Source organism: Bizionia hallyeonensis, assembly GCF_042657385.1.
Classification (GTDB): Bacteria; Bacteroidota; Bacteroidia; order Flavobacteriales; family Flavobacteriaceae; genus Algorimicrobium; species Algorimicrobium hallyeonense.
The window spans coordinates 1-215,241 of sequence record NZ_JBHSLA010000006.1; the positions used below are offsets into that span (position 1 = coordinate 1).

Here is a 215,241-nt window from a genome sequence, read left to right on the forward strand (position 1 = left end):
GAATACAATATTGCAGCAATGTATATACGCAAATACTCAACAGAAAAAAGATAAACATTAGTATGACTGAAGAAAATCATTGTTACGAAAACGCCATGGCTGAACGTGTAAATGGCATCCTAAAAGACGAGTTTTATCTCGACCAGACCTTTGATAACGTAGCTCACGCAAAGAGAGCTGCAAAAAATGCAATTAATCTATACAACGAAATAAGATTACATTTATCTTTAGACTATAAAACACCTAATATGGTATATCAATTATCAGCGTAAATTCAATTTTAACCTGTAGCCATATTTCAGGACGAGACATACCTGCGCAGAGCAAAAACCTGTGCTAAATTGCAACAAATAGCTCTTTAAATTTGGATTAAAAACAAACGAATAAAATCGGAATTAAAAAACGTCTGAATAAACTCAGAACGGAAGAATTTTAATCAGAACGTCGGCCTGAATTGCAGAACGGAAAATGACGTTCATCTGACTACAACCATTTGCAATCTGAATTAAAAACATCGAAATTTAAAACGCTGGACTGGAATTGTGGAGATTTTTTTTTGTTTTTTAAGTAAAATATCAGATTTTAGAGATTTTTAGAATCTCATAGCAAAAAAGCTGGCTTATAAAAAAACGTTTACTAAAACCTAAAAACAAGCTTAAATGAATAAAGACAAAAAAATAATAAAACAAATAATTGAGCTGTTTAATGAAACGATTAAATTGTCCCAAGTAAATAAATCTGAATTAAATTCAAATGAATCTCTTCGGGAAAATTTAAGTTTAAAATTTAGAAAAATAGGAAAATTAGGACAGTCCATTTCACCACAGTTAGTTCTTAATTATCAAAATAATTTTTTTTGGGGTTTATTTGTTTCTCTAGAAAATTGGACAATTGATAAAAATGATGATGTATCTTGGGAACTTATAAAAGGATATACTCATAAAGGAGTGAAATATGACTCATTGAAAAATCATAAAAATAATTTAGAAAAAATATATAATATTGAATTTGAACAAGTTTTAAATTCTGAAATTAAGAATAGTTTAAATACTAAAAAGAACAAATCTGGTACGAAAATAATTTATACACCTATGGGAAACAAAAGATAAGTACTATTAAGTACTATTGCCAACAAAGAACTGAGTTAAAAAACAAGCAATTTTAAGCTAATTTTGAAACAAAGTTCTCATCATAAGGCAAACCACTTTTTGCGATAGCAAATGCCTGTTTTAATAATTTATTTGCTACTGCTATTAATGTCAGTTTTTTACTCTTTCCTTTTGCTACTAATCGTTCATAAATCTCCCCGCATGCCTTGTTGTACCTGCCTGCCTGCAGGTTTACAAAATGGGAATCATTGGGAACAACGCATTTAATCTCGACTACTTCTCCTTACAAACGAAAGTTCAAACAGAAAACAAACTATATTTTTTATACTTTAGATAATTCAAATTCCTTAATAATTAACCAGTACATCTTAACTTTGTTAAAAAAACTATGAACACAAAAATAGCTTCCCTTCTACTATTTTCTATTTTACTTTGTAACTGCGCTTCTAGAAAAATAAAAGATGTTGCTTATTTAAAATCTGCAGATACTAAAACAGCAATGCAGCCGGCGTTAAATGTTTTTGAACCTAAAAATTCCAAAGCTGCAAAAAATCCGGTGATGATTTTTGTGCATGGTGGCTATTGGACAGAAGGTGACAAAAACACTTACGGGTTTTTAGGAAGAAATTTTGCCAAAAGTGATGTTGTCACTGTAATTGCTGGCTATACGTTAAGTCCGAATGCTAATTATGATTCGATGGCTAAAGAAATTGCACAAGCAGTTAACTGGACTGTAAAAAATATTGAAAAGTATAAAGGTGATCCTGAACAAATTTATGTCATGGGTCATAGTGCTGGAGGTCATTTAATTGCTTTAATTGCTACAAATCCAAAATATTTAGAAAATAAGAATGTGCTTAAAGGTGTTATTTTAAATGATGCCGCTGGTTTAGATATGAAAACATATTTAGATAAAAACCCACCAACAAGCGAACATCATTATGATGTAACTTGGACTAAAGATCCAGCAAACTGGAAAGACGCTTCTCCTATTTATTTTATGGATGAAAGCATGCCTCCTTTTTTAATTTATGTAGGCGAAAAAACCTATAATTCAATCATTTCGCAAAACGAAGCTTTTGTTGCAAAATTAAAAACCTATCAACCAGATATAGAACCCATTTTCTTAAATAAGAAACATGTACCAATGATGTCACAATTTATTTTTCCTTGGAATAAGAGGTATGATGAAATTTTGCAATTTATTACATCAGATAAATAAGGAATTCACTCAACAACAATCAAATCAAATACACCACATTCCCAATTCCCACAATAGCAGTTATACACCCTAAAATAAAATTCATTTTAGTCGCTATAAAAGTCAGTTTGTGTTCAATTTTATCAGCAATAGTGGCATAAACGGAATACAAAATAAATGAACCAACCGTGGAGCCAATGGAAAAATAGAAACTATTGAGCAAGGAATACTCAAAATAGTCTAACCCGATTAATAACGATATGGAGGTAAAGTAAAATGGAATGGCAACCATATTTAATGAGGACATAACGATGCCGTGTAAATACGCTCGCGACTTTTCAATTTCCACCTTCTTTTTTTGATTCTTTTTAGTAACATGAAGTCTGAAAAAATTAATAGATAACAACAATAAAATTCCTGTACCTACTTTTTGAATAGTAGTAATGTATTGGGAATTCTCCATCAAAATACTTGATAAATACGCACCAATATTTGCTTGAAAAAACAAAACCGTAGCATAACCTCCAATTAAATAATAAGCCGCTTTTCGGCCACTTTTTAAACTGAATTTAACAACGGTTAGATTTAAAAAACTGGGAACAATACTTCCCATTATAGCAATAATAAATCCAAAAAATAAGCAGGTAAAAAAGATCATATAGTTTTTCTAGGCTCAAATAAACAATTTAAGGCTATAACCTATTGCTGTGTATCATTTTTAGTTTAACTCATAAACATTCTCGAGTAGCACGTTTATTACCTTACTTTTATCATTTACAACCGTTTAAGATGTTTTTGTTAACTTGTTCCGTAATAAGAAAACCAAAACCTGCACACTAAAAACATTTAAATGGCCATTGAGAATATTCCAGAAATCTATATTACGTACAAAAATAAAAGACCAGACTTGTTTGTCTATGATTTTAAAATGACCAATGATGTTGTTAAAAGTAAAGTCAATTTGGGGATGCATATGTTTAGCTTTCTACAAGTTGGAAAAAAGCAAGTACACTTTGCAGGAACAACAGTTGCCGTAAATAAAGACCAGTCCCTATTACTAAAAAAGGGCAATTGGCTTTGGACGGAGTTATTAGAAACGGAAGCCAAATATTACTGTAAGCTCTTCTTTTTTTCTGAAGAAAAACTCAAAGAATTTCTAGAAAAACATACAGCAAACAATCACGTTGTTTCAAACGATATCCCTCAATTTCTTATTAGGAATGACTACTATATAAGTTAGTATTTAAATTCATTACACAAAACAGCTATAAATTAAACATGAAGAATAGACACTGCTAAAAAAGTGAAATTCGCATTGCCTTTTCATCTCATAAAAAAGAACTACCTTTTTACACGCAAACTTTTAAATGTCTTATAAATGAAATTAACAAACAGCATTATTTTCATATAATCCGCAAGCGATGAAAACAATCAGTATGATATATATATTATTTTTCGCTGTTCTTTTTGTTTGCGAAAAAGATTCAGATGATAAGTATATCTTCTTCTTACACAATCGCTTTTTAGAATATCACGAATTACAAGATGAACATCCTGAATACGGACGGACAGAATACACCGAAATTATTTCGGTATTTAAAGAAAACGGATTTCAAGTCATAAGTGAAAAGCGACAAGGCAACGTGAATGCTAGAGCGTATGCTATGAGAATGGTATCTCAAATTGATAGCCTAATTAAAACAGGCATTGAACCTCATAAAATAACAGTTGTTGGCACATCCAAAGGTGGATATATTGCACAGTATGTTTCTACCTTGGCAAATAATCCCGATTTGAATTTTGTGTTTATTGCCAGTTTTAGGGATACTGATATTCAAAATATTCCCGAAATAAACTACTGTGGAAATATTTTAACAATTTATGAAAAATCGGATCCATATGGTGTTTCGGCAATAGCACGGAAGGAAAGCTCGACTTGCAAAATCAAAAATTTTAAAGAAATTGAACTCAATACCAAAATGGGACATGGCTTTTTATTTAAACCGCTCAACTCTTGGATGAAACCCACAATGATGTGGGCCAATGGAAATTATAATGAGCAATGAAACCCACAATATTTGAAATACAACAACTATACTCCAAAACCTGTAGATTTAATTTAAAATAATAATTTATAGTTTCAATTTTAAAGTAACTTTAGTGATATGGAAAAATTAAAAAAAGCATTCAGAATAGTTCTATACATTCTTGCAATTTTTATTATGCTATGCTCTATGCTTTCCATATTTAGGAATTCGGAAATTCGCTATTTAAAAATGCTTGACTTTCCACGGATCCAACTTTTTATAATTTCTTTAGCAACAATCTTATTTCTTTTAATTTTCATTCGGAAAAGAAGCTGGTTTAAAAACATATTGATTTCGGGATTATTAATTGGTATACTAATTAATGGTTATTTTTTAATAAACTACACGCGTTTAGTACCTGTAGAGGTCCCATCCGCGGAAGCACCATTTAATCCAAGCAACGAATTAAGCATGATAATAGCAAATGTTAAAATGTCCAATAAAATTGTGCAACCGTTAATGGATTTAATTTCTGAAAAGAACCCTGATTTAATACTTGCCATGGAAACAGACCAATGGTGGAGTAATAAATTAAATGTTCTGACTGCTAATTATCCCTACTTCCAACAAAGCACAAATAAAGTTGCGTATGGTATGGTTTTATACAGTAAACTACCTTTAAATATGATAGACGTCACGTATTTAAACAATAAAAAAGTGCCTTCATTTGAAAGTACCATTACCCTGAAAAACAATCAAGAAATTAGTTTACATTGTCTTCATCCAGTTCCACCAACACACTATAAAGACTTACCAGACAATGCCAATCAAGATGAAAATGCTATGAAAAAATTAGGGAAGCATATTCAAGATCGAAAACACCCAACTATAGTAGCTGGCGATTTAAATGATGTGGTTTGGTCCTATGTTGATGAATTAACGAACACCAAAAACATACTTTTTGACCTTAGGGTTGGCAGAGGGTTTTTTAATAGTTTTAGCGCGGAAAACATGTTTATGCGTTGGCCACTAGACCATGTTTTTGTTACAGAAGAATTTCGTCTTAAAAAACTAGAACGCTTATCTAAAATAGGTTCAGACCATTTTCCTATTTATGTGGAATTAGTGTTAGATAAAAAGTAGCTATGCTAAAATGTAAAATTGGCTTTTTTAATTGGGCACAACAACCGCATGTCCTTCATGCTCCCATTTGGTAATACCGCCTTTAAAATCATAAATTTTGGTAAAGCCAGCATCCAGCATTTTTTCGGCACATTCCGCACTTCTACCACCGGATTTACAATATAGAATAACCGGTTTATCTTTATCTAGTTTTAAAATATCTTCATCGAAGGTTTCGGATAAGAAATCAATATTTTGAAAATTAGCAATATAACCTTCAGCATATTCTTCCGGTGTACGAACATCAATTAGTTGCACATCATCAAGATCTAAAAGCATCTGCATTTCTTCTGTTGTAACTACCTGAATGGCATCGTTTTTAGACGATTGCTGGCAACTACTAATACTTAAAACCAGTATTAACAAAGCTATTCCAAATATATTTTTCATAATTTTTTATTCTATGGTTCAATGACTTCACCTGTCCATTCCGTAAAACCACCCATTAAATTATAAGCATTTTCAATTCCTAATTGATTCATAATTGCACAAGCTTGCGCACTACGTCCTCCAGATCTACAATAGATATAATAATTTTTTGAAGCATCTAAAGTTTGAATTTTCTCCATAAATACCTGACTCTGAAAAATATCCAATTGTTCAGCATTAGGAATCATACCTTCCGCTACTTCTTCATCTGTACGAACATCTATAATAACGGCTTCAGGATCTTTTTCTAATTGCTCACGCCAAGCGGCTTGTGTTAAATCTGACATATTAATTTTAATTTCTTCAAAATTACTACTTATTCATTAATAGACGAAAAAAAATCCGAAATGTTACGTTCCGGATTTCTTAATCTTTTCTAATGGTTCTGCCAAACGCTATAATTCACAGAAAACAATTTAATTTCATTACACCTTTATCGTACAACCAATGGCACGTGTATGTGTTTCTTTAATGGTTTTTCCTGCCAACAAAGCATCCACAGCATTTTCAACATATTTCTGATTCACTGCATTGGCATCTTGATAATTATCATCAATAGCACCAATATATTTTACCTGATTGCCATTGGCTGTTTTTTCCAAAATATAGACATGAGGCGTTTTCGTAGCCCCATATTGTGGATAAATTTTCTGTCCTTTATCCATTAAATATGGAAATGTAAAACCTTTGGCTTTGGCTCTAGCTCTCATTGCTTCCATGCTATCCCCTTTTTGAACATCAGGGTTATTGGGCATAATAGCAATAACTGGATATCCTTTTGATGCATATTTTTTATCCAATGCAGTAATACGGTCTTCATAAGCCACTGAATATGGACACGTATTACATGTGAAAATCACGATAAAACCCTTGGCGTCTGTGTAGTCTTTTAAAGAAACCATATTGCCATCTATATTCTCTAAGCTAAAATCCGTTGCTATATCACCTACTTTGTAACCTGCATCTTCTGTTTTTACGGTAAAAGCAAAAAAGGAGATTAATGCTAACAGCACAAATGTTGTTTTAAGTGTTTTCATTATTATTATTTTAAAAATTTATTAAGTTCTATTTGTAATTCTTTATAGGTGAAAGTTTGCTCATAAAAAGCTCTTTTATCCTTATTGTAAATAAGTGTTGCGGGAATAGCACCACTCCACTCCGCACTCACTTGCGGAATCCAACTATTTGCATCCACATCATTTAAAACTAAAATATCAGACTGCAAATTATGCTTACTTATAAAGGGTTTAAGTTTGCTTTCATATTGATGTGGAAAATCTAAACTCACCAATAAAACCTTCACATTTTCAGATTGATAATCGTTTCCTAACTTTTCAAAAGCTGGTAGTTCTTTAATACAAGGCGCACACCAAGTTGCCCAAAAATTAACCACATAAACGGTATCATCTGTTTTATTTAAAAAAGGCTTCAGTCCTTCAAAGTCGTAAATAGCGAGACTATCTTTAACCTCTTCAATATGTGTATTGGCATTTTGAGTTTGTTCTTTTTTAGAAATATCTTGACAACTCCAAACGGTAAGCACCAAAAAAAATAACATATATTTCATCTGATAAAAATACATATTTGTTTTTAATTGATTTGCTGTTTAACAAACATTTAAACGAACAGAATCCCTTTTAAACCATTTTTATGCAATAATTTTTGGTTAGTTAAATTTTCATTTTATATTTGACCTATATTAAAATACTCATGAACACAATTTTAAATCATACGTGGTGGTGGAACAATCGAAATTCAAAATTCGTGAACTAATCCTATCCGTATATTTAAATTAAACATACTTAAAAAGGCTTGTCATTCACGACAAGCCTTTTTTTTTGAAATCATATTTATGAAAACATTTAGTCTTTACACACATTATAAAAAAATACTTGCCGATACCATTACACCTGTGGGTGTGTATCTGAAAATTCGCGATAAATTCCCGAATAGTATTTTATTGGAAAGTAGCGATTATCATGCTAACGATAATTCATTCTCTTATATCTGTTGCAATCCTATTGCGTCTATATCCGTGAAAAATGAAGAAATCACCCAAGACTTTCCTGATGGCAGCCAATTAATTCATAAAATTTCAAAAAAGAATGATGTGGTGGATAGTATTCATAAATTCACCAAGCGTTTTAAAATACATTCGGACACCGATTTTAAATTTATAAACAATGGTGTTTTTGGGTATATGGCTTATGATGCGGTTCGCTATTTTGAAGATATTTCTATCGCTAAAAAAGAAGGTCATCAAGATATTCCTGATATTTACTATGCCGTTTATCAAAATATTATAGCCATTAATCATCATAAAAATGAAGCTTATATTTTTGCACATTGTTTTAACACAGAAACAAATATTAATGAGGTTTTACAACTCATTACCTCCCGAAACTTTGCTGCATTTAACTTTTCAACATCAGGAGAAACCACGTCCAATTTAACTGATAATGCCTATAAAGAACAAGTAGAACTCGCTAAACAACATTGCGCGCGAGGAGATGTTTTTCAGTTGGTATTATCTAAAAAATTCTCCCAAAAATTTAAAGGTGATGAGTTTAATGTCTATCGTGCCTTACGAAGTATTAATCCTTCTCCTTACCTATTTTACTTTGATTATGGCGATTTTAAAATCTTTGGAAGTTCGCCAGAAGCGCAATTAGTAGTAAAAGGAGATCAAGCAGAAATCCATCCCATCGCGGGAACGTTTAAACGAACGGGTAATGATGAAAAAGACGCTATTCTTGCCAAACAGCTTTCTGAAGATGATAAGGAAAATGCCGAACACGTTATGTTGGTAGATTTAGCACGAAATGATTTAAGTCGCCATGGCAGTCAGGTAAAAGTTGAAACCTACCGAGAAGTCCAATTCTTTTCACATGTTATTCATTTGGTAAGTAAAGTTATTGGCAAAAAGCATGCAGAAACAACTACTATGCAAATGGTTGCAGATACATTTCCTGCAGGAACATTAAGTGGTGCTCCTAAACATAAAGCTATGGAACTCATTGAAAAATACGAAACAACGAGTCGTGATTTTTATGGAGGTGCTATCGGTTTTATGGATTTTCATGGTAATTTTAATCATGCCATTATGATTCGGACTTTTTTAAGTAAAAATCACGAATTACATTGGCAAGCTGGCGCAGGATTAGTGTCCAAATCAGATCCTGAAAGTGAATTACAAGAAGTATATAATAAATTAGGCGCTTTAACAAAAGCGATAGAATTGGCAACCGATATTTAAAAATGGAAAACAAAACACACATATTAGTTATTGATAACTACGATAGTTTCACCTATAATCTAGTACATTATTTAGAAGATTTGGATTGCGAGGTGACTGTAAAACGAAATGACCAACTCACTTTAGAGGAAGTTGATGCGTTTGATAAAATTGTGTTATCTCCAGGACCAGGTATTCCAGATGAAGCAGGTTTACTAAAAGCCATCATCCAAAAATATGCATCCACAAAAAGCATTTTAGGAGTTTGCCTAGGCCAACAAGCTATTGGCGAAGTGTTTGGTGGAACCTTAACCAATTTAGAAACGGTGTTTCATGGTGTTGCTACACAAATTACGGTATCAGTTGATGATGAAGCACTTTTTAATGGATTAGGGAAAAGCATGGAAGTTGGTCGTTACCATTCATGGGTTGTTCAAGAAAATTTACCTGATGTTTTAGAAGCAACATCCTTTGATGACAATGGGCAAATAATGTCACTTCGTCATAAAGTATTTGATGTTCGTGGTGTTCAGTTTCATCCAGAATCTGTTTTAACACCAAATGGGAAACAGATGTTAGCCAATTGGCTGAAGAGTTAAATAGATAAAAGAAATGATTCAAAATAAAGCGTAAAATATTGGAGGTTTTTAGTTAAAAAAATATGAGGTTGTGATTTGTTAATGTGTTATTTGGTTATTCAGTTATCATGTCGTGACACCAAAATAACGCATATGTCATTAATTCGTTAACCGAATACTCAAAAAATAAAAATAGCTCCTAAAAAAAGAAGGGTTCCGTCTTAAACGAGAACATAATATCAAAAAGATGAAAAACATACTTAACAGACTTATTAATCAAGAGCACATTTCCAGCGATGAAGCTAAAGGTGTATTGGTTAATATTTCAAAAGGCAACTACAATCAAAGCCAGATTGCATCATTTTTAACGGTTTATATGATGCGAAATATTACGCTTGAAGAACTTCAGGGCTTTCGTGATGCTTTACTAGAGTTGTGTATTCCTGTAGATTTAAATGGTTATAACGCCATAGATTTATGCGGTACTGGAGGCGATGGTAAAGACACCTTTAACATTTCAACTTTGGCTTCATTTGTTACAGCTGGAGCTGGTGTACATGTTTCAAAACATGGTAATTACGGCGTATCTTCTGCTTGCGGATCATCCAATGTCATGGAGCATTTGGGGATTAAATTTAGTAGCGATATAGGTTTTTTAAAAACCTGTTTGGACGATGCAGGCATATGTGTACTGCATGCGCCTTTGTTTCATCCAGCCATGAAAAATGTAGCACCAATTCGTCGGGAATTAGGCGTGAAAACATTTTTTAATATGTTAGGCCCTATGGTTAATCCGTCCTTTCCAGAAAATCAACTTGTAGGTGTTTTTAGTTTAGAATTATTGCGCCTCTATAGTTATCTCTATCAAAATTCAGATAAAAAATATAGCATTGTCCATGCTTTAGATGGCTATGATGAAATATCATTAACAGGTTCCGCAAAAGTGATTAATAATGCATCAGAAAAAATGATTAACCCTAGTAATTTTGGTGTGGAAACACTCTCACAACAAGCTATTCATGGTGGTGATTCGGTTGCTTCCTCTGCAAAAATATTCACGCATATATTAGATGGACAAGGTACCATTGCCCAAAACAATGTGGTTTGTGCCAATGCCGCTTTAGCTATTTCTACAGTTAAAAACATACCCATTTCAGAAAGCTTTGCATTAGCCAAAGAATCCTTGCAAAGCGGTCAAGCTAAAAAACGATTTAAAAAATTAGTGGCTTTAAGTAAAAAATAAAAACATCTATAAATACGAAATTGGTCATGGATATATTAGAAAAAATAGTTGCAGATAAACGCTTGGAAGTTGCATTAAAAAAACAACTTATTCCTTCATTGCAATTGGAGCAATCTGTTTTATTTGAACACGAAACCATTTCGCTCGTTAAAAATTTACAACATAGTCCTTTCGGTACTATTGCGGAACATAAACGACGCTCACCTTCCAAACAGGTTATCAATCACAATTTAAATGTGTTTGATGTAGCCCAAGGCTATGAAAAAGCGGGTGTTTCTGGGATGTCCGTTTTAACGGATGGCAAATATTTTGGTGGATCATTAGACGATTTATTGTTAGCACGATCAAGTTGCAATTTGCCGCTTTTACGTAAAGAATTCATTATTGATAGCTACCAAATTTTAGAAGCCAAAGCCTATGGCGCAGATGTAATTTTATTGATAGCTGCCATACTAACACAAGAAGAAATTAAAAGCTTTTCAGAATTTGCTAAAAGCTTACAATTAGAAGTGTTATTGGAAGTCCATAACGAAGCAGAACTGCAGAAATCCATTATGCCGAGTTTAGATATGATTGGTGTAAATAATCGGAATCTAAAAACCTTTGAAGTGTCTTTGGAAACGAGTAAAACGTTAAGCAGTTATATTCCAAACGACTTTATAAAAGTTTCTGAAAGTGGCATCAGTAATGTAGACGCTATAAAAGAATTAAAACCATTTGGTTTCCAAGGGTTTTTAATTGGAGAAAATTTTATGAAGACGGATAATCCAGGTGAAAGCGCTAATCATTTTATAAACCAATTTTAGCTATGAAATTAAAAGTTTGTGGCATGAAATTCCCAGATAATATGAAAGCGGTTGCCAAGTTGCAACCCGATTATTTGGGTTTCATATTTTATAAGAAATCAGCTCGCTTTTTTGATGGTGTTATCCCAACATTACCTAATACCATTAAAAAGGTAGGTGTATTTGTAGATGCTTCACCAAAAGAAATCATAACTATTGCAAATAATTATAATTTGGATGTTGTGCAATTACATGGTAACCAAACCAAAGAATTTGTTTTAATGCTCAACGGACTCGCCACGCTTTATGCTGCCAAAGATTTTGAAGTTTGGAAAGTGTTTAGTGTTGGCCAACATTTCGATTTTAAAGATTTACAGCCTTTTGAAAATAAAGTGAGTAAATATCTTTTTGATACCAAAGGCGAACTTCAAGGCGGAAATGGATTCATCTTTAATTGGGATCTCTTAAAAGAATACCCTTCAGCAAAACCTTTTATATTAAGCGGTGGCATTGGTTTAGATGAAGTGGAACACATTAAAGAATTTTTAAAGCAAGATGTTTCAAAAAAGTGTTATGCATTGGATGTGAATAGCCAATTTGAAACAGAGCCTGGCCTTAAAAACATGGAGATTATAAAAGAATTTAAAAACAGATTGCATCACCTTAAGTGATTTTTAAGGAACTAAAACATAGTATCGAGAAGTAAAACGGTTGGATTCATTTAATTGAATATTACGGATTTAACAACAACAAAATAATATGACTTACAATATCAACGAGAAAGGTTATTACGGAGAATTTGGAGGCGCTTTCATTCCAGAAATGCTTTATCCAAACGTGGAAGAGTTACGTCAAAAATATTTAAAAGTTTTGGCGGAGCCTGACTTTCAAAAAGAATTTAAAGCTTTACTAAAGGATTATGTAGGCAGACCGTCTCCATTGTATTTTGCCAAGCGACTTTCCAAAAAATACAAAACCAAAATCTATTTAAAACGAGAAGATTTAAATCATACAGGTGCGCACAAAATCAATAATACTATTGGACAAATTCTTATGGCGCAACGTTTAGGCAAAAAACGCATTATTGCCGAAACTGGTGCTGGACAACATGGTGTGGCAACGGCAACCGTTTGCGCTTTAATGGGATTGGAATGCATTGTTTATATGGGCGAGATTGATATGGCTAGACAAGCACCAAACGTAGCAAGAATGAATATGCTTGGCGCTAAAGTAGTGCCTGCAACTTCGGGGAGCAAAACACTAAAAGATGCGACTAATGAAGCCATACGAGATTGGATTAATAATCCGGTAGATACACACTATATTATAGGTAGTGTGGTTGGTCCACATCCCTATCCAGATATGGTAGCACGGTTTCAAGCTATTGTTTCAGAAGAAATAAAATGGCAATTGCAAGAACATGAAGGTAGTCCGAATCCTAATTATGTTATTGCCTGTGTTGGTGGTGGTAGCAATGCAGCCGGTGCTTATTATCATTTTTTGGAGGACACCAACGTAAAACTAATTGCTGTTGAAGCTGCTGGAAAAGGTGTTCATACTGGTGAAAGTGCTGCAACATCGGTATTAGGAAAAATAGGAATTATTCACGGCAGCAAAACTTTATTAATGCAAACTACTGATGGCCAAATAACAGAGCCTTATTCTATTTCCGCAGGATTGGATTACCCAGGTGTTGGCCCCATGCATGCGCATTTATATCAATCTGGTCGTGCAGAATTTCTAGCCATAACAGACAACGAAGCTATGGAAGCAGGTTTAGAATTATGTCAGTTAGAAGGTATTATTCCGGCTATTGAAACGGCTCATGCCTTGGCTGTATTTAAAACGAAGTCATTCCAACCCGATGATATAGTTGTATTAAGCCTTTCCGGTCGTGGTGATAAAGATTTAAGCACGTATAGCGATTATTTTAATTTATAAATGAAATTCATGAATAGAATCAATCAAAAATTACAGGAAAACAAAAAGCTATTATCCATCTATTTTTCAGCCGGTTACCCCAATTTAAAAGATACCGTTCCCATTATTCAAAAACTGGCAGAAAACGGTGTGGATATGATTGAAATTGGATTGCCTTTTAGTGACCCTCTTGCTGATGGCCCAACTATTCAGGCAAGTTCTACAAAAGCGTTAAAAAATGGCATGACTACAGAGATGCTTTTCAATCAGCTAAAAGATATTCGGAAAACCGTTTCAATTCCATTAATTATTATGGGGTATTTCAATCCCATTCTACAATATGGCGTAGAAGCATTCTGTAAGAAATGTCAAGAAATTGGTATTGATGGCTTCATTATTCCAGATTTACCTGTAGATGTTTATCATGATAATTACAAAGCGCTTTTTGAAAAATATAACCTCATAAACGTGTTTTTAATTACGCCTCAAACATCAGACGAGCGAATTCGTTTTATTGATAGTGTTTCCAATGGATTTATTTATATGGTTAGCAGCTCCAGCGTAACAGGAAGTCAGTCCGGATTTGGTAAGGCAGAACTTAATTATTTTAAACGAATTGCCACCATGAACCTCAAAAACCCACAAATAATTGGTTTTGGGATTTCCACGAATGAAACATTCAACCAAGCAACCGAATATGCAAAAGGCGCCATTATTGGAAGTGCTTTTATCAAGCATCTTGAAAATACAGGTATTGAAAAAATTCATAATTTTATAAAATTCATACAACCATAAATATTCAGGGATGATTAAAATTCTTAACGACGGGAAGTTATTGCTTCTATTATGCCTCACATTGGGACTTGCTCCCTTTTTTCCTGAACCACACGTTTGGGGAAAATTAAAATGGATAGCAGGAGGCGCTGTTGGTATGCAACCCATGGATTGGCTTGATCTGTTATTTCATGGTTTTCCATTCCTTTTACTATTAAGGTATCTAGTTCTCAAAATTGTTTTAAAAAAAATATAGTCAAATTCACATTTTGACTGAAAATTTTTATTATTATCTTTAGAATTCCAACCTAGACCGATTAATTATGCGAAAAAATTACATGAAAAAGACATCCTTTTCAAGTTCTCTCATTCTTTTACTATTCATTTTGTTTTCTCAAATTTCTTGGTCGCAAAACGATACGATTGTATTAAAAAACAATGATAAAATTATTGGTGAAATAAAATCGATGGACAGAGGTGTGGTTACAGTTAAAACGACCTACAGTGATTCAGATTTTAAAATTACTTGGATAGATATAAAAAGTGTAAGGAGTAATCAAACCTACTTATTAACACTCTCCAATGGCAAAAGAATAAACAGTTCCATAAACACAAAACCTGGTGATGATACCAAAGTAACCATAATGGATGATGGCACTGAACTTGTTATACCCATTAAAGATATTGTATATATTAAACCCGTAAAAAATGATTTTCTCTCACGAATTGTCGCATCGGTTTCCGTTGGGTATAACATTACAAAAAGCAATAATTTAAGGCAGTTTTCCGTAAGCAGTAATTTAAGTTATACAGCATACAAATGGCTTTTAACAGGTAGTTACAATGCTGTAAGAAGCAATCAAGACGATGTTGCAGAAACAAAACGTACCGATGCAAGTGTTGGTTTTAACTATTTTATGAAGAATGACTGGTTCTATGCCACGGAAGCAAATTTTCTCTCTAATGATGAGCAAAAATTAAAATTACGATCAACTATTAAAGGTGGTTTAGGTAAATATTTCGTCCATTCCAATAAATTATTCTTCGGTGGTGGCTTTGGTGTGGCTTGGAATAATGAAAGCTTTAGTGACGAGTTTAACACCAACCGAAACTCCATGGAAGCTTATGGAAATCTAACTTTAAATATGTTCGATTTTAGCGATTTTAGTTTAAATACCGACCTTACTTTTTATCCTAGTTTAACCGAAGGCGGCCGATATCGTGTGGATTATAATTTGAATTTAAAATATGATTTACCGTTAGACTTCTTCATAAAATTAGGTTTAACTTATAACTATGATAGCAAACCGGTTGAAGGTGCTTCCGTATCAGATTATGTATTCCAGTCTACCTTTGGTTGGGAGTTTAATTAGTCTATAGTTGCATTGAAAATATGCCACATTATTTATTTTTCAACATGTTTAAATACATAGCTTCTACTTTATTCCGAGCCCAAGGTGTGCGTCTTAAAAACTTTAAACTGGATTTAACCGAAGGGTTATCTGTAAAACATTTTATTTTTATGGTATAACCCATATACTCCCAACCATAATGCGCTTCTAGGTCTAAAATAATTTTCTCAAGCGTTATACCATGTAATGGATTATTTGGTTGTTGCTCCATATTACAAACTAACTAGATCTTTAATTTTCACCGCTTTTTCAAAATGATCCAATTGGTGTGTTTCAATCCACCAAGTTGCAGCTTCCATTAATAATTTTGGGTTATTATTTTTATTTTCAAAAAAAGCATAGAAAGACAAGCCAACATTTTCGCCTTTCTGTGCTATTTTAGTATTGCATACGTGAATTATTTTCGACTTTAATTCTGGACTCATAATCTAATCTCTTCTACTTTTTGGCCGTCTATTGGACGTACGACTCTCATTAGATCTATTTGATTTTCTAGACGAATTATCTGAAGGTTTTCTAGAACTAGATTGGTTTTTTTTAGGGCTTCGCTGTTTACTTCTACCTTGGCCTTGTTTTATAGGTTGTGTAGATGCATTAGGATCTGGTTCAAAACCTTCTAAAATAGTTACGGGAATTCGCTCACCGACCAATTTTTCAATATCGCGTAAAAATGTTGTTTCATCAGCACTTACTAATGAAATTGCTTCACCACTTGCTCCTGCTCTACCTGTTCTACCAATACGGTGAACATAATCTTCTGAAATATTCGGTAATTCAAAATTAATAACATGCGGTAATAGTGGAATATCCAAACCACGTGCCGCAATATCGGTTGCTACCAAAACACTTATTTTGCTAGATTTAAAACCAGCTAATGCTTTGGTTCTTGCACCTTGACTTTTATTTCCATGAATAGCGGCAGCCGTAATACCGCTGCTTATCATTTTTTTACATAGTTTATTGGCACCATGTTTTGTACGTGTAAATACAAGAACTTGATTCCAATTACCATCTAAAATCAGTTTAATAATTAAATCTGTTTTTTTGGCTTTAGCAACGCGATAAACCTTTTGAGTAATAGCATCCACGGTAGAGTTTTCTGGAGTTGCTTCAACCATTACAGGCTTCCGTAAAATACCATTTGCCAGTTTTTTTATCTCTTTAGAAAACGTTGCCGAAAACAATAAATTTTGTCTTTTAGCTGGCATTAAGGCCATAATACGTTCAATATCACGTAAAAAACCCATATCTAACATTCTATCAGCCTCATCAAGTACAAGAATTTCAACCTGCTTTAGTGAAATAACACCTTGATTTTGTAAATCTAATAGGCGTCCTGGTGTTGCTACCAAAATATCAACGCCACGATTAAGAGAGGCTACTTGCGGTTTTTGGTTGACACCTCCAAAAATAACTAAAGCACGTAAATCTGTAAATTCACTATATGACTTAACATTTTCATAGACTTGTGCTGCTAATTCCCGTGTTGGTGTTAAAATTAAGGCACGAATAGGTCTTCGATTAGAAGCTTGTGTTTGTGATAGTATTTGTAATAACGGAAGCGTAAAACCTGCCGTTTTTCCTGTTCCCGTTTGCGCGGATGCTAATACATCCCGTCCTTCAAGAACTGCTGGAATTGCTTTTTGCTGAATTGGCGAAGGTGTTTCATAACCTTGCTTACTGACCGCTTTTAAAAGGGCGTCAGACAAACCTAATGTTTTAAATGACATATAACGTATTTGTGAAGTGATAACCTAATAAATACAGATGTCACTCCTTTTGTTAGCCGCAAAGGTAAACTTATTTAATTCCAAATCTTGGTATCTGGCAGTTTTTATCACAATTCAATGCCGAGAACAGTTTAACATTTAATAACCTGATTTTAAGATAGTTTTAATAAAACACTAGGCGTTTTTCATTATATTAAAATAAACTTAAAAAGATATAAATTATGGGAACTATAACCGACAAAAGAAAATTTAAACCAACCAAAGAACAGAAAAATCCAACAAATCCAACCGGAAATACCAATATTAAAACCAACGATTTTGATATTGATAAAAAGACTATTAAAAATCAAAAAAACAAAGAATAATTATTTCTTTTTTTTGATAGAAAAGCCAATTTCATTACCATGAATTTGGCTTTTTTTTATGTTTATTTTTACTAATAATAGTTATTAAAAATAACTCGCTTCTATCCTAAATAATGATACGGGAATTGCGTTATTTTGCAATATGGAAAACACCTTAAAATCTTATATTCCTAGTGCTGCTATTCCACAGATAATGGCACTATTGGACCATGATGATTTAACTGTGAAAATTAAGACGGAACGTAAAACGCGTCATGGTGATTATAGACGATTGCCCAACGGAAAGCATGAAATTACTATAAATTCAAATTTAAATTCCTATCGTTTTTTAATCACGTTGATTCATGAAATTGCTCATTTTGAAGCTTATAAAGCCTTTGGAAAACATATTAAGCCGCATGGAAAAGCTTGGAAACACACGTTTCAAAAATTGATGTTACCATTTTTAAATCCAGCTATTTTTCCAATGGATTTATTACCACTTTTGGCCAATCACTTTAAAAACCCAAAAGCTAGTAGTGATACAGATATAAAATTAGCATTCGCTTTAAAACAATTTGATCCACAAAATGACAAAACCTATGTGTTTGAAATCCCATTTGGGCAACACTTTAAACTATATAATGGTAAAGTTTTTAAAAAGGGTAACAAACGTGTAAAACGGATTGAATGTATTGAAATTAAAACAGGAAAATTGTATCTTTTCAACCCAAATGCAGAAGTAGACGCTATAAATGATTAATGAATATCTTTCCAAACAAGGTCCTTTAAACAGGTATTTTTGGTAAGATTAAATGAAACTAAATGAATAAAAATTATTACGCCATATTAATGGCAGGAGGTGTTGGCTCGCGTTTCTGGCCAGTAAGCACTCAAGATTTCCCAAAACAATTTCATGATATGTTAGGAACTGGTGATACGCTCATTCAGAAAACCTTCAGCCGATTAAGTAAGCTTATTCCTAAAGAAAATATTTTCATTCTCACCAATGAACGTTATAACGATTTGGTTTTTGAACAACTTCCTGAAATAACCAAACGTCAGGTTGTACTGGAACCAGCCATGCGCAATACAGCACCTTGTATTCTATATGCATCTTTAAAAATTCAGAAAGAAAATCCAGATGCCTTAATGATTGTAGCTCCAAGTGACCATTGGATTGAAGATGAAGCTGCCTTTACTACCAATGTAAAGCAGGCTTTTGAGTTTTGTAAATCTCATGATGCACTCATGACTTTAGGTATTAAGCCAACATTTCCAAACACAGGCTATGGTTATATTGAATACGACAAAACGACCGAAACCGATATTAAACCTGTAAAACAATTTAGAGAAAAACCCAATTATAAAACGGCTAAAGCATTTATAGAACAGGGCAATTTTCTGTGGAATGCAGGAATTTTTATGTGGAGTGTTTCGAGCGTTATTAATGCTTTTAAAAACAACCAATCGGATTTATTTACACTTTTTGAAAGTGGAATATCGGCTTACAACACCGAAAAGGAAGCCTCCTTTATAGCCGAGAATTATGGTAAGGCTGAAAATATCTCAGTGGATTATGCTATTATGGAATCATCAAACAACGTGTATGTCCTTCCTGCTACTTTTGATTGGAATGATTTAGGAACTTGGGGTAGTTTGTATGATAAATTAGATAAAGACACCAACAAAAATGCGGTTGTAAATGCGCAAACCTTAACCGAGGATGCATCAGGAAACATGATCAGGACCGACCGGAAAAAACTCGTTGTAATTGATGGTTTAACCGATTATATAGTAGTGGACAAAGCGGAAGTTTTACTTATCTTTCCAAAGTCTAAAGAACAAGATATTAAAGAAACATTGCAACGCGTTAAAGATAATTTTGGAGACCAATTCATTTAAACATGGAAGAAAATAAGTTTAACTTTTCTGAAGAAGAAATAAAAAAAGAGGCAGCTGTAGAAGAATCGAAAGAAGCGGTGAAAAAAGATGCAAGAGGCCTTTTTGAAAATATTAAAAAATTCTTAATTGAATTATTAGACTTTCGTGAGGATACGGATCGTGATGAAACTACTGAAGCTATTAAAAGGGACATCTCCTTTAAGGGTGCAACTGCTTGGATTTTGGTATGTTCTATTTTTGTTGCATCTATTGGATTAAATGCCAATTCCACAGCTGTTGTTATTGGTGCCATGTTAATTTCTCCGCTTATGGGTCCAATTTTAGGTATTGGTTTATCTGTAGCTGTAAATGACATAGATACCATGAAACGGTCGTTAATAAATTTAGCTATCATGATTGTGTTGAGTTTGTTAACCGCGTATCTTTTTTTCTTTTTATTTCCATTGAGCGAAGACACTTCGGAATTATTAGGACGTGTACAGCCAGATATTCGGGATGTATTAATTGCCTTTTTTGGTGGAGCCGCCTTAATTATAGCCAAAACAAAACGCGGTACTATTGCTTCTGCCATTTTTGGTGTAGCCATTGCAACCGCTTTAATGCCACCATTATGTACGGCTGGTTACGGATTAGCTAAAGGTAATTGGCCATACTTTTTTGGGGCTATGTACTTGTTTATAATCAACACCATTTTTATTGCATTGGCCACATTTATTGTAGTAAAAGCATTACGATTCCCAATGTTGAGATACGCCAATTCTAAAAGGCGTAAGCGCACTGCTCAAATTGCCTCTTTTTTGGCAATTATAGTTATGATACCTGCAGGTTTCACGTTTTGGAAAGTACTACAGGAAAGTAATTTTGATACAGAAGCTAAACGTTTTGTAGATAATGAGCTAAAAGGTTTGCCCCAATATGAGTACATTAAAAAGAATACCATTCCTAAATTTAATGATGGTGACTCCTATATTGAATTTAACACCTATGGTTTAGGTGAAATTCCTGAATCTACAATTGGATTGATAAAAAGTAAAACATCAGATTATCCAGCCCTAGCCAACACGCGAATTATTTTTAATCAAAGTCGCACAGAACAGTATGATAATATGAAGTACATGGAACAAATTAGGTTTCGTGACTCGGTTGATTTAATTTACCAAACACAAAAAATTAGTTTATTGGAAGATCGTGTTAAAATGCTATCTGCTTATGAAAAAAATACCATTCCATTTGACGATGTAATTAAAGAAGTTAAAATTAACTACGAAAATTTAGACCGATTTAGCTATTCTAGTGAAATTGCATCAGATTTTAAAAAGATAGATACTGTTTCGGTGTTTTCAGTAAAATGGAATAAAGACAAAATGAATTCGGCAGGAATTGCTAAAGAGCAAGATAAATTAGAACGGTGGTTGAAAGTAAAATTAAAATTGGACACGCTGGTTGTAAGACAAATAAATTAAGCGCGCTCTTCTATATACATTTGGCGTACTTTTTTAAAAAGATCTGAAGAGTAAACAAAGTTTGTAACGGCTTCATTGTCGGTTTTAAATATATTATTCTTAGAGCCTTCCCACTCTTTTAAACCATTTTTTAAGAACACAATTTTCTGACCAATTTCCATAACGGAATTCATATCGTGAGAGTTGATAACCGTAGTCATATCATATTCTTCCGTAATTTCTTGAATCAAATTATCAATTACCATAGCCGTTTTAGGATCTAAACCCGAGTTCGGTTCATCGCAAAATAAATACTTCGGTTTATTTACAATAGCACGCGCAATAGCAACCCGTTTTTGCATACCTCCAGAAGCTTCACTTGGAAATTTATTGTGATCATCTTCTAAATTAACACGCTCCAAAACAAATTCAGCGCGTTCTTTCATTTCACTTTTACTTTGCTTGGTAAACATCCGTAGAGGAAACATTACATTTTCTAAAATCGTCATGGAATCAAACAAGGCACTACCCTGAAAAACCATGCCCATTTCCGCACGCAAGTCGCTTTTTTGGTCATCCGATAATTTCGAATATACTTTACCATCATACTCAATAGCGCCATCCTCTGGCGTAAACAAACCCAACAAACATTTTAAAAAGACGGTTTTACCAGATCCACTTTGTCCAATTACTAAACTTGTTTTACCCTTTTCAAAAGTAGTAGAAATACCTTTTAAAATATGGGCATCTCCAAAGGACTTATGTAAATTTTTTACTTCTATCATGATAATAGTAATTGAGTTAAAATATAGTTACAAAGTATAATTACAACACTAGTCCATACAAACGAAGTAGTACTTGCTTTACCAACTTCCAATGCACCACCACGCATATAAAATCCATAATAGGACGGAATGGTAGCTAAAAGGAAGGCAAAAATAACTGTTTTAATAAAGGCATAGGTAATATGAAAGGGTATAAAATCTTCTTGAACACCTATTATATAATCTTCAACAGTACTATAGCCACCATAATAACAAGCCGCTAAACCACCAACGATACCTAAAAACATGGCAATAGAAATAACAAATGGGTACAACATAAGGGCTACAAATTTTGGAAACACCAAATAATTAACCGCGTTGATACCCATAACTTCTAGGGCATCAATTTGTTCTGTAACACGCATAGTTCCAATACTAGAAGCTATAAACGACCCTACTTTACCTGCCATAATTACAGAAATAAAAGTAGGCGCAAACTCTAAAATAACCGACTGTCTAGTTGCAAACCCAATAAGCGTTTTCGGAATTATTGGACTTGTCATGTTTAGGGCTGTCTGAATAGTAACAACACCACCCACGAAGAATGAAATAAAAGCCACGATACCTAATGATCCTATAATTAAATCATCAATATCATTAAAAATTAAACGTTTCATAACCGACCATTTTGTGGGTTTATGAAACATAGCCTTAATCATTAAAAAATAAGTACCAATATTGTGTAGGTATGTCATTCTGCTTTTTCTTCTTGCTAAAATAAAAAACAAATATGTATTTAACGGTAATTTTAATTAGGGATATTTAAAAATCCTTACTTTTGAATTATAAATTCCCTTTCAAAATGAAAAATAGTATTTTAATTGTAATTATCCTCTTTATATTCAGTGCTTGCCAAGCTCAAAAAACACCTTTAAAGGCTACAAGTACTTCAGAAAAAAGCATATCTAACAGCAATCCAAAATTAGTGGTTGGGATTGTTGTAGACCAAATGAGATATGATTATTTAACTCGTTTTTACAACAAATACGCTGAAGGTGGATTTAAACGCATGATGAATGACGGTTTTAACTGTAAAAACAATCATTTTAATTACATTCCAACCTACACAGGACCCGGACACGCATCGGTTTTCACGGGAACCACACCAAAATATCACGGTATTATAGCCAATAATTGGTATGATAAAGAAATAAAAGAATCTGTGTATTGCGCTGGCGACGATAATGTTCAACCTATTGGCACACTAGATGATGCAGGAAAAATGTCGCCGCACCGTATGCAAACCACATCATTTGCCGATGAAAATCGTTTGTTTACACAAATGAAAGGAAAAACTATTGGTATTTCTATGAAAGATAGAGGTGCTATTTTGCCCGCAGGACATGCTGCCAACGCTGCGTATTGGTTCCATGGAAAAGATGAAGGGCAATGGATTAGTAGTTCGTTTTACATGAATGAGTTACCAGAATGGGTTAAACAATTTAATTCAGCAGATACAGCTGAATCATATTTAAAAGTTTGGAATACGCTTTATCCTATTGAAACATATACTGAAAGCGGACCCGATTTAAATGATTTTGAAGGTGGTTTTAAAGGTCAAGAAACAGCAACTTTCCCTTATGATTTGGAGCAACTAAAAACGGATAACAAAGGATTTGACATTTTAAAAGCTACGGCATATGGAAATAATTTAACAACTGATTTTGCCATAGCTGCCATTGCTGGCGAACAATTAGGCCAAGATAATATAACAGACATCTTAACTTTAAGCTACTCAAGCACAGATTATGTGGGTCATAATTTTGGAGTTAACAGCAAGGAAATTCAGGACACGTATTTACGACTGGACTTAGATCTTGAACGCTTTTTCAATTATTTAGACAAAACCGTTGGGGAAGGTGAATATACTATATTTTTAACTGCCGATCATGGAGCTGTTGATGTACCTTCCTATTTAACCTCAATTAAAATCCCTTCAGGTTATTTAAATAATAAAGAAACCAAACAAAAATTTAGCGCTTTTATCACGGAAAGATTTGGCGTGGAAGATTTAATAGAAAATGTGAGTAATAATCAGATATTTTTGAATAGAGATAAAATTTCAGAACTAAAATTAAATTTAGCTGATGTACAAGAAACTATTGTAAACGAATTAATAAAGTATGAGCGTGTTGCAAAAATTTACACCGCAACAACCATGCACAATACATCATTTACAACAGGAATTGAATCCTTGTTACAGAATGGCTATAACCAAAAGCGCTCTGGAGATGTTTTAATAGTACCAGATGCGGCCTACATTTCATATAGTAAAACAGGTTCAACTCATGGTAGTGGTTTTAATTATGATACGCATGTACCTTTATTATTCTTCGGAAAAGGTATAGCAAAGGGTAGTACATTGGAAAAAACAGTAATTCCAGATATTGCACCCACTATATCGGCAATGTTAGGAATTAGCTTTCCAAATGGGGCAACCGGAAAACCACTAGAGTTTGTATTGGATAATGAATAAAAAAGGTAGGGAACAACTAAAAAAGTAGAATAGCCTACTTATTTTCTGTAAAGGAAATAATTATTGACCAACTCAATATAAGTTTCTTTAGCCTCATCTTCCGTAATGTTCTGAATTTGAAACAATGCATTTGTTTTAAAAGCGGAAATTAGGGGCTTGCTACTACTCGGTCTACTATAATCATTAGTTGCTTTTTTGAAATAAGCATATAATCTTAATAAAAAGTCAGCAGGAAAAGGCTCATGATGATCGTTAATTCTATCAACAGCTTCTTTAAAGGCGATATCTAATTCTTCAGAAGTCATTATTTTTCAGCTATAATACTTTCAGCACCACGAACTTTTTGGTTAAGTGATACGTTAATTTTTGCATCTAAAGGTAAAAATAAATCTACACGCGAACCAAATTTTATAAATCCAGAGTCGCTTCCTTGATTTATTTGTTGTCCTTCTTTAGCATAGTTAACAATTCGTTTTGCTAGGGCTCCAGCAATTTGTCTATATAGTATAGGTCCGAAAATTTCATTTTCTACAACCACCGTCGTACGTTCGTTCTCTTCGCTTGCTTTTGGGTGCCATGCTACTAAATATTTGCCTGGATGGTATTTACTATACACAACTTGCCCACCAATAGGATATCTTGTAACATGTACATTTATAGGCGACATAAAGATACTAACCTGTAAACGTTTTTCATTGAAATATTCTTTTTCAAAAACCTCTTCAATAACTACAACCTTGCCATCCACTGGTGAAACAATATGGTTATCATTATATGAAGTTTGCCTTTTTGGGTTTCTAAAGAATTGTAAAATCAATAATAAAAACAATAGCAACCCTATCATGATAATCATGTTAAGCCATGGTAATACCACGTAAGTATCTGATATCAAAAAAAACGCTACAACAACGATTAGCGTAATTAAAATAATTTTATGTCCTTCTTTATGAAACATACTATATAATTTCTAGAAACAAATGAATAAAAGGTGCTGCAAAGATAATACTATCTAACCGGTCTAACAACCCGCCATGACCAGGCATTATAACACCACTATCTTTAACACCAGCTTGGCGTTTAAATTTGGATTCTATTAAATCTCCCAAAGTTCCAAAAACACTAATTATAATTGCTAATATTAGCCACTTATTAAAACTTAATGTTTCGGTAAAGGTAGCAATAAAATAGCTAGCTACGGATGAAAAAAATAATCCACCTATAAAGCCTTCCACCGTTTTCTTTGGTGAAATTTTTTCGAAAAGCTTCTGTTTCCCAAAATTCTTACCCACCAAAAAGGCAAAGGTATCATTTACCCAAACCAATATAAAAGCGCCTAATAGAATAAATGGATTGTACTCACTATTATAATTTGCAATCAATACAAGAAATACAAAAGCACTAGATAAATAAAAGGTTGAGAGTAAAAATCGTTTGGAAATAAATAATGGAATTCGTTTTTCTGCAAATAAGTCTTTAATTAAAAGTAGTTGCACAAAAATCGTAATTACTTGTAGAATACGCGTGGCTGCACTTAAACCCGCATCTGTTTTCATGAAAAACTGCCAATAACCAAATATTAAATACATGAGTGTAAAAATCACATAAGGCCAAAAAGATTTATAGCCAATAAGTTTTTTAAATTCTCCCATACATATCAATCCGAAAATAAAAAACAGGATTATTAAAGCGTGTTCGTTTAATAGAGACACCATTAACAATGAAACATATAACAAACCCGTAAAGGATCTTATAAGGATTTCTTTCATGCTATAGGTCTTCTAACAGAAGTAAGTATAAATTTTTAGAATTGCTACCATAACTCATAAAATCATTTTCTTTCTCTTTATTTTCTGAAGTTTTAAAATGTTTTATGGTGGTGATATTTGTGGGTATTCTTTTTGAATTGTTGTTTTTTATTCCTCGTAAACCTTCTCCAATATTAGCTGTAATTTGGCTAGTTGTGGCAAAAACAATAAAATTTTCAGGAAATTCAATTAATTTCTTTTCTGCTATTTGGTTGGAGGAAATCAATAACGAACCATCATCCGCAATTAAGTTTTCGCAGGTGGTTAAAAAATATTCGGCGTCAGTACTGACACGTGTTACATTTAAATCAGAATTTTTGAATTTTTGGTTTAATTGCTCATCATAGATTAACACACTTTTCTCTTCCCAATCATTTTCAATAATGATATTGTTTAAGCTATCAAAAATTTCATCTAAATTTTCGCAATACAGAAACTTACCACCATTAGCCTTGAAGTTTATTGTAAACCGCTCATCTATAGGTAATTTAATTTCTGGCATATACTTGCCACGCTCATTAGATTTTAATTCCTTGTCTGAATCAACAGATTTGGAACCAAAAATTTTTCTAAATAGACTCATTTATGTTTTTGCTATTAAATACGAGTAATTTAAGGTGTTTTTCAAATATAAAAAATCTTAAACGAACCGTAAGGCTAATTTAAGATTTTTAATAAATGTTAACAGAAAAATTTTGATTTATTCTTCTTCTTCGGTATCGATCACATGTTTATCAAATGGTCGTTTTCCAAATATTTTTTCTAAATTATCTTTAAAGATAACTTCTTTTTCCAAAAGCACGTTAGCTAATTCGGTTAATTTATCTTTATTTTCTTCAAGAAGTTTAATAGCACGTTGGTACTGTTCTTCTATGATTCTAGAAATTTCGTCATCAATTAATTCCGAGGTTTTCTCACTATAAGGTTTTGTAAAACCGTATTCGTTTTGTCCTGAAGAATCATAATAGGTTAAATTCCCAACTTTGTCACTTAAGCCATAAACCGTTACCATAGCACGTGCTTGTTTGGTCACTTTTTCTAAATCGCTTAATGCACCCGTTGAAATTTGATTGAAAATTACTTTTTCAGCCGCACGACCGCCTAAAGCAGCGCACATTTCATCTAGCATTTGTTCGGGTCTAACAATTAAGCGTTCTTCTGGTAAATACCATGCTGCTCCTAATGAACGTCCACGAGGCACAATAGTAACTTTTACTAAAGGTGCTGCATGTTCTAACATCCAACTTACGGTTGCGTGACCAGCTTCATGATAGGCTACAGCTTTCTTCTCACCTGACGTTATAATTTTATTTTTCTTTTCAAGTCCTCCTACAATTCTATCTACGGCATCCAAGAAATCTTGTTTATCTACGGCTTTCTTACCATTTCTAGCGGCAATTAACGCGGCTTCGTTACAAACATTAGCAATATCAGCTCCAGAGAAACCTGGCGTTTGCTTAGACAAGAAGTCAATATCTAAATCTTCTGCCTTTTTTAAAGGCCTTAAATGCACTTCAAAAATTTCCTTACGCTCACGAACATCTGGCAGGTCCACAAAAATTTGTCTATCAAAACGTCCTGCACGCATTAATGCTTTATCTAAAACATCTGCTCGGTTGGTTGCTGCCAATACTATGACGTTTGTATTAGTACCAAAACCATCCATTTCTGTTAGTAATTGGTTTAAGGTGTTTTCACGTTCATCATTAGAACCTGACATATTATTTTTACCACGAGCACGACCAATAGCATCAATTTCATCAATGAAAATAATAGCTGGCGATTTCTCTTTGGCTTGTTTAAATAAATCTCGCACTCTAGAGGCACCAACACCTACAAACATTTCCACGAAATCTGAACCAGACAATGAAAAGAACGGCACTTTTGCTTCACCAGCAACGGCTTTAGCTAATAATGTTTTACCCGTTCCTGGAGGTCCTACTAATAAGGCTCCTTTAGGGATTTTACCACCTAAATTGGTGTATTTTTCTGGGTTTTTAAGGAAGTCAACAATTTCTTGAACTTCTTCTTTAGCACCTTCTAAACCTGCAACATCTTTAAAGGATGTTTTAACATCTGTATTCTCATCAAATAGCTTAGCACGTGATTTACCAATATTAAATATTTGACCACCAGCTCCACCACCAGAACCACCAGACATACGTCTCATTATAAAAATCCAAACGCCTATTAATAAAATAAATGGTAGTAATCCTATTAGGAAATCGCCCCAAACATTCTGTTCTGTTTTGTACTCAATTTTTGGTTTTGGGTCTAAATCTTCCGCTTGTATAACTTTGGCTATATCATCTTCAAAATTTTGAAGATCACCAAATTCAAATCGATAATTTGGTAGTTTGGTTGCCGTTGGCAATAACGATGTAGGTTTGGATTTTTTATGTACATCTTTTGCTTCTGCTTCAGATGTTAAATATACTTTGGCTTCGCGCCTGTTTACAATTTCTACTTTATCAACATCGCCATCTTTTAAAAATGTCATGAATTGTGATGGTGTTGTTGGATTTGTTTCATCAAATCCGCTTCCTCCCAACACTTGCATGGCTATAAATAGCACGATTACGCCACCATAAATCCAATACATATTGAATTTAGGTTTCTTGTTTTTATCTTTCTTGGTATCCTTGTTCATTAATATCCCTTAATAGTTTGTTTCAATTACCGTTGTTTTTGCGTCACCCCAAAGGCTTTCAATATCATAATACTCGCGTATGTGCTTCTGAAAAACATGAACTACTACGTTCACATAATCCATTAAAACCCATTCAGCATTATCCGAACCTTCAATATGCCAAGGCTTATCTTTCAGTTCTTTACTTACTTTTTTCTGGATGGAATTTACAATGGCATTTACTTGTGTGTTCGAAGCACCTTCGCATATTATGAAGTAGTCGCAAACCGTGTTTTCAATCTCGCGTAAATCTAATATATTTATGTCTTTTCCTTTTACGTCCTCAATTCCGCTTAAAATAGTAGCTATCAATTGGTCTGCATTGATTTGTTTTTTTGCCATTCACTTAATTTAATTTGTGCAAAGTTATTATTTTTTAGTTCTTTATACCGTAAAAAAATCATAAGATTTTACCTGTATAGTCAATAATTCACCGAATGCATATAATCAAACTTGATGCCACCGATTCTACCAACTCGTATTTAAGAGCATTAAGTACAAACAGCACCTTGGCAGATTATACTATTGTTAGCGCCAAGCACCAAACTCATGGACGCGGGCAACGTGGCACAAACTGGCAGTCTGAAACCGATAAGAACCTGATGTTTAGCGTGTTCAAGAACGTTTCATTCTTGGGTTTTCAAGACAATTTCTTTATAAGTATGGTTACTTCTTTAGCCCTAATTAAAACCTTGCAACAGTTTTTAATACCCAAACTAAGCATAAAATGGCCTAACGACATTTTGTCAGAGGACAAAAAAATCTGTGGCATTCTTATAGAAAACACCGTTAAACAAAATGCTTTTGGAGGTACTATAATAGGTATTGGACTCAATGTTAACCAAACGCAATTTAAAGATCTTCCTAATGCAACTTCCTTACAGCTAATTGTAGGCACGCCTTTAAACACTGATGAATTACTGTTAAGCATTGTAACCAATTTAAAATTTTATTTCAATCAGTTAAAAACCAATCAACACAAACTTTTAAAAGAAACATACGAAAGTTACCTGTTCAGAAAAAACAAGCCTTCAACCTTTAAAGATCAAGAAGGTAATTTATTCACAGGATACATTCAGGGTGTGACAAGTTTAGGAAATCTTCGCGTTTTATTAGAAGATGAAATAATTGCCGAGTATGAGTTAAAAGAAGTTACGCTGCTATATTAATTATACAGCTTTTGGCATATTGCTAGCTAATGTTTCAATAAATTTTGAAATAGGCCCTTTTATCATCATGGCCATCATAGCATTGAATTCGCCGCTAAATTGAAGTTGTACTTCACTTGTTTTTGCATCAATTTCTGTTATATTCCCGATTAAAGAAAAGTCCAATTTTCCACCAGCAGCTCCAAGAACAATTTTATTTGGTGGTATCATTTCCTTTTTCTTAAGAATAATTTCGGGCATTCCCTTTAATGCAAATAAAAATTTATCCTCGCCTAACACTTCAAATTTACTAATGTTATCAGGCATTAATTTTTCAAAGTTTTTAATATCTGACAGGAAGTTAAACACCGTTTCAGGTGATTTATTGATAGTTGTTTTTGGAGATTCTAAATTCATAATAAGTATATAATATAAGTTTGTAATATTTGTTTTAATACTATCAATTAGCGTTCCATTCTGCTGGATTGGCATTCCAAGAAGCTAAAATAGCTTGTTCTTTAGTGGATATATAATTAGTATGGTAGGCTTCATCTAAAAGTGAATTGTAATCACTTAAAGTTGTTAAATGCACATTCTCTTTCTCAAAATTTTCTTTTGAAATATTAAAACCATAAGTAAAAATGGCCATCATGCCTTTAACATTCGCATGATTTTCTTTTAAAGCGCGAACAGCATTTAAGCTACTTTGTCCCGTACTAATTAAATCCTCAACAACAACCACGTTTTGTCCAGGCTCCAAATGTCCTTCAATTTGGTTTTGGCGACCATGACTTTTAGCTTCAGGTCGAACATATACAAATGGCAACCCCAAATACTCCGCAACCAACATACCAATACCTATAGCTCCAGTTGCTACACCGGCAATAACATCTGGTTTGCCATATTGTTTTTCAATTTGCTTGGCCATGGTTTCACGAATGTAATTTCGGATTGGTGGATAAGAAAGTATAATTCTATTATCACAATAAATAGGCGATTTCCATCCCGAAGCCCATGTAAAGGGTTCTGTAGGCTGTAATTTTATGGCATTTACCTGAAGTAGAACTTCGGCAGTTTTTCTGGCAGTGTCTTTATTAAAAATCATAGCTGCAAAATTACACTTTTTTACGTAATCTGCATTTTTAAAATATGATTTAAAATTAATTTTTTAAATCTATTGCTATCCTATTATTTTTAATATTTTTACAAAACCTAATTGCAACAATAAACGCTATGTACAAAGTTTTTGTTAATGATAAACCTATTATCTTAACAACAGAGGTTGAAAAGGAATCATCTTTCAAAAACTACTTGTTAAAATCTGTTGCTATCTCCAAAGTCATTAAAGATTTGAACAAAAAATCCGTTAAGGAAGTTCATCTCATACATTCCAAGGAAGAAAAGCTTCTTAAAAAATTCCTTAAAAAATTGCCGAATGTTATTGCTGGTGGCGGTAAAGTATATAATGAAAAAGGAGAAATTCTATTTATTTTTAGAAATGATAAATGGGATTTACCAAAGGGAAAAACTGAAAAGAAAGAATCTATTGAAACGACTGCCATTCGAGAAGTTGAAGAAGAAACAGGTGTTGAAGGTTTAAAAATAACCAAACCACTTGAAACAACGTATCATATATTTAAGCGCAATGGTAAATACAAAATCAAAATTACCCATTGGTTTGAGATGTCCACCTCCTACTCTGGCGCATTAGAACCTCAAGAAAATGAAGGCATTACCAAAGTGGCTTGGCTGAATGAAGCAGAAGCGCAAGAAGCTTTGAAAAATAGTTATGCCAATATTAAGCTACTATTCTAATTTACATTGCTTTATAGCGCCAAAAATTAGCGTTTTTAACGAATCAGCCATCTGATTATTACGAGAATACTTCTGATTAATTTCAATCTCAATACCTATATAATTTTCTGAAAACTGCTTTCTTAAATAGGTTGGAAATCCATCTGACCTTCCTAAATACGGTTGGTTGAAGCGAATGTCATAATTATTGCTGATTCTCAATATTTTTGCTTTAAACACTTTACAAAAATCTTTTTCTTTTGGAATTCGAGAATCATATAGCAAACCAATATCAACCCGCCTTTCTACCTTTTTCCAAATGGGTGTAAAACTGTGAATAGAAATATGAATAACGGTTTCGCCTTCTTGTATATATTGTAAAATGACACCTTCTACAGCATCTCGATACGGCTTATAATATTGCGCTATTATTTTCTGCTTTTCTGCTTTTGAAAGTTTGTTTGTAAATTCAGAAAACAAATTTTTATGGTGTAATGACCTGTTTAATTCAATTAGTAAGCGACTTGTGGTACTAAATTTAGAAAAATCAGCTATTGGTTTTAAGCTTTGAAAGACATCCAAGGCGCCCAAATCAAAACCACGATGCGAATGCAATACAGCCTCTTGATTTATAAACAGCGCTTTATATTCTATTGGAATATAATTACCCCCATGCTCACAAGTCAAAACCAATTTCACGGTTTAAACATGGCATTTTTATGCAGACAATCTGCTAATTCCCAATAGACATTTTTAATGTGTGTTTCGGAATAATCATCATTTATGGCTTTTAAAATACGCGTTGCCAAGGTGCCTTCACTTAAAATACAATCCAAAGCTTCATAATGAACTTCGCCTATAGAATCTTTTGTCAGCTGAAAAAGGTGTTGCCATAACGCTTGAACCGTCATACCTTTTTCCACTTGAAATAACTTCAAGTAGTCAAGATTTGAAACTTCATAGTATTCACCTTCCTTTATTATCGGATTTAATAGGGCGTATAAATGTTCCTCCGTCCATTTTTTCTGCTCTTGTAAAGTTGAGAATTTTTCGTCTACTAAAAACTTCAAAACAGCAATAATAAGGGCGCAAATCGCCATATCGGCCTTCGGGCATTCTTGAATATCAACCAAACGAATTTCAATAGCATTTCTATCAAAACGTGCAATGGCACCACGAGAATTTAAAAAGTGATGATCTAAAATATGATTGGTATCGTGTGGTTTTATGGCGCGTTTTATAGGCTCGAAAACCGTTTCATAATAATCTAACTTGGTAAAAGCACGTTCTGGAATAACCAAACCTGTCAATTCTGGGATCTCTTTCTGGTTGGTTTTGTAGTATTCCAATCTGGCATCTTTAAAGCCCGTATTTTTTCCTTCTAAAATTGGCGAACTTGCACACAAACCAGGAACAAGTGGTAAGATAATGCGTATGGCTGCATGTAACTTTTCAAACTCTTTATCATCAAAAAACGGCAAATTAATATGTGTACTTTGTACATTACTCCAACCATGCCCCTTACAATTAAAAATCCTATTATATAGTTCGTATACTTCGCTATAACTATGTTTCCAAAGCTCCGTGTCTGTCAACGGATTCAATAAAGGATGAGCAGCTGTTGGCAGCAATTTAGAATCAAATTCTTTCAAAATCTGATTGATTTCAACAATATTTTTATGAAACATCTCGGACAACCCATTTAAATCTGCAGTTGGCCCATTGGTTTTCAACTCCACCACATGAGCCACCAATTCATTACTCCAAGCTATGGCTCCATTTTCCACATCGGATGTTATCTCACCCGCTTTTTTGGCAAGTAACGTATCAACAATAGCCGCCGGTTTAAACGTATTTGAAACGAGCATATACTCCAGTTCAATACCGTAAACTTCAAATAAATGATATCTTTTAGCTCTCATTCTTAATCCAATCTATTTTTTAAAGCTGTTAAAATTTTTACATAAATGGTATCGCCATAATAACGATCTTCTACACCAAAATCTATATTTGGGTTGTCATTAATTTCAATAACCATTGGTTTTTCATTTACGACCTTAATATCAATACCATAAAGCCCTTTCCCCATTAACTTGGCAGATTTCAAAGCCATATCTAATACAATTTTTGGTACGTCTTCTATTGGTAAACAATCAGCATTACCATCTTGATCATCTTTCTTTTTGGCATCCCAATTGTAAATTTGCCAATGGCCTTTTGCCATATAATATTTACAAGCAAAAAAGGGTTTGTCATCAATAATTCCAATGCGCCAATCGTAATCCGATGGGCAAAATTCCTGCGCTATAATTAAATCCGATTCTTTCAACATGCTGTTAACAAGCACATGATACTCGTCTTCGGTTTTAGCTTTTTTAACACCAAACGAAAAAGTAGAATCTGGTGCTTTTAACACACAAGGCAAACCGACTTGCGCTATAACATCGTTTTTATTATCCTTATGAACAATAATGGTTTTTGGTGTGGCAATATTCGCATTATTTAAAGCTTCTGCCATGTAAACTTTGTTACAACATTTTAAAATAGCGTCGGGATAATCTACAATAGCAATCCCGTCTTGCTGGGCCTTTCTAGCAAATGCGTAAGCTTCATTATTCACTTCGGTGCTTTGGCGAATTAGCAAGGCATCAAAAGATGATAAGCGCGATAAATCTTTAGGCTCGATTATTTCGGCATAAATATTCATTTTTTCGGCTACATCAATAAATTTCTTGAGTGCTTTAGCATTACTAGGAGGCGCTGGATCATTTGGGTTCACCAAAATAGCTAAATCGAAATCCGACTTAATTAACTTGGGTGTATCATAGCGTTTTTTGGCAAAATACTGATTTGCAAATGCATGCACACTTGACATGTGTTCTTCCGGAATTTCCGATTCTGCGATAGCACGAATACTTTGCACATGCCATTTGGTGGTGTGATTAAATTTCACCCGTAAAAAAGGTACTTGAAAATGCTTGTAAAATAAGGTGCTTAATTCCTTATATTTTTGAGCCACATTTTGCCCAAAATAAATACTTAAGGTAAAATCTTGAGATTTGATGTTTTTTAAACTCTGCTGGATGACATCATCAAACTCATCGGAAATGATTCGGACGAGTTTTAGTGCTTTTAAATCCACAATATTCTTAACCGTAGGAATGGCTAAATGCCCTCTAGCTTCTGCTAAAAGCGACACATAATATCCTTTAGATTGGTACGAATAATCTTTACACAAGTTAAAGATTCGTGCATTTTTTAAAAGTGAAAACTGCGGGTTGGTCAGGTAATCTTGTGATGAAATCACGGTAATGTTCTCAATCGAAAAATTCCATTTTTCTGGTTGATTAACAACAATGTATTTGTTCATTAAAAACGCATAAGCGCGATATAAATTTTACACAAAATTAGATTATTTTTCAATAGCTTTTACATGGCGTTAAAAATATTTTACACATGAAATAAAACACCTAAGCAACACAGTATCAAAATGCTAAAACATATTTATTTCACCCGATAAACAGGATATTGCAAATACGCTGGCTCATAATTGTTGGAGCGTTCATATAACCAATTTAATTGCGCATACCAATTATTAGAAAATTCTGGTTCAGCTTGTTTTTTAGCTTCAAATTCTGCTTTTAATTCTGAATTAGACGCCAATAATTCTGAAGCCGTATCTTCAAATACATAAGGCGAAAAACCTTCCTTCTTCTGTAAAATGGTATCAAAGAAATTCCAATTAAAAAAGGAATCTGGTGCTTGAGGTTCTAATGTTTCTACGAGATAACGTACGGCGTTTTGATTGGTAGAAATCCAATAATCACCTTTTCTGAATAAGAGGTTATTTTCGGATGCTGTAACAGATGTCTTATAATGCTGATAATGGCCTTCATACGGACTTTTACGTGTTTCAAAATCGGCTATTTTGTAGGATTCTACAGCTAGTGTGGTATCTTTTTCAAAACGATTCATTTGAACACCATTCCCTTTTAATAAATCGATAACCGAATGCCAACCTTGTGGAATGATGTAGGCTTTTGGAACGGCAACGTCAACCGTTGGTTTAAAATAATTCTGATAAGCAACCGGTTTTTCAAAAGGTTTGTTTCTATCGTATTTTAAGCGCTCCTTTCCTGTTACCTCACTTGTTATTGTGTTTCCTTCAAAACCTTTAAAGTTTAAGGTGGTAGATTTTGTGGTATCTACTTCCCAATCTAATGGATACATTTTCTGATTCTTAAAAGCTTCAAATGCAGCTTGGCGCAATTTCGATATATGATCGCCTTCTCTTTCAGTAATGGCAATCATGCTTCGCATCAGTTCATAGGTTCCTTCCACACGTGGTTTGTATGGTTTTAACATATGTGTTTCAACCATCATTCCAATAACATTCCACAGTGCGGTGTATCCCGTTGAATAGCGTGGGTAATCCATAAACTGACTAAATCCAATTTCCGGAACTTGATTAAAAACATTCACATAAGGTGTAATATCCCAATCTTTCTTTTGTAAATCCGCTTCCAGTGCGGGCATGATGGTGTTTTGTAAATAACTCCCCAATTCACCGCCTAACTTATTATGTTGGGTAAACAAATGAGTTAGCACATATTGATAATCCGCGCCATTACTTACATGATTATCTATAAAAACATCCGGCTTTACCAAATGAAAAATTTGAGCGAAGGTTTTAGCATTTTCTGTGTCGTTTTTTATAAAATCACGGTTCAAATCAAAATTCTGCGCATTGCCACGAAAGCCGTATGCTTTAGGACCATTTTGATTGGCACGCGTACCTGAATTTCTATTTAAACTTCCGCCAACATTATAAATAGGAATGGTAACTACAACGGTATTCTTTGGTGCTGGAATTTTTCCTTTAGCCATATCACGAAATAACATCATCGTCGCGTCTATACCATCGCTTTCACCAGGATGAATGCCATTATTGATTAATAATACACGTTTATTTTCACGAATGGTTTCGAAACTAAATTTAGCATCGACATTAAAAGTCACAATATGCAAAGGCTCACCAGAATCTGTTTTTCCAATAGCTTGCAGTTGAATTTGAGGAAAGGCATTTGCCAAATCCGAATAATATTGAATGGTTTGATAATATGTAGCCGTTTCCGTTCCGTTGCTTGCCTCAAAAACCGTTATAAAATCATCTTTTTTGCTTTGCGCCTGTAAAAAACTGAAAGTCAAACAAATGACTAACAGTTGACTAATACGAATCATATTTGAAATTTTAATAAGTAAACTTAAACAATTTATCACAATATAAGCTTGTAGGTGTTCATATTAACTGTATTTTTGCACCCTCAAAAAAAAGAATGATGACTCAATTTTTTCGAAAATTTACAACAAATCCTAAAAATGATATTTTAAGCGGGATAACCGTTTCATTAGCAATGATTCCAGAAGTGGTAGCATTTGCTTTTGTGGCGCAAATAGACCCACTTATGGCACTTTCTGGTGCGTTTATTATTGGATTAATTGCTGCAATTTTTGGAGGAAGGCCAGGTTTAATTTCTGGCGCTGCTGGTGCTGTTGCTGTAATTTTTGTCACCATGATTGCTGATGGGCATACAAAAGGGCTTCTTTTTGATCAGCCTGTAGATAATATGGGTTTTTTCTACTTAATGGCTTGCGTTATTTTAATGGGAATTATTCAAATTTTAGCCGGTGTATTTAAGTTGGGACGTTTTGTGCGTTTAATTCCGCACTCCGTAATGCTGGGTTTTGTAAACGGTTTAGCTATTGTTATTTTTTGGGCTCAAGTAAAAATGTTTACACATAAATCATTAGTAGTTTCTACCGATGGCGTTAAGGAATACGTAAGCACCTATATGGAAGGCGCTGAACTCTATTTAATGTTAGGCTTGGTATTTTTAACCATGACCATCATGACCATTTTACCAAAAATAACTAAAAAAATTCCTGCGGCTTTAACGGCTATATTAGTTACCACATTTATTGCAATCGGATTCAATTTAGATGTTTCAACGGTTGGTTCATACATTATTGAAGGTGGTGGAACAGGCTTAAAAGGTGAATTTCCTACACCTAATTTAGAGCTTTGGCAAAATCTTCCAATTAATTGGGACACGCTAAATTTTATTCTTCCCTATGCGTTTTTAGCCGCTTCTGTTGGTTTAATAGAATCACTTATGACCATGAATTTGGTGGATGAATTAACGGACACCAGAGGTAATGGCGACCAAGAATGTATTGCTCAAGGAGCTGGAAATATTATGTCAGGTCTTTTTGGTGGAACTGGAGGTTGTGGTATGATTGGACAAACGGTAATTAATATTAACGCTGGTGGTCGTGGTCGTCTTTCAGGTATCGTAATGGCTCTAACGCTGTTAACTTTTATACTTTTTACAGATAAATTAATTGAGCAAGTACCAATTGCAGCACTAGTTGGTGTTATGTTTATGATGGTTATTGAAACATTTGCATGGTCTAGTTTTCGCATTATTAAAAAAATTCCAAAATCCGATGCTTTTGTACTCATAATCGTTTCAGCCGTTACAGTTATATTCGATTTAGCCATTGCCGTTTTTGTTGGTGTTATTATTTCGGCATTAGCTTTTGCTTGGGAGAATGCCAAACGTATTCGCGCCAGAAAACGCATGCGTGAGGATGGCACCAAAGTTTACGAAATTTGGGGTCCATTATTTTTCGGAAGTATAACAGCTTTTAATCAAAAATTTGATCCTAAAAATGACCCACAAAATGTTGAAATTGACTTTGTTGAATCGCGAATTAGTGATCATTCTGCTTTAGAAGCTATTTTTAATTTAGTTGAAAAATATGAAGCCGAAGGAAAATCGATTAAATTGAAACACTTAAGCGAAGATTGCAAATTACTCATGTATAAGGCTAGTCCGAAATTCAGGGAAGTTATTGTTGAAGCGGTTGATGACCCGAGATACCATTTAGCAGCAAACCCTGAAGAGTTTCCAAAACCACTTTCAGAATACAAGTTTAAATAACTATTTTACCCGAACACTAATGGGTACTAATTTGGTATAATCGCCTTGATTACGAATCACATCGCGCACAATGGATGATGAAATATAGGACGTATTCGCAGCCGTTAACAAAAATACGGTTTCTATAGGTGCTAAATCGCGATTGGTATGCGCTATGGCTTTTTCAAATTCGAAATCTCCGGGATTACGCAAACCACGAAGTATAAATTGGACGTTATTTTTCAGGCAAAAATCGACTGTTAAACCTTCATAAGAAACCACCTTTACTTTTGGTTCGCCAGCAAATGATTCTTCAATAAACCGCATGCGTTCTTCTAATGAAAACATGTATTTTTTATCCGCATTCACACCAATGGCAACAATAACCTCATCAAACAGTTTGATAGCGCGTTTAATAATATCGTAATGACCTAAAGTTAATGGATCAAAAGATCCTGGGAATACAGCTTTTTTCATAATTTACTCCTAAACATTAAAGATACTTAATAATTATTTTAAGCCAAATGAAACACTATTTCAACGCTTCTTCAATGGCATTCTGAAATAATTGTTCTAACGAAATTCCAGCAGCTGCCGCTTGTTGTGGCAATATACTAGCTTTTGTTAATCCTGGAACAGTGTTGACTTCCAATAAATGTGGTTCGCCATCTTTAAAAATATATTCACTTCGGGAAAAGCCCGTCATTTTTAATATTTCATAAACCCTTTTTGCTAAAGCACGCACTTTCTCGGCATCGGATTCTGAAATGCGCGCTGGTGTAATTTCTTGAGATTGCCCTAAATACTTAGCTTGATAATCGAAAAAATCATTTTCGCTAACAATTTCAGTAATTGGCAATACTATAATTTCGCCTTGGTAGGAAATAACACCAACAGACACTTCAACCCCATCTAAATAGGATTCAATAATAATTTCATCATCTTCTTTGTAAGCAACTTCTAACGCTTTTTTGAATTCCTCTTTTTTATAAACTTTTGAAATTCCAAAACTACTCCCAGCACGATTCGCTTTAACAAAGCAAGGCAAACCTACTTTTTTAATAATGGCATCTTCATCAATAACATCACCTAGATTAATATAATAACTTTCGGCCGTTTTAATTCCATAAGGCCTTAAAACGCTTAAGCAATCGCGTTTATTAAAGGTTAAAGCCGCCTGATACATACCACTGCTGGTATGCGGAATGTTCAACAACTCTAAATAAGCTTGCATAATACCATCTTCGCCAGGCGATCCGTGAATGGCATTAAAAACACAATCGAAAGTAATTTTTTCGTCATCAACGATAACCGAGAAATCATTTTTATCAATTGGAAACTCCTTTTCCGTATCCGAAACAAAAACCCATTTATTTTCAAAAATATGAATGCGAAAAACATGATAGTTATCTAAAGTATTTAAAGCGTTATAAACCACGTTTCCGCTTTTTAGGGAAATTTCGTACTCACTAGAGTAACCACCCATAATAATGGCAATATTCTTTTTCATTGGCTATATTTCGGCAATTAAAGGCGTCATATTTAAAGTTTACGAATCAATTTAAGTCTAAAACTAACAATAAAACGTATCTATTATTAGTTAAGCTAAAATATCACTAATAAATCAAAACTAAAAACAGTTCTGTTTTTATATATTTGCCCAACAAATCCGTTTCCATGAGTCTTTTAAAATTTCTGACGAGTAAAACATTCCTAATTCAAATTATTCTAGCCATTGTTGGTTTAGTAGTTATTTGTTTCATTTTATTAAAATGGCTAAATGTAACCACCAATCACGGTGAGTTTGAAACCGTTCCCGATTTAAAAGGAAAATCTATTGGTGTGGCCAATTTGGAGTTAAACGAAAACAATTTAAAATTAGAAATTTTAGATTCTTCAAATTTTAATCCTGATTATCCAAAATTTTCAGTGATTGAGCAAGACCCTATTGCTGGCGAGAAGGTTAAAGATGGCCGAAAAATTTATGTAACCTTAAATCCATCAGGATTCCGAAAGGTAAAGATTCCCAATTTAAAAGAAAAAACATTTAGACAAGCCAAACCAACATTGGAAGCGCTTGGCTTTGCTATTGGCACGATAACCTTTACCGATTATTTAGGTGAAAATGAAGTGGTAAAATTAATGTACAACGGTAAAGAAATAAAAGAAGGCGATGAATTGCCTAAAACATCTAAAATCGATTTGGTTTTAGGTAACGGAAACAGACCAGGTTCAAACTAATTATGGCAGACTATACTCCAGAAAATCAAAGCGAAGAAGACGATTTATACGAACACTACGCTTTTACTGCCGAAAAAGGGCAAACACCGCTTCGGATTGATAAATATTTAATGAATTTTATTGAAAACGCCACGCGTAATAAAATTCAGGCTGCTGCAAAAAGCGGCAATATTTATGTAAATGACGAGCAAGTAAAATCTAACTACAAAGTAAAACCATTAGATAAAATTCGGGTGCTTTTTGAGCATCCACCTTATGAGTATTTGCTGACACCCGAAAACATTCCCTTAAACATTGTTTATGAGGACGACGATTTATTGGTTGTCAATAAAGAACCTGGTATGGTAGTACATCCAGGGCATGGAAATTATTCTGGAACCTTGATAAATGCCTTAATTTATCATTTTGAAAACTTACCAAACAACTCCAGTAACCGTCCAGGATTGGTTCATAGAATCGATAAAGATACCAGCGGTTTGCTAGTAATTGCCAAGAATGAAGAGTCTATGGCCCATTTATCCAAGCAGTTTTTTGATAAAACGAGCGAGCGCGAATATATAGCTATTGCTTGGGGAAATATAGAAGAGGAAGAGGGCACCATAGAAGGCAATATTGGTAGACATCCAAAAAACAGATTACAAAATACCGTGTATTTTGGCGATGAGAGCGACAAAGGAAAACCAGCAGTAACGCATTATAAAGTTTTGGAACGCTTGGGCTACGTAACCCTGGTTTCTTGCAAATTAGAAACAGGCCGTACACACCAAATTCGCGTGCATATGAAACATATTGGTCACACCTTATTTAATGACGAACGCTATGGTGGCGAACGCATTTTAAAAGGAACCACCTTTACAAAATACCGCCAGTTTGTAGATAATTGTTTTAAAATTTTACCAAGACAGGCCTTACACGCTAAATCGTTAGGTTTTGTACACCCTAAAACAGGCGAAATGATGCGATTTGATTCTGAAATTCCACAAGATATGCAAGACTGTATTGAAAAGTGGCGTAATTATTCCAAGCATCAAGATTCAGAATAAATTTCTTCTATAGGTTTATAAGAAAGAACAAAATTAGAAATTGATTTTATGCCATGTGAGTTGTAACTTTGGTAAACATAAAAAAGTTACGAACCTCTAAAATCAATTCCTAATTATAGGACTTTTACATACTTATGAAACTTGTAATATCTCCAGCCAAATCTTTAGACTACCATAGCAAATTACCAACATCTAAATCTACGGAATCCGTATTCTTGAAAGAATCGGAACGTTTAAATGGACTATTGAAAAAGAAATCTCCTAAAAGCTTGTCGAAGCTTATGAGTATTTCCGATAATTTAAGCCAGTTGAATTACGACCGGAACCAAGAATGGGAACTACCATTTAAGGAAGGCTCTGCCAGACAAGCTATTTACGCCTTTAATGGCGATGTTTATCGTGGTTTGGATGCGTATACGATTCCAATAGAAAAAATTGATTCCCTTCAAAATACAGTTCGGATTTTGTCAGGATTGTATGGCGTTTTAAAGCCTTTGGATTTAATTATGCCTTACCGATTGGAAATGGGCACCAAATTAGCAGTTGGCAAAAACAAAAACTTATATGAGTTTTGGAAGAAGAAAGTCACTAAATCCTTGAATGACGAATTAGAGGATGATGAGCTGTTTTTGAATTTAGCTAGTAATGAGTATTTTAAAGCCATTGATACTAAAGCTTTAAAAGTTCCTGTTATAGATGTGGACTTTAAAGAATTTAAGGACGACAAATATAAAACCATTGGTATTTTTGCTAAAGCAGCAAGAGGGCTAATGGCACGGTTTATTATTGATGAAAACGCTGAAACTTTAGATGATGTTAAAGCTTTCAATTTAGAGGGTTATGGTTTGAGCGATGAACTATCCAGCTCTAACAAATTAGTTTTCACCAGATAATTGCATTGGCAAGAAGGGTTTAAGCCTTTGCTTTTTTATCAACACTTATTTTTTCTTCAGGACGTACTTGCTTCTTAATTCGTGGACGTCTTACACCATACGAACCGCGATTAATTTTACCGCGTTTTGTTTTTTTATCACCTTTTCCCATGTCATTTTTGTATTTAAAACTTAAGCTATAAATTACAATAAATTTATCATCTTTAAAAACAAAAATGACATTCTTTCATAAGCATCCATACCAACCTTTTATTCAAAAGGATACCACCAAATTAATTGTGGGCACCTTACCACCACCACGTTTTTCTACTGGTGATTTGCTTGAAAAGGACGTCGATTTCTGCTATGGGAGTTATTATAATAGTCTTTGGTTGTTTATTGATGAAATTCATAATTTAAATTTTCGTTATGACAATTCTGAAGAAGCCATTATAGAACGCCAACAGTTTTTAATTCAGCATAAAATTGGCGTTTGTGATATTGTAGCAAGTGCGGAACGTGAAAAAATAGACGCATCGGATTTAGGCATGACAAACATCATATTGCGGGATATCTTGGGTTATTTAAAGAAATACCCAAATATTGACACCTTGTTATTTACAGGAGGAAACAGTAAAAACGGTCCAGAATACTTCTTCCGAAAGCATTTAAAAACTTATAATTTGAAATTGGAAGTGCTTTCTAATGAGGTTCCAAGAATTCATCAATTCAATATGAACACAGAATCCACAGAACGCATTATCAAAACAGTTTCCTTGACTTCTGGGTCTGGTGCAGCCAATATTTCTATAAGTAGGTTGCCACTTTACAAGCATTTAAAGGCACGCAATCCTGACTTTAATACCTTCGATTTTCGGGTAATGCAGTATCGCGAATTTATCTAGAAAAAAACGCCATTATTGCGGATTAGACAGGAATTATCAGAATTTTATCGATTTTATATATAATCTGAAGTTGAAAAATACTATTTTAACAACCGTTAAAAAATTAATCAATAATGAAAAATAATTTACTTCTCCTTATCGCCTTCCTACTTATTGCTTCATGTTCCGATGATGATGACCCGGTAACGGTTCAACAATGTGCCAAACCAACAGGTGTTATTGCTAATACCATAACATTTGAAAGTGCTGAAATAATTTGGACCGACGCCAATAGCGCAACTTCTTTTACCGTTGAATATGGTTTATCTGGCTTTATGCTAGGTTCAGGCACCACTATTAATCGGGCTGAAACTTCTGTTATGCTAACGAATCTTGCCGCCAATACGAGTTATGATGTTTATATTAAAACAATTTGCAGCATTGACAATTCCAGTATGTATTCGGATGTTTTCAACTTTACCACCTCTGCTCCTTTAGTGATTCCAGAACTCCTTCCAAATCTTTCGGATTTGAATTTATTTGCAGGAAACCTAAACGATTTAACACCAAGCTCTCGTGCTTTCGAATACAACTTAAATACGCCATTATTTACAGACTACGCGCACAAACAGCGTTTAATAGCCTTGCCTCCAGGAACAACTATGGATTTTGTGGATAACGGATTTCCAGATTTTCCAGATAATACGGTTATATCAAAAACTTTTTATTACAATAATGATGAGCGTGACGAATCATTAGGAAAAACAATTATTGAAACGCGAATTTTAATTAAAATTAATGGTGTTTGGGAATTAGGAAATTATAAGTGGAATGCCATCCAAACGGATGCCGTTTTAGATGATATGGCACATACCGTTCCTGTATCCTTTATTGACGATAGCGGAACCACTAACACTATAAATTATGGTGTTCCGTCCATGCAAGACTGTATTAACTGCCATAATAGTAGTAATATAATTACGCCTATTGGACCAAAAATGAGAACTATGAATTTTAATAATCAGCTTCAAGACTTTATTAATGCTGGACATTTATCAAACCTTTCAGACCCTTCAAGCGTTACGACATTGCCAAATTGGGAAGACACTAGCTATACAATTGAAGAGCGTTCTCGCGCCTATTTTGATGTTAATTGTGCACATTGTCATTCCGATGGTGGCTATTGCGAATTCCAGTCTGAATTACGTTTAACATACGAAACTCCTTTTGCTGAATCCATGATTCTTGAACGCAAAGGCAGTATTGATAATCGTATGCGTAATTATAATCCTGGTATTAGTATGCCATTAATTGGCACTAGTATTGTTCATAGTGAAGGTTATGATTTAATTCGCCAATATTTAAACTCCTTATAGTAGGTTATAAAGTAGAGAAACAAAAACCCAATGATATCGCTATCATTGGGTTTTTAACTAACCAACTAAAACTAATATGAAAAACTAAATTTATTTATTAGGATTAAACCCTTTAGGTAAATATCCTGGATATTGAAATTAAACTGAACATCTTCTTCTATTTCTATTAAAGAAATTTTTTCCCAATTAATATCGTCTTTGCCTTTTAATGGGTTAAAGTCTTTTGGCAAGTAGGCATGCGTATCAAAACCTAAATTTATATCTTCTGGTAAATCTATCAGAACAATTTCCTTCCAATTAATATCATTCTTGCCCTCTAAAGGATTAAAATTATTAGGCAAATATTGCTTGACATCAAAACCTAAATCAATAGGCTCATCCATTTCAATTACATGTACATCCTGAATGCTAATTACAGAATTATTTGAAACATGATTATGTTTGTGCTTGTGTGGATTGGTTGTAAAATTATCAGGTACTAAATTGCTAGCCACGGTTGTACTTGCTGCAAGTAATAATCCGCTTATGACTAATAAATGTCTCATTTTCTGTTTATGTATTAACATTTATCTATTAGACTTAAAAGACCTTAAAAGGTTTCATTTATTTAGAAATATTTAACACTAAACATCTGAATTTAAGAATACTTAGCAGTTCAGAACAAAAAAACTTCCAAAGGCAATTTCAATTTAGATAATAGCTCTTATCTCTGCTTATTTATATAGTTTGAAATAGAGAGACACCTTGTTTTCACACTATAATTACCAACCAAAATCTAATACTTAAAATTATAACATTAAACCTTTTTAATATTTCCATGTCTTATATGTACAAACTTTAATACTTATAAATCATGAAAAAAATATTTTTAATTGCTTTAGCATTAGTAACTTTTCAATTATCTGCTCAAGACAAAAAACAAATGCATAAAAAAGGTGAACGAGCTGAAAAGATGCAAGCGTACACTCCAGAAGAAATGGCGGAATTGCAAACTAAAAAATTAACGTTGGATTTAGATTTAACGAAAGAACAACAAAAACAAGTTATGACATTGAACCTGGAAGCCGCAAAAGAACGCAAAGCCATGATGGAAAAGCGTCAAGAATTTCAGAAAGAAAAAGAAGCGAAGTCAGTTTCGAAAGACGACAAGCTTAAAATGAAAAATGACAGGTTGGATAAGCAAATTGCTATGAAAGCTAAAATGAAAGAGATTTTAAATGATGAGCAATACGTTAAATGGGAGAAGCTTCAAAAGAAACGCAAGGAAAAAGGACGCAATTCAAGAAAGCAGAAAAAACATGGAAAATAAAATTTGAGTTGGTTAATTAGTTTACTAAAAGGCAGATATGAATTAAAATATCTGCCTTTTTTTATATTAAAAAAAATATCGCTAAATTACAATCACTAAAAAAACTCTATTATGAAAAAATTACTAGTTATTGTATTGGCTTTAATAGGTATGCAGCTTTCTGCACAAGATTTAAACAGTTTAAGCACTACGGCATCTAGCGAATCCAGCTCTATGATTGATCAAATAGCTGGAGATCAGGTTAGAAAATTTGCCAAAAAATTAAATTTAAATGAATCGCAACAAAAAATGGCTTCAGATTTAGTAGTAAGTCAGTTGAAATCACCGAAGTTTCAAAAATTAATTGGGGATTCTGCTAGTAAACTTTTAGGATCGGGGTCCAGTGATAATTTGGATGATATTTCAAGAGCATTATTAGACGAACCGAAATTTCAAAATGACATGAAAAAGGTTTTAGATGACGATCAGAAAGAAGAATTCAGTAAAATGCTTCCTATATAATTAGGAGCTTTAATTTATGAGTGTTACAAAAAAGCGACCTGAAATTCAGATCGCTTTTTAATTTATAAAGTTTTAGCAACTTTGCCAACTACTTCAATTGTTTTATCCAGATCATCATAACTTAAAGCATCTGTAATAAACCATGTTTCAAATGCACTTGGCGCTATATAAATACCACGATCTAGCAAACCATGAAAAAACTTTTTAAAGGTTTCATTATTTCCATTGGCAGCCGATTGAAAATCTACAACAGGGGTATCTGAAAAATGAACAGATATCATGGAACCAACTCTATTAATGGTATGAACGATATTGTTTTCAGTTAAAACTTTAGACATCCCATTATGCAAATAGGCTGTTTTTTCTTCTAGACGTCTATAAATTTCATCATCCGTATTCAATGCCTGTAGCATTGCCAAACCAGCCGCCATAGCTAACGGATTACCACTTAATGTTCCTGCCTGATAAACAGGCCCTTGCGGTGCTAAATGATTCATTATTTCTTCACGAGCTGCAAACGCACCAACTGGTAAACCGCCTCCTATTACTTTTCCAAAACAAACGATATCCGCTTTAATACCATATAATTGCTGAACGCCTCCTTTTGATAAGCGGAAACCCGTCATAACCTCATCAAAAATTAAAAGAATATTATGTTCTGTACATAAATCTCTTAAGCCTTGTAGAAAATTTTGTTTAGGAGGAATACATCCCATATTCCCTGCCACAGGCTCTAAAATAATACAGGCTATCTCATTAATATTTGCTTGAATTAATTCTTTAACGTTTTCTAAATCGTTAAAATTAGCTAATAAAGTATCTTTAGCTGTACCTTGTGTTACACCTGGACTATTTGGTGATCCGAAGGTTACAGCACCACTTCCTGCCTGAATTAAAAAACTATCACTATGACCATGATAACAACCGGCAAACTTTATAATTTTATCTTTTCCTGTAAAACCACGTGCTAAACGAACAGCACTCATACAAGCTTCGGTTCCCGAATTTACAAATCTAATTTTATCAATATTAGGAACCATGGAAACCGCCAATTCAGCAATTTTAGTTTCAATTTCCGTCGGTGTTCCGAAGGATGTTCCAAGCTTTGTTTTTTCAACGACCGCATCAACTACGGGTTGAAAAGCATGACCTAAAATCATGGGTCCCCAAGAATTAATGTAATCGATATATTGATTATCATCTTCATCTATTAAATAAGGTCCATGCGCTTTTTTTATAAAAATAGGTGTTCCTCCAACAGCTCCAAATGCTCTTACGGGAGAGTTTACACCACCTGGGATTACTTTTTCAGCTTGTGCAAAAAGCGCACTACTTCTTTTGTATTGCATAAAATTTATACTTTAATTAGATTTTACCACTATTAAATCTCCAATATTTAAATTATTAGATGATAAATTATTGAGGCGTTTTAAATTTTCAACGGTTGTATTGTAGCGTTTTGAAAGTGAATAAAGGGTGTCACCTTTAACCACTCGATGAGAAGATTCCATAGACGAACTAACTTCAGCAACTCGTGTTTTTTTTCCAGTAACTATTTCATCATATTTGTACAATTCATAACGCTCAATAAGACTAATTAATTTATCAGGGTACTTTCTATCCGTTGCATATCCTGCAGCTTTTAAACCTTTAGCCCAGCCTTCATAGTCGTCAATTTCCAATTCAAATAACTTGTAATAACGTTTACGTTCCTTCAAGAATAGTGAATGATCACGATAGGAATATTTGGCATCATTATACTTTCGGAAACATTCTTGATCGGCATCATCATCATGATAAATTCTAGCACCTGTCCATTCATGACATTTTATTCCAAAATGATTTTTAGCTTCAACTGCCAAACGACCGCGACCCGAACTGGATTCTAAAATCCCTTGAGCTAAAGTAATACTAGCTGGAATTTGGTATAAGCGCATTTCTTCTTGAGCAATATCACTATACAATGCAATATAATCATCAATAGGACTATTGCTTATTACCACCTTTTTTTTAACAGGATATTCTGATGGCGTTTCCACCGTTGGTTTTTTCACCTCTGGCGTTTTTACAACCCGCTCCGTTTTGGTTTTATTCTTGGATTTAGAAGCTGCTCGTTTTTTAGAACCACAACTAAAAACAATTAATACCATACAAATTACTACTAGTACTCGCTTCATTTTCATTGAATTTTTATCATATTCTTCTTTTCTAAAATACGATTCATACCCTTAATTCCTTGTAGGCCTCCCGTATGAATCATTAGTATTTTAGCATCTTTAGGAAAATATCCTTTTTTTATCAAATCGCATACTCCAAAAGCCATTTTCCCTGTATAAATGGGGTCTAATGGTATATTAAATTGTTGCTTAAAATCATTAATAAAACTAATTAATTCCAAATTTATTTTAGCATAACCTCCAAAATGATAATCCGAAATTAAATCCCAATTTTCCCGCTTTGCAAATTTACTAATATCTTTCCGTAAAAAATCACCTTTAAGGGCAGGAAAACCAAGAATTTTTTGATGTGCTTTTGCTGAATTTATTAATCCAGAAATAGTACCACCCGTTCCCACTGCAGACGTAATGAAATCGAATTCCGTATCCTGTTCCGTTAATATTTCTTCACAACCTTTTATAGCTAATTCATTTGTACCACCTTCAGGTATTAAATAAAATTCGCCAAATTTATTCCTTAAATTCTCAATAAATGTTTCTGTTTCTTTTTCCCGATATGTGTCCCGTGAAACAAAATAAAATTGCATGCCTTGCGATTTTGCAAACTTTAAGGTTGGATTCTTCTGGATTTCTTTCGATAATTCTTCCCCTCGAATTACGCCTATAGTTTGAAACTTAAATCGATTTCCGGCCGCAGCAACTGCTGCAATATGGTTTGAATAAGCACCTCCAAAGGTTAAAAGTGTTTGAACATCTTGCTTTTTAGCTTCTAGAATATTGTATTTTAATTTACGATACTTGTTCCCTGATATAAATGGATCCACCAAATAGTCCGGTTTTACAAAAAGCTGATTATCAATACGAATATTTAAATTTTCAGAAATCTCGAACATTATATAAATTTTAATAAATATTTATGCTTTATAGTTTTTTAGTTTACTTTTTTTAGTATATTTCAAAATATTATAATGAATTATCAGCTTTTTAACATTTAAACGATAATTTCATGACTAATAACCCCAAAACCTACCGCACAACACCTATTTGATTTGGTGAAAATACAATTTGTATTTAATAAACCTCAAATAGTAGCTCATGATTAAAAAATTACTCCTGCTAACAGGTATCTTATATTTATCAGTTTTTACAGATATTTTTGCTCAAGCTCCAGGTAACACATGTGTTGCCGCTGTTAATCTTACTTTACCAACCGCAGGTAACAGCATTACAACAGGCCCACGGAACTTGAGCAGTTTTACAGATACCATAGATAATTTTAATTGTGAAAGCGGATTATATGGAGGAGGCCCTGATGGATTCTATAGTATAGTTGTTCCCGCAGGTGGTGGAGATTACACATTTGCATACACCACAGGAAATACGTATAAGTCATTTTCTATTCATACCGCATGCGCACCAACCACAGGAAATTGTGTTGGCGGCTTCGTTACAGGAACAAATACAACTGGCAGTGCTACATACACTTTAGCCGCAGGCACTTATTATTTGGTGGTTGATAATTGGCCTTCCCCTGCATATGCAGAATACACATTGGTGATTACGAGAAATGCACCGCCAACAAGCTATTGCACACCTTCATCAACTGCCAACGGTTACTATATAAATAACTTTTCTACTACTGGCGGTTTAACTAATATAACTCATAATGGCTCCGGTTTTTCAGCTGGTGGTTATGGTGATTTTACTGCTAGATCAGCTAGCCAAATTGCAGGTTCAAATATTAATTTTAGTGCTACCCATGTTGGAGGTACGTTTGAGACCAATATTTGGGTAGATTGGAATAGTGATTTTTCTTTCAACAATTCTAATGAAAACGTTTTTAACTCTCCGGGTTATCTAGCTACACAAACAGGCACTTTTACAGTGCCTGCTGCTACACCAGCCGGAACGTATCGAATGCGAGTACGATCAGATTGGTCCACATCAGATGTAAGCCCATGTGGGTTTGATGATAGAAGTGAGACTCATGATTATTTATTAATAATTGGTGTCCCTGTGGCTCCAGCTATAACTAGTTTAAGCAATAATGTAGGATGCACTGGAAGCTCTTTAACAATTACAGGCACAAATTTATCTGCTACATCTTCCGTAACTATTGGAGGAACTAATGCCACTGTTACGGCAAATACAGCAAACTCCATTACCGTTACTGTTGGAACCGGAACTACAGGAACCGTATCTGTTACCACACCTGGAGGCACTATAACAAGCGCTGCCACTTTTACAGTAAACCCTCTACCAGCAAACCCTGCAAACCCTACAAGCAACTCCCCACAATGCAACCCAACTGGCGTTACCATTACAAGAAGTGGAACTCCTACCGGAGGAATTACTTGGTTTTGGCAAACCACTGCCAACGGAACAAATACTACAAATAATTCAAATACACCATTAGTTGTTAATACTTCTGGCAGATACTATATTAGAGCACAAAACAACGCTACAGGTTGCTGGAGTTCTGGATCTGGAAGTGTGTTAGTTACTGTTAATAATGCAATAAATAGTCTGTCTGGAGCCACTAACCCAACAAATAATACAACTAACGTTTGTTATGCTGGTTTAGGAGCAATTAACAGTATAAATTGGTCTGCTGCCGCAGGTGCAACGGGTTATGACGTATATTTTGGCACGAATGCGACTCCACCTTTGGTTAGTTCAAATCAAATTCCAAGAACTTATAATACAGGAACTCTATTAGCGAATACGCAATATTATTGGCGTGTAGTTCCAATTGGACCTTGTGGTCCGACTACAAATACGCCAATAACTTGGAATTTCAGAACGAGCACTGTACCCTGTGTGTGCACACCTTCGCCCTCAAGCGTTGATGGACAAGGGATAACAAATGTGACGTTTAGCACAGTAAACAACACTACTGGAATTGAAGCAAATAATTATGGAAATTACACTTCGCAAGTTGGTACAGCTCTAGAAGGAAGCACTTTACCCATTAGTGTGACTTTTGGCACTACGCTAGATTATGATACCACTATCTGGGTAGATTGGAATGATGATTTAGACTTTACAGGTCCAGGTGAAGAAATGTTTGTTGGAGAATCTCTAGGCGGAAATCCTAATACAATAAATGCGTCGTTTTTAATTCCCGGAGGTACTACTGGAACGCACCTTATGCGTATTGGCGGGCGAGATTTTGGGCCAGTTACAGATCCTTGTTATTCTGGAAGCTATGGTAGTTTTGAAGATTACTCCCTAACAATTACTCCTTTAAACTGTACAGCAAACCCACAAGCTTTAACCGCAATTGTTACAACTACAACCACTACATCTTTAAGTTGGACAGCTCCAGTCCCTGCTCCTGCAAATGGATATGAATATATCGTATCAACAGATAATACGACAACAACACCTGCAGGAGACATTACTGGCACCACTTCAGGAACAACTATAAACTTAACTGGTTTAGCGATAGGAACTACTTATTATGTTTTTGTAAGAGGTATTTGTAACGCTGTAGATTTTGGTGCATGGTTCACCACAACTTTCAATACTGGCTGCACTGATATTGTAACAACACCAACCCTCTGTCCCACTGTAATAATTGATGAGCAAGGTAACAACCCTTTTAATGCAGATCCATTTATATCAGACCCAACTGTAAATTTAGATTGTAGCTTTCCTACTGTTACTTTACAAGCAAATTCGAACTTAAAAGAAACCACTAGCTACCTTGTAGAACAAATAACATACCCAAATCCAGCTCCTAATTACGATTTTCCAACCCTTGGAAATAGCAACAATCAATCTATTACGACTGATGATTACTGGGCTGATTCTAAAACTAATCTTGGATTTGATTTTTGTTTTTATGAAAACTCATACACTCAAACTTTAGTAAGTCCAAATGGAGCAATTACCTTCGATAGCAACATTGATGCAGGAGATTATGCTGGCTATAGTTTTAACAACAACCTACCTAGTACAGTAGGAGCTTTATTTGAACAAACTATTTATGGAGTCTATCATGATATCATCCCTACCTCTTTACCTGTAGGTGCTATTAAAAGCCGAACTATTGGCACTGCTCCTTGCAGACAATTTCAAGTATCTTGGAACGACATTCCTATGTTTGGTGATGCTAGCAGACTACATACCGCTATGATTGTATTACATGAAACCACAAACATTATCGAAGTATTTATAGAAGAGAAACGAATAGAAAACGGAAACAACTCTCCATGGAATGGCGGTAATGCCATTGTAGGAATTCAAGGAGATATTACACCTTTAGCTCCTAACAACCAATACGCGGTGGCTCCATGTAGAAATGGATTGGATACCAATTGGGAGGCAACTAACGAAGCTTGGCGTTTTACTCCAGACGGAGCCGCTATAGTACCATCAAACATTACTTGGTATCAAGGTTCGGTAGCACCCGGAAATGAAGTGACTGACAATGGAGATGGTACGGTAACTGTTAATACTCCTGACTCTTATTTTGCAGTTTCAAATTACATCACTTGTTCGGGTGCACTTGAATTAACAGACGAAATTATTGTAAACCAATCGAGTAAAACATGGATGGGATATATTGATAACAATTGGTATATAGACGGTAATTGGGAACCAAATGGTGTTCCAACAGCCACAGATTGTGTACTTATACCTGATACAACTGTTTCAAATATTGATTTCCCAATTGCTGATGAAAGCTATTTTACACCTCCTACTCCGCCTTCTCCAGCTTTTGCTTTAAATTTAACTGTTGCACCCACTGCCCGTTTGGAAGTCGCTTCTAATACAAAATTGGTTGTAACAGATTGGGTTCATCTGGATGGAACTATTGATATTAGAGACTCTGGTAGCTTAATACAAGTTACCGATGGAGCAGCCAATGTTAATAACAACTCTGGAAATGGCAATATAAATATGAGACGAACAGCAACTATTGCAAGCTCTTATGATTATATTTATTGGTCCTCACCCGTAGAAGGATTTGATGTAACCAATGTATCTCCCGGATCTTCATTAAGATATCAATGGATTCCAACCATTCCTGGGAATGGTGCTGGAAATTTCGGAAATTGGCAAGCAACAACGGAAACCATGCTAAACGGTAAAGGATATATTATTAGAAATGTGGCTGGAACGCCAACAGCTGGAACCCCTGAATTTTTAGGCAAACCTAACAATGGTGTCATTACAAAAGCTATAACAAGAGGCATTTATGATGGAATAGATTATACAGGTGGAGGAAACACAATAGCTACGAGGTTAGACGACAACTGGAATTTAGTTGGTAATCCGTATCCTTCTGCAATCTCTGCAAATGCTTTTCTAAATGCAAATGCAAATATACCGAGTCCAACAATTACCGGAACCGTATATTTATGGCGACATTTAGTTACGCCAAGCAATGCTGAAGATGATCCTTTTTATGATGGTTTTGTTTACAATTACAACCAAAATGATTACATAGCACATAATGGCACAGGCTCTAATCCTCCTGGTTTCGGAGGTGATATCGCCGCAGGACAAGCATTTTTTGTACTTATGGAACATGCAGCTCCAGTGAGTTCTAGCGTTATATTTAATAATACCATGCGAAGTGAAACGTTGAATAATAGCCAATTTTACAGAACAAATAATACTTCCGAAAACTTCATAGAAATTGAAAAACACCGAATTTGGCTGGATTTAATTGCGCCAAACAATACGGCAAATTCTATTTTAGTGGGTTATATCCAGAATGCGACGAATGATTTCGACAGGCTATTTGACGGATTTGAATTAAGCGAAACAAGTAATCGTTTTTACTCAATGGTAAACACAGAAGAAATGGCTATTCAAGGAAGAACCCTTCCTTTTGATGATGCAGACCTAGTGCCTTTAGGTGTGGAGATAGCTTCAAGTGGAAATTATAGTATTGCTTTAAATACAATTGATGGCTTATTTCAAGACACAAACCAATTTATATTTATAGAAGACACTTACACCAATATAATCCATAATGTCCGTATTTCACCATATAGTTTTAATACAGAAGCCGGAGTATTTAACGATCGCTTTATTTTACGTTACACAGACAATTCGTTGTCCGTTGAAGAATTTAATGCTAATTCGGGAATAACCATTACGGCCCCGAACAGCAACTACATTAAGATGTCTTCAAAACACAACACAATTAAATCCGTATACATCTACGATATGCTAGGACGTGAGTTAGTCAAAAAGTTAAATATTAATGCCACTGAAATTATTCTAGATAACAATAGTTTTTCTGAAGGCACTTACATTGTTAAAGCTACCACAACTAATAACATGACACGAATTGAGAAGGTAATTTTGAAACGGTGATTTTTAAAAATAAGTAGTAAAATTCCAAAACGGCCTTGATTTTAAATAATTAAGGTCGTTTTCATTTTCATAAGCCTCGCGCTCAAATGAAATATTTCTATAAGCAAGATGCCAAGATCTATATTGAAAGAAACGAAGTATAAACTCCAAAACATACAAAATAAAAAAAGGAAGAACTAACAATTCAATTTGTTGTCTGATATGGATCCGTTCATGATTTATCAAAACCACATCTTCTTTCAAAAGTCTATTCTTCAAAAAAATAAAAGGCCAAATAGTAAGTCCTAAATAACGTTTAGGGATAATATATTTTGAAACGACAATCATAATAAACAAGATTCAAAAATCAGTCCAATTTACATTATATTTGTAAAATGAAGAAAATCATACCAATTGAAGAAGGTGATTTCTACTGGACACCTGAAGGTTATCGCTGTTTTACAGAGCAGTATCACTTAAAACGTGGATACTGTTGTGAAAGCGGCTGCAGACATTGCCCTTATGGCTATAATAAGAAAAACTGAATACTGAATTTATGACATTTCAAGAACACATATTACAAGGCATTCCAAATTCATTACCCGAATCAAAACCATATGATTCGGATATAAATCACGCACCAAAACGCAAAAATATCTTATCTGATGAGGAAAAAATATTAGCATTACGTAATGCATTGCGTTATTTTGATCCCAAACATCATGAAACTTTATTGCCGGAGTTTAAAAACGAATTAGAAACCTACGGTAGAATTTACATGTATCGCCTGCGTCCAAATTATAAAATGTATGCACGTCCTATAGACGAATATCCAGCAAAAACAAAGCAAGCTGCTGCTATTATGCTCATGATTCAGAACAATTTGGACTACGCGGTGGCACAACACCCACACGAACTAATCACCTACGGTGGAAATGGTGGTGTTTTTTCCAATTGGGCACAATATTTATTAACCATGAAATACCTTGCGGAAATGACCGAAGAGCAAACATTGGTTATGTATTCTGGTCACCCTATGGGTTTATTTCCCTCTCATAAAGATGCACCACGTGTTGTGGCTACCAATGGCATGATGATTCCTAATTATTCTAAACCCGATGATTGGGAAAAATACAATGCACTTGGTGTAACCCAATATGGCCAAATGACTGCTGGAAGCTATATGTATATTGGCCCACAAGGCATTGTACATGGAACAACCATAACAGTTTTAAATGGTTTCAGAAAAATAAAAAAATCACCAAAAGGAAATCTATTTGTAACATCTGGTTTAGGTGGCATGAGTGGCGCCCAACCAAAAGCTGGAAATATTGCTGGTTGTATTACAGTATGTGCAGAAGTGAATCCTAAAATAACGCAAGTGCGTTTAGATCAAGGTTGGATTGATGAAAAGATAACGGATTTAGACCAATTAGTATCACGAGTTGAACAAGCAAAACAGTATAAAGAAACGATTTCTATTGCCTATTTAGGAAACGTAGTAGATGTCTGGGAAAAATTTGATGAAGCCAATATTACCATTGATTTGGGTAGTGATCAAACATCATTACACAACCCTTGGGCTGGCGGCTACTACCCAGTAGGCTTGAGTTTTGAGGAGTCAAACATCCTGATGGCTAACAACCCTAATTTATTTAAAGAAAAAGTTCAAGAAACCCTCCGACGTCATGCCAAAGCTATTAATAAACACACAGCAAAAGGCACGTATTTCTTTGATTACGGAAATGCATTTTTATTAGAAGCCTCTCGGGCTGGAGCAGATGTTATGGCAAAAAAACCAACTCATGGGCGCGAGTTTAAATATCCAAGTTACGTACAAGATATTATGGGCCCTATGTGCTTTGATTACGGTTTTGGCCCATTCCGCTGGGTATGTGCTTCAGGAAAACCCGAAGATCTAGCAAAAACAGATGCTATAGCTTGCCAAGTTTTAGAGGAGATCAAGAGAAACTCACCTGAAGAAATTCAGCAACAAATGGCGGATAATATTCAATGGATAAAAGGTGCACAAGAAAATAAATTAGTAGTCGGCTCACAGGCTAGAATACTATATGCCGATGCCGAAGGGCGAATGAAAATTGCAAAAGCCTTTAATAATGCCATTGCAAAAGGTGAGATTGGCCAAATTATTCTTGGTCGCGATCATCACGATGTATCCGGAACAGATTCACCTTACCGAGAAACTAGTAATATTTACGACGGATCGCGCTACACAGCTGATATGGCCATTCAAAATGTAATTGGTGATAGCTTCCGTGGTGCCACTTGGGTAAGTATTCATAATGGTGGTGGCGTTGGTTGGGGCGAAGTTATAAATGGTGGGTTTGGTATGGTTCTTGATGGTAGTAATGATGCTGAAAGACGTTTAAAATCAATGTTATTCTGGGATGTAAACAATGGTATTTCTAGAAGGAGTTGGGCAAGAAATGATGAAGCCATTTTTGCTATTAAACGCGCCATGAAAGCCGAACCAAATTTAAAGGTTACGCTACCAAATTTGGTTAATGATAAATTATTTAACGCAATTTAACCTTAAAACTTACACCATGAAAAAAACAATCATTACATCCATTTTGGCCATGATAATTATGGCTACAGTAACGTCTTGTAGTTCTGTACAAGTAGTTGCAGATTACGACAAGCAGGTGAATTTTGACTCGTATAAAACGTTTGCATTCTATAAACCTGGAATTGATAAAGCTGAAATTAATGATTTAGATAAACGCCGAATACTACGTGCTATTGAAAACGAATTAGTAGCAAAAGGATTTACGAAATCAGAGAACCCTGATTTGCTTGTTAGTATTATAGCTTCATCTCGTGAAAAAATAGATATCTATAACAACTATTATGCTGGTTATGGTGCGGGTTGGGGATGGAATCCTTATTACTACGGGAATTACAATAACGTTTCAACTTCCACAGAAGGGTCTTTATATATAGACTTAATTGATGCTAAAAAGAAAGAACTTGTGTGGCAAGGCCAAGGCGTTGGCTATTTAAATGGTTCCAAAATGGAACAAAAGGAAGAACGCATTAATGAGTTTGTATCCAAAATCATGGCTGTATATCCGCCACAAGTCAAAAAATAATGGTATAAAAAAAAGCGACTTTACAGTCGCTTTTTTTTTAATATAGTTATTGCTTTTACTTTTTGCTTTCTAAAGAGTTTTGGTATAATTTAAATTGGCTTGGCGTCAAAATTCTTTTTAGCCCTTCCTCTACTCTCATATCAAGAGTTTTCATACCTTCCTGTCTAAATTTATCAGATATTTCTCGCTTACGAAGCTCTCCCATATTTTGTTCCGCATCAACTAAAACCTTAAAAACATCGCCTTGTTGATCTCCTGTTAACGTTACTAACTGGTGTAAATCGTGTGTTTTCTGTTTTGCAATAGCCTCAGCACTTTGCTGCCTGTCAGATGATTGAGCAGCAGAGAATTGCATCCCCACAAAAAACAATGCAATAAAACTAAATAGTGAAATGTATTTTTTCATAATAAGTAATTTTTTTTTCATGATTAATAAGGGTTCAATATACAAAATATATCAATATATTATATACAATAAATTGAAATTTCACCCACCACATGTATAACTTAAAAAGCACCTAAAGGCATTAATTGAAAATATTCAGCAAAAAGGCTTTGGATACCAATTTATTAAGCTACCTTTGCCACTTAATTAAATAAATTATTATTATGAGTACTGGTACAGTAAAATTTTTTAATGACTCTAAAGGATTTGGATTCATCACAGAAGAAGGAAACAACAAAGAGCATTTCGTGCACATTTCTGGCTTAATCGACGAAGTAAGAGAAGGCGACCAAGTTGAATTCGATTTAACAGAAGGTAAAAAAGGATTAAACGCGATTAACGTAAAAGTTATCTAATTATATACTTTTAAAACTTTACAAAAGAGCCTATCAAACGATAGGCTCTTTTTATTTACAAGCTATTTACAAAAAAATCCAATATTAAATTAATATTGGATTTTTCTATTCGTATTATTTCGTCCTATTAAGAATCGGTATCGTCTTCCTTAATTTTTATTTTCGTATCGCCGTCATCACCTTCTTTAATTTTAACCTTTTTATCTTCGGTTTCCATTTTGATTTTGGTGTCATTAGCGCGATCTTTTACCTTAATGTCTGCATCTTTATCTTGCATTTCTTCAATTAACTCTTCTTTCTGTGTTTTATCTTCTCGACAAGATGTTATTGATACGACCATTGCTAATGCCATAAATGACATAAAAATTACTTTTTTCATAATATTAAATTTTAGTGTTATTCAAATCTAATAATGAACGCCACCATAATTTAACTCGAATCAATAATTTAATAACTCATTTATCTTGACCTTAACTTTTTTGGTTGACGGAATCATCGTTTCTTCTAGAACCGAATTTAAGGGAATTGCCGGCATATTTTCACTGCCAATGGTCATAACTGGTGCATCCAAAAACTTGAAACATTCTTCTTGAATTTTTCCAGACAAGGCTCTAGCAAAACTATTGTTGCTAGGTTCTTCCGTAACCACTAAACATTTCCCTGTTTTCTTAACCGATTTCATAATGGTTTCTTCATCCAAAGGAAATAAGGTTCGTAGATCAATTACTTCTATTTGATCTTTCATTCCTAATTCTTCTGACGCATTCATTGCCCAATGAACACCCATTCCATACGTAACAATGGTTAGCGTTTCTATATTTTCTTGTTTCCAAATTTCTTGTAATACCCATGCTTTTCCAAAAGGTAACACATAATCTTCACTTGGCTCTACCGATGTTGCGCCTTGCGTTCCTGGTACTTTAGACCAATACAAGCCTTTATGTTCTAAAATTACAACTGGATTTGGATCATAATAAGCCGCCTTCATCAAACCTTTTAAGTCGGCGCCATTACTTGGATAGGCTATTTTAATACCACGAATATTTGTAATTACACTTTCAACAGAAGATGAATGATAAGGGCCTCCACTGCCATAAGCTCCAATGGGCACGCGTAAAATCATACTTACAGGCCATTTTCCGTTACTTAAATAGCAACTCCTGCTAACTTCAGTAAATAACTGGTTTAAGCCTGGCCAAATATAATCGGCAAATTGAACCTCTACAATTGGTTTTAAACCAACAGCGCTCATTCCTACAGTAGAGCCAACAATAAAGGCTTCTTGAATGGCTGTATTAAATACGCGGTCATCACCAAATTTTTGAGCAAGCGTTGCTGCTTCTCTAAAAACTCCACCTAACCTACCACCAACATCTTGACCATAAAGTAGGCATTCCTTATGTTTTTTCATTAATTCCTCAACGGCAAACAAGGCACAATCTACCATGACCACTTTATCTGCACCTTTTGGTGAACGTTCTCCTACTTCTTCAGTAATGGGTGTTGGAGCAAAATCATTTGTAAACAAATCTTCAGGTTTTGGTTCTTCTGCCAGAAGCGCTTTTTCAAAATCGGATTGTACGGTTGCTTTAACAGTATCCTCAATAGCTTGGATATCCGCTTCAGAAAAACCACCATCTAACATTTGTTGTTTTAAAACAGGATACGGATCACGCGATTTGGCTTCTTCCAAATCATCCCGATACCACTCCATTCTAACACCTGACGTGTGGTGATTTAACAATGGTACTTTGGCATGCACTAAAAATGGTCGACGCTCCGCTCGCATGGTTTTAATAACGGTTTCCAAGGCTTCATAACTTTCCGTAAAATCAGCACCATCAATAGTAATGGCTTCTAAGCCGTGAAATCCTTTGGCATATTCAAACGCATTTTGCGCTCTTGTTTCGGCCGCATTCGCAGAAATATCCCATCCATTATCTTGGACTAAAAACAAAATAGGTATTTGTTTTAAGCCTGCCATTTGGAAAGCTTCGGCAATTTCACCTTCTGTAACAGATGCATCACCTAATGAACAAACGGTTATTGGATTTTTTTGAGATGCCTCACTAGCCTTCTGAAGAACATTAGCATTTGTTAACCCTTGTTGCTCTATATATTTCATACCCATTGCAGCACCTGTTGCTGGAATAGCTTGCATACCAGTTGCGGAAGATTGATGTGGGACTTTAGGTTTATCCGCATCCTTTAAACTCGGGTGGGCATAATAGGTTCGGCCTCCAGAAAACGGATCATCTTTTTTAGCTAAAAGCTGCAACATTAAATCATAAGGTTTCAAACCAAAAGATAATAACATGGCATCATCCCGGTAATAAGGAAAGGCATAATCTTGCGGCAATAATTGCATGCCGATTGCTGTTTGAATGGCCTCATGTCCTCGGGATGTTGCATGTACATATTTGGATACTTGCTTGAAATTTGCTTCATACAATTCCGCCATGGCTTTGGCTGTACATAAATTTGTGAATCCTTTTTTTAATATATCTTTGTCTAAAATACTCATATTTAACTTTTTTTGGGCGTTACCCGAGAGGGTCGGGCTTTTCGCTATATCTTTTTTGCGAAAAACAAAAAAGGATGCCGCTTCAATCCCTAACGCGAAATATTACTAAACACCTCAACATTTTTTAAAACGTTTAAGGTCTTTTTAATTATTAGATTTTTCTATCCTCATCAAATTGCTCAAAATAATCGGCAACACGACGCACAAAACTACCGCCTAAAAAGCCATCCACCACACGATGGTCAAATGACAATGATAAATACATCATACTACGAATAGCAATTTCATCACCTTTTTCTGTTTCCATGACTTCAGCGCGTTTTTTAATAATTCCTAATGCTAAAATAGCAACTTCAGGTTGGTTGATAATTGGGGTTCCCATAACGCTACCAAAGGTTCCAACGTTGGATATGGTAAACGTACTACCTTTAATATCATCACCACTTAATTTATTTTCTCGCGCTTTATTAGCTAGCGCATTTACGTTTTCGGCAATCGTTTTTAAATCTTTAGAATCCGCATTTTTTACGACAGGAACAATTAAATTCCCACTCGGCAAGGCCGTTGCCATTCCGATATTGATATCTTCTTTAACAATAATGTTATTGCCATCTACAGAAGCATTGATATTTGGATAATCCTTAACAGCTTTAGCAACCGCTTCCACAAATAAAGGCGTGAATGTTAAACGCTCCCCATATTTTTCCTGAAAGGCTTTTTTATTCGCATTTCGCCAGTTAACCATATTGGTCATATCGGCTTCTACATAAGCGGTAACGTGTGGTGCTGTATGCTTTGAATACACCATATGATCAGCTATCATTTGGCGCATTCTGTCCATTTCTACAACTTTCCCTTTACCTTTATCAAAGGTCAATTGGGGAATTCTATAAGCCGTAGGATCTTGTGCTACGGCTTGCGAAAATTGATACGGACGACCTTCTTTTATATAATTAAACACATCACTTTTGCGCAATCTGCCTTCATGACCGGTTGCAGGAATTCTGGCTAGTTCCTCAAAACTAATATGTTGTTCTTTAGCTATTTTAATAACTAAAGGGGAAAAAAATGTATTTGCGTTTATATTTGAAAATGCTGCTGGAGCTGAAACCGATGGAATTGGTTTTGGTTTATTATCTTTTTTCTGCTTTTGGGCGTCTTGGCTAGCGCTCTGACTGACAGAATCGGCTTTTGGTTTTACATTTCGTTCTTCTGAAACCTCTAAAATGGCAATAACCGCTCCTACCGGAACAACATCTTTGGCTTGAAACAGCGTTTCTACCAAAGTTCCAGATGCAGGTGCTGGTACCTCATTGTCCACTTTATCTGTGGCGACTTCTAGAATAATATCGCCTTCTTCAAAGGTGTCGCCAATGTTTATTAACCAGTTGATGATGGTTCCTTCTGTTATACTTTCGCCCATTTTGGGCATTTTTAAATCAAACTTGGACATTATTTGTTCTAATTTTAATTTATTCAACCAGCGTTAGCGATTGAACGGTTTGTTTGAGCTCTCGCGACCTTTTTGTCGTGAAGCGAGTAGTGAAAGCGCGACCCTTGTGGTAACGCCCAATTATTTCTTCATAAAATCGCGTAGTGTTTTATACACATCTTCTTGAATTTTCATGTTTTCAGGTACTTCGCGAAGTGCCTCTACCTCCTCTAAACTTTCATGACAGTCGGCAGGTAATTGTTGATACAATTGAGTGCCTTTAGTTTTCCAAGCAATCATGTCATCTGATACGGCTTTAATCACTTTTGCTGGATTTCCAACCACTAAACTCCGGTTTGGAATTTTAGTTTCCGCTCTAACGAATGCCATAGCTCCTACGATACTTTCATCTCCAATTTCGGCATCGTCCATAATAACAGCATTCATACCTATTAAGCAATTACGCCCCAAATTAGCACCATGAATGATGGCACCGTGCCCCACATGAGCACTTTCTTTTAAGGTGATGGATTTACCCGGGAACATATGAACAGTACAGTTTTCTTGAACATTTACGCCATCTTCCAAAATAATTTGTCCCCAATCACCACGAATGGCAGCGCCAGGACCAATGTAACAGTTTTTTCCAATAATAACATTTCCAGTTACGGCAGCTAGTGGGTGCACGAAACTGGATTCGTGAACCACTGGTGTATAACCTTTGAATGAATAAATCATACTTTTTTTATTATGTCATTACGAGGACAAAGGACGTGGCAATCTCTTCATGAGATTCATCGCTTTGCTCTGAATAACAATTTATTTATATGTTTTTAATTTTTCTTTAGTAAATTCTGAAAGCACTAAACGCCCACTGGTTGCTGCGCGCTCTGCTAAAAGGTCGTCCCAATTATCGGTACCACTCCAGAATACTTTTTTCATTTCTACCATGGCTTCTGGATTGTAGGTACACAAATGTTCGGCTGTTGCTTTTACAGCATTGTCTAAAGCTTCCGTACTTTCATAAACTTGCGTAAATAAGCCCTTTTGTTCCGCCCATTCTGCTGGATAAAACGAATTGGCATCAATAGCTATTTGCGACATCGCGCTTAATCCTATTTTACGTTCTATTGCAGGTCCTACAACAAAGGGCCCGATACCAATATTTAATTCACTCAACTTAATAGCCGCAAATTTTGTTGCCATACAATAATCGGTTGCCGCTGCTAATCCTACACCACCTCCTACTGTTTTTCCTTGAATTCGACCAATTATGAATTTTGGACATTTACGCATGGCGTTTATAACATTGGCAAATCCTGAAAAGAAAACTTTTCCTGTGGCTGCATCATCAATATTAATAAGCTCTTCAAAGCTGGCGCCAGCACAAAAAGTTCTATCGCCGCCACTTTTTAATACAATAACCTTAACATCCTTGTTATTACCTGCATCTGTAATTGTCTGGGCTAATTCTGCCAAAACATTACCTGGCAAGGAATTGTGTGCTGGATGAAAAAACTCTATGTAGACTACTTCGTTTACTATGTTTTGTTTTACGTATGGTTTTGACATGTTTTTTTATTTTATTGTCATTGCGAGGACGAAGGACGTGGCGATCTCATGTTGAGATTCTTCGCTTGGCTCTAAATGACTGCTTTCATTTTAATTTATATTAGTCCAAATTGTTCAAAGTGATGATTCAAATGCTTTCTTTCTAAAAGATAGGACTCGTATCTATTCAATTCTCCAAAGACCAAATTTTTCAATTTTGCATCAGGATTTTCTTTAAAAAATTCGAGATATTTTTCACGTTGCTCTTTAAATTTCTCAATAGCCTTCGCCAAATCTGGATATTTTAAAGGCTCTAATATATCTTTTTCCAAAAGGGGGAAATTTGTTCCTTTAGGAAACTTCTCATAATTATAAAGACTAGCATGTACCTTTTCTAGAATTTTTTCTGGCGTTGCAATATCAAAATCTTGAATTTCTCCTGCTGCAATTTTATAGGTAAACTCTAAATGCTCTAACATGTGTTGTGGTGTCATAACACCCCATTTAGGTTTCGTATCCGCAGATAGTTTATTAAGACAGGCATCAATTTTTTCTGAAGTCATCTCAATAAAGGTTTCTTGCTTTTTCTGAACCATGGTTAAAACAGTTGCAAAAGCCACTTTTTCATCGGTTAAGGCATCAAAGACCTCCACATACCATTTAACGATTCCCGAAGGATGTTCTGCTGAAGCGACATCTCGATCTACTTTTTGTTGACAGGTTAATCGGGCATAAATGGTATCATTATGATATAATGGACGCAGGAAACGGCATTCTTCTAAACCATAATTGGCTGCTACAGGCCCTTTATTTGGGTAAACAAATAGTCCCGCTGCAGCCGCAATAATTAAATACCCGTGAGCCGTACGTTTTTCAAAAATACTTCCGTCCAATGATGTGATATCTGTATGCGCATAGAAATGATCCCATGTTAGGTTTGCAAAGTTGATGATATCGGTATCTGTAAACGTACGTTTGTGCGTTTTAAGCGACATACCTGGTTGAATGTCTTCCCAATGGTATTTAAACGGGTGCTGATCGGCTTCTTTATACTCGGCATTCTGCTGATAGATTCCCGTAATTTCTGTTAAGGTTGTGGGTGACCCTTGGATAGCCGTACGTTGCAAGTAATGTTTAATACCGCGCATACCGCCCATTTCTTCGCCTCCTCCAGCGCGACCTGGACCGCCATGGACCAAATTTGGTAATGGCGAACCATGACCTGTACTTTCTTTTGCCATATCGCGATTCATAACTAAAATACGCCCATGATGACTGGCCGCGTTTACAACATAATCTTTTGCAATCTTATTATCATAAGTCGCTATAGACGACACTAATGAACCTTTACCCAGTTGGGCAAGCGTAATAGCTTCATCTAAATTTTTATAGGGCATAATGGTACTAACCGGACCAAAAGCTTCTGTTTCATGAACGGCTAAATTGGTAAATGGATTATCCTCACGAAGTAATATAGGTGCTAAAAATGCGCCTTTTTTAGCGTCGGCTCCAATCGTTTCTATTTTATCTAAATCGCCATACACAATACTAGCTGTTTTAGCCAATTCTTGAACGCGATCTCTCACTTCCTGGACTTGATCTTTACTAACCAAAGCTCCCATTCTAACTTCTTTTAATCGCGGATCGCCAATAGTAATTTTATCAAGTGCTTTTCCTAGCGCCATTTGAACATCTTCTACTAAATTTTGCGGAACGATGATACGACGGATAGCGGTACATTTTTGACCACATTTTACGGTCATTTCATTGCGGACTTCTTTGATGAATAAGTCAAATTCAGGTGTGCCTGGTACGGCATCTTCTCCTAAAACGGATGCATTTAATGAATCGGCTTCCATGTTGAAGGGTACCGATTCCTCTAAAATACGTTTATGAGATTTTAAAAGTCTTCCCGTTGTTGCCGATCCTGTAAAGGTAACCACATCTTGCGACTCGACCGTATCTAAAATAGTTCGTGCTGATCCCGAAATAAGTTGAAGCGCACCTTCCGGCAATATGTTAGATGCAATAATTTCCCGCACCACAGCCTCCGTTAAAAAAGACGTGTTTGTTGCCGGTTTCACGACGGCTGGAACTCCAGCCATCCAGTTGGTTGCACATTTTTCTAACATACCCCAAACTGGAAAGTTAAAAGCATTAATATGAACAGCCACACCGCGTTTTGGCACCATAATATGATGTGCCATAAAACGACCACCTCGTGATAAATCGATTGGATCGCCTTCTACGTGATAGGATTGATTTGGAAATAATTTCCGCAACGAGGCATTGGCGAATAAGTTTCCAAAGCCACCTTCAATATCAATCCAGCTATCAATTTTAGTTGCACCAGTTCGGTAACTTAACTCGTAAAATTGATTTTTACGCTTTGTAAGATATAATGCCAAACTTTTAAGCATATTACCACGCTCTTGAAAGGTCATTTTTCGAAGTTTCTCGCCACCTTTGGTTCGTCCATATTGAAGAATTTCGCCAAAATCTAATCCTTGTGTGTCTGATAATGCCACCACTTCTCCGGTAATAGCATCAAACATAGGGACACCGTCGCCTTTACCTTCTATCCATTGTCCTGTGACGTAATTTTGTGTTTTTTTCATCGATAATTTTATTTATCGTTCCCTTTAAAATGGGAAACTGATTTATGTCTTATTGCTATAATTCCCATTGCATAGGAATCACATCAAGTGACGTTATTTTTTTTTTATCTACCTGCGTCCGCGTTAGGGATTGAGGCTTTGTTGGAGCGCCTTGAAAAGCGCGACTGCCGAAAGCCCGACCCTTGTGGGAACGCCCGAAAACTATAAATTCGCATTCTCAATAACCGCTGCATATCCCTGACCAACGCCAATGCACATGGTTACTAAAGCATACTTTTTACCTGTTTCCTTGAGCTCTAAAGCCGCAGAATACGTGGTTCTTGTTCCTGTAACACCCAGTGGATGACCGATGGCGATGGCACCACCATTTGGATTTAATCGTGGATCGTTATCTGCTAATCCCCAAGCGCGTGTACATGCCAAGGCTTGTGCTGCAAAAGCCTCATTGAGTTCTATAACATCCATATCTGCCATGGTTAAACCGGACTTTTTTAATGCTTTCTTGGAGGCCTCAACGGGTCCGATGCCCATAATTCTTGGTTCGACTCCCACCACCGCCGAACTCACGATGCGTGCTAATGGTTTTAAATTGTATTTTTTAACCGCATCTTCAGACGCAATAATAGTGGCTGCTGCTCCATCATTTAAACCCGATGAATTTCCTGCAGTAACGCTTCCACCTTCAGTTTTGAAAGCACCTCGTAATTTACCTAAAATTTCTAATGATGTATTTGGTTTTACAAATTCATCCTTTGAAAATTGAACCGGGTCTTTTTTACGTTGTGGAATTTCAACCGTAACAATTTCTTTTGCTAGTCGGCCGTTTTCTTGCGCTTTTGCGGCTTTCATTTGACTCCAATAAGCAAACTTATCTTGGTCTTCGCGCGAAATATTATATTTTTCCACGAGATTTTCAGCCGTTTGTCCCATACCATCGGTGCCAAACATTTTTTGCATTTTAGGATTAATGAAACGCCAGCCAAAACTAGAATCGTACATTTTGGCATCGGTTCCAAATCCTTTTGATGGTTTTGCAATAACGTAGGGTCCACGCGTCATGTTTTCAACACCTCCCGAAATAAATAAATCGCCATCGCTTGCTTTAATCGCTCTATTGGCATGAATAATTGCTGATAATCCGGAGCTACATAATCTGTTAACTGTTTCGCCGGGAACTGTAACGGGAAGACCCGCTAAAAGTGAGGCCATTCTAGCAACATTACGATTATCTTCACCGGCTTGATTGGCACAGCCAAGAATAACATCGTCATAGGCTTCTTTGGGAATGTTTGGATTTCGTTTTACGAGCTCTGCAATAACTATTGCGGCTAAATCGTCTGTTCGGACGGCTGATAATGTTCCTTGATAACTTCCAATTGGCGTTCTGATGCCGTCTATTATATATGCTTGTTTCATGTTGATTTTCTTTCTAATTTAAAATTACGGAAAAGGTATCGCCTTGTTTGATGTCGCCTGTTTTAAATCCTTTCATAAACCAGAACATGCGTTGTTCTGAAGTTCCATGTGTAAAGGAATCTGGTGTAACATCGCCTCGGACTCTTCGTTGAATAGCATCATCTCCAACCGCATTGGCTGCGCTTAACGCTTCTTCGATATCGCCTTCTTCTAAATATTTTTTATTGTGATGCGCCCAAACGCCGGCATAAAAATCGGCTTGTAATTCTTGGGCAACGGATAATTTATTGGCTTCCGTTTTATTTGTTTGTTGTTGTAACTGTCTTACCTTTTTTGAGGTTCCGATTATAGTTTGAATATGGTGTCCAATTTCATGAGCGGTAACGTAAGCTATAGCAAAGTCGCCACCTTTGGCTCCAAAACGTGTTTTTAGCTCATCAAAAAACACGAGATCCATATATAATTTTTGATCCGCTGGACAATAAAAAGGTCCAGATGCTGAACTGGCATTTCCACAACCGCTCGTTACTGCGTCTGTAAATAATACCATGGTAGGTTCTTGATAATTGCCAAGATTATTTTCTCTGAAAATCTGACTCCAAACATCTTCCGTATCTGCTAAAACGGTTGCAACAAAACTTCCGACTTCTTTTTCTTGAGCAGTTAATGCTCTTTGTTCCACTTGTTGTGTTGAACCACCTTGATTAATTTGCTCTAAAATAGGTGCAATTTGCTGTCCGGTTTCTCCTCCAAAAAGTTGTAAAAGAATTACAACAACGGCTACAATACCACCGCCAGCTACTAGTTTCCCTTTGGAACCCATACCTCTTCGATCTTCAACATTTCCGCTTTGTCTTCTACCTTTCCATTTCATATGGTTTTAGTTTTAGTGTTATTTTCTGTTTATTATTTTTACTCCCAATTTTTATTGGTGCGATATACTACACCTTTAAAAAGCGCGACCAATTCTTCACCTCGTTTGACCTCAATTATATTAAAGCCTAGTTTGTTTTTAACACTCTCTATAACGGATTCTGCCACAATATAATCTCCTTCGTTTAAAGCTTCAATATGATTAATACTCGTTTCAATTGACACGGCATATTTTCCATGCGTGTTTGCTGAAAAACCAAAAGCAGTATCCGCTAAAGAATAACTGATTCCACCATGCGCTTTATTCATACTGTTGAGCATATCTTTTCTAATAGTCATACCCACTTTACAACGTCCAATTTCACATTCTAGAATTTCGATACCTAACCATTGGCTATAGGCATCTTGGGATAACATCTTTTTAGGTATGAGGTGGCCTTTAATCATAGTACAATTGTGGTGAGAGATGAGTGGTGAGTAAACAAATTATATTTTAAAACCATTATTTATTATTTAAATGTCTCCTTAAAGCTGATATCATTTTTGAAATTTCGGTAACCATTTTTCTGTTTTCTTCATCCTCCTCAAAAGTTATATAATCTCGCAATCTTGCTTTAGTAGATGCTGCTACACATTCGTGAGAACTATCCCAAGCCATCTTTAGATATCTATTAAAATTAGCATCCGTACTACCAGAACCTTCAGCTATATTAAAAGCTATTGAATCCGCAGCTCTAATAAATTGAGAAGATAATTTATAAACTTCATGTTTCGGAAACATTTCAATTTGTTTATTTACTAATTCCCCAAACACTATGGCTTTTTGGTAAACATGTAAATCCTCAAATTTAAAATAATAATTACTTTTCATTTTATTATAATAACTTCAATATATTCCTTTCTCAAAGTCTCATCTCTCATCTCTCATCTATCATCTATCATCTCTCATCTCTCATCTCGCCTAATGCCTCTATAATTAATTCTTATTTTCTTTTCTCAAAGCCTCACCTCTCACCTCTAATTTCTCCTCAAACTTAATTTACAAAAACCTCAAACCCTGAAGGTTCATTTTACGCAATAGCGGACTGCAGCGATAACGATCTTCATGATACTCATTGTATAATGCATCCATTTGATCCACACACCAATTTATTCCTTTTTCATCTGCCCAAGCCAATAACCCTTTTGGATAATTAACGCCTTTAGTCATCGCGTTGTCTATATCTTTTGCTGATGCAATATTTAAAAACAAGGCATCGGCCGCTTCGTTAATCAGCATAACAAGGATTCTGTTGAATATTTGTTGTTTAAGAGACGTTTCGACTGCGCTCAACGTGACATCCTCACTCTCGATTATTTTTCCGCTTTTATCATATTCATAATAACCAATACCTGATTTTCTTCCTAAATATCCAGCTTCTGCAAATCGTTTTTGAGTGAATGATGGCTTATACCTTGGATCGAAATAAAAGGCCGTAAACACAGTTTCCGTTACGGTATAATTAACATCATTTCCTATAAAATCCATAAGTTCAAATGGTCCCATTCGGAAACCTCCTATATCTTTCATGGCAGAATCGATGGTTGCAAAATTTGCAATCCCTTCTTCGTAAATCCGTAATGCTTCACCATAAAATGGTCGTGCTACACGGTTAACAATAAATCCTGGTGTGTCTTTAGCAACGGCTGCGGTTTTATTCCAACTGGAAATGGTATCTATAGATTTTTCTAACGTTTCATAGGATGTTTGAATGGCAGGAATAACCTCAACCAATTTCATTAAAGGTGCTGGGTTAAAAAAATGAATTCCAACACAACGCTTTGGGTTTATTAATGCGGATGCAATGGATGCAATGGATAAACTAGAGGTGTTAGATGCAATAATACAATCATTAGACACATAGCTTTCTAATTCTGAAAACACTTTTTTCTTAATGTCGATGTTTTCAATAATTGCTTCAATGGTTAGATTGGAATCTGCTAAATCTTTTAGATTATTAACGTAAGAAATATTGGATTGGATTCTGTTTTTTTCTTCGGAATCTATTCGTCCTTTTTCAATTAAACGGGATAGTATTTTTTCTAGAGCTAATTTGGCTTTATCTAAAACTGCTTGATTGGTATCGTATAATTTAACGGTGCAACCCGCAGTTGCAGCTACTTGTGCGATACCGCTTCCCATTGTTCCGCTTCCTATTACGCCTACAAATTTGATTGGAGATTGTGGATTAACGATTTTTGATTTTTGATTTTCACTCATATTTTTACATTGGAGATTGTGGATTAACGATTTTTGACGTGTCACTACTATTTCTGAAATGTCTTATTCATTATAAACAATCATTTATTCTTTGAGTTTAATTGAAGCTGTTTTAACACTAACTACAAAAATTGAAATTAACTCATTATTTTCCTTTAATAATTCTTCTAATGCATCTAAATCTAAAATAAGGTTTGCTCCCTTTTGAATTTTTAAATTGATATGGGATTCACGTAACTCTTTTAAACATATTTTCATTTTATGAAGAAAATCACGTGTCGATTCGCCACTTCTCGCTTCACCATAATTTAAAGCTGCCGATGTAGCTGATCTAATTAACTGTTTTGCTAAATGTTCAGAAGCAAAAGATTTATCAATTGTTTTACTAACTAAAATTATATCAATTGCAAATTGGATTAATCGATCTTCTAGTTGAATTGGTTTCATAGTTTATTTTTTGTTCTGAAATCAGCAATCGTTAATCCTCAATCGTTAATCTTTAATTATTTACCGTTAAAAACCGGTTTTCGCTTTTCCACAAATGCCGAAACACCTTCAGCATAATCGTCCGTGCTAGCTGCTTCTATTTGATATTTAGACTCTAAAGCTAATTGTTCTTCTAAATTATTTGTTAAGGATTGGTTTAAACTCTTCTTAATTAACCCTAAGGCTTTGGTCGGCATATTTGCCATTTTTAAAGCTAGCTTATCAACGTCTTCTTCAAACGTTTCTAATGGCAATACTTTATAAATCATTCCTAAACGTTCAGCTTCTTCAGCAGAAACTTTATCGCCCAACATAGCTAAAGCCGATGCTTTTTGAAATCCGATAAGTCGCGGTAAAAAGAAGGTTCCAGCACTATCTGGAATTAAACCTATTAAACTAAATGCTTGAATAAAACTCACTTTTTCGTGAGCAACAACCACATCACAAGCTAATGCAATATTAGCGCCCGCTCCTGCAGCAACACCATTGATAGCTCCTATAATTGGTTTCTCGATGTTTCTTATTTTTAGAATAATGGGATTATAATGTTCTTCCAGAATTTTTTTAAATCCAGGATTTAGCTCGGGGTTTGTAACTTCTTTTAAGTCCTGTCCTGCACAAAAAGCTTTTCCGTTTCCGGTTAAAACCATAGCGCGAACATCATTATTTTTTTCACAAGCATCTAATGTCTCTTGAAGTTGAAGCGCCATTTCGCGATTAAAACTATTAAACACTTCTGGTCTGTTTAGCGTGATGTACGCTATTTTATTTTCTATTTTAAGTTGTATGCTTTTGTTCATGTTTTTTTCTTTTAATGAGATTGCCACGACCTTCGTCCTTACAATGGCATCTATTTGAGACACTTGAAGTAATCAAACGGTTCTTGACAATCGTCACACTGGAATTGTGCTTTACAAGCTGTTGAACCAAACTGACTAACCATTCGAGTATTTATGGATCCACATTGTGGACATGTTACTAAACGTTTCCCATGTAGCAAGACATCTTTATCTGCTTCCTCACTTAATGGCGCAGCAATACCGTAGTCTTCCAATGCTTTCCTACCTCTTGGTGTAATCCAATCGGTTGTCCAAGCTGGCGCTAAAATTAACTCTATTTCAGATTCGTATCCCGCAATTTTTAAGGCCGTTTTAATATCGTCTCCAATAACGTCCATAGCAGGGCAACCACTATAGGTTGGTGTAATTTGAACTTTAACCATATTATTTTCTATGATTGCCATGCGAACGACGCCCATATCCATAATTGATAATACAGGTATTTCTGGATCGGAGACTTTTTCAAGAATCGGAACTAGTTTTTCATCTATATTTTGTTCTGTTGTTGTCATATTTTAATAAAATGAGATTCTTCGCTTTGCTCTGAATGACATTCTGTTTATTTAATGAGATTCCTTTTTCCAAGGAATTTGTTACCACTCCATATTAGGATACGCACGTTGCATATATTGTAATTCCGCTAAAATGTAGCCCATATGTTCCGTGTGAATACCCTGTTTTCCACCTTTTTGAAAATATTTAGATTCCGGAACCTCTAGCGTAGATTCTTCTAAAATATCGGATACATTTTTGTAATATGCTTCTTTTAATTTGGTTACGTCTACGCCAATTCCTTCTTTAACCATGGCTTTATCAGCTTCTGTTTGATGAAACAGCTCGTCTGTGTACGTCCATAAATCATTGATGGCCGTTTGCATACGCTTATGGCTTTCTTCGGTTCCATCACCAAGACGTTTAATCCAATCGGATGAAAAACGTTGATGATAACTCACTTCTTTAATTGATTTATTGGCAATTGCTGACAAGGTTAAATCGGTACTTTTCTGTAATTCTGCCAAAAACAAAAAGTGATATACATCAAACAAAAATTGCCGTGCCATGGTGTAAGCGAAATCCGTATCTGGTTGTTCTACCAAAAGCACATTTAGGTATTCACGTTCTTGACGCAGCATAGCAATATCATCTTCCGTCCGTTTATCACCAGCTATTTTTGCTGCATATTGGTAATAACTACGTACTTGCCCGAATAAATCCAAAGAAATATTAGTACAAGCAATGTCGGTTTCCAAACTAGGACCATGACCTGTTAAGGCTCCCATTCTTTGACCAAGAATTAAGGAGTTATCGGCTATGCCTAGGATGTATTTGTATAGGTTTTGTTTCATTAAATTGAAATTGAAATCGAAGTTGAAATCGAAATTGAATCCAAGTAACTTCAGTTAATGTTTTTTGATTCTTGTTACGATAATCCGAATTAAATAATCATTTAAAAAATGAATTTTGCTTCGAAATGGCATCTAGACTCCTTCCCGACAGCTATCGGGATTCACAGGAATGTTACATGTATTTCACCTCATCTGGTAATTCATAAAAAGTTGGATGACGATAGACTTTATCTTGAGCGGGCTCAAACATTTCACCATTATGCTCTGGATTGGATGCTGTGATATTTTTGGATTCTACAACCCAAATACTCACACCTTCATTGCGTCTTGTGTAGACATCGCGTGCATTTTCTAATGCCATTTCAGCATCTGCAGCGTGCAAACTTCCAAAATGACGATGTTCTAATCCGTTTTTACTTCTTACAAAGACTTCCCAAAGTGGCCAGTTTTTTTTATCAGACATAATTATTGTTGCTTGTTGATTGTTGATTCTGAAATAAGAATTCCTCAATCATAAATTATTAAATTGCTTGTTTTTCTTTACGTTCCTGTTGTTTTTCTGCGTAAACCATAGCGGCATCACGAACCCATTCGCCTTTTTCCCAGGCTCCTACTCGTGCTTTCATGCGCTCCTTGTTCATTGGGCCATGCCCTTTAACAACTTGCCAAAATTCATCCCAATCAATTTCGCCAAAATCGTAAACTCCTTTTTCTTCATTCCATTTTAAATCGGGATCTGGAATGGTTAGCCCAATTAAATCCGCTTGAGGAACGGTTTGATCTATAAACTGCTGACGCAAATCGTCATTAGATTTTCGTTTTAATTTCCATTTCATGGATTGTTCGGTATGAATGGATTCAGCATCTGTTGGACCTAACATCATTAAACTTGGCCACCACCAACGATTTAGAGCATCTTGTGCCATTTCTTTTTGTTCTGGTGTTCCATTTGCCAGTTTAATCATGATTTCATAACCTTGACGCTGATGAAAACTTTCTTCTTTACAAACACGAACCATAGCACGCGCATAGGGCCCGAAAGACGTATTACATAAAGGCACTTGGTTAATTATAGCTGCTCCATCTACCAACCAACCAATGGCTCCCATATCTGCCCATGTAATGGTTGGGTAATTAAATATGGATGAATATTTGGCCTTTCCGGAGTGTAATTGCTCATATAATTCATCGCGTGAAACGCCTAAAGTTTCACAAGCGGAATACAAATACAATCCGTGACCAGCTTCATCTTGAACTTTGGCTAAAAGAGCTACTTTTCTGCGTAATGAAGGTGCTCTAGTAATCCAGTTTCCTTCCGGCAACATACCCACAATTTCAGAATGCGCGTGTTGAGACATTTGCCTAATATGCGTTTGTCTATACTTTTCTGGCATCCAATCTTTAGGCTCAATTTTTTCATCACGTGCAATCCGTGCTTCAAATTGTTTTTCTAAATTTTTGATTTGTTCTTCGCTCATAATTATTTGAGATTTTTGATTTGCGAAATCTAATTGTTGAAATTTATAATTCCACTCATGCAATCGCTAATCGTATTATTTTTTTAAACATCAAAATCAACTACCACTTTATCCGTAGTTGGAACTGCTTGGCAACTTAACACAAAGTTTTGTGCCACTTCTTTTTCTTCAAGTGCGTAATTGACTTTCATTTTTACGGAACCTTCTACAACCTGACATTTACAGGTGCTACAAACGCCTCCTTTGCAAGCAAAGGGCAAATCAGCGCCAGCGGCTAATGCACCATCTAAAATATTATCGAAATCATCATCCATAACAAAATGAAATTCTTTTCCACCATCGATAATCGTAACTTGAGTACCATCAACTTTTTCATCTAGAACTTCTGCAATTTGTCTGTTTTCTTCTTCGGAACTTCCAGAGAAAAATAATTCAAAGTGAATATTCTCTTTCGGCATTCCAGCCGCTTGCAACTCATCGCGAATAAGGAAAATCATATCTTGAGGTCCGCAAATAAATGCATGATTGGTATCGGGAACATCAATAAACCGATTGGTTAAAATCGCTAATTTTTCTTTATCAAAACGACCATTTAAAAATGGAATATCCCGTTGTTCTTTTGTTAAGAAATAAAACACCTGAAAACGACCAAAAAATTCATTTTTAAGTTGTTCAATTTCTTCTTTAAAGATAATGGATTTAACGGTTCTATTCAAATAAAACAATTTGAATGTGCTGTTAGGTTCCGACAGTAAATGTGTTTTAATAATGGACAACATAGGCGTTATACCACTTCCTGCAGCAAAAGCAATGTAATTTTTAGAACTTTCTGGTTCACAATCCACAAAAAACTCGCCATGAGGTGCCATAACTTGAAGTTCGTCACCTTTTTTTAGCGTATTAAAAGCGTAATTAGAAAAAACACCGCCTCTAATGGTTTTTACTGCTACCTTCCACTCATTGTCTAATGGACTTGAGCAAAGTGAGTAGTTCCGGCGTATGTCTTCGCCATTTATTTCCTTGCGCAACGTAAGATGTTGCCCTTGTTTAAATTGGAATTTGGTTTTTAAATCATCCGGAATATCAAAAGAAACAACAACCGTATCTTTTGTTTCTTTATATATATCTGCAACTTTTAATTTGTAAAAATCTGCCATATTAAAATTCATATCATAAACTAACAACTGTTAGTTTGGGATACAAATTTACAAAATAAATTACTAACTATTTGTTAATTCCATTGATTAAGACCTGACTTAAACTTACTGCAAGTGTTTCTGGGGAAACATCTTCCTTTTTAGGAATCCAAAGGTAGAGTGAACGCAGTGTGGAGAGTATAGAAAACAACATAACTTCCACATTGGAATTTATAATTTCATTCTGTTTAATGCCTTCTAATAAAATACTTCTAAAATCAGCTTCATAACCATTTCTCAATGATAAGTAATAGTCTCTTTTTTCTTCTAAATGCATCCAGTCGTTATTTAAAGAAGCCATACCATAAGTATTTTGTGCTGTAATATCCACATGAAGTTTTACGACAGCCTGAACTTTCTGAATGGTTGAAATATCTGATGTTTTTATGTCTTGCATACCATTGGTAAACGCTTCCGCCAGCGAAATAATTATCACTTTTAGTAGTTCTTGTTTGGAACTAATATGATTGTACAAACTAGCCGCTTTCATCCCCATAGCGGTTGCAATATCTCTCATGGTCACAGCACTGTAGCCTTTTTCTTTAAATAGTTTGGCTGCTGTTTTTATAATTTCTTCTTTCCTGGTTTCTGACTTCAAATTGCGTTTGCATTTGATTTAACAATAAAAATTTCCTACCTTTTATGTGTAAATGTAAATAAAAAGATAGACTATGGGAGTTTTTGATTTTATATTTGGTGCTAAAAAACGCCAAGTTCAGATGTATTTAGATAATGGCGCAACGATATTAGATGTTAGGAATAAACATGAATGGGATCGTGGTCATATTGAACAAGCAGTACATATTCCATTAGATGAATTACGCAATAGAATAGCAGAAGTAAAACAATTAAAAAAACCTATTGTTGTTTGTTGTGAAAGTGGTGTTCGATCAGCGAAAGCAGCTAAATACTTAAACCTTCAGAATATTGATGCAACCAATGGTGGTGGTTGGGTAAGATTACAAAGCAGATTATAATTTTAAGGTGTTTAAAGCATCTTGATTTATAATTTCCACATTATTATATTCCAATGTCCAGCCTAATGAATTGGTTAGAATATAAAATTTTGCTAACTCACTTATTAATCTATTTTGTGCATTAGCTTTCATATCAGATTTCTCTAACTTTTTTAACAAGGATTTTTTTACCAACTCTTTAATGTTGTTATAATCTCTTGCCTCGAACGGATTGAAAAAATCGGCCTCTATATCATAATATTCCAAATCGGGACTTATTTTAATTTCCTCTTTAGGAATACTTAAGATGGTTAATGTTTTAGAGGATTCATCAATTTTATATTCAATTTTACTCAAATCATACGATATAAAAACATCCGCATTTACAACAACCAAGGCCTTTTTATTAGACGTGAAATAACTACCAAACAACTCTTTGGAATTGGTATAATTCAGTACCTGACTAAAATGTCCTTCGGTAACAATTAACTTCCCCACATTTTTAATTTGCTCTTGAATAAGCGCAGAGCTTTCTTTAAGTGTCGCTTGATTTTCTTTTTTATCGCCACAATACTTAAATGCAAAAAGCACGACTAGCGTAATAACAGCACCAAATAGAATTTTTCTCATACACGAATGTACAAAAAATCAATTTGCAAATATTTATTCCGATTAAAATGAATAGCTCTAAATCAGATTATTCTTTTTAGCCTTACTAACAGCTTCTAATTTGTTATGAACCTGTAATTTCTTGTAAATATTCTCGATGTGTTTTCTAACCGTTCCTGCAGAAAGGAATAAGTTTTCAGCAATTAAATTATAACTCAAGCCTTTACTTAACTGCTCTAACACCTCAACCTCACGCTGTGTTAATTTAATTACTTCTTGATCTTTTTTACTTTCAATATCCATGGGGTTCCGTAATAATTTGAGCGTTTTCATGGCAATGGAAGGGTTCATGGCTGCGCCGCCATTCATGGTTTCCTGAATCCCATTGTATAAATCTTTGGCATTAATTTCTTTTAGCAAATAACCATCTGCACCCGCTTTAATAGCGTTGAAAATATTTTCATCATTATCAAAAACGGTAAGCATGATAATTTTTATATGAGGAAATTTTTGCTTGACAATTTCTGTAGATTCTATGCCATTTAAAATAGGCATTTCAATATCCAATAAAATTAAATCTAGATTGTGATTTTCACTTAATTTAAGCAATAAATCAGATCCATGACATGCTGTAAATTTTACATCTAAATCGTCAAAAAATGATAATTTTTCCTTGACCGCATTAATTAGAAATGAGTTATCATCTACAATCGCTATTTTAATATTCATGTTGGTTGGTTTTTATTAAAAATAGACATTTTATAAACTACAGACTATACGATGAATTACGTATTTTCAAATTTATAAACATGAATCTTTGTTCCTTGATTTTCAGAGCTTATAATATCCAACTTTGCGTTTAAATCATGTGCACGTTTCTTAATATTTTGCAGGCCGTTTCCATCGGTTACATCCTTTATATTAAACCCCGTTCCGTTATCCGTAATGATTAATTCGAAGTCATCATTTTTAGAAAAAATTTGAACGTCAATAACCGTTGCATTGGCGTATTTTAAGGCATTATTTACAGCTTCTTGGATTATTCTGTAAATATTCATGCCCTGAACAGAGGTGAATAATTTATTAGAATTGACCTCCTTATTTACTTGGAAATTGAAGTTAATTGCATCTGAAGAGGTATTCGCTTTTTCAATAAAATTTGAAATTCTAGATTGTAAATCTTCAATGGAAATTTCACTTTTATTCATAGCCCAAATCGTATCGCGCAGCTCGTAAATAGTGGATGTTGTAAATTGACTAATGGTTTCTAATTTAACATTTAAATTATCTGGAAGTTTAAACCCATATTTTAAATTATCTAAAGAGGAAATTATAAACGTGAGTTGCGCACCAATGTTATCATGCAAGTCGCGACTTATGCGTAAGCGCTGTTCTTGCAAGTGATTTTGTGTTTCAATTTTAACCAAGGCTTCTTTGAGTTCGCCTTCTTTTTTAAGCTGTTTGTTTTTCAGTTTTTGCTGATTATAAACTAAAAAACCCAATAATGAAATTACCGCAGCCAAACCAGCCAAGCCTAAAATAAAACTATTTTTCTCACTAATATCGCGTTCTTTTTCCGCTAAATCAGCACGTTGAAGCAAGATTTCATTTTCTTTCTTTTCGGTTTCAAACTCTATTTTTAATTGCTCTACTTTATTGCTTGTTTCAATATTGAGAACGCTATCTTTTAATGTTTGAAATTTTTTGCCAAATAAATATGCTTGTTTATAATCATTCATTTGCACATAAGCATTGGAAATAGATTCATAACAATACCTTTCCAACCCTTTATATTTCCCCTTTTTAGCTAAAGACGCACTTATTTGATAATTTTTTATAGCATCTGAAAATAAGTTTTGCTTAAGTAGCACATCGGCTAAATGGGTATAATTTACGGCAATGCCATAACTGTCCTTTATTTTAGTTCTTACAGCGCTTGAGCTATCAATATAAATTTTGGCTAGTTCCAGTTTATTGTCGTCAGCATAAACAGTGGCAACATTAGCATAGCCATAACCAAGTCCCACACTATCCTTTAATTTCTTCTTGAGATTTAAGGACTTTTTAGTGTAAAATAAAGCGCTATCACGTTTTTTATTAATGGTAAGAACTATACCGTAATTATCATAAAGCGGATCTATTTCTGTTGTGTTTTTCTCTTGTTCCAATAACTTAATACCTTTTCGCATGTAGCGTAAGGCATTTTCCATATCACTGTATTTTAAGTTATAACCAAGTTGCCCATAAGCAATTCCTGCTTTTACATGTTTGCCAAGCGACTCATAAATTTTTATTGATTTCAGAACGTATTCGGTTCGCTTTTCAAAATTTTCCTTGTACGCATAAATCTGTCCCAACTTTAAATAAATATCTCCTAAAGTTGTACTATCCTCCAACTTTATTGCTAAATCCACACCTTTAAAAAATAAATTTTCAGATGTTCTAACATCACCCACAAATTTATCATAAGGAATCTTATTAATTGCCTGCAACTGATTAGCTTCTGAAAGCGAATGAAGCGTTTGACCCAAACTATCTAGATAGCGAACCTGTGTTTGTGAAAAACTATAGAAACCTAAAAGCAATGCTATTGGTACGAGTAGAATTTTCTTCATATAACTAATTAATATCGTTCTTCTAATATAGCTTTTTTTAACAAAAGTAACTCTTGCGTTATTTCAAATAATTTTTTAAACAAGTTTTTGTTAAACGTTTCAAGATAGTTGGTTTTTAATTCCATTTCCTTATACGTTTTAACGCCTAAAGCAAATTGCTTTTCAAGATCTATATACTGTTTAGCCGCTGTTTTTATGAACGATCTGGTATCCAAGAGCACTTTTATTGTACGAACCATTAAAATAAAAATAAGACTATATAATAGAAGAAGTAAAATCATTGTTTCACTAGAAATTAGACACAAAAAAAACACCAATTAGGAAAAGCTTTTGACCGTTCGCAATATTGATGTTTTATTATATAATAATTAATAGCATTTTAAAACTACAATTAAATATGTGACAACAATTATTTTTTCGACCAACTGCTTTTTAAAAAAGATTAAGCGTAATAACAGACTATCATTACGCTCAATCAACACATCTCAACAACAAGATATTGTTAGTTAAGATTTAAATGTCGTTTTTAGAAAATTTGCTTTGTCAAATTAAACGTTCCTTCCGTGATGTTTTTCACCGAATCGTCATTTGCGTTTTTACACTGGAAACTGAACGTTCCTTTAATATTGGTATCTGAATCTTCAGAAACTTTTATTTCACCCACAACGCCAGAATCTTGATAAGGCGCATTCCATGTTTGCGTTGCTGACGGATTTGAAACATTAGGCTCTATGTAAGATGCCACGATAAAAACATTGCTATCGGTTATTTCATAAGTTCCAACACCATCAAACGCATTAATAATTATACTAAATCCTTGGGTTGAAGAATTCCCCTGCAAAGTTACGGTTGTATTTGGACCTGCTGTAACTTGTGAAGCTGTTGATGTAATTTCCAACGACTGAAATGAATTTCCATCTATTTTAGCCGTTATAACACCAGAAGCTCCGCCTGATGCTACTGGATCACCTCCATCATCATCGCTTTTACAAGCTGTAATTGAAACAAGTGATGCCATCATCACAAATACGGTAAATTGTTTTAAAGTTCTCATTGTTGAATTTGTTTATTGTTAATAATAGTCCAAAATTGCAACAATAGCGGGTTGAAGTCAATACGATGAATTACGTATATTTACGAATAAGGTATTAAAATTTAAAACTTATATGCGGAAAGCTCGTTTCTAATTTTACCTTTTTTTCTGAAAGTTTTTTAAGAAATAATTGATGCGCTTCTGAATTTGAATTAAAGGGTTTATGCTGAAGCCCTCTTTGAATTGCATCAACCTCATCCATCGTTTTTAAGGCATCATCAGAAACCCATACTCTTTTAAAAGCATTCCAAATATAGTGTATAGCTGTTTGGTTTAGGTGAATCATATCATCAGCATAAAAACGATAATCGCGTAATTCATCCATCATTATTTCATAAGAAGGAAAATAATATAACTGCCCTTTATTAGGTGATGCTTTTTCATTTAATAGTGCGTGAATAGCAGTTATAAGATGCGCTTTACTTTGTGTATTCTCAATAAAACCGTCTTTCAAATGTCTAATGGGAGACACCGTAAATATAATGTTTGCGGATTGATTCACGCTTTTAATATGCTGTATAAAAACTTGCAAACTTTTTAATATATCGGTAACGGACAACAATTCTTTTGAGAATTTTTTCTGCGGAACTTTATGACAATTAGCAACAACTGTTGTACTTTCTATATCACGATATACCCAAGCCGTTCCTAATGTTATTATAATATGAGAAGCTGATTCAATTTGATTTCGCGTAAATTGAATCTGCGCATTCAGTTCATCCAATAAAGCAGTTTTACTCGTGTTGCTTAATACAGAATGTGCTTCGAAACTATGCCATTGTTCATTGTGAAAGAAAACATCCTCTTCTTTATAAACCTTTTTAGTAACAGCATTTGAAATGAGATTTTGAATAGCTAATGGGTGAAATAGAATTCCGAAAGGATTTTGAAGATTCCGAAACTTGAAATAATCTAATTTCTGACCTATATTCTCAACAAAACAAGATCCTAATAAAAGCACGTTAGCATGATAATCTATTTGATTATGCGTCTGTGGTTTTAATGGGATTTTTGTTTGGAGGTTCATTACTGATATTTATTCTTAATTGTTTTTCTCGCAAAGGCGCGAAGGCGCAAAGTTGCTTTTCTGAAAATCAGAATCAAACTACTTACTATAAACCGTTTACAATTCTAGTAATTCCTGTTTTAATTAGTGGACTATTAAAATTTATTAGTAAACCGAGTTTTAATTTTGACAATTTCAAATAGGTTAACAATTGTTTTGGATGTACTGGATGAATTTCTTGAACCGACTTAATTTCTATGATAACTTTATTCTCAACTATTAAATCAGTTCTGTAATTCAAATTTAATTTTTGACCCCTCCAGACTACTGGAAGTGCTTTTTGTCTTTCAACTATCATACCTTCATTTAGTAATTCTTGATATAATATTTCTTCATAAACAGACTCCAATAATCCTGGACCAATTTCTACATGAATTTGATAACAAACATCAACTATAACTTTTGAAATATCGTTTTCATTCATAGCTTCTATTTATTTAAATTATCTAAAAATATTGAAGAAAATAATTTTCTGCAAACAGTATTAATATTCCATAACTCATTTATCCTTTTGTTCTCATTGTAATCCAACTTTGCGTCTTTGCGCCTTCGCGAGAGCCTCCTTCCTATTCCAAATACTTTTTAGCCGCTTCAAGAGCTTCCTCTATACCACCTGGATTCTTACCGCCTGCTGTTGCAAAAAACGGTTGACCTCCACCTCCACCTTGGATATACTTGCCTAATTCTCTAACAATTTGTCCAGCGTTTAAACCTTTACTTGCTACAAGTTCTTTAGAAACATAGCAGGACAACAAGGCTTTTCCATCATTTTCAGCGGCAAATAATAAAAACAAATTATCAAACTGGCTACCCAATTCAAAACACAAATCTTTAATACCTCCTGCGTCTAAATCTATTTTTTTAGCTAAAAACTGAACACCACTTATTACTGTTAATTCTGATTTTAAATCGCCTTTTAAATTTTTGGCTTTGTCCTTTAACAACGCTTCTACTTGTTTTTTTAGACTACTATTTTCCTCCTGTAAATTTTGAAGTGCTTTAACGGGTTCGTTATTATTTAAAAGCACTTTCATATCATTAAATGCTCTATTTACATCAACAAAATAATCTTTTAAAGCATCGTTGGTAATGGCTTCAATACGTCGGATTCCAGCTGCAACAGCACCTTCTGACACAATTTTAAAGAACCAAATATCACCTGTATTCTTCACATGAGTTCCACCACATAATTCAACAGACTGTCCAAAACGAACCATACGAACGGTATCACCATATTTTTCGCCAAATAAGGCCATGGCTCCAGCTTCAATAGCTTTATCCATTGGCATGTTGCGTTGTTCTTGCAAAGGTAATTTTCCTGCAATACGTGCATTTACAAAATGCTCAACATCGCGTAATTCTTCAGCAGATAATTTAGAGAAATGCGAAAAATCAAATCGTAAATATTTAGAATGAACAGCACTTCCTTTTTGCTCCACATGAGGTCCTAAAATTTCGCGTAAGGCTTGGTGTAATAAATGAGTTGCTGTATGATTACATTCGGTTCTATAACGTTGTTTCGCATCTACAGTTGCTGTAAACGTATCTTCAATATTTTCTGGTAAATTTTTAGCAAAATGCATAACCACGTTATTCTCCTTCTTGGTATCTAGAATATAAACAATATCGCCATTGGCATCTTCTAAATACCCTTTGTCACCAACTTGCCCACCGCCTTCTGCATAAAATGGCGTTAAGTTAAAAACCAGTTGATACATATCACCATCTTTTTTAGAAGTCACTTTACGGTAACGTGTAATTTTAACTTTTGCTTCTAATGCATCATACCCTATAAATTCCTGAACCGCATCATCAATTAAAATGGTCCAATCGTCTGTGGACATTTCACTAGCCGCACGCGACCTTTTTTTCTGCTTTTCTAAATGTTCCTTAAATCCCTTTTCGTCTAATTTCAGTCCTTGTTCAGAAAGAATTAAAGCGGTTAAATCTATAGGAAAGCCATAAGTGTCATATAATTCAAAGGCTTTTTCACCTGAAACGGTATCGCCAGATGTGTTTTTCACAATACCATCTAAAAGCACCAATCCTTGATCTAACGTTCTTAAAAAAGAGGCTTCCTCTTCTTTAATTACATTTTCAATTAGTTGTTTTTGCGATTTTAATTCTGGGAAGGCTTCGCCCATTTTCTTACTTAAAACATCTACCAGCCTATAAATAAATGGTTCTTTCTGATCTAAAAAGGTAAAACTATAGCGAATAGCCCGACGTAAAATTCTACGAATTACATAACCCGCTCCAGTATTACTAGGTAATTGACCATCTGCAATGGAAAATGCTACAGCACGCACGTGATCTGAAATAACACGAATAGCAACATCAATATTTTCTTCTTTTCCATAATCCTTATCTGTTATGGTTTCTATTTCACGAATAATTGGTGTAAAAACATCGGTATCATAATTGGATGTTACGCCTTGTAAAACCATACATAAACGCTCAAACCCCATACCTGTATCAATATGCTTATTTGGCAAAGACACTAATGAACCGTTGGCTTTACGATTATACTGCATAAACACCAAATTCCAGATTTCCACAACTTGTGGATGATCCATATTCACCAAATCTTTACCAGATACTTTAGCTTTTTCTTCAGCTGAACGAATATCAACATGAATTTCACTACAAGGCCCACATGGCCCTTGGTCTCCCATTTCCCAAAAGTTATCTTTTTTATTCCCCATAAGAATACGATCTTCAGAAATCAATTCTTTCCAAAAATCATAGGCCTCTTGGTCCATTGGAATTCCGTCTGCTTCATCGCCTTCAAAAACGGTTACATATAATATATCTTTATCAATCCCGAACTCATCAACTAGTAATTCCCAAGCCCAAGCAATAGCTTCTTTTTTAAAATAATCGCCAAAACTCCAATTCCCTAACATTTCAAAAAGCGTATGGTGGTAGGTATCATAACCAACTTCCTCCAAATCATTATGTTTTCCAGAAACGCGCAAACATTTTTGCGAATCGGCAATTCGGTTATTTTTAGGCTCTGCATTTCCTAAAAAATACTCTTTAAAAGGTGCCATACCGGAATTAACAAACATTAAAGTGGGATCGTCCTTTAAAACCATTGGCGCTGATGGCACAATGCTATGTTGCTTATCCTTAAAAAATTGTAGAAATTTTGAGCGTATATCTTGAGACTTCATAAATGAAAATGGGTTGTAAGCTTTTGTTAAAATTCCACCATGTGCTAAACAATTTATATATTTACTCTCCAAAATTTTAAAAAAATAATAGACAGAAATAACTTACATAAATTATCATCATGCTAATTCCAGCACTGTAATTATGTAATTTTAAATGTTTACCGAGCAGAATAATTAATTATTCTATTCTAATTAACTGCAAAAATAGTAAATTTAGCCAATGAGTAAGGTAAAATATTATTACGATTCTGAAACGCTCTCCTACAGGAAAATTGAGCGCAGGAAAAGACGCACCTTTAAATACATCGGGCTTTTTATTTTAGCCGCTGGATTATTTGGGTTTCTTACTATGTTTATTACCAGTCAATATATTGAATCGCCTCAAGAAAAGGCATTAAAACGCGAGCTGTCTAATATGCAATTGCAGTATCAATTGTTAAACAAAAAAATGGATCAAGCCCAATTGGTTTTAGAGGATGTTGCCAATCGTGATAACCATATCTATCGATTATATTTTGAAACCAACCCAATTCCTGATGAACAACGACGCGCTGGTTTTGGCGGTGTAAACCGTTACAAAAACTTGGAAGGTTTTGATAACTCTAAACTTATTATAGAAAGCAATAAGCGTATTGATATGCTACAAAAACAAATTGTAGTGCAGTCCAAATCATTAGATGAAATTGCTAAACTAGCTGAAGAAAAAGAAAAATTGTTGGAAGCTATTCCAGCTATTCAACCTGTAAGCAATGAAGATTTAACACGCATGGCATCTGGTTATGGCTATAGAACAGATCCCTTTACAAAGGTTCGGAAATTCCATTACGGCATGGATTTTACGGCGCCGCGAGGCACTCCTGTTTACGCTTCTGGTGATGGCGTTGTAACGCGTGCTGATAGCCAATCGTCAGGATATGGCAAACATATTCGGATTGATCATGGCTTTGGCTATGTTAGTTTATATGGGCACCTTTATAAATATAACGTCAAGAAAAACCAGAAAGTAAAACGTGGTGATTTAATTGGTTTTGTTGGAAATACAGGCCGTTCTTCAGGAGCACATTTACATTACGAGGTTTTTAAAGGTGATGAACGCATCAATCCGTTAAATTTCTATTATGGCAATCTTTCAGCCGAAGAATTTGACGAGCTTTTAAAACATGCAACGCTTGAAAACCAATCTTTAGACTAATGCATATCAACTTACCCGAAAAACGTTATTATGGAATTGGTGAAGTAGCCAAGGCTTTTGGTGTAAACACCTCTTTAATCCGCTTTTGGGAAAAAGAGTTCGATGTATTACAACCGAAAAAGAATGCGAAAGGCAATCGGAAATTTACACCTGATGATATTCAGAATTTGAAACTCATTTTTCATTTGGTTAAAGAGCGTGGGTTTACGCTTGATGGTGCTAAAATTCACTTAAAAGAAGAGAAACAGCAAACACTTAATAATTTTGAAATTATTAGCAAGTTAGAAGATGTCAAAGCACAACTTATTAAAATTAAAGAACAGTTGTAACATTTTAATAAAAACCGCAATTAATACATACAAACTTTATACTAAATACTAAAAACAACTTATTATGAAAAAATGGTTAATTCCTGTTATAATTATTGGCGTTCTTGCAGTAGCAATTTACTCTTGGGCTGTTGGATTCAATAATACAGCAGTAGAATATGAAGCAGACGCTAAAACAGCTTGGGCAGATGTAGAAAGCTCCTACCAACGTCGTAACGACTTAATTGGAAACTTGGTAAAAACAGTTCAAGGTGCTGCCGATTTTGAACGTACAACCTTAAGAGAAGTTATAGAAGCACGTGCTAAAGCAACGTCCACGACTATTGATGCCAGCAATTTAACTGCAGATGATATGGCGCAATTTCAACAAGCACAATCGGGCTTAAGTGGCGCATTATCTAAATTATTAGTATCCGTAGAGCGCTACCCTGAATTGAAAGCAAATCAAAACTTCTTGGAGTTACAATCACAATTAGAAGGCACTGAAAACCGTATTAATGTAGCAAGAGATCGTTATAACGAATCGGTAAATATTTATGACAAGCATATTAAAAAATTCCCAGGAAGCTTTTTAGCAGGAATTTTCGGATTTGAAGAAATGCCTAGATATAAAGCCGATCCAGGAAGTGAAAATGCACCTGATGTTGATTTTGAATTTTAAGAGCTATGTCTAAAATTGAAGAATTTTTAACTGCAGACGAAGAGCAAGCTATTATTGCGGCTATTCGCGAAGCTGAAAAAAACACCTCTGGTGAAATACGTGTTCATTTAGAAAAGACATCCAAGATTGATGTCTTTGATCGTGCGATGGAAGTTTTCCATTATTTAAAAATGGATAATACCAAGCAGCAAAATGGTGTATTAATTTATGTGGCTGTAGAAGATAGAAACTTTGTAATTTTTGGCGACAAAGGCATTAACGATGTGGTTTCAGATGATTTCTGGGATACAACCCGTAATGCCATTCAAACTCAATTTAAACAAGGAAACTTTAAACAAGGTTTAGTAGATGGAATTTTAAAAGCTGGTAAGGCTTTAGAACAACATTTCCCTTGGGAACACAATGATAAGAATGAGTTACCTGATACCATTTCAAAAGGATAAAAACCAAACATGCCAAACTTAAAAAATTACATTTTCACACCTTTATCTATTAAACAGTTTAGCCTTATTTGTGTTATGCTGTTTGTAGGTATGCAATCTAGTTTGGCACAGTTTACTATTCCTGAAATCCCGAAAGTACAGACCAGTGTTTATGATTATATAGGTTTATTATCGGCTCCAGAAAAAAGGGCTTTAGAAAATAAATTAGTCAAATATTCGGATACCACATCCACGCAGATTGTAGTTGCTATTATTTCATCAACTAATGGTGAAAACATAAACTATTTAGGGGCACAATGGGGGCAGAAATGGGGAATTGGTCAAGCAAAAGAAGATAATGGTGTATTAATTTTATTAGCGCGTGATGATAAGAAAATTGCCATCAATACCGGTTATGGTGTGGAGCATTTGCTTACAGACGCCATGAGCAAACGTATAATACAAAATGATATCATCCCTTTCTTTAAACAAAATAATTATCCTGGTGGTCTAAACCGAGGTGCAGATGCTATTTTTGAAGTAATGACTGGCGAGTACCAAGGTTCACGACAAGGTGATTCCAGTGGCTCTCCCATAGGTTTTTTCTTCTTCCTCTTTATAGTATTTATTTTTATCATTATTGCTATTTCTAAAAGCCGACGTGGTGGCGGAAACAATGGTTCTGGAAACAATAAATCTGGAGGGTTTAGTATTTTAGACGCTATTATTTTAAGTAATCTAGGACGTGGTGGCTATGGTGGTTCATCAGGTGGTTTCGGAGGATCGTCTGGAGGCAGCTTTGGAGGCGGCGGATTTGGCGGTGGCTTCGGAGGCGGTGGCTTTGGAGGTGGAGGCGCATCTGGAGGTTGGTAAGTTGGTTTAAGATTACAGGTTTAAGGTTTAAATAAAAAAAAGCCATTTTAGCAGAAACTAGAATGGCTTTTTTTGACTCAAAAATTGAAGCAATTAAAATTTCTTAATCCCAATAGAAGTTATCATCTTTGGTTTCACCTTTACTACCTAAGCTATTAAATTTCCAGCTAAAGCTTAACATGAAATATTGTTCTAAAACGGTACTTTGCGAATCCTGAATGTAGTTTTGGGTTGCCGTTCGTCTGGCGTTCGTATTTTGGTCTAACAAGTCATAAACTTTTAACGTAACAGTTCCTGCGTCCTTTAAAACTGAATATGCTAAAGTAGAATTCCAAAACCATGCGCTTTTTTGAAACCCGACACCAATATTTGGATTGTAGTTAAAATCAATATCATTTCGCCATTCAAACTTTTTAGGCAGGAATAATGCTGTTGAAAAATTTAAATTATGTTCTAAAAATTCGCGATCTTCAAACTCATCCAAATCGTATTTGTTTTTTGTAAAAGAAACGGAGTAACGTGGTCTGAATTCCATAACATCTTTCCATGTAAAACGAAGCCCAACTTCTGGCGATAATTCTCGCACTTTACTTGCATATTGAACCTCGTTATTAAAGTTGATGTTTCGTCTTAAATTTCCGTTAACACCAACGCTTACTTTTACCGTTCGCAAACTATCAATTTTAACATCCTTGCTATAATCCATATTGGCATAAAACTGGTAGTTACCATCTACGTTAGCAAAGGTTGTTGTTCTTACAAAATTATCATCAACTGTGGTTTTAGAAACTACTTGGTTATTTGTAAAAGTACCACCAACATAGGAATAGAATCCGGTACGTTTTTGCCAGTCGAACGCATTAAAACCTAAATTTATACGATGACTGTTGGATGGTTCCAAATTAGGATTACCAACAATAGTATTCAATGGATCTGACACATTTTGAAACGCCTGTAGTTGCGATAATCTAGGTGGCTCATTGTTTAAACGGTAGCTAGACCAAAAGGATGATTTTTGATTAAACTTATAGCGTAAATAGCCATTTAATTCCAGCGCTTCAAAACGTTTTTCAATACTCAACTCTGGACGTAATAAATCCGTGTTTCCTAATGTTCTATACACATAATTAAATCCAATTCTTGACGACCATATTTTATTACGAAAACTTAAACCTATACCAGGCGTCATACTTTCATCTAAATATTCAAAATCAGTACTTAAATCTTCATTAAAAACCGTAAAATCACCTTGCGTATCTTTATCAAAAGTACTTTTGGTGTCGGTACTTTTATCGCGTGCATAAGCATAATCAAAATCTAAAAACAACTTCTCTGCAATTAATGGTAAACGGTAATTTATACTGGATTTAAAATTAGTAACATCACCTTCTCCATTTGTAAATTGATCACGTTCAGTTTGATCTATTAAAACGTAATCTGGGTTATTAGGATTGCTTACATCTTCCCCATAAACATTGGTTACCGATGTTAAAAAATCTTCAGATTCTCGTGTGTTAATTTCATTGGTTAAATTTACCCTTACAAATGCACCTTTTTTACCAAACTTTTTAGTGATATTAATATTGTTTCTAAAATTTTTGCCTGTATTCTCAACATAGGAATTGGATGTTGAATTGTTGGTTAAAAGGTTGTCATTATTTAAAGATTCTTCCGCTGCATTATAGGTATTCGTACTTTTAGAATATCGGAATGAGGGATCAACGTTAATTAAAAATGTAGAATCTACTTCAATATCAAACCCCACATTAGCAGAATGACTATCACTATCATTATAGCTACTAGAAACGGAATTGGTATAGTATCGAGAATCTGGTAAAATATTTTCACGTTGGGAAGCCGTTTTGTTTTCAGAACTACTTCCGGAGAAAAAATAATCGGCTGACACATCTGTTTTTTCACCAATTTTGTCTGCATAATTTAAACCTGCGTTTTGTGATTTGGTAATCCCTTCTCCACCACCAAAAGACCGACCATCAATAGTAAAAGCCCCATTACTTGACATGGACATACTATAACCGCCACCAAACATTTTACGGATTTCTCCAAAACTAAATCCTGGCGAATTAATATTATTGCCACCAGCCAACACGCTTAAACGACGGTCGTTATCAAAATAATTTAGCATTCCTGCGCCTTCATAACGCTCGTTTGTTCCAGCTCCTGCCGCTACACGACCAAAAACCCCTTTGTTATTTTCCTCTTTAATAGTTAAGTTAATAGTTTTATTTTCACCATCTACTTCTTCGCCTGAAAAAGCTTCTGCTTTGGTTTTGGTATCCACCACTTGAATTTTTTCAATCAATTCTTTTGTTAAGTTTTTAGTGGTAATGGTCGGATCATCTCCAAAAAAGGGTTTACCATTAACAAGAATTTTATTCACCTCTTTACCGTTAATTTTTATTTTACCGTCTTCATCAACTTCAACACCTGGTAATTCTTTTAAAAGATCTTCAACAGTGGCGTCTTTTTTCGTTTTAAACGAACTCACATTAAACTCTAAAGTATCTTTTTTAATAGTAATTGGCGCTGATGATTTGATTACCACTTCATCCAACTCATTACTGACATCTAGGTTTATGGTTTCTAAATTAACCACTGGATTGCTTAACGAAATGGTTTTAGAATAGGTTCTATACCCTACATAGGAGACGTGCAGTTTAACAGACTTATCTGAAATACGATCTTCTAAACTAAATTTACCGTCTTTATCTGAAATAGTATAGGTAATAACGGTACTATCCGACAAACGCTCCAAGTGAACGGTTGCAGATTCTAAAGGTAATTGTTCATCTACAGAAATAATTTTACCTGAAATTTGAATAGGTCTAGATTGCGAAAACGCAACTGATATAGCAAAAAAGAAGACTATAAAGAATAAATTCTTCATGATTGATTGATGATTTTGGTTGGGTTTTTAAGGAAACGAATATAAATTGTTTAAAGTATGAAGGGTCTTAAAAAAAGCATAAACTTTTGTTATAAAATCTTACAAATGAAACCTTAAAGGCAAACAAAAACCCACTTGCAATTGCAAGTGGGTTTGTTTATTAAATAAGGGTTTAATCTACTTTTTACGCATATAAACGCTCACAGGAACACCATGAAAATCAAAGTGCTCACGCAGTTTATTTTCTAAAAATCGCTTATAACCATCTCTTACGTATTGTGGTAAATTACAGAAAAAAGCAAACTGCGGTTGTGGTGTTGGCAACTGCATAATGTATTTTATCTTCACAAACTTACCTTTGTAAGCTGGTGGTGGATAGTTTTCAATAATAGGCAACATAATTTCGTTTAGCTTACTCGTCTTGATCTTTTTGTTTCGGTTATTATATACCTCAACAGCCGTTTCAATAGCTTTATAAATACGTTGTTTATTTAATACGGAAATGAAAACAATGGGCACATCCGTAAAGGGTTCCATTTGTTCTCTAATATGCTTCTCAAATTCTTTGGTTGTTTTGGTATCTTTTTCAACCAAATCCCATTTGTTAACCAAAATAACAATCCCTTTACGGTTTCGTTCGGCTAACCAGAATATGTTTTGAACTTGCCCATCAAATCCACGCGTGGCATCTAATACCACCAAACAAACGTCCGAATGTTCAATAGCACGCACACTACGCATAACTGAATAAAATTCTAAATCCTCTTTAACCTTGGATTTTTTACGAATTCCTGCGGTGTCCACCAGATTAAATTCGAAACCAAAACGGTTGTATTTCGTATCAATAGAATCTCTAGTGGTTCCAGCAACATCCGTTACAATGTATCTATCTTCTCCAATTAAGGCATTTATAAATGATGATTTTCCAGCATTTGGACGACCAACCACTGCAAAACGAGGCAATTCCGTTTCTTCTTCAATTTCTTTTTCTGGCAAGGCGTCCACTAGGGCATCTAGCAAATCGCCAGTTCCACTGCCATTTATACTAGCAATGGTAAAGTAATCGCCTAAACCTAATGAATAGAATTCCACAGCATTTTCTGCGCGCTTGGCATTATCCACTTTATTGACAACTAAAAAAACAGGTTTGGACACCTTACGAAGCAATTTAGCAACATCTTCATCCATACCTGTTACGCCAGACTCTACATCTACCATAAAAATTATAGCATCGGCTTCATCAATAGCAATTTCAACTTGCTTATCAATTTCAGCTTCAAAAACATCATCACTTCCTTTTACGTAACCGCCAGTATCTATGACTGAAAACTCACGGCCATTCCAGTCACTTTTTCCATAATGGCGGTCTCTGGTTACACCACTTGTGGCATCCACAATAGCTTCTCTACGTTGAATTAAACGGTTAAAGAAGGTGGACTTTCCAACATTTGGACGACCAACTATGGCAACTATATTACTCATGTTATTACAAAATTTGGTGCAAATATAATGATAAGCTAATGATTTCGTTATATTTAGTGCATGTTTAAAATATGTATTTTAAAAAAAGAAATTGTATTCAGGTAATTAAAAACTTAATAGTCAGACAATAATGAGTTTACATACAGATGAAATTGTATTACGTCCACGCTTTAAAAAGGAGCTTCCCCAAAGCAATACCGACGTTATCCAGCTATTTGCTGATGCTAAAAAGCAACAATCTGAATATATAATTTCCATTATTGACGATCATATTTTTTTAAAACTCCCAAAAAGCAAACAGCATTTTTGGTCGCCGCAACTGCATTTAGAAGTCAATGAGGTAAACCACGAAACGGCTATGCTTCATGGCTTATTTGGACCCAATCCAACGGTATGGACCATGTTTATGTTTTTTCACTTTATTGTGGGTGGTTTATTTATTGGGTTTGGCGTTTGGGCCTATTCCAATTGGACGCTGGATAACGAATTTGCCATTCAAATTGGTGTCATGGTTCTCATGGTTATTATCTGGATAGGCATGTATTTTGCGGGACGTATTGGTCGTGATTCTAGTAAAGACCAAATGCATGAACTCCATGAATTTATGGAAAAAATTATTAACGCATAAGCTTAATTAGTGTCGAATAAAAACCAAATTCAAGCAAACTGACCCATGCTCACCACAGACTCAAAATGCATAATTCCACTATTGATTATAGCCAAAACGCTTTAATTGACGTTGATTACTTCGCCAATTTTTATTCACTTTAACATACAATTCCAAGTGGACTTGTTTGCCAAAAAACTTTTCCAAATCTTTTCTAGCTTCCACACCTACGCGCTTTAAAGCCGAACCTTTATGGCCAATAATAATGCCTTTTTGGGTTTCACGCTCTACCATAATAACGGAACGCATACGGATAATGTCATCTTCTTCAAAAAACTCTTCGGTATCAATTTCTACCGCATATGGAATTTCTTTTTTGTAATGCATTAATATTTTCTCGCGAATAATCTCATTTACAAAAAACCGCTCTGGTTTATCGGTTAATTGATCCTTTGGATAAAAAGGTGGTGATTCTGGAAGTGACTCAATAATTCTATCAAATACTTCGCGAACGCCAAAACCTTCTAAAGCAGAAACGGCCATAATCTCGGCATTTGGCACTTTAGCGGCCCACAATTGAACTTGCGCTTCTAATTGATCTTGATCTGATTTATCAATTTTATTTAAGAGTAATAAAACCGGAATTGTTGAATTGGTTATGCGGTTGAAAAACGCCTCATCTTTCAGTTCCTTTTCGCCTATTTCAACCATATAAATCAAAACGTCCGCATCGTCAAAAGCCGATTTTACAAAATCCATCATGGATTCCTGCATTTCGTAAGCAGGCTTGATTATTCCTGGTGTATCAGATAAGACCATCTGAAAATCATCACCATTAACAATACCCAAAATCCGATGACGCGTGGTTTGTGCCTTGGAGGTTATAATGGATAGTTTTTCGCCAATAAAGGCATTCATTAATGTGGACTTCCCTACATTTGGGTTTCCAATAATATTTACAAATCCAGCTTTATGATTCATATGTGTGAGTTTAATTGCTGCAAAGTTACGACCTTGGTTTATTTATTCCTCTATCATACATCACAATACTTCCAGCTACAGATACGTTGAGACTTAATTTCGACTTGAATTTAATTAAAAAATGACTCTTTTCAATAGCTTGATTGGACAAACCATGATCCTCCGCACCCAATAAATACACACAGCGCCTTGGATGGTGAAAGGTCTCTAAATTTTCGGCTTGATCTGTTAATTCCACACCAACAATTCGGGCACCTTTTGGTAAGTTTTTTAGAAAATCGTTGAAAGTTTCATAATGAAAATACGGCATGGCTTTTACAGCATTATGCGTATCGCAAGCTTGTTTGGCATAGCGATTTCCAATAGTAAATATAAAACTAGCACCTAAATTTTGAGCCGAACGCCATAACACACCCAAGTTTTCAGGTGTTTTACCATTTTGAATCCCGATACCAAAAAATTCATTTTGAAAATTATTACTCATGCTGCAATTTACTAAAAATTGAAAAAATGGAAATATAAATATGTAGAAATGGATTAGATTTGCGAACATATTTAAAAGTTGGATCTGGTTGACTACCTAGATCCAATAATTGCTAACAAGTTGACAAGAAGACGCATGAAAAGGGCATTATTAGGATTAATTATAGTGTGTAGTATTATAAATAAAACATTTGGACAAAACCTACAAGAGGGACAAAAAAGATGGAGTGCAGAACATCCGTTAGCCGTTGACGATTTTAAAATAAAAATTAGCGATGAGAATAACGAGGCTGTTTATAGTCAATTTATGATATATCATGCCATTGGTGGTTTTGATTTTATGCAGCGGAATTTAAACCAAAAAATAGAAAATATTTTCCTTGGAAACGCCTCGTGGATTGATACGACAAAGGTTGGCGAAATTGATAAGCAAATAGAATTTCAACAATTGCAATTTGACTTGGCAGAAATTCACGCAAGAAAATTTAGAAAGCGCGCATTAGAGAATAAGAAAAAAATTGCTAAAGGTTTTGATATTATAAAGCAAATTAACAATGATATTTTGAGTGAATTTTCAGAAAGCCGTCTGGAATTAGTAAAGGAAACTGAAAGTGGCAGAAATAATGAAAAAATTGAAGAATGGAAAGCGAAAACTGCTGCTGAACTAAAAGAGTTGAACGATTTTAGATATGAGAATAAAAAGAAAATTAAATTGGATAAATAATACCCGTTAATCAAAAAATACGGCCGCGTAAGTACGTAACATCTACCATGAGTCTATTCACAGAAATACTAACCAAACGCTTACGACTCCGAAAACTAAGACATTCCGATTGGGAAGCTATTTCCTTTTTACGTTCGGATCCAGATGTCAATAAATTTGTAAAAAGAGCACCTGCGGAAACCCAAGAGAAAGACCTAGCGTTTATAGCTAAAATTTGCCAAGCTATTGAAACAAATAGCTCTTTATATTGGGTGATTATAGAACAAGGCCATAACCAAATGATAGGCAGCATTTGTTTATGGAATTTTTCAGAAGACAGAAAAAAAGCAGAAGTGGGTTACGATTTACACCCAAACTCCCAAGGCAAAGGCATTATGAATGAAGCGCTAAAAGCGATTATTAATTTTGGGTTTAATTCTATAAACTTGAAATCTATTGAAGCCTACACACAGAAAAACAATACCGCTTCCATTAATTTATTAGAATGCCATGGTTTTAAACTAGTCGTTGGTAAACAAGATGCAGATAATTTAAAAAATGCTATTTATGCGTTAAGGCAACCGTAACCAGTAGGTTAAATTTAGATTTACGTTTTTACTGCACATTATAGCTATCCAAACGGCGCTCAACCGTATGATAGGATGTACTAACAAAGGACGTTGTATCATAAATAAGTCCGATTCCATCCGCATAATAATAACGGTCTAAACCCGGAAATTGTTCACCTTCTGGTGATTTGGCATAACGCTCTGAATAGTTGCAAGTGAATGCACCAGCTTCAACTGTCATTTGCGCTTCATTTGCAGTTAAGGTTTCAAAAATAGTTCCCCAAGATTGAATGGTAATGGTTCGTTCACTTAAATCGGAATGCGTAAATTTTATGCTGCCATCATCATAAATAAGATTTCCCAAGGAATCTCTTACATGCTCAAAATACTCACCATTAAGGCTTAAAAGTGGTGCATTACTAGTATTACCAGTTGTTAATCTTCTAAATTTAAAGTAGGTATTTCCGTTTATTTCTTCAGTGCCAACAATGCTGATAGAATCTACAACCCCTGTATTATCATAGGTTTCTGTGCTTGAATTCCATTGATAGCTTTTATAAACCCATGAATTCCCAATTTGCAAACCATAAAAACCAGGATCGCTAATTTCATTGACTGGTTGGGTTCTAGAATCATCATCAGAGGAACAGGAAAAAGCACATACTAAAACAAGGATAATTAATAAATTACGTATCATATTTTAAAAAATTAAGGTGGTTAAAAAACGTAATTCTGCTTCGAATAAAGGATAGGTTGGTTGGTTCTGTATAGTGTAACGGCCTTTATTTTAGTTTATTGCATGACCATCTTTAATTGATGCGTGCTGTGTAGTTTGGCAATTTATAGTTTCTAGAAGTTATCTATATTTAAATAAACACTAATTTTGGCATACTTTTAGAAACCATTTTATAAAATGTTTAGAATTATGTACAAAGTTTCCTTATTGATAATGTGTCTAGTGTCGACCCTTACTTTTTCGCAAGAATCCAGATTAACTATTTTTTCGGAAGATGGCGAGCCATTTTATTTGTTTCTAAATAGTATCAGACAAAATGAAGCACCTGCAGTGAATATTGCCGTAGATTATATAACAAATGCGTATTATGACACCAAAATTGTATTTGCTAACGAGGCTATAAACCCGATTGAAAAGAAGTATTTAAAGACGGTTGATGTAGACGGCAATCGCGGCGAATTTGTTTATAAAATTAAAAACAGTAAAAAAGGACATAAACTCAAGTTTTTCTCTTTTACTCCTTTTCAAGCTATTTCACCACCACCCAATAATGTATCCGTGGTACAATATAATGCTGTGCCGCTACCTCCTATTCAATTTACAACACAAACAACGACTACAACCACATCTGGAGGTGGAGACCAATTACATGTTGGTGTTAATGCACATGGCACAAATGTAGGTGTTGGTATTCATGTAAACTCTGGTGTATCTACAACAACCACGCAAACAACAACGACTACTTTTGGAGGAACGACTGATGTTGTTGTTTTGGAAGAAGCAGATTGTTATGCCATGTATGAAACAGATTTTAACCAAGCATTAACAGCCATAAAAAGTAAAACGTTTTCAGATTCTAAATTAACACTCGCGAAACAAGTTACAAAAGGTAATTGCTTAACCGCTGCACAAATTGCCCAAATTACCAATCTATTTGATTTTGAATCCACCAAATTAGAGTATGCCAAATTTGCCTATTCTTTTTGTTATAATCCAGAAAACTATTGGAAAGTAAATAACGCTTTCGAGTTTGAATCTACTATTGATGAACTTAATGAATATATTGAGTCTCTTGGATATTAACTGTTGGAACTATTTTTTTTTACTGCATCAAAATCCAAATATCATAACTTTAAAAGTTAATAGATAAAAGCGCATTTTGAATAAAAATTACGTAGAACTACTTATTGCTGTTTTGAAAACATATGACGAATTTCGTTTACATATAATTTACATCAATAAAACGGATTCATACTATATCGTTACCAACTATAAAAACCCAACCTTCTGAAATTTAGCTAATTGGATTAAATTGTTTTGTAAATATATTTTTTTGGTGTAAATTTACATCAAAAACGAATCTAATGGCACGACAAAGCATTTCATTGACAGAACCAAATGACGAATGGTTAAAAACCCAAGTGGAGACTAATGAGTATTCCAGTAAAAGTGAACTTGTAAATGACCTAATAAGACAGGCAAGAAATCAACAACGCCAAATTGATTGGATAAGCTCTAAATTAGAAATAGCTGAAAATAGCGGTTTTACGAATGATAGTAAAGAGCAAATTTTAGCAAAATCAAAGTCTTCATTGAATGGCTAAATACAAGTTAAGTAACGTAGCTAAAGATGACTTAATTAGAATTCATCATTACGGCGTAAAGAAATTTGGCATAAATCAAGCTGACAAATATTTTAACTCATTTTTTGAATATTTTGACATTATTGCTCAACGGCCTTTCTCGTTTGAATCGGTTGACTTTATAAAATACGGATATAAACGCTGTGTCTGCGGATCTGACAGCATTTATTTTAAAGTTAATCATGACATTGTAGAGATAATGGCTATTGTTGGAAGACAAGATTTAAATAACATATTATAAAATCACAGGTGGAAACACCGTGTATAATTAATGGCTAGTTCTCGCCTACTTACGAAAATCCTCGCGGATTTTCTATCTGTGATTTATTTACCAAGCAATAACCTAAAAAACCTACAGTGAGATTCCTGCCTTCCCAGGAATGACAAACTACCTCAACAACCCCTTAACCGCATCAAAATCCAATCCGCCATAATTCCCAGAACTCATGAGCAACAAGGCTTTGTTATTAAAATCTTGAGAAAACAAGAAGGTTTTAAATTCTTCGGGATTGGTATAAATAATTAAATCGTTACGTTCAAACGCATGGGCAATTTGTTCATGCGAAACTGCGTCCAATTTCTTAATTTCAACCGCATCTGGCGAATAGAAAACAACAGCCACATCAGCAGCATCTAAAGCACCTTTGTATTCCTTTAAGAATTCGGCATTCAAACTACTATAGGTATGCAATTCCAAACAGGCAATTAGTGTTTTGTCTTCGTATTGGGCTTTTACCGCTTGGGTAGTAGCAGACACTTTACTGGGCGAATGTGCAAAATCTTTATAGGCAACGCTGGTTTTACTTTCGGCAATTTTTTCTAATCGCTTGCTAGCGCCTTTAAAGGTGGCAATGGCTTCGTAGAAATCATCTTCGTCAATGCCCATGTGCTGGCAAATCCACTTGGCGCCTGCTAAATTATTCAGATTGTGTTTACCGAAAATTTCAATGGGCAACGGTCCTTCAGGGGTTTCTAAAAGCGTTTCACCATGTTCAACCGTATATTCTGGTGTGTTATACGGTAATTTACGAATGGTGTTTTCAGACGCTTCTACAACGCGCGCGACTTCAGCATCTTCGGCATTGTAAGTTATACTGCCACCATTAACAATACTATCTACAAATATTTTAAACTGTTCTACATAATTGTCATAGGTTGGAAACACATTAATATGGTCCCAAGCAATACCACTCAACAACGCAATATTGGGTTTGTATAAATGAAATTTTGGTCGCCTATCAATAGGTGAGCTTAAATATTCATCGCCTTCCAAAACTATAAAATCATTGTCTTCGGTGAGTTTCACCATGACATCAAAACCTTCTAATTGTGCACCAACCATATAGTCCACATCCCGATCATGGTAGTGCATAACGTGTAAAATCATAGAGGTTATTGTGGTTTTCCCATGACTTCCGCCAATTACCACACGGGTTTTATTTTTAGATTGTTCGTACAGAAATTCCGGATAACTATATATTTTTAAACCGAGTTCTTGCGCCTTTAGCAATTCCGGATTATCAGCTTTGGCGTGCATGCCTAAAACAATAGCATCCAAACTGGAACTTATTTTTTCTGGAAACCACCCAAATGATTCTGGCAATAAACCTTTGGTTTCCAAACGGGATTTAGACGGATTGAAAATAGTATCATCACTACCAGTTACCTGATATCCTTTATTGTGTAAAGCAATGGCAAGATTGTGCATAGCAGCTCCACCAATGGCTATAAAATGTACGTTCATAATTAAATTTTGTAGAATTCAAATATACACATTGCAAATGGAAGTAGAAATGTGAACACTTGTAAATTATTAAGTTTCTAAAGGTTTAAAATAGCCGCTTTTTCAACCGAAAAAACATCAATTTCAGGCAATTCGGCCAAAGCTAAATTTATATGTTTGAGCGCCTCTTTTTTATGATTCTGATGTTTGTAAATCTGTGCTAATCGGTAATTTGCCCAAGCTTTTGGCACACCATCTTCCACGGAATAATTCTCGATATAGGTTTTCAGGCAATTTTCACCTTTTTCCAACTGCAAATTATACTCGGCGGCTACTTTTCCTATTTGGTAATGAACGGCATTGCGTTCGTGCTTTTTTTGCGAGGCTTCAATAGTCGCAATTGCTTTTTCCGGTTGCTGTTGCTTTTCATAAAAGCTAGATAATTTATCAAAACAAGTAATAGAACCACCAGTGGTAATGGCGCGTTTATAATAGGTTTCGGCTAGTTCGGGTTCGTCATCATACTCATAAATATAGCCTTTAGCCAAATACCCATCCACTTTAGAAAGTGCTTCTAACTCATTGGCGTACTTCAAGGATTTCTTAACGCTTCCGCCAACAATACCTGGTAGTTGCATATACAATTCCACCAAAGCCCAACGCGTATTAATATGCTTGATATCCAATTCGGCCGCCTTTAAAAACGCATCTTCTATGTCGTCGATTAACATGAAAGCGCTTACTTTATTGACTTCCAGCGCTTTCATTCCCATAGCACCACCATATTTATAATGGAAATTGGCTTTATTAGGGTCCATAACAACCAAGGTTTCATATTGACTAATAGCGGCATCCCATTTGGCCTGATATCCATAAGCATCGCCTAACAATTCCACAGCTCGTTGGTTGGTTGGATTGGCATTTACATACGGTTTCACTAGAGTTTCGGCTTGCTTATAATATTTCTGTTCCAGCAATAACGCCACATCATCCAAGGTCTGCTGGGCCATAGTAAAAACGGGAAATAAGAAACATAAAAGCAGCTTTTTCATATTAAAGTCATCCATTATTCAAAGATAACTATTCAAAATGATTTTTAGTATTGATCGTTTTATCTTCTACCCTCAAGGAAGTTGAAGAAATTTCCCTTACTCAAAATAGCGTCTCACGAATTCAAAGCATGCGTTTACCCAAATTCCTTTTTTTGGAACAACTTTTGAATGTATTATTGAAAGAATAAAACATTCTGAAATAGCATAGACGAAAACATGGAAATCGATTTTGAAATGCTTATTTTTAAAGAATTGTTATAAGAACAAACACATGAAACAGATTACCATACTCGCAATGATAGTATTATTTGCCAATTTCACCGCAGCACAAACCAGCGATTACGATGCGCTATGGAAAACGGTTGAAAAACTTGAAAATAAAGGCTTACCCAAATCGGCTTTAGATATTGTTTTGCAAATTTCAAATAAGGCGAAACAGGAAAATAATCAACCACAAACGATTAAAGCTTTGCTATACAAAAGCAAGTATGCCTTAACCTTGGAAGAAGAGGCACAACTACAAATTATTGCAGATTTTAAACATGAAATAGCACAAAGCGAAACACCTACTAAAAACATCTTACAAAATATGTTAGCCACCATGTATTGGCAGTATTTTCAACAAAACAGATGGCAATTTTATAACCGAACAAAAACAGCAGAAAAAGTAGACGAAACCGATTTTAGAACTTGGGATTTAGAAACCATATTTACGGAAATTAAACTGCAATACAACCAGTCTTTAAAAAACGAGTTGATACTTCAACAAACACCTATTTCTGATTTTGAAGCTATTATTTATTCTCAAAAAAATTCCAAACAATTTAGACCAACTTTATATGATTTATTAGCCAATTCGGCTCTTGATTTTTATAAATCAGATGAAAATAGCATCAGTCAACCTGCTTACAAATTTGAAATTAATGAACCTAAATTTTTATGTCCTGCGGAAGAATTTTCAAGTTTAGAAATTTCGTCAAAAGACAGCACGTCATTACAACTGCAAGCGTTAAAAATATATCAAGATTTAGTTCAATTTCACTTGAAAAATCAGAACAACAAAGCTTTGGTTGATATAGATATAGCACGTTTAAAGTTTATACATGAGAAGGCGACTTTCAGCGACAAAGAGAACGTATATATGCAAACCTTAAAAGAATCTCGCCCTAACTATTCATCCGAAGAATCGGGTTTATATGCGTTTGAAATTGCTCAATTATTGTATGCACAAGGCGAACGTTATGATCCGAAAACAGCCAATGAATTACAGTGGAAAATAAAAGAAGCCTTTGAACTTTGCGAATCCGTTCAGAAGAAATTCCCAAATAGTATAGCGACTAAAAAATGTGCCGTTTTACAAAAGCAAATTGAACTCCAAAGTTTGCAAGTACGCACAGAAAGGTATCTACCCATTCAGCAAGACGCTAGAATGTTGGTGACTTACAAGAATTTAAAAACGTTAGAGTTTAAAGCCTATAAACTCACCGAAAAGGAATTTGAAGCCTTTGGCAAAATTTATAGAGATGACGAACAATTAACCTTTGTAAAAAAATTGACGGTTTCAAAATCTTGGCAAGCCACCATAAAAAACGAAGGTGATTTCCAGCAACACCAAACGGAAATTTTGTTGCCAGCTATGGAAAATGGTCGCTATCTCATTGTGGCTTCATCGAAAAACGAGGCGAACACATTTGCTATTCAAACACTACAAATTACCAATATTGCTTTGGTGGATAAAGCGGAAAACGACAGACAGATCTACCAGTTTATTAATCGGAATAATGGACAGCCCATACCGAATCTCACTGTTAAAATAAGTTACAAAGAAAATTACAATGGTAATTTTAAACATAAAACGTTCACATCTGACTCCAATGGCAACGTTGAAATTTCAAAAACACAAAGCCGTTGGACCCAAGTAAAAATTGTAGCCAACTCTAAAACCGACAAAGCCTATTTTGGTGATTATTACGTGAATCCTGAATACAAACAGAATGAAGATCCGGTTAGCTATAAAGGTTTCCTTTTTACGGACAGAAGTATTTACAGACCTGGGCAAACGGTTTATTTTAAAGGGATTGCTATGAAAACTACACATGGTAAATCCACCGTTTTAGTGGATGAAGAAACCGACGCCGTTTTATATAATGTAAACGGCGAAGAGGTTAATCGGTTGACTTTAAGAACAAACGAATTCGGTTCTGTTAATGGCGAATTTATTTTGCCGAATACAGGATTAACTGGTGGTTTTAGAATCCAATTATTAGGAAAATCGCATCATTTAGGAAATGCAAACACCTATTTTTCAGTAGAAGAATACAAACGTCCAAAGTTTGAAACCACCTTTAAACCCATTTCAGAAACTTTTAAAATTAACGACTCCATAACAGTAAAAGGAACTGCATTGGCTTTTGCTGGTAGTAATATCAACAATGCTAAAGTGGTGTATCGCGTGCACAGAAAAGTCCAATATCCAGATTGGTATTATTGGTATCGTCCGCGTTTTAATTCAGAAGCTCAAGAAATTACCCATGGCGAAAATACCACCAACGATAAAGGCGAATTCGAAATTACCTTTAAAGCCATTCCAGATAGCAGTGTTGACAAAAGCACCTTACCAATATTTAATTATGAAGTGTCAGCCGATGTCACTGATATCAATGGCGAAACACGAAGTAGTTCCATTATAGTAAATGTAGGTTATCATGCCATGACGGCTTCTATTGCTGTTGAAAATACGTTAGACAAAACCACTAAAAATCATAGTATTGAAATTGATACGAGAAATTTAAATGGCGAATTTACACCAGCCACTGGAACGCTTAAAATATATAAACTGCAAGCACCAGAACAGGCTTTACGCAGTAGACCTTGGGAAGCACCAGAATATAAAATGCTTTCAGAAACGGAATTTAAAGCGAAATTTCCACACGATGCGTATGCGAATGAAGATAACCCCAACAATTGGAAAAAAGGCGATATGGTTTTTGAAACCGATTTTAACACGGAAAAATCGAAAACCATCACATTAAGAAACATCAAAAAATGGGATTCCGGTATGTATGTGATTGTTCTAGAAAGTACCGATAAATTTGGTCAAGCAGTTACAGCAGAGGCCAAAACAAATTTGTATAGTGATACCGATAAAACCGTTGCCGACAATCAATTATTTATAATTACAACTAATAAAAACACCTATCAACCAAATGATACTGTTTTGCTAACCATAGGCTCAGCAGCCGAAAATATCACAGTTACGATTGATATTGAGAAAGACAAAAAAACAATAAAAAGCTATGTACTAAACCTAAACAACAATAAAAAAACCATTGAAATCCCTGTTACAGAAGCAGATTTTGGTGGATTTGCCATGCATTACAGTTTTGCTTTTGCCAATAGTTTTCAATCGGGAACAGAAATCATTTCAGTGCCATACCCTAAAACCGATTTAGAAATTGAAACCACCACATTCCGAGATAAATTGCAACCAGGAACCGATGAAACTTGGGCATTTAAAATAAAAGGACCTCAAGGCGAAAAAGTGTCTGCTGAAATTTTAGCGAGTATGTATGACGCATCTTTAGACCAATTTAAACCTCATAATTGGACATTCAATCCGTTAGAAAAGCCCACTTATTATTCCAACGCAACCAGACAAGCGCATTACAGTTTTGGAATTCAAAATTTCAGGATACAAAATACACCACGTTTAAATATGGGGTTTCCACACCAAGGTTATGACCAATTGAACTGGTTTGGGTTTTATTTTGGGGATGATAATTATTTTTATGGAGAAGATTTGGAACATGAAGAAGTTATTGTGTCTGCTATGGGTATAAAAAGAGAAAAACGTGACATAGCTTACGAAACAGAAATGGCTCCTGAAGCTAATCAAGCGTTAGGAAGTCCAGAAGAAAGTGTCGATAATCTAGAAAGTCCTGAATCTAAAAAATCAGACTTTTCAGGCATCACCATCCGCAAAAATCTCCAAGAAACCGCATTCTACTTTCCACAATTACAAACAGATGAAGCAGGCAATGTGAGCTTTAGTTTCACCACACCAGAAGCCTTAACCAAATGGAAATTGCAAGTGTTGGCACATACCAAAACTTTGGAAAGCCAAACAACCCGTTTGGAAACGGTTACCCAAAAAGAATTGATGGTCATTCCCAACGCACCACGATTTTTACGTCATGGTGATGCCATAACCATCAGTACTAAAATTGCGAATCTAACCGATAACACCTTATCAGGACAAGCGCAATTACAACTAACCGATGCTATTACCGGAAAAGCCATTGATACTATTTTAGGGAACACCAATAACACAAAAAGTTTTGAAGTGGATGCCAAAGGCAACACCCAAATATCTTGGTTATTAACCATTCCTGAAACAGTAAATGCGGTTCAATATAAAGTAGTTGCCAAAGCTGGCGCATTTAGTGATGGCGAACAAAATGCCATGCCTGTTTTATCTAACCGATTATTGGTAACCGAAACCTTACCGATGTGGATTAAGAGCAACGAAACCAGAACGTTTACGTTGGATAAACTAAAAACGAATACCTCATCCAGTTTAAAACATCACAAACTGACTTTGGAAATGACCTCCAATCCAGCTTGGTATGCGGTTCAGGCACTTCCCTATTTAATGGAATATCCGTATGACTGTAATGAGCAAACTTTTAGTCGCTATTACGCAAACGCCTTGGCAAGTCACATATCCAATAGCAATCCACGGATTCAAGAGGTGTTTAATCAGTGGCGAAATTCGGACGCATTAGTTTCGAATTTGGAGAAAAACCCCGAACTAAAAAACATATTAATTCAAGAAACACCTTGGTTACGTGATGCTCAAAGTGAAACGGAACAGAAAAAACGGATTGCTTTGTTATTCGATTTGAATAAAATGACCAACGAATTGCAAAACGCATTGGGTAAACTCCAACAAAATCAAATGACATCTGGCGCATGGCCTTGGTTTAAAGGTGGACACGAAAACCGTTTTATAACCCAACATATTATAACCGGTTTTGGACATTTGGATAAATTGAATGTCATTCAAAGCGCTAGCGAAGTAGCTATGATTTCAAACGCTATTGCTTATTTAGATAATGAATTCATAAAAGAATATAAAAACATCACCAAATACAATAAGGATACCGACTTAAGCAAAGACCATTTAAGTTATACGCAATTACATTATTTATATATGCGAAGCTTCTTTCCAGAGATAAAACGTAGTAAAGAAGTTCAAGATGTTTCGGAATATTATTTAGGGCAAATAGACAGCTATTGGTTGTCGCGTTCTATTTATTCAAAAGGGTTAATGACGCTTATTTCACATAGAATGAATAAGACTAAAACTGCTGGCAAAATCTTAAAATCTTTAAAAGAAACCAGTATCACGAATGACGAATTAGGCATGTATTGGAAAGACAATACCGCATCTTGGCACTGGTATCAAGCGCCTATTGAAACCCAAGCGTTGCTGATTGAGGCATTTCAGGAAGTTGGCTCAACCATATATAGCGAAGCCAATAATATGCAGGATATTGATAATTTGAAAATGTGGTTATTAAAAAACAAGCAAACGAATAAGTGGGAAAGCACCAAAGCAACTACCGAAGCTGTTTACGCTTTATTGCTACAAGGAAGCGATTGGTTATCGGTAACCGAAGCCGTTACCGTTTTAGTTGGCAACAAAAAAATTGACCCTTCAAAGTTAGAAGCTGTAAAAGTGGAGGCTGGAACTGGTTACTATAAAACATCTTGGAATGCTTCAGAAATAAAACCAGAAATGGCAGATGTTACCTTAACAAAAACAGGGAAAGGTATTGCTTGGGGAAGTTTATATTGGCAATATTTTGAAGATTTAGATAAAATCACCACAGCCAAAACACCGTTACAATTGAAGAAAAAACTCTTCAAAAAAACCAATACAGATTCTGGTGAAGTTATTTCAGAAATCACATCAGAAACCGCTTTACAAGTTGGCGATTTAGTTCGCGTACGTATTGAATTACGTAGCGATCGTGATATGGAATTCATTCACATGAAAGATATGCGTGCCGCTGGATTAGAACCTATCAATGTCTTATCGTCCTACAAATGGCAAGACGGTTTGGGTTATTATGAAAGCACGAAAGATGCGAGTACAAATTTCTTTTTCGACTATCTACCTAAAGGAATTTATGTGTTTGAATACGATTTACGCGTGAACAATGCAGGAAATATGAGTAATGGTATTACCACAATACAATGTATGTATGCGCCTGAATTTTCAAGCCATAGCGAAGGTGTTCGGATTTCTGTAAATTAATTTTAAGCGAAAAAACAAAATTTCGATAATGACTTAATTACTAAATCACTAACTTTACAAATTAATACAATCCGTATTTATTTATGAAACATACGCTTCTCATATTGCTATCCGTTTTTACTTTTGGATCAACTATTTACGCACAAAATACGTCCGTAAAACAAGAAACTAAAAAAGTAGTAGACAGTATGATATTTTTAACCTATCATATTAAAAAATCAACAGATGCAACACCAACAATAAGTCATTTAAAAACGGTATTAGCGAAAGGACGCATTAAAGGATTTCATGAAAAAAAGGAACTCATGAAAACGGGGAATTTAACCTGCAATTTATTGAATAAAGAATTAAAGGTGATTGAAACACTTTATATAGAAAATCCGCTTGAAAAAGTGGTTGAATTTATAAATGATTCTGACAATTTAGAAAAACGTCTTATCTCCTTGGACAGTACTGATTTTGCCTTCAGAATGCCATATCACGAAGCAGCTAAATATGTTCGCATGTATGTGATTTCCAATACGAACACCACCAATTACATAATATATAAGCTATAACTATTATGAACAAACCACTACTCTCTTTACTCTTACTTCTGGTTGTAACCGTTTCATTCTCACAAACTTTTGATGTAGAAACTATTAAAAATGCAGGTGATAATGACAAACGCATTAATTTAGTTATTCTTGGTGATGGCTACACGGCAAGTGAATTGACAGATTTTGAAACGGACGCTGCAAATTTTGTGAGTGCTATTTTTGGTCAATCTCCTTTTTCAGAATATTCCGATTATTTTAATGTGCATATTATCAAGGTTATTTCCAACGAAAGTGGTGCAAATCATCCTGGAACGGCTACAGATGAAGGCAGTTATAACGTGCCAGTTTCCACGGTAGACAATTATTTTGGAAGCACCTACGATGGTTTTGGTTCACATCGTTTGCTATACGCACCAAATTATAGTTTAATCATCTCTGTTTTGGCTGATAATTTCCCCGAATATGATCAGGCCCTTATTTTGGTAAACTCGCCGTATTATGGTGGTAGTGGTGGCGAATTCCCAGTAACTTCCACAGGAACGAGCGCCAATGAAATTGCAATTCATGAAATTGGACATTCATTAGTAGATTTAAAAGACGAGTATTATCCTGGCGATTATTACGCTGAAGAAGGTATTAATATGACCCAAGAAACGGACCCAAGTCTTGTAAAATGGACCAATTGGATTGGATCCAATGGGGTTGATATTTATCAATATTGTACAACTGGATCTTGTGCTTCCTGGTATAGACCTCATCAAACCTGTAAAATGCGTTATTTAGGCTATCCGTTTTGTGCGGTTTGTAAAGAAGGGATTATTGAAAAAATTCATGATTTAGTGTCACCTGTTGATAGCTTTTCTCCTACTAATTTATCCATTGAAACCTCAACGTTTCCGGTTTCTTTTAATGTATCACTTATTAATCCAAGTACGAATACGTTGGAAACAATTTGGACCTTAAATGGCTCCACGCATTCAACGAATGTTGATATAATTTCCATATTGGAAGCCGATGTTAATAATGGTTTAAATAGTCTGTCTGTTGCAATTACAGACAACACCAGTTTGCAACGTATTGACAGTCATGAAACCATTCATGTTACTACTGTTACGTGGAGTATTGACAATACCACATTAGGTATTACTGATATTACAGCAGAAGAAAATCAATTTTCCATCTCCCTATATCCCAATCCAACAAACAATGCTTTTTATGTGAAGTTTGACAGTTTTAATTCCTCAAATGTACGTTTAGAATTAACGAGTATGGATGGTAAACAGGTTTTATCAACCCGTTTAGAATCTGGCATAACAAATACTATAAATTTAAATCAACAAGCGGCAGGACTTTATATTGCTAACATTTACAGTGATTCTGTATTGTTAGCGCGTAAAAAAGTTATTAAAAAGTAAGCTTATTTTTTAGGAGGATACTTTTCTAATAGTTTTAATACCACTGTTTTAAATTGAGCGGTTCGTGCTTCTGGTGAATTTTCCGGAGCAGCTGGTTCCTGACTAACACCTTGCCAAAATAGCTGTTGTGTTTCACCATCAACAAAGTCTAAAATAATTTGTCTGGAAACAGAACCTTGACCAATTGGAATACCGACAGATACACCGCCACCACCACTACCAACTCCCATTCCAACGGAACTGGATTGCTGATTTTGATATGTTACACTCTTTACATCAATAATAAAATCCGGAGTTTCTGATAATATAAATCCTTTGCTTTGAAGTTCCGCATCTAACTCCGTAAAAAAACGTTTGGAATCTAACTGACTGAAACCCGTTTGCATATTATCAAAATAATGGTAGGTTTTGTATTGGGTAAAGTCTGTTCCTTTGTCGTAATCGTAACTTACAGTAACACCACAAGACGTTAGCAAAAAGGCAAGAATTAGGGCTTGAAATCTTTTCATTTTTATTTTAAATATACGAAAATTATTCAGCTTTTTTATCCACCGATTTGGTTAAAGCTGACGAGATAATACCGGTTGGGATAGCAACAATCCCTAAACCGATGAGTAATATAATGAAAGTAAATACTTTTCCACCAACTGTTATGGGGTACACATCACCATAACCAACAGTTGTTAAGGTAATAATTGCCCACCACAGACTATCAAAAATAGATCGGAAATGTTCCGGCTGGGCTTCGTTTTCAAAATAGTAGATTCCTACTGCCGAAAAGTAAATTAAAATTAAAGTAATAAATAAAAACAGGAGAATTTGTTCTTTTGCCGATTTAATTGCAATTATAAAATCGTTTAAAGCACGATTGTAACGCACCAATTTAAATACACGAAAAAGTCTTAAAAGTCTTAAAGCACGAAGCGAACGTAAATCAATTCCAAACGATAAGTAGAATGGTAAAATGGCCAGCAAATCTATGATGCCAAAAAAGCTAAAAATGAATTTACGCTTGTGATCGGCAACATAAATTCTCAAAATATATTCAAAGGTAAAAATTATAACGCTAAACGCTTCAATGACACGAAGAATTGTTCGCGTATTTGGTTCTAAATCCGGATCCGTTTCTAACGTAAAAGTGACAACTGAAATTAAAATTAATACTTGAATAGCAATTGCAAAAATCTTGCTTGCCCGATTATCATGAATTTCAATTATGTTTTTTAAACGTTGTTTCATTCAAATTTAATCATTCAACGATTTCCACAATTTATCTTTCAGTTCCTGAAGTCCTTGTTGCGCCACAGAAGAAATAAATAAATAATCTACTGGAAGTTCACCATCCAAAATTTCTTTTAATTCTGCTTTAAGCTCATCATCCAACATGTCACTTTTTGAAATGGCAACAATGCGTTCTTTATCTAAAATTTCAGGATTATATCGTCTCAATTCATCTAATAGAATATCATATTGTTTTCTAATATCATCCGCATCAGCAGGAATTAAAAATAGCAAAACCGAATTACGTTCAATATGACGAAGAAAATAATGACCAAGTCCACGACCTTCTGCCGCGCCTTCAATAATTCCAGGAATGTCTGCAATAACAAATGATTGGTGGTCGCGATACTCCACGATTCCTAAATTGGGTTTTAGAGTTGTAAACTCATAATCCGCAATTTTAGGTTTTGCAGCCGTAACAACCGATAATAATGTGGATTTTCCAGCATTAGGAAAACCAACTAACCCAACATCTGCAAGAACTTTTAGTTCTAAAACAATTTCAATTTCTTCACCAGGAATTCCCGGTTGTGCATAACGTGGTGTTTGGTTTGTAGAAGTTTTAAAATGCCAGTTTCCACGGCCACCCATACCACCTTTAGCAATTATTCGTTCTTCACCATGATCGGTAATTTCAAAAAGAACTTCGTTTGTTTCTTTATCGCGAACAACAGTTCCTAATGGCACATCCATATAAACATCAGAACCATCGGCTCCTGTGCTTCTACTCTTGCTACCATGCATACCATGCTCGGCCTTAAAATGTCTTTTGAATTTATAGATATATAATGTCCAAAGATTCTGATTTCCACGAATAATTACATGACCACCACGACCACCATCTCCACCATCGGGACCGCCTTTTTCAATATACTTTTCTCTATGTAAATGCGCAGAACCTTTTCCACCATTTCCGGAAGACACATATAATTTTACGTAATCCACGAAATTTCCTTCAGTCATAATTATCTATTAATTTGTAAACTTAAATTTGATGATCCTAGGCATCAATTTGCACCAATCATTATCAAATTATTCGTTAAATCTTTTTCCCAAAACGGGACACTTGTTTTATTTCAGTTTTCGAACTTAAAATTAATCATTTTTTAAAACGCTAATAAAGTTCCAAAAAACCAATTATAGTTTGTCAATTACCTGACTTAACCGAACTGTTATATCTTGAATACTTCCAACACCATCTACTCCAAAATACTTGTTTTGAGCTGAATAATAATTTTTTAATATGGCTGTTTTTTTGTAATATTCTTTAATTCGATTTCTAATAATAGTTTCATCAGCATCATCTGGTCTACCACTTGTTTTTCCACGTTCTAATAAACGTTTTACTAAAACTTCATCATCTACTTCCAACGCAATCATGGCATCAATTTGTGAATCCTTTTCATCCATAAATTTATCTAAAGCATCTGCCTGTGCATTGGTTCGTGGAAACCCATCAAAAATAAAACCTTTAGCATCGGCATTTTTTTCAACTTCGGCATTCAACATATCTATAGTTACTTCATCTGGTACCAACTCACCTTTATCCATAAACGATTTAGCTAACATACCCAAAGCTGTTTCGTTTTTAATGTTAAATCGGAACACATCACCAGTGGAAATATGCACTAAATTATATTTTTCTTTTAAGTATTCTGCTTGTGTTCCTTTTCCTGCTCCCGGAGGTCCAAATAGGACAATATTGGTCATATGTTGTGTTGTTTTTAGTTGATATATTTCAGGTAAATCACGTCCTAATCCATCATAGTCTAAACCGTAGCCAACTATAAATTTACTAGGAATTTCCATACCTACATAGTGTAATTTATAATCTTTTTTATACGCTTCTGGTTTATAAAATAAGGTAGCTATAATGAGTTTCTTCACGTTTTCATTTTCGAAAATTCTATGAACTTCGGTTAGCGTATTCCCAGAATCGATAATATCCTCTAAAATAACAACAGTGCGTCCCGTTAAATCTTGTGTTAAACCTATAAGGCGCTGAATATCTTCTGTAGACTTTACGCCTTCATAAGATGCTAATTTTATAAAAGTAACCTCGCAAGGCTTTGGATATTTTTTTACAAAATCACTTACAAACATGAACGAGCCATTCAAGATACCAATAAACACAGGGATTTCATCACCTAATTCATCAGCAATTTCATGAACCATGCGTTCTACAGTGGCCGCAATCTCTTTTTCAGAAATAAACGGCTTAAAATATAAATCGTGGAGCTTTATCACTTGTTCTTAATTTTAGAAATGCAAAGATAATCATTTGATTAACGTTTTGCGAATTCTGATATATATAGTTGGGAAATAAGTTTTTTGGGAAACCAAGGATTTGTATTTTTGTTGGGTAATTATTTACCAGCCGCCAATAGGCTTAAATGTAAAAAGACCATGAATTACTTTTCTTCCAACTTTAAATTAGGCATTTTAGGTGGTGGCCAATTAGGTAAAATGCTTCTAAATGATACCCGAAAATTTGACATTTACACCAGTGTCATGGACGAAAGCCCAGAAGCACCTTGCAAAATTGCCTGTAACGAATTTCATTTAGGCAATTTAATGGATTATGATGCCGTTTATAACTTCGGAAAAGATTTAGACGTCGTTACCTTTGAAATTGAAAACGTAAACACCGATGCGCTTGAAGATTTAGAAAAAAAAGGTGTGAAAGTATATCCATCATCCAAGACCTTACGTATTATTCAAAATAAAGCCACGCAAAAATTATTTTATCTAGATCATAGTATTCCAACAGCCGAATTTTCACGCTTTGCATACACCAGTCAAATTGAAGATGCACTTGAAAACGAAGTTTTAAAACTGCCTTTTGTTTGGAAATGTGCCCAATTTGGATACGACGGAAACGGCGTAAAAGTTGTGCGAAAGGTAGAGGATTTAATTGGACTTCCCAACGTGGAATGTATTGCAGAAACCATGATTCCATTTAAAAATGAATTAGCGGTTATTGTAGCCAGAAATCCTAATGGTGATGTGGCAACGTATCCCGTTGTAGAAATGGAATTTCACCCAGAAGCCAATCAAGTAGAGTATGTAATTTGTCCTGCTCGAATTGATGAGGAAGTGGCAAAAAAAGCAACCGATATTGCCTTAAAAGTTTCAAAAGCCTTTAACCATGTCGGCCTTCTGGCAGTTGAAATGTTCCAAACTCAAGATGACAAAATTCTCGTTAATGAAGTGGCTCCAAGACCACATAATTCGGGACATCAGACTATTGAAGCTAGTTATACATCGCAATTTGAGCAACACCTTCGTGCCATTTTAAACTTACCTTTAGGTAAAACAGAAAACAAAGTTGCTGGTGTTATGGTAAATTTAGTTGGAGCTGAAGATCATACGGGAAATGTTGTTTATAAAAATATGGAGACCATTATGGCAATGGATGGCGTTACACCACATATATACGGTAAAAAACAAACACGTCCTTTCAGAAAAATGGGACATGTAACCATTGTGAGTAACTCTATTTCCGAAGCACGAAAAATTGCAGAAGACGTCAAGAAAACGATTCAGGTTATTAGTAAATAAAAAACAGATATTAATATATAAAGTATGAGCAAAGTAGGAATTATAATGGGAAGTAAGAGTGATTTGCCAGTTATGCAAGACGCTATTGATATTTTAACGGAATTTGGAATATCTATTGAAGTTGATATTGTTTCAGCGCACCGAACACCTGAAAAGCTTTTCGATTACAGTAAACATGCACATACACGTGGTATAAAAGTTATTATTGCAGGCGCTGGAGGTGCTGCGCATTTACCAGGCATGGTGGCCTCATTGTCGCCTTTACCAATTATTGGCGTTCCTGTAAAAAGCAGTAATTCTATTGATGGTTGGGATTCCGTATTATCTATTTTGCAAATGCCAGGTGGTGTTCCGGTAGCAACAGTTGCATTAAATGGCGCCAAAAATGCAGGTATTTTAGCAGCTCAAATTTTAGGAAGTTCAGATCCTGATATTTTAAATAAAATAGTGACCTACAAAGAAGGATTAAAAGCAAAAGTTATTGAATCTGCTAAAGATTTAAAAAAGTCTTAAAACAAATAAACCTCGGCCAGAAGCCGAGGTTTAACGCTATTAATCAATAATTTTTAAGTGAGAATGAAACTCTCATGAAAAAATCTGGTACAAAAGTACTGCATAAAAGTAAATTACAACCACCTTATTGTCTTAAATTTTAGTTAATAATCCCGTTATTACTGACTTGGTAGGAAAAGTATCACAATGATTTAAATGTTTTTTAACAAATGAAATCAAATAAATTACTAACCTTTATCATCTAATAAGGCGGAATCATGTTTCCTGTTGAAAACACAGAAGCAAACATCTTAATAACAACATTTTAAGCCTAAAAGATTTTAAAGAAAAATAAATTGAAAAAATAGTCATGAGTATACTTAATAAACCATTCGACACACCTTATAATTCAGCTCCATTTTCAAAAATTTCGGATGCAGATTATTTACCGGCTTTTAAAATAGCCATTGATAAAGCCAGAACTGAAATTGATGCAATTACTAAAAATTCTGAAGCGCCTTCGTTTGAAAACACGATTGAAGCTTTAGATTTTTCAGGTGAAGAATTGGATCGCTTATCGAGTATATTTTTTAATATGAATTCGGCTGAAACAAATGACACTATTCAAAAAATAGCCCAAGACGTTTCGCCATTATTATCAGAATTCAGTAACGATATTACCTTAAATCAAGCTTTATTTGAACGGGTTAAAACTGTTTATAATTCCAAAGACACACTTCAATTAAGCAAGGAGCAAGAAACCTTACTCGATAAAAAATATAAAGGATTTTCCAGAAATGGGGCGAATCTTCCAGAAGATAAAAAGCAAGAACTTCGTGATATTGACAAAAACCTAAGCAAACTAAAATTAACCTTTGGCGAGAACGTTTTAGCCGAAACCAATAATTTTGAGTTACATATTACTAACGAAGAAGATTTAGCCGGTTTGCCAGAAGGCGCTAAAGAAGCTGCAAGTAATTTAGCCGAAAGCAAAAATAAAGACGGTTGGTTAATTACTTTAGATTACCCAAGTTACATTCCGTTTATGACCTATGCTGACAATCGGGAACTGCGTAAAAAACTGGCTATTGCCTCTGGAGCTAAAGCATTTCAAAATAACAAATATGATAACCAAGAAAACGTATTGCAGATAGCTAAGCTTCGTTTTAAGCGCGCTAACTTATTAGGTTACAAAACGCATGCACACTTTGTGTTGGAAGAACGTATGGCTAAAAATCCAGAAACAGTTGAAACATTTTTAAATGAACTTCTGGAAATGGCAAAACCAGCAGCTGAAAATGAATTTAAAAATCTAGAGAAATTTGCTAAAGATTTAGATGGTATTGATCAACTTCAAAAATGGGATGGTGCCTATTATGGTGAAAAACTGAAACAGAAGTTATTTGATTTAGATGATGAAAAATTAAAACCGTATTTCAAGTTAGAGAATGTCATTAATGGTGCTTTTACCATTGCTAAAAAATTGTTTGGCTTGCAGTTTGAAGAAATTAATAACATTGACAAATATCATGAAGATGTTCTTACTTATAAAGTAACCGATACCAAAGGCAATTTAGTATCCATTTTTTATGCTGACTTTTTTCCAAGACCAGGAAAAAGAAATGGTGCTTGGATGACGGTTTACAAACCGCAATACATAAAAAACGGTGAAAATAGCCGTCCACATATTTCAAATGTTTGCAATTTCACCAAACCAACAAAAACAAAACCATCGTTATTAACGTTTAACGAAGTTACGACGTTATTTCACGAGTTTGGGCACGCACTTCACGGCATGCTTGCCAATACAACCTATCCAAGTTTATCTGGCACAAGTGTATTTTGGGATTTTGTAGAACTACCAAGTCAAGTACTAGAAAACTGGTGTTATGAGCAAGAGGCACTTGAAATTTTTGCGACACATTATGAAACTGGCGAAGTAATTCCAATGGATTTAATTCAGAAAATTAAAGCATCTTCCACGTTCCATGAAGGCATGCAAACCATGCGTCAAATTAGTTTTGGTTTGTTAGATATGAGCTGGCATGGTCAAGATCCAACGACTATAACTAACGTAAAAGCGCAAGAACTGCAAGCATTTAAAAACACCAAACTTTATCCAGATGTCGCAGAAAATTGTATGAGCACGTCATTCTCTCATATTTTTCAAGGTGGTTACAGCTCAGGATATTACAGTTATAAATGGGCTGAAGTTTTAGATGCCGATGCATTTGAATATTTCCAAGAGCAAGGTATTTTTAATGTAGACGTCGCTAAAAAATTTAAAGATAACGTCTTATCTCAAGGCGGAACAGATGACCCTATGGTTTTATACAAACGCTTTCGTGGCAAAGAACCACAACCTGATGCTTTACTAAAACGCGCTGGATTAATTGAGAAATAGAAATTTTACCCTATTTTTGATAAAAATTGCTGAAAGACTTTTATGCCTAAACACCTAATAAATCCAGATCAATGGATTGATCGTTATTCGGATTACTTGTTTAATTTTACCATATCACGTGTTAGTGATCGTGAAATTTCCAAGGATTTGGTACAAGACACATTTTTTGCAGGCTTAAAATCCATGAAAAATTTTAAAGGTGAAGCTAGCGAGCGTACGTGGCTTATCTCTATTTTGAAACGGAAAATTATTGATCACTATCGGAAAATAAATTCTAAAAAAGGACAAGCAGAAGTTCGCATGTCTTATAATAGTAATGAAGAAGAAGGTGATTGGTTAGAGGAACGCGTTGCAGATCCGTTTGATAAAACAGCCGAAGACACGCTAGAAAATGATGAATTGGGCGATGCCATTTATAGTTGTCTAGAAAAGCTACCTGAAAAACAAGCTACTGTTTTTAAAATGAAAACAATTGAAGGGCTCGAAACAGAAACCATTTGTAATGAACTAAATATTACACCGTCTAACCTATGGGTTATTGTACATAGAGCACGAACAGCTATGGCAGAATGCATGGAAAACACTTGGTATAATTAGCAGCATGAAAAAAAGTTTTTTATTTATTACCTGCGATGAGGCACAACATATTTGTGACAAGGCGCAATACAATGAAGCGACAGGTTGGGAGAAATTCAAATTGACGTTACGTTACTTTATGTGCAAAATAACACGGTCCTACGTTAAACGAAATACAAAGCTTTCTGAATCTGTAAAAAGCTCAAAAGTCCATTGTTTAAAAACCATTGAACGCGAACAAATAAAAGCGCAGTTTAATGAAGAATTATCCAAACAAAAGCGTTAGTACTAACCACAATATAGGGATACTTTCTACCCAAAACCCGCTGTAATATTTTCCTTGATTCTTTCTAGAAAAGAGTATACTTAAAATTACTAAACCAGTAATTCCGAACTGAATAATTAATTTACCCAGTGCTTTTTCTGGCATAAAAAACTCCATTCCAAAAAATAAACACGCTAAAATAACACCCATAATCTTGGTGTTTTTAATGCCAATTTTTTGAGGTATAGTTGCCAATTTAATACTGTCAAACTGCATATCACGAATTTCAAAAGGAAGCATCATAGCTAAAACAAATAAAAATCGTTGCGCAAAAGCCCAAATCACCGTTGAATCTAGCAGTCTATCATTATTAATTAAAGGAATAATCACCGTAACGCCTGACCAAACTACAGCTATAACATAAACTTTAAGCCCACTAACATTTCGTAAATTTTGCTGTTTATTTAGATAGAACTTTTTCGGAAGAAACGGAATGGCATACAAAAATGTAATCAGCGCAAAAAAGCCTAAATAAAATAGGGTTTTAGTTTGCAATTGCACTGCAAAATAGGCCATGTTTAGCAAACATATAAAGGAGAAAATCTGAATTATTTTCAACCAACTGGATAAGCTTCGATGATGAAATTTTGCCAAGCCAAAAAACTTCACAAAATTATATCCGGCAATGCTTGCAAAAAATATAAATAAAAGTACGTGGGTATCAAAAGGAATTTGGTATTCTATTAGCGTTAACCAACTTAAAGCAAACGCAGATAAAGCCACGTGAATACTGCTGTTTATATAAAAATCGAAAAAGTGTTTTTCAAAACGCATAAAACAAAAATACACAAAGTGTTAATAACAAAATCAATTGGTTAAAAACTTTCATTTTCATTAACATTTAAACGTGAATAATTCCGTAAATTTGCAGCCTAAATTCAACACAACTTTTAATGAATACAACTGCTTTCGCACAACGTCACATTGGTCCAAGAGAAGAAGACCAAAATCGCATGTTACAAACCATTGGTGTGGACTCCTTAGATCAACTAATTTACGAGACTGTTCCAGATGATATCCGATTAAAAAAGGACTTAAATCTTGATGAAGCCATGAGTGAGCAAGAATACTTGACACATATTCATGAATTATCTAAACGTAATAAAACATACAAAACCTATATTGGCTTGGGTTACCACCCAACCATTTTGCCAGCGGTTATTCAACGTAATATTCTGGAAAATCCAGGGTGGTATACAGCATACACGCCTTACCAAGCAGAAATTGCTCAAGGAAGGTTGGAAGCGCTTTTAAACTTCCAAACCATGGTTACAGATTTAACGGGTATGGAATTAGCAAACGCTTCGCTATTAGACGAAAGTACGGCTGCAGCAGAAGCTATGGGCTTGTTATTTGCTGTTAGATCACGCGATCAGAAAAAAGCAAATGTGAATAAATTTTTTGTTTCAGAACATATTTTGCCACAAACCTTATCACTTTTAGAAACTCGTTCTAACCCTATTGGTATTGAATTAGTTGTTGGAAATGAAGATACATTCGATTTTTCTTCGGAATTCTACGGTGCATTATTGCAATATCCAGGTAAGGACGGACAAATTACAGATATAAAAACATTCATTGCTAAAGCAAATGACAACGATATTAAAGTAGCCGTTGCTGCCGATATTTTAAGTTTAGTAAAATTAGAGGCTCCTGGGAAATTTGGTGCAGATGTGGTTGTAGGAACCACACAACGTTTTGGTGTTCCTATGGGATATGGTGGACCGCATGCAGCTTTCTTTGCAACAAAAGAAATGTATAAACGTGATATTCCAGGACGTATTATTGGTGTAACCAAAGACATGAATGGAAACCGTGCGTTACGTATGGCATTACAAACCAGAGAGCAACATATTAAACGTGATAAAGCAACATCAAATATTTGTACAGCTCAAGTACTTTTAGCCGTTATGGCTGGAATGTATGCCGTTTATCATGGTCCAAAAGGTTTAGAGTTTATTGCTAATCGTGTTCATAAAACGGCTGTTTCTGTTGCTAATGCTTTAGATAAACTAGGCTTTAACCAATTAAACACAGCTTATTTCGATACGATTAAAGTTAAAGCAAACGCTAATAATATTAAAGTAGCCGCTGAAAAAGTAGGTGTTAATTTCTATTATCCTGATGCCGATACCGTAACAATTTCTATTAATGAAACAACAACACTTAAAGATGCGAATCAAATCGTTTCAATTTTTGCAAGTGTTGCCAGTAAAGAAACCATTAAAATTAAAGCGCTTTCTGAAACCAATATGGTGATGGAATCGTTACAAAGATCGTCTGAATTTTTAACGCATGACATTTTTAATTCGCACCATTCGGAAACAGAATTAATGCGCTACATCAAAAAATTAGAACGTAAGGATTTATCGCTAAATCACTCGATGATTTCATTAGGCTCCTGTACCATGAAATTAAATGCAGCCGCTGAAATGTTACCATTAAGTTCACCAAATTGGGGAACTATTCACCCATTTGTTCCAGCAGATCAGGCTGAAGGCTATTTAACAGTTTTAAAAGAATTGGAAGATCAACTTACAGAAATCACTGGTTTCGCAGCAACATCATTACAGCCAAATTCGGGTGCTCAAGGTGAGTTTGCTGGGTTAATGGTTATAAAAGCATACCATGAATCTCGTGGTGATCATCATAGAAATATTTGTTTAATTCCATCATCTGCTCACGGAACCAATCCGGCGAGTGCTGTTATGGCAGGTATGAAAGTAGTGGTAACAAAATCTACTGAAAAAGGAAATATTGATGTAGAAGATTTACGCGAAAAAGCGGAATTACACAAAGACAACTTATCCTGTATCATGGTAACCTATCCATCAACACACGGTGTTTATGAGTCGGCTATTAAAGAAATCACTAAAATTATTCATGATAATGGTGGTCAAGTTTATATGGATGGTGCCAATATGAATGCGCAAGTAGGATTAACAAATCCTGGAAATATTGGTGCAGATGTTTGTCACTTAAACCTTCATAAAACATTTGCAATACCTCATGGTGGTGGTGGACCTGGTGTTGGACCAATTTGTGTTGCTAAACAATTAGCGCCATTTTTACCAAGCAACCCAATTATTAAAACGGGAGGAACTAATGCTATTTCAGCAATTTCTGGAGCGCCATTTGGCTCATCATTGGTTTGTTTAATTTCCTACGGTTATATAAAAATGTTAGGAGCAAAAGGTTTAACGGAAGCTACTAAAATTGCTATTTTAAATGCCAATTACATCAAGCAACGTTTACAAGGTCAGTTTGACACATTGTATTCTGGTGAACGCGGTAGAGCAGCTCATGAAATGATTGTAGATTGTCGTGCCTTTAAAGAAAATGGTATTGAAGTATCAGATATTGCAAAACGTTTAATGGATTATGGGTTCCATGCACCAACAGTTTCATTTCCTGTTGCTGGAACGTTAATGATTGAGCCAACCGAAAGTGAAAGTAAAGCAGAAATGGATCGTTTTTGTGATGCTATGATTTCCATTAGAAAAGAAATTGAAGCAACATCTAAAGATGACACCAATAATGTGCTTAAAAATGCACCTCATACTTTAGATATGGTAACTGCTGATGAATGGCTTATGCCGTACACGCGAGAACAAGCTGCATTTCCATTAGAATATGTGCGGGATAATAAATTTTGGCCAACTGTAAGACGTGTTGATGACGCTTATGGTGATCGTAATTTAATTTGTACATGTGCACCTATTGAAGATTACATGGACGCATAAAACATACAAATTAAAATAAGGCCTTCCGTTAAGAAGGCCTTGTTTTTTTTATTATATATAGGTTTATTGTCGATTTTTTTATCATTTTCGTAAAAAATGGAACAAATACAATAGCGAGTAGTTAAAACAATAATTTATTAACTAATTTAGTGCATGCCCAACTAAATTGAATGCAAAAATATGGCAATAAAAATTACAGGAACTGGTAGTTATATACCGAGTAGTATTGAACGTAACTCGGACTTCAATCGGCATGAATTTCTCAACACAGACGGATCGTCATTAATGCAGAACAATGAAGTTATCATTGAAAAGTTTAAAGCAATAACTGGAATTAATGAACGTCGTTATGCAGACAAAAATTTAACCACATCCGATTTGGCCTTTTATGCGGCGAAAGATGCTATTAAAGACGCACAAATAAATCCAGAAGAACTAGATTATATTATTGTTGGCCATAATTATGGTGATGTTAAACACAACACAGAACAAAGTGATACAGTGCCAAGTTTAGGCTCTCGAGTCAAACACCTATTAGGAATAAAAAACCCGAAGTGTGTGGCTTACGATTTGCTTTTTGGCTGTCCTGGTTGGATTGAAGGTGTCATTCAAGCCAATGCTTTTATCAAGGCAGGAATGGCAAAAAAATGTTTGGTTATAGGAGCCGAAGCCTTATCACGTGTGGTGGATAAACACGATCGCGATTCCATGATTTATAGCGATGGTGCTGGAGCAGTAATTGTTGAGGAAACAGATGGTTCAGGCGGAATAATTGCACACGAAAGCGCCACGTATGCGCTAGATGAAGCTCATTTTATATATTTTGGAGAAACTAATAATTCGGCCATTACGGATCAACGTAGATATATTAAAATGTACGGCCGCAAAATTTACGAATTTGCCTTAAAAAATGTGCCAACTGCCATGAAAGCCTGTTTAGATAAAAGTGGTTATCAAATAACAGATTTAAAGAAGATTCTCATTCACCAAGCCAATGAAAAAATGGATGAAGCTATAGTTCAACGGTTTTATAAGCTCTATAATATGGAAATGCCACAAGGTATTATGCCCATGACCATTAATAATCTTGGGAATTCTAGTGTGGCCACCATTCCTACTTTATTTGATTTAATTTTGAAAGATGAATTAACAGGACATACTATTAATCAAGGCGATATTATTATGTTTGCCAGTGTAGGTGCCGGAATGAACATTAATGCCATTGTTTACAAGTATTAACCGAGGTTTCAATTTAAATTCACACATAATATTCCCCTTTTTGAAGGACAAATAATGTACGAAAAAAGTTATCCAAATAAACGGTTTAAACATACTGCTGAATTTCTTCAAAAGCACATTTCAACCAATTCTAGTATTTTAGATTTAGGGGTTGAAAATCCGTTTACGCCTATCATGAAAAATCTTGGTTATCCAGTTGAAAATACCACTGGTGAAGATTTGGATGTGAATACGCGAGCTATTGAAAATTCAAAAGCGGAAGTCGTAACTGCTTTTGAAATATTCGAACATTTACTATCCCCTTTTACCGTATTACAGAGTATTAAAGCCGATAAATTAGTCGCTAGTATTCCCTTGCGTTTATGGTTTTCTCCTGCTTATAGAAGTAAAACGGACATGTGGGACAGACATTACCATGAATTTGAAGATTGGCAGTTTGATTGGCTTTTAGAAAAAGCTGGCTGGAAGATAATAGCGCGTGAAAAATGGACCAATCCAACTAAAAAAGTAGGTATCAGACCCATTTTACGTTGGTTTACACCAAGATATTATATTGTCTATGCAGAAAGAATAAACAAATAATAATTATTCCATTTAAAATTTCACATTTTGAGAATAAGTTTATGGTTCCCAAATTTGAATTCCTGTAACTTTAAACCTTAAATCATAACTTTTGAATTTTTATATCATCATTCCAGCCCACAACGAGGAGATATACATTAAACAAACTTTGGTGTCTCTAGCAACCCAAACCCTTTTACCTAAACAGGTGGTTGTTGTGAATGATAATTCTACCGATAACACCCAGCGACTTGTTGAAGGTTTTACCACAAAATATAACTGGATTTCATTAGTAAACACGGTGTCTTCTGATAAACATTTACCTGGTAGTAAAATAATCAACGCTTTTTATAAAGGGTACGAAACACTAGATAGCGACTATGATGTGATTTGTAAATTTGATGCTGATTTGATATTTCCTGAAAATTACTTGGAAGAATTGGCCAAACATTTTCAAGAGAATGACAAGCTGGGAATGGCTTCTGGATTCTGTTTTATTGAAGAAAACAATGAATGGATTCTTGAAAACCTAACGCGAAAAGATCATATACGTGGCGCACTAAAAGCCTATAGAAAAAACTGCTTTTTAGAAATTGGTAAACTGAAACCATCCATGGGTTGGGACACCGTAGATGAACTACTTGCCAAATTTTACAACTGGGAGATTTTAACGGATGACAACTTACACGTTAAACATTTAAAACCAACCGGTAAAAGTTACAATAAAGCGTCAAAATACTTACAAGGTGAAGCCATGTATAGAATGCGCTACGGATTTTTAATTACGTTGATATCAGCAATAAAATTGGCCTATAAAAAAAGAAGCTTCCGTTTATTTAAAGATTATATGTCTGGTTTTTTTAAGGCGAAACAGAACAAAATAGAACCTTTGGTTACTGAAGAACAAGGCATTTTTATTAGAAAATTGCGTTGGAACGGTATGCTTGGCAAACTTAAATAATAGAAAAAACAATTCAAAACCGCCACTGTTTATAATCAGAAGAAGCTTCAATTCTAGCTTCAATAGCATCATCTAATTCTGGGAAAAAGTCTATCCCTGTTAGTTCTTCAACAGCATCTACCGAAACCACAAAATTATATAATGGTTGTTTAGAATTTACATGAGGCATTAAAAACGCTAACACTTTTGGATCACCTTCATTATAGTCTAAAATAATTTTATAAAACTGGTTGGGTACGGCTACTTTTTCGCTTCCAATAGTTTTTAAATTCTTTTTAAGAACACCTCCAGTCACTACATAAACACCATCATATTTTGAAGCCCAATAGCGCGTTTTCTGTTCAAGCGTGTTCCAGATACCGGAATTAAATTCATGATTTTGCGGGCTAATATTACTAGTTAAAAACGTTTCATCATGTGCTTCTTTACTATAACGTCTATCAGCAGCGGGACATAAATGCCCACGATCGTATCCTGAATTTTTATAATTCCGCCAACTCGCAGCACCGGTTTTTACGGCTTTATCTATCTCAAAATAGGGACGCTCAAAATTAGTTTGAGATAGGTGTTCTTTTTTTAATTCGTAAGCAACCCATTCTGCTTGTTCATGAGTTTCGCTATAACTTAAGGAATATCCTTGATGATGCACTACTTGACCCGTTGTACTGGTTGGTAAAAAAAAAGCAACTGTAGGCGTCTTGATCTCGCGACCAGAATCTACAATTGCTTGTTCTTCTTTTTTATTCAAAAAAAACTCATAACCGTAAACACCAAAAACTAGTACAATGGCTAGTATGGAATATACAGTTCGTTTCGTCATTATTTTAAACTCGCTAAACTACTTTTCAACGTTTCTATTTTAGCTAAAGCATCAGCCTCTTTATTACGTTCGTTTGTAATTACCTGTTCCGGAGCTCCCGCAACAAATCTCTCATTGGCTAATTTTTTTTGAACCGATTTTAAAAAGCCTTCGGTGTATTTTAATTCGTCTTCTAGCTTTTTAATTTCCTCTTCAACATTTATTGCACCTGCAATAGGAATAAAATATTCGTTAGATTTTACACGAAATGTCAAAGCGCCATCAACAGCACCATCAACATACTCTATAGTTTCTAAATTTCCGAGTTTCATGATAACGGCATCCAAGGATTTAGAAATTGCGTCATTATTAATGACTGAAAATCCAATGGCATCTTTAAACGGAATATTTTTGTCCTTTCGGATATTTCGGATTCCCGAAACCACGTCTTGCATAAAGTTAAACTCGGCAATCAACGTTGTATTAATCCCTTTTTGTTCTGGCCAAGCCGTAACAATTAATGCGTTTTCAGGCGTACGAGCTTCCATATACTGCCAAATATCTTCCGTAAGAAATGGCATAAATGGATGTAATATTTTTAATATGTTTTCAAATTGCTCATGAACCTCCTGCAATGTTTTGGCATCAATTGGTTGTTGGTAAGCAGGTTTTACAATTTCTAATAACCACGAAGCAAAATCATCCCAAATAAGTTTATAAGTTGCCATTAAAGCATCAGACAAACGGTATTTACTAAAATGATCTTCAATTTCAACAAGTGTTTCCTGAAATTTTGCATCAAACCATTCTAAAGCTATCTTGCTAGATTCTGGTTGTGGAATCGTATCACTAACCTCCCAGCCTTTTACTAAACGGAAGGCATTCCATATTTTATTGGCAAAACCTTTTCCTTGTTGGCAGAGTGCTTCATCAAACATTAAATCGTTTCCAGCGGCTGAACTTAATAATAAACCAACACGAACACCATCAGCACCATAATCATCAATTAATTTTAAGGCATCAGGCGAATTCCCTAATGATTTACTCATTTTTCGGCGCTGTTTATCACGTACCAATCCTGTTAAATAAACATTTTGAAATGGTTTTTCGTCTTTATATTCGTAACCCGCAATAATCATTCGTGCTACCCAAAAGAATAAAATATCGGGACCTGTTACCAAATCGTTGGTTGGGTAATAGTATTTTATTTCTTCATTTTCTGGGTTTCTAATCCCATCAAAAACACTCATTGGCCATAGCCATGAAGAGAACCAAGTATCCAAAGCGTCCTTATCTTGGCGTAAGTCGTTGGTTGTTAATTGTTGGTTGTTAGTTTCAGCCTTTGCTAATTCTAACGCTTGCTCCATATTTTCAGCAACTACAAAATCTTCTTTACCGTCGCCATAGAAATAAGCTGGAATTTGTTGTCCCCAAAGCAGCTGTCTAGAAATATTCCAATCGCGAATATTCTCCATCCAGTGTCTGTAGGTGTTTTCAAATTTCTTCGGGAATAATTTAATTTCAGCATCTTCACCTAAAACGGCTTCAATTGCAGGTTTTACTAAATCTTCCATTTTCAAGAACCATTGATCTGATAATCGTGGTTCAATTACGGCTTTGGTACGTTCGGAGGTTCCTACCTTATTTAAGTGCTGCTCCGTTTTTATTAGCGTATTATTTGCTGTTAATTCTTTTACAACCTCCTTACGAACAACAAATCGATCTTTTCCTTCATAATGTAGTCCGAAGCTATTCAGCGTTGCATCATCATTAAAAATATCAATAACTTCTAAATTGTGTTTGTCTCCTAAATTTTTATCGTTTTCATCGTGAGCAGGTGTCACCTTTAAGCATCCGGTTCCAAATTCAACATCTACATATTCGTCTTCAATTATAGGAATAACACGATTACAAATTGGCACAATGGCTTTCTTACCTTTTAAGTGGTTAAAACGTTCATCATTTGGATTGATACATATGGCTGTATCACCAAAAATAGTTTCTGGACGCGTAGTAGCAATGGTTAATGTTTCATCACTACCTTCAATTTTATAATTAAGATAGTATAAATTCCCTTGTTGTTCCACATGAATAACTTCCTCGTCAGACAAGGTTGTTTTAGCTTCTGGGTCCCAGTTTACCATACGGTAGCCTCGGTAAATTAAACCTTTTTTATAAAGGTCAACAAATACTTTTATTACGGATTCTGACATGTCATCATCCATGGTGAATTTGGTTCTATCCCAATCACAAGAACAGCCTAGTTTTTTTAGTTGCTCTAAAATAACACCACCATATTCATGTGTCCAATCCCAGGCGTGTTCTAAAAACTCATCACGCGTTAAGTCGTTTTTATCAATCCCTTGTTCCTTTAGTTTGGCTACTACTTTAGCTTCAGTAGCAATGGATGCATGATCGGTTCCAGGAACCCAACAGGCATTTTTGCCTTGTAAACGCGCACGCCGAATTAAGACATCCTGAATGGTATTATTAAGCATATGACCCATGTGAAGTACACCTGTAACGTTAGGAGGTGGAATAACAATGGTATATGGCTCTCTATGATCTGGCTTGGAATGAAAATAATTGTGTTTCATCCAGTAATCATACCACTTACTCTCTACTTGACTTGCATCATATTTTGATGGAATTTGCATACTTTGGAATAGTTTTTGAAATATAACATACAAAAGTACTTATATTTCTTTTTTCATTAAAATTAAAAGACGTGTTATTGTGCAACAATTCAAGTTTAACATATTTATAACGTTGCCATACATCTATTTTTTTTGTTTTATGCTGAAAAAGTGAGTAAGTTTACAATCGAATTAAACATATATATTATGAAAAATTTAATTACAATATTATTTGTTGGGCTTATTAGCTTCGCTGCTAATGCACAAGACAAAGTTGCAAAAATCGAATTTAAAGAAACAACAATTGATTACGGCGTTATTGAAAAAGGCGCTGATGGTGTACGTGTTTTTGAATTCACCAATACAGGTGATGCACCATTAATTATTACAGACGTGAAGTCTAGCTGTGGTTGTACGGTTCCAAAAAAACCAGAAGGCCCAATAGCACCAGGGAAAACAGGTGAAATTTCAGTTAAGTATGACACGAATCGTGTGAACCCTATTCGTAAAACAATTACGGTTCTTTCCAATGCTAACACACCTACTGTGGCACTTAAAATTAAAGGTGAAGTTATTGATCCTAGTAAAACAAGTGTTTTAGAAAAGAAAAGTAGTAGTGTAATGAATCAGTAATTATTGATTTTACATTATTTTAAAAACAAAACAGCCTTGAGAAATCAAGGCTGTTTTTAGTTTAATAAGTCTTTTAAGTAAAACTCGTAGAGAAATGGTTTCCCTTGACGTTCAACAAGCATGGTTATTTTTTTTCCGTCTGGACCTTTAAATAATTGAATAACTTCTTGAAGCGTATATTTTTCAACGTCAGAGCCATTAACTTCCAAAATAACATCTCCTAATTGTAACCCAATTAATTGCGCTGGACTATTAGGTCTAATATTGACGATTTCAAAAGCCGGAACCGTAACTAACCGAAAATCATTTTGTGGATTTACATTTGTAATGTAATTAGTAGCTGCCGGTGTCTGCTCGTAAACAAGTCTACCGTTTTCTAATTTATAATTATAATTTTTAATTAGTCTTACACCATGATGTTCAATATCTATACCACTTTTATTGTAACTAAAGGCTTTATTAAAATTGGCATTTTTCTTTAAAATCAAATAAGATTCTTTGTAATTGAACGTAAGATGAAAACGTTTTAATACCTCGGCTCCAATGGTACCGTTTCTATCCTTTATTTTTTTAAGCGTTTCAATAGATTCTCCCGTTGGAAAAGCCACTAATGATTCATTCAAAATAAACGAATTAATGGTTAAAGCTTCCACTTTGGACCGTTTCCCATAAAGTCCACCACTTAAACCATACCCTAGAAAATCCTGAAAATAATTATCTGTCGAAACTATATCTTTGGAGGCGTCTTCAAACAACCAGAGCGCATCACTAGCTCCTGTATCCAATAACATTTTTACCGGAATTTGTTTATTTTCTATAGTCACTTCGGCAATAATATATGGTTTCGAGTTATGAAACTTTAATGGAATTTTTTCGCATTTTCGACATAAGTCACCATCTTGCCTTTTCGGTTTTGATAACTTAATATATTTTGAACGGTAATTAATATCCACCACAAAATCTTTGAACACATCATAACCAATAATGCCATGAATAGGAACGCCCAATTTTGGCGTGTAATCCATACTTCCATTATAAATTGCAAAAATGGTTTGATGGTGTTTAACAGCTTTTCCGATTTCAATTTTGTTTTGAGTCGACTTTACAGCTTCAACCACCAAACCATCTCCTAAACCCTTTAAAAAAAAAGATTCTTTATTTTCGGAATTTAAAACTTCCAAACCGTTCAGATTATCAAATAAAATAGGTTTTGTAACCCCACTATCTAAAATAAAAGACAATGTCATATTGTTTACAACGATAGGTATAACAATAAGATTATTAATTAATTGAAAGTGAATTTTATCAGAAGTTTTACCATCAATAAATTGAAACGCTTGCTCCTGCGATTGTAAATTAAAACCGACCAAAAGCGTTAAAACAACGAAAATAAATTTAGTACGTTTCATCTGTTATATGTGAAAGACGGTATAAATTACAACAAATTCCCGATTAATCTATAATTACAACCTTGTTTTAACAATTAAATCAATATAATTTTCAGAACTTTACGCTTTTAATACTATAAGCTCATGCCAAAAATATCTCAAAAAGGCGCATTAATGCCACAATCGCCAATAAGAAAACTAGTTCCTTTTGCTGAAGCAGCATACAAGAAAGGAAAAACAGTATATCATTTAAATATTGGTCAGCCAGACATAAAAACACCTGAAGTAGCTCTGGATGCTGTTAAAATTAATTCATTAGAAATTTTAGCCTACACCAGATCTGAAGGATCGGACGAATACAGAAACAAAATTGCGAACTATTATAGCAAACATGATATAAACGTAGCCAAAGAAGATATTATTGTTACCACTGGTGGTAGTGAAGCTTTACTATTTGCTTTTGGTAGCATTATGGATGTGGATGATGAAGTTATTATTCCTGAACCGTTTTATGCTAATTACAATGGATTTTCAACAGCTTCTGGGGTAAATATTGTTCCCGTAATTTCTAAAATAGAAGATAATTTTGCCTTACCTCCTATTGAAGAGTTTGAAAAACTCATCACACCAAAAACAAAAGCTATCTTAATATGTAATCCAGGGAATCCTACGGGTTACTTGTACACCAAAGAAGAAATAAAAAAATTAGCAGAAATTGTTATTAAGCATGATTTATTCCTAATAGCGGATGAAGTCTATCGCGAGTTCGCTTATGATGGTATTACCCATTATTCCATTATGCAGGAAGACAATTTAAAAGATCATGCCATTATGATTGATTCAGTTTCTAAACGCTACAGTATGTGTGGTGCACGAATTGGATGCTTGGTTTCCAAAAATAACGATGTAATAGCTACGGCTTTAAAATTTGCTCAAGCCCGTTTAAGTCCTCCTACGCTTGCCCAAATTGCTAGTGAAGCCGCTTTAGAAACTCCACAAAGTTATTTTGACGAGGTAAAAACAGAATACGTGTCGCGACGTGATATTTTAATTGCTGAATTAGAAAAAATTGATGGTGTAAAAGTTGCCAAACCAAAAGGTGCTTTTTATTGTATTGTAGAATTGCCTGTTAAAAATTCTGATGCTTTTGCTCAATGGTTATTAGAAGATTTTGAAATAGATGGCGAAACTATTATGGTTGCCCCAGCTGCAGGATTTTATTCAACACCAGGAGTTGGATTAAACCAAATTCGTATTGCTTATGTATTAAACAAAGAAAGTTTAGTTAAAGCCGTACGTATTTTAAAAGAAGCCTTAAAAGTTTATAAAGATTAGTGCAAATATCACATAACATATCCTTAAAACCGTTCAACACCTTTGGACTAGATGCAACAGCCAAACACTTTGTATCTGTAAATACCATTGTAGAATTACAAAGTGTTTTAGCCTTGCCTAACTATCCTGAAAAATTTATTTTAGGAGGCGGCAGCAATATGCTTCTTACAAAAAACATGGATGCTTTGGTTATTCACGTAAATTTGAAAGGCATTACAGTAGTTTCAGAAAATGAAAATTCGGTAACAATAAAAGCCAATGCGGGCGAAAATTGGCACGAATTTGTTTTATGGTGCTTGGATCATGATTTTGGTGGATTGGAAAATTTATCGCTCATTCCAGGAAATGTAGGAACAGCGCCAATTCAAAATATTGGTGCTTATGGCATTGAATTAAAGGATCGTTTTGTGTCTTGTGATGCTCTAGAAATGGCGTCAAGCAAAATTAAAACCTTTAATAAAGCCGATTGCCAGTTCGATTATAGAAACTCTATTTTCAAACAAGAAGCGAAAGGACAATTTGTTATCTGTAATGTAACCTTTCAGCTAACAAAAAATGCACATAAATTACATACAAACTACGGTGCCATTTCCAGTCAATTATCTATAATGGGAATTAAAAATCCAACCATTCAAGATATTTCTAAAGCCGTTATTGCCATCAGGCAAAGTAAATTACCAGATCCCAAAGTAATTGGAAATAGCGGAAGCTTTTTTAAAAACCCAATTGTCTCCACTAAATTTTATCAGGCTTTAAAATTGCAATTTCCAGATGCTCCAGGGTATATTATTTCAGATGTAGAAGTTAAAGTTCCTGCAGGTTGGCTAATAGAAAAAGCAGGGTTTAAAGGCAAACGCTTTGGTGATTATGGAGTGCATAAAAAACAAGCACTTGTATTGGTTAACTATGGTAATGCCAATGGTTCAGATATTCTTAAATTAGCCAAATTAATTCAAACCACCATCCATCGCTTATTCAATATTGAAATTGAAGCTGAAGTAAATATTATTTAATTGATTAGAATTATATAACTTTAACTTTTCTTACGAATTTAAGAAATGAGAACTAACGACAACCAAAAATAAATTTTGAGTACACCTATAGAAGACGAAATAGTTGGCTTATTAAAAAAAGGCGACAAAAGAGCCATTTCATTATTATATGAAAATTATGGCGACGCCCTTTTTGGTGTCATTTCCAAAGTGCTTACAGATTCAGATTTGGCGCAAGACGCGCTACAAGAAACGTTTATTAAAGTTTGGAAAAAAGCAAAAACATACGATTCTAAAAAAGCCAAACTTTTTACTTGGCTTTATAGAATTGCCTACAACACAGCCATTGACAAAGTCCGCTCGTACAATAATAAAGCGAGTAAGGAAATCCAAATAGACGCTTCGGACGTATATACATTAACAGGTGATAGTTTAAATCAAGATGTGCTGGACATACAAAAGCACTTAAGTTCTATAGATGAAAAATATCAAATTGTTATAAATGCGCTCTTTTTTGAGGGCATGACGCAACAAGAAGCTAGTGACGAGTTGGAAATTCCACTTGGCACTATAAAATCGAGATTAAAAATTGGACTTCGTGAACTTAAAAAAATTTACGATTCAGAAATAAAATAGTCATGAATGATAAAATAACTACATTTTTAAATTCTGACCTACTAGAAAAATATCTAATAGGCCAAACGACTTCAGTGGAAACAGAAACCGTAGAATCCTATATTTCTAAATATCCTGAAGTAGAACAAGCTTACAATACCATGCAAAACCAATTAGAACTGGTAGCGCAAAGTCAAGCTATTGAAGCACCAAAAGCTATTCTGAATTCTATTTTGAATACTTTGGATGAAGAAACACCAGTTATCCCACTTAATAAACCAAGAACACGTAAAAAATGGTTTCAATTAAGTATTGCGGCTAGTGTTATTGCCATTATGTTTGCAAGCACGACCTATATTTTCTTTCAGCAAAATCAGCTGTTAAAAATTGAGAACCAGAAAATTGCGGATGAAATTTATGATAGATTGGATGATTTAGATCAGAAAAACATGCGTTTAGATGAAATAATGCGTCAAATGAAACAATTAAACAATCCAGAAACTGAAAAATATATTATAAACGGTAATAATCGTGCTAAAAACTTAAAAACAGTTGCTTACATAAATCCCAAAGAAAAAACGTCTATGATAGATGTGGTTTCTTTACCACAATTACCCGAAGAACAATGTTATCAAATTTGGGCGGAACTGGAAGACAAAATGGTTAATTTAGGTATATTAAATGAAGGTGACAGACAATTAAAATCTATTCCATATACCGAAGATGCTTTAGCTTTAAGTATTACCATAGAACAAAGAGGTAGTAAATTAAGCGCTACAAAAGAAAATTCGGTTGCAGAAATTACCCTGAATAAATAAGCAATATTACAACTTAAAATAGACCTCGGTTTTCTTTGAAAATCGAGGTCTGTTTATTTCTAAAAACCGTATCTTTGCAAAAACAAATTTTATGAAACTTTTTTTAATAACATTAGCATTATTAGGAATTGCTGTTGCAGGAATTGCCATTAAATTATGGGCAAAAAAAGACGGGAAATTTGCAGGCACTTGCGCTAGCCAAAATCCTATGATAAACACAACAGGTGAATCTTGTGGATTCTGCGGTAAGACACCAGACCAATTTGAGAACTGTAACGAACCTCAACACTCGTAAACTTAATGCTCGTATTAGATGTTCTCTACTATGTTTTTATAATAGTAGCGTGTTTTCAGGTTTGTTACTTTCTCTTTTTTTTTAGTCCCTTTGCATTTCAAAAAGAAAGCATCCCATCTACTAAAAACATTCCAATTTCGGTTATAATCTGCGCTAAAAACGAAGCCGAAAATCTCAAAAAATTTCTTCCAACCGTCATTGCTCAAAACTATTCAAATTTTGAAATTGTTTTAATTAATGATGCTTCCTATGATAACACTTTGGAAGTCATGGAAGCCTTTGCTGAGAAACATTCAAATATAAAAATTGTAGACGTTAAAAATAATGAAGCATTTTGGGCTAACAAAAAATATGCGTTAACACTAGGGATTAAATCTGCTAAAAACAATCATTTATTATTTACCGACGCCGATTGTAAGCCTGTTTCCAATAATTGGATTTCACAAATGAGTGCACATTTCAGTGCAGAGAAATCCATAGTTTTAGGTTATGGTGGTTATTATAAAATAAAAAACTCTTTTCTTAATAAAATCATCCGATTTGAAACCCTGCTCACAGCAATTCAGTACCTATCATTTGCCAGAATGGGTTTACCATACATGGGAGTCGGTAGGAATTTAGCATATACAAAAGAAGATTTCTTTAAAGCAAGTGGCTTTATGAAGCACATGTACATACGTTCTGGTGATGATGATTTATTTATAAATGAAATAGCAACAGCAACTAATACAAGTGTTTGTGTATCCAAAGAAAGCTTTACGATGTCCAATCCAAAAACAACGTTTAAATCTTGGGTAACCCAAAAAAAAAGGCATATTACAACTGCCAGCCACTATAAAACGAGCCACAAAGCAGTGTTAGCTTCCTTTTATGCATCTCAATTATTATTTTGGGTTTCCGGCATTGTACTTTTAAGCTTTTTATTTAATTGGGAAGTGGTTTTGGTATTCATAGGCTTGCGTTTTATGAGTCAATTAGTTATCGTGTCGTTTATATCAAAAAAATTAGACGAACAAGATTTAATGCCATTTCTACCTTTTTTAGAATTCTTTTTAGTTATTTTTCAATTGACTATATTTATATCCAACCTGATATCAAAACCTAAACATTGGAAATAACCCAAGCCATAGAGCGCGCCAAAAACAATGACCAAAAAGCCTTTAATTTTTTATTGGATTCGTTTTGGGATCATGTTTATGGGTTTCAATTAAAGCGTGTTCAAAATGAAAATGATGCGGAAGATATTACCATTCAAACATTCTCCAAAGCATTCGATAAGATTGACACCTATAATAGCGATTACAATTTTAAAACCTGGCTTATTACCATTTCAAAAAACATTCATATTGATTTAATTCGGAAGCAAAAAAATTCCATTTCACAAAACATAGCTCGTAATGATGAGGATGGTTATCAGGATATTTTAGATGATTCGCCTTCACCCGAAGACAAATTAATCACCGAACAAAATTTAGCCAAACTACTTCGCGATATAAAAAAACTGAAACCACATTATCAAGAAGTGATTAATTTAAGATACTTTCAGGAGTTGAGTTATAAAGAAATTTCAGTAGAGATTAACGAGCCTATTAACAACGTGAAAGTTAAATTGCTACGTGCCAAGAAATTATTGGCTGAAATTATTCAAAACACCCGAGCTTAAGCCTATTATTGGGTTTTGTACTTTAACGAATTCAGCATTCATTTTCCATAATACTTTGTATCTTTGCAACGGAAAATTTAGTGTATGAAAACAGAAACAGTTTCAAATATTTTACCCGAAAGACAAGCTAAACCCAAATGGTTACGTGTGAAATTGCCTACAGGCAAAAAATACACGGAGTTACGGAGTTTAGTAGATAAATACAGCCTAAATACCATCTGCACCTCTGGAAGTTGTCCAAACATGGGTGAATGTTGGGGAGAAGGTACCGCAACCTTTATGATTTTAGGAAATGTCTGTACACGTTCTTGTGGTTTTTGTGGTGTAAAAACCGGTAGACCAGACACAGTAGATTGGGACGAACCCGAAAAAGTAGCGCGCTCCATTAAACTTATGAAAATTAAGCATGCCGTTTTAACTAGTGTAGATCGTGACGATTTAAAAGACATGGGTAGTATTATGTGGGCCGAAACGGTTAAATCTGTGAGACGCATGAATCCTGAAACGACACTAGAAACACTAATTCCAGACTTCCAAGGTGTGGAACAACATATAGATAGAATTATTGATGTGGCACCAGAAGTGGTAAGTCATAATATTGAAACCGTTCGCCGTTTAACACGCGAAGTACGTATTCAAGCTAAATACGACCGTAGTTTAGGTGTTTTAAAATATTTAAAATCTCAAGGACAACGACGTACTAAATCTGGTATTATGCTTGGTCTTGGTGAAGAACGTGAAGAAGTTATTGAAACACTTCATGATTTACGCGCAAATGATGTGGATGTTGTAACTATTGGTCAATATTTGCAACCTAGTAAAAAACACTTACCTGTTAAGCGTTTTATTATGCCAGATCAATTTGAAGAATATAAAGAAATTGGACTTGATCTAGGTTTCAGACATGTGGAAAGTAGCGCATTAGTACGTTCATCTTACAAAGCTCAAAAACATATTAATTAATGATTCGTATTGGTATTAATGGTTTCGGGAGAATAGGCAGACGTGTATTGCGCTTGCTTCATAATCATCCAGAACTGGAAGTGGTTGCAATAAATGATTTAGCCGACTCGAAAACGTTAAGTCACCTTTTAAAATACGATAGTATTCATGGCATTTTTCATGAGAACATCTCTCATGACGAACAACATATAATCATTAATGATAAAAAAATAGTTTTATCACATCACAACCATCCCAAAGATATTGATTGGAAAGCCTCTCAAGTTGATTATGTAATTGAATCTACTGGGAAATTTAAAACAAAAGATGCTTTAGAATGTCATATTGCAAATGGCGCCAAGCGTGTTGTTTTAAGTGTTCCTTCAGAAGATGATTCAATAAAAACCATTGTTTTAGGCATTAATGAATCTACTATTGATGGTACAGAAACCATTATTTCAAATGCATCATGCACCACAAATAATGCAGCCCCAATGATAGATGTTATCCATAAATTATGCGGCATAAAACAAGCCTACATAACAACGGTTCATTCCTATACTACAGACCAAAGTTTACATGATCAGCCACATCGCGATTTACGTCGCGCGCGGGCAGCTGGACAATCCATAGTACCAACAACAACAGGTGCAGCCAAAGCATTAACACGTATTTTCCCAGAGCTATCAGATGTTATTGGTGGCTGTGGCATTCGCGTTCCGGTAGCTAATGGTTCCTTAACAGACGTGACTCTAAATGTTGAAAAAACCGTGAGTATTGACATGGTTAATAATGCTTTTAAAAAGGCATCGGAAGGGTATTTAAAAAATGTACTAGCCTATACTGAAGATCCTATTGTATCCATTGATATAGTTGGAAATCCATACTCGTGTGTGTTCGATTCTCAAATGACTTCTGTCATCGGGAATATGGTTAAAATAATTGGATGGTATGATAATGAAACAGCCTATTCCCAAAGAATTATTGATTTAATCCGCTTTTTGTCGATAAAAACATAACCTTTATCGAAAAAAAAATTATATTTGTTCATAATAGTTACTCAAATTATGTCCCAGATATATAAATATATATACCTTATTTTCATGCTGTTAAGCTTTAGTCTTTCAGCACAAGTTGATATTAGTGAAGATGAAGAATCTATTCAAATTAATATTGATTATAAAATAAACCAAGCTCAACAGGACATTGAAAACAGCAATTTTTTTGAGTCACAAAAAAAACTAGAAGAAGCCCTAGTTCTTGCCGAAAAAATTAGCAGCAAAAAAAGCATTGGAATTATATATGCCAAGTTAGGCAAACTACAATATATAATTGAAGAGCCCGATGATGCGCTCATTAGCTTATTTAAAGCCAACGAAATCCAACGTATTATAAAAGACGATGTGAATCGTGCTGAAACCTACAAAACAATAGGTAATGTTTATAATAGCAAAAAAGATTACCGACAAGCTTTAGATTATTATGTATCCGCAAATACACTTTTTGACCAAGAAGGTCTGGATGATTTTGTAGCTGAAGTACTCCTCAACGAAGGTAAAACCCTTATTAAATTAAAAGACTATAAAAAAGCAAATAAGCAATTAGAAAAATCTATTGCTTTAGCCAATCGCTACGAATTAGATAAAATAAAAAGTAGCGGCATGATTCACAATGGGCTTGCTCTCACCTATCTAGACAAAAAACAAGCAGGTTTGGAATCTACTTTAAAAGGTGTTGAATTAGCAAAAGAATACAAGTTCAACACCGTACTTACCAATGGATATTTAATTTTAAGCGAATTAAATGAATTAAATGGCGACTATCAAGCGTCTTCTGAAAATTTAAAAAAATATATGAAGCTGTCGGATTCTTTACTGCAAGTAAAACGGGCAAATTTATCACCAGAAAAGCGCATTAAAATTCTACTGAACAACCAAACGGAATTCCAAAAAGAACAAGCCGCAAATTTAGAAGAGAAAATCAAAGAAAACAATTTAAGTAAACTTACTACCATTTTAAGTATTGCCTTAATCACCATTCTTTCTTTACTTACGCTATCCTTATATAAAAACAATAATATTAGACTGAAAACCAACAACATGCTTCACATTAAAAACAGTGAACTTATTGTTGCCATGGAAAAAGCCGAATTGGCATCCAAAACCAAGGCCAACTTTCTATCTACTGTAACACATGAATTACGAACACCATTATACGCTGTAACAGGTTTAACGAATATGCTATTGGATGAAGATCCAAAACCAAATCAAATTCAGCATTTAAAATCGCTAAAATTTTCAGGGGAATACTTACTGACCTTTATTAACGATATTCTTCAGATTAATAAAATTGAAGCCAATAAAGTGGATGTTGAGCCCGAGAATTTCAACCTTAAAAAGAAAATGACCAATGTTATTGCAGCCTTAAATAATTCGGCAAGCGACAATAACACCCAATTACATTTGGAATACGATATGGATATTCCTGAAACTTATAATGCAGATCAGCTTAAAATTTCGCAAATCCTGATTAATTTAATAGGCAATTCCATCAAGTTTACTAAAGATGGTGATATCTGGATTCGTGCTAAAAAACTCAAGCAAGATGGTGATTATTATACCATTCGTTTTGAAGTAGAAGATAACGGAATAGGTATTAGTAAAGAAAAGCAAGAACGTCTTTTTGAAAGTTTCTCTCAAGGTTCCATACAAATTAATAGAAAATATGGCGGAACTGGTTTAGGCTTATCTATTGTAAAAGGATTAATTGATATTTTAAAGGGAAATATTTATCTAAAAAGTGAAATTGGAAAAGGTTCTAATTTTATTTTTGAAGTTCCTATGAAATATGCAGCTCCTGTTGCCAAACCTAAAAAAATAGAGTATTTCAATAATGTTACAGAAATTGATTTGGAAAACATAAAAATATTAGTTGTTGAGGATAATAAGATCAACCAAATGATCACGAAAAAAATCCTTAACAAAATGAAACTAAATTGTGAAATAGTAGATAATGGCGAAGAAGCTGTTGAAAAAGTACGAACTGAAGCGTTTGATGTTGTTTTAATGGATATTCACATGCCAGGAATTAGCGGACTTGAAGCAACGAAGCGTATCAGGAAATTCAATCCAGATTTAACCATTTTTGCACTAACGGCTGTAACTATTGAAGATAAAATGCATGAATTTGATGAAGCTGGATTTACAGATATTATTTCAAAACCTTTCAAACAAGAAGATTTTGAGAAAAAACTTTTTGAAACATTAATAGAAAATAAAGAATCCAAATCTGTTTAATTACCAGATTCTACATAATTCATAACATGATTTTTAAAAATTTCATGTTCATGAACCGTAGCCTTAATTGGTAAGTAAAATAATTTTTCACGCAGACTTTCAAACCCTTTTAAGCGCATAAAGTCCTTTTCTGTTGTTAGTAATAATTCTCGGTGTTTCAATTGTGCTATATCCGCATCTGTAAACGCGTGATGATCGGGAAAATCCAGATGTTCAAATTGTAACCCTTTATTTTTTAAATGCAACACCAACGGATTGGCATTTGCAATTCCTGTAACTAAAGTAAATGATTCAAGGCTCAATAAAGCGCGAGTGGTTTCTTCTGAAAAAACATCTTCTGAATAATCTATAGTACTAAAAAACACTTTTTGATTTGCCTCTGGTTTCAATTTTAAAACAATCCCTTCTTTTTCTGAATCCGAAATATTATTTGGACATTTCGTTACCACAATTAGTTGAGCACGTTTAGCACCTTGTTTTGGTTCACGCAAATTACCCGTAGGTAAAACCCAATCATCAGCATATAAATCTTGGTATGTAGTAAGCAAAATATTAAAACCCGCCTTTACTTTCCGATGTTGAAAAGCATCATCCAACAAAATTACATCTGGTTTTTCAGATAAATTTATTAAGTTCTCAATACCACGTTGCCTATTAGAATCTACAGCAACTTGAACATTTTTATGAAACTTACTAAAGAACTGAAACGGCTCATCTCCCAAGGTTTTGGCTGTATCCAATTGATTTGCCAAACGAAATCCTTCTGTTTCTCTTTTATAACCACGACTTAAAGTTGCCACTTTATAAGAGTCCTTTAACAGCCGAATTAAAAGCTCAATCATGGGCGATTTTCCCGTTCCACCGGTACTCAAGTTTCCAACACATATAATAGGCATAGTATAGGATTTACTTTTAAAAATCCCCAAATCGTAAAACCAATTGCGCAACCAAGTCACCACATAGTAAATTGGAACAATAGGAAATAATATTTTTCGAAGAAGCTTCATAACAACGAAAGTAATTATTTTATCTTTGATGTTAAACATAAATAGAAATGATTGTTCAAGACCTTATAAATTGTTTAGAAGATTTTGCACCAACATCTTATGCCGAGGATTTTGATAATGTGGGTTTGTTAGTTGGGAACACCCAAGAAAACCTAACCGGAATTTTGGTAACTTTAGATACTACAGAGGCCGTTATTGATGAAGCCATAGCAACCAATTGCAACCTTGTAGTCAGTTTTCACCCCATAGTTTTTAAAGGCTTAAAAAAAATTACGGGACAAAGTTATGTAGAACGCGTGGTAATAAAAGCCATCCAACATAACATTGCTATTTTTGCAATTCACACGGCATTAGATAATGCCTTTCACGGTGTGAATGATATGATTTGCGAAAAACTCAAGCTTACCAATCGTCAAATTCTAATTCCACAACCTGGAACCATAAAAAAACTAACAACCTACGCACCACATGCCGAAGCGGCTACTATTCGTGAGGCATTATTTGCGGCTGGTGCTGGAAGTATTGGTAATTATGATCATTGTAGTTTTAATATGAAAGGGGTTGGTACTTTTAGAGGTGGTGAAACATCAAACCCTACCAAAGGCAAAAAAATGGAGATTCATTCCGAGCCAGAAACCCAAATATCCGTGACATTTCCGAAGCATTTAGAATCTCAAATACGACAAGCACTTTTTTCAGCACATTCCTATGAAGAAGTAGCTTATGAAATAGTAAATATTACCAATACCAATCAGCATATTGGTATGGGAATGATTGGCACGCTAGAAGAACCAATGACGGAATCTGATTTTTTTAACTATTTGAAAGTGGAAATGGCCACAAATACAATTAGGCATTCGGCTTTTTTAAATAAACCCGTTCAGAAAATTGCTGTTTTAGGAGGCTCCGGAAGTTTTGCAATATCTGCTGCTAAACGTGCTGGTGCTGACATATTTATCACAGCTGACCTGAAATATCACGATTTCTTTCAAGCCGAAAACAACCTAATTCTAGCGGATATTGGTCATTATGAAAGTGAGCAGTTCACAAAAAACCTTTTAGTAGCATTTCTTAACAAAAAAATTACTAATTTTGCACCTGCCTTACCGTTAGGTAGGCTTATATTATCAAAGACCAGTACAAATCCTGTTAAGTATTATTAGAGTATGGCAAAAAAGAAAGAAGCAACGGTAGAAGAGCGTTTAAGAGCCCTGTATGATTTACAACTTGTAGATTCTCGTATTGATGAAATCAGAAATGTTCGTGGAGAACTTCCTTTAGAAGTACGCGATTTAGAAGATGAAGTTGCTGGAATGAATACCAGATTTGAAAAGCTTGAAGACAGCTTAGATGTTATAAAATCAGAAATCAGCTCTAAAAAGAACCTGATTGAAGAAGCTAAAGCGCTTATCAAAAAGTACAACGAACAACAAAAAAATGTTCGTAACAATAGAGAATACAACTCTATTTCAAAAGAAATTGAATTTCAGGAATTAGAAATTCAATTAGCTGAAAAAAATATCAATGAGCATAAAGTTCAGATTGATCAGAAAAAAGATGTGATTGCACAAACTAAAGAACGCTTAAAAGAACGCCAATTACACCTAAAACACAAGAAAAGTGAATTAGATGATATTTTAGCTGAAACTGAAAAAGAGGAGCAAGCGCTAATTAAAAAATCAGATGATTTCAAAAAATCTATCGAAGAGCGTTTAGTAGCTGCTTATACCAGAATTAGAACGAATGTAAAAAATGGCCTTGCGGTTGTACCAATTGAAAGAGGTGCAGCAGGAGGTTCTTTCTTTACTATTCCACCACAAGTTCAAATGGAAATTGCAGCTCGCAAGAAAATTATTACAGACGAACATAGTGGACGTATTCTAGTTGATGCTGCATTAGCAGACGAAGAACGCGCAAAAATGGAAAAGCTTTTTGCTAAATTATAAGCTATTTCAAAACATATAATAAAAGCCTTCAATTCGTTGAAGGCTTTTTTTTTTAGTATAATTTTAGCATTTTAAATATAAGGTACTTAAATGTTTTACGTCTAAACAAAAAAAGAAAACTATGAATAAGTTACTCGTAATACTATCTGCTGCCATGTTATTTAGTTGTAATAACCAAGCGCAAGTAAACCCAAAACAACAAGATGTTATTAATGCAGAGCCTATGGAAGTGGCTATGGAAAATGGTAAAGCTAAAGCCTATTTTGCTAGCGGTTGCTTTTGGTGTGTTGAAGCAATTTACGAAAGTGTAAAAGGTGTAGATGAATCCATATCAGGGTATGCAGGCGGACACACTAAAAACCCAACGTATGAATCTAGCAACACAGGTAAAACAGGTCATGCGGAAGCTGTAGAAATACTATACGACCCAAAAGTAGTAAGTTTTGAAACCTTGGTAGATGTGTATTTTGCATCTCAAAACCCTACACAAGTTAACGGACAAGGAGGCGACAAAGGATCTCAATACCGTTCTATTATTTTTTATCAGAACGCGGAGCAAAAAACAATTATTACTAATAAAATTAAAGACTTGGAGAAGCAGTTAGGTAAAAAAGTAGCGGCTGAAGTTTATCCTTTTCAGAAATTTTGGATAGCTGAAGATTACCACCAAGACTATGAACGTTTGAATCCAGACAATCCATATATCCAAAATGTATCCGTTCCAAGATTAAATCGTTTTAAACGAAAAATGCCTGACGTTTTAAAAACTAATCATTAAAGAAATATGGCAATATAAATTCATAAATAGTCATATTAATCGCAGTCTAAATGTTTAAAGTTTATAAATAAAAAACCCTTTAAACACTAATATTTATGGCTTTGTTGCCTTAATCGTAAAAATTAAAGGGTATAAATTATCGGTTTTTTTGAACATCCCTGTTTCTGTTTCAACCAAATCAGGCAATACATTATAAGGACTTTCATGATACTCATTTAAGTATTCTATATGTAAACCCGCTTCGGTTAAAGCATTAATAACTTCACTTAAACCGTGATTCCACCCATATTCTTTGCTAATTATTTTAGAATCTTGATTGGCATAGGTTCCTTCGTATTCTTCAAAGGTTACTTCTTCTTGCATATAACCATATTCCATAACAGGTTTACCTTCTAAATAATTGAACATCCAAACTATTGGGTGAAATTCCGCCATAAAAAAGGTGCCACCATTTTTTAAGCGCTCTGCAATCATAATTCCCCAAGGTTTTAAATCGGGTAGCCAACCAATAACACCATAACTGGTAAAAACAATATCAAATTTTTCGTTTATATGTTCTGAAGTGTCCAAAACATTGCAGCAAACAAATTTAGCATCAAGTTTCAATTCTTCATTTAAGCTTTTGGCTAATTTTATACCTTCATCACTTAAATCTACGCCTACACATGTAGCTCCCATTCTACTCCAACTTAATGTGTCCTGTCCAAAATGGCATTGCAAATGCAATAAGGACTTTCCTGAAACATTGCCTAAAGCCTCCAGTTCATAAGGCATTAAAGACGATTCGCCTTCTTTAAAAGCCTTCATATTATACATATCACTTTCCGCATGCACGTTTACTTTGGCATTCCAAGTCTCTTTATTGGTCTCAAAATAGTTTTTTTCTAAATCCATTTTCTAGTTATATATCTGTCTAAAATACTATAACTTTACAAATTATAACACATATTAACTATGAAACACCACATACTTCTATTCAGCATTTTACTATTATTTTATTCTTGTAAATCAGATAAGAATGGTGAACCTGCCGCTACAATTGATAAAAAACCACTTACAACTTCCCAAAAAATAGCACACGCTTATGGTATTGAAAACTGGGATTCCGTTAATAGCATTACCTTCGCTTTTAATGTTTTAAAAGATAGTACCTTATTTAAACGTTCGTGGAAGTGGTCTCCAAAAACCAATGATATTACATTAATCACAGCAAATGACACCATACGTTACAACAGAAATCAAATGGATAGCACATTTGTAAAGGCGGATAAAGCTTTTATAAATGATAAATTTTGGTTGCTAGCGCCTTTTAATCTCGTATGGGATTCAGGAACCACAATCTCCGCGCCGGTTGAGGAAATGGCACCAATTAGTAAAAAAATGTTAAATAAAATTACCACAACCTATCCTAACAATGGTGGTTATACACCAGGCGATGCTTATGATTTTTATTATAACAATAACTACTTAATCGAAGAATGGGTTTATAGGAAAGGTAATACTAAAGAGCCTTCCATGATGTCCACTTGGGAAAACAACAAGGATTTTAAAGGGGTTTTAATAGCTTTAAGTCATAAAAAAACAGATGATAATTGGGAGTTGTTTTTTGATGATGTTTCAATAGATTAATATTAAAACATCCAAAACCACCAATCTCAACGTATATATAGTAAATATCCCGCTTTAAGCGTCTATATATATTCAAAAAGGGCTTCAATCATTGGTTGAAGCCCTTTTTCCTTTTCGCTTCATTCCTAAATTTATAATTCTTATTTTTGTGGGAAACCGAAAAAACAATACACCTTGTCCAACTATAAAACGGGTTTAGAATTCGCCAAAGAACTAGACCAAAACGACCCATTATCAAGTTATCGCGAGCAATTTCACATTCCAAAAGATAAACAGGGAAATGAATTAATTTATCTTTGTGGTAATTCGCTAGGTCTTCAACCAAAATCAACCAAAAACTATATCAATCAAGAGTTAGAAGATTGGGCTAATTTAGGTGTTGAGGGGCATACTGATGCTAAAAACCCCTGGTTACCCTATCATGAATTCTTAACCGAAAGCATGGCCAATGTGGTTGGAGCCAAACCTATAGAAGTGGTTGTTATGAATACCTTGACAGCCAATTTACATTTCATGATGGTGTCTTTTTACAAGCCAACAGCTAAACGTTATAAAATTGTTATTGAAGCGGATGCCTTTCCATCTGATAAATATGCGGTAGAATCCCAATTGCGTCATCATGGTTATGATGATAAAGAAGGTTTATTACTTTGGAAAGCACGTGAAGGGGAAGAATTACTTCGTTATGAAGATTTAGAAGCTATTCTTAATGCACACGGGGATGAAGTGGCTCTCGTTATGATTGGCGGTGTCAACTATTATACAGGACAATTTTTCGATTTAAAACGCATTACAAAACTAGGACACCACCACGGTTGTATGGTAGGTTTTGACTGTGCGCATGGTGCTGGAAATGTAGGACTTAATTTACATGATTCTGGAGCCGATTTTGCCGTTTGGTGTACTTATAAATATTTAAATTCCGGACCAGGAAGTTTAGGTGGTTGCTTTGTTCATGAGCGTCATGCACATGATAAAACATTAAATCGCTTTACAGGTTGGTGGAGTCATAACAAAGAAACACGTTTTAAAATGCGCGATGAATTTGATGTTATTCCAGGTGCCGAAGGTTGGCAATTAAGTAATCCACCAATTCTATCTATGGCAGCTATTAAAGCCTCTTTGGATATTTTTGAAGAAGTTGGCATAAAAAAGCTCAATGAAAAATCGAGAAACTTAACAGCGTATTTCGAATTCCTATTGAAACAATTGGGTGAAGATGTTATTCGGATTATAACCCCTGAAAATCCAGATGAACGCGGTTGTCAATTATCCATTCAAGTAAAAACCGCCGACAGAAAATTATATGACAAACTTACTCAAGCTGGCGTTATTAGTGATTGGCGCGAACCAGACGTTATTCGTTGTGCGCCTATCCCCTTATACAACTCTTATCAGGATGTTTATGAGATGGTGGAGAAATTAAAAAATATATTAAACTAAGATGTCACGCAGAACGTCATAAAGAATCTTGTTAACGGCTCCTCAAAACACCTTAAATTATAAAAACATCACATTTGTGATACATTAATATGAAAAACAAACAACAAAACATACTCATTATCGGTGCTGGACTTTGTGGTAGCCTTTTAGCTTTGCGTATGGGGCAACGCGGTTATAAAGTGACGGTTATGGAAATGCGTCCCGACTTACGAAAAGTCGATATCAGCGCTGGTCGCTCTATAAATTTGGCATTGTCAGATCGTGGCATTAAAGCCATGAATTTAGTAGGTATTCAAGACAAAGTAGAACCACTCTGTATTCCCATGAATGGGCGTATGTTACATGATATGGAAGGTAACACAACCTTGGCGCCATATAGTGGTCGCAATCATGAGTTCATTAACTCCATTTCTCGTGGACAACTAAATGCGCTTTTATTGGATGAAGCTGAAAAACATGATAACGTGGATATCTATTTTAATAGAAAATGTGAATCTGTTGATTTTGAAAATACCACAGCTCGTTTTACTGAATTCAATACCCAAAAGGAATTTATTGAGGATGCCGATATTATTATTGCAACCGATGGTGCTGGTTCTGCCATGCGCCAAAGTTACTATTTAGGACATAAATTCTTGTTTAGCTTTTCACAAGACTATTTAACCCATGGCTATAAAGAATTAAGTATTCTTCCAGGCGAAAATGGCAGCTATAAAACCTATAAAAATGCCTTACATATTTGGGGCCGTGAAGCATTTATGCTTATTGCATTACCCAATTTGGATGGCAGTTTTACAGTAACTTTATTTTTAAGTTATGAAGAAGGTGAATACAATTTCAATAATTTAACCACCAAAGAGCGTGTTTTAGAATTCTTCTCAAAATACTTTAAAGACGCTTTAGAATTGATGCCCAATTTGGTTGATGATTTCTTTGAGAATCCAACCGCACCTTTAGGAACAGTAAAATGTTCGCCTTGGCATTACAAAGGAAACACCTTGCTCATGGGTGATGCCGCTCATGCTATTGTACCGTTTTACGGGCAAGGTATGAATGCATCTTTTGAAGATGTAGTAGAATTTGATAAAGTTTTAGATGCCGGTCATGCCAATTGGGAAACCATTTTTAAAGTTTACGAAAAATCTAGAAAACAAGATACGGATGCGATTGCCGATTTAGCTATCGATAATTTCCACGAAATGAAAGGCCATGTCAATCATGCCAATTTTAGAGAAAAGCGTACATTAGAAATGGCTTTTGAAAAAACATTTCCCAATCATTATTCATCCAAATATTCATTGGTGACATTTAATGAAAATGTTAGTTATCACGAGGCCATGACACGAGGCCGCGCGCAAGATAAAGCAATTTTGAACATGTTGGCTGATGGTGCAATTACAGAAGTTGAAAACATATCAAACGAAAAACTAAAAATTCTTTTAGATAAGGTAAAAGCCGAAACCGAAGCCATTCTTGAAGATGATAGAATTGCCGGATTGAGATAAAAAACCGAACCAGACCTTTCCGAAAGAAGAGCAATGTAAGGTTAAAGTTAGTATTAATAAAGCACTCTTTTTTTCGCCCGAGTAAGAGTTCCTTCCCCAAGGAAGGTTAGCATGGGCATTTTATTATGACAAAAGTAACACCAAGAGGCGCCTATCCACATGTAAAACGTGTAGGCGATTTTATATTTGTTTCAGGCACCAGTTCCCGAAGAGCTGACAATACCATTGCAGGCGTTGATATTATTGACGAGATGGGAACAAAACACCTAAATGCGGAAGTACAAACACGTGAGGTTTTAAAAAATATTGATAAAAACCTACAAACCATTGGCGCATCTATAAAAGACGTGGTGGATGTTTCTACGTTTTTAGTAAACATGAACGACTTTGCGGGCTACAATAAAGCCTATGCTGAATTTTTCGATAAAGAAACGGGACCAACAAGAACTACCGTTGCCGTACACCAATTACCACATCCGGATTTAGTAGTGGAGATTAAGGTAACGGCTTACAGAAAAGAAGAATAAAGAATTAAGACAAAAGAATAAAGACCGAGTAGATCACTATTCTTTTATCTTTTGTCTATCATCTTGAAATCAAATGAACATTCAAAACTACATAAACGGAAAATTCATACCTCCCATTTCTAATGAGTGGATAGACAATTACAATCCTTCAAATGGTGAGATTTACGGACAAATTCCAAATTCATCAAAAGAAGATGTAGAAAACGCCTATATAGCTGCAAAATCAGCTTTCCCTAGTTGGTCTCAAACGACACTAGACGAACGTAGTCGCATTCTCATTAGAATTTCAGAAATACTAGAAGCCAACTTACAACAATTTGCAGAAGCCGAAAGTAAGGACAATGGCAAACCTATTTCTTTAGCTAAAGCCGTGGATATTCCTCGAGCCGCCAGTAACTTTCGTTTCTTTGGAAATGCCATTACGCAATTTTCAAGTGAAAGCCATGAAAGCGTTGGTCAAGATGCGGTAAATTACACTTTACGTCAACCAATTGGTGTTGTGGGTTGTATTTCGCCATGGAATTTACCTTTGTATTTATTTACATGGAAAATTGCACCAGCTTTAGCTGCTGGCAATTGTGTGGTTGCCAAACCAAGTGAAGTCACTCCCATGACGGCTTATTTATTAGGAGAAATTTGCAACGAAGCAGGTTTACCTAAAGGCGTATTGAACATTGTTCATGGTTTGGGTGGTTCAACAGGTCAAGCTATTATTGAACATCCAGATATTAAGGCCATTTCATTTACTGGAGGCACCGCAACAGGCGCGCATATTGCCAAAGTAGCGGCGCCTATGTTTAAAAAATTATCATTGGAATTAGGTGGGAAAAACCCCAATATTATATTCGCAGATTGTGATTATAATGATATGCTGGACACAACTGTTCGGTCCTCATTTGCCAATCAAGGTCAGATTTGTTTATGTGGTAGCAGAATTTTTGTAGAAGCGTCTATTTATGAAAAATTTAAAACTGATTTCGTTGCTAGAATACAAACTTTAAAAGTTGGACATCCATCAGAAGCCGCAACCAATATTGGTGCTTTGGTTTCCAAATCGCATCTTGAAAAAGTGATGGAATACATCCAAATTGCCAAAGACGAAAAGGGTAAAATTCTTTGCGGTGGAAATCAAGTCATTGTAGCAGGTTATGAAAATGGCTACTATTTAGAGCCTACTGTTATAGAAGTACCAACCGACGAATGCCGCGTGAATCAAGAAGAAATTTTTGGGCCAGTTGTTACCATCATGCCTTTCCAAACGGAAGATGCCGTATTACAAATGGCAAACAAAGTTAAATACGGTTTATCAGCGACACTGTGGACAAATAACTTAAAACGAACTATGCGTTTGAGTAATGAATTACAAGCTGGTATTGTTTGGGTGAATACGTGGATGATGCGTGATTTACGAACGCCTTTTGGGGGTGTAAAAGCCTCTGGTGTTGGTCGTGAAGGTGGCTTTGAAGCCTTACGCTTTTTTACGGAGGCGAAAAATGTTTGTATAAAGTATTAAAGATGGGAATTGGCAGAAGAGAATTCACAAAATTAATTGGTTTAGCTCTGACAGGCGCAATAATCGATCCTCTTCAAGCAGTTGTGACTCATAATGAATATTATATAAATAAAAAATTAGGAATCATGTTTACCATTCCTAAATCATGGGGTTTTGTTAAAATTAAAGATTTTGGCAAAATAAAAGACAAACAAATTCTTGATGGTTTTTATGAATCGATAAAAAATGAAGTTTATGAAGATTTAGGAAGTCCTATTTGTATTGTTACAAAATATTACGAAGACCTTCCCGAACATGATGGCTTGTTTTCTCCTTCTATAATACTTAAAATAACACCTAAATCAGAGTTTGATAGTTATGGCCATAAGAATTTTGAAGAATTAATCCATATGTCAAGAAAAAATGACAACTCTGTTTTAAAAGATTATAAAATTGTTAATATTTATGTCCCTTACACATTAAATAATTGTCAATTTTTTGAAGATGACTCAGAATATTTATTTGAACATAAAGAACTCAAAAAACCAATAAAAGTAGAACAAAAGAGCATTAAATTTGAACATCAAAATTTTTATTATCAGTTTAGTTGTCATCAGTCTTTAGAAATGAACGAAAAAGCCGATATTGAATTTGAAGCCTTTAAAAAAAGTATAAAATTAATATGAATCTAAATCTAAACAACAAATACGCATTAGTTTGCGGTAGCACAGCAGGAATAGGAAAAGCAACAGCCATGGCACTTGCCAATGAAGGTGTTCAAGTTACCTTAATAGCTAGAAACGAAGACAAGCTAAAAGCTACTTTAGCAGACTTATCAGATCATAGAAACCACGATTATATAGTTGCCGATTTTTCAAACCCAGACGAATTGAAGTCAAAAGTTTCTGACTATATTTCAAAAAATCACGGATTCCATATATTGGTAAATAACACAGGTGGACCAGCCGGAGGCCCCGTTTTTATGGCAGATTTGGACGAATTTCAAAAAGCATTCACACAACATTTAAAATGTAATCATGTGCTAGCCCAAACGGTTGTTCCTTTTATGAAAGAAGCTGGTTATGGTAGAATTATAAATGTTATTTCTACATCCGTTAAGCAACCTCTTGATGGGTTAGGTGTTAGTAACACCATTCGTGGCGCTGTTGCCAATTGGAGTAAAACCCTTGCCAATGAGTTAGGACAATTTGGAATTACGGTGAATAACGTGCTTCCTGGTGCGACTGGAACGGAAAGATTGACAGAGATTATTAAAAACAAATCAGCTAAATCCGGAAATAGCGAAGAAGAAGCTGCCAACGCAATGAAACAAGCCGTTCCAGCTAAACGTTTTGCCAAACCTGAAGAGTTAGCTGATGCTATTACCTTCTTGGCCAGCGAGCGCGCTAGTTATATTAATGGCATTAATCTTCCTGTTGATGGCGGACGAACTAAAAGTCTTTAAAAAATGATTAAGACCTTTTATATCACAATAGTTTTCATGCTTTTTTCAGGAATAGGTCATGCCCAATATACGCTGAAAAACTATTCCAATGCAGAAATTGATAAACTGCCAATAGTTAAAGAAATTGCTAATTGGATTCAGTATAATCAAATTGATAATGTGATACCTTTATTAGCCAATAAAAATATTATTGATCAGACGTATTTAGATTCAGAAACCACATTTTTATCCCTCGAGTATACTAGAGATCGAATTGATTCCAATACGCATACCACTGTAGTCGATGATCGTAACATTGTTTGGTATGAACGCAACTTTTATAAAAACAGTAAATCGAAATTAAAACCACGCTATCAAATTTACTTTACCGTAGAATTTAGTAACGATTCTTATAGGATAATTGATCTTCGATTTGGCAAGAAGAAAAAAATAAACACGAGTGAATATGATACAAATTGATGCCAAAGTTTGTAACTTTATATCATTCATTTCTTAAAAAAACACAAAATGAGCACCATATTTCCACCTATTAATTTTAAAGCATGGATAGAAGAAAACAGACATCTTTTAAAACCACCAGTTGGCAATAAAGTTGTTTGGAAAGATGGCGATTTCATTGTGATGGTCGTGGGCGGCCCAAACAACCGAAAGGACTACCATTATAACGAAACACCTGAATTCTTTTACCAAATAGAAGGTGACATGGTTTTAAAGGTTATAGAAAATGGCAAACCAAAAGATATTCATATAAACGAAGGAGACATTTTCCTACTACCGCCAAAAGTGCCGCATTCTCCACAACGAGGTGCCAACACCGTGGGATTAGTAATTGAATATCCTCGAGAAAAAGGTATTCAAGATGCCTTACTTTGGTTCTGCGAAAACTGCACCACTAAATTATACGAAGAGGATTTTACCGTTGAGAATATTGAAACGGATATGCCTGTAATTTTTGATAAATACTACGGCGATCAAGCCAAACGAACATGTCCTAATTGTGGCGAAACCATGGAGCCACCAAAAAAAGTACAGATAGAAGACTAAATTATGAAACGAAAACTTCGAATTAACGGCCACTCACACCTACTTCCCTATCCAGAGGAAATTCCCCAATTTATGCAAGACAAGGGTATTTTCTGGGTAGATAAAGACCGGAAATTTATGCTTCAGAAAGATTGGAACAGACCCATTACGGATTCTAGTTTCTTTTTAGATGAAAAGTTAGCATGGATGGAGCGTTTTAAAATAGACCACGCCGTAGTTTTAAATTTATCGCAGTTATACGGAAATGGTTTACGTGTGGAAGAAATGCGAAAAGCCTTGCGTTTTCAAAATGATTTTAATGCGAAAGCACAACGCGAAAACCCAAGTAAATTTACCTGTGGTTTTGTTGTTCACCCTGGTTTTGTAGAAGGTGCCTGTTGGGAAATTGAACGTTGTGTGGAAGAACTAGGCATGCAATTGCTCTGCTTACCAACCCACTATATGGATACCATTGGTACGTGGCGTTGTATTTTTGATGAAGAAAATGAGCCCATTTTTGAATTGGCCAATAAATATAATTTAGCCGTAGAAATTCATCCTTATGATGGTGAAAAGTTCATCAAGTTAGAAAACACCTCTTGGCGTTTTCACTTAATTTGGATGTTGGCGCAATGCGCGGATGCCTATCATTTTTTAACCTTAAATGGGTACCAAGATAAGTTCCCAAATATGCGAACCTGTTTTGCACATGGTGGCCAATTAGCACAAATTAATTTAGGCCGCCGAATTCAAGGGTTTGATGGCAGACCAGATTTATTTGAAGGCAAAAGTCACCCGAGAAAAGCCGTTGGACATAAAAACATCTTTTTTGATACTTTGGTTCATGATACTGGTGGCCTGCAATTATTAATAAAAAATCAAGGCTCCAAACAAGTGTTAATGGGACTTGATGATCCCTATCCACTAGGCGAAATGGAAAGTGAAAAACAATCGTCCTATCCCGGAAAGATTTTAGATCTGGCCATGGAACAAAAAATAATTTCAGAAACCGAACGCGATGCCATTTGGGAAGACAACGTTATCCAGTGGTTGTGTGGTGATGATGAAATAGCGAAACAGAAATTAGTCAACCGGATTTTAGGATAAATTGCCACTATAATCAAGCAAGCAGCTCAACAACAAACAACTCGCAACAGTTAACAATAAAACATGCATTTCCTTTCAGAAGATTTAGATACCTATGTGGTAAACCATTCGGAAAACGAACCTGAATTACTACAACAGTTAACACGAGAAACCTACCAAAAAATTTTGCAACCACGCATGTTAAGTGGGCATTACCAAGGTCGCGTGTTAAGTATGATTTCTAAATTAATCAACCCAAAAACCATTTTGGAAATTGGCACTTATACCGGGTATTCCGCTTTGTGTTTAGCAGAAGGCATGCAAAAGGAAGGCGAACTTCATACCATTGATATTAACGAAGAGCTTGTTGATTTTCAGCGCAAATATTTTGATAAATCTGAATTTGGAGCGCAAATTCATCAGCATTTAGGAAACGCCTTGGATATTATTCCAACACTCAATAAAACCTACGATTTGGTTTTTATAGATGCCGATAAGGAAAACTATTCTGCGTATTTTGAACTGATTATAGAGCGTTTAAATCCTGGAGGCATCATCTTGTCAGACAATGTACTTTGGAGTGGTAAAATACTCGATACAAGCTTTAAAAAGGACGACACATCCACTCCGGCTTTAATTGCATATAACACATTGCTTAAAAACGATCCATGTGTAGAAACTGTTTTATTACCCATTCGTGATGGGTTAACGATTAGCAGAAAAAAATAATAATTCACGACATTTAAAAATGTAAAGCACTTCCCATAAAAGGAGCCTAAATTTTTTGATTAATGTCATTTCTACATACTAATATCTATTATAATCCAACAAAACAACCATGTTTGAGAATACGGAAAATAACAGCTTTTGGAAGACAGGCAACGGTAAAGATTTTCTAGTTTGGGCCAATATCCATGAAGAAAATTTAATATCTAATTATAGCACTCAATTATTTCTTCAGTACGATGATGAGCTAGAAACATTAACAAAAGGGTGGTTAGAAAATGGTGATTTTAAAACCATCATGAAATCTTTACACCAGAATCATGAAAATAAGAACCTACCTTTAAACTATCTGAAATTTAAAAATAATTTGTACCATGTCCCAAATTGGGTTGATTTCGATTTAATTCAAGCAGGCTGTAAACTTTCAGAAAGAAGTGGTCTAAACGGACTCTTGGTTTTACGCAACTTTGCCCTTTTAGGTGGTTATAATTTTGCAAACCTAACCAAGCCTTTAGTTGCTACTGGATCTTTAGAAAAGGGAGCCGCTAACCGCCTTTATAACACACTCAATTTTTGGGTTGAAGTTAGTAGAAGCGATAAAAATGCACATGACAAGCGCTTAAATGCATGCATGCAAACGCGCTTAATTCATTCTGCCTCGCGCTTAATGATTCAAAAAAAACATCCAGAATGGAATAAAGATTGCTATGGCGAGCCCATTAATTATGCCGATATGATTGCTACGAACATTGCTTTCACGGTTTACTACTTATATGGATTACAAAAATTAAATTTCAACTATTCTGAAAAGGAAGAATTAGGCGTTTTCCACCTATGGAAATACGTAACCTATCTTTTAGGTGTTCCAAAGGAACTTATTCCGAACAATAAAATAGAAGCTTTAAGTTTCTTTCATTTTTGGACTAAATACCAAGGGCAACCAGACGAAGATGCTATTAAACTCTCCGAGTCGTTGTTAAATGAAAACACCCCTATAAGTATGTTTAAGTTAGATATTATTAAACGAAATATGGGATATATTCATAAAAGTATTTCTAATTATTTAATTGATGGCAACATCCGGCAAAACTTAAATATACCAGAGGTCCGATTTAAGAATATCATTCCGAAAGCCGTGCAATTGAAGAATCAATTAATTATAAACACAGAACGGGAAATTCAGGAAGGAAGAGCAAATCAGAAAAGTATATTGAATGATTATAAAAATGCCATCACTCAACAGGTCATTTAAAATTCTAAATACAACATTTAGAAAATTATCCTCTCGTGGAATATTCTTAATAGCAATTCATGATGGAGTTATGAACTAGTAGCAAGGTCTATAAACCTATTTATCCTGCAAGCTATCGGAAATAAATTGCTATATTTAATTTTACCTAACTTGGTTGCTATAATAAACAAACCAGCGCATCAATTTGCATGTAATGTGGATGTGTAGTCTGGATTCTAATTTAGCACCTTTATAAATTATGTTTTTATGAAATTAAACTTATTGTCCTGTGAAGCTCAAAGACCAGACAGACGAGCGATAGCCAAATGTATGGTTGAGATTTCAAAAAACATATCTGAATCTCTAGCTAATGAACTCACCGATATCCTATTAGAAGGCGATGCTGTTGCTATTGCCGTATCTGATAAAAACTCGGGTTCGGCATTAAGAGCTTTGCGAAAATTGGATATTGATTATGAGATTATAGAGTAAGTTTATAATTCGTAATAGCTTATCATTTAGCAGAATAGTTAAAACTTGACTTTCTTAAAAAAATTAACGAACTTCGTTTACAACTGATATAAAACATTCAAACGATTTCATATCATAACGTTGTGCCTCATTTAAAAAACTGAACTAATTGAAGATATTTCCCGAAAAAAAGTATTTAATTGACTTAAAGAATGAGAGTTCGAAAACTCTTTCCGACTTGCAGAAGGAAACTTTGTCGGACGAACAATTTATTGTGAAATGGAATAAAATATTTATCGGAAAGGTTAGTCAAAATGGCTTTGAAATAAAATTAGCAAAAAGAATATTTGGCTCATTTTGTGTCGTGAAAGGAAAAATAGAAAACAAAAATGGAATGTTGGAAATTCAAATCAGTAAAATATATAAACTGCTTTTAAGGATTTTAGTTTTATTTCTCATTTCGGGATTTGTTATTTCATTAATTCGGGGCGAATTCGAAACTTCATTAAAAATCATTCTACTCATTTTGGGTTATAGGCTTTTAATTATTGAATTTTGGTTCAGAATGAATTCAAAAAAAAGCATGAATGAATTGACAAAGGTCATCGGAATAATTAAACAAGAAAAAAACAAGGCACAACATAGTATATAAAAAATTGCTATTTTGTGCTTAACCAATGTTAGTTGCTTTGTTTGCTTGCATCTGATTTTCCTTCGGAAAATCCTCGCACACAAACACGCAACATTTCATATACGTAAACGTAAACGAAACTGAAAAATTATAATAAAGAAAATGCTTATCTAATAAAGTAAAGACCCAATATTCTTTTAAAGTTTCCGCCTCACAGACCCCGTAAAATCCTCCAATTCGTCTTTTACTTTATTCAGTTCGTCTTGAACATCTTTGGTAACGCTGGTATCAATGCCATTTTTTTCGGCACTTTTGGTGATTTCAGATTTCAGGTCGTTGGACGCATCTTTAAGCATGCGCATACCTTTACCCATTCCGCGAGCTATTTCAGGAATTTTATCGGCACCAAAGACCATGACTACTATAAATAGTATAAACATGATTTCGGTAGTACCTATAAATAAGTATATGGCTTGTTGTATCACGATGCAAATATAGTAAGTAGTTTGATACGAATAAAAAAAGCCGACTGTTAAAAGTCGGCTTTTAATAAAATATTATAATAATTAATCTTTTTTCTTATCCTTGAACTGATCAAACTGGCTTTGTGTCACTTCTCGTGGCCACGAATTGTTTGATGTATCTACATCAGCTGTCTCTAAATTAGGATCGACAGTAATTTTAACAATCTCCTTATCAGACGCTACTGCTTTGCTTACTTCTTTATCATTTAACCGCCAGATTTGTGCTGGATATTTTTCCATTTTGGTTGTACCATCGGCATAGGTATACTCCACTATAATTGGCATGACTAATCCGCCTGGCTTCTCAAACGTTACGCTGTAGAAATATTTAGGTTGTTTAATTTTAGCACGTTCTTCAGGTGTAAAATTATCCATTACATATTCCTTTAAAGTTGGTGAGTTTTCTAAAAGCGTACCATTTTTCATGTCTTCAGTAAATTCCTCACTTCCTTCTTCAACCATATAAACTAAAGGTGGTAAATCGCTCATTTTCATGCCACGTTGTTTTACCATTTCTTTAATACGTGCATTAGGCTCCGATGAAACATAATATTTTTTCACCTCTTTAACACCCATATCTACATAATCTGTTGTATAAAACCAACCTCTCCAGAACCAATCTAAATCGAATGCCGATGCATCTTCCATAGTTCTAAAGAAATCTTCTGGTGTTGGGTGCTTAAACATCCAACGGTTTGCATATTCCCTAAAGGCATAGTCAAACAACTCACGCCCCATAACGGTTTCTCTTAAAATATTTAGAGCTGTAGCCGGTTTTCCATAAGCATTATTTCCAAACTGATAGGTGTTTAAACCTTTAGTCATAATAGGCGCAATATAATCTTGATCGCCACCCATATAAGGTACAATGTTAGCGGCTGGTCCACGACTTGATGGATATTTATCATGTCCTTCAGATAAAGCGGCTGGATACCACTCACCAAAATCTTGTTCAGCTACATATTGAGCGAAGGTATTTAAACCTTCATCCATCCAAGTCCACTGACGCTCATCACTATTTACAATCATGGGGAAATAGTTATGGCCTACTTCATGGATAATAACACTAATCATCCCGTATTTAGTACGATCGCTGTATTTTCCATCTTTATCTGGACGTCCGTAATTAAAACAAATCATTGGGTATTCCATTCCTTGTTGCTTGGCATGAACCGAAATAGCTTTATGGTATGGATAATCAAATGTCATACGTGAGTATGTTTTTAATGTACTTGCCACGGCATAGGTGGACCACTCTTCCCATAACGGGTTTCCTTCTTTAGGGTACATAGAAACAGCCATGACATCTCTGTCGCCAATTTTAACTGCCATCATATCCCAGATGTATTTTCTAGACGTTGCAAATGCAAAATCTCGAACATTTTCTGCCGAATATTTCCAGGTTTTACTCCCTGTTGCACGACCTTTTTCTGCCTTTTCAGCTTCTTCTTGTGTTACGATAAAAACAGGCTTATCATAGGATTCTTGCGCTTGTTCGTAACGCTTCATCATGTCTTTTGAAAACACCTCTTTACGGTTGGTTAAAACACCCGTTGCATCCATAATATGATCTGAAGGCACCGTAATATTCACTTCATAATTACCAAACGGTAAAGCAAATTCATCACGTCCCCAGAATTGGGAGTTTTGCCAACCTTCTACATCACTGTAAACAGCCATTCTTGGAAAGAACTGTGCAATAATATAGTTTCTATTACCATCTTCTGGGAAAAATTCATATCCAGAGCGTCCACCCATATTTACATAATCATTAATATTGTACCACCATTTGATAGAGAATACAAATTTATCACCTGTACCCATTGCTTTTGGCAATTCAACACGCATCATGGTACGATTTATCATGTGTGGCAATGCTTTTCCGCTAGCATCTGTAACGGCTTCTATTTTAAAACCACCATCAAAACCGTCTGTCATATATTCTGAAGCAAAGCTACCAGCTTGTTGTGCTCCACGCACACCACTACCTTCAATTAAAGGCGACTGTGAATCTTTAGCACGCATATTTTGATCTAGCTGCACCCATAAATACTTTAAAGGATCCGGTGAATTATTAGTGTATGTAATAGTTTCAAAACCGGATATTGTGGCTTTGTCATCATCCAACGTTAAATCCATTTTATAATCTGCTTGCTGCTGATAATAAGCTGGACCTGGTGCTCCTGATGCTGTACGGAACATATTTGGTGTTGAAAATTCATCATACAATTGTTTGAATTTATTATTGTTTGTATGACCTGGTTTACGTTCTGGTTTCTGTTCCTCATCTTGAGCAAATGCTCCAAGGGAAACAAATAAAGCAGATAGAAAAAGGTACTTTAGTTTTCTCATAGTTGGTTTGTATTACTATATAATTGATTGGAAAATTAACACTTTTTTAAGGTAATGAATTACATTAATTAAAGTTTAACATTCCTTTATCATTTTGTTTTATCAGTATAAAGCTATTATTCTCATCATTAATATTGGTTCTTACAATATTTTTCTGGTCAGGAAACAAATCGAATAATACTTGATTACTAACTTCAAATGATTGGATTGAAGGCACATTTGTAATTTCTAAATAACAATACACAATGTCATTTTCATATTCTTTACCTAAAAACAGCATATTAGCGTGCTTGCCATTGATGGTTATCGCCATTTTTTCAACAAGATATTTTCCAATATATTGGTTTACATTTTTAGACTCACTTTTGGCTGCTAATGTTACAGTTTCGTCATATCTTGTGCGAATTAAACGCTCGAAATCATCTACAAATATTCGGGTTATAATTTGAACGGATTGTTTTTCTTTTACATATTCAATTTGCGTAATACTCACATAATATTTGTGTGCTGACGAAAAAGCTAGAAGTGGAATAATGGCTAAAATGAATAGGTATTTAAGTAATTTCATTTATTTGTGATTTTTAAAATGCTAATGTAGTTATTCATTGGGTTCAAAAATTATTCCATCTTAAAATTACGGATACTTTATGTTTTTATTATCATAATAAATAAACAGCTTTTCCTTAAGATACTCATAGTGATTAACCGCTGATTTGTTTTTACAACGTTCTAGAAAGTCTGGTTGTTCTGAAACAAAAAAGAGAAATTCCATAACATATACATCCTCCAAAGGGTAATCGGCAAAAACAGTTTCCGAAATATGGGTTTTTAAATGATACATAAGCGCTTCTTTTTCTTCTAATTGCACAAACGTTTTCATTTCTTTGGTTCTACCGGTGATAGCATTAATAACCGGAACCAGCCTAATTGAAGCTCCTAAACCTCCTAAAGAGCCACCGAGTTTTGGGTCTAAATCGCCAGCATCTTTTAAATGTCGTTGTGTCTGTGTTAATGGTTTGCCTTGATAACTGGGAATACCCGCTTTTTTAGATGTCATGGGTTCGCCTTCCACATTAGCCACATCAGAATTCATATTTCCCGTTAAAACTTTTCCAACGGTTACCTCATCTAGTTTATTTAAGTGTTCCAATAAGGTAATAACTACTGTTCCGTTTTTATAAGTTTCTTGGTCCACCATAAGCATTTGCAATTCATGCTGAAGGGACGAAAAAATTAAGGTATCCTGTAACTTGACTTCAATTTCAAACAGTCCAGAACTATTAGTAATAGTGTTCTTTTTTGATGATTTATTAATAACATGAACATTCTCGGCATCTTGAGATGTTAGTACTTTTCCCCGAAGCATTTTAGTTTGCGCAACCACATGGTGATGCGTAAAGCCACAAACCAAAATCACGATACATAGGAATTTACCCATAACACGTTCACCTTTTTATATTTTGTTTATAGCGTTCCAATTTTTCAACTAAAAACTGCAAAACATCAATTCCATTTATACTTTTACAACGCTCTAAAAATTTCGTATCTTCAGAACAAAAGTAAAAATAATCCATACGCAAAGCTGGTTCTAATGGATAATTAGTAAACAAATCAGCTTCATGAGCCACGCGAATTTTGTGCAAAAGCTCATCTTTCTCTTCGAGCTCTGCTTGCCTTTTATAGCGTTTAATGTTGCCATTAATGGTATTTACCAGCATGCCAATCATACCACTTTTAGCATAACTTAAACGCCTTTCGGTTTGGGTGGGCATTTTTCCTTGATAACTAGGAATACCTGCTTTTTTAGCTGTCATGGGTTCGCTTGCTATGGATTGAACATCTTGCAATAAATTACCTGAAAGCACTTTTCCTACCAGCACTTCATCCAGCATATTTACTAAAGGCTCCAAAAACACCTGAATTTGTTTCTCCTGAAGCATTTCAGCGTCTACAACCAAAGAAATTAATTGATGCTGAATAGATGAAATTATAATGACATCATTCAGCATTCCCGGAATTACAAACGCGCCAGAAGCATTGGTAATGGTGAATTTTTTTGATGTTTTATTAATGACATGAATATTTTCAGCATCTAAATTTGTGATAACCTGACCTTCCAAATCTATAGTTTGAGAAAACATATTTGCGGTGAAAATAAATAGTAAGAATCCAAATCTAATCGCTTTCATGAGTATTAGCGATTTTTAGATTTTGTTTGAAAACGCGTAATTTTTCAATTAGATAATTCAAAATTTCAATAGATGATTTGTTTTTGCAACGCGCTAAAAAATCTGGTTGTTCGGAAGCAAAGTAAAAATACTCCATAACATATTCTTCTGGTAACGGATTTTCAGTGAACAAATCGTTAGAAAGCTCGTTCTTTATATTAAACATTAAATCGTCCTTCTCCTCTAATTTAACCTGTTTTTTCAACTTTTTGGTTCTACCCGAAATGGCATTTAAAATAGGATTGAGCGGAATGATCCCGCCTCCCGTAGTCGCTTCGTTTAATTTGCGTTCGCTTTGGGTTTTTAGCGGTCCTTGATAACTGGGAATGCCTGCTTTCTGAGATGTCATCGGTTCCTCTTCAACACTAGAAACATCTAACACCATGTTCCCTGTTAATATTTTTCCAACGACTACTTGATCCAATTCATTTAATTGCTCTTCTAAAGTAACCACCAAGGTTTTATTTTGTATAATTTCAGCATCTATTAAAACAGATGTAATTTTATGTTGAATAGATGTAAAAATTAACGTATCATTTAAAGTTGCAGAAATCTGAAACGCCCCATCAGCATTAGTGATCGTAAATTTTTGTGCCGTTTTATTAATAACGTGAATGTTCTCTACGTCTGTTGTACTTTGCACTTTCCCGGATAGCACTATAGTTTGCGCGTAACTTTGTTGAACTGTAACCAACAGCAATAAAAGAAATAATTTAATTCTGCCCATTAGTTTGTTTTAAAAACAATTCGCTTTGTTCCTGCAAGAACTCCATACGATTCAATTCGTTTTTCTTTCCTAACATACTGACTTCAAATCCGTTTTCCAAACAAAATGCAAAAAATGGTTCAACCTGTTTTAAAGGAATATTGTACGTTTCATTAATGTATTGTGGTGAATAAATATCGGCTAAATCCAATGGTCTTTTATCACGAAGTAATTGAACAGATTCTTTTTTTAAAGGTGCATTTAATAATTTATTGATTCCAAAAATATTTGCAAAATTCAACCCATTATAAAAAACACCAGGATCGGCAGCTATATTTTGTGGTTTTGTAAATTCATCTTCACCAAATTCCAAATTGCTCAAATCGCCAAAACTCATAAGAATTGCTTTTTGAGTTTCGGCATTTATAATATCAACTAATAAATCGCCTGTTAACTTGGATGGCAACAAAATTACTTCACTTAAGGTATTAATAGCTTCCACTAAAAATAAGCGCAGTTTTTTAGAATCAATAACATCTTGAGTTATCACAACTGTTCGTGCTTCATATTGTAAAGCCGAAACCTCCAACACATCTTTAATAGCCACTTCCATGATAAAATCACCATCAATATCCGCAATGGTTCCTTTGTTAGATGAAATATTAAAAATGGTAACACCTTCCACATCGCTATTCGCTATAATTTTCCCTTCCACTTCAACACGTGTTGTATTTTGAGAAAAAACAGTTCCAATTGTAAATAAGAAGAGAAATCCGAGTAATTGATGTTTCATAGTGGTAGGTTTAGTTGTGATAAAGAAACTATTTCAAATCTTAATTAAAATGCAAATAGTAGATAAACTTTTGTTAAATCCAATGTTTACTTAAATTTACAAAAATTTGGCTTATGAAACAATTACTTATTGCAAGCACATCAACTATTCATGGTAGTGGATATTTAGATTATTTATTGGAAGAATTGCAGGTGTTTTTTAAAAATTGCCAAACTATTTTATTTATTCCTTATGCACGACCAGGCGGTATGTCGCATGATGAGTATACCCAAAAAGCACGTGAGGCTTTTCAAAAAATTAATAAAAACGTGATTGGGATTCATGAGTTTGAATCGGCTACAGAAGCAATAAATCAAGCTGAAGGTATTTTTACAGGTGGAGGTAATACCTTTGTTTTGCTTTCTCAATTGTATAAAAACAACTGTATGGAAGCTTTAAAAAATGCCATTCATGCCGGCACACCTTATTTAGGAACTAGCGCTGGCAGTAATATTTGCGGTTTAACTATTAATACCACCAATGATATGCCTATTATATATCCGCCAACGTTTAAGGCACTAGCCTTTGTACCATTTAATATTAATCCTCATTATCTAGATCCCATCCCGAATACCAAACACATGGGTGAAACCCGCGAAACACGAATTAAAGAATTTCATGCATACAACACATTTCCTGTTGTTGGATTACGTGAAGGTAGTTGGTTAGAAGTAAAAGGTAAATCCATCACCTTGAAAGGAACTTTAGATGCTCGAATTTTTGAATATGAAAAGGAACCTTATGAAATTAAAACGGATACTAGTTTACAGCATTTAACATAAGTATGACAACTAATTTCCATAAAATAGACCAATTTAACTATTGTGTTAAGCCTATTTCTGCTGAAGAAACCTATGCTGTTAGGCAACCGGTTTTAAGAGCCGGTAGACCTATTGAAGATTGTGTTTTTAAAGGTGATAAGTTAGCATCAACATGCCATTTAGGATTATTTTATAAGGAAACTATTATTGGCGTTGCCACGTATATAAAAAATAAAAACGCAGTTTTTCCTGAAGAACTACAGTATCAATTACGAGGTATGGCTATTTTAAAAAATCATCAACAAAAAGGCTTGGGAGCACTTTTAATTCGGGCAGGTGAAGCGAAATTATTAAAAATGAAGGTTGACAGATTATGGTTTAATGCGCGCGAAGTGGCCACCAAATTCTATGCAAAGCATGGCTATCAAATTGAAGGAGACAGCTTTAATATTGAAAGTATTGGTATTCATTTTTTGATGACTAAAAAACTATTTTACGTGTGAAAAACAATTTAAAGCAACCTGCTGTTTTTAGACCTCAATTATAAACTCACGAGCATTTTCAGGCTTAATTTTGAAACCAAAGAAATAATAAACGCCTATCTTTGTGCTTTAAATTATTAGCATTTTTACCATGGATAAAAAAGTGATATTAATGATTTTAGACGGTTGGGGGAAATCTCCCGACCCTAAAGTTTCCGCTATAGATCATGCCAACACACCATTTATAGATTCTCTATATTCTAAATATCCACATGCTAGTTTACGAACCGATGGCTTGCATGTTGGACTCCCTGAAGGTCAAATGGGAAATAGCGAAGTGGGTCACATGAATCTTGGCGCTGGACGCATTGTATATCAAGATTTGGTGAAAATTAATTTGGCCGTAAAGAATAATACCCTCAAAGACGAGCACACCTTAATTGATGCCTTTAACTACGCAAACATTCATAACAAACCTGTTCATTTTGTAGGTTTGGTAAGTGATGGTGGTGTGCATTCTCATATTAATCATTTATACGGATTAATAGATGCTGCCAATCAAGCCGGTGTTACCAATTCGTATGTTCATGCCTTTACAGATGGTCGTGATGTAGATCCAAAGTCAGGTTTTGATTTTATTTCAAAATTAGAAAATTTCATAATTAATTCACCAACCGAATTAGCCAGTATTACGGGTAGATATTATGCCATGGATCGGGATCAACGTTGGGAGCGTATTAAGTTAGCGTATGATGTTTTGGTGAATGGCATAGGAACTCCGGCAAAAAATGCCACGGACGCCGTTCAACAAAGTTATGATGCCGGTATTACAGATGAGTTTATAAAACCTATAGTTATGGTTGATGCGCAAAATCAACCAAAAGCAACCATCAAGGATGGCGACGTAATAATCTTTTTCAATTTTAGAACAGATAGAGGTCGTGAGTTAACGGAAGCACTTTCGCAAGTGGATTTTCATGAGCAAAATATGCATAAGCTTAATTTGTATTTTGTAACCATGACGAGTTATGATGACACTTATAATAATGTTCACGTCGTGTATCATAAAGACAATCTAAATAATACGCTTGGCGAAGTTTTAGAAAAACACAATAAGAAACAGATTCGGATTGCCGAGACTGAAAAATATCCGCACGTAACATTTTTCTTTTCTGGTGGTCGTGAAACACCGTTTACAGGTGAAACTCGAATTTTAAGAAACTCCCCAAAAGTAGCTACCTACGATTTAAAACCCGAAATGAGTGCCTACGAATTGCGTGATGCTTTAATTCCAGAATTGCAGAAAGGCGATGTAGATTTCGTCTGTTTAAATTTTGCAAATGGAGATATGGTTGGTCATACAGGTGTTATGGTTGCAGCAATAAAAGCTTGTGAAGTTGTGGATACGTGCGTTAGAGATGTTATAACAACAGCGCTTGAAAATAACTATACCACATTACTAATTGCCGACCATGGTAATTGCGAGACCATGATAAATCCAGATGGCTCACCAAATACAGCACATACCACAAATCCAGTTCCAATAATTTTAATTGACAAGGATTTAAAATCTATTAAAGATGGGGTTTTGGGCGATTTAGCACCAACAATTTTAAAACTCATGGGAGTTCCGCAACCGGAAGCCATGACGCAACATCCTCTTATATAAGCTTAATTTTGTATTTTAGGAATTAGATGTAATCTATGAATTTCACCGATAAACTTATTATAGCCGTCGATTTTGATGGAACTATTGTAGAAGATGCCTATCCAAAAATTGGAAAGCCTAAACTATTTGCTTTTGAAACACTTGAACGCTTGCAAAAAGAAGGTCACAGAATAATTTTATGGACATATAGAAGCGATATTCGTTTAGCAGAAGCTGTTGCGTTTTGTAAAGAAAATGGCTTGGAATTTTATGCTGTAAATAAAAGTTTTCCGGAAGAGCAATTCGATTATACGAAAAGCCGAAAAATCCATGCGGACATTTTCATAGATGACAGAAATATAGGCGGTCTTTTGGGTTGGGGTGAAATTTATCAATTGCTTGCCAACCCAAAGTACCATCCTCATAAACTTGCTAAAAAGAAAGGATTATTTTCCTTTTTTAGAAGATAAAATCTATCCTCTTATTAATTCAAAGTAACTTTTATCAACAGTCTCTTGATGATCAGGATGTGCTATATTTACTAATGCCTTTACGCGTTCCTTAATGGTTTTCCCGTATAAATTGGCAATACCGTATTCCGTAACCACATAATGCACATGCGATCTGGTTGTTACAACTCCTGCTCCAGGTTTTAAACTCGGCACAATACGGCTAATTCCAGATTTTGTTGTAGATGGCAAAGCAATAATTGCTTTTCCGCCTTCACTTAAGGAAGCGCCACGAATAAAATCCATTTGCCCACCAACACCAGAATACATATGTACACCTATTGAATCCGCACTAACCTGTCCAGTTACATCCACCTCTATTGCCGAGTTTATCGCTACCATTTTAGGATTTCGTTTTATTATAGAGACATCATTTGTGTAATTAGAAGCCCGCATTTCTACAAATGGATTATCATCTACATAATCATAAAGTCGCTTGGAACCCATTAAAAAAGTTGTTAAAGCACGACCACGATTAATGCCTTTATAGTTTCCGTTAATGACATCGTTCAAAATTAAATCAATAACACCATCGGAAAACATTTCCGTATGCAGGCCTAAATCTTTATGATTCGTTAAGCGTGTTAAAACGGCATTTGGAATATTACCAATTCCCATTTGAAGTGTACTTCTATCTTCAATTAAACCCGCTACATGGGTTCCAATTTTACTTTCAATTTCGGAAGGCGTTACCATGTCATGCGTTGGTAAAGCTTCATCACAATCTACAAAAACATCAATTTCAGAATGGTGAATAATTCCCGCGCCATGGGTTCTTGGCATTTGTACATTTACTTGTGCTATAACAACATCTGCATTATCAATAGCGGCTAACGTTGCTTCAACAGAAACACCTAAAGAGCAATAACCATGTTTATCAGGTACGGACACATGAATAAAAGCATATTGTAAATCCACAATATTACGTTTAAAAAGCAAAGGTAATTCACTTAAAAAAACAGGCGTATATGAACCGTTTCCTGCTTTCAAGGTGTGCCGCACATTTTTTCCTATAAAAAAGGAATTCACATGAAAACTATCCCGATATTCTGGGTTCGCATAAGGGGCATCACCTTCGGTGTGTAGCTGACAAATTTCTACATTGCGTAATTCTTCATGTCTTTCTGTTAAAGCACGAAGTAAAACTTGCGGTGCTGCGGCAGCTGCTTGAATATAAATTTTACTATTTGATTTTACGATTTTTACGGCCTCTTGCGCCGAAACTGACTTATACATAGGTTCCAATTTTAAAGTGCAAAGTTCGAGAAAAAGAATGAACTAAAAGCTGTCAAAAGTCATATTCCTAAAGATTACATAGCTTGTTTAAATTAAGTATCTTTGCCCATATTTTTGAATTATGATTATAGTAAAAACAAGAGAAGAGATAGAATTAATGCGTGAAAGTGCTTTAATTGTATCTAAAACTTTAGGAATGCTTGCCAAAGAGGTAAAGCCGGGTGTTACCACATTACAATTAGATAAATTGGCCGAAGATTATATTAGGGAGCAAGGTGCTATACCTGGATTTTTAGGCTTGTATGATTTTCCAAATACGCTTTGTATGAGTCCAAACTCACAAGTTGTCCATGGGTTCCCAACAAATGAACCTTTGCAAGAAGGCGATATTATTTCTATAGACTGTGGTGCCATAAAAAACAACTTTTATGGTGATCACGCCTACACATTTGCTGTTGGCGAAATAGCTCCTGAAATTCAAACGCTTTTAGATGTTACCAAGCAATCTTTATATGAAGGGATTCGTGAATTTAAAGTTGGTAATCGTGTTGGAGATGTTGGTTATGCTATTCAAAAATACTGTGAAGACAGAGGTTATGGTGTGGTTCGTGAATTAGTAGGACACGGCATAGGCCGTAAAATGCATGAAGATCCCGAAATGCCAAACTATGGTAAACGTGGTCGTGGCAAGAAGTTTGTGGAAGGCCAAGTAGTTGCTATTGAACCTATGATAAACATGGGAACTCATAGAATAAAACAACATCGTGATGGTTGGACCATTACTACTTTAGACAATAAACCGTCGGCTCATTTTGAACATGATGTAGCTATTGTTGATGGCAAACCTGAATTGCTTTCTACGTTTGGATATATTTATGAGGCTTTAGGGATTGTGAGTGATGAGGAGGATGCGTTTAGGCAGAAGGCGTTAGTGCTTTAACAATGAAGCAACTTTTTAAAACAATTCTTAACGTTATTCCTAGACCTATATTAATTAGGTTAAGCTATTTAGCACGTCCTATTTTAGCTTTTTTCATGAAAGGCAATACCTATACAGACCCTATTGATGGCAAAAGTTTTAAAGCGTTTCTACCATACGGTTACGGGAACCAGCGTGATAATGTGCTATCACCTTCTACCCTTTCTTTAGAACGCCATAGATTACTTTGGCTTTATTTACAAAATGATACCGATTTTTTTACCGCTAAAAAAAGTGTGCTTCATTTTGCACCAGAACAATGTTTTTTAAAACGCTTTCAAAAACTTAATAACCTCAACTATACAACAACAGATTTAGAGTCGCCAATTGCAGATGTGAAAGCAGATATCTGTAGTCTTCCCTTTGAAGACAATAGTTATGATATTATTTTATGCAATCATGTTTTGGAGCATATTCCAGATGATACTAAAGCCATGCAAGAATTGTTCAGAGTTATGAAACCTGGTGGTTATGGCATATTTCAAATTCCACAAGATTTAAATCGCGATAGTACTTTTGAAGATGATAGCATTACCGATAAAAAAGAACGTGCTGCCATTTTTGGGCAATATGATCATGTTAGAATTTATGGTCGTGATTATTTTGATAAACTCCGAAACGTGGGATTTAAAGTTGAAGAATTGGATTATACCTCTAAACTTTCTGATGCTGAAATAGAACGCTATTGTTTGGCCAAAGGCGAAATTATTCCGGTTGTTTATAAATAAAGATTGAATGGCAACTTATCATAGGATAAAAGCCGAAAGGTGCGCAGAATTTTACAGAGAAATCTTGCCTTTTTTTAATAACCAATACTGATTTTATAGTTAGAAAATTTTAACTATTAATTTAAATAGTACTTAAACTGAACTTCTAAAACCAACTAAAATGACACATCAAATTATAATTGCAACAGCTGCAATTTTTGGAATGTTAGCCGTAATTTTTGGTGCCTTTGGCGCACATGCTTTAAAGAAAACATTATCTCCAGATCAATTACAAAGTTTTGAAGTTGGCGTGAAATACCAAATGTATCATGCCTTTGTATTATTAGCATTAGGTTTTAGCCCTTACACCGTAACCGCCACAACCTACTGGTGCTTTACTATTGGTATTATTTTATTTTCTTTCAGTATTTATGGATTGGTATTATCTGATGCTATAGGAAAAAAGCTTCGGGTTTTAGGACCAATCACACCTATTGGCGGCTTGCTTTTAGTTGCTGGCTGGTTTTTGATACTGGTTAATGTGTTTTTATTGGTAATTTAAAACGGAATGATAAATAAATGCTGTTTAAGCTATTTATTTTTGAGCTCCTGAATTTCCAACATTATTTTTAATTAAAAAATCTTCCAAAACTACCAAGGACTTATCTTTAAAAATTAAATGGTCCTTTCCGTCCACTTCCTTAAGAATTTGAAAAGTGCCATTCGTGTTTTTGACAAATTTCGAATTCCCAGAATATGTACCACTTTTATTTTCTAAAGTTTCAAATTTAACGCCTTCAGTATCGATCCATAAACTATTACCGTCCTCAATAATTTGATATTTCCCAGAACAAAAAGGCCCTACAAATTTATAATACGAGGCATCAAACATTTTTCCATTGTAAGTGTTTAAAAACCCATGAAGATCCTTTTTACTATTATAAATAGGATGTAAACCTCCACCAAGCGCATTTCCTATGGTGTACCAATTTTTATCCATTCTAATTTCCAAATCACCATTGAATCTATCAATAATATCATTTTTCTTCATGGTCTTTAATTGATCTTCCATATCGGGATTGGCCATATATTTTTTCGTGTTTAAATCGTAAATAAACACATTGTTGGCATTACTTGGGTAGGTTACTAGCATACCATTTGAGCGCGGTAACATAACATGTCCGAAATCATAAGCTTGCGGTAAAAATTGGGTAACGCTTGGTAATTGGTAACCGTCTTTAGAAGCCGCGTTATATGCATAAATTCGTGTAGGATGCTCTACATTATCTAATAAAAGAACAAAGCCATCATATTCTATAGCATCTTTATACGTATTTGCCTCTACCAAAACTTGACCTAAATGATCCATAATTCCAACATTTCCACCCTTAAAATAAACAGCTATGTTATATGAATTAAAAGCACTAATACTATCCATATTAATTAAAAAGGTTTCGTATTCTGCGGTCCAAATAGCTGTTAAAGAATCTAACCGTCGTTGTTGCCTTTCCTGCTCCAATTTTTCAAGTCGCAATTTTTCATCTTCAATAGCGATGGCTTCCATAGCTTCTTCAATATTTACATACATTAATAACATATCCTGATATTCGGAGGTTTTGTTATCTGGATTCAAATCAAAATACAGTTGGGTTAAAATTTTAGCTTTTGTATAATCTCGAACCTCATTACTAACCATAGCGCCAACTCGCGCTACATTACTATCTTCAATTTCCTTAATATAGCGTCTAGCTTTACTAAAGTATTCCAATGCGCTATCTAAATCGCCTTCCAATAAACTTGCTTCGGACTTCTCGACATAAATAGCACCAATTTCGGCATCAGATTGTGAAAAAACAGGCAGTGCTAAAAACAACAGGAATACAGGAGTAAATAAAAATTTCATACAAACGATTTAATTAGAAAATATACGGGATACGTATCGGAGCAGATGTGTATCAACATGTTATAATCTAAAATAACAAGAAGTTTACAAAGAAAAAATGTGTAACCAGAAGTTTTCGTTAATATGCTAAATTATTACTATAAAAAACACGTTATATAACTATAAACTTAATTTTCAGAAGGTTGAAGGCGTTAAAACACTAATTTTCAGGAAAACCATTTATAGAAACCGTTTCGAATTCGTTTAGGTCATTCTCAAAAATTAAAAACACTTTTAATTCGGGATGTGCTTTTAAAAATTCCTCAACTTTTTCTATTCCCATGGCTTTAAAAGCGGTAGCATACGCATCAGCAATCATACAATTTTCTGCAATGACTGAAATACTCAGCAAATTGGTTTTACTAGGATATCCTGTTTTGGTATCGATAATATGAGAGTAGCGATTTCCTTGGTCATCAATTTTAAACTTCCGGTAAGTTCCTGATGTTGCCATAGACTCATTTTTTAAGCTTATGGCGTTTAAAATAGATTGTTCACCATCAAAATGTGGCATTTCTACACCCACTTTCCAACTGCTTTGTTTTTCTATATTGGTACCACGCGTTCGGATTTCACCACCAATTTCAACTAAATAATTTTTAACGTTTTTTGATTCTAAAAATAAACCAATTACATCCACGCCATACCCTTTGGCTATGGCATTAAAATCTATAAAAGTACTAGCGGGTTTGATAATGGTATTATTTTTAATGGAAACCTTATTAAAACCAACACCAAGCATGAGGCTATCAATTTTAAGACTATCTAAAGCCATTATTTTTCCTTCAGGACCAAAATCCCAGGCGTTTACAACTGCTCCAATTGTAGGATCGAAAGCACCATTAGTTGCGTGATATATTGTTTTTGCGTTGTTGAAAACATTCAGAAAATGATCATCTACTGAAACGGTTTCATTACGGTTTAATTTTGAAATATCTGAATCTGAGATGTAGGTAGACATAGATGAATTGATAACCGCAAACAGACTATCAAATTGTGGCTGATAATTGACTTCCGAATCGTAAATTACCGAATACATGGTTCCAAAAACTGGTCCTGATAACTTGGTATTTGTGGCTTCTTGTTTACAGGAAACCAATATAATGAGCATTAAAAATAGAAACCCTAATTTTTTCATATTGAAATTTATTTTTTCATTTTTTGAAGTTGCCACGTCCTAGATTCCTGTTTGCCAACAACTAGGATCGCCTTGACCGTTTAATTTAAGTTGGTTTCAATTACTTGAATTCCGTTGTATTCAATAAGGTACTCTTCGTTTAAATAGATAGGTAAATCTTCGCCATTTGGATTGCCTAACCCAACGCCAGCGTAGAGAACTTTAGCATCTTTTTCAGCTGCGTGTTTTTTAAAGGTTTCCATCCAAACTATGTCATAATTATTCGGGTTATCAGGCAATAAAACCGCCCGAATTATCACAAAAAAATATTGATTATTTTTATCAATACATACAAATTGCGGATGCCTTTTTAACTTACTATTAATGGCTACAAATTCAAAGCCACGTTGCTCCAAATCTTTACCAACATGGTTCATGGCTAAATTATGACGCTCTTGTTCTGTGAGTTCTTTTTTCATAATGCAAAATTACAAATTATTAAAAAACCAAAGAGAATAATTGCATTGAAACTTAAATCTCTATTGGATTTCTATGCTGACAGTTATTCCAAATAAAAAACCCAACATGACGATGTTGGGTTTTTAAATTTATATACGTTTTAATTTTACGGATATTATCCTCCAAAATCATCAAAACGAATGTTTTCATCTGGAATACCAAAATCCTCACCCATTTTTTGAACCGCTTGGTTCATTAATGGAGGTCCACAGAAATATAATTCGATATCTTCTGGTGCCTCATGATGATTTAAGTAATTATCAATTACACAGTTGTGAATAAATCCTACGAAACCATCACCAGGGGCATCAATATTTTCTTTTACTTTCCAATTATCTTCTTCCATTGGTTCCGATAACGCTAAATAGAACTTAAAGTTAGGGAAATCTCTTTCCAACTCATTAAAGTGCTCTAAATAAAATAGCTCACGTTTAGAACGTCCACCATACCAATAGGTTACTTTTCTACCTGTTTTTAAGGTTTTGAATAAGTGATATAAATGAGAACGCATTGGCGCCATTCCTGCTCCACCACCAACATACAGCATTTCTGCTTCAGATTCGTTGATAAAGAATTCACCATAAGGGCCTGAAATAATTACTTTATCGCCTGGTTTTTGAGCAAATATATATGACGACGCAATACCTGGATTTACATCCATCCAACCGTTTTTGGCTCGGTCAAAAGGTGGTGTTGCAATACGTACGTTTAGCATAATTTCGCGTCCTTCAGCTGGATAAGAAGCCATAGAATAGGCACGCTCTACGGTTTCAGTGTTTTTCATCACTAATGGCCATAATGCAAATTTATCCCATTCGGCTTGAAACTTATCTGGTGTGTCATGTTCTTCTGGATGCGCTGTGATATCCATATCTGAAAATTTAATTTCACAGCTAGGAATTTCAATCTGGATATAGCCACCCGCTTTATAGCCCATATCTTCAGGAATTTCAACAACAAACTCCTTGATAAATGATGCCACGTTATAATTACGAACAACGGTAGCTTCCCATTTCTTAATTCCAAATACCTCTTCTGGAATTGAAATTTCCATGTCTTGTTTCACTTTTACCTGACAAGATAAACGTGCTCCTTCAGCCAATTCTTTTCTAGAGAAATGTGGGGTTTCTGTTGGTAATGCTTCACCACCACCTTCTAATACATGGCACTCACATTGAATACATGTTCCACCACCACCACATGCAGATGGTAAGAATATTTTGTTAGCTCCTAAAGTAGATAATAAGGTATCTCCAGAAGCTACTTCAATTTCTCGTTCTCCATTAATTAAGATCTTTACGGGACCTGAAGGAGATAATTTTTGTTTGACAACTAATAGTAAAGTTACCAGTAGTAAGGTTATGATTAAAAACGCTATTACTGTCGTTATTACTGTTCCTAATGTTCCTGTTGCTAAAATCATATTACTCTATTACTTTAGTGTTTTCAGCTAATTCTTTAGCGTCTTCAGTTTGTATTTCTTGTACTTGTGTTGTTGGTTCTGTTGATGGTTCCCCTTCTTCATCTCCACCGGTTAACATACCACCAAAACTTAAAAATCCAATGCCCATTAAACCTGTAATTATAAACGTAATTCCTAAGCCTCTTAATGGCGCTGGCACATTAGAATATCTAATTTTTTCACGAATGGCTGCAATGGCTAAAATAGCCAAGAACCAACCAATTCCAGAAGATATTCCATAGTTAAGTGCTAAACCAAACGTTTCAATTTCACGAGACTGCATAAATAATGAACCACCTAAAATAGCACAGTTTACTGCAATTAATGGTAAAAATATACCTAGTGAATTATATAAAGATGGTGAAAACTTTTCGACAATAATTTCTACCAATTGTACCATTGTTGCAATGGTTGCAATAAACATTATAAAGGAAAGAAAGCCTAAATCCATTCCAGAGAAACCTTCTCCGTTGGCACTTCCATCTATCCAAGCTAATGCTCCTGGTTGTAATAAATACTGATCTAATAACCAGTTTAAAGGTACGGTTATAGCTAATACAAATATTACAGCTGCTCCAAGACCTACGGCCGTTGCAACTTTTTTAGATACTGCTAAGTATGAACACATACCTAAGAATACCGCAAAGACCATGTTATCTATAAAAATGGACTTGAAAAATAATTCTAAATGCTCTATCATTTTTTTATTCTTTTAAATTTTCTACTGTAGTTTTTTAAGGTCTTTTAAAACGACTAATTAATTTAGTCTTCTATTAAATCTTTATTTCTACTACGTTGTACCCAGATAATAAGTCCCACAATAATTAACGCCATTGGTGGCATTAGCATAAAACCATTATTTTCATATCCAAATGCATATACCCCTGTTGGTCCCGTTTCTAGACTTCCAATGGGATCTCCTAAGACTGGAATGCCAAACAGTGTCCCTGAACCTAAAAGCTCTCTAAAGAAACCCACTATAACCAAAATTACAGCGTAACCTAATGCGTTTCCAACACCATCTAAAAAGGATCTCCATGGCTTGTTTGCTAAAGCGAATGCTTCAAAACGTCCCATAATGATACAGTTAGTAATAATTAAACCAATAAATACGGATAGTGTTTTACTTAATTCGTATTGAAAAGCCTTTAAAACCTGATCTACAATAATAACTAAAGATGCAACAACAACTAGTTGTACAATAATTCTAATTTTAGACGGAATGATATTTCGCATTAATGAAATAACAACGTTACCAACACCCATAACAAAAAGTACAGCAATACTCATTACTATAGATGGTTTAAGCTCTGCTGTAATTGCTAATGCAGAACAAATACCTAATACTTGAATGGTAATTGGGTTATTATCTGATAACGGATCCGTAATTAACTTTAGGTCTTTTTTTGTAAGTAGTGCCATAATTAATTGTTGTTATTTTTTAAGTTCGTAAAGTATGGTAAGTACAATTTCAAATCCTTCTTAATCATTGCAGTTACACCATCTCCTGTAATTGTAGATCCTGCAATAGCATCAACTGCGTGATCATTTTTATCAGCATTTACAGGGTCATTATTTCCTTTGGCAACGGTAATTCCTTTAAATACCCCTGCATCCGTCAATAATCTTTCACCATAGAAATCATCCATGAAATAACGTTGTTTAATGTTTGCACCTAAACCAGGTGTTTCACCAGCGTGATCAAAAAACACACCTCTAACAACCATTTCTTCATCTAGAGCTACAAAACCCCAAATAGCATCCCAAAGTCCTTTACCTCTAATTGGCACAACATAAACCGTTTTACCGTCCTGCTGACCTTTAAATAGCGGCAAGTATCTTGATTCACCATTTTTAGCTTTAGATTGCTCTTTTTTAATGTCTATTAAATAAGGTTCTTTTCCAGCACCTTGTTCTTTAGAACTCATGAATTCCTCACGATTCATTTCTTTTAAGATTTTGCCATCTTTTACTTCTAAAACAATTTGTTCAGAAATATTAGCTTCAAATGCTTCTGCAACTTTACTGGTAGATACAAAAGCGATATCTCCTGTACCTTCATTTTCATTTACTCCTAAAGCATACAATATATTCTGCTGCTTTTCTTTTCTTTCATTTTCTTCAATATTAGGTCTTAAAGACGATGCTGTAAACGCTAATAATGAACCTACAACGACTACCATTGCAATTGCAAAAAATATCGTGTATGAATTTTTATCTGTATTAACTGCCATAATTATGCTGTTTTAACTTTTAAACGCTTCATTCTACGTTTCACATTACCTTGTACCACATAATGGTCAATAGTAGGAGCAAAAACGTTCATTAATAAAATTGCTAAGAATACACCTTCTGGGTAAGCTGGATTAAATACACGAATCATAATAGATATAAATCCTATTAAGAAACCATAAATCCATTTTCCTTTATTGGTTTGTGAAGCTGTTACTGGATCGGTTGCCATATAAACGGCTCCAAAGAGTATACTACCTATGATTAAATGTTGCCAGAATGGAACACTCATTAACCCGTAGAATTTACTTGATTCTGATATCCAACCAGCATCTACAACACCGTTGAATATTAAGCCCATAACTAAAGCACCAATAAGCGTACTTACTATAATTCTCCAGCTTCCTACTTTTGTGAAGATTAAGAATAAGGCACCAATAATAATTAAGACTTTGGAGGTTTCACCAACCGAGCCTGGAATAATTCCCCAAAACATATCCCAATAGTCATACATTACTGAATTATTTTGAGCATATGAACCCAAAATGGTTTCACCTGAAATAGCGTCTGGTGTCCCTTCTAAAGCTTTTGCTCCATGAACCCAAACCTTATCTCCCGACATCCAAGTAGGATAGGCAAAAAACAAAAAGGCACGAATAGTTAATGCTGGGTTCAGGATATTCATTCCTGTACCACCAAAAACTTCTTTACCAATTACAACACCAAAAACAACGGCTGTTGCCAACATCCATAATGGAATATCCACTGGAACAATTAATGGCACTAACATACCTGTTACTAAATAGCCTTCTTCAACTTCGTGACCTTTAATTACAGCAAATAAGAATTCTACTGCAAGACCTACACCGTAGGAAACGATTACCAATGGTAATACCGTCCAGGCTCCGATAATCAAGTTATCTAAAGTCCAAAACGATGCTCCTAAAAACCCTTTAGCCGATTCAATTTCTCCTAAAGCTAAATAATGCTGATAACCGGCATTAAAAATTCCAAATATTAAACATGGCACCAAAGCCATAATTACAATATTCATGGTTCTTTTTAAATCATCGGCTGCTTTAATATGAGTCCCATTATGCGTGGTCTCATTCGGCAAATACAAAAAAGTATGAAGTGCGTTAAACGCAGGAGCCATTTTGGTTCCTTTGTACTTCTCCTTTAAGTTATGTAAACTACTTTTTAAACTCATCTTTATATATATTTTTCATTTTACAGTGAAAATGAATCGTTATCCAATTTCTTTTATCATCACGTCCAATCCTTTTCTGATAATGGCTTGGTGTGGTTGTTTAGACACGCAAACAAATTCAGTTAAAGCAAAATCTTCTGGAGCAACTTCGTACATACCTAAAGCTTCCATTTCGTCTAAATCCTCATACATACAAGATTTTAAAATCTGCAGTGGGTAAATATCTAATGGAAAAACTTTTTCATACGTACCTGTTAGCACAAAATTCCTATGTTCTCCATTTGTATTGGTATTTAAATCGTATTTTTTGTTTGGTGTTAACCATGAGAATGTTAACGCTCTAGATGTTGATATTTTATTGAAAACGGGCTTATTCCATCCAAAAAACTCATAATCATCACCTTCTGGAATTACGGTAATAGTATTACTGTAATAATCCAAGCTTCCGTCTGGTTTCACCTGTTTTCCAGATAAAACGTTTCCAGAAATAATACGATCGTTTCCATCTTTATCAACGCCATTATCATAAACCATCGTGGCAACTTCACTACCAATTTTAGTTTTAAAATAACGAGGCTTTTTAACAGACGAGCCAACTAATGCTACTAAACGTTCTGCATTGAATTTCCCTGTTAAAAGTAACTCACCAATAATGACTAAATCCTGCGGATTAATAGTCCAAACGGTTTCACCTTTATTTACAGGATCAATTTTATTGATTTGTGTTCCCACGTTTCCTACTGGATGTGGACCAGAAACCTTATGAATTGTAACACCTTTTAAACTTGCTAATGGCGAAGCCCCATTTTTAGCAACTGAAACGTGTACTTGGCCTTCCGTTAATTTCCCTAAAGCATTAACCGCCGCTTGCAGTTCCGCTTCTTTTCCTTGAAGTACGTAATCATAATCTGCAACTAAAGGCGCAGAAGCATATCCTGAAATAAAAATAGCTTTTGGCAATCTTTCTGGATTTGCAATAATATCATACGGTCTTTGCTTAATAAAAGGCCAACATCCTGATGCTAGTAAATGTGCTTTAATAGCCTCTGCGGTTGCAGATTCTACATTAAACACACCGTGATCAAGATAAACTTGCTCTTTATCGGCTTGGATTTTTAATGCTAAAATGCGACGTTTATCACCTCTTGGAATGTCCACTATTTCCCCTGATACAGGCGAAACAAACATAACAGCGTCTTGAGCTTTATTATAAAAAATAGGCTCTCCTGCTTTTACTTTGGTTCCAACTTTAGCAATTAATTTTGGCGTAACACCGTGGAAGTCTTCTGGTCTAACAGTGCAAAAATTACTAATAATAGCATTTTCAGTCACCTTTTCAGCAGCACCTTTAAGCTTGATGTCTAGACCTTTTTTAATGGTAATGTCGTTTGACATATTTATAAATCTATTTGTTAATAGTAAAAAATATCATTCTGATTTTAATTGAGGTAAAAATCGGTGCAAATTTACGAAATTATACATCATTTTATACCAGACTTCCATGAAGTTTGTTATTTATACCTATTCTAAATAAGTAAAATTATTTAGGCATAAAAATTGTTTATCTTTATCCCTTAAAACAATTATTGCATGTTTAAATCTTTTCTATCGGTATTCCTTATAATTTGTGGTCAATCCGTTTTTTCTCAAATAGCAAAGGAAGTGAACCCTCCGGGTTATATTAAATCCATCACCTTTCAAGGTCAAACACGCGAAAGTCAACTTCCTATTTTAGAATTAGGCCAACAATTAATCTTGGAGTTTGATGCTCTAAATGGTGATGAGGATGATTTCTATTATAAAATTGAACATTTTGATTATGATTGGACACCTTCGCAGCTCATGCAAACCGAATATTTAAACGGTATTGACAATCAACGTATTCGTAATTACGAAAATTCGTTTAACACCTATCAAATATATTCACACTACACCTTACGGCTTCCAAATCAGCAAACTCGCGGCTTAAAAGTTTCGGGTAATTACATGATTAAGGTTTATAATGATTTAGATGAACTGGTTTTCTCTAGAAAATTTATGGTTCAGGAAAATTTAGCAAACGTGGGTGTTTCCATTAAACGCTCCCGCGATGTTAGGCAAGTGGAACGTATGCAAAGTGTAGATATTGTTATTAACTCTGGGAATTTGCAATTTAACAATCCGCTACAAACGGTAAAAACCTTAATTATTCAGAATAATAATTTAAATTCCGCCATTAGCAATGTTCCACCCCAATACACATTAGGTAACGAATTAATTTACAAATACACCAAAGAAACCTTATTTGAAGGTGGCAACGAGTATTTTTACTTTGAAAATAAAGATATTCGCGGTGCCAATGCTGCCATTCAATATATAGAGTTATTTGAATTGTACAGCAATTATTTATTTACCAATGTGCCGCGCTTTAATAAGCCCTATACGTACAATCCAGACATTAATGGCAACTTTTTAATTACGGCTATTGATGCCGAAAAACCAACCATAGAAGCAGATTATGCATGGATGCACTTTTCATTACTATTGGACGAATTACCACCAAATCAATCCGTTCATGTTTATGGTAATTTTAATAATTATGCCGTTGATGAGTTTACTAAAATGACTTTTAATTCTGCAAAAGGTATTTATGAAGTGCCTATTATATTGAAACAAGGGTTTTACAACTACAAATATGTAATTGTAGACAATCAAACCGGTAAAATAAATGAAAGTGCCATAAGTGGTAGTTTTTGGCAAACGGAAAATGACTATAAGGTATTGGTTTATTATCGCGATTTAGGCGCCAGATACGACCGTATAATAGGTATAGGTGAAGGAAATTCCGTGAATATATCCAATTAAGCCGTCTGTTAATCGACTATAAACTAATTTTTTTTATTCTCGAGTAATATTTATTACATTAGCAAACATCTAAACCCTTGAAAACCCATTAATAGCATGGTTCAACAAGTTACAAAAGGCATTAAAATTTCTGTAGAAACCCATTTTGAAGGCACCTTTTATAAAGATTATAAAATTCAGTTTGCTTTTGGCTATAAAGTGACTATTGAAAATCAAAGCAAAAACACCGTTCAATTATACGCTAGAGAATGGACTATTTTAGACGCACTAAATAATGTTGAAATGGTTTCAGGCGAAGGTGTTATCGGTAAAAAACCAATTTTAAAACCCGGCGAATTGCATACCTATACCTCTGGCTGCCTACTTACATCGCCATTTGGAGCTATGCAAGGATTCTATAATATGATTAATTTAGAAACGGAGAAGAAATTTAAAGTGGCTATTCCTACTTTCAGATTAAGCGCGCCTTTCGCATTAAATTAGTTTTAAATTATTAATTCAAAAAAGCATTTCCTTTTCAACAACCTTTTCAGCTTGTAAATTTGTGTATCGCATATTAACACGTGAGTACCGTTTTTCAACTTGGGTAATACTAGTAGTTTTAACAAATCCGCGGTCCATAATCAATCCAAATTCAGCATGCTGATAACCTGCTGTTTTATGAAACCGCATGATAGATTCTCCCTGATAATTAGTTTGCTTTTTAAAAATATCAAACCATTCTAATCGCAATTTTTTCATGGACTCATCGTACAACGAGGAGGAAGACCAAATTCGCGGTTCATTTGGTAATTTCTCTAGATGTTTTTGATTCCCATCCCAAACCAATTGATACAGATTTAAGGTTCTTTCCCAATCCACTATAAGCATGGTAAAAGGCTCAATATTCGTAAAACAATAGGTCTCAATTGTCTTTAAAAAATTGGGCGCTACTAAAACATCTTTAACCACAACGCCTCTACTCAATCTGTAATAATCTTCTTGTTTATGAGCTGTAAAACCACCATTCAATATACAAACTAATCGGCATTTTTCGCTGACACCAATCCAGGTACCTCCAGCTTTTTTATCTTTCGGATAAAGTAGTGTTACATCATGCTCCAAATAGAAATCAGGCGCTAGCGTTTCACGTATTGGCGATTCATCCCGATTTGAAGTAAATATAAAATCCGTATTGTTTTTAGGAATAAAGGTTACTGTACACATAATTAAACGGTCTCTAAATAAAAATGAAACTTACAAAAATAGACAAACTTTTAACGTGTTTTTAAGAGCCTTTCTATCAAAAAAATAGTTAAAAAATCGTACATTTGCAGCTCGAAAACAACATAAACAATTAAATACCAATATATTCATGGGAAAAGGATTCTTTAACGTACCACTAGCAGTAAATGAGCCTGTAAAAACTTATGCTCCAGGATCGCCAGAGCGCGATGAAGTTTTAAAAGCTTATAAAGACATGTACAACAGTAAAGTTGATGTAGGCATGTACATCAATGGGAAAGAGGTGAAAACTGGAAACACGAGAACAATGTCTCCTCCACATGATCATCAACATATTGTTGGAACCTATCATTTAGCCGAAAAATCTCATATTGAAGAAGCCATTTCTACAGCTTTAGAAGCTAGAAAAGAATGGTCTCAAATGCCATGGGAACAACGCGCTGGAATATTTTTAAAAGCTGCCGAATTAATTGCAGGTCCTTACAGAGCTAAAATTAATGCTGCAACCATGATTGCACAATCTAAAAATATTTACCAAGCTGAAATTGATGCAGCTTGTGAGTTAATTGACTTTTTACGTTTCAACGTACAATTCATGTCAGATATATACATGGATCAACCAGAAAGCACAAGCGATGCTTGGAATCGTGTAGAATATCGTCCACTAGAGGGTTTCACCTATGCTGTAACACCTTTTAACTTTACTGCTATTGCTGGAAACTTGCCGTCTTGTATGGCATTAATGGGGAATGTTGTTGTTTGGAAACCAAGTAACAACCAGATTTTCTCTGCTAAAGTTATTATGGATGTCTTTCAAGAAGCTGGTGTTCCAGATGGCGTAATAAACGTTGTTTTTGGTAATCCAGGTATGATTACAGATACAGTTATGGCTAGTCCAGATTTTTCTGGTTTACATTATACAGGTTCAACACCAGTGTTTCAAGATTTATGGAAACAAATTGGGAATAATATAACAAATTATAAAACGTACCCAAGAATAGTTGGTGAAACGGGTGGGAAAGATTTTGTTGTAGCGCACAAATCTGCAAACGCTAAACAAGTAGCAACAGCTATTTCTAGAGGCGCTTTTGAATTCCAAGGTCAGAAATGTAGTGCAGCTTCTAGAGGTTATATTCCAAGCAACCTTTGGGAAGATGTTAAAAAATATATAATTGAAGACGTGAAGTCCTTTAAGATGGGATCTCCAGAAGATATGGGGAATTTTATTACAGCGGTTATTAACGAAGGTTCATTTGATAAATTAGCGAAGTATATTGACAACGCAAAATCAGATAAAGATGCTGAAATTATTGTTGGTGGAAATTATGATAAATCGAAAGGATACTTTATTGAGCCTACGGTTATTGTAACAACCAACCCACAATATACAACGATGGTAGAGGAGCTATTTGGCCCAGTTATGACCATTTATGTATATGATGAAAACGACTTTTCAGAAACATTAAAACTAGTAGACCAAACTAGCGAATACGCTTTAACAGGCGCTATTTTAGCTACATGTCGTTATGCAGTTCAAGAAGCTACCAACGCGCTTCAAAATAGTGCTGGTAACTTTTATATTAATGATAAACCAACAGGAGCTGTTGTTGGTCAGCAACCATTTGGAGGTGCCAGAGCATCTGGAACAAATGATAAAGCTGGATCAGCACAAAACTTGTTACGTTGGGTATCACCTAGGTTAATTAAAGAAACATTTGTAACACCAGTTGATTACAGATATCCATTTTTAGGAGAATAAATATTTAAATATAAGTTTCCAAAAACCCTTAACAGTACCTGTTAGGGGTTTTTTTATGTCGTTTATCCAAAGTTTTAGTACTAATTCATTTCAGGCAGTATATTTAAACAATCAATACATCTATACATATGAAAATAAACTACTTTTTATTAGTCGCGCTGCTTACCATATCAGCGTTTTCGCAAAACAATAAAGCTTTCGAAAAATTTGATACAAAGGGAATGGAAACAAGCATTTTGGTTCCACAATCTCCCATTGTTAATATTACAGATTACAATAACAAAACGATAAACACCTATAGTTTTTACCAGGCGTATAAAACCATAGCACAAAACGATTTCCAAGACCGTTTTAAGCCACTTTCTAGTTTAAAAGAAGACAGCAAACAAAGCCATTTCACGAATTATATTCCATTGGCAATTTTGCTTTCAGATTTTGAATCTATTACCGAACAAGCTTTCCGAAATCAAGTAGTAACAAGAGATGCGCAAGGCTTCATTATTCGTAGAAACACAAGTGAGGCTATTTTTGAAAAAAGAAACCTGTCTATTGCCGCGCCGCTTAGAGCAAAGCACAAAGGATTAGAAACGACGTTTTCAATAGCGTCAAAACATATTTTTAATGCAACAGAAAATGCCATTGAAGCCATTGCCATTAATTTTGATGATGGTCAAGATTTCAGGCCAATACCAACTAATCAAAATATACAAGTTTCCTATTTAGAGGCTGGAGATAAAACACTAACATTTCAAATAACATTAGCTAATGGATCCGTTATTTACCGTCAAGCAACTATAGAGATAGCTTATTCTAATGCCGATTTAGAACGAAATTTTAATCGTGTAATATCAACATTTAATTCAACTATTACACCAGACCTTTCGCCTTACGGAGAAACCACATCTTATCCGGGAACAGGTGAATACGAACTATTTTTAAGCGCTGATAATATTTTAGACAAACCTATTATTTTAGTCGACGGTTTTGATCCTGCTGATGGACGTGACATTGCTGGAATTTATGAACTACTAGATTTTGAAGAAAATGGAACCACCTCTAATTTAGGGGATTTGGTAAGGGACGAAGGTTTTGATGTGGTCATTCTGAATTTCCCAGTGTATACGCGCGCAGCTGATAATAAAATTATTGATGGTGGCGTTGATTTTATTGAACGAAACGCCATGCTTTTAGTAGAATTAATTAATAGCATAAACGCACAAAAAATTGGCGTGGAAGACAATGTCATTATTGGGCCAAGTATGGGTGGTCTAATTTCAAGATATGCCATAAATTATATGGAGAATAATAATTTAGATCATGAAACTAGGTTATGGATTTCTTTTGATTCACCTCACCATGGTGCCAATGTGCCCATCGGGTTTCAACACCAGTTTAATTTTTTAGCTTTTGGACTTGATGATTTTACTGTTTTAGGCGATCAAAATGTGGAAGAATTGCAACCTATTATTGATGGTATGTTACGCTCTTCTGCTGCTAGACAAATGTTGGTAGATCAGTTTGAACCGCATATTACAAATAGCGATGGTGTTACTTTTAATAGCGCTTTAAATTTACCGCAACAACATCCTTACAAAGCCATTTTGGACACGAGAATGAATAGTTTAACCGCATCTGGATTTCCAGAGTTAACACGAAATATTTCAATTATTAATGGAAGTGGTATAAATTCTAGATACCAAGATAATACAGCAGCTGCAAATAATTTAAATCCTGGCAGTCGTATTCTTAATGCCAATATTGATGTTATTTCAGGCGCCGAATTAAAAGCCGAAACACGTTTTACACCTAATGCGGGTTCACAAGTTTATAGTAGTAAAGTACATTTGGATTTTGCTTGGTGGTTTCCGTTAGCCAACGACCGTATTAACAATGCCACATCCCGAGCCCCAAGCTTTTCTAATGGTGTGGACGCTGCTTCTGGTGGATTATTTGATATTTTGAGCTTGACTGAAGATTTATCCACAGATGGTTTGGTGGGCGATTTTCTAAACGCGCTCTCCACAGATTATTTTAATTTTATTCCAAGCGTCAGTTCTATGGCTTTTGAAATTACTAATAATGAAATCGATTGGTTTCATACGCCAAGTAATGTTACAACCGCTCGTGCAACAACCAGCACCACACCTTTTGATGCTTGGTATATGCCAAATGAAAATGAACCACACGTAACATTAACACCTCAAAATGTTGATTTTGCTATAAACGAAATTATTCTAGAAACATTACATACAGATTCATTTTCTGAAAACTTTATGAAACTGGAACAAAATCCGGTTTCACAAAGTTTTACAATTTTAAGTTCACAAACCTATAACAATGCCAATATATCCATAGTAGATATTACTGGGAAAACAGTTTTACAATTAACTTTAAATGTAACCCAACGTACTACCGTTCCGTTCCAAATGGCTTCGGGATTGTACATTTTAAATGTAGAAAGCGACGGCAATCAAATTTTAAAAACAAAATTATTAGTTAAGTAAACAATATTGAATTTTAATTAAAAGAGGCTGTTTTAATAATAGCAACTCGATGTCCAACTTAGCGCAGTAGAAGTTTTCATGTTTTTATAACACAAACATTTCCACTGTATTCGATGTGACATTTAGAGTGAAAATTTACTTTTCAGACAGCCTCTTTTATATTTTTGTGAAATTTTATTCCGATTCAAAATTAAACATATTACCCTTTAAACTTAATGGGTAAATGCACCACCTTTTTAGTCTCGAAAAATGCTTCCAAATAAAAATCGGAAATATTATAAATCGTTGCTGATTTATAGTCTTGGAGTTCTTCCGATAAATCGCCTCCTTTTAAATACAAAATCCCATTTTTAAGTTCATGGTTTTGTTTCTTGGCAACTTTACCTTTTATCCAGTGCACAAAAGTTGGCATGGCAGCCACGGCTCTACTAATAATGAAATCGTAGGTATCTTTGATTTCCTCAACTCGGGAATGCGTAGTTTTTACGTTAGTCAGCTCTAATCCAGCAACAACCTCATCCACCACTTTCAATTTTTTAGCAATACTATCTACCAAATGAAATGTGCATTTTGGATATAAAATAGCTAGTGGAATACCTGGAAAACCACCTCCAGTTCCAACATCCATTAATTTAGTTCCTGGTTTAAAATCAATCACTTTTGCAATGGCCAAAGCGTGCAAAACATGGCGTAAATACAACTCATCAATATCCTTTCTCGACACAACATTTATCTTCAAATTCCAGTCTTGATATAAGGCTTCTAATTGCGTAAATTTAGCAATCTGATCTTCCGTTAGGTTGGGAAAATACTTTAAAATGAGTTCCATATTCTTCGATTTTCGACAAAAATAGGTAATTTTTTGTGCATATTTTTATGAAAACTTTGTGTTCATAACGGCTCATTATAATTATATTTGCATAAATATGTGTTACAACCTGGTTTGTAAGTACATTTTAAATAACATAGTATGACAAATAAAACCCTTTCTTTCTCAAGAAATGATTCTGCAAAATTCTTCAGAACATTGAATAAGCGCGTGAATGATTACTTCAAAGAAAATAATATAAAAAAAACAGGTAATTGGACTTTATACATTAAAGCCATAATCATGTTTACCCTACTTTTAGGGCCTTTAGTCCTTTTATTAACCTTAAGCATGCCTGGCTGGTTGCAAATAATTTGTATGGTAGTCATAGGAATTGGAATTGCTGGTGTTGGAATGAACGTGATGCATGATGCTAATCACGGATCTTTTTCTAGTAAAAAATGGGTAAATACCTTAATGGGAAGTAGTATTCATATTTTAGCTGGAAACGACTACAATTGGAAAGTTCAACATAATGTTTTACACCATACCTACACAAATATTCAAGGTCATGATGAGGATATTGATGCAGGACGAATTATCCGATTCTCAAAACATTCTAAATGGATGAAAATCCACCAATACCAAAAGTATTATGCATTTTTACTTTATGGACTATTAACAGTAAACTGGGCAATTACAACCGACTTTAAACAGACCTATGTTTACCTGAAAAGAAAATTATCTTATGGTGATTTTCCTAATCCAGCAACACAATGGACGAAATTAATTATTGGTAAAATATTATATTATTCACTTTGGGTAGTTTTACCATTAGCTTTAGGCTTTGCCTGGTGGAAAGTGTTAATCGGATTCTTAATTATGCATTATACAGCTGGTGTAATTTTAAGTGTTATTTTCCAATTAGCGCATGTCATGCCAAATACGGAAATGCCTTTACCTGATGAAGAAGGAAACATGAAAAACACATGGGCTATTCATCAATTATTTACCACCTCTAATTTTTCACCAAAAAGTTGGATTGTAGAGTTTTACACAGGCGGTTTAAACAGACAGGTAGAGCACCATTTATTTGCTCATATTAGTCATGTTCACTATAAAAACATTGCTAAAATAGTGAAAGAAACGGCGCATGAATTTAGCTTACCATATAATGAATACAATTCTATTTGGACAGCTATAGCAGAACACTACAACCAATTAAAAACACTTGGTGCAAAACCGAGTATGGCTTAATTTTCATTTACTTTTAAAAAGATATTTCTAATGAATGTACTTTCAGATAGAGTTTTAAACATGGCCACGTCTGCCACATTAGCTATGGCAGCTAAAACGCGCGAATTACGTGCGGAAGGCAAAGATATTATTGGATTGAGTTTGGGTGAACCAGATTTCAATACACCAGATTATATTAAAGAAGCGGCTGTTCAAGCCATTCATGATAATTACAGTTCCTACACACCAGTTGATGGTTATGTAGAACTAAAACAAGCCATTATCACCAAATTTAAGCGTGATAACAATTTAACCTATACCTTACCACAAATTGTGGTGTCTACAGGTGCTAAACAAGCACTTTACAATGTGGCACAAGTAATGATTAATCCAGGTGACGAAGTTATTTTACCATGTCCATATTGGGTAAGCTATGCAGATATTGTTGAGCTTGCCGAGGGCGTTCCTGTAGAAGTACAAACCAGTATTGCCACCGATTTCAAAATGACACCTGCACAATTGGAAGCAGCTATTACACCAAGAACAAAAATGATTTGGTATAGCTCTCCTTGTAATCCAAGCGGCTCGCTTTACAGCAAAGAAGAATTACGTGCTTTAGCCGATGTGCTTCAAAAACATCCAAATATTTATGTGGTTTCTGATGAAATTTACGAGCATATTAACTTTACAGAAAACGGTCATGCTAGTATGGCCCAATTTCCAGATATGTTTGATAGAACCATAACTATAAATGGTGTTTCTAAAGCCTTTGCTATGACAGGCTGGCGAATTGGGTATTTAGGTGCGCCAGAAAATATAGCACGTGCTTGCAACAAAATGCAAGGCCAAGTAACTAGTGGTGCTAATAGTATTGCACAGCGTGCGGTAATTACAGCTTTAAATGAATTGCCAACGCGCGTTAAGTTCATGATAGATGAATTTCATATTCGTCGCGATTTGGTTTTAACCTTATTGGATGATGTGCCTGGGTTTATAAATAATACCCCAGAAGGTGCTTTTTATGTATTCCCTAATATTTCGGCTTTCTTTGGAAAAACCTTAAAAGGAATGACGATTAACAATGCTACCGATTTCTCATTATTCTTATTAGAACACGCCTTGGTAGCAACGGTTACAGGTGATGCGTTTGGCGCACCAGATTGCATTCGCTTATCTTATGCAGCTAGTCAAGCACAAATTATTGAAGCTATTAAGCGAATTAAAGAGGCTGTTTCATAAAAATATTTTATTATGAAATTTATACTCTCATTTATATGCTTAACGACATTTTTGCTTTTTGGTTGTACACCAGACAATAACCCCAATATTACAACTGATGAGCTTGCTGTTGATGATTTTTATATTCAAAGTTATCATGGTATGTATGGTCAAAATGGCAACTCATTATTTCTAAATACCAATGGTGATAATCTGGTTAAGTTTGAATATGATGCCCAAAATAGGATAATATTCAGAATTGGTGATATCGTTCATATTTCTGGTGGAGGTGGTTATCTCCACGATTCTTTATACACTGAAGTAACTTACGAAAACGATAAAGCAACCTTAACAAAGAAAATACATCCTTTTGGAGGATTATCACAAGTTAGAGCTAATTATCAAACAATAACATTTGACTCAAGGAATAGAATGGTTCAAAAAATTAATTTTCTTGAACATAATAACCCTGAAGAAATAGATACGACAAGATTTACGTATTTAGACAACAAATTAGTAAAGTATCGTAAGACATACACCGATGCACCCGATTATTTAGATTACAGTTTGAGCTTCTTTATAGAATCGGATTTGTATTATACATATGGGAATTTAGATAGCATTGTTACCATAAAAACAAGGAAATTCAGTGATGAACCTTACATCATAATTGCTGGTAAAGAAGTTGAAATTTTCAGTCAATATGACACAGCGAAAAATCCGTTTAGAAAGCTATCTATGTTTGATGAAACGTTCTATAGATCGCTATCCAAAAACAACTATACCGATTATAGAAAAATAGTAATTCCGTATTACTATCCTGATAGCGATTATACACAACCAGGTTATTATGGCCCAAGACAAGAAACGGAATTTCAAACGTGGTCATTCGCTTATGATGCAGAAGGCGAATGGATTTATGATGAGTTATAAGATTGATCTAACCTCATAAAGCATTATCAATAAAGGGATTTTATATTTTAGCAAACACTATGAAATTCTGATATAAATTCAGAATGAAACCATTTCAAAAACTAAACATTTTTAAATAAACGTTCTATCTTACCTATTCCGCCAAAAGAAAGGCGTCAATAAAATCAATACTGTAAACAATTCCAAACGTCCAATCAGCATTAAAAAGGCTGCCCACCATTTTCCTAAAGCTGGTAAGGATGCATAATTATTAACTGGACCAAAATCGCCAAAAGCTGGACCCACGTTTCCTAAACTAGAAGCTGCAATTCCTATGGAAGACATGAAGTCTAATCCAAACATAGAGAACACTAAAGAACCTACAATAAAGGACAGCATATATAAGATAAAGAAGGCAAGAATATTAAAAACAATATCTCCTGAAACCGCTCTGGAATTATAGCGTACTGGTAAAATAGCATTTGGGTGCAAAGCACGCTTGAATTCTAAAAAACCATTGCGTATTAAAATTAAATGGCGCACTACTTTTACCCCACCCGAGGTGCTTCCTGCTGAACCACCTAAAAACATCAACCCAAAAAAGAATACCACTAAAAATGGTGACCATAAGGTATAATCGGCTGTAATAAAACCTGTAGTTGTTACAACACTTAATACTTGAAACATGCCATGACGTAGGGCACTTTCTGCTTCACCCCAAACCATGGGATGTGCAATGGATGATATTGTTGGATCTGCTTTAAAATAAATAATGGTACTCGCAATGATGGTAAAAATCACAATAAAAGACAGGTAGAGCTTAAACTCGTCATCTTTTAGTATTTTCTGAACCTTCCCTTTAAAGGCAAAATAGCTTAAAACAAAATTAGTTCCAGCCAAAAACATAAAAAGGATAATGATATACTGAATAACCGGTTGATCATTCCAATAGGCAACACTCGCATTTTTGGTTGAAAACCCACCAGTAGATAAGGTACTCATAGCATGATTCATGGCGTCAAACAAATTCATTCCGGCCACTTTTAACAAAATAGTTTCTGCTACGGTATACCCAAAATAAATGAGCCATAACCGTTTGGCTGTATCGGTAATTCTTGGATGTAACTTATCGGCATTAGGTCCTGGCGCTTCAGCCGCAAACAACTGCATACCTCCTATTCCTAACAAGGGCAAGATAGCTATGGCTAAAACAATTATTCCCATCCCGCCTATCCAATGTGTCATACTACGCCAAAAAAGAACCCCTTTTGGAATAATTTCAATATCATTCAAAATAGTGGCACCTGTTGTAGTATAGCCAGACATAGTTTCTAGAAAGGCGCTGGTAAAATCCGGAATAGCACCTGTAAAAACATAAGGTAAACAACCTGAAAGCGCCATGATAAGCCAGCCAAATGTAACGACCACATAGCCTTCACGCTTATCCATGATTTTTTTATGATCACGCGTGGCATACATCAACGAAACGCCTAATAAAAGCGTACTAATACCCGCCAAAAATAATGGAAACGTAACGCCATCTTTATAAATATAGCTGATGAGTGTAGACACGAGCATAAAGCCACCATTAAATAAAAGCAGCAAACCTAAAAAGTGAAAAATGATTTTATAGTTCAGTTTCATACTTACAAGAACAGTTTTTCAACTTCTTTAATAGAACGTGGTAATCCGCAAATCACGACCAAATCTCCTTCCTGGATCTTAAAATCTCCTAATGCAATATTTCCAATCCCATCTCTTATAACGCCCGCAATAATAGCAGATCTTGGAAAGCCTGCATCTTTAATTAATTTATTGCAAATTTTTGAACGCGCTTTCACTTTAAATTCTAAAAGCTCGGCATCCATATTATTTAATTTGGTCATAGCTAATACTTCACCACGTCTCACGTATCTAAAAATGGTATTAGCAGCTAATAATTTTTTATTTATTAGAGTATCAATACCTATGGATTGCGACAACTCAAAATAATCCATGTTTTCAACCAAGGAAATAGTTTTTTTAACACCTTTTGATTTGGCTACTAAACTCGACATAATATTAATTTCGCTATTCCCTGTTACGGCAATAAAGGCATCCATTGCACCCATGTTTTCTTCATTCAATAAATCAACATTCCGGCCATCACCATTTATAACTAGTACATTTGGCAATTCATCCGCAATATCAAACGCGCGGTTTTTGTCTTTTTCAATCAGTTTCACGTTAAAACCATTAGCCGATAAATCACGAGCTGTTTTATAACCAATTTTACTACCACCAAGAATCATGACATTCTTAATTTCTGTATTGGTTTTACCTGTAATTTTACATAATTCTTCAGCACCACCTTCCGATGTTATAAACACCACGTGATCGCCTTCCTTTAATTGGGTATCACCTCTTGGAATAATAGTATATTGTGTTCCAAAGCGTTGAATTGCGATTGGCACAAAATGTATATCTGGAAATATTTCGGCTGCTTCCTGAACCGTTTTCCCTGCAAAAGGCATGGTTCTAGATAGATCTAATCCCACCATAGTTAGTGCACCATCTTCAAAAGCATAGGTATCACTAAATGCAGACTGGGATAGTAATAATCTAATTTCAGCCGCGGCTAAAGCTTCTGGTGAAATCAATTCATCAATACCAAATTTAGTAAAACCTACTTCATCTTTATGTTGTATAAATTCGGTGTTGGAAATCCTAGCAATGGTTCGTTTGGCTCCTAACTGTTTTGCCAATACACAAACCGTAATGTTTGTTGTTTCTGAAGATGTTACGGCAATTACCAAATCACTTTGGGCAACACGTGCATCTTTTAAAATAGAAATGGAAGTTGCATCGCCTTTCATAACCTTTATATCCAAATGATTATCTGCATTGAGCAAACTTTCTTTGTTGGTATCTATCAGCGTAATTTCTTGCGATTCAAAGGATAATAGTTTTGCTAAATGAAATCCAACTTCACCAGCACCCGCAATAATAATTTTCATCTGTTTACGTTTATTGTTTTTTCAATGGTCAGATGGAACCTTAAATAATTAAACCTAGTATTACCTCGCATCTTAATGCAAAAATTTAATCAATTTCAGTTTCACGTAGTTTTTTTCTAAAAAGTAGTACAAAGATAAAGCAAAAAATAGGACTTCTATAAATTTCCATGGGTTATAATAAATTACCATGTAGTTGTTTAATGGTTATGTAATAGTTTATATTTGCAAAAAAAATAAAAGTTGTCGAAAGTAAATCCATATAAAGATAGTAACCTAGGAAAGAAAGAGCAGGTTACAAAAATGTTTGATACTATTTCTGGAAATTACGATGGTTTAAATCGTGTTATTTCCTTTGGTATTGATGTGTCTTGGCGAAAAAAAGTACTCGCTATTATAAAAGCAAGTAATCCTGAAACCATTTTAGATATTGCAACGGGAACTGGCGATTTGGCCATTATGCTTGCTCAAACCAATGCCAAAAAAATTGTTGGTTTTGATATTAGTAGCGGTATGCTAGAAATAGGCAAACAAAAAGTAGCTCATAAAAATCTAGATAATAAGATAGACATGGTTTTAGGCGATTCTGAAAACATGCCGTTTGAAAATAATTCTTTTGACGCCATTACGGTTGCCTTTGGTATTCGAAATTTTGAAACCCTAGAAAAAGGCTTATCTGAAATTCATCGTGTGCTAAAACCTGGAGGCACTTTTGTGATTCTTGAAACCTCCATGCCAACCAAAACACCTTACAAACAAGGTTATAAATTTTACACTAAAAATATTTTACCAGTTATTGGTAAATTGTTTTCAAAAGACAAAACAGCCTATGCTTATTTATGCGAATCTGCTTCTGTTTTTCCTTTTGGTGAGGAATTAAACAATATTTTGCGTAAAATTGGGTTTACTAATGTGAATGACTTGCCACAAACATTTGGTGTGGCTACTATTTATACATTATCAAAATAGTTTTATGAGAAAACATGTTGTCCTTTTTGGGTTTATTTTACTATCGCAAGTAGCTTCGGCACAATTATTTTCAAAAGAAAAAATCAGGAATTTGGAAACTGAAGATAAAAGGCTTTTAAGTTATGGTTTCTTTTTAGGGTACAACAGTTATGATTTTAATTTTGATTATAATACGGATCAGGCTGATATTTTAGTAGAAAAAACAGGAGGCTTTAGTGTTGGTTTAATTGGAAATCTGCGTATTATGGAATACATGGATCTACGTTTTGAGCCTGGTTTATATATTACAACACGGAATTTAGTTTACGATGAAAGTTATTTTCAAGGTATGGAATTTACGGATACGGATTTAAAGCGCGAAGTAAAATCTACCTACATCCATTTTCCGTTGTTAATGAAATTTTCTACCAAACGTATCAATAATTTTAAGCCGTTTGTGGTTGCGGGATTATCTACAGCTTTAAATTTATCGAGTAACGAAAATAATCCAGACGATAATAGCAGCGGACAATTTAGAACTAAAAAGAATATGTTCTTTTACGAAGTTGGCTTTGGGGTAGACTTTTATCTTTACTTCTTTAAATTTACACCATCTATCCGCGGCGTTTTTGCACTTAATGACGAAATTATTCAAGATAAGGACCCTAACAGTCCTTGGACAAGCAATGTAAATACTATGAAAACGCGTGGTGTGTTTTTAAACTTTACGTTTCAGTAATTGTTAGTTGTTAAAAAATGGCATAATTCCCGTTTCAACTCAACAACTAACATCTTAACAATTACCCCCTTTTAAATTCACTCAACAAAACAGCCGTTGCAGTAGCTACATTTAAGCTTTCAGTAGCTTGAATTGCGCCAAAGCGTGGAATACTAATGCGTTTTGTGATATGTTTTTCAATAGGTTCAGAAATGCCATTAGCTTCATTTCCCATAACTAAAACGCCTTCTGGAATTAATGCTTCATTATACACATTGTCACCATCCATAAAAGCACCATAAATTGGGGATGTAGTCGCGCTCAAATACGCATTCAAATCTGTATAGCTAACTTGCACGCGCGTAATAGAACCCATGGTTGCTTGAATAACCTTTGGGTTATAACAATCCACGGTTTGTTCACTACAAACTAAATTTTGAATTCCAAACCAATCGCATAACCTGATAATTGTTCCTAAATTTCCTGGATCGCGAATATCATCCAGGGCTAAAATAAAACCGCCTTTTGGTAGCCTTTCAACTTGAGGAATTTTAAAAATAGCCAAAGCTTGGTTGGGTGTTTTTAAGAAACTGATTTTCTTTAAATCCGTCTCTGAAATAAGCGTTTCCAAATCAGCATCCAAATTACATGTTGAAACGGTATATACGTGATGTAACTCCAAATTAGAATTTAAAAGCTCCGCTATAGTTTTTATACCTTCAGCCACAAACAATCCATGTTGCTGTCTGTACTTTTTTTGTTTTAAACTCGTTATTAGTTTTATTTGGTTTTTTGATAACATGAAACCGATTTTAATTGGTGCAAACAAAATTAGAAATAATAAAACACAAACCTTTCAAAATGTGTCATTATATATATGCTTTATTTCGGTTGAAATAATGTATTTTTGAGGCAATTATTATATTTTTTGTCAGTCCAAATTACATACCAAAAGCATCACTAAATTTTTATAAATCAGTATCCTTGAGAATATATTCTTCAAAAATAGCCTTTTATATTACGTTCGCTCTGTTTTTTGTGTCTTGTAATACCATAAAACATGTTGAAGAAGATCAGCAACTACTAACTAGCAACACCGTTACGGTGAATGATAAGGTAAATAATACGGAAACCATTAACAATTTACTTTACCAGAAACCAAACCGAAAACTATTAACAATTCCCATTCGGTTACATATTTACAATTTAGCACGGCCAAATATCGATTCTATTTTAAAAGCGAATATTGCTAAAAAACCCAATCGTGAGGAAAACTTGGAGCGCTTTCTGTCCAAAAAACAACTAGATCAATACATAGAATCTAGAAAAGGTATTAACACCTGGTTAAAAACCACCGGTGAAGCGCCCGTTATTTTAAATGATGAAAAAACCAAACGTTCTATAAATCGGTTGGAAGCTTACTATTTTCATAACGGTTGGTTTACAACCAAAGCAACATCAGAAACCACAAAAATAGATTCCAGTCGTTCTAAAGTGGATTATTATGTTACCACAGGCGATCCTTATATAGTTGATTCTTTAAGCGTGAAAATAGCATCACCAGCAATAGACACTTTATATAATGAATCTAAAAAACAATCCCATATTCAATTAAACAAACAGTATAAAACGACAACGTTTGAACAAGAAAAGGATCGATTAACAGATTACTTTAGAAATCATGGTGTCTATCATTTTAGTGAAGATTATATATACTTTGAAATGGATACCATTGACACAGATAAAAAAGTAAAAGTTGAATTACAAATTCAAGATCGACTCATAAAAAATGATGATTCCTCCAGGCGTGAACCGTTCACTATTTACAAAATAAAAGACGTTAACATTTATACAGACTATTCCTATCAAGATCGGAATAAGATGCAAAAAGACTCTACGAAATTTAAAGGTTACAACTTGTTTAGTAATGACAAATTACGCTTCAAGCCAAAAGCTTTAACAGATGTGGTTTTCATTACGCCCGATTCCACCTTTAGAGATAGCGACAGGACTTTATCTTACAGGCATATTTCAGAATTACGAACCTTTAAATACCCAAACATTGAATATGTTGAGAATCCCGATACCACTCTAACTGCCAATGTCTACTTAACACCTTTAAAGAAATTTGGTTTAGAATTTAGTGCTGAAGTATCTCAAAGTAACATTCAAACTATTGGACTGTCCTTTAATCCTTCTGTGCTTATGCGAAATGTTTTTGGTGGTGCCGAAACCTTACAACTAACAGCCTTCGGGTCCATAGGAGCTTCAAAAGATGGCGCCAATGATGATGATAAGTTTTTTGATATTAACGAATGGGGTGCCGATTTAAAATTAACGGTTCCGCGTTTATTGCTTCCATTTAATACCCAGAAACTCATTCCAAAAAGCATGTCACCCAGCACACGAATGAGTATTTCCACTTCCAGCCAAACCAATATTGGATTGGATAAACAAACGCTTTCTGGAACACTTAATTACCGCTGGAAACCGAATTTTAAAGTCACCAACCGATTCGATTTATTTAGTGTTCAATATGTAAAAAACTTAAATCCAGATAATTATTTCAATGTATATAGCACTTCCTATAATACTTTGAATGACATAGCTCAAGATATTAATTATATTGGGCCTAATGATGAGTTAGGCATACCAAATCAAGCCAATGAATTTATTCAAGAATCTACAGGCGACAACCCGCCAAATGGCTTGACTTCAGACAATATTCAGAATATTAACTACATTAATGAACGTCAGGAACGTTTAACAGAAAACAACTTAATCATTGCTTCTAGTTATAATTATGTAAGGGATAATAGAACAAGTTTATTCGACGAGAATTTCTCCATTTTTAGAGGAAAAATAGAATCGGCAGGAAATTTACTTTCTCTGGCGTCCAATGCTTTTGGAAGTCCAAAAAACGCGAATGATAATTACGAGATTTTTGATGTTGCCTATTCACAATATATTAAAACCGAATTCGATTATATTAAACATTGGGATTTAGGCAAAAAACAAGTTTTAGCACTTCGAAGCTTTTTTGGAATTGCCATTCCTTATGGTAATTCAAACAGTATTCCCTTTTCAAAAAGTTTCTTTGCAGGAGGTACTAATGACAATCGCGCATGGACTGCCTACAGTTTAGGCCCTGGAAGCTCAGACAGCAATGATGAATTTAATGAAGCCAACCTGAAGTTAGCCTTCAATTTAGAATACCGGTTTAATGTATTTGGCGATTTTTATGCCGCCTTTTTTGCCGATGCCGGAAATATCTGGAACGTTTTGGATAATATTGAAGACCCACAAGCAACCTTTACCAGTTTTCAATCTTTAGAAGATATTGCCTTAGGAACAGGATTTGGATTGCGTTACGATTTTGGCTTTATTATTTTCCGTTTTGACACGGGCTTTAAAACCTACGATCCGTCTTACGAAATGGGCAACCGCTGGCTAAATGATTATAATTTCACCAATGCTGTTTATAACATTGGTATCAATTACCCGTTTTAAGCTATTAATTTTATTATTTTTGTTTCTTTAAAACCACAAATTATGTCACATTCTATTAAACCAGGCGTTGCTACTGGACACGAAGTTCAAGCCATTTTTAAGTTAGCTAAAGAAAAAGGCTTTGCCTTACCAGCTGTAAATGTTGTTGGTTCCAACTCAATAAATGGTGTTCTGGAAACGGCTAGAGATTTAAATGCGCCCGTAATTATTCAATTTTCAAATGGTGGTGGTGTTTTTAATGCTGGAAAAGGCTTAAGTAATGAAAATCAAAAAGCCGCTATTGCTGGTTGCATAGCAGGTGCTAAACATGTGCATCTAATGGCAGAAGCCTACGGTGTTCCGGTTATTTTACATACCGATCATTGTGCTAAAAAACTATTGCCTTGGATAGATGGTTTATTGGATGCTAGTGAAGTGCATTTTAAAGAAACTGGTAAACCACTTTACAGCTCGCACATGATTGATTTAAGTGAAGAGCCAATTGAGGAAAACATAGAAATTTGCAAACGCTATTTAGAGCGCATGAGCAAAATGGGCATGACCCTTGAAATTGAATTAGGTATTACAGGTGGTGAAGAAGATGGTGTAGATAATACGGATGTGGACGATTCTAAATTATACACACAACCCGATGAAGTTGCTTACGCGTATGAAGAATTAAGTAAAGTAAGCGATCAATTTACAATTGCGGCAGCCTTCGGAAATGTACATGGTGTTTACAAACCTGGGAATGTAAAATTAACGCCAAAAATTCTTAAAAATTCGCAAGCACATATTTCAGAAAAATTTAATGTAGAACATAACCATATTGATTTTGTTTTTCATGGAGGATCTGGAAGTACAGTTGAAGAAATTCGCGAAGCCATTGGTTATGGTGTTATTAAAATGAATATTGACACGGATATGCAATATGCCTTTACATCTGGCGTTCGTGATTACATAATAGAAAAACAAGCCTATTTACAAACACAAATAGGAAATCCAGATGGCGATGATGTGCCAAATAAAAAATATTACGATCCGCGCGTTTGGCTACGTAAGGGTGAAGAAACATTTGTTGCACGTTTAAAGAAGGCTTTTGAAGACTTGAACAACGTGAACACTTTATAAAATAAAAGCGCAAAAAACACGCATTTCAAATTAAACGTGTAATTTTGCTTGTCTAACTAACGCGAATACTAACGGCTTTTAATAGTGAAAACCGTTACTCGCATAACTTAAAATCGTTAAGCACTATGTCTTGGTTTAAACGAAAAGAAAAAGGAATTCAAACCTCTACGGAGCAAAAGAAAGACACACCCAAAGGGTTGTGGTATAAATCGCCAACAGGAAAAATTGTTGATGCTAAAGAATTAGAGCAAAACTTTTACGTGAGTCCTGAAGACGGTTATCACGTAAGAATTGGGAGTAACGAATACTTCAAAATCTTATTTGACGATAATAAATTCAAGGAATTAGATGCTAAATTAGAATCTAAAGATCCTTTGAAATTTGAAGACACTAAAAAGTATCCAGACCGTTTAAAAGCAGCTCAAGAAAAAACCAAACTTCAAGACGCTGTTCGTACAGCCGTTGGAAAATCTAAAGGAAACGATTTAGTCGTTGCCTGTATGGATTTCTCATTTATAGGAGGTTCTATGGGGTCTGTGGTTGGCGAAAAAATAGCACGAGCTGGACAATATGCTTTAAAGAAAAAAATACCGTTCATGATTATCTCCAAATCTGGAGGTGCACGTATGATGGAAGCCGCTTTATCCTTAATGCAATTGGCAAAAACCTCGGTTGTTTTGGCACAATTAGCAGATGCTGGCATACCGTACATATCTTTATGTACAGATCCAACAACCGGCGGAACAACCGCCTCTTTTGCCATGTTAGGCGATATTAATATTGCAGAACCAGGTGCTTTAATTGGATTTGCTGGACCACGCGTAGTTCGTGATACCACAGGACAAGATTTACCAGAAGATTTCCAAACATCGGAATTTTTATTAGAACACGGTTTCTTGGATTTTATTTCACACCGTAAAAATTTAAAAAACAAAGTGAACTTATATATTGATTTAATTACCAATCAGCCATTAAGAGCATAATTAGGGTTACTAATTAGTAGCTAATGCCCTAAAAAACAGCGTGGGACTTTTTCAAACAAAAAACGGCTGAATAATTAAAATTTACTATATTTGCAGCTTGAAAGAAAAACTTTCATATACATAACAATCATTTACAATAATATTAGAATGTATTTATCAAAAGAAGAAAAGCAAGAGCTTTTCGCAAAGCACGGTAACGGAAAAACCGATACTGGAAGCGCAGAAGGCCAAATTGCATTATTTACACAACGCATCGAGCATTTAACACAGCACTTAAAAACGAATCGTAAAGATTACAATACGGAGCGTTCATTAGTAATGTTAGTAGGTAAGCGTCGTGCATTACTAGATTACTTAATTAAGAAAGATATCTTAAGATATCGTGCTATTATTAAGGAATTAGGATTAAGAAAATAATCACATTTAAGAGGCTTCGCGCCTCTTTTTTGTTTTAAACATAACGCAATCGTAAGCGTATAAAATTCGTAAATAAGAAGCTAGATCCCGAAATAAGTTTGGGACTAAAGGTTTTTCATTGGTCACATACACACAACAACTACAACAACACAACGACCATTGTTTAATTAGAATTAAAAATTTATGATTCCAAAAGTATTTAGAGAGGTCATTGACCTTGGTGATGGCAGAGAAATTTCCATCGAAACAGGAAAATTAGCAAAACAAGCTCACGGTAGCGTTGTTGTGCAGTCAGGAAAATGTATGTTATTATGTACAGTTGTTTCCAACTACGAACAAAAAGACCTTAATTTTTTACCCTTAACGGTAGATTATCGTGAAAAATTTGCTGCTGCAGGTCGTTACCCAGGAGGTTTCTTTAAAAGAGAAGCAAGACCTAGTGATGGCGAAGTATTAACCATGCGTTTAGTAGATCGTGTTTTACGTCCATTATTCCCAAAAGATTATCATTCTGAAACACAGGTGATGATTCAATTAATGTCTCATGACGAAAATGTTATGCCAGACGCTATGGCTGGATTAGCTGCTTCTGCTGCTATTCAATTATCCGATTTACCTTTTGAATGTCCAATCTCTGAAGCACGAGTTGGCCGTATTAATGGTGAATTCATTATTAACCCAACATTGGCGCAATTAGCAGAATCTGATATTGACATGATGATTGGTGCTTCTGCTGACTCTGTAATGATGGTGGAAGGTGAAATGGATGAAATTTCTGAAGAAGAAATGGCAGACGCTATTAAATTTGCCCATGAAGCTATTAAAATCCAATGTGAAGCTCAAGTAAGGTTAGCCGAAGCATTTGGAAAAAAAGCCGTTCGTGAATATGAACCAGAAAGAACCGATGAAGATTTAGAGAAAAAAGTGTATGACATGGCTTACGATAAAGTGTATGCTATTGCAAAAGCTGGATCGGCTAAACATGAACGAAGTGATGCATTTCAACAAATAAAAGAAGATATTAAAGCCACATTTTCTGAAGAAGAATTAGAAGATTACGGCGGATTAGTATCTGAATATTACCGCAAAGCTGAAAAAGCAGCTATTCGTGATTTAACCTTAAATGAAGGATTGCGTTTAGATGGTAGAAAAACGGATGAAATTAGACCAATTTGGTGTGAAGTAGATTACTTACCATCTACACACGGTTCTGCTCTTTTTACACGTGGAGAAACACAAGCTTTAGCTACAGTAACTTTAGGAACATCTAGAGATGCTAATCAAATAGATATGCCATCGCAAGAAGGTGAAGAGCGTTTCTATTTACATTATAACTTCCCACCATTTTGTACAGGTGAAGCAAGACCAATTCGTGGAACTTCTCGTAGAGAGGTAGGTCATGGTAACTTGGCGCAACGTGCTTTAAAAGGAATGGTACCAGATGAAAGTCCGTATACAGTGCGTATAGTTTCAGAAGTATTGGAATCTAACGGCTCCTCTTCTATGGCAACTGTTTGTGCAGGAACTATGGCACTAATGGATGCTGGTGTTCAAATGATTAAGCCTGTATCTGGTATTGCTATGGGATTAATTTCTGATGCTGCTTCTGGTAAATATGCTGTATTATCTGATATTTTAGGTGATGAAGATCATTTAGGAGATATGGATTTTAAAGTAACAGGAACTGCAGATGGTATTACTGCTTGCCAAATGGATATTAAAGTAAAAGGTCTTTCTTATGAGATTTTAGTAAATGCATTAAAACAAGCTCGTGAAGGCCGTTTACATATTTTAGAAAAACTAGTTGAAACAATTGCTAAACCAAATGCAGAAGTTAAGGAACATGCTCCAACTATGGTAACCAGACGTATTCCTAACGAATTCATTGGGGCTTTAATTGGACCTGGTGGAAAAGTGATTCAGGAAATGCAAAAAGAAACCGATACAACCATTGTTATTAACGAAGATCCTGTAACGGAAGAAGGTATTGTTGAAATATTAGGCGTTGGTAAAAAAGGTATTGATGCGGTTATGGCAAAAATTGATGCTATTCTATTCAAACCTACAGTTGGCAGCATATATGAAGTAAAAGTCATTAAAATGTTAGATTTTGGTGCCGTTGTGGAATATACAGATGCACCTGGAAACGAAGTGTTATTACACGTAAGCGAATTAGCTTGGGAACGTACAGAAAATGTATCTGATGTGGTAAACATGGGCGATGTTTTTGATGTGAAGTATTTCGGGATAGATTCTAGAACACGTAAAGAAAAAGTATCGCGTAAGGCTATTTTACCAAAACCAGAAGGGTTTGTAGAAAGACCACCAAGAGACGACAAACGTTCAGGTGGACGTGATAACAGAGGTTCTCGTGACAACAACAGAGGTCGTGATAATCGTCGTGATGACAGAAAACCAAGAGAGGACAAGAAGGGCTAATAATTCTTTTTATAATCTATATATAAAAGCCTATTCAAATTAATGAATAGGCTTTTTTTTATTTAAAATGTTTACCAAAAGCCAATTGGAGAATGCCATAAATAAAATTATCTTTACGTTGTAACACATTTAACCGAACCAAGAAAATAAACAATTTGAAAGTTATATTTGAGAATGTAGTTTCTATTTTTACCAATTAAAAAATAATTTGAAATACCAAAAGTATATTAATCCATTTAAAATACACATTATGAGAAAAAGCATATTATTTATCGTTTTAGCGTTAGTTAGTAATGTCTTCTTTGCACAAGAATCAAATTCTAGTAATTCTTTCTATATTAATATCTTTATAAATCAGAACAAAGATGCTAGAGTAGAATCTAACCTCGTAACAATGAATGACATTGGAGATGAAGTAAAAAATCTTATATATAATCATCGGTTCAAAGTAGATGAGAAAATAACTTATAGGATTTATGCCGACAAAGACTTGGATTTAAGTTACATAATGGATACTGAACAAAAAATATTAGAAGCATACAGTTATAACGTAAAAAGAGAAAGATATCTTTTAGAAACCGTAAAAATGAATATAGATGGTCCGAATTGGTTAGAAAAATTAGATGGTTTTGATATTAAACCCAAAAAAGGCTAATTGAGAAATAAAAAACGTGTTACAGCACTATGTATATTAAATGCTTGTTTTAGTATTTAATTAATAGGAAGTGCATGTTTGCTTTAATCTGATTTTCGGAACGAAAATCCTCTGATACAAATTTGCATTATTCTTAAACATAAACATTGTAGTTGATGCGAAAAACCTGCATATGAAAATAATATTTATAGTTATTGGAATTATTATTCTGTTTATACTTTACAGATATTTTGCATTCAAAAAAGAAAGCGCAAAAACTCACAAGTTGAGATTTGCTAGAATTAAACCACTTGTCGAAAAATTAGAAAACAAAGAAAAAATAAAAGAAGAAGATGTTTTGAATTATGCGAAAGATAATAAGACTCGTGAATTGACTTACCAAATACTATCTAAACATAATAAAACGGAGCTGTTCCCTAAAGAATATTTGACAATTGAAAGTGGTGCAGAAAGCAAAATGGTCAATTGGCTTGAATTTCCAACTGAATTAGACAAAGTACCTGATGACATAAAACATCTTGAAAAAGTAAAAATAGATTTTGACGGGAATAATGTATATTATCACGTCTTTAGGTATATGACAAATAAACCACATTGGGCTGCGGAAAATGGATGGATGCTCGGTGTCGTTGGACCATATTTTGACGATAGTAAACCTTATGATTTTCCAGCAGCAACATTTAGCAGATGTAGCAGTAAAGTTGGGGAAATTGACCCGAAAGATGAAGTTAAATGGGTTCACGAAAATATTGCGCTGAAAAGAAAATAAAGCACTTCTTACAACCACACACATATCTTATTGCAAGTTATAACCTAGTAACTTAAATCCTCTCGGATTTTCACTCAACGAAATCATAGCCTAATCCAATTGGAACCTCATATAAGTTATAGCAATACAAACCCCTTAAATCATGTAGTTTATAAGCCTATTTCCGATTTGGAAGTAAAACCAATGTGGAATTAAACTAGGATTCAGAAGAATATTTTCGGATCATCTGCAATAGTTTTCGCGTATCAAAAGGTTTGGCAATAATATCATCTATTCCGGATGCTATTGCCGTATCATAGACTTCTTCTCTTTCAAAAGCTGTTAGAGCAATTATTGGAATGGCAATTCCTTGTTCTCTAATAAGCTTTGTGGTTTCATAACCGTTAATTTTTGGCATATTGATGTCCATTAATATAGCATCATAAGTGGTGTTCTTTAACAGTTCCAAAGCCATAAAACCATCATCGGCAATTTCACATGTATAATTATTATTTTCCAAAAGCTTTTTAGTAACCATTTGGTTTATCTTATTATCTTCCACCAAAAGTACTTTTAAACCAAACTCATCCAATAAGGGATTATCCGTTTTATTTATGGGCTTTTCTTGGCTGTCCTTTTCATACGCCAACGGAATTGTAAATTCAACCGACGTACCAATGTTTTCTTCACTTTGTAATGAAATGGTTCCTTTAAATAATGTTACCAAATTTTTAACGATACTTAAGCCTATTCCTGTACCTTGATAATCATCCTCTTTTCTATTAATCTGGACAAATTTCTCGAAAATTTTATCTTGATATTCTAATGGAATTCCAACACCTGTATCTGAAATTGTAAAGCAAATATAAACTAAATGTGCCTCTTGGCTTTCCAACTTTGCTGTAATGGTAACCGTACCATCGGTAGTAAACTTTAAAGAATTACTTACTAAATTAATAATAATTTGAGATAATCGGATAGAATCTCCTAAAACAAATTGTGGTATTTTAGAGTCCACCTCGACCACAATTTTATTGCGGTGTTTTTTGGCAATTACCATAAGTGAATCCTTAATGGTATATAGCTTTTCTTCAATATCAAACAGGTTATTATCCAAAACCACCCTATTTTCTTCAAATTTATGAACCTTTAAAACATCATTAACTAATGCTAAAAGGTAATTAGCAGAAAATTTAAGTGCTTTTAAATGCGGGCTGTTTTCTAGTTCTTTGTGCTCGGTTTCAATAATATCTGTAATCCCAATAACGCCATAAAGTGGCGTGCGTAATTCGTGGCTAATGGTAGAAACAAACTGCGTTTTTAAAAGCGTGGCTTCTTCAGCTTTTTCTTTGGCTACCAATAAAGCCTCGTTGGCATGTGTTAATTCTTCATTAGTAATTTGTCGTATTTTATTCAATTTAAATTGATAATACAGCAATAATAGTGTGGCTAAAAAAACGACAATTACTAAAATAGATAGCAATTTTAGATTATTAAATTTTTGATCTTGAATTTCTTTTTCGGCCTCTACTTTAACCAACCTACTTTTAACCTCTTCTTTCTCAATTTTTTGTCTTAACAGTCTAATGTTTTCATTCTGTTCTAAATCTTGTAGTACTTTTTGTAAGGAGTCTGATTTATGAGCAAATTTTTCAGACTTATCAATGGCATTGGTTTTTTTGTAAAAACCCGTTAGCAATTTATAAATTTCTAATTCGTGCGAATTAGGGAAGTTTTTGGCTTTTTGAAGACAAATTTCATAGGCTTTTAAATAATTTTCTTCTGCTAAAGCATAGAATTTGTGCCATTCATGGTAGTTTCCTGTTAAGTAATAATAATAGTATTTTAGCTCGCTTTCCGTTTTAAATTCATGTAAATGCGGCTTTATTTCAAGTAATAAGGCTTGAGCTTCTTCATAACTTTCAATGCTAATATACGTAGTTGCCAAATTTACAAGGTTGTATAAATATTCAACCTTGCTTATATTTTCAGAGTGATTTATTGCCTTTAAATAATATTTTATTCCGGTTTCAGCGTCCTTTTTATTAAAAGCGTATAAATTACCAAGGTTGCTATAAACCCAACTTAAAATTGTGTCATTTTGTATCTTGGTTGCGTAAATGAGCGATTTATTAAAATAGTCAATAGCATTGCCATCATCAGCTACTTGGGAGAAATTTAAACCTATTAAGTTATAAGTTATGGCTATCTGTCTATTGTCATTATGCTTAAGTGCTAAAGAAAGTGCCTTTTTAGCTTTTTCTAAAGATTTATCATATTCAGAAGAATTAAAAAACACTCTTGAAGAGTCAATAAATCTAGTAATTTCTTTATCTACACCTTTTTTTTCGTTGTTTAATTCTTGGCCAAAAGAAAAAGACAAATTAAAAATAAATGAAAATATTAAGAATATATTTTTAGTAGTTGGAATCATTTCTAATCCTAATTTGGGACTTATAAAATAAAGCTTTTTTTCAGATAAAACGTCGTTAAAATCCGATAAAAGTAAATATTCAGTTAGAAATAGACAGAAAATAAAAATATATTTTGCTGCTTTTGGTTCCAACCTGCTAAAACGCCGTTTTTTTCTTAAAAAAATACTAAAAAGGGTCTAAAGTTAATTTCTGGTCGTACATACCTAAAAGACATTAATTTTAAACAACCCCAAAATACATGGCCCAAAAAAGTACACGCTCGTCAAAATCATTACATACCAAAATAACAAACCTTCAAAAATTAAAAGCTTTTTTAAGCCAAACATTTATTGGAAGTGATAAAACCCAAAACGTTTATAATAGGATTACATTAATTAGCACGTTGGTGTTTATTGCTATGGGTGTTTATTTATTTACCGTTTTTCATAATGATTTTGAGCAATTTAATGCAGACCGTAGAAGCTCCATTATTGGTTTAACATTTATGATTACAGCCGGAATTCTATTTATATTTAAAGTCTTTTATGTCATTTTTATGGCATATAATTATTTTAAGTATCGCGCTGTGGAATCTGTTTCGGATGAAGAATTACCAACAGTTACCATAATCGTTCCTGCCTATAACGAAGGCAAACAAGTTTGGGATACCTTAATGAGTTTGTCTAAAAGTGATTATCCCCAAGATAAAATACAGCTTTTAGCTATTGATGATGGGAGTTTAGATGATACTTGGGATTGGATGGTGGATGCCAAAAAACAGCTTGGAAACCGATTAGAAATCCTTCAACAACCAGAAAATAAAGGAAAACGTCATGCTTTATATCGTGGGTTTAATTTAGGTACTGGTGCTATTTTTGTAACTGTGGACAGTGATTCTGTTGTAGACCAAAACACCTTACGTAATTTGGTTAGTCCGTTTATAACCGATGAAAATTGTGGTGCAGTAGCTGGTAATATTCGTGTTTTGAATAATAAAAAAGCCATGCTTCCAAAAATGCTGGATGTGAGTTTTGTAATGAGTTTTGAATTTGTCCGTTCTGCCGAAAGCAAGTTAAATTCCGTTTTATGTACACCTGGCGCATTGGCTGCTTATAGAAACACAGCTGTTTTTAAGTGTTTGCCCGATTGGATTAACCAAACATTTATGGGACAACCGTCAGACATTGGCGAAGATCGTGCCATGACGAATATGATACTAAAACAAGGTAAGCATGTACTATTTCAGCGAAATGCTGTTGCGTATACAAATGTTCCCGAAGAATATCCTGGGTTATATAAAATGTTTATAAGATGGGGACGCAGTAACGTGCGCGAAAATATTAATATGGCAAAATATGTGTTCACCAATTTTAAAAATGAAAGTAAGTTTGGAACGCGACTGTTATTTATTAGTCAATTCTCTAGAATTATCATGACATATCCATTCGTGCTATTTATGTTATTCTTTGTTTTAATGCACCCTTTATTATTTTTGGGTTCTACCCTATTAAGTATTTTAGTAACCTCAACATTTTCGGTTTTATTTTATGCACATCGCTACGAAATAAAAGAATCTTTTTGGGCATATACCTATAGCATTCTTTATACATTTGGTCTGTTTTGGATAGCACCTTATGCTATTGCAACAGCAAGTAGACGTGGTTGGTTAACACGCGGATTAGCAGAAAAAAAATAATAGATTCTAGATTAAAAACATCAAGCCTTACAAGAAATTGTAGGGCTTTTTTTTGCACAGCCTAGTGGTCCCTTGATCAAAAACCAGTGAATTCCCGACAGCCTGTCACCTTTTTGTCAGTTTCAACAAAATTACAAAATACATATTTCGCAACAAATGTTTGGTTTTTTTATGAATTCACTAAACATTACCCCTAAAACACATGTATATAGGATTTTTTAAAATTAACTTTATTATTCGGGTCTTCCGTATAGTCCTTGTACACTATACACCAATTAATAATGATAATCAACACCTTACAAAAACATGAAAGTATTAGTAATTGGAGCAGGAAATATGGGATTAACGTATTCCGAAGGTATGGCGGCATCGTCTCTTTTAGGAAAACACAATCTGAAGATATATGATACGGATCCTAAAAAAATTACAAGATTAAATAAAGAACCACATTTTGATGTTTACGATAATTTAGAAGATTGTTTACCAATAGCAGATATTGTATTTCTTGCCGTAAAACCTTACCACATTGAGGACTTATTTAAAACCATGGCATCACAAATTAACGATCAGCAAATATTTGTATCACTAATGGCTGGTGTAACTATAGACACGATTAAAACCCAACTCGGTGCAACTAAAGTAGTACGGGCTATGCCAAATTTACCAGCAAAAGTTGGAAAAGGTGTTACATCTTATACCGAATCTCCTGAAGTTTCTAAAGTAGAACTGATTATGGTTCGGAATTTACTAGATACGACAGGAACCTCCATACATGTGGATACAGAAAATTTCATTGATGCCTCAACCGGTATTTCAGGAAGTGGACCAGCTTATGTGTTCTACTTTATGCAATCTATGCTGGATGCTGCTTTAAAAATGGGCTTCTCCGCTTATGATTCTAAAGTACTAGTAAGCAACACCTTTGAAGGTGCTATTGAATTATTTAATCAATCAGATATTTCACCAGAAACATGGATTAACCGTGTAGCTAGTAAAGGTGGAACCACACAAGCAGCCATAGACTCTATGGACGATAATAATGTAAAACAGCTTATTGAAGATGCCGCTTATGCCGCATTTGATAGAGCAATAGAATTAGGAAAAGAAAAATAAAATGATGGACGACGACATTAAGCGCGTAGTAGTAAAAGTAGGAACAAACGTATTAACCAATAAGGACAACCGAATTTTAGGACCTGTTTTAAGAGAATTGGTTCGCCAGATAGCTGTGCTTTATGAGCGCGATGTTATGGTAGTTCTAGTTTCTTCAGGTTCGGCAATTGCTGGAAAAGAGGTTCTAGGTAAAATGAGTCTCACGGATAAATCTATTAGACGCCAAGTTTATTCGGCCGTTGGTCAACCCAGAATGATGCGTCATTATTATAGCCTTTTCCATGACTATGGTATGCGCTGTGCACAAGTTTTAGCAACAAAACGCGATTTTGACCCTGGCAAACACCGTGAAAATATGATTAATTGTTATGAAGGCCTATTATCTGAAGGTATTGTGCCAATTGCCAATGAAGATGATGCCGTTTCCATAACCATGTCTATGTTTACAGATAATGATGAGTTGGCTAGTTTGGTAGCAGAATTAATTGATGCAGACCGTTTAATAATATTATCAGATACGGACGGCCTTTACACTGGGCATCCAGATGATGAAGATTCCATAAAGATTAATGAGGTTTCGTTTAATCAAAATGTGGAACAATACGTAAAAGCTTCAGGTAAAAAAGAAGGCGAAGGTCGTGGTGGTATGGCATCCAAATTACGAATTGCAAAAGGCACAGCACAAAAGGATATTCCAACATATATTGCCAATGGAAAACGAGCAAACGTAATTGTTGATATTCTTGACAACAAGGAAGTAGGAACCAAATTTATTCACTAAAAACAAGACACATGGAATTATTACATACAGATAAAAAAAATGACGTTTTAAATGCAATGATTAAAATTATTGATCGTGAACGAGACAACATTATTAAAGCCAACAAGCAAGATTTAGATGCTTTTGATAAAGATGATCAAGCCTTATACGACCGACTAGTGGTTAACAACGCTAAAGTGGATGGTATGATTCAGGCTATTAAAGAAGTACGTGAACAAGACGACCCTGTTGGTGCCACTATTTCAGATATGACGTTGGATACCGGTTTACAAATTACCAATAAAACGGCTCCATTTGGGACGATTATGATTATATATGAATCCCGACCAGACGTTACTATTGAAGCTGCTGTTTTAGCGTTTAAAGCCAACAATAAAATTTTACTAAAAGGTGGAAAAGAAGCTATTAATAGTAATCTCATTTTAGAAAAATGCTGGCATGAAGCGTTGGAAGAAAATGGCTTATCTAAAGATTGGATTAAACTATTGCATTTAAAGCGTGAAGAAACACAGGAATTTTTAAGAAACCCAACAGAGAAAATCGATTTAATTGTACCTCGTGGTGGCGAACGTTTAATTAAGTTTGTAAAGGACCACGCTACCTGTGCCGTTTTAATTTCAGGACGTGGTAACAACTTTTTATATGTTTCTAAACATGCGGACTGGGAAAAAGCCATTAAGGTGATTATTAATGCAAAAACTGATAAAATTTCAGGGTGTAATGCATTAGATAATGTATTGATTGATAAAAACATTTCTAATTACGAAACAAAAGTGATTGAACTTCAAAAAACATTAGAGCATGTTGGTGTATCGTTAGTTGTAGATAAAAAAATAGGACAGATTTTAACCAAGGAAACCCAAATACCAAACGAAGATACCTGGTACGAAGAATTCCTAGCCATGAAATTACTCGTGGCTGAAGTGAATGGATTAGAAGAAGCCATAGAAACCATAAACAAATATTCTGGAGGACATTCATCCACCATAATGACGGAAAACAAAAACGAAGCAGCCACTTTCATGCAGGAAATAGATAGTGCTGCGGTTTACCATAATGCTTCTACCCGATTTACCGATGGTGGACAAATGGGTGTTGGCGCCGAATTAGCCATTAGCACAGACAAGTTACACCACCGCGGACCATTAGGTTTAAAACAATTGGTAACCAATAAATATTACGTGTTTGGCGATGGTCATGTACGCGTTTAAGTAATAATTTAAACATGTTACAAACGGCATAAGTTAAAACTGATGCCGTTTTTTGTCATACAATATTTAAGAAGAACTGAGTTAAAAAACAAGCAATTTTAAGCTAATTTTGAAACAAAGTTCTCATCATAAGGCAAACCACTTTTTGCGATAGCAAATGCCTGTTTTAATAATTTATTTGCTACTGCTATTAATGCC

The 215,241-nt window shown here is 34.6% G+C and carries 210 protein-coding genes and 2 pseudogenes; 114 read left to right on the forward strand and 98 right to left on the reverse strand.

Translation table 11 applies throughout. The features are described from left to right. A partial coding sequence (locus tag ACFPH8_RS13040) for a transposase (protein ID WP_376861586.1) occupies positions 1-272 on the forward strand: 272 nt, incomplete at its 5' end. A gap of 387 nt (positions 273-659) precedes the next feature. Beyond that, positions 660-1,109: a hypothetical protein gene (locus ACFPH8_RS13045; RefSeq protein ID WP_376861588.1), complete on the forward strand. Its 450-nt coding sequence runs from the start codon at positions 660-662 to the stop codon at positions 1,107-1,109. A gap of 52 nt (positions 1,110-1,161) precedes the next feature. Here ACFPH8_RS13045 and ACFPH8_RS13050 read toward each other — a convergent pair. Then, positions 1,162-1,332: pseudogene (locus tag ACFPH8_RS13050) on the reverse strand (IS110 family transposase); the annotation flags it as partial. A gap of 165 nt (positions 1,333-1,497) precedes the next feature. On the opposite strand from ACFPH8_RS13050, the gene ACFPH8_RS13055 reads away from it, so the two are divergent. Further along, a complete protein-coding gene (locus ACFPH8_RS13055; protein WP_248395286.1) occupies positions 1,498-2,331 on the forward strand; it encodes an alpha/beta hydrolase in 834 nt (277 codons plus the stop codon). Between the two features lie 19 nt (positions 2,332-2,350). On the opposite strand, the gene ACFPH8_RS13060 is transcribed toward ACFPH8_RS13055, so the two are convergent. Next, positions 2,351-2,968, reverse strand: coding sequence for a LysE family translocator (locus ACFPH8_RS13060; protein ID WP_376861590.1), 618 nt, complete (start codon positions 2,966-2,968; stop codon positions 2,351-2,353). 192 nt (positions 2,969-3,160) lie between these two features. Between ACFPH8_RS13060 and ACFPH8_RS13065 the strand changes: the two are divergent. The 3 genes and pseudogenes from ACFPH8_RS13065 to ACFPH8_RS13075 form a co-directional block, all read left to right on the forward strand. Next, positions 3,161-3,547, forward strand: a pseudogene (locus ACFPH8_RS13065) (helix-turn-helix domain-containing protein); the annotation flags it as partial. A gap of 199 nt (positions 3,548-3,746) precedes the next feature. After that, complete coding sequence (locus ACFPH8_RS13070; RefSeq protein WP_376861592.1) at positions 3,747-4,376, forward strand: alpha/beta hydrolase; 630 nt, start codon at positions 3,747-3,749, stop codon at positions 4,374-4,376. A 99-nt stretch (positions 4,377-4,475) separates the two neighbouring features. Beyond that, positions 4,476-5,480 carry an endonuclease/exonuclease/phosphatase family protein gene (locus ACFPH8_RS13075; protein WP_376861594.1) on the forward strand — a complete coding sequence of 335 codons (1,005 nt, stop codon included), beginning with the start codon at positions 4,476-4,478 and terminating at the stop codon, positions 5,478-5,480. A gap of 27 nt (positions 5,481-5,507) precedes the next feature. Here ACFPH8_RS13075 and ACFPH8_RS13080 read toward each other — a convergent pair whose 3' ends face one another. The 4 genes from ACFPH8_RS13080 to ACFPH8_RS13095 all read right to left on the reverse strand — a co-directional run bounded on the left by ACFPH8_RS13080 (position 5,508) and on the right by ACFPH8_RS13095 (position 7,515). Beyond that, complete coding sequence (locus tag ACFPH8_RS13080) at positions 5,508-5,909, reverse strand: rhodanese-like domain-containing protein (protein ID WP_248395290.1); 402 nt, start codon at positions 5,907-5,909, stop codon at positions 5,508-5,510. A gap of 11 nt (positions 5,910-5,920) precedes the next feature. Beyond that, on the reverse strand, positions 5,921-6,235 hold the full coding sequence (locus ACFPH8_RS13085; protein ID WP_248395291.1) for a rhodanese-like domain-containing protein: 315 nt from the start codon (positions 6,233-6,235) through the stop codon (positions 5,921-5,923). A 138-nt stretch (positions 6,236-6,373) separates the two neighbouring features. Then, positions 6,374-6,985 carry a thioredoxin family protein gene (locus ACFPH8_RS13090; protein ID WP_376861597.1) on the reverse strand — a complete coding sequence of 204 codons (612 nt, stop codon included), beginning with the start codon at positions 6,983-6,985 and terminating at the stop codon, positions 6,374-6,376. Positions 6,986-6,990: 5 nt separating this feature from the next. Continuing rightward, positions 6,991-7,515: a TlpA disulfide reductase family protein gene (locus ACFPH8_RS13095; RefSeq protein WP_376861599.1), complete on the reverse strand. Its 525-nt coding sequence runs from the start codon at positions 7,513-7,515 to the stop codon at positions 6,991-6,993. A gap of 285 nt (positions 7,516-7,800) precedes the next feature. Between ACFPH8_RS13095 and ACFPH8_RS13100 the strand changes: the two genes are divergently transcribed. The 9 genes from ACFPH8_RS13100 (at position 7,801) to ACFPH8_RS13140 (ending at position 15,856) form a co-directional block, all read left to right on the forward strand. Beyond that, the gene (locus ACFPH8_RS13100; RefSeq protein WP_376861601.1) at positions 7,801-9,204 is read left to right on the forward strand and encodes an anthranilate synthase component I family protein; all 1,404 of its coding nucleotides are present in this window, start codon (positions 7,801-7,803) and stop codon (positions 9,202-9,204) included. Positions 9,205-9,206: 2 nt separating this feature from the next. Beyond that, a complete protein-coding gene (locus ACFPH8_RS13105) occupies positions 9,207-9,782 on the forward strand; it encodes an anthranilate synthase component II (RefSeq protein ID WP_376861603.1) in 576 nt (191 codons plus the stop codon). Between the two features lie 226 nt (positions 9,783-10,008). Continuing rightward, a complete protein-coding gene (trpD, locus tag ACFPH8_RS13110) occupies positions 10,009-11,004 on the forward strand; it encodes an anthranilate phosphoribosyltransferase (protein WP_376861605.1) in 996 nt (331 codons plus the stop codon). A gap of 26 nt (positions 11,005-11,030) precedes the next feature. Further along, complete coding sequence (gene trpC, locus ACFPH8_RS13115) at positions 11,031-11,810, forward strand: indole-3-glycerol phosphate synthase TrpC (RefSeq protein WP_376861607.1); 780 nt, start codon at positions 11,031-11,033, stop codon at positions 11,808-11,810. A gap of 2 nt (positions 11,811-11,812) precedes the next feature. After that, on the forward strand, positions 11,813-12,460 hold the full coding sequence (locus ACFPH8_RS13120; protein WP_376861609.1) for a phosphoribosylanthranilate isomerase: 648 nt from the start codon (positions 11,813-11,815) through the stop codon (positions 12,458-12,460). An 88-nt stretch (positions 12,461-12,548) separates the two neighbouring features. After that, the gene (gene trpB, locus ACFPH8_RS13125; protein WP_376861611.1) at positions 12,549-13,730 is read left to right on the forward strand and encodes a tryptophan synthase subunit beta; all 1,182 of its coding nucleotides are present in this window, start codon (positions 12,549-12,551) and stop codon (positions 13,728-13,730) included. Positions 13,731-13,739: 9 nt separating this feature from the next. Then, positions 13,740-14,504 carry a tryptophan synthase subunit alpha gene (gene trpA, locus ACFPH8_RS13130; RefSeq protein WP_376861613.1) on the forward strand — a complete coding sequence of 255 codons (765 nt, stop codon included), beginning with the start codon at positions 13,740-13,742 and terminating at the stop codon, positions 14,502-14,504. A 10-nt stretch (positions 14,505-14,514) separates the two neighbouring features. Further along, positions 14,515-14,739 carry a hypothetical protein gene (locus tag ACFPH8_RS13135; RefSeq protein ID WP_248395309.1) on the forward strand — a complete coding sequence of 75 codons (225 nt, stop codon included), beginning with the start codon at positions 14,515-14,517 and terminating at the stop codon, positions 14,737-14,739. Positions 14,740-14,821: 82 nt separating this feature from the next. Further along, positions 14,822-15,856: a DUF481 domain-containing protein gene (locus ACFPH8_RS13140; RefSeq protein WP_376861615.1), complete on the forward strand. Its 1,035-nt coding sequence runs from the start codon at positions 14,822-14,824 to the stop codon at positions 15,854-15,856. A 28-nt stretch (positions 15,857-15,884) separates the two neighbouring features. On the opposite strand, the gene ACFPH8_RS13145 is transcribed toward ACFPH8_RS13140, so the two are convergent. From ACFPH8_RS13145 to ACFPH8_RS13155, 3 genes are read right to left on the reverse strand one after another with little or no spacing between them, the layout of a single operon-like run. After that, positions 15,885-16,106, reverse strand: coding sequence for a VF530 family protein (locus tag ACFPH8_RS13145; protein WP_376861617.1), 222 nt, complete (start codon positions 16,104-16,106; stop codon positions 15,885-15,887). A gap of 1 nt (position 16,107) precedes the next feature. Continuing rightward, positions 16,108-16,320: a DUF6500 family protein gene (locus tag ACFPH8_RS13150; protein ID WP_376861619.1), complete on the reverse strand. Its 213-nt coding sequence runs from the start codon at positions 16,318-16,320 to the stop codon at positions 16,108-16,110. Positions 16,321-16,323: 3 nt separating this feature from the next. After that, entirely contained in the window at positions 16,324-17,625 is a 1,302-nt protein-coding gene (locus ACFPH8_RS13155) for a DEAD/DEAH box helicase (RefSeq protein WP_376861621.1), read from the reverse strand. 221 nt (positions 17,626-17,846) lie between these two features. Between ACFPH8_RS13155 and ACFPH8_RS13160 the strand changes: the two genes are divergently transcribed. From ACFPH8_RS13160 to ACFPH8_RS13175, 4 genes are all read left to right on the forward strand, one after another. After that, positions 17,847-17,990, forward strand: a complete 144-nt coding sequence (locus ACFPH8_RS13160) for a hypothetical protein (protein ID WP_248395318.1) — start codon at positions 17,847-17,849, stop codon at positions 17,988-17,990. Between the two features lie 142 nt (positions 17,991-18,132). Then, on the forward strand, positions 18,133-18,732 hold the full coding sequence (locus tag ACFPH8_RS13165; protein WP_376861623.1) for a SprT-like domain-containing protein: 600 nt from the start codon (positions 18,133-18,135) through the stop codon (positions 18,730-18,732). Positions 18,733-18,794: 62 nt separating this feature from the next. After that, positions 18,795-19,874, forward strand: coding sequence for a mannose-1-phosphate guanylyltransferase (locus ACFPH8_RS13170; RefSeq protein WP_376861625.1), 1,080 nt, complete (start codon positions 18,795-18,797; stop codon positions 19,872-19,874). A gap of 2 nt (positions 19,875-19,876) precedes the next feature. Next, positions 19,877-21,337, forward strand: coding sequence for a DUF389 domain-containing protein (locus ACFPH8_RS13175; protein WP_376861627.1), 1,461 nt, complete (start codon positions 19,877-19,879; stop codon positions 21,335-21,337). Here the strand turns inward: ACFPH8_RS13175 and ACFPH8_RS13180 are convergent. Both ACFPH8_RS13180 and ACFPH8_RS13185 read right to left on the reverse strand, forming a co-directional pair. After that, positions 21,334-22,101 carry an ABC transporter ATP-binding protein gene (locus ACFPH8_RS13180; protein ID WP_248395327.1) on the reverse strand — a complete coding sequence of 256 codons (768 nt, stop codon included), beginning with the start codon at positions 22,099-22,101 and terminating at the stop codon, positions 21,334-21,336. The two genes, ACFPH8_RS13175 and ACFPH8_RS13180, sit on opposite strands and share 4 nt — an antisense overlap. Further along, positions 22,098-22,835: an MlaE family ABC transporter permease gene (locus ACFPH8_RS13185; protein ID WP_376861629.1), complete on the reverse strand. Its 738-nt coding sequence runs from the start codon at positions 22,833-22,835 to the stop codon at positions 22,098-22,100. Before ACFPH8_RS13185 ends, ACFPH8_RS13180 begins: the two co-directional genes overlap by 4 nt. A 107-nt stretch (positions 22,836-22,942) precedes the next feature. Between ACFPH8_RS13185 and pafA the strand changes: the two genes are divergently transcribed. Next, positions 22,943-24,616: an alkaline phosphatase PafA gene (gene pafA / locus ACFPH8_RS13190; protein WP_376861631.1), complete on the forward strand. Its 1,674-nt coding sequence runs from the start codon at positions 22,943-22,945 to the stop codon at positions 24,614-24,616. 38 nt (positions 24,617-24,654) lie between these two features. Here pafA and ACFPH8_RS13195 read toward each other — a convergent pair whose 3' ends face one another. From ACFPH8_RS13195 to rsfS, 6 genes are all read right to left on the reverse strand, one after another. Further along, a complete protein-coding gene (locus ACFPH8_RS13195) occupies positions 24,655-24,921 on the reverse strand; it encodes an acyl-CoA-binding protein (protein ID WP_066254621.1) in 267 nt (88 codons plus the stop codon). After that, positions 24,921-25,571 carry a phosphatidylserine decarboxylase family protein gene (locus tag ACFPH8_RS13200; protein ID WP_376861634.1) on the reverse strand — a complete coding sequence of 217 codons (651 nt, stop codon included), beginning with the start codon at positions 25,569-25,571 and terminating at the stop codon, positions 24,921-24,923. Before ACFPH8_RS13200 ends, ACFPH8_RS13195 begins: the two co-directional genes overlap by 1 nt. Position 25,572: 1 nt before the next feature. Then, positions 25,573-26,382: a phosphatidate cytidylyltransferase gene (locus tag ACFPH8_RS13205; RefSeq protein ID WP_376861636.1), complete on the reverse strand. Its 810-nt coding sequence runs from the start codon at positions 26,380-26,382 to the stop codon at positions 25,573-25,575. Between the two features lies 1 nt (position 26,383). Then, positions 26,384-27,004 (reverse strand): LUD domain-containing protein, encoded by a 621-nt coding sequence (locus ACFPH8_RS13210; protein WP_248395337.1) that lies wholly within the window; start codon positions 27,002-27,004, stop codon positions 26,384-26,386. A 117-nt stretch (positions 27,005-27,121) separates the two neighbouring features. After that, positions 27,122-29,071 carry an ATP-dependent zinc metalloprotease FtsH gene (ftsH, locus tag ACFPH8_RS13215; RefSeq protein WP_248395339.1) on the reverse strand — a complete coding sequence of 650 codons (1,950 nt, stop codon included), beginning with the start codon at positions 29,069-29,071 and terminating at the stop codon, positions 27,122-27,124. A 9-nt stretch (positions 29,072-29,080) separates the two neighbouring features. After that, entirely contained in the window at positions 29,081-29,452 is a 372-nt protein-coding gene (gene rsfS, locus ACFPH8_RS13220) for a ribosome silencing factor (RefSeq protein ID WP_248395341.1), read from the reverse strand. A gap of 95 nt (positions 29,453-29,547) precedes the next feature. On the opposite strand from rsfS, the gene ACFPH8_RS13225 reads away from it, so the two are divergent. Beyond that, positions 29,548-30,279, forward strand: coding sequence for a biotin--[acetyl-CoA-carboxylase] ligase (locus tag ACFPH8_RS13225; protein ID WP_248395343.1), 732 nt, complete (start codon positions 29,548-29,550; stop codon positions 30,277-30,279). Here the strand turns inward: ACFPH8_RS13225 and ACFPH8_RS13230 are convergent, their stop codons facing one another. Both ACFPH8_RS13230 and pyrE read right to left on the reverse strand, forming a co-directional pair. Further along, positions 30,280-30,675: an SRPBCC family protein gene (locus ACFPH8_RS13230; RefSeq protein WP_376861639.1), complete on the reverse strand. Its 396-nt coding sequence runs from the start codon at positions 30,673-30,675 to the stop codon at positions 30,280-30,282. Between the two features lie 43 nt (positions 30,676-30,718). Next, entirely contained in the window at positions 30,719-31,363 is a 645-nt protein-coding gene (gene pyrE, locus ACFPH8_RS13235) for an orotate phosphoribosyltransferase (protein WP_376861641.1), read from the reverse strand. A 128-nt stretch (positions 31,364-31,491) separates the two neighbouring features. Between pyrE and ACFPH8_RS13240 the strand changes: the two genes are divergently transcribed. After that, positions 31,492-32,073 carry an NUDIX hydrolase gene (locus tag ACFPH8_RS13240; RefSeq protein WP_376861643.1) on the forward strand — a complete coding sequence of 194 codons (582 nt, stop codon included), beginning with the start codon at positions 31,492-31,494 and terminating at the stop codon, positions 32,071-32,073. Here the strand turns inward: ACFPH8_RS13240 and ACFPH8_RS13245 are convergent. The 4 genes from ACFPH8_RS13245 to ACFPH8_RS13260 all read right to left on the reverse strand — a co-directional run bounded on the left by ACFPH8_RS13245 (position 32,065) and on the right by ACFPH8_RS13260 (position 37,293). After that, positions 32,065-32,751 (reverse strand): N-formylglutamate amidohydrolase, encoded by a 687-nt coding sequence (locus ACFPH8_RS13245; protein ID WP_376861645.1) that lies wholly within the window; start codon positions 32,749-32,751, stop codon positions 32,065-32,067. The genes ACFPH8_RS13240 and ACFPH8_RS13245 overlap by 9 nt on opposite strands. Next, positions 32,748-33,974: a glutamate-cysteine ligase family protein gene (locus ACFPH8_RS13250; RefSeq protein ID WP_376861647.1), complete on the reverse strand. Its 1,227-nt coding sequence runs from the start codon at positions 33,972-33,974 to the stop codon at positions 32,748-32,750. Before ACFPH8_RS13250 ends, ACFPH8_RS13245 begins: the two co-directional genes overlap by 4 nt. Before the next feature lie 2 nt (positions 33,975-33,976). Next, a complete protein-coding gene (locus ACFPH8_RS13255) occupies positions 33,977-35,422 on the reverse strand; it encodes a RimK family protein (RefSeq protein ID WP_376861649.1) in 1,446 nt (481 codons plus the stop codon). Between the two features lie 134 nt (positions 35,423-35,556). Beyond that, positions 35,557-37,293, reverse strand: a complete 1,737-nt coding sequence (locus ACFPH8_RS13260; RefSeq protein WP_376861651.1) for a M14 family metallopeptidase — start codon at positions 37,291-37,293, stop codon at positions 35,557-35,559. A gap of 98 nt (positions 37,294-37,391) precedes the next feature. Between ACFPH8_RS13260 and ACFPH8_RS13265 the strand changes: the two genes are divergently transcribed. Further along, positions 37,392-39,056 (forward strand): SulP family inorganic anion transporter, encoded by a 1,665-nt coding sequence (locus ACFPH8_RS13265; protein WP_248400638.1) that lies wholly within the window; start codon positions 37,392-37,394, stop codon positions 39,054-39,056. Here the strand turns inward: ACFPH8_RS13265 and coaD are convergent, their stop codons facing one another. Further along, a complete protein-coding gene (coaD, locus tag ACFPH8_RS13270; RefSeq protein ID WP_248395357.1) occupies positions 39,057-39,512 on the reverse strand; it encodes a pantetheine-phosphate adenylyltransferase in 456 nt (151 codons plus the stop codon). It abuts the gene before it with no gap. A 55-nt stretch (positions 39,513-39,567) separates the two neighbouring features. Beyond that, positions 39,568-40,545: a D-alanine--D-alanine ligase gene (locus ACFPH8_RS13275; protein WP_376861653.1), complete on the reverse strand. Its 978-nt coding sequence runs from the start codon at positions 40,543-40,545 to the stop codon at positions 39,568-39,570. Between the two features lie 167 nt (positions 40,546-40,712). Here ACFPH8_RS13275 and ACFPH8_RS13280 point away from each other — a divergent pair, with 167 nt between their 5' ends. The 3 genes from ACFPH8_RS13280 (at position 40,713) to yaaA (ending at position 43,212) form a co-directional block, all read left to right on the forward strand. Next, positions 40,713-41,276: a PASTA domain-containing protein gene (locus tag ACFPH8_RS13280; RefSeq protein ID WP_248395359.1), complete on the forward strand. Its 564-nt coding sequence runs from the start codon at positions 40,713-40,715 to the stop codon at positions 41,274-41,276. A 2-nt stretch (positions 41,277-41,278) separates the two neighbouring features. Beyond that, a complete protein-coding gene (locus ACFPH8_RS13285) occupies positions 41,279-42,319 on the forward strand; it encodes an RluA family pseudouridine synthase (RefSeq protein WP_248395360.1) in 1,041 nt (346 codons plus the stop codon). Between the two features lie 134 nt (positions 42,320-42,453). After that, entirely contained in the window at positions 42,454-43,212 is a 759-nt protein-coding gene (gene yaaA, locus ACFPH8_RS13290) for a peroxide stress protein YaaA (RefSeq protein ID WP_376861656.1), read from the forward strand. A 19-nt stretch (positions 43,213-43,231) separates the two neighbouring features. On the opposite strand, the gene ACFPH8_RS13295 is transcribed toward yaaA, so the two are convergent. Beyond that, entirely contained in the window at positions 43,232-43,363 is a 132-nt protein-coding gene (locus ACFPH8_RS13295; RefSeq protein ID WP_066254547.1) for a 30S ribosomal protein THX, read from the reverse strand. 64 nt (positions 43,364-43,427) lie between these two features. Between ACFPH8_RS13295 and ACFPH8_RS13300 the strand changes: the two genes are divergently transcribed. Beyond that, positions 43,428-44,096 (forward strand): uracil-DNA glycosylase family protein, encoded by a 669-nt coding sequence (locus ACFPH8_RS13300; RefSeq protein ID WP_376861658.1) that lies wholly within the window; start codon positions 43,428-43,430, stop codon positions 44,094-44,096. Positions 44,097-44,209: 113 nt separating this feature from the next. Next, on the forward strand, positions 44,210-45,451 hold the full coding sequence (locus ACFPH8_RS13305) for a fibronectin type III domain-containing protein (RefSeq protein ID WP_376861660.1): 1,242 nt from the start codon (positions 44,210-44,212) through the stop codon (positions 45,449-45,451). A 71-nt stretch (positions 45,452-45,522) separates the two neighbouring features. Here ACFPH8_RS13305 and ACFPH8_RS13310 read toward each other — a convergent pair whose 3' ends face one another. Then, positions 45,523-45,996 carry a hypothetical protein gene (locus ACFPH8_RS13310; protein ID WP_376861662.1) on the reverse strand — a complete coding sequence of 158 codons (474 nt, stop codon included), beginning with the start codon at positions 45,994-45,996 and terminating at the stop codon, positions 45,523-45,525. 308 nt (positions 45,997-46,304) lie between these two features. Here ACFPH8_RS13310 and ACFPH8_RS13315 point away from each other — a divergent pair, with 308 nt between their 5' ends. After that, the gene (locus ACFPH8_RS13315; protein ID WP_376861664.1) at positions 46,305-46,760 is read left to right on the forward strand and encodes a hypothetical protein; all 456 of its coding nucleotides are present in this window, start codon (positions 46,305-46,307) and stop codon (positions 46,758-46,760) included. A 111-nt stretch (positions 46,761-46,871) separates the two neighbouring features. Next, positions 46,872-47,261, forward strand: coding sequence for a hypothetical protein (locus ACFPH8_RS13320; protein ID WP_248395367.1), 390 nt, complete (start codon positions 46,872-46,874; stop codon positions 47,259-47,261). A 62-nt stretch (positions 47,262-47,323) separates the two neighbouring features. On the opposite strand, the gene hemL is transcribed toward ACFPH8_RS13320, so the two are convergent. The 3 genes from hemL to ACFPH8_RS13335 are packed head-to-tail and all read right to left on the reverse strand — an operon-like array spanning position 47,324 to position 50,331. Beyond that, the gene (gene hemL / locus ACFPH8_RS13325; protein ID WP_376861667.1) at positions 47,324-48,610 is read right to left on the reverse strand and encodes a glutamate-1-semialdehyde 2,1-aminomutase; all 1,287 of its coding nucleotides are present in this window, start codon (positions 48,608-48,610) and stop codon (positions 47,324-47,326) included. Between the two features lie 12 nt (positions 48,611-48,622). Next, entirely contained in the window at positions 48,623-49,438 is an 816-nt protein-coding gene (locus ACFPH8_RS13330; protein WP_376861669.1) for a glucosaminidase domain-containing protein, read from the reverse strand. 2 nt (positions 49,439-49,440) lie between these two features. Then, entirely contained in the window at positions 49,441-50,331 is an 891-nt protein-coding gene (locus ACFPH8_RS13335) for a 1-aminocyclopropane-1-carboxylate deaminase/D-cysteine desulfhydrase (protein WP_376861671.1), read from the reverse strand. A gap of 202 nt (positions 50,332-50,533) precedes the next feature. Between ACFPH8_RS13335 and ACFPH8_RS13340 the strand changes: the two genes are divergently transcribed. From ACFPH8_RS13340 to ACFPH8_RS13355, 4 genes are all read left to right on the forward strand, one after another. Further along, entirely contained in the window at positions 50,534-55,774 is a 5,241-nt protein-coding gene (locus ACFPH8_RS13340; protein ID WP_376861673.1) for a GEVED domain-containing protein, read from the forward strand. Positions 55,775-56,148: 374 nt separating this feature from the next. Continuing rightward, positions 56,149-56,298 carry a DUF5522 domain-containing protein gene (locus ACFPH8_RS13345; RefSeq protein ID WP_170244085.1) on the forward strand — a complete coding sequence of 50 codons (150 nt, stop codon included), beginning with the start codon at positions 56,149-56,151 and terminating at the stop codon, positions 56,296-56,298. 11 nt (positions 56,299-56,309) lie between these two features. Further along, positions 56,310-58,304 (forward strand): urocanate hydratase, encoded by a 1,995-nt coding sequence (locus ACFPH8_RS13350; protein WP_376861675.1) that lies wholly within the window; start codon positions 56,310-56,312, stop codon positions 58,302-58,304. Positions 58,305-58,320: 16 nt separating this feature from the next. Beyond that, positions 58,321-58,866: a DUF4136 domain-containing protein gene (locus tag ACFPH8_RS13355; RefSeq protein ID WP_248395376.1), complete on the forward strand. Its 546-nt coding sequence runs from the start codon at positions 58,321-58,323 to the stop codon at positions 58,864-58,866. 55 nt (positions 58,867-58,921) lie between these two features. Here ACFPH8_RS13355 and ACFPH8_RS13360 read toward each other — a convergent pair whose 3' ends face one another. Continuing rightward, positions 58,922-59,293, reverse strand: a complete 372-nt coding sequence (locus ACFPH8_RS13360) for a hypothetical protein (RefSeq protein ID WP_248395378.1) — start codon at positions 59,291-59,293, stop codon at positions 58,922-58,924. A 182-nt stretch (positions 59,294-59,475) separates the two neighbouring features. Between ACFPH8_RS13360 and ACFPH8_RS13365 the strand changes: the two genes are divergently transcribed. Next, entirely contained in the window at positions 59,476-59,667 is a 192-nt protein-coding gene (locus ACFPH8_RS13365) for a cold-shock protein (protein ID WP_007646460.1), read from the forward strand. A 127-nt stretch (positions 59,668-59,794) separates the two neighbouring features. Here ACFPH8_RS13365 and ACFPH8_RS13370 read toward each other — a convergent pair whose 3' ends face one another. The 19 genes from ACFPH8_RS13370 to ACFPH8_RS13460 form a co-directional block, all read right to left on the reverse strand. Then, positions 59,795-60,046 (reverse strand): hypothetical protein, encoded by a 252-nt coding sequence (locus tag ACFPH8_RS13370; RefSeq protein WP_248395380.1) that lies wholly within the window; start codon positions 60,044-60,046, stop codon positions 59,795-59,797. A gap of 60 nt (positions 60,047-60,106) precedes the next feature. Continuing rightward, positions 60,107-62,191: an alpha-ketoacid dehydrogenase subunit alpha/beta gene (locus ACFPH8_RS13375; protein WP_376861678.1), complete on the reverse strand. Its 2,085-nt coding sequence runs from the start codon at positions 62,189-62,191 to the stop codon at positions 60,107-60,109. Positions 62,192-62,342: 151 nt separating this feature from the next. Beyond that, positions 62,343-63,614, reverse strand: coding sequence for a dihydrolipoamide acetyltransferase family protein (locus ACFPH8_RS13380; protein WP_376861680.1), 1,272 nt, complete (start codon positions 63,612-63,614; stop codon positions 62,343-62,345). A 150-nt stretch (positions 63,615-63,764) separates the two neighbouring features. Further along, the gene (locus ACFPH8_RS13385; protein WP_376861682.1) at positions 63,765-64,361 is read right to left on the reverse strand and encodes an acyltransferase; all 597 of its coding nucleotides are present in this window, start codon (positions 64,359-64,361) and stop codon (positions 63,765-63,767) included. An 81-nt stretch (positions 64,362-64,442) separates the two neighbouring features. Continuing rightward, complete coding sequence (locus tag ACFPH8_RS13390) at positions 64,443-65,195, reverse strand: enoyl-CoA hydratase/isomerase family protein (RefSeq protein ID WP_376861684.1); 753 nt, start codon at positions 65,193-65,195, stop codon at positions 64,443-64,445. A gap of 95 nt (positions 65,196-65,290) precedes the next feature. Next, positions 65,291-67,792: a phenylacetic acid degradation bifunctional protein PaaZ gene (gene paaZ, locus ACFPH8_RS13395; protein WP_376861686.1), complete on the reverse strand. Its 2,502-nt coding sequence runs from the start codon at positions 67,790-67,792 to the stop codon at positions 65,291-65,293. Between the two features lie 201 nt (positions 67,793-67,993). Continuing rightward, positions 67,994-69,208 (reverse strand): 3-oxoadipyl-CoA thiolase, encoded by a 1,215-nt coding sequence (locus ACFPH8_RS13400; RefSeq protein ID WP_376861688.1) that lies wholly within the window; start codon positions 69,206-69,208, stop codon positions 67,994-67,996. A gap of 13 nt (positions 69,209-69,221) precedes the next feature. After that, a complete protein-coding gene (gene ypfJ / locus ACFPH8_RS13405) occupies positions 69,222-70,082 on the reverse strand; it encodes a KPN_02809 family neutral zinc metallopeptidase (protein WP_376861690.1) in 861 nt (286 codons plus the stop codon). Positions 70,083-70,120: 38 nt separating this feature from the next. Continuing rightward, a complete protein-coding gene (locus tag ACFPH8_RS13410; RefSeq protein WP_248395396.1) occupies positions 70,121-70,528 on the reverse strand; it encodes a PaaI family thioesterase in 408 nt (135 codons plus the stop codon). 55 nt (positions 70,529-70,583) lie between these two features. Beyond that, positions 70,584-70,952: a four helix bundle protein gene (locus ACFPH8_RS13415; protein ID WP_376861692.1), complete on the reverse strand. Its 369-nt coding sequence runs from the start codon at positions 70,950-70,952 to the stop codon at positions 70,584-70,586. 168 nt (positions 70,953-71,120) lie between these two features. Continuing rightward, positions 71,121-72,341 carry a 3-hydroxyacyl-CoA dehydrogenase NAD-binding domain-containing protein gene (locus tag ACFPH8_RS13420; RefSeq protein WP_376861694.1) on the reverse strand — a complete coding sequence of 407 codons (1,221 nt, stop codon included), beginning with the start codon at positions 72,339-72,341 and terminating at the stop codon, positions 71,121-71,123. A gap of 84 nt (positions 72,342-72,425) precedes the next feature. Beyond that, complete coding sequence (locus ACFPH8_RS13425) at positions 72,426-72,788, reverse strand: four helix bundle protein (protein WP_376861696.1); 363 nt, start codon at positions 72,786-72,788, stop codon at positions 72,426-72,428. Positions 72,789-72,844: 56 nt separating this feature from the next. Then, entirely contained in the window at positions 72,845-73,627 is a 783-nt protein-coding gene (locus tag ACFPH8_RS13430) for an enoyl-CoA hydratase-related protein (protein WP_376861698.1), read from the reverse strand. Positions 73,628-73,677: 50 nt separating this feature from the next. After that, positions 73,678-74,178, reverse strand: a complete 501-nt coding sequence (gene paaD, locus ACFPH8_RS13435) for a 1,2-phenylacetyl-CoA epoxidase subunit PaaD (protein WP_248395404.1) — start codon at positions 74,176-74,178, stop codon at positions 73,678-73,680. An 81-nt stretch (positions 74,179-74,259) separates the two neighbouring features. Then, positions 74,260-75,012, reverse strand: coding sequence for a 1,2-phenylacetyl-CoA epoxidase subunit PaaC (paaC, locus tag ACFPH8_RS13440; RefSeq protein ID WP_376861701.1), 753 nt, complete (start codon positions 75,010-75,012; stop codon positions 74,260-74,262). A 172-nt stretch (positions 75,013-75,184) separates the two neighbouring features. Beyond that, on the reverse strand, positions 75,185-75,475 hold the full coding sequence (gene paaB / locus ACFPH8_RS13445; protein WP_248395408.1) for a 1,2-phenylacetyl-CoA epoxidase subunit PaaB: 291 nt from the start codon (positions 75,473-75,475) through the stop codon (positions 75,185-75,187). Positions 75,476-75,533: 58 nt separating this feature from the next. Then, on the reverse strand, positions 75,534-76,490 hold the full coding sequence (gene paaA, locus ACFPH8_RS13450) for a 1,2-phenylacetyl-CoA epoxidase subunit PaaA (RefSeq protein ID WP_248395410.1): 957 nt from the start codon (positions 76,488-76,490) through the stop codon (positions 75,534-75,536). Positions 76,491-76,573: 83 nt separating this feature from the next. Then, entirely contained in the window at positions 76,574-77,647 is a 1,074-nt protein-coding gene (gene paaE / locus ACFPH8_RS13455; protein ID WP_376861704.1) for a 1,2-phenylacetyl-CoA epoxidase subunit PaaE, read from the reverse strand. A 67-nt stretch (positions 77,648-77,714) separates the two neighbouring features. Continuing rightward, positions 77,715-78,284 (reverse strand): TetR/AcrR family transcriptional regulator, encoded by a 570-nt coding sequence (locus ACFPH8_RS13460; RefSeq protein WP_376861706.1) that lies wholly within the window; start codon positions 78,282-78,284, stop codon positions 77,715-77,717. A gap of 73 nt (positions 78,285-78,357) precedes the next feature. Between ACFPH8_RS13460 and ACFPH8_RS13465 the strand changes: the two genes are divergently transcribed. Next, a complete protein-coding gene (locus ACFPH8_RS13465; RefSeq protein ID WP_248395417.1) occupies positions 78,358-78,663 on the forward strand; it encodes a rhodanese-like domain-containing protein in 306 nt (101 codons plus the stop codon). Here ACFPH8_RS13465 and ACFPH8_RS13470 read toward each other — a convergent pair. From ACFPH8_RS13470 to alaS, 8 genes are all read right to left on the reverse strand, one after another. Further along, entirely contained in the window at positions 78,658-79,272 is a 615-nt protein-coding gene (locus ACFPH8_RS13470; protein WP_376861708.1) for a DUF4230 domain-containing protein, read from the reverse strand. The two genes, ACFPH8_RS13465 and ACFPH8_RS13470, sit on opposite strands and share 6 nt — an antisense overlap. 57 nt (positions 79,273-79,329) lie before the next feature. Next, the gene (locus ACFPH8_RS13475) at positions 79,330-79,980 is read right to left on the reverse strand and encodes a response regulator (protein ID WP_376861710.1); all 651 of its coding nucleotides are present in this window, start codon (positions 79,978-79,980) and stop codon (positions 79,330-79,332) included. A gap of 56 nt (positions 79,981-80,036) precedes the next feature. Then, the gene (locus ACFPH8_RS13480) at positions 80,037-81,866 is read right to left on the reverse strand and encodes a sensor histidine kinase (protein ID WP_376861712.1); all 1,830 of its coding nucleotides are present in this window, start codon (positions 81,864-81,866) and stop codon (positions 80,037-80,039) included. Positions 81,867-81,874: 8 nt separating this feature from the next. Further along, the gene (locus ACFPH8_RS13485) at positions 81,875-82,147 is read right to left on the reverse strand and encodes a hypothetical protein (RefSeq protein ID WP_248395425.1); all 273 of its coding nucleotides are present in this window, start codon (positions 82,145-82,147) and stop codon (positions 81,875-81,877) included. A 245-nt stretch (positions 82,148-82,392) separates the two neighbouring features. Continuing rightward, on the reverse strand, positions 82,393-82,920 hold the full coding sequence (locus tag ACFPH8_RS13490; RefSeq protein WP_339632208.1) for a DUF6252 domain-containing protein: 528 nt from the start codon (positions 82,918-82,920) through the stop codon (positions 82,393-82,395). A gap of 94 nt (positions 82,921-83,014) precedes the next feature. After that, positions 83,015-83,986: a GSCFA domain-containing protein gene (locus tag ACFPH8_RS13495; RefSeq protein ID WP_376861715.1), complete on the reverse strand. Its 972-nt coding sequence runs from the start codon at positions 83,984-83,986 to the stop codon at positions 83,015-83,017. Between the two features lie 85 nt (positions 83,987-84,071). Then, a complete protein-coding gene (locus ACFPH8_RS13500; RefSeq protein WP_376861717.1) occupies positions 84,072-84,449 on the reverse strand; it encodes a GxxExxY protein in 378 nt (125 codons plus the stop codon). A 142-nt stretch (positions 84,450-84,591) separates the two neighbouring features. Next, a complete protein-coding gene (gene alaS / locus ACFPH8_RS13505; protein WP_376861719.1) occupies positions 84,592-87,201 on the reverse strand; it encodes an alanine--tRNA ligase in 2,610 nt (869 codons plus the stop codon). 220 nt (positions 87,202-87,421) lie between these two features. Here alaS and ACFPH8_RS13510 point away from each other — a divergent pair, with 220 nt between their 5' ends. From ACFPH8_RS13510 to ACFPH8_RS13530, 5 genes are all read left to right on the forward strand, one after another. Beyond that, entirely contained in the window at positions 87,422-88,393 is a 972-nt protein-coding gene (locus ACFPH8_RS13510) for a peptidoglycan DD-metalloendopeptidase family protein (protein ID WP_376861721.1), read from the forward strand. Next, entirely contained in the window at positions 88,393-88,722 is a 330-nt protein-coding gene (locus ACFPH8_RS13515) for a MerR family transcriptional regulator (RefSeq protein ID WP_248395434.1), read from the forward strand. Before ACFPH8_RS13510 ends, ACFPH8_RS13515 begins: the two co-directional genes overlap by 1 nt. A gap of 64 nt (positions 88,723-88,786) precedes the next feature. Then, on the forward strand, positions 88,787-89,383 hold the full coding sequence (locus ACFPH8_RS13520) for a LemA family protein (protein ID WP_376861724.1): 597 nt from the start codon (positions 88,787-88,789) through the stop codon (positions 89,381-89,383). 5 nt (positions 89,384-89,388) lie between these two features. Continuing rightward, a complete protein-coding gene (locus tag ACFPH8_RS13525) occupies positions 89,389-89,826 on the forward strand; it encodes a TPM domain-containing protein (protein WP_248395438.1) in 438 nt (145 codons plus the stop codon). A gap of 9 nt (positions 89,827-89,835) precedes the next feature. Beyond that, the gene (locus ACFPH8_RS13530) at positions 89,836-90,678 is read left to right on the forward strand and encodes a TPM domain-containing protein (RefSeq protein ID WP_376861726.1); all 843 of its coding nucleotides are present in this window, start codon (positions 89,836-89,838) and stop codon (positions 90,676-90,678) included. Positions 90,679-90,781: 103 nt separating this feature from the next. On the opposite strand, the gene ACFPH8_RS13535 is transcribed toward ACFPH8_RS13530, so the two are convergent. Beyond that, positions 90,782-93,586 (reverse strand): outer membrane beta-barrel protein, encoded by a 2,805-nt coding sequence (locus ACFPH8_RS13535; RefSeq protein WP_376861728.1) that lies wholly within the window; start codon positions 93,584-93,586, stop codon positions 90,782-90,784. 177 nt (positions 93,587-93,763) lie between these two features. Further along, a complete protein-coding gene (gene der / locus ACFPH8_RS13540) occupies positions 93,764-95,068 on the reverse strand; it encodes a ribosome biogenesis GTPase Der (protein ID WP_248395444.1) in 1,305 nt (434 codons plus the stop codon). A gap of 130 nt (positions 95,069-95,198) precedes the next feature. Here der and ACFPH8_RS13545 point away from each other — a divergent pair, with 130 nt between their 5' ends. Next, positions 95,199-95,696 (forward strand): GTP-binding protein, encoded by a 498-nt coding sequence (locus ACFPH8_RS13545; protein WP_248395447.1) that lies wholly within the window; start codon positions 95,199-95,201, stop codon positions 95,694-95,696. A 78-nt stretch (positions 95,697-95,774) separates the two neighbouring features. On the opposite strand, the gene era is transcribed toward ACFPH8_RS13545, so the two are convergent. Both era and ACFPH8_RS13555 read right to left on the reverse strand, forming a co-directional pair. Next, positions 95,775-96,656 (reverse strand): GTPase Era, encoded by an 882-nt coding sequence (era, locus tag ACFPH8_RS13550; RefSeq protein ID WP_376861731.1) that lies wholly within the window; start codon positions 96,654-96,656, stop codon positions 95,775-95,777. Positions 96,657-96,681: 25 nt separating this feature from the next. Continuing rightward, positions 96,682-97,140: an RNA methyltransferase gene (locus tag ACFPH8_RS13555; RefSeq protein ID WP_376861733.1), complete on the reverse strand. Its 459-nt coding sequence runs from the start codon at positions 97,138-97,140 to the stop codon at positions 96,682-96,684. 135 nt (positions 97,141-97,275) lie between these two features. Here ACFPH8_RS13555 and ACFPH8_RS13560 point away from each other — a divergent pair, with 135 nt between their 5' ends. Beyond that, on the forward strand, positions 97,276-97,863 hold the full coding sequence (locus ACFPH8_RS13560) for a hypothetical protein (RefSeq protein WP_376861735.1): 588 nt from the start codon (positions 97,276-97,278) through the stop codon (positions 97,861-97,863). 47 nt (positions 97,864-97,910) lie between these two features. After that, the gene (locus tag ACFPH8_RS13565; protein ID WP_376861737.1) at positions 97,911-98,429 is read left to right on the forward strand and encodes a GNAT family N-acetyltransferase; all 519 of its coding nucleotides are present in this window, start codon (positions 97,911-97,913) and stop codon (positions 98,427-98,429) included. A 28-nt stretch (positions 98,430-98,457) separates the two neighbouring features. Here the strand turns inward: ACFPH8_RS13565 and ACFPH8_RS13570 are convergent, their stop codons facing one another. Beyond that, positions 98,458-99,108 (reverse strand): hypothetical protein, encoded by a 651-nt coding sequence (locus ACFPH8_RS13570; protein WP_376861739.1) that lies wholly within the window; start codon positions 99,106-99,108, stop codon positions 98,458-98,460. A 228-nt stretch (positions 99,109-99,336) separates the two neighbouring features. On the opposite strand from ACFPH8_RS13570, the gene ACFPH8_RS13575 reads away from it, so the two are divergent. From ACFPH8_RS13575 to ACFPH8_RS13585, 3 genes are all read left to right on the forward strand, one after another. Next, positions 99,337-100,230: a DUF4476 domain-containing protein gene (locus tag ACFPH8_RS13575; RefSeq protein WP_376861741.1), complete on the forward strand. Its 894-nt coding sequence runs from the start codon at positions 99,337-99,339 to the stop codon at positions 100,228-100,230. A gap of 281 nt (positions 100,231-100,511) precedes the next feature. Further along, a complete protein-coding gene (locus ACFPH8_RS13580) occupies positions 100,512-100,751 on the forward strand; it encodes a ribbon-helix-helix domain-containing protein (RefSeq protein ID WP_376861743.1) in 240 nt (79 codons plus the stop codon). Further along, complete coding sequence (locus ACFPH8_RS13585; RefSeq protein WP_376861745.1) at positions 100,744-101,031, forward strand: type II toxin-antitoxin system RelE/ParE family toxin; 288 nt, start codon at positions 100,744-100,746, stop codon at positions 101,029-101,031. Before ACFPH8_RS13580 ends, ACFPH8_RS13585 begins: the two co-directional genes overlap by 8 nt. 147 nt (positions 101,032-101,178) lie before the next feature. On the opposite strand, the gene ACFPH8_RS13590 is transcribed toward ACFPH8_RS13585, so the two are convergent. Further along, positions 101,179-102,534: a UDP-N-acetylmuramate--L-alanine ligase gene (locus ACFPH8_RS13590; protein WP_376861747.1), complete on the reverse strand. Its 1,356-nt coding sequence runs from the start codon at positions 102,532-102,534 to the stop codon at positions 101,179-101,181. A 77-nt stretch (positions 102,535-102,611) separates the two neighbouring features. Continuing rightward, entirely contained in the window at positions 102,612-103,523 is a 912-nt protein-coding gene (locus ACFPH8_RS13595; protein ID WP_376861749.1) for a tetratricopeptide repeat protein, read from the reverse strand. Positions 103,524-103,836: 313 nt separating this feature from the next. On the opposite strand from ACFPH8_RS13595, the gene ACFPH8_RS13600 reads away from it, so the two are divergent. The 3 genes from ACFPH8_RS13600 (at position 103,837) to ACFPH8_RS13610 (ending at position 111,841) form a co-directional block, all read left to right on the forward strand. Further along, complete coding sequence (locus tag ACFPH8_RS13600) at positions 103,837-109,887, forward strand: alpha-2-macroglobulin family protein (RefSeq protein WP_376861751.1); 6,051 nt, start codon at positions 103,837-103,839, stop codon at positions 109,885-109,887. 83 nt (positions 109,888-109,970) lie between these two features. Next, entirely contained in the window at positions 109,971-110,444 is a 474-nt protein-coding gene (locus tag ACFPH8_RS13605; RefSeq protein ID WP_376861753.1) for a hypothetical protein, read from the forward strand. Positions 110,445-110,449: 5 nt separating this feature from the next. Further along, positions 110,450-111,841, forward strand: a complete 1,392-nt coding sequence (locus ACFPH8_RS13610; RefSeq protein WP_376861755.1) for a M64 family metallopeptidase — start codon at positions 110,450-110,452, stop codon at positions 111,839-111,841. A 2-nt stretch (positions 111,842-111,843) separates the two neighbouring features. Here ACFPH8_RS13610 and ACFPH8_RS13615 read toward each other — a convergent pair whose 3' ends face one another. From ACFPH8_RS13615 to ACFPH8_RS13630, 4 genes are all read right to left on the reverse strand, one after another. Further along, on the reverse strand, positions 111,844-112,350 hold the full coding sequence (locus tag ACFPH8_RS13615; RefSeq protein WP_248395469.1) for a DUF4136 domain-containing protein: 507 nt from the start codon (positions 112,348-112,350) through the stop codon (positions 111,844-111,846). A gap of 22 nt (positions 112,351-112,372) precedes the next feature. Next, entirely contained in the window at positions 112,373-113,080 is a 708-nt protein-coding gene (locus ACFPH8_RS13620) for an ion transporter (protein ID WP_376861757.1), read from the reverse strand. A 6-nt stretch (positions 113,081-113,086) separates the two neighbouring features. Further along, the gene (gene obgE, locus ACFPH8_RS13625; RefSeq protein WP_248395474.1) at positions 113,087-114,085 is read right to left on the reverse strand and encodes a GTPase ObgE; all 999 of its coding nucleotides are present in this window, start codon (positions 114,083-114,085) and stop codon (positions 113,087-113,089) included. 174 nt (positions 114,086-114,259) lie between these two features. Then, the gene (locus ACFPH8_RS13630) at positions 114,260-115,369 is read right to left on the reverse strand and encodes an adenylate kinase (RefSeq protein WP_376861759.1); all 1,110 of its coding nucleotides are present in this window, start codon (positions 115,367-115,369) and stop codon (positions 114,260-114,262) included. 159 nt (positions 115,370-115,528) lie between these two features. Here ACFPH8_RS13630 and ACFPH8_RS13635 point away from each other — a divergent pair, with 159 nt between their 5' ends. The 5 genes from ACFPH8_RS13635 (at position 115,529) to ACFPH8_RS13655 (ending at position 120,441) form a co-directional block, all read left to right on the forward strand. Further along, on the forward strand, positions 115,529-116,683 hold the full coding sequence (locus ACFPH8_RS13635) for a 5-(carboxyamino)imidazole ribonucleotide synthase (protein ID WP_376861761.1): 1,155 nt from the start codon (positions 115,529-115,531) through the stop codon (positions 116,681-116,683). Positions 116,684-116,707: 24 nt separating this feature from the next. Then, positions 116,708-117,196 carry a 5-(carboxyamino)imidazole ribonucleotide mutase gene (purE, locus tag ACFPH8_RS13640; protein ID WP_248395481.1) on the forward strand — a complete coding sequence of 163 codons (489 nt, stop codon included), beginning with the start codon at positions 116,708-116,710 and terminating at the stop codon, positions 117,194-117,196. Positions 117,197-117,545: 349 nt separating this feature from the next. Next, entirely contained in the window at positions 117,546-119,579 is a 2,034-nt protein-coding gene (locus tag ACFPH8_RS13645) for a M3 family metallopeptidase (RefSeq protein ID WP_376861763.1), read from the forward strand. A 42-nt stretch (positions 119,580-119,621) separates the two neighbouring features. Next, positions 119,622-120,176, forward strand: a complete 555-nt coding sequence (locus ACFPH8_RS13650; RefSeq protein ID WP_248395485.1) for a sigma-70 family RNA polymerase sigma factor — start codon at positions 119,622-119,624, stop codon at positions 120,174-120,176. Positions 120,177-120,180: 4 nt separating this feature from the next. Continuing rightward, positions 120,181-120,441, forward strand: a complete 261-nt coding sequence (locus ACFPH8_RS13655) for a hypothetical protein (protein WP_376861765.1) — start codon at positions 120,181-120,183, stop codon at positions 120,439-120,441. Here ACFPH8_RS13655 and ACFPH8_RS13660 read toward each other — a convergent pair. Beyond that, entirely contained in the window at positions 120,421-120,996 is a 576-nt protein-coding gene (locus ACFPH8_RS13660) for a UbiA prenyltransferase family protein (RefSeq protein ID WP_376861767.1), read from the reverse strand. The genes ACFPH8_RS13655 and ACFPH8_RS13660 overlap by 21 nt on opposite strands. A 377-nt stretch (positions 120,997-121,373) precedes the next feature. Here ACFPH8_RS13660 and gcvP point away from each other — a divergent pair, with 377 nt between their 5' ends. From gcvP to ACFPH8_RS13680, 4 genes are all read left to right on the forward strand, one after another. Further along, complete coding sequence (gcvP, locus tag ACFPH8_RS13665) at positions 121,374-124,223, forward strand: aminomethyl-transferring glycine dehydrogenase (protein ID WP_376861769.1); 2,850 nt, start codon at positions 121,374-121,376, stop codon at positions 124,221-124,223. A gap of 180 nt (positions 124,224-124,403) precedes the next feature. Next, on the forward strand, positions 124,404-125,462 hold the full coding sequence (locus ACFPH8_RS13670; RefSeq protein WP_376861771.1) for a 3-oxoacyl-ACP synthase III family protein: 1,059 nt from the start codon (positions 124,404-124,406) through the stop codon (positions 125,460-125,462). A gap of 54 nt (positions 125,463-125,516) precedes the next feature. Next, complete coding sequence (locus ACFPH8_RS13675; protein WP_248395495.1) at positions 125,517-126,044, forward strand: methyltransferase domain-containing protein; 528 nt, start codon at positions 125,517-125,519, stop codon at positions 126,042-126,044. A gap of 91 nt (positions 126,045-126,135) precedes the next feature. Continuing rightward, positions 126,136-126,984: a glycosyltransferase family 2 protein gene (locus tag ACFPH8_RS13680; protein WP_376861773.1), complete on the forward strand. Its 849-nt coding sequence runs from the start codon at positions 126,136-126,138 to the stop codon at positions 126,982-126,984. Between the two features lie 13 nt (positions 126,985-126,997). On the opposite strand, the gene ACFPH8_RS13685 is transcribed toward ACFPH8_RS13680, so the two are convergent. Continuing rightward, entirely contained in the window at positions 126,998-127,804 is an 807-nt protein-coding gene (locus ACFPH8_RS13685) for a DNA/RNA non-specific endonuclease (RefSeq protein WP_376861775.1), read from the reverse strand. Then, a complete protein-coding gene (locus tag ACFPH8_RS13690; protein WP_376861777.1) occupies positions 127,804-130,440 on the reverse strand; it encodes a valine--tRNA ligase in 2,637 nt (878 codons plus the stop codon). The genes ACFPH8_RS13685 and ACFPH8_RS13690 overlap by 1 nt, the downstream gene beginning before the upstream one ends. Before the next feature lie 186 nt (positions 130,441-130,626). Here ACFPH8_RS13690 and ACFPH8_RS13695 point away from each other — a divergent pair, with 186 nt between their 5' ends. Continuing rightward, positions 130,627-131,052, forward strand: coding sequence for a DUF1573 domain-containing protein (locus ACFPH8_RS13695; RefSeq protein ID WP_376861779.1), 426 nt, complete (start codon positions 130,627-130,629; stop codon positions 131,050-131,052). Positions 131,053-131,108: 56 nt separating this feature from the next. Here the strand turns inward: ACFPH8_RS13695 and ACFPH8_RS13700 are convergent, their stop codons facing one another. Next, positions 131,109-132,461 (reverse strand): PDZ domain-containing protein, encoded by a 1,353-nt coding sequence (locus tag ACFPH8_RS13700; RefSeq protein ID WP_376861781.1) that lies wholly within the window; start codon positions 132,459-132,461, stop codon positions 131,109-131,111. A 123-nt stretch (positions 132,462-132,584) separates the two neighbouring features. On the opposite strand from ACFPH8_RS13700, the gene ACFPH8_RS13705 reads away from it, so the two are divergent. From ACFPH8_RS13705 to ACFPH8_RS13750, 10 genes are all read left to right on the forward strand, one after another. After that, a complete protein-coding gene (locus ACFPH8_RS13705) occupies positions 132,585-133,775 on the forward strand; it encodes a pyridoxal phosphate-dependent aminotransferase (RefSeq protein WP_376861783.1) in 1,191 nt (396 codons plus the stop codon). Then, on the forward strand, positions 133,775-134,788 hold the full coding sequence (murB, locus tag ACFPH8_RS13710; RefSeq protein WP_376861785.1) for a UDP-N-acetylmuramate dehydrogenase: 1,014 nt from the start codon (positions 133,775-133,777) through the stop codon (positions 134,786-134,788). Before ACFPH8_RS13705 ends, murB begins: the two co-directional genes overlap by 1 nt. 75 nt (positions 134,789-134,863) lie before the next feature. Beyond that, positions 134,864-135,403, forward strand: coding sequence for an RNA polymerase sigma factor (locus tag ACFPH8_RS13715; RefSeq protein WP_376861787.1), 540 nt, complete (start codon positions 134,864-134,866; stop codon positions 135,401-135,403). Positions 135,404-135,405: 2 nt separating this feature from the next. Next, the gene (locus ACFPH8_RS13720; RefSeq protein WP_248395513.1) at positions 135,406-136,200 is read left to right on the forward strand and encodes an anti-sigma factor; all 795 of its coding nucleotides are present in this window, start codon (positions 135,406-135,408) and stop codon (positions 136,198-136,200) included. Positions 136,201-136,291: 91 nt separating this feature from the next. After that, the gene (locus tag ACFPH8_RS13725; RefSeq protein WP_248395516.1) at positions 136,292-136,495 is read left to right on the forward strand and encodes a membrane or secreted protein; all 204 of its coding nucleotides are present in this window, start codon (positions 136,292-136,294) and stop codon (positions 136,493-136,495) included. A 5-nt stretch (positions 136,496-136,500) separates the two neighbouring features. Further along, positions 136,501-137,613 carry a glycosyltransferase gene (locus tag ACFPH8_RS13730; protein WP_376861790.1) on the forward strand — a complete coding sequence of 371 codons (1,113 nt, stop codon included), beginning with the start codon at positions 136,501-136,503 and terminating at the stop codon, positions 137,611-137,613. Further along, on the forward strand, positions 137,604-138,158 hold the full coding sequence (locus ACFPH8_RS13735; RefSeq protein WP_248395520.1) for an RNA polymerase sigma factor: 555 nt from the start codon (positions 137,604-137,606) through the stop codon (positions 138,156-138,158). The genes ACFPH8_RS13730 and ACFPH8_RS13735 overlap by 10 nt, the downstream gene beginning before the upstream one ends. Before the next feature lie 84 nt (positions 138,159-138,242). After that, positions 138,243-139,121 (forward strand): lipoyl synthase, encoded by an 879-nt coding sequence (lipA, locus tag ACFPH8_RS13740; RefSeq protein WP_248395523.1) that lies wholly within the window; start codon positions 138,243-138,245, stop codon positions 139,119-139,121. Then, the gene (gap, locus tag ACFPH8_RS13745) at positions 139,121-140,119 is read left to right on the forward strand and encodes a type I glyceraldehyde-3-phosphate dehydrogenase (protein WP_376861792.1); all 999 of its coding nucleotides are present in this window, start codon (positions 139,121-139,123) and stop codon (positions 140,117-140,119) included. The genes lipA and gap overlap by 1 nt, the downstream gene beginning before the upstream one ends. 48 nt (positions 140,120-140,167) lie before the next feature. Continuing rightward, entirely contained in the window at positions 140,168-142,396 is a 2,229-nt protein-coding gene (locus ACFPH8_RS13750) for a tetratricopeptide repeat-containing hybrid sensor histidine kinase/response regulator (RefSeq protein WP_376861794.1), read from the forward strand. On the opposite strand, the gene lpxK is transcribed toward ACFPH8_RS13750, so the two are convergent. Then, positions 142,393-143,403, reverse strand: a complete 1,011-nt coding sequence (lpxK, locus tag ACFPH8_RS13755; RefSeq protein WP_376861935.1) for a tetraacyldisaccharide 4'-kinase — start codon at positions 143,401-143,403, stop codon at positions 142,393-142,395. The two genes, ACFPH8_RS13750 and lpxK, sit on opposite strands and share 4 nt — an antisense overlap. Before the next feature lie 47 nt (positions 143,404-143,450). Here lpxK and ACFPH8_RS13760 point away from each other — a divergent pair, with 47 nt between their 5' ends. From ACFPH8_RS13760 to msrA, 3 genes are all read left to right on the forward strand, one after another. Next, entirely contained in the window at positions 143,451-144,566 is a 1,116-nt protein-coding gene (locus tag ACFPH8_RS13760; protein WP_376861796.1) for a Nif3-like dinuclear metal center hexameric protein, read from the forward strand. 3 nt (positions 144,567-144,569) lie between these two features. Beyond that, on the forward strand, positions 144,570-145,349 hold the full coding sequence (locus ACFPH8_RS13765) for a zinc ribbon domain-containing protein (RefSeq protein WP_376861798.1): 780 nt from the start codon (positions 144,570-144,572) through the stop codon (positions 145,347-145,349). A gap of 121 nt (positions 145,350-145,470) precedes the next feature. Further along, the gene (gene msrA, locus ACFPH8_RS13770; RefSeq protein ID WP_248395535.1) at positions 145,471-146,127 is read left to right on the forward strand and encodes a peptide-methionine (S)-S-oxide reductase MsrA; all 657 of its coding nucleotides are present in this window, start codon (positions 145,471-145,473) and stop codon (positions 146,125-146,127) included. A 93-nt stretch (positions 146,128-146,220) separates the two neighbouring features. On the opposite strand, the gene ACFPH8_RS13775 is transcribed toward msrA, so the two are convergent. Continuing rightward, complete coding sequence (locus tag ACFPH8_RS13775; RefSeq protein ID WP_376861800.1) at positions 146,221-147,021, reverse strand: class I SAM-dependent methyltransferase; 801 nt, start codon at positions 147,019-147,021, stop codon at positions 146,221-146,223. Positions 147,022-147,081: 60 nt separating this feature from the next. Between ACFPH8_RS13775 and ACFPH8_RS13780 the strand changes: the two genes are divergently transcribed. The 14 genes from ACFPH8_RS13780 to ACFPH8_RS13845 all read left to right on the forward strand — a co-directional run bounded on the left by ACFPH8_RS13780 (position 147,082) and on the right by ACFPH8_RS13845 (position 159,377). Beyond that, complete coding sequence (locus tag ACFPH8_RS13780; protein WP_376861802.1) at positions 147,082-147,756, forward strand: hypothetical protein; 675 nt, start codon at positions 147,082-147,084, stop codon at positions 147,754-147,756. A gap of 174 nt (positions 147,757-147,930) precedes the next feature. Next, the gene (gene kynU, locus ACFPH8_RS13785; protein WP_376861804.1) at positions 147,931-149,199 is read left to right on the forward strand and encodes a kynureninase; all 1,269 of its coding nucleotides are present in this window, start codon (positions 147,931-147,933) and stop codon (positions 149,197-149,199) included. Between the two features lie 89 nt (positions 149,200-149,288). Next, entirely contained in the window at positions 149,289-150,704 is a 1,416-nt protein-coding gene (locus tag ACFPH8_RS13790; protein WP_376861806.1) for an FAD-dependent oxidoreductase, read from the forward strand. Between the two features lie 125 nt (positions 150,705-150,829). Next, positions 150,830-151,231 carry a RidA family protein gene (locus ACFPH8_RS13795; protein WP_248395546.1) on the forward strand — a complete coding sequence of 134 codons (402 nt, stop codon included), beginning with the start codon at positions 150,830-150,832 and terminating at the stop codon, positions 151,229-151,231. A 73-nt stretch (positions 151,232-151,304) separates the two neighbouring features. Continuing rightward, the gene (locus ACFPH8_RS13800) at positions 151,305-152,744 is read left to right on the forward strand and encodes an aldehyde dehydrogenase (protein WP_376861809.1); all 1,440 of its coding nucleotides are present in this window, start codon (positions 151,305-151,307) and stop codon (positions 152,742-152,744) included. 2 nt (positions 152,745-152,746) lie between these two features. Next, positions 152,747-153,409, forward strand: a complete 663-nt coding sequence (locus ACFPH8_RS13805; protein WP_376861811.1) for a hypothetical protein — start codon at positions 152,747-152,749, stop codon at positions 153,407-153,409. Beyond that, positions 153,406-154,188, forward strand: coding sequence for an SDR family oxidoreductase (locus tag ACFPH8_RS13810; protein WP_376861813.1), 783 nt, complete (start codon positions 153,406-153,408; stop codon positions 154,186-154,188). The genes ACFPH8_RS13805 and ACFPH8_RS13810 overlap by 4 nt, the downstream gene beginning before the upstream one ends. A 3-nt stretch (positions 154,189-154,191) precedes the next feature. Next, positions 154,192-154,647: a hypothetical protein gene (locus tag ACFPH8_RS13815; RefSeq protein ID WP_376861815.1), complete on the forward strand. Its 456-nt coding sequence runs from the start codon at positions 154,192-154,194 to the stop codon at positions 154,645-154,647. A 48-nt stretch (positions 154,648-154,695) separates the two neighbouring features. Beyond that, complete coding sequence (locus ACFPH8_RS13820; protein WP_376861817.1) at positions 154,696-155,232, forward strand: 3-hydroxyanthranilate 3,4-dioxygenase; 537 nt, start codon at positions 154,696-154,698, stop codon at positions 155,230-155,232. A gap of 3 nt (positions 155,233-155,235) precedes the next feature. Further along, complete coding sequence (locus tag ACFPH8_RS13825; RefSeq protein WP_248395553.1) at positions 155,236-156,318, forward strand: amidohydrolase family protein; 1,083 nt, start codon at positions 155,236-155,238, stop codon at positions 156,316-156,318. 63 nt (positions 156,319-156,381) lie between these two features. Next, positions 156,382-157,026, forward strand: coding sequence for an O-methyltransferase (locus ACFPH8_RS13830; protein ID WP_376861819.1), 645 nt, complete (start codon positions 156,382-156,384; stop codon positions 157,024-157,026). A 109-nt stretch (positions 157,027-157,135) separates the two neighbouring features. Next, a complete protein-coding gene (locus ACFPH8_RS13835) occupies positions 157,136-158,275 on the forward strand; it encodes an oxygenase MpaB family protein (RefSeq protein WP_376861821.1) in 1,140 nt (379 codons plus the stop codon). A gap of 246 nt (positions 158,276-158,521) precedes the next feature. Continuing rightward, entirely contained in the window at positions 158,522-158,746 is a 225-nt protein-coding gene (locus ACFPH8_RS13840) for a hypothetical protein (RefSeq protein WP_376861823.1), read from the forward strand. 148 nt (positions 158,747-158,894) lie between these two features. Next, positions 158,895-159,377: a hypothetical protein gene (locus tag ACFPH8_RS13845; RefSeq protein WP_376861825.1), complete on the forward strand. Its 483-nt coding sequence runs from the start codon at positions 158,895-158,897 to the stop codon at positions 159,375-159,377. Positions 159,378-159,553: 176 nt separating this feature from the next. Here the strand turns inward: ACFPH8_RS13845 and ACFPH8_RS13850 are convergent, their stop codons facing one another. The 7 genes from ACFPH8_RS13850 to ACFPH8_RS13880 form a co-directional block, all read right to left on the reverse strand. Further along, positions 159,554-159,841 carry a Sec-independent protein translocase subunit TatA/TatB gene (locus ACFPH8_RS13850; RefSeq protein WP_256476048.1) on the reverse strand — a complete coding sequence of 96 codons (288 nt, stop codon included), beginning with the start codon at positions 159,839-159,841 and terminating at the stop codon, positions 159,554-159,556. Positions 159,842-159,922: 81 nt separating this feature from the next. Continuing rightward, positions 159,923-162,232 carry a M1 family metallopeptidase gene (locus ACFPH8_RS13855; protein ID WP_376861827.1) on the reverse strand — a complete coding sequence of 770 codons (2,310 nt, stop codon included), beginning with the start codon at positions 162,230-162,232 and terminating at the stop codon, positions 159,923-159,925. 64 nt (positions 162,233-162,296) lie between these two features. Then, positions 162,297-162,800, reverse strand: coding sequence for a DUF6702 family protein (locus tag ACFPH8_RS13860; RefSeq protein ID WP_376861829.1), 504 nt, complete (start codon positions 162,798-162,800; stop codon positions 162,297-162,299). 66 nt (positions 162,801-162,866) lie between these two features. Continuing rightward, on the reverse strand, positions 162,867-163,670 hold the full coding sequence (locus ACFPH8_RS13865) for a peptidase associated/transthyretin-like domain-containing protein (protein WP_376861831.1): 804 nt from the start codon (positions 163,668-163,670) through the stop codon (positions 162,867-162,869). Positions 163,671-163,677: 7 nt separating this feature from the next. Further along, on the reverse strand, positions 163,678-164,421 hold the full coding sequence (locus ACFPH8_RS13870) for a peptidase associated/transthyretin-like domain-containing protein (protein ID WP_376861833.1): 744 nt from the start codon (positions 164,419-164,421) through the stop codon (positions 163,678-163,680). After that, positions 164,408-165,187 carry a peptidase associated/transthyretin-like domain-containing protein gene (locus ACFPH8_RS13875; protein ID WP_376861835.1) on the reverse strand — a complete coding sequence of 260 codons (780 nt, stop codon included), beginning with the start codon at positions 165,185-165,187 and terminating at the stop codon, positions 164,408-164,410. Before ACFPH8_RS13875 ends, ACFPH8_RS13870 begins: the two co-directional genes overlap by 14 nt. Further along, positions 165,174-165,959 carry a hypothetical protein gene (locus tag ACFPH8_RS13880; protein WP_376861837.1) on the reverse strand — a complete coding sequence of 262 codons (786 nt, stop codon included), beginning with the start codon at positions 165,957-165,959 and terminating at the stop codon, positions 165,174-165,176. Before ACFPH8_RS13880 ends, ACFPH8_RS13875 begins: the two co-directional genes overlap by 14 nt. 113 nt (positions 165,960-166,072) lie before the next feature. On the opposite strand from ACFPH8_RS13880, the gene pepE reads away from it, so the two are divergent. The 4 genes from pepE to ACFPH8_RS13900 all read left to right on the forward strand — a co-directional run bounded on the left by pepE (position 166,073) and on the right by ACFPH8_RS13900 (position 169,359). After that, a complete protein-coding gene (gene pepE / locus ACFPH8_RS13885; RefSeq protein ID WP_376861839.1) occupies positions 166,073-166,780 on the forward strand; it encodes a dipeptidase PepE in 708 nt (235 codons plus the stop codon). A gap of 2 nt (positions 166,781-166,782) precedes the next feature. Continuing rightward, positions 166,783-167,262: a GNAT family N-acetyltransferase gene (locus tag ACFPH8_RS13890; protein ID WP_376861841.1), complete on the forward strand. Its 480-nt coding sequence runs from the start codon at positions 166,783-166,785 to the stop codon at positions 167,260-167,262. 130 nt (positions 167,263-167,392) lie between these two features. Beyond that, positions 167,393-168,910 (forward strand): 2,3-bisphosphoglycerate-independent phosphoglycerate mutase, encoded by a 1,518-nt coding sequence (gene gpmI / locus ACFPH8_RS13895; RefSeq protein ID WP_376861843.1) that lies wholly within the window; start codon positions 167,393-167,395, stop codon positions 168,908-168,910. 35 nt (positions 168,911-168,945) lie between these two features. Next, complete coding sequence (locus tag ACFPH8_RS13900) at positions 168,946-169,359, forward strand: BT0820 family HAD-type phosphatase (protein ID WP_376861845.1); 414 nt, start codon at positions 168,946-168,948, stop codon at positions 169,357-169,359. A 3-nt stretch (positions 169,360-169,362) separates the two neighbouring features. Here the strand turns inward: ACFPH8_RS13900 and ACFPH8_RS13905 are convergent, their stop codons facing one another. Then, entirely contained in the window at positions 169,363-170,634 is a 1,272-nt protein-coding gene (locus ACFPH8_RS13905; protein WP_376861847.1) for an acetyl-CoA hydrolase/transferase family protein, read from the reverse strand. A gap of 121 nt (positions 170,635-170,755) precedes the next feature. Here ACFPH8_RS13905 and map point away from each other — a divergent pair, with 121 nt between their 5' ends. From map to ACFPH8_RS13920, 3 genes are all read left to right on the forward strand, one after another. Then, on the forward strand, positions 170,756-171,574 hold the full coding sequence (gene map / locus ACFPH8_RS13910) for a type I methionyl aminopeptidase (protein WP_376861849.1): 819 nt from the start codon (positions 170,756-170,758) through the stop codon (positions 171,572-171,574). Positions 171,575-171,576: 2 nt separating this feature from the next. After that, positions 171,577-172,341, forward strand: a complete 765-nt coding sequence (locus tag ACFPH8_RS13915; protein ID WP_376861851.1) for a class I SAM-dependent methyltransferase — start codon at positions 171,577-171,579, stop codon at positions 172,339-172,341. 160 nt (positions 172,342-172,501) lie between these two features. Then, positions 172,502-172,882, forward strand: a complete 381-nt coding sequence (locus ACFPH8_RS13920; RefSeq protein WP_376861853.1) for a DUF423 domain-containing protein — start codon at positions 172,502-172,504, stop codon at positions 172,880-172,882. A 33-nt stretch (positions 172,883-172,915) separates the two neighbouring features. Here the strand turns inward: ACFPH8_RS13920 and ACFPH8_RS13925 are convergent, their stop codons facing one another. The 9 genes from ACFPH8_RS13925 to ACFPH8_RS13965 form a co-directional block, all read right to left on the reverse strand. Beyond that, the gene (locus ACFPH8_RS13925) at positions 172,916-174,223 is read right to left on the reverse strand and encodes a hypothetical protein (RefSeq protein ID WP_376861855.1); all 1,308 of its coding nucleotides are present in this window, start codon (positions 174,221-174,223) and stop codon (positions 172,916-172,918) included. A gap of 199 nt (positions 174,224-174,422) precedes the next feature. Beyond that, a complete protein-coding gene (locus tag ACFPH8_RS13930) occupies positions 174,423-175,400 on the reverse strand; it encodes an FAD:protein FMN transferase (protein WP_376861857.1) in 978 nt (325 codons plus the stop codon). Between the two features lie 80 nt (positions 175,401-175,480). Next, on the reverse strand, positions 175,481-175,858 hold the full coding sequence (locus ACFPH8_RS13935; RefSeq protein WP_248395597.1) for a Na(+)-translocating NADH-quinone reductase subunit F: 378 nt from the start codon (positions 175,856-175,858) through the stop codon (positions 175,481-175,483). Between the two features lie 155 nt (positions 175,859-176,013). Then, the gene (nqrF, locus tag ACFPH8_RS13940) at positions 176,014-177,321 is read right to left on the reverse strand and encodes an NADH:ubiquinone reductase (Na(+)-transporting) subunit F (RefSeq protein WP_376861860.1); all 1,308 of its coding nucleotides are present in this window, start codon (positions 177,319-177,321) and stop codon (positions 176,014-176,016) included. Position 177,322: 1 nt separating this feature from the next. Beyond that, positions 177,323-178,060, reverse strand: coding sequence for an NADH:ubiquinone reductase (Na(+)-transporting) subunit E (gene nqrE, locus ACFPH8_RS13945; RefSeq protein ID WP_376861862.1), 738 nt, complete (start codon positions 178,058-178,060; stop codon positions 177,323-177,325). Positions 178,061-178,122: 62 nt separating this feature from the next. Beyond that, complete coding sequence (locus tag ACFPH8_RS13950) at positions 178,123-178,782, reverse strand: NADH:ubiquinone reductase (Na(+)-transporting) subunit D (protein WP_376861864.1); 660 nt, start codon at positions 178,780-178,782, stop codon at positions 178,123-178,125. A gap of 2 nt (positions 178,783-178,784) precedes the next feature. Next, the gene (locus tag ACFPH8_RS13955) at positions 178,785-179,594 is read right to left on the reverse strand and encodes a Na(+)-translocating NADH-quinone reductase subunit C (protein WP_248395606.1); all 810 of its coding nucleotides are present in this window, start codon (positions 179,592-179,594) and stop codon (positions 178,785-178,787) included. A gap of 2 nt (positions 179,595-179,596) precedes the next feature. Further along, the gene (locus ACFPH8_RS13960; protein ID WP_248395608.1) at positions 179,597-180,802 is read right to left on the reverse strand and encodes an NADH:ubiquinone reductase (Na(+)-transporting) subunit B; all 1,206 of its coding nucleotides are present in this window, start codon (positions 180,800-180,802) and stop codon (positions 179,597-179,599) included. A gap of 39 nt (positions 180,803-180,841) precedes the next feature. Continuing rightward, positions 180,842-182,197 carry a Na(+)-translocating NADH-quinone reductase subunit A gene (locus ACFPH8_RS13965; RefSeq protein WP_376861867.1) on the reverse strand — a complete coding sequence of 452 codons (1,356 nt, stop codon included), beginning with the start codon at positions 182,195-182,197 and terminating at the stop codon, positions 180,842-180,844. Between the two features lie 195 nt (positions 182,198-182,392). Between ACFPH8_RS13965 and ACFPH8_RS13970 the strand changes: the two genes are divergently transcribed. Together ACFPH8_RS13970 and apaG are read left to right on the forward strand one after the other, a co-directional pair. After that, a complete protein-coding gene (locus ACFPH8_RS13970) occupies positions 182,393-183,646 on the forward strand; it encodes a type IX secretion system plug protein (protein ID WP_376861869.1) in 1,254 nt (417 codons plus the stop codon). Between the two features lie 96 nt (positions 183,647-183,742). Beyond that, the gene (gene apaG / locus ACFPH8_RS13975; RefSeq protein WP_376861871.1) at positions 183,743-184,129 is read left to right on the forward strand and encodes a Co2+/Mg2+ efflux protein ApaG; all 387 of its coding nucleotides are present in this window, start codon (positions 183,743-183,745) and stop codon (positions 184,127-184,129) included. Positions 184,130-184,144: 15 nt separating this feature from the next. Here apaG and ACFPH8_RS13980 read toward each other — a convergent pair whose 3' ends face one another. Beyond that, positions 184,145-184,852 (reverse strand): NRDE family protein, encoded by a 708-nt coding sequence (locus ACFPH8_RS13980; RefSeq protein ID WP_376861874.1) that lies wholly within the window; start codon positions 184,850-184,852, stop codon positions 184,145-184,147. Positions 184,853-185,000: 148 nt separating this feature from the next. On the opposite strand from ACFPH8_RS13980, the gene pruA reads away from it, so the two are divergent. Then, positions 185,001-186,629, forward strand: a complete 1,629-nt coding sequence (gene pruA / locus ACFPH8_RS13985) for an L-glutamate gamma-semialdehyde dehydrogenase (protein WP_376861877.1) — start codon at positions 185,001-185,003, stop codon at positions 186,627-186,629. 221 nt (positions 186,630-186,850) lie between these two features. Beyond that, complete coding sequence (locus tag ACFPH8_RS13990) at positions 186,851-189,133, forward strand: T9SS type A sorting domain-containing protein (protein ID WP_376861880.1); 2,283 nt, start codon at positions 186,851-186,853, stop codon at positions 189,131-189,133. 199 nt (positions 189,134-189,332) lie between these two features. Here ACFPH8_RS13990 and rsmG read toward each other — a convergent pair whose 3' ends face one another. Further along, complete coding sequence (gene rsmG / locus ACFPH8_RS13995; protein WP_376861883.1) at positions 189,333-189,962, reverse strand: 16S rRNA (guanine(527)-N(7))-methyltransferase RsmG; 630 nt, start codon at positions 189,960-189,962, stop codon at positions 189,333-189,335. Between the two features lie 141 nt (positions 189,963-190,103). Here rsmG and ACFPH8_RS14000 point away from each other — a divergent pair, with 141 nt between their 5' ends. Genes ACFPH8_RS14000 through ACFPH8_RS14010 form a run of 3 tightly spaced genes read left to right on the forward strand, consistent with a single transcriptional unit; the run spans position 190,104 to position 193,328 of the window. Then, positions 190,104-191,198 carry a fatty acid desaturase family protein gene (locus ACFPH8_RS14000; RefSeq protein WP_376861886.1) on the forward strand — a complete coding sequence of 365 codons (1,095 nt, stop codon included), beginning with the start codon at positions 190,104-190,106 and terminating at the stop codon, positions 191,196-191,198. Positions 191,199-191,228: 30 nt separating this feature from the next. Beyond that, complete coding sequence (locus ACFPH8_RS14005) at positions 191,229-192,416, forward strand: pyridoxal phosphate-dependent aminotransferase (RefSeq protein WP_376861889.1); 1,188 nt, start codon at positions 191,229-191,231, stop codon at positions 192,414-192,416. A gap of 12 nt (positions 192,417-192,428) precedes the next feature. After that, positions 192,429-193,328: a hypothetical protein gene (locus tag ACFPH8_RS14010; RefSeq protein WP_376861892.1), complete on the forward strand. Its 900-nt coding sequence runs from the start codon at positions 192,429-192,431 to the stop codon at positions 193,326-193,328. Between the two features lie 129 nt (positions 193,329-193,457). On the opposite strand, the gene ACFPH8_RS14015 is transcribed toward ACFPH8_RS14010, so the two are convergent. Both ACFPH8_RS14015 and trkA read right to left on the reverse strand, forming a co-directional pair. Beyond that, a complete protein-coding gene (locus tag ACFPH8_RS14015; protein ID WP_376861895.1) occupies positions 193,458-194,951 on the reverse strand; it encodes a TrkH family potassium uptake protein in 1,494 nt (497 codons plus the stop codon). Positions 194,952-194,953: 2 nt separating this feature from the next. After that, positions 194,954-196,303 carry a Trk system potassium transporter TrkA gene (gene trkA, locus ACFPH8_RS14020; protein WP_248395632.1) on the reverse strand — a complete coding sequence of 450 codons (1,350 nt, stop codon included), beginning with the start codon at positions 196,301-196,303 and terminating at the stop codon, positions 194,954-194,956. Between the two features lie 240 nt (positions 196,304-196,543). Between trkA and ubiE the strand changes: the two genes are divergently transcribed. Together ubiE and porT are read left to right on the forward strand one after the other, a co-directional pair. Next, a complete protein-coding gene (gene ubiE / locus ACFPH8_RS14025) occupies positions 196,544-197,269 on the forward strand; it encodes a bifunctional demethylmenaquinone methyltransferase/2-methoxy-6-polyprenyl-1,4-benzoquinol methylase UbiE (protein ID WP_376861898.1) in 726 nt (241 codons plus the stop codon). Between the two features lie 4 nt (positions 197,270-197,273). Then, complete coding sequence (gene porT / locus ACFPH8_RS14030) at positions 197,274-197,987, forward strand: type IX secretion/gliding motility protein PorT/SprT (protein ID WP_376861901.1); 714 nt, start codon at positions 197,274-197,276, stop codon at positions 197,985-197,987. A gap of 61 nt (positions 197,988-198,048) precedes the next feature. Here the strand turns inward: porT and ACFPH8_RS14035 are convergent, their stop codons facing one another. Then, entirely contained in the window at positions 198,049-198,768 is a 720-nt protein-coding gene (locus ACFPH8_RS14035) for a TrmH family RNA methyltransferase (protein WP_376861904.1), read from the reverse strand. Positions 198,769-198,950: 182 nt separating this feature from the next. On the opposite strand from ACFPH8_RS14035, the gene tamL reads away from it, so the two are divergent. The 7 genes from tamL (at position 198,951) to ACFPH8_RS14070 (ending at position 207,849) form a co-directional block, all read left to right on the forward strand. Next, entirely contained in the window at positions 198,951-201,476 is a 2,526-nt protein-coding gene (gene tamL / locus ACFPH8_RS14040; protein ID WP_376861907.1) for a translocation and assembly module lipoprotein TamL, read from the forward strand. 42 nt (positions 201,477-201,518) lie between these two features. Then, positions 201,519-202,586, forward strand: coding sequence for a class II fructose-bisphosphate aldolase (gene fbaA / locus ACFPH8_RS14045; RefSeq protein WP_248395642.1), 1,068 nt, complete (start codon positions 201,519-201,521; stop codon positions 202,584-202,586). 125 nt (positions 202,587-202,711) lie between these two features. Further along, positions 202,712-203,569: an acetyl-CoA carboxylase, carboxyltransferase subunit beta gene (accD, locus tag ACFPH8_RS14050; protein WP_376861910.1), complete on the forward strand. Its 858-nt coding sequence runs from the start codon at positions 202,712-202,714 to the stop codon at positions 203,567-203,569. A gap of 147 nt (positions 203,570-203,716) precedes the next feature. Beyond that, positions 203,717-203,986, forward strand: coding sequence for a 30S ribosomal protein S15 (gene rpsO / locus ACFPH8_RS14055; protein ID WP_248395647.1), 270 nt, complete (start codon positions 203,717-203,719; stop codon positions 203,984-203,986). A gap of 183 nt (positions 203,987-204,169) precedes the next feature. Continuing rightward, the gene (locus ACFPH8_RS14060) at positions 204,170-206,425 is read left to right on the forward strand and encodes a polyribonucleotide nucleotidyltransferase (RefSeq protein ID WP_376861914.1); all 2,256 of its coding nucleotides are present in this window, start codon (positions 204,170-204,172) and stop codon (positions 206,423-206,425) included. Between the two features lie 250 nt (positions 206,426-206,675). Beyond that, positions 206,676-207,080, forward strand: coding sequence for a hypothetical protein (locus ACFPH8_RS14065; RefSeq protein ID WP_376861917.1), 405 nt, complete (start codon positions 206,676-206,678; stop codon positions 207,078-207,080). A gap of 172 nt (positions 207,081-207,252) precedes the next feature. Continuing rightward, positions 207,253-207,849 carry a hypothetical protein gene (locus ACFPH8_RS14070; RefSeq protein WP_376861920.1) on the forward strand — a complete coding sequence of 199 codons (597 nt, stop codon included), beginning with the start codon at positions 207,253-207,255 and terminating at the stop codon, positions 207,847-207,849. A 196-nt stretch (positions 207,850-208,045) separates the two neighbouring features. On the opposite strand, the gene ACFPH8_RS14075 is transcribed toward ACFPH8_RS14070, so the two are convergent. Then, a complete protein-coding gene (locus tag ACFPH8_RS14075; RefSeq protein ID WP_376861923.1) occupies positions 208,046-210,394 on the reverse strand; it encodes a response regulator in 2,349 nt (782 codons plus the stop codon). Between the two features lie 107 nt (positions 210,395-210,501). Here ACFPH8_RS14075 and ACFPH8_RS14080 point away from each other — a divergent pair, with 107 nt between their 5' ends. From ACFPH8_RS14080 to ACFPH8_RS14095, 4 genes are all read left to right on the forward strand, one after another. Continuing rightward, positions 210,502-211,938: a glycosyltransferase family 2 protein gene (locus tag ACFPH8_RS14080; RefSeq protein ID WP_376861926.1), complete on the forward strand. Its 1,437-nt coding sequence runs from the start codon at positions 210,502-210,504 to the stop codon at positions 211,936-211,938. Positions 211,939-212,244: 306 nt separating this feature from the next. Next, positions 212,245-213,051, forward strand: coding sequence for a pyrroline-5-carboxylate reductase (gene proC / locus ACFPH8_RS14085; RefSeq protein WP_376861928.1), 807 nt, complete (start codon positions 212,245-212,247; stop codon positions 213,049-213,051). A 4-nt stretch (positions 213,052-213,055) separates the two neighbouring features. Then, the gene (gene proB / locus ACFPH8_RS14090; protein WP_248400640.1) at positions 213,056-213,832 is read left to right on the forward strand and encodes a glutamate 5-kinase; all 777 of its coding nucleotides are present in this window, start codon (positions 213,056-213,058) and stop codon (positions 213,830-213,832) included. A gap of 11 nt (positions 213,833-213,843) precedes the next feature. After that, positions 213,844-215,043: a glutamate-5-semialdehyde dehydrogenase gene (locus ACFPH8_RS14095; protein WP_376861931.1), complete on the forward strand. Its 1,200-nt coding sequence runs from the start codon at positions 213,844-213,846 to the stop codon at positions 215,041-215,043. Positions 215,044-215,241: the final 198 nt, after the last annotated feature.

What these genes read in the sequence shown, in the direction of transcription:
- trpB (WP_376861611.1), top strand. Translation starts at nt 12,549, where the DNA reads ATGACTTACAATATCAACGAGAAAGGTTATTACGGAGAATTTGGAGGC.
- ACFPH8_RS14060 (WP_376861914.1), top strand. Translation starts at nt 204,170, where the DNA reads ATGATTCCAAAAGTATTTAGAGAGGTCATTGACCTTGGTGATGGCAGA.
- paaE (WP_376861704.1), bottom strand. Translation starts at nt 77,647, where the DNA reads ATGGCAGATTTTTACAAATTAAAAGTTGCAGATATATATAAAGAAACA.
- ACFPH8_RS13380 (WP_376861680.1), bottom strand. Translation starts at nt 63,614, where the DNA reads ATGGGCGAAAGTATAACAGAAGGAACCATCATCAACTGGTTAATAAAC.
- ACFPH8_RS13875 (WP_376861835.1), bottom strand. Translation starts at nt 165,187, where the DNA reads ATGGGCAGAATTAAATTATTTCTTTTATTGCTGTTGGTTACAGTTCAA.
- ftsH (WP_248395339.1), bottom strand. Translation starts at nt 29,071, where the DNA reads ATGAACAAGGATACCAAGAAAGATAAAAACAAGAAACCTAAATTCAAT.
- ACFPH8_RS13495 (WP_376861715.1), bottom strand. Translation starts at nt 83,986, where the DNA reads ATGAACCTCCAAACAAAAATCCCATTAAAACCACAGACGCATAATCAA.
- ACFPH8_RS13870 (WP_376861833.1), bottom strand. Translation starts at nt 164,421, where the DNA reads ATGAAAGCGATTAGATTTGGATTCTTACTATTTATTTTCACCGCAAAT.
- rsmG (WP_376861883.1), bottom strand. Translation starts at nt 189,962, where the DNA reads ATGGAACTCATTTTAAAGTATTTTCCCAACCTAACGGAAGATCAGATT.
- ACFPH8_RS13400 (WP_376861688.1), bottom strand. Translation starts at nt 69,208, where the DNA reads ATGAAACAAGCATATATAATAGACGGCATCAGAACGCCAATTGGAAGT.
- ACFPH8_RS13660 (WP_376861767.1), bottom strand. Translation starts at nt 120,996, where the DNA reads ATGGCCTATTTTGCAGTGCAATTGCAAACTAAAACCCTATTTTATTTA.
- ACFPH8_RS13195 (WP_066254621.1), bottom strand. Translation starts at nt 24,921, where the DNA reads ATGACTTCTGAAGAATTAGATATCGCCTTTAAAGAAGCTGTTGATAGA.
- ACFPH8_RS13165 (WP_376861623.1), top strand. Translation starts at nt 18,133, where the DNA reads ATGGAAAACACCTTAAAATCTTATATTCCTAGTGCTGCTATTCCACAG.
- ACFPH8_RS13055 (WP_248395286.1), top strand. Translation starts at nt 1,498, where the DNA reads ATGAACACAAAAATAGCTTCCCTTCTACTATTTTCTATTTTACTTTGT.
- paaZ (WP_376861686.1), bottom strand. Translation starts at nt 67,792, where the DNA reads ATGAAAAAAACACAAAATTACGTCACAGGACAATGGATAGAAGGTAAA.
- ACFPH8_RS13920 (WP_376861853.1), top strand. Translation starts at nt 172,502, where the DNA reads ATGACACATCAAATTATAATTGCAACAGCTGCAATTTTTGGAATGTTA.
- ACFPH8_RS13095 (WP_376861599.1), bottom strand. Translation starts at nt 7,515, where the DNA reads ATGAAATATATGTTATTTTTTTTGGTGCTTACCGTTTGGAGTTGTCAA.
- ACFPH8_RS13685 (WP_376861775.1), bottom strand. Translation starts at nt 127,804, where the DNA reads ATGACGAAACGAACTGTATATTCCATACTAGCCATTGTACTAGTTTTT.
- era (WP_376861731.1), bottom strand. Translation starts at nt 96,656, where the DNA reads ATGAATCATAAAGCTGGATTTGTAAATATTATTGGAAACCCAAATGTA.
- ACFPH8_RS13765 (WP_376861798.1), top strand. Translation starts at nt 144,570, where the DNA reads ATGGCAAAAAAGAAAGAAGCAACGGTAGAAGAGCGTTTAAGAGCCCTG.
- ACFPH8_RS13930 (WP_376861857.1), bottom strand. Translation starts at nt 175,400, where the DNA reads ATGAAAAAATTAGGGTTTCTATTTTTAATGCTCATTATATTGGTTTCC.
- ACFPH8_RS13620 (WP_376861757.1), bottom strand. Translation starts at nt 113,080, where the DNA reads ATGAAACAACGTTTAAAAAACATAATTGAAATTCATGATAATCGGGCA.
- msrA (WP_248395535.1), top strand. Translation starts at nt 145,471, where the DNA reads ATGAATAAGTTACTCGTAATACTATCTGCTGCCATGTTATTTAGTTGT.
- ACFPH8_RS13865 (WP_376861831.1), bottom strand. Translation starts at nt 163,670, where the DNA reads ATGGGTAAATTCCTATGTATCGTGATTTTGGTTTGTGGCTTTACGCAT.
- ACFPH8_RS13600 (WP_376861751.1), top strand. Translation starts at nt 103,837, where the DNA reads ATGAAACAGATTACCATACTCGCAATGATAGTATTATTTGCCAATTTC.
- ACFPH8_RS13760 (WP_376861796.1), top strand. Translation starts at nt 143,451, where the DNA reads ATGATTGTTCAAGACCTTATAAATTGTTTAGAAGATTTTGCACCAACA.
- ACFPH8_RS13345 (WP_170244085.1), top strand. Translation starts at nt 56,149, where the DNA reads ATGAAGAAAATCATACCAATTGAAGAAGGTGATTTCTACTGGACACCT.
- ACFPH8_RS13750 (WP_376861794.1), top strand. Translation starts at nt 140,168, where the DNA reads ATGTCCCAGATATATAAATATATATACCTTATTTTCATGCTGTTAAGC.
- ACFPH8_RS13815 (WP_376861815.1), top strand. Translation starts at nt 154,192, where the DNA reads ATGATTAAGACCTTTTATATCACAATAGTTTTCATGCTTTTTTCAGGA.
- trpD (WP_376861605.1), top strand. Translation starts at nt 10,009, where the DNA reads ATGAAAAACATACTTAACAGACTTATTAATCAAGAGCACATTTCCAGC.
- ACFPH8_RS13150 (WP_376861619.1), bottom strand. Translation starts at nt 16,320, where the DNA reads ATGAGTCCAGAATTAAAGTCGAAAATAATTCACGTATGCAATACTAAA.
- ACFPH8_RS13160 (WP_248395318.1), top strand. Translation starts at nt 17,847, where the DNA reads ATGGGAACTATAACCGACAAAAGAAAATTTAAACCAACCAAAGAACAG.
- ACFPH8_RS13250 (WP_376861647.1), bottom strand. Translation starts at nt 33,974, where the DNA reads ATGAGAGCTAAAAGATATCATTTATTTGAAGTTTACGGTATTGAACTG.
- trkA (WP_248395632.1), bottom strand. Translation starts at nt 196,303, where the DNA reads ATGAAAATTATTATTGCGGGTGCTGGTGAAGTTGGATTTCATTTAGCA.
- ACFPH8_RS13255 (WP_376861649.1), bottom strand. Translation starts at nt 35,422, where the DNA reads ATGAACAAATACATTGTTGTTAATCAACCAGAAAAATGGAATTTTTCG.
- apaG (WP_376861871.1), top strand. Translation starts at nt 183,743, where the DNA reads ATGGTTCAACAAGTTACAAAAGGCATTAAAATTTCTGTAGAAACCCAT.
- ACFPH8_RS13390 (WP_376861684.1), bottom strand. Translation starts at nt 65,195, where the DNA reads ATGTCAAAACCATACGTAAAACAAAACATAGTAAACGAAGTAGTCTAC.
- ACFPH8_RS13045 (WP_376861588.1), top strand. Translation starts at nt 660, where the DNA reads ATGAATAAAGACAAAAAAATAATAAAACAAATAATTGAGCTGTTTAAT.
- ACFPH8_RS13645 (WP_376861763.1), top strand. Translation starts at nt 117,546, where the DNA reads ATGAGTATACTTAATAAACCATTCGACACACCTTATAATTCAGCTCCA.
- ACFPH8_RS13510 (WP_376861721.1), top strand. Translation starts at nt 87,422, where the DNA reads ATGAGTAAGGTAAAATATTATTACGATTCTGAAACGCTCTCCTACAGG.
- ACFPH8_RS13615 (WP_248395469.1), bottom strand. Translation starts at nt 112,350, where the DNA reads ATGAAAAGATTTCAAGCCCTAATTCTTGCCTTTTTGCTAACGTCTTGT.
- ACFPH8_RS13375 (WP_376861678.1), bottom strand. Translation starts at nt 62,191, where the DNA reads ATGAGTATTTTAGACAAAGATATATTAAAAAAAGGATTCACAAATTTA.
- purE (WP_248395481.1), top strand. Translation starts at nt 116,708, where the DNA reads ATGAGCAAAGTAGGAATTATAATGGGAAGTAAGAGTGATTTGCCAGTT.
- ACFPH8_RS13915 (WP_376861851.1), top strand. Translation starts at nt 171,577, where the DNA reads ATGAAGCAACTTTTTAAAACAATTCTTAACGTTATTCCTAGACCTATA.
- ypfJ (WP_376861690.1), bottom strand. Translation starts at nt 70,082, where the DNA reads ATGAAATGGAAAGGTAGAAGACAAAGCGGAAATGTTGAAGATCGAAGA.
- ACFPH8_RS13360 (WP_248395378.1), bottom strand. Translation starts at nt 59,293, where the DNA reads ATGAAAAAAAAATTACTTATTATGAAAAAATACATTTCACTATTTAGT.
- ACFPH8_RS13180 (WP_248395327.1), bottom strand. Translation starts at nt 22,101, where the DNA reads ATGATAGAAGTAAAAAATTTACATAAGTCCTTTGGAGATGCCCATATT.
- ACFPH8_RS13310 (WP_376861662.1), bottom strand. Translation starts at nt 45,996, where the DNA reads ATGAGACATTTATTAGTCATAAGCGGATTATTACTTGCAGCAAGTACA.
- ACFPH8_RS13230 (WP_376861639.1), bottom strand. Translation starts at nt 30,675, where the DNA reads ATGAATTTAGAATCTCCAAAAACAACTATCAATAAATCACCTGAAACG.
- rpsO (WP_248395647.1), top strand. Translation starts at nt 203,717, where the DNA reads ATGTATTTATCAAAAGAAGAAAAGCAAGAGCTTTTCGCAAAGCACGGT.
- ACFPH8_RS13570 (WP_376861739.1), bottom strand. Translation starts at nt 99,108, where the DNA reads ATGATACGTAATTTATTAATTATCCTTGTTTTAGTATGTGCTTTTTCC.
- ACFPH8_RS14010 (WP_376861892.1), top strand. Translation starts at nt 192,429, where the DNA reads ATGAAATTTATACTCTCATTTATATGCTTAACGACATTTTTGCTTTTT.
- ACFPH8_RS13575 (WP_376861741.1), top strand. Translation starts at nt 99,337, where the DNA reads ATGTACAAAGTTTCCTTATTGATAATGTGTCTAGTGTCGACCCTTACT.
- lpxK (WP_376861935.1), bottom strand. Translation starts at nt 143,403, where the DNA reads ATGAAGCTTCTTCGAAAAATATTATTTCCTATTGTTCCAATTTACTAT.
- ACFPH8_RS13970 (WP_376861869.1), top strand. Translation starts at nt 182,393, where the DNA reads ATGTTTAAATCTTTTCTATCGGTATTCCTTATAATTTGTGGTCAATCC.
- lipA (WP_248395523.1), top strand. Translation starts at nt 138,243, where the DNA reads ATGAAAACAGAAACAGTTTCAAATATTTTACCCGAAAGACAAGCTAAA.
- yaaA (WP_376861656.1), top strand. Translation starts at nt 42,454, where the DNA reads ATGAAACTTGTAATATCTCCAGCCAAATCTTTAGACTACCATAGCAAA.
- ACFPH8_RS13300 (WP_376861658.1), top strand. Translation starts at nt 43,428, where the DNA reads ATGACATTCTTTCATAAGCATCCATACCAACCTTTTATTCAAAAGGAT.
- pruA (WP_376861877.1), top strand. Translation starts at nt 185,001, where the DNA reads ATGGGAAAAGGATTCTTTAACGTACCACTAGCAGTAAATGAGCCTGTA.
- ACFPH8_RS13135 (WP_248395309.1), top strand. Translation starts at nt 14,515, where the DNA reads ATGATTAAAATTCTTAACGACGGGAAGTTATTGCTTCTATTATGCCTC.
- ACFPH8_RS13100 (WP_376861601.1), top strand. Translation starts at nt 7,801, where the DNA reads ATGAAAACATTTAGTCTTTACACACATTATAAAAAAATACTTGCCGAT.
- ACFPH8_RS13820 (WP_376861817.1), top strand. Translation starts at nt 154,696, where the DNA reads ATGAGCACCATATTTCCACCTATTAATTTTAAAGCATGGATAGAAGAA.
- ACFPH8_RS13780 (WP_376861802.1), top strand. Translation starts at nt 147,082, where the DNA reads ATGAAACACCACATACTTCTATTCAGCATTTTACTATTATTTTATTCT.
- ACFPH8_RS13950 (WP_376861864.1), bottom strand. Translation starts at nt 178,782, where the DNA reads ATGGCACTACTTACAAAAAAAGACCTAAAGTTAATTACGGATCCGTTA.
- ACFPH8_RS13285 (WP_248395360.1), top strand. Translation starts at nt 41,279, where the DNA reads ATGGCAGACTATACTCCAGAAAATCAAAGCGAAGAAGACGATTTATAC.
- ACFPH8_RS13090 (WP_376861597.1), bottom strand. Translation starts at nt 6,985, where the DNA reads ATGAAAACACTTAAAACAACATTTGTGCTGTTAGCATTAATCTCCTTT.
- ACFPH8_RS13420 (WP_376861694.1), bottom strand. Translation starts at nt 72,341, where the DNA reads ATGAGTGAAAATCAAAAATCAAAAATCGTTAATCCACAATCTCCAATC.
- ACFPH8_RS13720 (WP_248395513.1), top strand. Translation starts at nt 135,406, where the DNA reads ATGAATGATAAAATAACTACATTTTTAAATTCTGACCTACTAGAAAAA.
- ACFPH8_RS13840 (WP_376861823.1), top strand. Translation starts at nt 158,522, where the DNA reads ATGAAATTAAACTTATTGTCCTGTGAAGCTCAAAGACCAGACAGACGA.
- ACFPH8_RS13475 (WP_376861710.1), bottom strand. Translation starts at nt 79,980, where the DNA reads ATGAATATTAAAATAGCGATTGTAGATGATAACTCATTTCTAATTAAT.
- ACFPH8_RS13830 (WP_376861819.1), top strand. Translation starts at nt 156,382, where the DNA reads ATGCATTTCCTTTCAGAAGATTTAGATACCTATGTGGTAAACCATTCG.
- paaC (WP_376861701.1), bottom strand. Translation starts at nt 75,012, where the DNA reads ATGAAACAAAACCTATACAAATACATCCTAGGCATAGCCGATAACTCC.
- ACFPH8_RS13730 (WP_376861790.1), top strand. Translation starts at nt 136,501, where the DNA reads ATGCTCGTATTAGATGTTCTCTACTATGTTTTTATAATAGTAGCGTGT.
- pepE (WP_376861839.1), top strand. Translation starts at nt 166,073, where the DNA reads ATGAAACAATTACTTATTGCAAGCACATCAACTATTCATGGTAGTGGA.
- der (WP_248395444.1), bottom strand. Translation starts at nt 95,068, where the DNA reads ATGAGTAATATAGTTGCCATAGTTGGTCGTCCAAATGTTGGAAAGTCC.
- ACFPH8_RS13500 (WP_376861717.1), bottom strand. Translation starts at nt 84,449, where the DNA reads ATGAATGAAAACGATATTTCAAAAGTTATAGTTGATGTTTGTTATCAA.
- ACFPH8_RS13485 (WP_248395425.1), bottom strand. Translation starts at nt 82,147, where the DNA reads ATGATTTTACTTCTTCTATTATATAGTCTTATTTTTATTTTAATGGTT.
- ACFPH8_RS13155 (WP_376861621.1), bottom strand. Translation starts at nt 17,625, where the DNA reads ATGTCATTTAAAACATTAGGTTTGTCTGACGCCCTTTTAAAAGCGGTC.
- nqrE (WP_376861862.1), bottom strand. Translation starts at nt 178,060, where the DNA reads ATGATAGAGCATTTAGAATTATTTTTCAAGTCCATTTTTATAGATAAC.
- ACFPH8_RS13430 (WP_376861698.1), bottom strand. Translation starts at nt 73,627, where the DNA reads ATGAACAAAAGCATACAACTTAAAATAGAAAATAAAATAGCGTACATC.
- ACFPH8_RS13480 (WP_376861712.1), bottom strand. Translation starts at nt 81,866, where the DNA reads ATGAAGAAAATTCTACTCGTACCAATAGCATTGCTTTTAGGTTTCTAT.
- ACFPH8_RS13800 (WP_376861809.1), top strand. Translation starts at nt 151,305, where the DNA reads ATGAACATTCAAAACTACATAAACGGAAAATTCATACCTCCCATTTCT.
- ACFPH8_RS13860 (WP_376861829.1), bottom strand. Translation starts at nt 162,800, where the DNA reads ATGAAATTACTTAAATACCTATTCATTTTAGCCATTATTCCACTTCTA.
- ACFPH8_RS13705 (WP_376861783.1), top strand. Translation starts at nt 132,585, where the DNA reads ATGCCAAAAATATCTCAAAAAGGCGCATTAATGCCACAATCGCCAATA.
- trpA (WP_376861613.1), top strand. Translation starts at nt 13,740, where the DNA reads ATGAATAGAATCAATCAAAAATTACAGGAAAACAAAAAGCTATTATCC.
- ACFPH8_RS13470 (WP_376861708.1), bottom strand. Translation starts at nt 79,272, where the DNA reads ATGAGAAAAATTCTATTTGGTGCTGTTATTACGCTAGTCGTGCTTTTT.
- ACFPH8_RS13330 (WP_376861669.1), bottom strand. Translation starts at nt 49,438, where the DNA reads ATGAAGCGAGTACTAGTAGTAATTTGTATGGTATTAATTGTTTTTAGT.
- ACFPH8_RS14000 (WP_376861886.1), top strand. Translation starts at nt 190,104, where the DNA reads ATGACAAATAAAACCCTTTCTTTCTCAAGAAATGATTCTGCAAAATTC.
- accD (WP_376861910.1), top strand. Translation starts at nt 202,712, where the DNA reads ATGTCTTGGTTTAAACGAAAAGAAAAAGGAATTCAAACCTCTACGGAG.
- nqrF (WP_376861860.1), bottom strand. Translation starts at nt 177,321, where the DNA reads ATGATTTTAGCAACAGGAACATTAGGAACAGTAATAACGACAGTAATA.
- rsfS (WP_248395341.1), bottom strand. Translation starts at nt 29,452, where the DNA reads ATGGCAAAAAAACAAATCAATGCAGACCAATTGATAGCTACTATTTTA.
- ACFPH8_RS13145 (WP_376861617.1), bottom strand. Translation starts at nt 16,106, where the DNA reads ATGGAGCAACAACCAAATAATCCATTACATGGTATAACGCTTGAGAAA.
- ACFPH8_RS13075 (WP_376861594.1), top strand. Translation starts at nt 4,476, where the DNA reads ATGGAAAAATTAAAAAAAGCATTCAGAATAGTTCTATACATTCTTGCA.
- paaD (WP_248395404.1), bottom strand. Translation starts at nt 74,178, where the DNA reads ATGACAACAACAGAACAAAATATAGATGAAAAACTAGTTCCGATTCTT.
- ACFPH8_RS13610 (WP_376861755.1), top strand. Translation starts at nt 110,450, where the DNA reads ATGAACAAACCACTACTCTCTTTACTCTTACTTCTGGTTGTAACCGTT.
- ACFPH8_RS14070 (WP_376861920.1), top strand. Translation starts at nt 207,253, where the DNA reads ATGAAAATAATATTTATAGTTATTGGAATTATTATTCTGTTTATACTT.
- ACFPH8_RS13530 (WP_376861726.1), top strand. Translation starts at nt 89,836, where the DNA reads ATGCCAAACTTAAAAAATTACATTTTCACACCTTTATCTATTAAACAG.
- coaD (WP_248395357.1), bottom strand. Translation starts at nt 39,512, where the DNA reads ATGAAAAAAGCTGTATTCCCAGGATCTTTTGATCCATTAACTTTAGGT.
- ACFPH8_RS13365 (WP_007646460.1), top strand. Translation starts at nt 59,476, where the DNA reads ATGAGTACTGGTACAGTAAAATTTTTTAATGACTCTAAAGGATTTGGA.
- ACFPH8_RS13210 (WP_248395337.1), bottom strand. Translation starts at nt 27,004, where the DNA reads ATGAGTCTATTTAGAAAAATTTTTGGTTCCAAATCTGTTGATTCAGAC.
- ACFPH8_RS13960 (WP_248395608.1), bottom strand. Translation starts at nt 180,802, where the DNA reads ATGAGTTTAAAAAGTAGTTTACATAACTTAAAGGAGAAGTACAAAGGA.
- ACFPH8_RS13315 (WP_376861664.1), top strand. Translation starts at nt 46,305, where the DNA reads ATGAAAAAAATATTTTTAATTGCTTTAGCATTAGTAACTTTTCAATTA.
- ACFPH8_RS13690 (WP_376861777.1), bottom strand. Translation starts at nt 130,440, where the DNA reads ATGCAAATTCCATCAAAATATGATGCAAGTCAAGTAGAGAGTAAGTGG.
- ACFPH8_RS13605 (WP_376861753.1), top strand. Translation starts at nt 109,971, where the DNA reads ATGAAACATACGCTTCTCATATTGCTATCCGTTTTTACTTTTGGATCA.
- ACFPH8_RS13280 (WP_248395359.1), top strand. Translation starts at nt 40,713, where the DNA reads ATGAGTCTTTTAAAATTTCTGACGAGTAAAACATTCCTAATTCAAATT.
- ACFPH8_RS13085 (WP_248395291.1), bottom strand. Translation starts at nt 6,235, where the DNA reads ATGTCAGATTTAACACAAGCCGCTTGGCGTGAGCAATTAGAAAAAGAT.
- ACFPH8_RS14015 (WP_376861895.1), bottom strand. Translation starts at nt 194,951, where the DNA reads ATGAAACTGAACTATAAAATCATTTTTCACTTTTTAGGTTTGCTGCTT.
- ACFPH8_RS13205 (WP_376861636.1), bottom strand. Translation starts at nt 26,382, where the DNA reads ATGAAAGAAATCCTTATAAGATCCTTTACGGGTTTGTTATATGTTTCA.
- ACFPH8_RS13925 (WP_376861855.1), bottom strand. Translation starts at nt 174,223, where the DNA reads ATGAAATTTTTATTTACTCCTGTATTCCTGTTGTTTTTAGCACTGCCT.
- gpmI (WP_376861843.1), top strand. Translation starts at nt 167,393, where the DNA reads ATGGATAAAAAAGTGATATTAATGATTTTAGACGGTTGGGGGAAATCT.
- ACFPH8_RS13080 (WP_248395290.1), bottom strand. Translation starts at nt 5,909, where the DNA reads ATGAAAAATATATTTGGAATAGCTTTGTTAATACTGGTTTTAAGTATT.
- ACFPH8_RS13185 (WP_376861629.1), bottom strand. Translation starts at nt 22,835, where the DNA reads ATGACATACCTACACAATATTGGTACTTATTTTTTAATGATTAAGGCT.
- trpC (WP_376861607.1), top strand. Translation starts at nt 11,031, where the DNA reads ATGGATATATTAGAAAAAATAGTTGCAGATAAACGCTTGGAAGTTGCA.
- ACFPH8_RS13515 (WP_248395434.1), top strand. Translation starts at nt 88,393, where the DNA reads ATGCATATCAACTTACCCGAAAAACGTTATTATGGAATTGGTGAAGTA.
- ACFPH8_RS13295 (WP_066254547.1), bottom strand. Translation starts at nt 43,363, where the DNA reads ATGGGAAAAGGTGATAAAAAAACAAAACGCGGTAAAATTAATCGCGGT.
- paaB (WP_248395408.1), bottom strand. Translation starts at nt 75,475, where the DNA reads ATGTCTGATAAAAAAAACTGGCCACTTTGGGAAGTCTTTGTAAGAAGT.
- ACFPH8_RS14005 (WP_376861889.1), top strand. Translation starts at nt 191,229, where the DNA reads ATGAATGTACTTTCAGATAGAGTTTTAAACATGGCCACGTCTGCCACA.
- ACFPH8_RS13810 (WP_376861813.1), top strand. Translation starts at nt 153,406, where the DNA reads ATGAATCTAAATCTAAACAACAAATACGCATTAGTTTGCGGTAGCACA.
- ACFPH8_RS14080 (WP_376861926.1), top strand. Translation starts at nt 210,502, where the DNA reads ATGGCCCAAAAAAGTACACGCTCGTCAAAATCATTACATACCAAAATA.
- pafA (WP_376861631.1), top strand. Translation starts at nt 22,943, where the DNA reads ATGAAAAATAGTATTTTAATTGTAATTATCCTCTTTATATTCAGTGCT.
- ACFPH8_RS13415 (WP_376861692.1), bottom strand. Translation starts at nt 70,952, where the DNA reads ATGAAAAGTAATTATTATTTTAAATTTGAGGATTTACATGTTTACCAA.
- ACFPH8_RS13340 (WP_376861673.1), top strand. Translation starts at nt 50,534, where the DNA reads ATGATTAAAAAATTACTCCTGCTAACAGGTATCTTATATTTATCAGTT.
- proC (WP_376861928.1), top strand. Translation starts at nt 212,245, where the DNA reads ATGAAAGTATTAGTAATTGGAGCAGGAAATATGGGATTAACGTATTCC.
- ACFPH8_RS14065 (WP_376861917.1), top strand. Translation starts at nt 206,676, where the DNA reads ATGAGAAAAAGCATATTATTTATCGTTTTAGCGTTAGTTAGTAATGTC.
- ACFPH8_RS13595 (WP_376861749.1), bottom strand. Translation starts at nt 103,523, where the DNA reads ATGGCCCAGCAGACCTTGGATGATGTGGCGTTATTGCTGGAACAGAAA.
- ACFPH8_RS13790 (WP_376861806.1), top strand. Translation starts at nt 149,289, where the DNA reads ATGAAAAACAAACAACAAAACATACTCATTATCGGTGCTGGACTTTGT.
- ACFPH8_RS13140 (WP_376861615.1), top strand. Translation starts at nt 14,822, where the DNA reads ATGAAAAAGACATCCTTTTCAAGTTCTCTCATTCTTTTACTATTCATT.
- ACFPH8_RS13775 (WP_376861800.1), bottom strand. Translation starts at nt 147,021, where the DNA reads ATGGATTTAGAAAAAAACTATTTTGAGACCAATAAAGAGACTTGGAAT.
- ACFPH8_RS13890 (WP_376861841.1), top strand. Translation starts at nt 166,783, where the DNA reads ATGACAACTAATTTCCATAAAATAGACCAATTTAACTATTGTGTTAAG.
- ACFPH8_RS13990 (WP_376861880.1), top strand. Translation starts at nt 186,851, where the DNA reads ATGGAAACAAGCATTTTGGTTCCACAATCTCCCATTGTTAATATTACA.
- ACFPH8_RS13490 (WP_339632208.1), bottom strand. Translation starts at nt 82,920, where the DNA reads ATGAGAACTTTAAAACAATTTACCGTATTTGTGATGATGGCATCACTT.
- obgE (WP_248395474.1), bottom strand. Translation starts at nt 114,085, where the DNA reads ATGACTGAAGGAAATTTCGTGGATTACGTAAAATTATATGTGTCTTCC.
- ACFPH8_RS13555 (WP_376861733.1), bottom strand. Translation starts at nt 97,140, where the DNA reads ATGAGTAATAATTTTCAAAATGAATTTTTTGGTATCGGGATTCAAAAT.
- gcvP (WP_376861769.1), top strand. Translation starts at nt 121,374, where the DNA reads ATGAATACAACTGCTTTCGCACAACGTCACATTGGTCCAAGAGAAGAA.
- ACFPH8_RS14095 (WP_376861931.1), top strand. Translation starts at nt 213,844, where the DNA reads ATGGAATTATTACATACAGATAAAAAAAATGACGTTTTAAATGCAATG.
- ACFPH8_RS13880 (WP_376861837.1), bottom strand. Translation starts at nt 165,959, where the DNA reads ATGAAACATCAATTACTCGGATTTCTCTTCTTATTTACAATTGGAACT.
- ACFPH8_RS13465 (WP_248395417.1), top strand. Translation starts at nt 78,358, where the DNA reads ATGGGAGTTTTTGATTTTATATTTGGTGCTAAAAAACGCCAAGTTCAG.
- ACFPH8_RS13525 (WP_248395438.1), top strand. Translation starts at nt 89,389, where the DNA reads ATGTCTAAAATTGAAGAATTTTTAACTGCAGACGAAGAGCAAGCTATT.
- ACFPH8_RS13560 (WP_376861735.1), top strand. Translation starts at nt 97,276, where the DNA reads ATGAAAAGGGCATTATTAGGATTAATTATAGTGTGTAGTATTATAAAT.
- ACFPH8_RS13650 (WP_248395485.1), top strand. Translation starts at nt 119,622, where the DNA reads ATGCCTAAACACCTAATAAATCCAGATCAATGGATTGATCGTTATTCG.
- ACFPH8_RS13060 (WP_376861590.1), bottom strand. Translation starts at nt 2,968, where the DNA reads ATGATCTTTTTTACCTGCTTATTTTTTGGATTTATTATTGCTATAATG.
- ACFPH8_RS13980 (WP_376861874.1), bottom strand. Translation starts at nt 184,852, where the DNA reads ATGTGTACAGTAACCTTTATTCCTAAAAACAATACGGATTTTATATTT.
- ACFPH8_RS13590 (WP_376861747.1), bottom strand. Translation starts at nt 102,534, where the DNA reads ATGAACGTACATTTTATAGCCATTGGTGGAGCTGCTATGCACAATCTT.
- ACFPH8_RS13965 (WP_376861867.1), bottom strand. Translation starts at nt 182,197, where the DNA reads ATGTCAAACGACATTACCATTAAAAAAGGTCTAGACATCAAGCTTAAA.
- hemL (WP_376861667.1), bottom strand. Translation starts at nt 48,610, where the DNA reads ATGCAATACAAAAGAAGTAGTGCGCTTTTTGCACAAGCTGAAAAAGTA.
- pyrE (WP_376861641.1), bottom strand. Translation starts at nt 31,363, where the DNA reads ATGATTTTTAATAAAGACACTGCCAGAAAAACTGCCGAAGTTCTACTT.
- ACFPH8_RS13175 (WP_376861627.1), top strand. Translation starts at nt 19,877, where the DNA reads ATGGAAGAAAATAAGTTTAACTTTTCTGAAGAAGAAATAAAAAAAGAG.
- ACFPH8_RS13955 (WP_248395606.1), bottom strand. Translation starts at nt 179,594, where the DNA reads ATGGCAGTTAATACAGATAAAAATTCATACACGATATTTTTTGCAATT.
- fbaA (WP_248395642.1), top strand. Translation starts at nt 201,519, where the DNA reads ATGTCACATTCTATTAAACCAGGCGTTGCTACTGGACACGAAGTTCAA.
- ACFPH8_RS13580 (WP_376861743.1), top strand. Translation starts at nt 100,512, where the DNA reads ATGGCACGACAAAGCATTTCATTGACAGAACCAAATGACGAATGGTTA.
- ACFPH8_RS13935 (WP_248395597.1), bottom strand. Translation starts at nt 175,858, where the DNA reads ATGAAAAAAGAACTCACAGAACAAGAGCGTCATAATTTAGCCATGAAC.
- ACFPH8_RS13350 (WP_376861675.1), top strand. Translation starts at nt 56,310, where the DNA reads ATGACATTTCAAGAACACATATTACAAGGCATTCCAAATTCATTACCC.
- ACFPH8_RS13105 (WP_376861603.1), top strand. Translation starts at nt 9,207, where the DNA reads ATGGAAAACAAAACACACATATTAGTTATTGATAACTACGATAGTTTC.
- ACFPH8_RS13700 (WP_376861781.1), bottom strand. Translation starts at nt 132,461, where the DNA reads ATGAAACGTACTAAATTTATTTTCGTTGTTTTAACGCTTTTGGTCGGT.
- ACFPH8_RS13545 (WP_248395447.1), top strand. Translation starts at nt 95,199, where the DNA reads ATGAGTTTACATACAGATGAAATTGTATTACGTCCACGCTTTAAAAAG.
- ACFPH8_RS13275 (WP_376861653.1), bottom strand. Translation starts at nt 40,545, where the DNA reads ATGAAAAAGAATATTGCCATTATTATGGGTGGTTACTCTAGTGAGTAC.
- porT (WP_376861901.1), top strand. Translation starts at nt 197,274, where the DNA reads ATGAGAAAACATGTTGTCCTTTTTGGGTTTATTTTACTATCGCAAGTA.
- ACFPH8_RS13835 (WP_376861821.1), top strand. Translation starts at nt 157,136, where the DNA reads ATGTTTGAGAATACGGAAAATAACAGCTTTTGGAAGACAGGCAACGGT.
- ACFPH8_RS13385 (WP_376861682.1), bottom strand. Translation starts at nt 64,361, where the DNA reads ATGATTTATTCATTCAAAGGTTATACACCAGTGGTTCACGAATCCAGT.
- ACFPH8_RS13675 (WP_248395495.1), top strand. Translation starts at nt 125,517, where the DNA reads ATGTACGAAAAAAGTTATCCAAATAAACGGTTTAAACATACTGCTGAA.
- ACFPH8_RS13670 (WP_376861771.1), top strand. Translation starts at nt 124,404, where the DNA reads ATGGCAATAAAAATTACAGGAACTGGTAGTTATATACCGAGTAGTATT.
- ACFPH8_RS13120 (WP_376861609.1), top strand. Translation starts at nt 11,813, where the DNA reads ATGAAATTAAAAGTTTGTGGCATGAAATTCCCAGATAATATGAAAGCG.
- ACFPH8_RS13200 (WP_376861634.1), bottom strand. Translation starts at nt 25,571, where the DNA reads ATGTTTCATAAAGAAGGACATAAAATTATTTTAATTACGCTAATCGTT.
- ACFPH8_RS13805 (WP_376861811.1), top strand. Translation starts at nt 152,747, where the DNA reads ATGGGAATTGGCAGAAGAGAATTCACAAAATTAATTGGTTTAGCTCTG.
- ACFPH8_RS13905 (WP_376861847.1), bottom strand. Translation starts at nt 170,634, where the DNA reads ATGTATAAGTCAGTTTCGGCGCAAGAGGCCGTAAAAATCGTAAAATCA.
- ACFPH8_RS13410 (WP_248395396.1), bottom strand. Translation starts at nt 70,528, where the DNA reads ATGATTAAAGGCCACCTCATACCTAAAAAGATGTTATCCCAAGATGCC.
- ACFPH8_RS13320 (WP_248395367.1), top strand. Translation starts at nt 46,872, where the DNA reads ATGAAAAAATTACTAGTTATTGTATTGGCTTTAATAGGTATGCAGCTT.
- ACFPH8_RS13370 (WP_248395380.1), bottom strand. Translation starts at nt 60,046, where the DNA reads ATGAAAAAAGTAATTTTTATGTCATTTATGGCATTAGCAATGGTCGTA.
- ACFPH8_RS13695 (WP_376861779.1), top strand. Translation starts at nt 130,627, where the DNA reads ATGAAAAATTTAATTACAATATTATTTGTTGGGCTTATTAGCTTCGCT.
- ACFPH8_RS13635 (WP_376861761.1), top strand. Translation starts at nt 115,529, where the DNA reads ATGAATTACTTTTCTTCCAACTTTAAATTAGGCATTTTAGGTGGTGGC.
- ACFPH8_RS13305 (WP_376861660.1), top strand. Translation starts at nt 44,210, where the DNA reads ATGAAAAATAATTTACTTCTCCTTATCGCCTTCCTACTTATTGCTTCA.
- ACFPH8_RS13565 (WP_376861737.1), top strand. Translation starts at nt 97,911, where the DNA reads ATGAGTCTATTCACAGAAATACTAACCAAACGCTTACGACTCCGAAAA.
- paaA (WP_248395410.1), bottom strand. Translation starts at nt 76,490, where the DNA reads ATGAGCGAAGAACAAATCAAAAATTTAGAAAAACAATTTGAAGCACGG.
- ACFPH8_RS13725 (WP_248395516.1), top strand. Translation starts at nt 136,292, where the DNA reads ATGAAACTTTTTTTAATAACATTAGCATTATTAGGAATTGCTGTTGCA.
- map (WP_376861849.1), top strand. Translation starts at nt 170,756, where the DNA reads ATGATTATAGTAAAAACAAGAGAAGAGATAGAATTAATGCGTGAAAGT.
- ACFPH8_RS13520 (WP_376861724.1), top strand. Translation starts at nt 88,787, where the DNA reads ATGAAAAAATGGTTAATTCCTGTTATAATTATTGGCGTTCTTGCAGTA.
- ACFPH8_RS13795 (WP_248395546.1), top strand. Translation starts at nt 150,830, where the DNA reads ATGACAAAAGTAACACCAAGAGGCGCCTATCCACATGTAAAACGTGTA.
- ACFPH8_RS13655 (WP_376861765.1), top strand. Translation starts at nt 120,181, where the DNA reads ATGAAAAAAAGTTTTTTATTTATTACCTGCGATGAGGCACAACATATT.
- ACFPH8_RS13535 (WP_376861728.1), bottom strand. Translation starts at nt 93,586, where the DNA reads ATGAAGAATTTATTCTTTATAGTCTTCTTTTTTGCTATATCAGTTGCG.
- ACFPH8_RS14035 (WP_376861904.1), bottom strand. Translation starts at nt 198,768, where the DNA reads ATGTTATCAAAAAACCAAATAAAACTAATAACGAGTTTAAAACAAAAA.
- ACFPH8_RS13855 (WP_376861827.1), bottom strand. Translation starts at nt 162,232, where the DNA reads ATGAGAAAACTAAAGTACCTTTTTCTATCTGCTTTATTTGTTTCCCTT.
- ACFPH8_RS13900 (WP_376861845.1), top strand. Translation starts at nt 168,946, where the DNA reads ATGAATTTCACCGATAAACTTATTATAGCCGTCGATTTTGATGGAACT.
- ACFPH8_RS13355 (WP_248395376.1), top strand. Translation starts at nt 58,321, where the DNA reads ATGAAAAAAACAATCATTACATCCATTTTGGCCATGATAATTATGGCT.
- ACFPH8_RS13225 (WP_248395343.1), top strand. Translation starts at nt 29,548, where the DNA reads ATGCATATAATCAAACTTGATGCCACCGATTCTACCAACTCGTATTTA.
- ACFPH8_RS13240 (WP_376861643.1), top strand. Translation starts at nt 31,492, where the DNA reads ATGTACAAAGTTTTTGTTAATGATAAACCTATTATCTTAACAACAGAG.
- ACFPH8_RS13070 (WP_376861592.1), top strand. Translation starts at nt 3,747, where the DNA reads ATGATATATATATTATTTTTCGCTGTTCTTTTTGTTTGCGAAAAAGAT.
- ACFPH8_RS13335 (WP_376861671.1), bottom strand. Translation starts at nt 50,331, where the DNA reads ATGTTCGAGATTTCTGAAAATTTAAATATTCGTATTGATAATCAGCTT.
- proB (WP_248400640.1), top strand. Translation starts at nt 213,056, where the DNA reads ATGGACGACGACATTAAGCGCGTAGTAGTAAAAGTAGGAACAAACGTA.
- ACFPH8_RS13425 (WP_376861696.1), bottom strand. Translation starts at nt 72,788, where the DNA reads ATGAAACCAATTCAACTAGAAGATCGATTAATCCAATTTGCAATTGAT.
- gap (WP_376861792.1), top strand. Translation starts at nt 139,121, where the DNA reads ATGATTCGTATTGGTATTAATGGTTTCGGGAGAATAGGCAGACGTGTA.
- ACFPH8_RS13825 (WP_248395553.1), top strand. Translation starts at nt 155,236, where the DNA reads ATGAAACGAAAACTTCGAATTAACGGCCACTCACACCTACTTCCCTAT.
- ACFPH8_RS13260 (WP_376861651.1), bottom strand. Translation starts at nt 37,293, where the DNA reads ATGATTCGTATTAGTCAACTGTTAGTCATTTGTTTGACTTTCAGTTTT.
- alaS (WP_376861719.1), bottom strand. Translation starts at nt 87,201, where the DNA reads ATGAAGTCTCAAGATATACGCTCAAAATTTCTACAATTTTTTAAGGAT.
- ACFPH8_RS13265 (WP_248400638.1), top strand. Translation starts at nt 37,392, where the DNA reads ATGACTCAATTTTTTCGAAAATTTACAACAAATCCTAAAAATGATATT.
- ACFPH8_RS13585 (WP_376861745.1), top strand. Translation starts at nt 100,744, where the DNA reads ATGGCTAAATACAAGTTAAGTAACGTAGCTAAAGATGACTTAATTAGA.
- ACFPH8_RS13170 (WP_376861625.1), top strand. Translation starts at nt 18,795, where the DNA reads ATGAATAAAAATTATTACGCCATATTAATGGCAGGAGGTGTTGGCTCG.